Annotated in this window: 168 protein-coding genes, 2 tRNA genes and 1 pseudogene; 77 read left to right on the top strand and 94 right to left on the bottom strand. The window is 59.3% G+C overall.

The genetic code is table 11. The features are described 5' to 3' along the window. From GDA65_06960 to GDA65_07005, 10 genes are all read left to right on the top strand, one after another. Positions 1–718 (top strand): hypothetical protein (locus GDA65_06960; protein ID MBA5862431.1); only part of this gene is annotated, 718 nt, incomplete at its 5' end. A gap of 113 nt (positions 719–831) precedes the next feature. After that, positions 832–907 (top strand) — tRNA-Arg (locus GDA65_06965). A gap of 653 nt (positions 908–1,560) precedes the next feature. Next, positions 1,561–1,887, top strand: coding sequence for a YtxH domain-containing protein (locus GDA65_06970; GenBank protein ID MBA5862432.1), 327 nt, complete (start codon positions 1,561–1,563; stop codon positions 1,885–1,887). A gap of 61 nt (positions 1,888–1,948) precedes the next feature. Further along, a complete protein-coding gene (locus GDA65_06975; GenBank protein ID MBA5862433.1) occupies positions 1,949–2,254 on the top strand; it encodes a BON domain-containing protein in 306 nt (101 codons plus the stop codon). 468 nt (positions 2,255–2,722) lie between these two features. Next, positions 2,723–3,073, top strand: coding sequence for a hypothetical protein (locus GDA65_06980; GenBank protein ID MBA5862434.1), 351 nt, complete (start codon positions 2,723–2,725; stop codon positions 3,071–3,073). 19 nt (positions 3,074–3,092) lie between these two features. Next, complete coding sequence (locus GDA65_06985; GenBank protein MBA5862435.1) at positions 3,093–3,500, top strand: hypothetical protein; 408 nt, start codon at positions 3,093–3,095, stop codon at positions 3,498–3,500. Next, on the top strand, positions 3,464–4,189 hold the full coding sequence (locus GDA65_06990) for a hypothetical protein (GenBank protein MBA5862436.1): 726 nt from the start codon (positions 3,464–3,466) through the stop codon (positions 4,187–4,189). Before GDA65_06985 ends, GDA65_06990 begins: the two co-directional genes overlap by 37 nt. Positions 4,190–4,208: 19 nt before the next feature. Next, positions 4,209–5,147, top strand: a complete 939-nt coding sequence (locus GDA65_06995; protein MBA5862437.1) for a YihY family inner membrane protein — start codon at positions 4,209–4,211, stop codon at positions 5,145–5,147. Positions 5,148–5,169: 22 nt separating this feature from the next. Then, positions 5,170–6,357 carry an AI-2E family transporter gene (locus GDA65_07000; protein ID MBA5862438.1) on the top strand — a complete coding sequence of 396 codons (1,188 nt, stop codon included), beginning with the start codon at positions 5,170–5,172 and terminating at the stop codon, positions 6,355–6,357. 11 nt (positions 6,358–6,368) lie between these two features. Then, positions 6,369–8,120, top strand: coding sequence for a pyruvate oxidase (locus tag GDA65_07005; protein ID MBA5862439.1), 1,752 nt, complete (start codon positions 6,369–6,371; stop codon positions 8,118–8,120). Positions 8,121–8,388: 268 nt separating this feature from the next. On the opposite strand, the gene GDA65_07010 is transcribed toward GDA65_07005, so the two are convergent. From GDA65_07010 to treZ, 3 genes are all read right to left on the bottom strand, one after another. Next, entirely contained in the window at positions 8,389–8,652 is a 264-nt protein-coding gene (locus GDA65_07010) for a hypothetical protein (protein MBA5862440.1), read from the bottom strand. A 350-nt stretch (positions 8,653–9,002) separates the two neighbouring features. After that, positions 9,003–11,024, bottom strand: a complete 2,022-nt coding sequence (locus tag GDA65_07015) for a glycogen debranching protein (protein ID MBA5862441.1) — start codon at positions 11,022–11,024, stop codon at positions 9,003–9,005. 20 nt (positions 11,025–11,044) lie between these two features. Then, complete coding sequence (gene treZ / locus GDA65_07020) at positions 11,045–13,006, bottom strand: malto-oligosyltrehalose trehalohydrolase (protein ID MBA5862442.1); 1,962 nt, start codon at positions 13,004–13,006, stop codon at positions 11,045–11,047. Between the two features lie 619 nt (positions 13,007–13,625). On the opposite strand from treZ, the gene GDA65_07025 reads away from it, so the two are divergent. Further along, positions 13,626–15,179: an FAD-dependent oxidoreductase gene (locus GDA65_07025; GenBank protein ID MBA5862443.1), complete on the top strand. Its 1,554-nt coding sequence runs from the start codon at positions 13,626–13,628 to the stop codon at positions 15,177–15,179. A 346-nt stretch (positions 15,180–15,525) separates the two neighbouring features. Here GDA65_07025 and GDA65_07030 read toward each other — a convergent pair whose 3' ends face one another. Continuing rightward, positions 15,526–16,392: a hypothetical protein gene (locus GDA65_07030; GenBank protein ID MBA5862444.1), complete on the bottom strand. Its 867-nt coding sequence runs from the start codon at positions 16,390–16,392 to the stop codon at positions 15,526–15,528. Between the two features lie 236 nt (positions 16,393–16,628). Here GDA65_07030 and GDA65_07035 point away from each other — a divergent pair, with 236 nt between their 5' ends. From GDA65_07035 to GDA65_07045, 3 genes are all read left to right on the top strand, one after another. Continuing rightward, positions 16,629–17,066 carry a hypothetical protein gene (locus GDA65_07035; GenBank protein ID MBA5862445.1) on the top strand — a complete coding sequence of 146 codons (438 nt, stop codon included), beginning with the start codon at positions 16,629–16,631 and terminating at the stop codon, positions 17,064–17,066. A gap of 422 nt (positions 17,067–17,488) precedes the next feature. After that, complete coding sequence (locus GDA65_07040; GenBank protein MBA5862446.1) at positions 17,489–19,129, top strand: DUF748 domain-containing protein; 1,641 nt, start codon at positions 17,489–17,491, stop codon at positions 19,127–19,129. 153 nt (positions 19,130–19,282) lie between these two features. Beyond that, complete coding sequence (locus GDA65_07045) at positions 19,283–19,729, top strand: hypothetical protein (GenBank protein ID MBA5862447.1); 447 nt, start codon at positions 19,283–19,285, stop codon at positions 19,727–19,729. A 3-nt stretch (positions 19,730–19,732) separates the two neighbouring features. On the opposite strand, the gene GDA65_07050 is transcribed toward GDA65_07045, so the two are convergent. After that, positions 19,733–20,461 (bottom strand): endonuclease, encoded by a 729-nt coding sequence (locus GDA65_07050; GenBank protein MBA5862448.1) that lies wholly within the window; start codon positions 20,459–20,461, stop codon positions 19,733–19,735. Positions 20,462–20,473: 12 nt separating this feature from the next. Next, a complete protein-coding gene (locus GDA65_07055) occupies positions 20,474–22,726 on the bottom strand; it encodes a hypothetical protein (protein ID MBA5862449.1) in 2,253 nt (750 codons plus the stop codon). A 154-nt stretch (positions 22,727–22,880) separates the two neighbouring features. Here GDA65_07055 and GDA65_07060 point away from each other — a divergent pair, with 154 nt between their 5' ends. The 4 genes from GDA65_07060 (at position 22,881) to GDA65_07075 (ending at position 29,894) form a co-directional block, all read left to right on the top strand. After that, on the top strand, positions 22,881–23,297 hold the full coding sequence (locus tag GDA65_07060) for a four-helix bundle copper-binding protein (protein ID MBA5862450.1): 417 nt from the start codon (positions 22,881–22,883) through the stop codon (positions 23,295–23,297). A 25-nt stretch (positions 23,298–23,322) separates the two neighbouring features. Then, entirely contained in the window at positions 23,323–23,631 is a 309-nt protein-coding gene (locus tag GDA65_07065) for a hypothetical protein (protein MBA5862451.1), read from the top strand. 814 nt (positions 23,632–24,445) lie between these two features. Further along, entirely contained in the window at positions 24,446–26,512 is a 2,067-nt protein-coding gene (locus GDA65_07070; GenBank protein MBA5862452.1) for a PAS domain S-box protein, read from the top strand. Positions 26,513–26,717: 205 nt separating this feature from the next. Continuing rightward, entirely contained in the window at positions 26,718–29,894 is a 3,177-nt protein-coding gene (locus tag GDA65_07075; protein MBA5862453.1) for a PAS domain S-box protein, read from the top strand. Between the two features lie 13 nt (positions 29,895–29,907). Here the strand turns inward: GDA65_07075 and GDA65_07080 are convergent, their stop codons facing one another. The 7 genes from GDA65_07080 to GDA65_07110 all read right to left on the bottom strand — a co-directional run bounded on the left by GDA65_07080 (position 29,908) and on the right by GDA65_07110 (position 35,127). Then, positions 29,908–30,075 carry a DUF1328 domain-containing protein gene (locus tag GDA65_07080; GenBank protein ID MBA5862454.1) on the bottom strand — a complete coding sequence of 56 codons (168 nt, stop codon included), beginning with the start codon at positions 30,073–30,075 and terminating at the stop codon, positions 29,908–29,910. Between the two features lie 487 nt (positions 30,076–30,562). Then, positions 30,563–31,162 carry an outer membrane beta-barrel protein gene (locus GDA65_07085; protein MBA5862455.1) on the bottom strand — a complete coding sequence of 200 codons (600 nt, stop codon included), beginning with the start codon at positions 31,160–31,162 and terminating at the stop codon, positions 30,563–30,565. Positions 31,163–31,291: 129 nt separating this feature from the next. Further along, the gene (locus GDA65_07090) at positions 31,292–31,570 is read right to left on the bottom strand and encodes a peptidase M4 (GenBank protein MBA5862456.1); all 279 of its coding nucleotides are present in this window, start codon (positions 31,568–31,570) and stop codon (positions 31,292–31,294) included. Between the two features lie 53 nt (positions 31,571–31,623). Beyond that, the gene (locus GDA65_07095) at positions 31,624–31,869 is read right to left on the bottom strand and encodes a CsbD family protein (GenBank protein MBA5862457.1); all 246 of its coding nucleotides are present in this window, start codon (positions 31,867–31,869) and stop codon (positions 31,624–31,626) included. A gap of 907 nt (positions 31,870–32,776) precedes the next feature. Next, positions 32,777–33,316 carry a bacterioferritin gene (locus GDA65_07100; GenBank protein ID MBA5862458.1) on the bottom strand — a complete coding sequence of 180 codons (540 nt, stop codon included), beginning with the start codon at positions 33,314–33,316 and terminating at the stop codon, positions 32,777–32,779. Between the two features lie 530 nt (positions 33,317–33,846). Further along, positions 33,847–34,143 carry a hypothetical protein gene (locus GDA65_07105; protein ID MBA5862459.1) on the bottom strand — a complete coding sequence of 99 codons (297 nt, stop codon included), beginning with the start codon at positions 34,141–34,143 and terminating at the stop codon, positions 33,847–33,849. A gap of 348 nt (positions 34,144–34,491) precedes the next feature. Beyond that, positions 34,492–35,127 carry a superoxide dismutase gene (locus GDA65_07110; GenBank protein ID MBA5862460.1) on the bottom strand — a complete coding sequence of 212 codons (636 nt, stop codon included), beginning with the start codon at positions 35,125–35,127 and terminating at the stop codon, positions 34,492–34,494. A gap of 286 nt (positions 35,128–35,413) precedes the next feature. Here GDA65_07110 and GDA65_07115 point away from each other — a divergent pair, with 286 nt between their 5' ends. Next, positions 35,414–36,070 (top strand): response regulator, encoded by a 657-nt coding sequence (locus GDA65_07115; GenBank protein ID MBA5862461.1) that lies wholly within the window; start codon positions 35,414–35,416, stop codon positions 36,068–36,070. 4 nt (positions 36,071–36,074) lie between these two features. On the opposite strand, the gene GDA65_07120 is transcribed toward GDA65_07115, so the two are convergent. From GDA65_07120 to GDA65_07135, 4 genes are all read right to left on the bottom strand, one after another. Further along, on the bottom strand, positions 36,075–36,758 hold the full coding sequence (locus tag GDA65_07120) for a response regulator (GenBank protein MBA5862462.1): 684 nt from the start codon (positions 36,756–36,758) through the stop codon (positions 36,075–36,077). A gap of 88 nt (positions 36,759–36,846) precedes the next feature. Beyond that, on the bottom strand, positions 36,847–38,088 hold the full coding sequence (locus GDA65_07125; GenBank protein MBA5862463.1) for a hypothetical protein: 1,242 nt from the start codon (positions 38,086–38,088) through the stop codon (positions 36,847–36,849). Between the two features lie 578 nt (positions 38,089–38,666). After that, on the bottom strand, positions 38,667–39,362 hold the full coding sequence (locus tag GDA65_07130; protein ID MBA5862464.1) for a hypothetical protein: 696 nt from the start codon (positions 39,360–39,362) through the stop codon (positions 38,667–38,669). Positions 39,363–39,399: 37 nt separating this feature from the next. After that, the gene (locus GDA65_07135) at positions 39,400–41,196 is read right to left on the bottom strand and encodes a glycoside hydrolase family 15 protein (GenBank protein ID MBA5862465.1); all 1,797 of its coding nucleotides are present in this window, start codon (positions 41,194–41,196) and stop codon (positions 39,400–39,402) included. A 108-nt stretch (positions 41,197–41,304) separates the two neighbouring features. On the opposite strand from GDA65_07135, the gene GDA65_07140 reads away from it, so the two are divergent. Continuing rightward, positions 41,305–41,628: a hypothetical protein gene (locus tag GDA65_07140; GenBank protein MBA5862466.1), complete on the top strand. Its 324-nt coding sequence runs from the start codon at positions 41,305–41,307 to the stop codon at positions 41,626–41,628. 462 nt (positions 41,629–42,090) lie between these two features. On the opposite strand, the gene GDA65_07145 is transcribed toward GDA65_07140, so the two are convergent. Then, positions 42,091–42,276 (bottom strand): hypothetical protein, encoded by a 186-nt coding sequence (locus tag GDA65_07145; protein ID MBA5862467.1) that lies wholly within the window; start codon positions 42,274–42,276, stop codon positions 42,091–42,093. A gap of 492 nt (positions 42,277–42,768) precedes the next feature. On the opposite strand from GDA65_07145, the gene GDA65_07150 reads away from it, so the two are divergent. Then, positions 42,769–43,857, top strand: a complete 1,089-nt coding sequence (locus GDA65_07150) for a glycosyltransferase (GenBank protein ID MBA5862468.1) — start codon at positions 42,769–42,771, stop codon at positions 43,855–43,857. A gap of 378 nt (positions 43,858–44,235) precedes the next feature. On the opposite strand, the gene GDA65_07155 is transcribed toward GDA65_07150, so the two are convergent. The 3 genes from GDA65_07155 to glgC form a co-directional block, all read right to left on the bottom strand. Further along, positions 44,236–44,622: a PRC-barrel domain containing protein gene (locus GDA65_07155; GenBank protein MBA5862469.1), complete on the bottom strand. Its 387-nt coding sequence runs from the start codon at positions 44,620–44,622 to the stop codon at positions 44,236–44,238. A 368-nt stretch (positions 44,623–44,990) separates the two neighbouring features. Further along, entirely contained in the window at positions 44,991–47,888 is a 2,898-nt protein-coding gene (gene treY, locus GDA65_07160) for a malto-oligosyltrehalose synthase (protein MBA5862470.1), read from the bottom strand. 25 nt (positions 47,889–47,913) lie between these two features. Beyond that, a complete protein-coding gene (glgC, locus tag GDA65_07165) occupies positions 47,914–49,173 on the bottom strand; it encodes a glucose-1-phosphate adenylyltransferase (GenBank protein MBA5862471.1) in 1,260 nt (419 codons plus the stop codon). 483 nt (positions 49,174–49,656) lie between these two features. On the opposite strand from glgC, the gene GDA65_07170 reads away from it, so the two are divergent. Continuing rightward, entirely contained in the window at positions 49,657–49,878 is a 222-nt protein-coding gene (locus tag GDA65_07170; protein MBA5862472.1) for a hypothetical protein, read from the top strand. 407 nt (positions 49,879–50,285) lie between these two features. Here GDA65_07170 and GDA65_07175 read toward each other — a convergent pair whose 3' ends face one another. From GDA65_07175 to GDA65_07235, 13 genes are all read right to left on the bottom strand, one after another. Continuing rightward, positions 50,286–50,633, bottom strand: coding sequence for a DUF2294 family protein (locus tag GDA65_07175; GenBank protein MBA5862473.1), 348 nt, complete (start codon positions 50,631–50,633; stop codon positions 50,286–50,288). 125 nt (positions 50,634–50,758) lie between these two features. Continuing rightward, positions 50,759–50,959: a hypothetical protein gene (locus GDA65_07180; GenBank protein MBA5862474.1), complete on the bottom strand. Its 201-nt coding sequence runs from the start codon at positions 50,957–50,959 to the stop codon at positions 50,759–50,761. 267 nt (positions 50,960–51,226) lie between these two features. After that, positions 51,227–52,633 (bottom strand): response regulator, encoded by a 1,407-nt coding sequence (locus GDA65_07185; protein MBA5862475.1) that lies wholly within the window; start codon positions 52,631–52,633, stop codon positions 51,227–51,229. Positions 52,634–52,706: 73 nt separating this feature from the next. Continuing rightward, positions 52,707–54,731, bottom strand: coding sequence for a PAS domain S-box protein (locus GDA65_07190; protein MBA5862476.1), 2,025 nt, complete (start codon positions 54,729–54,731; stop codon positions 52,707–52,709). A 66-nt stretch (positions 54,732–54,797) separates the two neighbouring features. Continuing rightward, positions 54,798–55,121 carry a P-II family nitrogen regulator gene (locus GDA65_07195; protein ID MBA5862477.1) on the bottom strand — a complete coding sequence of 108 codons (324 nt, stop codon included), beginning with the start codon at positions 55,119–55,121 and terminating at the stop codon, positions 54,798–54,800. 17 nt (positions 55,122–55,138) lie between these two features. Continuing rightward, positions 55,139–58,507, bottom strand: coding sequence for a DUF2309 family protein (locus GDA65_07200; protein ID MBA5862478.1), 3,369 nt, complete (start codon positions 58,505–58,507; stop codon positions 55,139–55,141). A 34-nt stretch (positions 58,508–58,541) separates the two neighbouring features. After that, a complete protein-coding gene (locus GDA65_07205) occupies positions 58,542–60,209 on the bottom strand; it encodes an NADH-quinone oxidoreductase subunit L (GenBank protein ID MBA5862479.1) in 1,668 nt (555 codons plus the stop codon). Positions 60,210–60,820: 611 nt separating this feature from the next. Next, positions 60,821–61,087 (bottom strand): hypothetical protein, encoded by a 267-nt coding sequence (locus GDA65_07210; GenBank protein ID MBA5862480.1) that lies wholly within the window; start codon positions 61,085–61,087, stop codon positions 60,821–60,823. Positions 61,088–61,154: 67 nt separating this feature from the next. Next, positions 61,155–62,045 (bottom strand): hypothetical protein, encoded by an 891-nt coding sequence (locus GDA65_07215; protein MBA5862481.1) that lies wholly within the window; start codon positions 62,043–62,045, stop codon positions 61,155–61,157. A 316-nt stretch (positions 62,046–62,361) separates the two neighbouring features. Beyond that, complete coding sequence (locus GDA65_07220) at positions 62,362–62,550, bottom strand: helix-turn-helix domain-containing protein (protein MBA5862482.1); 189 nt, start codon at positions 62,548–62,550, stop codon at positions 62,362–62,364. A gap of 879 nt (positions 62,551–63,429) precedes the next feature. Beyond that, entirely contained in the window at positions 63,430–64,374 is a 945-nt protein-coding gene (locus GDA65_07225) for an amidohydrolase family protein (GenBank protein MBA5862483.1), read from the bottom strand. Between the two features lie 452 nt (positions 64,375–64,826). After that, positions 64,827–65,039: a hypothetical protein gene (locus GDA65_07230; protein MBA5862484.1), complete on the bottom strand. Its 213-nt coding sequence runs from the start codon at positions 65,037–65,039 to the stop codon at positions 64,827–64,829. Positions 65,040–65,282: 243 nt separating this feature from the next. After that, a complete protein-coding gene (locus GDA65_07235) occupies positions 65,283–65,741 on the bottom strand; it encodes a hypothetical protein (GenBank protein MBA5862485.1) in 459 nt (152 codons plus the stop codon). A gap of 28 nt (positions 65,742–65,769) precedes the next feature. Here GDA65_07235 and GDA65_07240 point away from each other — a divergent pair, with 28 nt between their 5' ends. The 5 genes from GDA65_07240 (at position 65,770) to GDA65_07260 (ending at position 72,500) form a co-directional block, all read left to right on the top strand. Next, positions 65,770–67,059: a hypothetical protein gene (locus tag GDA65_07240; protein ID MBA5862486.1), complete on the top strand. Its 1,290-nt coding sequence runs from the start codon at positions 65,770–65,772 to the stop codon at positions 67,057–67,059. Continuing rightward, on the top strand, positions 66,953–68,260 hold the full coding sequence (locus GDA65_07245) for an efflux RND transporter periplasmic adaptor subunit (protein MBA5862487.1): 1,308 nt from the start codon (positions 66,953–66,955) through the stop codon (positions 68,258–68,260). Before GDA65_07240 ends, GDA65_07245 begins: the two co-directional genes overlap by 107 nt. A gap of 7 nt (positions 68,261–68,267) precedes the next feature. After that, positions 68,268–71,390, top strand: coding sequence for a CusA/CzcA family heavy metal efflux RND transporter (locus GDA65_07250; GenBank protein MBA5862488.1), 3,123 nt, complete (start codon positions 68,268–68,270; stop codon positions 71,388–71,390). Positions 71,391–71,572: 182 nt separating this feature from the next. Continuing rightward, complete coding sequence (locus GDA65_07255; protein MBA5862489.1) at positions 71,573–71,938, top strand: response regulator; 366 nt, start codon at positions 71,573–71,575, stop codon at positions 71,936–71,938. A 19-nt stretch (positions 71,939–71,957) separates the two neighbouring features. Continuing rightward, positions 71,958–72,500, top strand: a complete 543-nt coding sequence (locus GDA65_07260) for a hypothetical protein (GenBank protein MBA5862490.1) — start codon at positions 71,958–71,960, stop codon at positions 72,498–72,500. A gap of 2 nt (positions 72,501–72,502) precedes the next feature. Here the strand turns inward: GDA65_07260 and GDA65_07265 are convergent, their stop codons facing one another. The 12 genes from GDA65_07265 to GDA65_07320 form a co-directional block, all read right to left on the bottom strand. Beyond that, the gene (locus tag GDA65_07265) at positions 72,503–72,919 is read right to left on the bottom strand and encodes a hypothetical protein (protein ID MBA5862491.1); all 417 of its coding nucleotides are present in this window, start codon (positions 72,917–72,919) and stop codon (positions 72,503–72,505) included. 71 nt (positions 72,920–72,990) lie between these two features. Continuing rightward, positions 72,991–73,848, bottom strand: a complete 858-nt coding sequence (locus GDA65_07270; protein MBA5862492.1) for a hypothetical protein — start codon at positions 73,846–73,848, stop codon at positions 72,991–72,993. 59 nt (positions 73,849–73,907) lie between these two features. After that, positions 73,908–75,653: a hypothetical protein gene (locus GDA65_07275; protein ID MBA5862493.1), complete on the bottom strand. Its 1,746-nt coding sequence runs from the start codon at positions 75,651–75,653 to the stop codon at positions 73,908–73,910. Positions 75,654–75,701: 48 nt separating this feature from the next. Continuing rightward, positions 75,702–76,397 (bottom strand): iron transporter, encoded by a 696-nt coding sequence (locus GDA65_07280; GenBank protein MBA5862494.1) that lies wholly within the window; start codon positions 76,395–76,397, stop codon positions 75,702–75,704. 291 nt (positions 76,398–76,688) lie between these two features. Beyond that, positions 76,689–77,546 (bottom strand): HDOD domain-containing protein, encoded by an 858-nt coding sequence (locus GDA65_07285; protein MBA5862495.1) that lies wholly within the window; start codon positions 77,544–77,546, stop codon positions 76,689–76,691. Positions 77,547–77,668: 122 nt separating this feature from the next. Further along, on the bottom strand, positions 77,669–79,534 hold the full coding sequence (locus GDA65_07290; protein MBA5862496.1) for a response regulator: 1,866 nt from the start codon (positions 79,532–79,534) through the stop codon (positions 77,669–77,671). A 124-nt stretch (positions 79,535–79,658) separates the two neighbouring features. Beyond that, complete coding sequence (locus GDA65_07295) at positions 79,659–81,590, bottom strand: PAS domain-containing protein (protein ID MBA5862497.1); 1,932 nt, start codon at positions 81,588–81,590, stop codon at positions 79,659–79,661. Next, the gene (locus tag GDA65_07300; protein MBA5862498.1) at positions 81,591–93,407 is read right to left on the bottom strand and encodes a tandem-95 repeat protein; all 11,817 of its coding nucleotides are present in this window, start codon (positions 93,405–93,407) and stop codon (positions 81,591–81,593) included. A gap of 116 nt (positions 93,408–93,523) precedes the next feature. Next, positions 93,524–95,659: an HlyD family efflux transporter periplasmic adaptor subunit gene (locus tag GDA65_07305; GenBank protein MBA5862499.1), complete on the bottom strand. Its 2,136-nt coding sequence runs from the start codon at positions 95,657–95,659 to the stop codon at positions 93,524–93,526. Between the two features lie 3 nt (positions 95,660–95,662). Further along, positions 95,663–97,039: an HlyD family efflux transporter periplasmic adaptor subunit gene (locus GDA65_07310; GenBank protein MBA5862500.1), complete on the bottom strand. Its 1,377-nt coding sequence runs from the start codon at positions 97,037–97,039 to the stop codon at positions 95,663–95,665. Between the two features lie 5 nt (positions 97,040–97,044). After that, complete coding sequence (locus GDA65_07315; GenBank protein MBA5862501.1) at positions 97,045–98,061, bottom strand: efflux RND transporter periplasmic adaptor subunit; 1,017 nt, start codon at positions 98,059–98,061, stop codon at positions 97,045–97,047. Then, on the bottom strand, positions 97,805–99,409 hold the full coding sequence (locus GDA65_07320) for a TolC family protein (GenBank protein MBA5862502.1): 1,605 nt from the start codon (positions 99,407–99,409) through the stop codon (positions 97,805–97,807). The genes GDA65_07315 and GDA65_07320 overlap by 257 nt, the downstream gene beginning before the upstream one ends. A gap of 284 nt (positions 99,410–99,693) precedes the next feature. On the opposite strand from GDA65_07320, the gene GDA65_07325 reads away from it, so the two are divergent. The 8 genes from GDA65_07325 (at position 99,694) to GDA65_07360 (ending at position 105,204) form a co-directional block, all read left to right on the top strand. Next, complete coding sequence (locus GDA65_07325; protein ID MBA5862503.1) at positions 99,694–100,116, top strand: hypothetical protein; 423 nt, start codon at positions 99,694–99,696, stop codon at positions 100,114–100,116. Between the two features lie 139 nt (positions 100,117–100,255). After that, positions 100,256–101,023 (top strand): tetratricopeptide repeat protein, encoded by a 768-nt coding sequence (locus tag GDA65_07330; protein MBA5862504.1) that lies wholly within the window; start codon positions 100,256–100,258, stop codon positions 101,021–101,023. Between the two features lie 66 nt (positions 101,024–101,089). Further along, positions 101,090–101,407 carry a tetratricopeptide repeat protein gene (locus GDA65_07335; GenBank protein ID MBA5862505.1) on the top strand — a complete coding sequence of 106 codons (318 nt, stop codon included), beginning with the start codon at positions 101,090–101,092 and terminating at the stop codon, positions 101,405–101,407. Positions 101,408–101,424: 17 nt separating this feature from the next. After that, entirely contained in the window at positions 101,425–101,625 is a 201-nt protein-coding gene (locus tag GDA65_07340; protein MBA5862506.1) for a hypothetical protein, read from the top strand. 158 nt (positions 101,626–101,783) lie between these two features. Next, the gene (locus GDA65_07345; protein ID MBA5862507.1) at positions 101,784–102,863 is read left to right on the top strand and encodes a hypothetical protein; all 1,080 of its coding nucleotides are present in this window, start codon (positions 101,784–101,786) and stop codon (positions 102,861–102,863) included. Positions 102,864–102,990: 127 nt separating this feature from the next. Further along, the gene (locus GDA65_07350) at positions 102,991–103,596 is read left to right on the top strand and encodes a sigma-70 family RNA polymerase sigma factor (protein ID MBA5862508.1); all 606 of its coding nucleotides are present in this window, start codon (positions 102,991–102,993) and stop codon (positions 103,594–103,596) included. After that, a complete protein-coding gene (locus GDA65_07355; protein ID MBA5862509.1) occupies positions 103,593–104,609 on the top strand; it encodes a hypothetical protein in 1,017 nt (338 codons plus the stop codon). Before GDA65_07350 ends, GDA65_07355 begins: the two co-directional genes overlap by 4 nt. Before the next feature lie 112 nt (positions 104,610–104,721). Continuing rightward, positions 104,722–105,204, top strand: a complete 483-nt coding sequence (locus GDA65_07360; GenBank protein ID MBA5862510.1) for a tRNA-specific adenosine deaminase — start codon at positions 104,722–104,724, stop codon at positions 105,202–105,204. Here the strand turns inward: GDA65_07360 and GDA65_07365 are convergent. The 3 genes from GDA65_07365 to GDA65_07375 are packed head-to-tail and all read right to left on the bottom strand — an operon-like array spanning position 105,201 to position 117,107. After that, on the bottom strand, positions 105,201–105,965 hold the full coding sequence (locus GDA65_07365; GenBank protein ID MBA5862511.1) for a 4'-phosphopantetheinyl transferase superfamily protein: 765 nt from the start codon (positions 105,963–105,965) through the stop codon (positions 105,201–105,203). The genes GDA65_07360 and GDA65_07365 overlap by 4 nt on opposite strands. Before the next feature lie 31 nt (positions 105,966–105,996). Beyond that, entirely contained in the window at positions 105,997–107,694 is a 1,698-nt protein-coding gene (locus GDA65_07370; protein MBA5862512.1) for a cyclic peptide export ABC transporter, read from the bottom strand. A 53-nt stretch (positions 107,695–107,747) separates the two neighbouring features. Further along, positions 107,748–117,107, bottom strand: coding sequence for an amino acid adenylation domain-containing protein (locus GDA65_07375; GenBank protein ID MBA5862513.1), 9,360 nt, complete (start codon positions 117,105–117,107; stop codon positions 107,748–107,750). Positions 117,108–117,389: 282 nt separating this feature from the next. Here GDA65_07375 and GDA65_07380 point away from each other — a divergent pair. Further along, positions 117,390–117,477, top strand: a tRNA-Ser gene (locus GDA65_07380). 314 nt (positions 117,478–117,791) lie between these two features. Further along, positions 117,792–117,881, top strand: a complete 90-nt coding sequence (locus tag GDA65_07385) for a hypothetical protein (GenBank protein ID MBA5862514.1) — start codon at positions 117,792–117,794, stop codon at positions 117,879–117,881. Between the two features lie 198 nt (positions 117,882–118,079). Here GDA65_07385 and GDA65_07390 read toward each other — a convergent pair whose 3' ends face one another. The 7 genes from GDA65_07390 to GDA65_07420 form a co-directional block, all read right to left on the bottom strand. Beyond that, a complete protein-coding gene (locus tag GDA65_07390; GenBank protein MBA5862515.1) occupies positions 118,080–118,868 on the bottom strand; it encodes an HNH endonuclease in 789 nt (262 codons plus the stop codon). A 14-nt stretch (positions 118,869–118,882) separates the two neighbouring features. Then, entirely contained in the window at positions 118,883–120,856 is a 1,974-nt protein-coding gene (locus GDA65_07395; protein MBA5862516.1) for a DUF2326 domain-containing protein, read from the bottom strand. Continuing rightward, on the bottom strand, positions 120,849–125,675 hold the full coding sequence (locus GDA65_07400; protein MBA5862517.1) for an N-6 DNA methylase: 4,827 nt from the start codon (positions 125,673–125,675) through the stop codon (positions 120,849–120,851). The genes GDA65_07395 and GDA65_07400 overlap by 8 nt, the downstream gene beginning before the upstream one ends. A 3-nt stretch (positions 125,676–125,678) precedes the next feature. Next, on the bottom strand, positions 125,679–128,444 hold the full coding sequence (locus GDA65_07405; GenBank protein MBA5862518.1) for a helicase: 2,766 nt from the start codon (positions 128,442–128,444) through the stop codon (positions 125,679–125,681). Next, positions 128,441–133,621, bottom strand: coding sequence for a DEAD/DEAH box helicase (locus tag GDA65_07410; GenBank protein MBA5862519.1), 5,181 nt, complete (start codon positions 133,619–133,621; stop codon positions 128,441–128,443). The genes GDA65_07405 and GDA65_07410 overlap by 4 nt, the downstream gene beginning before the upstream one ends. Before the next feature lie 177 nt (positions 133,622–133,798). Beyond that, positions 133,799–135,019 (bottom strand): DUF4143 domain-containing protein, encoded by a 1,221-nt coding sequence (locus tag GDA65_07415; GenBank protein MBA5862520.1) that lies wholly within the window; start codon positions 135,017–135,019, stop codon positions 133,799–133,801. 387 nt (positions 135,020–135,406) lie between these two features. Next, positions 135,407–136,912, bottom strand: coding sequence for a DUF2779 domain-containing protein (locus GDA65_07420; protein MBA5862521.1), 1,506 nt, complete (start codon positions 136,910–136,912; stop codon positions 135,407–135,409). A gap of 101 nt (positions 136,913–137,013) precedes the next feature. Here GDA65_07420 and GDA65_07425 point away from each other — a divergent pair, with 101 nt between their 5' ends. Further along, positions 137,014–138,339 carry an MATE family efflux transporter gene (locus GDA65_07425; GenBank protein ID MBA5862522.1) on the top strand — a complete coding sequence of 442 codons (1,326 nt, stop codon included), beginning with the start codon at positions 137,014–137,016 and terminating at the stop codon, positions 138,337–138,339. Between the two features lie 197 nt (positions 138,340–138,536). Then, on the top strand, positions 138,537–142,952 hold the full coding sequence (locus GDA65_07430) for a hypothetical protein (GenBank protein MBA5862523.1): 4,416 nt from the start codon (positions 138,537–138,539) through the stop codon (positions 142,950–142,952). Between the two features lie 231 nt (positions 142,953–143,183). Here GDA65_07430 and GDA65_07435 read toward each other — a convergent pair whose 3' ends face one another. Next, positions 143,184–144,533 (bottom strand): 2-dehydropantoate 2-reductase, encoded by a 1,350-nt coding sequence (locus GDA65_07435; protein MBA5862524.1) that lies wholly within the window; start codon positions 144,531–144,533, stop codon positions 143,184–143,186. An 86-nt stretch (positions 144,534–144,619) separates the two neighbouring features. Here GDA65_07435 and GDA65_07440 point away from each other — a divergent pair, with 86 nt between their 5' ends. After that, positions 144,620–145,351 (top strand): NAD-dependent protein deacylase, encoded by a 732-nt coding sequence (locus GDA65_07440; protein ID MBA5862525.1) that lies wholly within the window; start codon positions 144,620–144,622, stop codon positions 145,349–145,351. On the opposite strand, the gene GDA65_07445 is transcribed toward GDA65_07440, so the two are convergent. After that, on the bottom strand, positions 145,337–146,062 hold the full coding sequence (locus tag GDA65_07445; protein MBA5862526.1) for an HAD-IA family hydrolase: 726 nt from the start codon (positions 146,060–146,062) through the stop codon (positions 145,337–145,339). The two genes, GDA65_07440 and GDA65_07445, sit on opposite strands and share 15 nt — an antisense overlap. A gap of 213 nt (positions 146,063–146,275) precedes the next feature. On the opposite strand from GDA65_07445, the gene GDA65_07450 reads away from it, so the two are divergent. The 9 genes from GDA65_07450 to GDA65_07490 all read left to right on the top strand — a co-directional run bounded on the left by GDA65_07450 (position 146,276) and on the right by GDA65_07490 (position 157,721). Continuing rightward, on the top strand, positions 146,276–147,436 hold the full coding sequence (locus GDA65_07450; GenBank protein ID MBA5862527.1) for a response regulator: 1,161 nt from the start codon (positions 146,276–146,278) through the stop codon (positions 147,434–147,436). A 321-nt stretch (positions 147,437–147,757) separates the two neighbouring features. Then, positions 147,758–150,508: a valine--tRNA ligase gene (locus tag GDA65_07455; GenBank protein ID MBA5862528.1), complete on the top strand. Its 2,751-nt coding sequence runs from the start codon at positions 147,758–147,760 to the stop codon at positions 150,506–150,508. Further along, positions 150,495–151,376, top strand: coding sequence for a carboxylating nicotinate-nucleotide diphosphorylase (gene nadC / locus GDA65_07460; GenBank protein MBA5862529.1), 882 nt, complete (start codon positions 150,495–150,497; stop codon positions 151,374–151,376). The genes GDA65_07455 and nadC overlap by 14 nt, the downstream gene beginning before the upstream one ends. Then, a complete protein-coding gene (locus GDA65_07465) occupies positions 151,360–152,232 on the top strand; it encodes a biotin--[acetyl-CoA-carboxylase] ligase (GenBank protein ID MBA5862530.1) in 873 nt (290 codons plus the stop codon). The genes nadC and GDA65_07465 overlap by 17 nt, the downstream gene beginning before the upstream one ends. A 35-nt stretch (positions 152,233–152,267) precedes the next feature. Further along, entirely contained in the window at positions 152,268–153,038 is a 771-nt protein-coding gene (locus GDA65_07470; protein MBA5862531.1) for a type III pantothenate kinase, read from the top strand. A gap of 138 nt (positions 153,039–153,176) precedes the next feature. Further along, the gene (grpE, locus tag GDA65_07475) at positions 153,177–153,740 is read left to right on the top strand and encodes a nucleotide exchange factor GrpE (protein ID MBA5862532.1); all 564 of its coding nucleotides are present in this window, start codon (positions 153,177–153,179) and stop codon (positions 153,738–153,740) included. A gap of 88 nt (positions 153,741–153,828) precedes the next feature. Continuing rightward, positions 153,829–155,751, top strand: coding sequence for a molecular chaperone DnaK (gene dnaK, locus GDA65_07480; GenBank protein MBA5862533.1), 1,923 nt, complete (start codon positions 153,829–153,831; stop codon positions 155,749–155,751). An 81-nt stretch (positions 155,752–155,832) separates the two neighbouring features. Next, positions 155,833–156,945, top strand: coding sequence for a molecular chaperone DnaJ (gene dnaJ / locus GDA65_07485; GenBank protein ID MBA5862534.1), 1,113 nt, complete (start codon positions 155,833–155,835; stop codon positions 156,943–156,945). 35 nt (positions 156,946–156,980) lie between these two features. Further along, a complete protein-coding gene (locus tag GDA65_07490; GenBank protein ID MBA5862535.1) occupies positions 156,981–157,721 on the top strand; it encodes an RsmE family RNA methyltransferase in 741 nt (246 codons plus the stop codon). A gap of 23 nt (positions 157,722–157,744) precedes the next feature. On the opposite strand, the gene GDA65_07495 is transcribed toward GDA65_07490, so the two are convergent. The 3 genes from GDA65_07495 to GDA65_07505 form a co-directional block, all read right to left on the bottom strand. Next, positions 157,745–158,713 carry a hypothetical protein gene (locus GDA65_07495; protein ID MBA5862536.1) on the bottom strand — a complete coding sequence of 323 codons (969 nt, stop codon included), beginning with the start codon at positions 158,711–158,713 and terminating at the stop codon, positions 157,745–157,747. Between the two features lie 11 nt (positions 158,714–158,724). Further along, positions 158,725–160,398: a hypothetical protein gene (locus GDA65_07500; GenBank protein ID MBA5862537.1), complete on the bottom strand. Its 1,674-nt coding sequence runs from the start codon at positions 160,396–160,398 to the stop codon at positions 158,725–158,727. Between the two features lie 238 nt (positions 160,399–160,636). Next, positions 160,637–161,098 carry a RidA family protein gene (locus tag GDA65_07505; GenBank protein ID MBA5862538.1) on the bottom strand — a complete coding sequence of 154 codons (462 nt, stop codon included), beginning with the start codon at positions 161,096–161,098 and terminating at the stop codon, positions 160,637–160,639. 246 nt (positions 161,099–161,344) lie between these two features. On the opposite strand from GDA65_07505, the gene GDA65_07510 reads away from it, so the two are divergent. The 5 genes from GDA65_07510 (at position 161,345) to GDA65_07530 (ending at position 164,981) form a co-directional block, all read left to right on the top strand. Beyond that, positions 161,345–161,626, top strand: a complete 282-nt coding sequence (locus GDA65_07510; GenBank protein ID MBA5862539.1) for a hypothetical protein — start codon at positions 161,345–161,347, stop codon at positions 161,624–161,626. A gap of 2 nt (positions 161,627–161,628) precedes the next feature. Next, complete coding sequence (locus GDA65_07515; protein ID MBA5862540.1) at positions 161,629–161,829, top strand: hypothetical protein; 201 nt, start codon at positions 161,629–161,631, stop codon at positions 161,827–161,829. 262 nt (positions 161,830–162,091) lie between these two features. Beyond that, positions 162,092–162,451, top strand: a complete 360-nt coding sequence (locus GDA65_07520) for a hypothetical protein (GenBank protein ID MBA5862541.1) — start codon at positions 162,092–162,094, stop codon at positions 162,449–162,451. A gap of 912 nt (positions 162,452–163,363) precedes the next feature. After that, positions 163,364–163,921, top strand: a complete 558-nt coding sequence (locus GDA65_07525; GenBank protein MBA5862542.1) for an N-acetyltransferase — start codon at positions 163,364–163,366, stop codon at positions 163,919–163,921. Positions 163,922–164,018: 97 nt separating this feature from the next. After that, positions 164,019–164,981: an amidohydrolase family protein gene (locus GDA65_07530; protein ID MBA5862543.1), complete on the top strand. Its 963-nt coding sequence runs from the start codon at positions 164,019–164,021 to the stop codon at positions 164,979–164,981. On the opposite strand, the gene GDA65_07535 is transcribed toward GDA65_07530, so the two are convergent. From GDA65_07535 to recA, 11 genes are all read right to left on the bottom strand, one after another. Beyond that, on the bottom strand, positions 164,685–165,824 hold the full coding sequence (locus GDA65_07535) for a hypothetical protein (protein ID MBA5862544.1): 1,140 nt from the start codon (positions 165,822–165,824) through the stop codon (positions 164,685–164,687). The genes GDA65_07530 and GDA65_07535 overlap by 297 nt on opposite strands. Before the next feature lie 42 nt (positions 165,825–165,866). Beyond that, positions 165,867–166,373, bottom strand: coding sequence for a hypothetical protein (locus tag GDA65_07540; protein MBA5862545.1), 507 nt, complete (start codon positions 166,371–166,373; stop codon positions 165,867–165,869). 2 nt (positions 166,374–166,375) lie between these two features. Further along, on the bottom strand, positions 166,376–167,539 hold the full coding sequence (locus GDA65_07545) for a DUF2778 domain-containing protein (protein MBA5862546.1): 1,164 nt from the start codon (positions 167,537–167,539) through the stop codon (positions 166,376–166,378). A gap of 640 nt (positions 167,540–168,179) precedes the next feature. After that, the gene (locus tag GDA65_07550) at positions 168,180–170,738 is read right to left on the bottom strand and encodes a hypothetical protein (protein MBA5862547.1); all 2,559 of its coding nucleotides are present in this window, start codon (positions 170,736–170,738) and stop codon (positions 168,180–168,182) included. Positions 170,739–171,677: 939 nt separating this feature from the next. Continuing rightward, positions 171,678–172,832, bottom strand: a complete 1,155-nt coding sequence (locus tag GDA65_07555) for a phosphopentomutase (protein ID MBA5862548.1) — start codon at positions 172,830–172,832, stop codon at positions 171,678–171,680. A 92-nt stretch (positions 172,833–172,924) separates the two neighbouring features. Continuing rightward, positions 172,925–173,614 carry a deoxyribose-phosphate aldolase gene (deoC, locus tag GDA65_07560; GenBank protein MBA5862549.1) on the bottom strand — a complete coding sequence of 230 codons (690 nt, stop codon included), beginning with the start codon at positions 173,612–173,614 and terminating at the stop codon, positions 172,925–172,927. 85 nt (positions 173,615–173,699) lie between these two features. Continuing rightward, the gene (gene mltG, locus GDA65_07565; GenBank protein MBA5862550.1) at positions 173,700–174,752 is read right to left on the bottom strand and encodes an endolytic transglycosylase MltG; all 1,053 of its coding nucleotides are present in this window, start codon (positions 174,750–174,752) and stop codon (positions 173,700–173,702) included. Continuing rightward, entirely contained in the window at positions 174,637–175,248 is a 612-nt protein-coding gene (gene ruvX / locus GDA65_07570; protein ID MBA5862551.1) for a Holliday junction resolvase RuvX, read from the bottom strand. The genes mltG and ruvX overlap by 116 nt, the downstream gene beginning before the upstream one ends. 4 nt (positions 175,249–175,252) lie before the next feature. Next, positions 175,253–177,883 carry an alanine--tRNA ligase gene (gene alaS, locus GDA65_07575; protein ID MBA5862552.1) on the bottom strand — a complete coding sequence of 877 codons (2,631 nt, stop codon included), beginning with the start codon at positions 177,881–177,883 and terminating at the stop codon, positions 175,253–175,255. Further along, positions 177,880–178,398 (bottom strand): hypothetical protein, encoded by a 519-nt coding sequence (locus GDA65_07580; protein ID MBA5862553.1) that lies wholly within the window; start codon positions 178,396–178,398, stop codon positions 177,880–177,882. The genes alaS and GDA65_07580 overlap by 4 nt, the downstream gene beginning before the upstream one ends. Then, a complete protein-coding gene (gene recA, locus GDA65_07585) occupies positions 178,376–179,488 on the bottom strand; it encodes a recombinase RecA (protein ID MBA5862554.1) in 1,113 nt (370 codons plus the stop codon). The genes GDA65_07580 and recA overlap by 23 nt, the downstream gene beginning before the upstream one ends. Positions 179,489–180,040: 552 nt before the next feature. On the opposite strand from recA, the gene GDA65_07590 reads away from it, so the two are divergent. Continuing rightward, a complete protein-coding gene (locus GDA65_07590; GenBank protein ID MBA5862555.1) occupies positions 180,041–180,304 on the top strand; it encodes a hypothetical protein in 264 nt (87 codons plus the stop codon). 71 nt (positions 180,305–180,375) lie between these two features. Here GDA65_07590 and thpR read toward each other — a convergent pair whose 3' ends face one another. Genes thpR through GDA65_07605 form a run of 3 tightly spaced genes read right to left on the bottom strand, consistent with a single transcriptional unit; the run spans position 180,376 to position 182,855 of the window. Then, positions 180,376–180,990, bottom strand: a complete 615-nt coding sequence (gene thpR / locus GDA65_07595) for an RNA 2',3'-cyclic phosphodiesterase (protein MBA5862556.1) — start codon at positions 180,988–180,990, stop codon at positions 180,376–180,378. Then, positions 180,987–182,270 (bottom strand): competence/damage-inducible protein A, encoded by a 1,284-nt coding sequence (locus GDA65_07600; protein ID MBA5862557.1) that lies wholly within the window; start codon positions 182,268–182,270, stop codon positions 180,987–180,989. Before GDA65_07600 ends, thpR begins: the two co-directional genes overlap by 4 nt. A gap of 48 nt (positions 182,271–182,318) precedes the next feature. Next, on the bottom strand, positions 182,319–182,855 hold the full coding sequence (locus GDA65_07605) for a hypothetical protein (protein MBA5862558.1): 537 nt from the start codon (positions 182,853–182,855) through the stop codon (positions 182,319–182,321). Between the two features lie 223 nt (positions 182,856–183,078). Here GDA65_07605 and GDA65_07610 point away from each other — a divergent pair, with 223 nt between their 5' ends. The 5 genes from GDA65_07610 to GDA65_07630 all read left to right on the top strand — a co-directional run bounded on the left by GDA65_07610 (position 183,079) and on the right by GDA65_07630 (position 186,630). Continuing rightward, entirely contained in the window at positions 183,079–183,786 is a 708-nt protein-coding gene (locus GDA65_07610) for a chlorite dismutase (GenBank protein ID MBA5862559.1), read from the top strand. 108 nt (positions 183,787–183,894) lie between these two features. Beyond that, positions 183,895–184,557, top strand: a complete 663-nt coding sequence (locus GDA65_07615; GenBank protein MBA5862560.1) for a hypothetical protein — start codon at positions 183,895–183,897, stop codon at positions 184,555–184,557. Positions 184,558–184,660: 103 nt separating this feature from the next. Continuing rightward, on the top strand, positions 184,661–184,873 hold the full coding sequence (locus tag GDA65_07620; GenBank protein MBA5862561.1) for a hypothetical protein: 213 nt from the start codon (positions 184,661–184,663) through the stop codon (positions 184,871–184,873). 33 nt (positions 184,874–184,906) lie between these two features. Beyond that, a complete protein-coding gene (locus GDA65_07625; GenBank protein MBA5862562.1) occupies positions 184,907–186,076 on the top strand; it encodes a hypothetical protein in 1,170 nt (389 codons plus the stop codon). Positions 186,077–186,249: 173 nt separating this feature from the next. After that, the gene (locus tag GDA65_07630) at positions 186,250–186,630 is read left to right on the top strand and encodes a hypothetical protein (GenBank protein ID MBA5862563.1); all 381 of its coding nucleotides are present in this window, start codon (positions 186,250–186,252) and stop codon (positions 186,628–186,630) included. A 277-nt stretch (positions 186,631–186,907) separates the two neighbouring features. On the opposite strand, the gene GDA65_07635 is transcribed toward GDA65_07630, so the two are convergent. From GDA65_07635 to GDA65_07665, 7 genes are all read right to left on the bottom strand, one after another. Further along, the gene (locus GDA65_07635; GenBank protein ID MBA5862564.1) at positions 186,908–187,474 is read right to left on the bottom strand and encodes a DUF882 domain-containing protein; all 567 of its coding nucleotides are present in this window, start codon (positions 187,472–187,474) and stop codon (positions 186,908–186,910) included. Positions 187,475–187,776: 302 nt separating this feature from the next. Continuing rightward, on the bottom strand, positions 187,777–189,189 hold the full coding sequence (locus GDA65_07640; GenBank protein MBA5862565.1) for a response regulator: 1,413 nt from the start codon (positions 189,187–189,189) through the stop codon (positions 187,777–187,779). Between the two features lie 106 nt (positions 189,190–189,295). Continuing rightward, on the bottom strand, positions 189,296–189,685 hold the full coding sequence (locus GDA65_07645) for a hypothetical protein (GenBank protein MBA5862566.1): 390 nt from the start codon (positions 189,683–189,685) through the stop codon (positions 189,296–189,298). 389 nt (positions 189,686–190,074) lie between these two features. Beyond that, entirely contained in the window at positions 190,075–190,722 is a 648-nt protein-coding gene (locus GDA65_07650; GenBank protein MBA5862567.1) for a response regulator, read from the bottom strand. Positions 190,723–190,752: 30 nt separating this feature from the next. Continuing rightward, complete coding sequence (locus GDA65_07655; GenBank protein ID MBA5862568.1) at positions 190,753–193,893, bottom strand: PAS domain S-box protein; 3,141 nt, start codon at positions 193,891–193,893, stop codon at positions 190,753–190,755. 250 nt (positions 193,894–194,143) lie between these two features. Further along, a complete protein-coding gene (locus GDA65_07660) occupies positions 194,144–194,572 on the bottom strand; it encodes an NUDIX domain-containing protein (protein ID MBA5862569.1) in 429 nt (142 codons plus the stop codon). A gap of 50 nt (positions 194,573–194,622) precedes the next feature. Then, positions 194,623–195,480 carry an SDR family NAD(P)-dependent oxidoreductase gene (locus tag GDA65_07665; protein MBA5862570.1) on the bottom strand — a complete coding sequence of 286 codons (858 nt, stop codon included), beginning with the start codon at positions 195,478–195,480 and terminating at the stop codon, positions 194,623–194,625. A gap of 286 nt (positions 195,481–195,766) precedes the next feature. Between GDA65_07665 and GDA65_07670 the strand changes: the two genes are divergently transcribed. Beyond that, positions 195,767–196,450 carry a hypothetical protein gene (locus GDA65_07670; GenBank protein ID MBA5862571.1) on the top strand — a complete coding sequence of 228 codons (684 nt, stop codon included), beginning with the start codon at positions 195,767–195,769 and terminating at the stop codon, positions 196,448–196,450. Positions 196,451–196,538: 88 nt separating this feature from the next. On the opposite strand, the gene GDA65_07675 is transcribed toward GDA65_07670, so the two are convergent. The 12 genes and pseudogenes from GDA65_07675 to GDA65_07730 form a co-directional block, all read right to left on the bottom strand. Then, complete coding sequence (locus GDA65_07675) at positions 196,539–199,013, bottom strand: CHAT domain-containing protein (GenBank protein ID MBA5862572.1); 2,475 nt, start codon at positions 199,011–199,013, stop codon at positions 196,539–196,541. Positions 199,014–199,031: 18 nt separating this feature from the next. Then, positions 199,032–200,321 (bottom strand): filamentous hemagglutinin N-terminal domain-containing protein, encoded by a 1,290-nt coding sequence (locus tag GDA65_07680; GenBank protein ID MBA5862573.1) that lies wholly within the window; start codon positions 200,319–200,321, stop codon positions 199,032–199,034. 309 nt (positions 200,322–200,630) lie between these two features. Then, positions 200,631–202,304, bottom strand: a pseudogene (locus GDA65_07685) (BamA/TamA family outer membrane protein). 559 nt (positions 202,305–202,863) lie between these two features. Beyond that, positions 202,864–204,342 (bottom strand): tryptophanase, encoded by a 1,479-nt coding sequence (locus GDA65_07690; GenBank protein ID MBA5862574.1) that lies wholly within the window; start codon positions 204,340–204,342, stop codon positions 202,864–202,866. Next, entirely contained in the window at positions 204,266–205,249 is a 984-nt protein-coding gene (locus tag GDA65_07695; protein MBA5862575.1) for a hypothetical protein, read from the bottom strand. Before GDA65_07695 ends, GDA65_07690 begins: the two co-directional genes overlap by 77 nt. Positions 205,250–205,334: 85 nt before the next feature. Then, positions 205,335–207,467 (bottom strand): hypothetical protein, encoded by a 2,133-nt coding sequence (locus GDA65_07700; GenBank protein ID MBA5862576.1) that lies wholly within the window; start codon positions 207,465–207,467, stop codon positions 205,335–205,337. Continuing rightward, on the bottom strand, positions 207,280–208,500 hold the full coding sequence (locus GDA65_07705; GenBank protein MBA5862577.1) for a hypothetical protein: 1,221 nt from the start codon (positions 208,498–208,500) through the stop codon (positions 207,280–207,282). Before GDA65_07705 ends, GDA65_07700 begins: the two co-directional genes overlap by 188 nt. A 36-nt stretch (positions 208,501–208,536) precedes the next feature. Beyond that, positions 208,537–209,325, bottom strand: a complete 789-nt coding sequence (locus tag GDA65_07710; protein MBA5862578.1) for an enoyl-CoA hydratase — start codon at positions 209,323–209,325, stop codon at positions 208,537–208,539. A gap of 7 nt (positions 209,326–209,332) precedes the next feature. After that, on the bottom strand, positions 209,333–210,580 hold the full coding sequence (locus GDA65_07715) for a hypothetical protein (protein MBA5862579.1): 1,248 nt from the start codon (positions 210,578–210,580) through the stop codon (positions 209,333–209,335). Between the two features lie 87 nt (positions 210,581–210,667). Then, a complete protein-coding gene (locus tag GDA65_07720) occupies positions 210,668–211,858 on the bottom strand; it encodes an acetyl-CoA C-acyltransferase (protein ID MBA5862580.1) in 1,191 nt (396 codons plus the stop codon). 19 nt (positions 211,859–211,877) lie between these two features. Continuing rightward, entirely contained in the window at positions 211,878–213,593 is a 1,716-nt protein-coding gene (locus GDA65_07725; protein MBA5862581.1) for an AMP-binding protein, read from the bottom strand. Positions 213,594–213,626: 33 nt separating this feature from the next. Beyond that, complete coding sequence (locus tag GDA65_07730; protein MBA5862582.1) at positions 213,627–214,439, bottom strand: iron-containing redox enzyme family protein; 813 nt, start codon at positions 214,437–214,439, stop codon at positions 213,627–213,629. Positions 214,440–214,596: 157 nt separating this feature from the next. Here GDA65_07730 and GDA65_07735 point away from each other — a divergent pair, with 157 nt between their 5' ends. The 16 genes from GDA65_07735 to meaB all read left to right on the top strand — a co-directional run bounded on the left by GDA65_07735 (position 214,597) and on the right by meaB (position 230,683). Then, entirely contained in the window at positions 214,597–215,196 is a 600-nt protein-coding gene (locus GDA65_07735; protein MBA5862583.1) for a hypothetical protein, read from the top strand. Positions 215,197–215,233: 37 nt separating this feature from the next. Beyond that, the gene (locus GDA65_07740) at positions 215,234–216,349 is read left to right on the top strand and encodes a homogentisate 1,2-dioxygenase (protein MBA5862584.1); all 1,116 of its coding nucleotides are present in this window, start codon (positions 215,234–215,236) and stop codon (positions 216,347–216,349) included. Next, entirely contained in the window at positions 216,346–217,350 is a 1,005-nt protein-coding gene (locus tag GDA65_07745; GenBank protein MBA5862585.1) for a fumarylacetoacetate hydrolase family protein, read from the top strand. The genes GDA65_07740 and GDA65_07745 overlap by 4 nt, the downstream gene beginning before the upstream one ends. Continuing rightward, positions 217,347–218,108 (top strand): hypothetical protein, encoded by a 762-nt coding sequence (locus GDA65_07750; GenBank protein MBA5862586.1) that lies wholly within the window; start codon positions 217,347–217,349, stop codon positions 218,106–218,108. The genes GDA65_07745 and GDA65_07750 overlap by 4 nt, the downstream gene beginning before the upstream one ends. Before the next feature lie 36 nt (positions 218,109–218,144). Then, complete coding sequence (locus GDA65_07755) at positions 218,145–219,146, top strand: thiamine pyrophosphate-dependent dehydrogenase E1 component subunit alpha (protein MBA5862587.1); 1,002 nt, start codon at positions 218,145–218,147, stop codon at positions 219,144–219,146. After that, complete coding sequence (locus GDA65_07760) at positions 219,143–220,135, top strand: alpha-ketoacid dehydrogenase subunit beta (GenBank protein ID MBA5862588.1); 993 nt, start codon at positions 219,143–219,145, stop codon at positions 220,133–220,135. The genes GDA65_07755 and GDA65_07760 overlap by 4 nt, the downstream gene beginning before the upstream one ends. A gap of 112 nt (positions 220,136–220,247) precedes the next feature. After that, positions 220,248–221,396 carry a 2-oxo acid dehydrogenase subunit E2 gene (locus GDA65_07765; protein ID MBA5862589.1) on the top strand — a complete coding sequence of 383 codons (1,149 nt, stop codon included), beginning with the start codon at positions 220,248–220,250 and terminating at the stop codon, positions 221,394–221,396. Next, a complete protein-coding gene (locus GDA65_07770; protein MBA5862590.1) occupies positions 221,393–222,598 on the top strand; it encodes an acetyl-CoA C-acyltransferase in 1,206 nt (401 codons plus the stop codon). Before GDA65_07765 ends, GDA65_07770 begins: the two co-directional genes overlap by 4 nt. Positions 222,599–222,635: 37 nt before the next feature. Then, positions 222,636–223,520, top strand: a complete 885-nt coding sequence (locus GDA65_07775; GenBank protein MBA5862591.1) for a 3-hydroxybutyryl-CoA dehydrogenase — start codon at positions 222,636–222,638, stop codon at positions 223,518–223,520. Positions 223,521–223,551: 31 nt separating this feature from the next. Next, positions 223,552–225,147 carry a methylmalonyl-CoA mutase gene (locus GDA65_07780; protein ID MBA5862592.1) on the top strand — a complete coding sequence of 532 codons (1,596 nt, stop codon included), beginning with the start codon at positions 223,552–223,554 and terminating at the stop codon, positions 225,145–225,147. 58 nt (positions 225,148–225,205) lie between these two features. Beyond that, the gene (locus GDA65_07785; protein MBA5862593.1) at positions 225,206–226,054 is read left to right on the top strand and encodes an MBL fold metallo-hydrolase; all 849 of its coding nucleotides are present in this window, start codon (positions 225,206–225,208) and stop codon (positions 226,052–226,054) included. Next, a complete protein-coding gene (locus tag GDA65_07790; protein MBA5862594.1) occupies positions 226,045–226,452 on the top strand; it encodes a methylmalonyl-CoA mutase in 408 nt (135 codons plus the stop codon). Before GDA65_07785 ends, GDA65_07790 begins: the two co-directional genes overlap by 10 nt. A gap of 13 nt (positions 226,453–226,465) precedes the next feature. Continuing rightward, positions 226,466–228,070: a methylcrotonoyl-CoA carboxylase gene (locus GDA65_07795; protein ID MBA5862595.1), complete on the top strand. Its 1,605-nt coding sequence runs from the start codon at positions 226,466–226,468 to the stop codon at positions 228,068–228,070. 19 nt (positions 228,071–228,089) lie between these two features. Beyond that, positions 228,090–228,938, top strand: coding sequence for an enoyl-CoA hydratase/isomerase family protein (locus GDA65_07800; protein MBA5862596.1), 849 nt, complete (start codon positions 228,090–228,092; stop codon positions 228,936–228,938). Further along, the gene (locus GDA65_07805; protein MBA5862597.1) at positions 228,916–229,863 is read left to right on the top strand and encodes a hydroxymethylglutaryl-CoA lyase; all 948 of its coding nucleotides are present in this window, start codon (positions 228,916–228,918) and stop codon (positions 229,861–229,863) included. The genes GDA65_07800 and GDA65_07805 overlap by 23 nt, the downstream gene beginning before the upstream one ends. Before the next feature lies 1 nt (position 229,864). Then, the gene (gene meaB, locus GDA65_07810) at positions 229,865–230,683 is read left to right on the top strand and encodes a methylmalonyl Co-A mutase-associated GTPase MeaB (protein ID MBA5862598.1); all 819 of its coding nucleotides are present in this window, start codon (positions 229,865–229,867) and stop codon (positions 230,681–230,683) included. The last annotated feature ends 3 nt before the right edge of the window (positions 230,684–230,686 follow it).

Below are 230,686 nucleotides of genomic sequence, written 5' to 3' on the forward strand. Positions count from 1 at the left end.
TTCAACCACACCGCCACCACCGTCAACGACCCCTCCACCTCCACCGCCTTCGACGACGCCGCCCCCGCCGCCGCCGGCCAGCTCGTTAACGCCGATGCTCCAAGCCTTTCCATCATCGCTCTCACTCACGGCCGCGCAAGGAAACACCGTGTCCGGCATTTTCAATTTGCAAAAGTCCAGCACGCAACAGAGCAGCTATAGCATCAGCGCAAACCAGTCGTGGACGACGCTGAATCCGCCTTACGGCAGCACGCAGACCATCACGACGGAAATTGATCCCATCACGGTGACGGTCAACACGTCGACCATGAACGTGGGAAACTACACGGGAGTTGTCTATATCGTGGAGAGCGGCCCGAACGGATCGCAAACCATGCGTATCCCCGTCTCACTGTCCGTCCTCGCCAGTGGCAGCACGACGCCGCCCCCGCCCTCGCCGACGGCAAGCGCGACCTCGCCGCCACCACCTCCTTCTGCATCGGCAACCGGCACGGTCACGGTCATGTGGAATGCCAACACTGAGGCAGACCTGCAGGGCTACCGCGTGTATGTCGGCACGAGTTCCGGTGCCCGCACGCAGGCCTTCGACGTGGGCAACGTGACCTCGACGCGGCTGACTCTGCCCTTGGGTTCCACCTATTTCTTTGTCGTGACGGCCTATGACAAAAGCGGCAATGAAAGTTCTCCATCGGGAGAATTGAGTCGAAGCCTATTCTAGGAATATGTCTGTTCAACAGACTTGACCGCTCTTCCCTCAAGCCTGTATAACGGGCTGTACTTTTGAGCCCGCTCCGGAGGCACTGTCTTCGAGCGGGCTCAAAAGTGTGGGCAGCGCCCGTAGCTCAATGGATAGAGCATCTGACTACGGATCAGAAGGTTACAGGTTCAAGTCCTGTCGGGCGCACCATTTAGATAACACTCCTTCGGTTCTTCCCTGTTCAACGACAGCCCATCCTCCCTGCCTTTTCACAGTGCCGCCGGAAATACCTTGAAATCCTCGGATAGGAACCGACCTCATAGAGGCGGTTCTGCATCTCCGCCTGAATGGTTGCATAGGATCTTTGCCGACCCACGTGTCCAAGGGAGAGCCGAGCCGCTGTACATCGGAGGCAGACCGCGTCGGTATCGATCCACAGTCATACGGAAGTGGCCGAATCCGGTTGGCTGGCCGATACCTCAGGGAGAGAGGCCCTGTCGCCGATACGCCACTCCTCGACCCGAATCGCACAGGTGGCAAGAACGGAACGCATGCTGCGATCGTGGCAAGGCCGACATCCATGTCTCGTACCATCCTTCCCCTCCTATCACTGAGGACATCCTCCTGCGGTTAAAGGCAGGACGTCGTTCATCATGACCGCATGACATTTACCTGCTTCTCCGGCGCCGGTAGACAGGATACAGTCGTCCGCTGGTACTCAAACTAGGGCCATGCCTAGTTTGAGGATCGCCACATCCTGTTAGTCTGATTGCACGCGCACAGCAGGTAATCAGTAGTCACGGGAAACGCGCGTAGGTTTGGAGTTCGTCACCATTCACGGACACGGTCGAAGGAGGTCACACATGCATACAGATGATTCTTCCAACTGGTCGGCATTTTTGGCGGGCGCGCTGATCGGAGCAGGGGTAGCACTACTCCTGGCTCCCCAATCAGGCAACGAACTTCGCTCGACCCTTCGTAATTATGCTTCCAGGGCCAAGGACGAACTGGATGAGGCAACGGAACAGGGACGCGCAGCCTGGGACTCGGCCGTGGAGCGAGGCCAGGATTATGTCGAAGGTGGCAAACAAACCCTGCGAAAGGCCGGACGCGCCGCCCGCGAGTTTGTGGACGAAACCATGCAGACTGCGGAACGGGCGGCGGAAGAAGCGACATCACGGCGCGGGTAAGTCCTCTCTGCGCGGCAGTAGGAGTGCCGGCGCACATGGCTAGAAAAGGGGTTCCATCATCATGAAACATCTGACTCATTTCATGTTCGGCCTCACCATGATCATGCTGGTGGGCTGCCAATCCACGACCGGCAAAACCGCGGGGCAAACCATCGATGACGCCTCCATCACCACAGCGGTGCAAGCTAAACTGTCTTCGGACCGGCTCTCGAACTTCTCGCGGATCGATGTCGATACCGAGCGCGGGGTGGTGACCCTGAACGGGGTTGTCAAATCTGCAGAACAAAAAATGCGGGTCGTTGAACTGACACGCGGGGTAGCCGGCGTGCGCACCGTGAATAATAACTTACAAATTCAAGCCCCATAAAAAATCAAACCGATCACACATAGGCGGAGGCGATGGCAGGCAGCGATCCATCGCCCGCTTAGGTCTGGCCCACATTATTCATGACGGTTCGTCGTGCAATCGCCGAGTCACGTGGGGAACGGGCACGGAGCCGGGAGGAGCCACGGCTTGTCCATTCGGTCCTCACCCAACAGGTACGTTCCGGGGATATCCGCCTGCGAGATCACCTCGGGCGGTGAACCGCTCCGCGGCATGGGGTCTATTGCATGAATGCGGCCCGATACCAGTCTCCGGATGCACCGGCCGCCGGTTTCAAAACCTCGAGGCGTGCGTACGGGCTCGCCTACCTTATAGCCAACAGGTATGAGACGCAGGTAGCACCTCTGGGCAGACTAGGGCTCTGCCCAGTTCAAAGGTCACCTTCGCACCGTTAATCTGTGCAGTATGGTGATCGAAGGCGCACATCCCTATACTTGGTGAGGAGGATCAATGGATCAGGATATGAAGAGAATGGAAGGCCGAGCGAAAGACGGCGCATCGTTAATTAAGGACACCATCGAGCAAACCGCCGCCTCTGCAGAACACCTTGCCAAACGCACCGGTGAGGCAGTCGAATCGACCGTTGACCAGATACGCGAGCAGGTATCCGACGGCAGCACAGCCGACAAGGCAATGGACGCCGCCGTACGCAAAACCAAAGAAACATCTGCGTATTTCCGAGAACAGGGGATAGCAGGGGTCGTCGAGGATCTTGAGACGTTGATCCGACGCTATCCGCTCCAGGCACTCCTGGTCGGATTGGGATGTGGATACCTCTTATCCCGCGCCAGGACTGACTAACCGGACGAGGACGAGAGCAATGGAAAATCCCCATCCGATTTCGATCGCGTCATTGGTGACAGGTCTGGTTGAGGATATCCGACGCCTCTTTGCCCAGGAAATGCAGCTGGCCCGGCATGAAATGCAGCATGAGTTAGGGAAGGTCGTCAAAGGAGCGATGCACGCCGGTATCGCGGTGATGCTGGCATTGTTGGCTTCTTTCTTTCTGCTCATGACGTTCGTGCATCTCTTGCATTCGTACAGTGGCCTCCCCTTGTGGGCCTGTTATGGAATCGTCGGGCTACTTTCCGCCGCAGGGGGCGCCGCCTTTTTCGCTCGCCTGATGACCATCGGAACCACCCTTCGGCTCTGGCCGTTTCGCACCTTTTACTCCTTAAAGGAAGATGCCAAATGGATCAAAGAACAGCTGCTATCAACCAAGACCTAAAAGATATTGTGGACACGAGATCGGATATTGCCAGAAAGCTCGAACTGTTGGAACAACGCATCAAAGACACGGCGGAGGGAGCGACGATGAAAGTTTCGCGCTTACTCGATGAAGGATCCCAAAGCGTGACGCAGTTGGTCGATAAAACCACAGCGGCTTTGAATCCTGTTCAGAAGGTCGATGCCTACCCCTGGCTCATGCTTGGGGGCGCCATGTGCGCGGGATACGCGATCGGCCTCCTGGAGGCCCGTACGCGAGCACCAGGCCGCGGTGTCTATGCCTACTATCCGCCAGGCGCCCACGCATCCAGGATCATGCCGGAGCCTGAGGGCAAACAAAAGAAGACTGCCCGGCGCGCCGAAGGGATCTACGATTATTATCCCGATCCGCAGAGGGCCCGCAGGACGGAAAGACAGAGCCGCCCCGGTATATGGGAAACGATGAGCCGCGAACTCGGGGCCGATACGGACCAAGCCAAAGCAGCCTTGATGCAAGCAGGCTGTTCCCTCATGGTCGAATTTGCAAGCAAGTTGATCCCTGAAATCGCGCGGTCCTTCGGCGTGATCCTTCCCTCTCAGGGGAAGCCGGGAAAGAACGCCCGGGAGCCTTACGGGAAACCTCCACACTCAGAATCCACAGCAGGCAGGGGCGCCCGCCCTTCGGGCGGCGCGGCGTCACCCTTCAGTTGAGACGACCAGAGGAGCCAGAGTGTCGGCGTCGCTGACCAGCGCATCACCACGATGGAATCCCTGGAAACTCGGCGGATTGGGGTGGAAAGAATTCGGACACCGTCTATGGACCGACAGCCAGAAGGATGACATACTCGGCCGTGCGGCTCAATTGGCCTATTACTTCCTCCTGGCGCTCTTTCCTGCGTTACTCTTCCTCACCGCACTGCTAGGCCTTTTTCCGCTTGAACAGGTGTTGCCTGAATTGATGACCTACCTGCGGACGGTATTGCCGGCCGATGCCCTATCGTTATTGCAAAAATATTTGGATAGCGTGGTGACGGGAACCGGGAGCGACATCCTCTCGCTCGGTCTCCTCGGAGCCCTCTGGGCTTCTTCGAGCGGAGTCACAGCCGTCATGGAATCGCTCAACGTCGTGTACGGCGCCCGGGAAAGCCGTCCTTTTTGGAAAGTTCGTCTCGTCGCCACTCTCCTGACGATCGGTCTTGCCGCGTTCATCATCGCCTCCATTACGCTGATCCTCTATGGCGAGCGGATCGGTGCGTGGATTGCGGACATCGTAGGGTTGGGATGGCTGTTCCTGCTCACGTGGACCCTGTTGCAGTGGCCCGTGGCGATTGGGCTGATGTTGCTGGCGCTTGCGATCATTTACGCAGTCTGTCCCGACGTGGAACATGACTGGCGGTGGGTCACACCGGGATCCGTGGTGGCCGTCCTGCTCTGGACGGGGCTGTCAGTAGGCTTTAAAGTCTATGTCGATCATTTCGGCAACTACAACGCGGCCTACGGGTCTATTGCCGGAGTGATCGTTCTCATGTTGTGGCTCTATTTGACGGGAGTGGTGATCTTGCTCGGCGGCGAAATCAACGCGCAGATCGAGGGCGCGGCCTCAGCCTTGCGGTCAACCTCTGATCGATCGCTCCACAAGCCTCCGCGGGCCACCTCCCGCACGGAATGAGACAGAAGGAGACGTCAGGCGTATGAAGCCAGGATCTGTCGAAACCCCAAAGGGAGAGTCCACGCGGGTGCCTCGTCTCGACGGACCAGCCGTTCCGGCGGCCAATCGTCATTTGTGGGAGATTACCCCCATCCGCGATCTCATGTGGCTGGGGGGAATCCTGTTTCTACTCTGGTTCGGCTATTACCTGCGGGGAGTGTTTACCCCTGTACTCATCGCGCTGCTCATGGCGTACCTCGTGAATCCTCTGGTCAGGCGGTCTGAAACAGCCTGGCACATCCCCAGACCCGTGACGATTTCTGTCGTGCTGTTTCTGTCCGCGCTCATGCTGGGCGGCCTCGTGACATGGCTGGGTCCATTACTCGCCGAGCAGGTGCAATCCTTCGCTGAACGGGTGCCTGGTTATCTTCAAAGTATCGCCACACAATACCATGTGACGCTGGGTGATTTTTCGGAACCGCTTTCGAGGATCGCCACCAGTCTCCGTGATGATCCCCTCTCCATTCTGACACCAATCTTCTCCGGTACCGGGCAGGCGTTTGGCGTGCTTGGGGCCGTCATCGGGACGACGGCTGACGTCACCCTGGCGCTGGTCTTGATTCCGATCTATTTCTTTTTTTTCGCCTGGCAGTTTGATAGCGCCCTCGCGCAACTCAGACACTATATCCCGGCCGACTATCGGCCTCGAGCGCGCCACATCGTGCAGAGGATGGATCACGCGGTCAGCGGGTTTTTCCGGGGGCGTTTGACGATCGCCCTGACCTCTGCCGTGCTCTACTCGGCGGGGTGGGCCTTAACCGGCATCCGGTATTGGTTCATCCTCGGCCTGATCACCGGCGTTCTCACCATTATTCCTTATGCCTCATTGATCGGCTGGCCTTTGGCCATTCTCTTGAAATATCTCGACGGGTTTACTTCCGGCGCCGGCGCGTTCGATCTGATGACCGTGGTCGTCTGGCCCTCCGTCGCGTACCTCGTGGTGCAATTCATCGAAAGTTGGCTGCTGACGCCCTGGGTGCAAAGCCAATCCATGGAAATGAGTGCGGTGACGGTCTTGATTGTGGTGTTCATCGGCGGGGCGTTAGGCGGCTTTTATGGCCTCTTACTGGCCATTCCGATTGCCGCGTGTATCAAGATCCTGCTGCAGGAACTCGTGCTTCCGCAGCTGAAACGGCAAGCCTCCGCTCTGCCCCTCTCTCCTGAACAGTGAAAGGACGCAAGATGACGACCACCGTGGCAGATTTGTTAATCGATCGGCTGATCAGCTGGGGGGTGGACACGATTTTCAGTCTGCCTGGTGACGGCATCAACGGCATTTATGAAGCCTTGCGGATACGCCAGGAGAAAATCAAATTGATATTGGTCCGGCACGAAGAATCAGCCGCCTTGGCCGCCTGCGGGTATGCGAAATTTACGAGGCGACTGGGCGTGTGCCTCGCCACGTCCGGTCCGGGAGGCATCCATTTGCTGAACGGGTTGTACGATGCAAAATGTGACGGGCAGCCGGTGCTCGCCATCACGGGGCATACGTACCACGATTTAATCGGCACCCACTATCAGCAGGATGTCGACCTGGAACGGCTGTGCGCCGACGTCGCCGCCTATAGCCAGCGGGTCATGAGCCCGGCTCACGTCGGCAACGTCCTGGACGAAGCCATCAAAACGGCTATCTCAAGGCGGACGGTGGCCCATATCACGATTCCCAAAGATATCCAGGAGTGGAGCGTGGAAGAGTACAGATCCAAGGCGAATATTCCCGGCCATAGCGGCGATCTGTACAGCGACCCCCTGCCCCTGCCCTCCCAATCGCTGATTGAGAAGGCGGCAGCCGTCATCAACGCGGGATCGAAAATCGCCATCCTGGCCGGACGCGGCTGTCTGGGGGCAAGAGCAGAAGTCCTTCAACTGGCCGAGTTGCTCGGCGCGCCGATCATCAAGCCGCTCCTCGGCAAGGCGGTGGTGCCTGACGACCACCCGTTGACCACCGGCGGCATCGGCCTCCTCGGCACGGCCCCTTCGCAGGATGTCCTTGAAACATGCGACACGCTGATCATCGCCGGCACGAGCTTTCCCTACCTGGAATTTTATCCGAAACCAGGCCAGGCGCGAGCCGTTCAAATCGATTTGGATGCCGCTCGCATTGGGCTGCGCTACCCCGTCGAAGTCGGACTGGTCGGACATTGCTGGGATGTCCTTCGCGCGTTATTGCCCCTTCTGAAACAGAAACCGGATCGCGGGTTCCTCACCACCGCGCAAGCAAGCATGCAGCAATGGCATGAACTCATGGAAGCGCGCGGCACGAGGATGGATGCGCCGCTCAAGCCTCAGGTCGTCGTGCGCGCGGTCAACGAGTTCCTCGCCGACGACGCCATCATTTGTTGCGATACCGGCAGCGTCACCACCTGGGCGGCCCGGCATCTCACGATCAAAGGAAACATGGAATTTTCGGCATCCGGCACCCTCGCCTCCATGGGAAACGGCCTTCCGTATAGTCTAGGCGCCGGGATCGCCTATCCGGGGCGGCAGATTGTCTGTCTCGCGGGAGACGGGGGGTGCACGATGTTGATGGGAGAATTGGCCACGCTGGTGAGGTATGCCCTGCCGGTGAAAATCATCGTTCTGAAAAACAATCTCCTCGGCATGATCAAGTGGGAACAGCTGGCGTTCGAAGGGAATCCGCAATATGGCGTGGATCTTCAGCCGATCGATTTTGCCCTGTTCGCGAAAGCCTGCGGCGCGGAGGGATTCACGGTTGATGATCCGCGCCAGGTTCGGGACGTGCTTCGAGAAGCCTTCTCTGTCCCAGGCCCGGCCCTGGTCCAGGCCGTGATCGATCCGTTAGAACCACCGCTGCCGGGAAAGATTACCACGGCACAAGCCTGGCGATTTGCGACGGCATTAGCGAAGGGCCAAGATGACCGTTGGAGCATCCTCAAAACATTGATCGAGAGCAAAATCCGGGAGGTGGTGTAAAACGATCCCCTCTCTACTATTCCCCAAATGCGGACTGTCTATGGAACCGAGCGGTCGCCGGAGGCGGGCGATTACGGAAGGGGCGATGCGAGATTGTCGTGCAACATCCCGGGCTGAATTCACGCCACACTGACAATCTCCGGTTCAGCGTCATGGCCTGTCCTGTCTGACTGGGCAGCCGCACGGATATCCGGCAGGTCGCCTGAACTCCTCACTCAGATAGGCACCGCCCTCCGCGGGCAGGAAGGGGGTATACGACCTACGCTGATCAGGCCACCTGCGCAACCTCACGCTGCATCGTCACGAAATGCGCATCACGGTTCCGCAGAATGACTTCATCAATGATGTCGCCGCACTGTACGCAACGCATGGCCATGAACCAGTATCCTCCCAAGCTCTCCCCGACATCCATACAGCGTTCATCGACCAGGAATCCCCCGCAGCGGAGACACGCGCAAGTTTCGTGCAGAACGGGAGCAATGTTCTGTCTGGTTCTTCCGGCTAAGGAGAGGGCACTCACGGTGGCGTTCATACGATTCTCCTTTTCATAGTGATCTTGATTGCCTCCGGCGGATACTTCCACCGATTGTCACGATCACTGATACCAGTCCCGTACGATCCACTCTACTAGCACTCCCCCCAGGTCCCAGGGTAAAGCACCCTGGCGATTGTTCAGCGCCCGTCACTTGGCCAACAGGTCCTACTGTTTGTAAGCGTTGAGCAGGAGGTGTCTGACCGTTGCCATGGATCACGTGGCAGCCGATCGAATCTCACGGTGCCCGATGAGGGCGGTAGGGAGAGGCGATGGTTGATCTCGACAGTGTTCAGGTCATGCACATAGCGACAGCTTGACGTTCCGACGTGCGCCGGACCTGCAACTCGTCACACCCTCTCCCTCTCGGGTCGCGTCTGCCGATACGCCCGCAACACTTCGGCCACGCTCCAGGCTTGGGCAATACAGCCCCGGGGATGATAGGGAGGTTCTGCGTCAAAAATTTCGCTCACTGTCCCGATGCTGCCATCCAATAAGTGGGAACGGAACCCGTCCAACATACCCCGCGCCTTGGACCTGTCCTTGTAGACCTTGATCCAGGCGTCGATGAACGGCCCGATCAGCCAGGCCCACACGGTCCCCTGATGATAGGCCGCATCCCGCGCGCGGAGATCGCCGTGGTATCTCGGCTTGTAATCGGGATGGTCGCGGGACAAGGTTCGCAATCCCACCGGAGTCAGAAGCCGGTCTGTCGCCAGATCCACCACCCTTCGCCACCGGTCCTCCCTGAGCACCGGGTGAGGTAGGGAAATGGACAACAGCTGGTTCGGTCGAAATGCCTGATCATCCCCTCGCTCCCCGTCGATGACATCGTAAAGATATCCCCCGGCTTCAATCCAAAATCGCTCATGAAACGAGTGCCGCACCTGCTCCGCCAATTCGCTCCAGCGAGACGATGATCGACCGGTGAGTATGTCCCACTCCGCCATACAACGGAGGGCGTTGTACCAGAGCGCCTGGATCTCAACAGGCTTGCCTCGACGAGGCGTGACCACCCAACCATCGACCAGGGCGTCCATCCAGGTCAGTTGGTATCCTTCCGCCGAGGCGCGCAACAGTCCGTCGTCCTTGTCGACGCCGATTCCGAAGCGCGTGCCCTCGAGATGATGCTCGAGCACCGACGTCAGGATGGGCAGCAAGGCGAGCAGCGTCTCGCGGTCGTTCGTCACCTGGTAATACCGATTGACCGCGTGGACGTACCACAGCGTGGCGTCGGCCGTGTGGTACAACCCCGTCCGCTCCCCTTCCGGAAAGAGGTTCGGGATTAATCCATCTTGTACGTAATTGGCAAACGTTCTGAGAACCGATCGCGCTTCCCGGTAGCGGCCGGTACATAGGGTAAGTCCTTCCAAACTGATCATCGTGTCACGGCCCCAGTCCGTGAACCAGTGATACCCGGCGATGATGGTGCATGCCTCGTTACTGGATGCCCGCGCCGGCGCCTGTTCTTCCAATCGAGATCCGGGGACAATCACAAATTGATCAGCCGCTAGACTGAGCCATCCTTCAATGCCTTCATCTTGTTTGTCCGGCACGTGAGACAGGAAGGTATCGAGCCGCTCCCCCTCGGCAGCAAAAATGGCTTCCGGATCACATTCAAGCCGTTCCCACGATTCGGTGCTCGCCACGAAGGCCAGAGAACGATCCTGCGCGAGGTCCGCGGAGAAGTATCCAGGGCTGGCGAGACGTTCAACATGGTCCAACCCGCGATCCTGGTCCACACGATAGAAGATGCCGGCGCTTACTTCGTCATCCACTACGAATACCCCGCCGTGGGGCCGCAGGCACAGCTTTAAAGACGGAGCGCCTTCGCACAGATGCATTTCGTGCCGGCCGTTGACGACCGTGAGAGGAAAGGGAGGGTGCCAGGCATCGCGTAGTCCCGCATCCAACGTCCGGAATGTCACGAATGGACGAAGGCGTAGGCTGACCGGATCACCCTCCACGAGACGATACTCCACATAGACCGAATTGTGACCGTAGGACATGATCACACGCTTTTCCAAGCGGCGGCCTTTCAAACGAAAGCGCCAAACCGGTGTCTGCCGCTCCCGACTGAACCCCTCGAATACCTTGAGAAGATTGCTCTTCAGGCGACCGTCGGAAAATTCTACCCCGCTCAGCGATACCACCTCTCCTTCGACCAGGATGTCGTCGTCAACACGTGGAATCATGACCGTGCGTCCCCAGGGAGCCGGCAAATCCGGAACGAACAGGCCGTGGTAGGTTCTGGTCGCTGCGCAGAGCAGGCTCTGCGAGGCATAGCCGCCGAGACCATTCGTCACCAGCCATTCCCTGGCAAGAAAGGCGTTGGTATCCCGCAGCCGCTCCGGAGGGACCGTGAGCACCATGGCATCGGCCTGAGTTGGACTCATTGCCGTTGCTTTCCATGAGGACGCTCTATCGCCGTTGCCCTGCTCCCGGGATCTTCTACTATGGACGCATAGAACACGGCGGCACAGCCCGGGAGCTTCCAACCGGTATCGGACAACGGCTCGATCACCCCAGGGCCTCCGTAGAGGGGCGCATCACTTGACCAGCGAAACGACCAGGTACGGCCGATCGGCGGGGCCAGCAACGGCTCCGGAGCCGGACGAAAATCAAGGTCGGGGCCGAGATTCACGAGCAACAACCGGTCATCTCCGTTCTGACCGGCATACCGCAAGACAAACGCCGAGGCTCCGATGACGGCGCCGTCCACTAAATCGCGCCGTTGTTGCGCAATGACCTCATCCTCCCGCCGGAGACGCAAGAGGTCCCGATGCAAGGCCATGCTCCAGGCATGACGGTCACGTTCCGCCCAATCCAGTTTGGAGCGTTCGAACACGGACGGGTCGCACGGATCACCGAGAGCGGCCTGAGCCGCGCTCGAGGCGTGGCTCTGGAATTGAGCGAGAAATTGTTTCCGGCCTTGATGAATATCCTGTGCTAAGCGCCCCGGCGGAAAGTCAGTAAAAAACAAGAACGGCGTGGAGGCCGCAAATTCCTGCCCCATGAACAACAACGGAGTTTCAGGAGCCAGGAGGAGCAGGGCTGTCAAGGCGCGATAGACGGCAGGACCAACTTTGTGGTGCAAGCGGTCGCCCCACAATTGATTCGCGACTTGATCATGATTCTGAAGAAAAAACACGAACCCTTCGGCCGGTTCGTCCGAGACCACGGTGCCCCGTGGTTTGCCCTGCCACTGAGACCGCTGGCCTTGGAAGAGGAACGCACGCTTCACGGACGAAATGAATTCCTGAGGCGTTCCGCGATAGTCGCCGTAATAACCTTCACCGCGGCCGGTCGCAGCCATGCGCGCGCTATGGTGAAAATCTTCGCTCCAGACTCCGTCGAGTCCCCACCCCCCCTGCGCTACCGGCTGAATGGTGTGCACCCATTGCAATTCACATTCGGCGATCAGGATGATGGAGCGGGTTCCGGCCGTTCGTCTGGCCGCTTGAGACAACTCCGCGACAACATGAACCGGACTGGCATCGTGAAAGGCGTGCACCGCATCCAATCGCAATCCATCGACGTGGAATTCATCGATCCAATAACAGGCGTTCTGAATAAAGAACTCTCTCACGGGGCGGGAGCCGGGTCCGTCAAAATTGATCGCCTGCCCCCATTCATTCGGATAACGGTCGGTCAGGTACGCATCGCTGAAGGTTGGCAAATAGTTTCCGTCCGGACCAAGATGGTTGTAGACCACATCCAACATCACCCCGAGCCCGCGCCGGTGCGCCGCATCCACGAATCGTTTGAAGCCTCCCACATCGCCATACACATGCGCGGGAGCATATAGTCCGACGCCGTCGTATCCCCAGTTCCAACGACCGGGAAATTCCGCCACCGGCATCACTTCGATGACTGTAATTCCAAGCTCTTTCAGGTCATCAAATCGACTGATGGCGGCGTCGAAGGTGCCTTCCGGCGTAAAGGCACCGATGTGGAGTTCATAGATCACCTGCCCGTGCATCGTGACGCCGGGCCACCCTTCGTCGTGCCATTGATAGGCGCGCGGATCGACGATGAGTGAAGGACCATGGGGCCCCTCAGGCTGAAAACGCGAGCAGGGGTCCGGATAAGCCTGCCCGCCGTCAAGCCGATAACGGTACCGCATGCCTGCAGAGGCTTCTCGGACGATCCCGGTCCAATATCCATCGGCCAGTCTGGACAACTCATGAATCGTGTCGCCAGGCTCAAGGACGACATCGACACGGGCTGCACGAGGCGCCCAACAACGAAATCGCACTCCCTCTTCTGTGACGCGAGCTCCGAGTGTCAACTCCTGACTCCGGGCACCCTGAAGCTTCGTTTTTTCCGCTCCCGCTTTGCTGCGCACCCCCATCTCACCCCTCCCCTGCCTGTGACTCATGTGAATGCCTTTATGCACTCTTGCGCCGAGGCGACCATTCCGTTTGCTGTCACGCCTCACGCAACAGCGCAGAACCCTTCTCCCTATGCGTATCCGAAGCCGAATAAAAGGCAGCTCAATGGACGTCACGGCGATTTTTTCCGCCTGCACGAACCTGGCGATGTCGATGATTTGTGCCGCTTCCAGATTAGCGCGTTTGAGACGCGTTTGAAATCCTCGTCCGTCAACACGATGTACCGGCTTTTGTCGTATTCATATCCTGTGACGATCCGCTCCCGGGCGACTTCTCTGCCGCGCTCCTTGTTGTCGCGTTGAAATCAGATTTGCGGTGAACCCCGGACAGACGAGACGCACGGATGCGCACCATTGAGACAGATCACCGCTTCGCCGCACCCGCCACAGACGAACAGAGAGACTTCCCACTCTTGTCTATCCTGCAGCGCTCAAGAAGGTGGAATCATCCCCCGACTCTCGTCCGCCCACAACTAGGCCCCTCCCTAGCTCCCATGTCCGCCATGTCCCGTTAGGGTTGGCACACATCCATTCCCTACAGGCCTGCGCTGTGTCTGCGCGCAATCGTAAGGAGTTCACCATGAACGATGAACCAGGACGAACGGTTTCTCTCTGGATGTCGGAAGGCGTCCCGCATCTGCCACCCATGTCGAGCGGCGCTCATGCCGATGTGTGCGTGATCGGCGCTGGTATGGCCGGCGTCACGACGGCCTATTGTTTGATGAAGGAGGGGCGGTCCGTGATCCTGTTGGATGACCATCAACCGGGCAGCGGCATGACCGGACGAACGACCGCGCATCTCTCGAATGCGATCGATTCCGGATATGTGGAGATTGAACGTTTACATGGTCGATCCGGCGCGAGTCTGGCTGCGCACAGTCATACGGCAGCCATCGACTGGATTGAAAAGACCGGCAACGATGCCGGAATAGCCTGTGACTTCATGCGGGTTGACGGATATCTGTGCGCCGCTTCTCCCGACGATTCGCAGCGGATCAAAGACGAATGGATGGCCGCCCTGCGCGCAGGTCTGACCGAGGTCGAGCATATCACCAAACTTCCCGGCCCCTTGTCCCGAGACGGTCCCTGCCTGCGGTTTCCCCGCCAGGCTCAATTTCATCCTCTGAAATACCTCGCCGGCCTGGTCGAGGCCATCCGACAGGGAGGATGCCGCGCCTTCGGCGGCGCGCATGTGACACAAGTAGACAGCGGGAAACAGGCCCGGGTGGAAACGAGTCACGGATGCATCGTCACCGCGGATGCCGTCGTCGTCGCCACCAATACGCCCGTCAATAACATGGTGACCATTCACACCAAACAGGCGGCGTATCTCACCTATGTGATCGGAGCGACGATCCCGGCCGGGGCGGTTGAGGAAGCCTTGTGGTGGGACACGCACGATCCCTATCACTATGTCCGCACTCGGCGCCGTTCGTTACCGGGAGGCGGCGAGGAACTGTTCCTCCTCGTCGGCGGCGAAGACCACAAGGCCGGGCAAGCAGACGATGCTGAAATGCGCTACGGCCGGCTGGAGGCCTGGACCCGCAGGCATTTCCCTGCCATGGGGGCGGTAACCTATCGATGGTCGGGGCAAGTCATGGAATCGGTCGACGGCTTGGCATTTATCGGCAGAAATCCAGGCGACGCCGACAATATTTACATTGCGACAGGCGACTGCGGCATGGGAATGACCCATGGAACCATTGCCGGCCTGCTCCTCACGGATCTCATCATGGGTCGGGACTCTGCCTGGTCTTCTCTTTACGATCCATCCCGCCAGCCCATGGGGGCAATGGGGAAGTTCGTGCGGGAGTCGCTCAACGTGGCGGCTCAATATGCCGATTGGGTCACCAAGGGCGATGTTGAAAGCGAGGAAGATATTCCCAACGAGCAGGGCGCGGTGCTGAGAGAGGGCCTCAGCAAGATCGCCGCCTATCGCGACGCCAATGGATCCCTGCACACCTGTTCAGCGGTGTGTCCGCACCTGAACTGTATTGTGGCCTGGAACCATTCCGAACATACGTGGGATTGCCCTTGTCATGGCTCGCGCTTCGATTGTTTCGGCAAGGTTTTGAATGGACCTGCCATCAGCGATTTGACTCCCGTGAAGCGGAAGGAGGGCATGCCCCGATAGCCTGGTCTTACGCCCTGCGTCGAGTCGCTGCGGAAGGGCATCCGTCGGACAAATGCGCGTCGCCGTGAATCGGCGATAGCACCAACGCTCATGATAGGGCGGGCCAGCGGCGCATCTCATCATTCCGTTGCATAGTGAGACGTGCGGCACACACTTCCTCCGTCCCGGAATATCCGCCTATCGGACGGCGGGAGACATCGAACGTACATTCGGCGTCTTTCTCGTCCAATCATTCCAACCGCATCCTCTACAGGAAGGAGAACACCTGCCCATTTTATTGTGGCTGCTTGCCGTGCCGTTGAGTCTAATCCTGGTGCTGTGGCTGTTCGGAATGGTCCATTTCTGATCACGGGTCTCGCCTGAGTGCGTGCAACTCGTCAATGACCTTCTGGATCGAGAGTAAGGCATGGCGTCGCTGAAGCGGTGTCAGCATGCGATCGACTTCCAGAACCAGGCCGGTGAGGGCCGCGCGCATGTCTGCCATCATCTTCAAATACCCGGGCGAGGCCGTCGGGTCAGGATACACGAACATGTTTCGTAATGTTCCCGTAATCTCCTCATCCGACGCCGGAGTGCGAAGCAGGGCCACCAACTCCTCATGGCGCTGTTTTCGATAGCGCCACCAGACCGGCTGACTGTCCGGCAACGCCGCGATCATCGTACGAAGGCTGGCGGTTTGTTCGCGGGTGAGAGGCCCCAGCCATTCTTCAGCCATCGCCACTCCCCTGCGGGTCCGTTCGTCGAGACGAACGGCGGTTGCCCCTTGCGTCAGATGCTCCGCTTGAGCGTCCTCCTTTCGGAACACTCGTTCGAGGTAGTGGATTTGCTTCTCCTTCAGCAGCGCCGCCAACGGCCCCCCTTCCGGAATCGCCCGCTCGAAAAGATCCGCTCGAAATCGATCGTATGCGGCAAAGGTCCAGTCCAGGTCCTCAGACTTCAATCCACGGCTGATACGTCCATGGAGATCTGTCAAAAACTGCTCGTATTGCGGCAACGCCTCTTTCTGATGCCGCAAAAGCAGCGGGTGCAGCCGGTGTTTGACAATCCGCAACTGGCTCGACGTTAAGTCCAGATAGTGATCCAGTTGCCGGCTGATCAGCCAGTCCGCATGCCGATAGCCGAAGGATAGCGCGCAGCCGCTCGTGAGCAGGATCAGCGCTAGCGCCACCCCTATGAGCCAAACGAAATTCGATCTGTGGAACGCCTTCGCCATTCAGAATCCGTCCTGCTCGATGACCATCAGTTCCATGTTCATCAGTAACCAGCCATTCGGCATATGTATACTGGGGTTTTTCCGAGTACGGAGACCTCACGCGCCTCGGTACTGTTGGCATGACAGGCAGTGATCATCCACAGAGAAAGAGCCACGAGCGAAAGAACCGCGCCACATTTCGCTGGATGACAACACTCGAGTCAATCTCACATTCATTCTACCAAGGAGGACACCTCATGAAAGCATTGATGCACTCACTACTGGCTCTGGCGCTGATCTCGGCGGCGGCCTGTTCGAGTTCACCGACCGCGCCGAAGACCCGGTCAGAAGTGGAGGTAGGAACCAAGACGGGCATGGTCAAGAATATCGTCATCAAGGACACCATCACTCCCGATGCGTTGACCGTACGGGCAGGCGACGAGGTTCGGTGGATCAATCAGCGGCAGGATTCCGTGACCGTGACGATTGACGGGCCTCTGGAACACACGGTGTCCTGCCGGAATGGGTTCTCTAAGGCTTTGGGAATGAGCGTGGACAATTCCACGACTCTGGCAAGTAATGAAACCGCCGGCCTGTGTTTCAGCCGTGTCGGCACCGTAAAGTACTCGGTCAGGCCGTCAAGCGATGCGAAAACCACGATGGTAGACTCTCATGGCTCCATCACCGTTCAATAAAATCGGAATATGACGCGAGTGGTGTGCGATGTCCATCGACGCTGTAACGGAGATCGCACACCACGAAGTGACCAGTCTCTCCAAACCTCGCACTCCCTTTCTCGCTGATGCAATCTTGCGCCACTCTCTCCTTCGCGAGCCGACACATTCTTCTTCCGATCGTCAGCAGGCTCAAAGACGCCATGCTCTCGCGTCGGCAGTAAGATTGGCTTCCAGGGTTTCTGCCCACTAGTGGAATTGCCCCTGGCGTTGCGGAGAAGAGCCGTCGGCGAAAGAACCTGCCTCGACCAGGGGCATACCCAGTAGCCGAATCAATCGACCCATCTTAGAATTCACACGCAAGGCGGCTCAGGAGACCTCACAGGATATCAGGAGACTCTGTCGGTCTCTCCATTGCTCTCTCCCAGTCGAGGCACAGAATCGTGAGCGTCCGGACCGAACATCGACAAACGGCATATTCCCAGGAGAAGGTGTACGGCGGTTCATCCTCGAAGAAGCCGTCTCGCGGAGTATGGCGATGGGTCGTCGCCGCGTGTGCGGCCGTCATTCTTGTAGGTGGAATCGCTCTGCGCTTCATCGATGAACCGTTGCGTGCGTACGCCGAACGCGAACTGAACAGTCATATTGCCGGATACACGTTTCGTATCGGCACGCTTGTATTCCATCCCCTCAGCCTTTCCCTTGACCTGGAGCACGTCACTGTCCTGCAGGATGCGCATCCGGACCCGCCCTTGGCGGACGTCGCGGAATGGCATACCGGCATTCACTGGCACGCGCTACTATCCGGTCGTCTGGTCAGTGATCACACCATTGTCCGGCCTGTCATCCACTTCACCCGCCCGCAAGCGGCGCAAGAAATACAAGACGCTGCGGCGCGCCAGGAAACCTGGCAGGAATCCTTGTTCGCTGTGTATCCGTTGCACATTAACGAACTCAGCCTCAAAGACGGCGAGGTGACCTATCGGGAGACTGCCGCTTCGAAACCCGTGCGGCTGACCCATATTCAGATTAGCGCGGAGAATATCCGTAATGTGCGGTCAAAACCTCTGCAATACCCATCACGAGTGCAGTTCGAAGCCGTCGTCTTCGGTGGCGGCCGCATCCACGTCGACGGGCATGCGGATTTCTTTGCCGAACCGTCGATGGGCATCGATGCCGACATTGCGCTCCTGGACATTAACCTGGCCGACTTCCTGCCGCTCACCGCTCAGCGCCAAATCCACCTCACCCAGGGTTCATTAACGACGACAGGTCATGTGGAATTTTCCCCCGCGGCGCAAGAGGTGCGGCTCACCGCGCTGAATCTCCATGATGTGAAAGCGGACTTTGTTCACGCGCTTCGCACAGCACAAAAAGAACAACGCACCGCTCAGCTGGTGAGCCGAACGGCGGCCAAGGCCGCCAACCATCCCACGCTTCTGCTCCGCATTGATCAAGGACACATTGAACGGAGTGAATTCGGGTTCGTGAACCAGGCCACACATCCTTCCTATCGCATGTTCATCAGCGGAACCGCGTTGGAGCTCGAGAATTGGAGCAACCAACTTACCGAAGGCACCGCACGGGTGACACTCAATGGCCTGTTCATGGGGACTGGAGCTACGACGATCACCGGGGCGTTTCGGCCGGAACTCGAGTCGCCGGACTTTGACCTCTCTGTGAAAATTGTCAAGACGAAGGTCACGACGCTGAATCAATTGCTGCGCGCATATGGGGGAATCGATGCCGCAGGCGGCCTCTTTTCTCTCTTCAGCGAGGTCAGCGTCAAACACGGGAAGGTGAAGGGATACTTAAAGCCTCTATTTAAGGATGTCACGGCGTACGATCCGCAACAGGACCGGGATAAGGGACTCCTCAACCAGATTTATGAGAAGGCTATCAATGCCTTGGCGGGGATATTGAAAAATACTCCTCGGGATGAGATCGCAACGAAAACCGACCTGACAGGCACCGTGGGTAACCCACAAGCCAGCACCTGGGAGCTGCTGCTGACCCTCCTACAAAACGCGTTCTTCGACGCGGTTCTCCCCGGGCTTGAAGGTAAAGTACACCATGAAGATTAATGCGGGATTACCGCTTTGCTCTGCCGGCGACTCTCGGAAAATACCCTAGGGGAGCGCCTAGTGGCCCTCAAGGAGAATGTTTTCTATCATATCGATTTAGTCGACCGCCTGCAGTTCATTCCGAAAGACAGGGGGTGGGTTATGAAGCCGGAGATGAAGAGATTGATCCCCATCTGCTGCGTATGTGAAAACGTTCGAGGTGAAAACTTGTCTCCGGGTGCGGAGCCCGAATGGGGACCTCTAAAGTTGTATCTCGATACGCATCGCCTCGCGATTGGAGCCTATCGCCTCATCCACGCCTATTGCCCCGCTTGCGCTGTGCAGTTCGCCAAACTGGGAAGAACGGTCTGCCCGGCCGTCACTGAGGAATATCATGAGACCGACAACAGTGTGACACTGACCATTCTCGATGCCTTCGACCATATGCAGCAGTGCGACCTCGATATGCTCGTGGAAGCCTGCCCGACCCTCACCTGGAATCAGGTATTTTCAGAGGTCGACCGTCTCAGCCGTATGGGACACCTGCGCTTGAGCCATCTCGGACAGGGCCGCTACACCATCGAACGGCCGCAACCTGTTGCGGCAGGCGTCGGTTCGTAACCTTTACGCGGTTCCGGAGCGCGCATGGTTCACCGCCTGAAAACACACCTCCGCCTTCACCGGCAGGTGGTCGGAGGCGGCGAGGCTCTCGCCAGAATGATGGGCATGGATACTACGTAACGACTGAGGGGGCGACACCCAGATCCGGTCCAACGCCAAAATGGGACAGACGGTGGGAAACGTAGGCGGAGCAGCAGGCGAACCGAACACCCTCCGCAGGACCCGAAGCGACTTTCCCCACCCTTGCCATTCGTTCAGGTCGCCCATGAGAATCGTCAGTTCTTCCTCTGGCACCTGCAAGAACTCCAGCAACCGGGTCGCCTGCAACGGACGCTCTTTCGGCCACAGCCCTAAATGCGTCGTGACCACGTGGATGATCGCGCCCTGACACAGCATATCTGCGGCCAGGGCGCCCCGCGGCTCATGTGTCCCGACGGAAAGATCCCACCGCCTAACGTTTCTCACAGGGTACCGTGTCAGCAAGGCATTGCCGTATGTCCCGGCCTCGGATGTCCGAACCGGTCCCCCTACCGCAATCATGCCTAATCTGACGGCAAGCCAGGTCAAAATCTGATCGGGGTCCGGGCCCGGAAACTCCACTTCCTGCAGCGCCACTATGTCCGCGTCCATCTCCTGCAGCACCCGCAGAATACGGTTCGGATCATACCGTCCGTCCCTCCCGAATCCGCGATGAATGTTGTACGAGGCGACCCGCATACGCATCCACTGCATCCTTTCCGGCAATCAGGTCACGGAAATCGAGGATCGATCGGCGACCGGCGCCGCCGCGGGCCGTCCGGCCTGCATCCTTCCCGACAGGTACCACACGCCCGCCCAGGCCGCGGTCACAACCAGTCCCACCATCGCGAAGGCCTGCCAACTTGGTTCACGGACAGCATCCTCGAGACCGCCCACAAACGTCGCCATGATGGCAATCCCAGGCATCATCCCGAGCACTGTCCCCAACACAAAATTCCTCAGGGACACAGGCGAGGCTCCGGCAACCAGATTGATCACGGAGAAGGGCGCAATCGGAAGGACCCTCACCAGGAACACCGCCCAGAAACCTCGTTCGGCAATGCGCCGGCTCAGATGTTCGACGCGAGCGCCGGCCAGCCGCCGGATTCGGTAGGATCCCAACGTCCGGCCGACGGCAAACAGCGTCATCGCGCTCAGGAGTGATCCTGCCATCGCGGACATCGCGCCAAGCCATGGCCCAAACGCGAGGATCGTCAGCGCGAGGAGCGCCGTGACCGGCACCGCGAACAGGCCGCCCAGAACATACCCGCCCATGACGGTCAGCAGTCCCTGCGGGCTCCGTCCAAGCGCCTGCGCATGATGCACCAAGGCGTCAAGGTCCAGCAATTGAGCCAGTGCCGTCCACCGCCAGGCAGCCGCGAGCACGCCCATCCCTGCCAGAAGCGACAACCCCAATAACGCGCGACGCACAATCTGCATCCGTTCGCGTCTGAATCCCACGTCGGCCAGAAGGTGATCCGCAGCCATAGGGCGTTCCGGATCGATCAGCGCCTGCTCGGGGGGCATGGCCTCAGAAGAAGACGCCGTCTCAAAGCAGCCAGCGACCAGCGTACGCTCGCCCCCGCGTAAAGCATCAATGGCGCCGGCGAGAGAACCGGATTGCAGGATCTGCTGCCCGATCCTATCCGGCGCGACACCGAGATGTTCGGCAAGCAGGCCGTTGCGAAACGCCGCAATCACGGCCTGCACCGGCGCTTGGCCGCGGGCTTCGATCGCCACGTTGCATTCCGTGTCGAATCCCATGGAACGGTTCGAAACATTGGCGGAGCCAATGCAGACGAATTCATCATCAACAACGATGAGCTTGCTGTGCACAGCGACCGGAACGCCTCCCTCGTCTCCCGGGACGACCGGTGCATAGACGCGCAACCGGCCATAGTGATCGGCCAGTTCCACGTCGTGCAGGAGACGGGCGCGCAAACTGTCCATCGTCTGGCGCTCCAGCCAACCGTCGCAATGCTGACGGAGCACCAGGACGACGTCGGGACCGCCATGCTCGGACAACCGTTGTGCTAACGCGCGACCAATGGCCTGCGCGGTAAAGTATTGCGATTCGATATAAATGGACCGGCGTGCCCGTTTAATCGCACTCAGATAGGCCTGTTCAATCTCGCGTCTCTCGTTCAATTCCTCATATTGGGGCTGGGTACGCAGGAGGGCGACCGGGCACTCCAGCAAGTCGGGGCTCAGATTCGGCGGCCACAGCTCCTCGACGGAACACCTCGGCGGTGCAGAAAGGCGCCGTCTGGTCGCACGCAACCACCGGTCGCGCACGAGATCTCCCAGGGCGGCGGCGGCGTTGCCTGTGACCATCATCTGCACGTCATGAAATGGGGCATACCCCTCACCATCGGCATCGACTCGACGGGGATTCAGCGGGAGATGAGCCCTGGTGTCCCAGCGGGATTTGCTCAAATCCAGCCCGCCGACGAAAGCAACCGCATCGTCGATCACCACCAGCTTCTGATGATGAGACGCGCCGACCGGATGATAATCATCAGTCTGATACGAAAGGCGGCGATGGCTGCGCCACCCCGGTTCGGCAGTCGGCATCCATTGCCGCTCCAACGCGTAGATCAGGGCATAATCCCAATTGAGGACATAGACTCGGAGCCCGCGTCTGCGGCGTAGCAGCGCCACCAAAAACTCACCAAGTTTGGAGGGCAGACCCAAGGAGGGAGAGTCTTCTCGCACCAACTCGACCTGGGTATCGATGTCCCAGCCGAGGATCATGATGGAATGCTTCGCGCGCGACGCCGTATCGCGAAACGCCCTGAAGTACGCCTCGCCGTCCACCAGAAACGCCGTTCGCTCCGCTGACTCTATCCGCCAGCAGGTTTGCCCCGGCACCAGGATCGGCGAGGGGGATACTGGTTTCTCCGGCGAAGTGCCCCCTCCTCCCTCCACGGCCGCTTCTACACTGACATGTGTCATTGGCGTCTTCCCCGACTTCTCCATTGCTGGTGCTGCACAGCCTATCCAGTTTTTGCCGCGATACCCAGCTAGTCAGACCCCTAGTCCGCTCCTGTCATGCAACCTCTTCGAGAGGTTTCCCTAGTACAGGACCCATGCCGGGTACGATAGTGTAATCACAAGACAGTGGGAGGGGGCAATGTTAACGAGGATGGCCGCATCGGTTCACTCAGTGGACGGGCACCGGCTCGAGTGCATTCAGGCCTGTTTGGACTGCGCGCGCATTTGCAATACGTGTGGCGACGAGATAACCGGCTTGGAAATGCCGGAGGAGGAAGTGGAGCGGCACCTGAGGATTCGCTGCATCAGGCTCTGCCGCGATTGCGCGGACATCTGCATCCTTGCGGCACAATGGATGGGACGGACCTCGGCTTGTGACGTCCGCCTCTGTGCGTTCTGCATCGAGATGCGTGAACTCTGTGCCGGAGTCTGTGAACAGCGTGCGCCGCACCAGGCCATGTGCGGCGAGTGCGCCAAAGAATGCCGGCGCTGCGCCGAACTCTGCCACAAGATGGTGCTGGAATCCGTGCCGAGTTCGACCGGCGGAACGGCCTAACTGCTCCGACGGACGAGGAGGAGGGATGATGAAGATCACCACTATGATAGGAGCCGGGGTGCTGGCAGTCGTCTTCATGACAGGGTGGAGCCCATTTCATCAGGAGGTTCCGGCGCCCGCCCCGAATCCGGGACCCGGCCCGACGGTGCCTCCCAAACCCAGCGATCCTATACCTACGCCTCCGACGATGCCAAAACTGTTCTCATCCACCCGGGCGGCGAACGAGAGCGTCTCCCCTACCCTGACGACGGACTTGGCTACGCACCGGCAGGAAGCCGTGTCCGGACAACTGCTGCAACTCGAGCTGAAAAAGAAGGAACCTTTGGACGGGTAATGAAGACGGCCAGTGTGTTGAGCCGGCTGACCGGCAGCGAGATGGGTGGTTGTATCCGGGCGTTCGGCTGGAGCCGGTCGCCACAATCCTAGCAGGCTGCGGAAAAACTCGTTTTTTTGCACGCTACGCCTCGATCAGCTCACGTGGCGTGTTGGTATCAGGATAGTACGCAGGATGCGCAACAAGGCTATCCAGCAAGGCCGCAGCGAGTGAAGCGGCGAATCGTACTCGTGTCGTACGTTGAGCCGCTGAACGAGGCGAGAACGCCGCTGGTGGACTTTTTCCGCATCCTGCTAGATGATTCACACTAGTTCGTCGTGCAATCGCCGGGTCACGGTGCGAGACCGGCGCGCGGAGGCGGGAGGACCCGTGGCGTACCCGTGCAGGACGTTGAGGGGCCGAGGGGCGAGCCCGCCGGTTCTGTATTGCCCGCTGATTGGCGAAGAATGGGATGCCCGCGGCGGAAATCATGCCCTGCCGCGCAAATTTTACGGCGACCTGCCCGGTGCGGTTTTTCAAGAACCGGTCGAAAGTCCGCATGCACGGTCACAGTGCCATCGCGGTCGGACACTTCGATGACAGGTTGCTGAGCTTCCAGGCTTACACTCGATCCGGGATACGAATTCGACAGGGGCGGCCCCGCGGAATCGGGTTCCTGGATCAGGAGATCGATGAGTTGATCATGCACGCTCCATAAGAATATATGACATCTTCCGATCGCGTCTGCCTTATGCCATACGGCATGTTTGAGGACGGGTTACTAGGAACTTCCCTGGGTTTTGCATGAGGTGCGCTAGCACTTTGCCTAGTTGTGATGCAGATGGAGACAACGATAGAGTCGCCGTTAGAAGCAGACTTTTGTGTCTCCACGCCTGCAATCAGGAACCTATATATGCCCAACCATATGCCAGACCCTGGCGACATCACCCCGTCCATTCCCCAATCCGGGTTTCCGCTGGATTTCATGCTGGCGCACCTGGCAGCCATCGTGGAATGTTCCGACGATGCCATCATTTCCAAGGATCTCAACGGGACGATCACCAGTTGGAACAGAGGCGCCCAACACCTGTTCGGTTATGCGGCCCCTGAAATGATCGGGCAACCAGTGAAGCGCCTGATCCCGGAAGACCGATTGAACGAAGAGCCGCGCATTCTGGAACGACTTCGCATGGGGGAGCGCATCGATCATTATGAAACCGTGCGGCGACGCAAAGACGGGACCTTGATCGAGATCTCGCTTTCCGTATCGCCGATCAAGAATCAGGAAGGGCGGATCGTCGGGGCGTCGAAAATCGCGCGGGGGATATCTGATCTGAAACAGGGTGAACGGAACCTGGCCAATCTGCTGGAGACTCTGCCGGCCGCCGTCTATACCACCGATGCCGAAGGCCGGATTACCCGGTATAACCAGGCGGCCCTCGATCTCTGGGGCCGCCAGCCGCCCCTCGGGGTCTCCCGCTGGTCCGGCTCCTGGCGCCAATACTGGACCGACGGACGACTCATGCCGGCGTCGGAATGTCCCTTGGCGCAATCGCTCGCACTCAATCGCCCGATCCGCGGCCTGGAGACCATCATCGAACGGCCGGACGGCGCCCGCCTCCCGGTCGCCTCTCACACCGCGCTTCTTCGCAACGCGTCCGGCGCTGCGATCGGCGGAGTGGACATCCTGGTAGATCTGACCGAACAGAAACGGGCTGAACGGGAACTGCAGAATTCCGCCGCCGAACTCGAGCGGCGGATCGTCGAACGCACGGGAGAACTGCTCCTCTCGCAGGAACGCCTGCGGGCCTTGGCCTCCGACCTGACTCTGACTGAGCAACGGGAACGTCGGCATCTCGCGACTGAATTGCACGACTACCTGGCACAGCTTGTGGTGGCGAGCCGGATCCGGCTCGCGCAAGTCATTCCGACCATTCATGATGCCTCAGCCTCGGTTGCTCTGTCGAAAATCGATGAGATGCTCGATCAGGCGTTGACCTACACCCGTTCGTTGGTCGCCGAGCTGAGTCCCCATATTCTGTACCAATTCGGGCTGTCGCAGTCGCTGGTCTGGCTGGGTGAACAGATGAAGCACCATGGTCTTGACGTGGCTGTCAAAACGATGGCGCCGCCGTTCACCCTGCAGGACGATCAAGCCGTGTTGTTATTCCAGTCGGTTCGCGAACTCCTCTTTAATGTCATCAAACATGCCAAGGTCGACCGCGCCGCTGTGACCATTAATGTGGATGAAGATCGTCAAGAGTTGTGGATTTGCGTGGAAGATGAAGGAATCGGGTTTGATGTCATGGAACCTGGCATCACGAAGAACACCAGGGCTCACTTCGGCCTACTGAGCATCAGGGAACGCATGGAGCTGCTCGGAGGCGAGTGCGATGTGTCGTCCGTCCAGGGAAGCGGCACGGCGGCCATCCTCCGGCTTCCCCTGGCATCCGTCTCCGTCCAATCTGCATTCGCGCTCACCCCGGAAGCTCCGCATGCGCCGCCGCCTTCCCCCAAAGCCTCATCGCGCAACATTTCCATACTTCTCGTGGACGATCATGCCATGGTCCGGCAGGGTCTTCGCAGCATACTCAACGCGTACGACAATCTGACGGTGGTTGGGGAAGGAGCTGACGGCCAGGACGCCGTCATGATGGCTCGCTCGCTACATCCGGACGTCGTCATTATGGATGTGAATCTCCCCATCATCGACGGCATCGAGGCCACGCGCATTCTCACTCAAGAACATCAATCCATCACCGTGATCGGCATTTCCGTTCGCAATGACCCGCAAGTTCAATACGCCATGACCGGGGCGGGGGCGGTCGCCTTTCTGCCCAAAGAATCCGCGGCTGATCAGCTGTACGAAGTGATCGTTCGCCATTTTCCTGTCCAAGCCTAATGAAACGAAGACCGAACTAGGGGATCCCCCAGTAGCGTCTGGCTTCCGACTCGCCTATAATAGATCCTCTCAATGACATGGGCAGGTTTCGTCCATGAATGGCCACCAATCCCGCTCGCCTCTGTTCCCCCTTGAGTCACACTCGCGGAGAGGGTCAGTCGTTCCTGCTGCAAGGCGATAAGACCCGGAGGCTTGTCCTTTACGCATGACTTCGGTGCTGCTGACGCTGCAACGTCTGGTCCCCTCAGCCGCCGGATTGGCCATCGGGTTCCCGGTCTTTGCCTTCCTTTGCTGGGCTTACAACCCTGCCTTGTTCTCCAACCTATTGCCCTCCACTGGAACGGTGAAGCCGATGACCATGGCAGCGGTCTTGTTTTGCGGGATATCGCTGTGGCTACAGGCCGACGAGCAGGCCGTGACGCGGACGAAGCGGCGTCTCGCACAGGGCTTCGCGGGCCTTGCCTGCCTCCTGGCGGCTCTCACGATGGTGGAATACCTGCTGTCCACCGATCTGGGTATCGATCTCTGGTTTACCACCATTCCTGATTGGGCCGTGGATTCCCATCCCGGCCGGATGGCTCCCGCCACAGCCTTCGCGATCCTCATGTTGGGCCTGGCATTGTTCCGGATCGACTCGAACCACACCAACCACGAGAATGCCAGCCATTATCTGGCGCTCCTCGGTGGAACCGTTGGCGCGATTGCGCTCGTCGGCTATCTCTACCGCGTGCAAACCCTCTACAAGGTCGGGACATCTAACACCATTTCCATTTTCAGCGCCGCCCTCCTACTCACGCTTGGTCTCGGTATTCTCAGCGCCCGCCCGAACCGAGGGTTCATGTCCACCCTGACAAGCGAACATCTCGGAGCCGTGATGTTGCGGCGCCTCCTCCCCTTCGCCATTGCCCTGCCGATTCTCGCCGGATGGATTCGTATCGCCGCTCAGCGGTCAGGCCGCTACGACTTCAATTTCGGAGTGGCGTTGGCGGTGGCTGGGGTCATGTTGATCATGCTGGCCTTTCTGTGGTTTCTCGCCGGCAACCTCAACCGCACCGACCGCCAAAAAAAACATATTCTGCAAATACTTCAACAACGCGAAGCCCGACATCGTCTGGCGCTGAAAGCCGGCCGCATGGGCACCTTCCACCAGGACCTTGACCGCCAGACATTGGTCTTTTCGCCCGAACTGGAGAGCATTTTCGGATTGCCCGCGATGACGTTCGGCAGCACCTTCGCCGCATTCCAGGACCTGGTTCATCCCGAGGACCGGATCCGCGTGCAGCAGACGATCAACGGAGCCATCCAAGACCGCAGCGCATACGATGTGGAATGCCGCATCCTCCGCCAGGGCTCTCCCGGCGAGGCCTGGATCGCGATCACCGGACAGGTCCTTCCCGATTCCGCCGGCCATCCGCGGCAAATCACTGGCGTGATGTTTGATATCACGGAGCGCAAACAGTCCGACAGCGCCTTGAAAGAAAGCGAAGAGCGGTTCCGCCATCTTTTTGAACAGGCTTCAGACGGGATCGTCACGGCGGACATGAACGGGCAATACCTTGATGTAAACAGCCGCGCATGCCAGATGTTGGGGTATACGCGTGAGGAGCTGTTCGACTTACGGGTCACCGACCTCCTGGATCCGCATGACTCCCCACGCTTGAGAACGATCCAAAGAGAATTGATTCAGGGGCATCGGCATTCCGGAGAATGGAAATTACGCAGAAAAGACGGGGGAACCATTTCCGTCGAAATCAGCGCCAAATTGCAACCGGATCGGCGCTGGCATGCCATTGTGAGAGACATTACCGAACGCAAGCGGGCCGACGCGGGGTTGCGCGAAAGCGAAGCCTATTTTCGCATGTTGGCGGATGCCACTCCGGTGCTGGTCTGGAAGGCCGGAACGGATCGACTCTGTTCCTGGCTTAATCGATCCTGGTTGGAGTATACGGGACGCCGCCTTGATGATGAACTGGGGACCGGACGTACCGATAGTGTTCATCCTGACGACCGGGCCGATTTCATCCGGATCTACACCACGCACTTCTCCCGACAGGAGCCATTCGAACTGGAATATCGGCTGCGTCGGCAGGACGGAACCTACGGATGGATCCTGGACCGCGGCGTCCCGCTGCTCAGCGCCGCCGGAGTGTTCAGCGGGTACCTTGGTGCGGCGCTCGACATCACGGACCGGAAACTGGCCGAAGAACAACTGCAGAAGTGGACGGTGGAACTGGAACAGCGCGTGAACGAACGCACGCAAGCACTCGTACATTCCCAGGCGCGCCTCCGCGCCCTGGCGTCCGATCTCAGCGCCACGGAACAGCAGGAGCGTCGCCGGCTCGCCACGGAGCTGCACGATTACCTCGCGCAGTTGCTGGTCGTCGCCCGCATGAAACTCAGCCAGGCCAGACCGCAGGTGCGTGATCCAAAAACAGAACACCTGCTGGGCGAGGCGGATGAGATGCTGACCCAATCGCTCAACTATACGCGATTTCTTGTGGCCGAACTGAGTCCGCAGGTTCTGTATCAATTCGGCCTGCCTGCCGCACTCAAATGGCTCGCCGGGCAAATGAAATCGCACGGACTGTCCGTCGCGACCCATTGTGAGGTGGACCAGCTTCCGCTCGCTGAAGAAAGCGCCGTGATTTTGTACCAGAGTGTCCGGGAACTCTTGTTCAATGTGGCGAAACACGCAGGCACTGACCAAGCGATGATCACACTCGCTCTGGGTTCGGGCAATCAGGTGATCATTACCGTGTCCGATAAAGGATCCGGCTTTAATCCGGCCATTCTGCAGGACACCGACCGGCAGCATCCGGGACGATTCGGGCTCTTTAACGTTCAGGAACGCATCGAAGCGGTCGGCGGCTGCCTCAGCCTGACATCTGCAGTCGGATCAGGAACCGCCGTTACACTCAGCGCACCTCTCAATCCTCCTTCAGACTCGACTTCCGAATCGAGCATGGCCCTGCCCGAGCCTGTGCCCGATACGCCACATCCTCCTTCGCATCGATTGCGGATCCTTCTGGTCGACGACCATGCGATGGTGCGTCAGGGATTGCGGAGTGTCTTGGAGAGTTACACTGATCTCGAGGTCGTCGGAGAAGCGGGCGACGGGGATGCGGCGATTAGTATTGCCGCCGCGTTAAAACCGGATGTCGTGGTGATGGACATCAACATGCCGAAAATCGACGGCATCGAAGCCACCCGCCATATCCTCAGCGAGCATCCGGATGTCGTGGTGATCGGCCTCTCGGTTCAGAACGAGCGGCATATCGAGGACGCCATGCTCAAGGCCGGGGCCGCAGTCTTTGTCACCAAAGAATGCGCCGCCGGCCAGCTCTACGAAGCCATTGTCAGCACTGTGCGAACCAGGAAGTAACAGTCCTCGCCCTTCATACCGCCGGTGGCCGTCGGCCCATCACCATGCCAATCACCGCCAGGATCACAAATATCACAAAGAGCACATAGGCGATGTGCGTGGCAGTCCCCGCCACCCCTGTGACTCCGAGTACGCCTGCGATCAGCCCAATGACCAAAAATGTCACCGCCCAGCTCAACATGATGGCACCTCATCCTTCCTATAGGTAAAGACACTCGCTCATCTGTCAGAAGCCCCCTTCGAATGGTACGTGTGCTGCGTACCACATGCTCTATGCCCGCAGGAACAACTCCCGGTCGGCGCCGCCGCATTACGACAGGCATCGGAACAAAACTCGCGGCCTTTTTCGGCTTCACACGCACATGAAGGATGCGCGCAGGATTTTTTTCGTATTGCCTCCGACATCGCTTCATCCTTTCCGGCGGCAGGCGCCGCCTCTTCTGCATGAGCTAGAAGCAACGGTGACTACCCATGCCGATCCACTCCACACGATGGGTGAACTATTGACCGTCGGGACTGGGACCGGTGTAAAAATCCCTCAATACCTGCGGCTCTCTCTCGTCGATCCAGGCTTTTTCTACCTGTAGCGGGGCCAGAACCGACTGCCTCACCGATTAATTTGGTTCTCGCGTGATTCTGAACGTCCTCACAGCCTGGTCCATTTCAGCCTAGAAATGGAAGTTGATGCCAACCGTGACCATGTGGCCGTTATCCTGAAATTTTTTGTCGACGATGTTCTGGTCCCGGGACTCAATTTTTTCCAGCCAGATGTACCGGTAGGTGCTGTCAATGGAGACATGTTTGTTGAAGAAAAATTGGAGGCCGCCGCCCGCATGAGCACCAAACCGGTTTTGGGTGTCATCGAAACCGCCCGGCCCCTTGACGGTCGTGTAGTACCAACCACCGCCACCTAATAAAAACGGCGCCAGTCTGGTCGTCCCGAGCGGATAAATCAGAGCCGAAACCTGGACGGGGTATGTATGGACGCGGGTATCACCGATGTCGTTCCGGCGGTAGTCTACGGATCCCTCAAAGGCCAGGTAGCGCGAAGGATGCAGGCGTACTTGTCCCCCCCCGAACCATCGACTTGAACCATCTTTGGGATCGCTATAGGTAGCGCGACCACCGATCGATAACAGACCAATGTCTACCTGCTCGAAGAGCCCCTTATCTTCCGCCGCCGTAGCCTGGAACGGCGCAACCATTCCACCGACCATAAGCAAAGACGCACATAGGCATAACGCTCCCCATAGGACCCGTCGTTTCATTGTCCATCTCCTCCGTGAGTGTAGAACTGTGGCATCGTGCTCAATCGGCTAAGAGTCATTCACCATTTTTCCATCACATACATGACAGGGGCGTGCCGCCGCTTCCTCGGGCCGGGACGCCGCCACCCCTTAGCGATCGACCTTCGCCTGACCGCTCTGCGCATCGACATAGACCTTCTGGGTCTTATTGTTCGAGTCGATGATTTCGACTTCATAGACGGTACGTCCGTCTTCCTTGCCGATCTCGGCCTCAACGGCTCTCCCCGGCACCGCTTTCAGAGCATGCCTGACGGCATCTTCCAGGGTGACCGTCGCTGTGGCCGCCAACTCTTTATTTGTTTCGAAAAGTGCCCACGCCGGACTTGCGATAACTCCGGATAACAGGGCGATCGCGATTAGCTTCTTCATACCAAGTGCTCCTTCTGTGACATGGTGAGGATGTCTGCGTTCAAGGAGTATTTTCACCGCGGGGGCCGCGCCTCTCGTGGCTGAGTCCCCGGCTGCGCCTGTCCCTGCTTCGTATGCCAATCATCGGCCCAGCGCATCACTTCCTCTTTTTTGTTGCCATATCGCTCTTGAATGCGCCCGACAAATTTGTCGTAATCGCCCTCGATCTGAGTGAGATCATCATCCGTGAGTTTTCCCCACTGCTTCTTGACCTCTCCCTTGAACTGCACCCATTTCCCTTTAAATTGATCTGAATTCATTGCGATCCTCCCTGTTGATGTGTCCTCGCCGCAGAAGGTATAGCGCCTCCGCGACTCCGTTGCCGGGCGGCGTCTCTCAACACCCGCTGGAACGGCGATCGAAACGCAAGACCGTTCTTTCCACCCCGGTACAACACGACTGTGCTTCCGTCAGCGCTTTCCCTGACTATCACGACGACCTTGGCTTTGACTCCGGAGTGTTTCATCTGCGCCTTGCGATAGTTGTCCATAGCTCTTATATCCCCGAACAGACAAACGGAAGGCTGGACATACCCCTAGTTTTAAAAGGGACGATCCCTAGAACATTTTTATCTACGTAATAGTTCTCGCCTTGATCAGAGGGTATGATATTTGGCCGGAGTGACGACATGACCGCGGAGCGCACGAGAAGAGGGTCGCGGAAAGGAGTGATTGAAGCCTCTTTATGACTCTAGCCCGGCGTAGAAACGACCAGGGATGGCCTCGGATCGCGCTGAGGTCGTGTAGGGTGCCCCTGTCCTACGCGTCGAAATGTTCCGGCACATCCGGATGGCGCGCCGTGAAACCGTTACCAAGCACTTCCCATCTCATAGGATCAACCAACAGTTTGGCAGGAATGAACAGGTGAAAGGCCGCAGGCTCTTACAGCCTTTTTATGCGGGATTCATACTGGAGGCGGGGGCACCCCGCCGGCAGGCAGACATGCCGGGTTTGATTGGTCCGTTTCTCTAGCCGAATCCGCCGGGATTCCTGTGAAGCGTCCGGTCCATCAGAAGGCATCGTTCTACCAACGTGGCATTTTCAGAGGACCGGGCGGAATCCACCCCTTGCCCATCCCACATGGCTCCCGGCGGACAGGGACGGCCCGGCCATACCTTCATATCATCTTTCATCTCCAAGGATTGTGGATCGCCTCGTCATCGCGACATTACTTCAAGAGACTGACCAAATCCTCGGCATGTTCCTCTTCCTTCATCAGGATAGTTTCGAGCAGCCGCCTGGTGGTAGGATCATCGCTGCCGACGAAGGCGATCATGTCGCGATAACTCTCGATCGCAATCCGCTCCGCGATGAGATCTTCTTTGATCATCTCTTCGAGGTCATCGCCCTCCGCATATTCCGAGTGGCTGCGCGACGACAAGCCGTCTGGAGAAAGATTCGGTTCCCCGCCTAGCTGGACGATTCGCTCCGCGAGTTCATCCGCATGAGCCTGTTCCTCGACGGCATGAGCAAGGAATTCAGCTTTGACGCTTTCCGCATTCATGCCCTCCGCCATAAAATAATGCCGCCTGTACCGCAGCACACAAACAATTTCCGTCGCCAGCGCTTCATTCAACAATTTGATGACCGTCTCGCGATCCGCTTTGTAATCAAACGTCAAGGCTCCGTCTTCGATATGCTGGCGGGCACGTTTCCTAATGGTCTTCACATCCTTGATGATGGATGCTTTTGGCTTTCCTGTTTTCATATCGCCTCCTTTCACAACTCAACGCACGTGAGAGCACAATCCTGTGGCAGTTCAGCGCAAGAAGTCTACGCGTACGTGGGCCAGGCCGATTCGAGTCCCAATTCCGTCATCGGACTTCGGTCATTCCTCCTCCGCGTGACCATTCGCGCCTGCCTCCCGGATATCGTCACGCAGGCAGCGATCGAAAGAATCCATACCAAATTTCTACCGAGGTGCTCGGCGTACCACGAAAAATGGTGTCATCGCGACCTCCTCTCTCCGCGTCAAACTTTGCGCTCACAGTAAAAGAATAGGACAGAGAGACGTACTAGGCACATCCCTGGGGACCATGGGGGTTTCACCCGGACGAGGCGCCGTAAGGGTCTCTGAGGAGGACAGGACTGTAGATCGGCAAGACACCGGAATCCTGATTGATTCCGGATTCCCAATGCAGATGTGCCTGCGGCCGCATTGGCCCCGCTTCAGCAATAGCACGAAGACTCATCACTTTTCCCCCGCACGCTCGTCATCCGCCCGGCCTCTAGCGCTCGTTAGACCGTTTGCGGACGATCCTCATGCACCGTGATCAGTAGCCGTCCATAGTGAACGGGCTTGTCAGGGTCTCTTGTGTAATGGCTTTTATCCTCTCCGATCGAAATCAGGCTTAGCGGAAGCGTGAGATGTTGCCTGTAATGCGGGAAGGCCGTTTCAAGCAACATGGTCACGGTTTGACCATCGCACTCGATGACCTCCGCATTGAGATCATGTTCATCCTGAAAATCTACGGTCACCCGCTCTTCAGGATTGATCCATTGTCGAATGCTTGCCGCCTTTTCCAGAGATTCCATACGCTGCCTCCATGTCGTGGCTTGCCGACGATCGTCTCCTGCGATCGTCTTTCGCCATCGACAACGCTGTTCTCCCATGAACTCCGGGGCTCGCCCACTGGCACTTTCTCTAGGTCCCCCCCCGTGCCGCATTTCCATCCGGACATGCCATCCATAGGCCTTCCCAGGCGCCAGTTGCGGTACAGGAGGGTCAACCGGTTGTGGCGGAACGGGTGGAGGAAAAGGATCCGGCGGAAATGGACCCGGGCCGGGATCCTGATTAGGATTCGGCTCCTGGAGCGAAGTGGGATCGGGTCGATTCGCAGAGAAACGGCTCTGAAAAAAAGATGTTCATACAGCGCCTTTCCTTCAGCGTGAAATGGAAATGGATGACAAGCCCGCTTGAAGCCTCTCTTCGACCATGTTCCATCCGATGTTGCTGAAAAACGATTCGATATACTGTTTGCGCTCGCCGGGTTGATAGTCCAGAAGGTAGGCGTGTTCCCATACGTCCATGACGAGAATGGGCAAAAAACCCGCCACGTTTCCCTGTTCATGCAACGACACCCAATGGTTGGAGACAAGCCCCCTCGCGGGGTCCACATTACAGACCGCCCATCCCACCCCGCGCATCATTCCCACACTGCAGAAGTCCGCCTTCCAGCGCTCGTAGCCGCCGAACGTGCGCTCCACTGCTCTATTGAAGGCCGAGCCCTCCGGGGGCCGCTTTGCTCCTCCCCGACGAAGATTCCCAAAATAATATTCATGCAGCACCATTCCGTTGAATTCAAATCCCAGCCTGCGCGTCAGATCGGAATAGGCCGGCACTTGTTCGTGATCGAGGTCCCCGCGCGCCATGAGCTCGGACAATTGATCGCGCAGTTCGTTGGCCGCTTTGACATAACCCTCATAGAGACCGAAGTGGACTCGGAGCGTTTCATCTGAGATACCGGACAAACCGAACAGATCATAACTCCTGGCTCGATACGGTTGAGTCGCGGCCATAACCGGTCCCTTTCCTGAAAAAATTACGCCAATGATCTCAATCAACCTTACCCCCGCACGGGAAGCGTCCCAACTAGGTGTTACCCTGGAAAGGCTCACTCTTGGCAGGGGAGGTTCCTAGGCGTACTTCTTCTGTGATTTCTGTAAGACCGGTCTATGGGGAGACTTGCTTGACGGAAAGGACCGGTGCAAATATTGGCCGGGACTGGTATGGTAAGGCGCATGTGATGGCCGTCGCCCGTATCAGATCCATTGGACCGAGTCGTCCGCGAGGGGAAGGAGCACCGTGGCTAGAGCGCGCATTGTCATCGCCGATGACCATAGTTTAGTGTTGGAAGCCTATCGGCAATTGCTGGAGCCGGACTATGAGGTGGTCGGCACGGCCTCGAATGGGCAGGAACTCCTGGACATCGCCCCCGCCTTACATCCGGATATCGTCATGCTCGACATTTCCATGCCGACCATGAACGGCTTGGAAGTCACGAAGCTGCTGCGAGCCGCAGTTCCTCAGGCCAGGATTATATTTGTGACGATGATGAGCGAACCCTTTTATATTTCGCAGGCCTTTCAGATGGGCGCTTCGGCCTATGTCCTGAAACAGTCTGCCTCTACGGAATTGTTGTCTGCCCTGAAGGCCGCACTCAGGAATCAGCGGTACATTTCACCGCAACTGTCCCTCGAGGTGCAGGATGCCATCGAAACGCCCTGGGTCAAACCGGAAGGGTTTTCCTCCAAATTGACCCCTCGTCAGCAAGAGGTGCTGCAGCTGCTGACAAAAGGCATGTCCACGAGAGAAATTGCCACGACCATGCGCGTCTCCACGAAGGCCGTTGAATTCCACAAGGGCAATATCACGCGCCGCCTCGGCATCCGCACCACCGCGGAGCTGACGCGCTTTGCCCTCTCGCAAGGCCTTACGACACTGAACGACCAACACCCCTGACTGATCAGGACTGAGAGCCGGGTACCGTGGGCTGCTGCGGCATGGCAATGAGCCCGATTGCAATGGCGTGTTTGGTGAGTTCTGCGGTGCTGCGGATCCCGAGTTGCTTCATGATGCGAGTTTTGTGAAATTCGACGGTTTTGAGAGACACGTTGAGAGTCGAGGCAATTTCCTTCATCGATTGGCCTTCGGCGATCAGCTGAAGAACTTCCCGCTGCCGGCCGCTGAGCAGGTCGTTGGATGGCGGCGAACCGGCCGGAGCCGGCGGAACCGGATTGAGCGCTTGCGCCACCAGATTTTCCGCCACGCTGGGAGACACGTACAGCCGCCCTTTCAACACTTCCATAATCGCGAACACCAGTTCCTCCGACACGGATTGCTTCAAGACATACCCGGAGACGCCGGCGCGAAAGGCCTCCGTCACAAAATATTGCTCGCTATGCATCGTCAGCACGAGCAGTTTCACCTGCGGAACCGACTTCTTGATCTGCCGGCAGGCATCGAGTCCGTTCAGCAGAGGTAGCGCGATATCCACCAGGGCGATATCGGGCTTCTCCTTTTCAACGGCTCGAACGAGCGCGCGCCCGTCAGCGACCCTGCCGCACAATTGAAAACCGTGTTCCAGCAGCTTTTCTATACCCTCCGCAACGAGGGTGTGGTCATCGGCGATGAGTACTCGTGGTTTCATGAACACGCTCCGGGCTGGTGGAGAAGCCGCGTAGGGACGGCTGGAGAATCCTACCACTCTCTCCGCATGATTTCGAGTGGCCTGTCGGTCACAATTCTTTCGACCAGAAAAAAATGATGCCATGCCCGCCCTTGGTGGGCGGCGCCCCGCCCGGGTCCCGATAGATGCCAAAATTGTACGTGTAATTTAATTCCACCTGTGATTTCCATGGGGCGCCCGTCACCAATCCGCCGCCTACAGCCGGCATCGAGTCCGTGATATTTTTGACCGCATTGCTCGATGTAAAAACGGGACGCTCGACCAGCCCCCAGGTCGCCTCCACGTAGGGATACATAAAAAATACGGCCTCGTAGCGATATTGCAGATTGGCCACGGCATAACGGGTCGGAAATAATTCGTTGAAGGCCACGCCGTGGATCATCGGGAGAGAGATGGCCTCCCATTCATACCCGGTCGGCCGTCCCGGAAGCCGGAAGGCCGAAAATCGATCCAGGTCTTTCCCGATCCCCGCATGGACACTGCTCAACAAACGATGCTTGTCACTGTCGATGAACGGCAATCCCGTTGCCAGCAACGCATAGGCGCTGGCTTGAATGTACGTCCGCTCCTTTTTGAAGTCCGGGGTATTGAACGGGGCGCCTCCCCATTGATCCCACTTCGCTCGGTGGCCGTGCAGCAGATCACCGCCCATGGTGAACCCTTCATGCGGAAGCTCCATCAGATTTCGTTTGAGCGCATCGGCCCGTATTCGAAAATGAATGCGGCCTTCATACGTGTCCTTCGGCACGCCATATTCCGCGGACGTGTGGCCGGTGCCCTTGAACCAACGATACCCCGCTTCGTAGGTGACTGAAATGTTCACCGCGCTGTCCTGCCGAAATGGATGGACCGGAAGCCGGTAGCCCAGCCCGGCGCCGGCAAAGGCATAGCTCCACTCCAACTCGGTGCCTCGCTGACGTTGTCCTTGAACATACTCCGACCGGCCTAATGGAAGGATGAAGTTGTCCCACGTGAACAGGAGCGACCAGTTCGGGTAGTCGCGTAGCCCGATCGTGTAGTCCACGTCGTTCACGACCCCGGAAAAAGTACCGCGAAGACGCCGGTTGTCATCATCCCAATTGCGCCAGACATAGAGGGCGCCAAACGGAAGCATTTCCTGCTGGGCCGGTCCATTAGGAATAGCCTGAATCCCGAAGCTGATCGCCGTGACGCTCCGGCGGTCCCTGGGAGGCACATAGATTTCCTCTCCGAATAAGGTGGTTCGAAAAGGCTCGCCGGCAATCGGCGTGGGTTCTTCGGCCAGCGCAACGTCTTGTTTTCCGCCGAGCATGACGCTCCCCGTTACCCAGACACTTACTATGCAGACACTCAGACGACAGAACCATTCACACGCAGCACGACGCATCAGCTCTATTGCTCCTGACGGTGACGTTCGATTCCGTGACGGCCGGCGTCATTCTTATATGTCAGCCGCGGCACATCTGCGCCCTAGTGAACTCCCTAGGTTGCCTGATTCCTGAGCACTCCTGCTGCGATCGCCAATGCATTGCGCGAACGATCAATTCAGTCGGCGAGATCCGGGTTCCCTTGAACTGCTGGTCATGTACAGAGTGGAGGGACGGCCGCATCCATTCCGCCAGCACGAGAAGACACCCGTCACACCGCCAGATCGAGACCGAAACCACAGCGGTCCGTGACACCTTGAAACTTTGCTTGAGCCGATTCACACCGGCTCTGGCCCGGCTGCTCGGACGAACTCCGTCCGATTAGCGCTTCCAGTTAATCAAGAAAAATGTCCCAGCTTGCGTGTGTTTCAAAGGAAGTTTGTATACCGACAAGCCGAGTGGGCGAATCGACCAGTGCCCCCGCGAATCAAGCAGGCGCAGGCCGATACGCCTTAAAGATCTGTCAAGGCAGGGCTTGGAGCGAGGCGTCCAGCGGGGTGAGCGATTCTGAATTCCTGCCGATTGCCAGTGCCTCGACCGCCCGACCGAATCGATTAGTCGTTCCGTTTCCCCTGATCGTCAACCGATCCCCGATGTGGAGGGAGCGCCGGAGTTCCTGGCTGGCATCGGGAGGAAAGCGAACCTGCGTCTCATCCGACAGCAACAGGCCCTGAACATATTTTCTCACGGGGTGATAGAAGAACGCGCGAATGGTCCCCGCGGCGCTCATTTCAGTCATCGACAGTGTGTGCTGATCCGGCATGGGAAGGTCCAGGCGCAACGGTACGATGAACGTCGTTCCCGCAGTCTGATTGGTCATCACATCGGCTTGAACCAGCCGTTCTTCGGGGAAAAGCCGGCCATACACCCGCACAACATCTCCCGGCTTGAACGCGCTGACCAGGTGGTCTGCCGCGCGGGAGGTGACATACAGATGCGTGCCATCGGCGAGGAAGAGTCCCTCTACTTCTCCCCGTGGATCCAGGATAAAACGATCCACTGTACCCTCTGCGGCAAGCACTCCATAGCCCTGGTCATTGGGCGTCATGTCGGCAGAAGAAATCTGCTCGGCTGCCAGGGCGCACAAGGACGCAACCTGCCCATATTGCAACCAGCCAATCATCGCCCCGACCACCATGAGTCCTCTGCCGTTCAACATCTGCCTCCTTGCCATTGCCACCACATGCCCCGGCGGCTCAACTCCGCTGCCGGCGCTCGGCAGGGCTTTCCATGCGGGAGAATCCATAGGCCGAGTCGATCAGGGACACGTGAGAAAACGCTTGCGGAAAATTTCCGACCAGCCGTTGGTTCTTCAGATCATATTCTTCTGCCAGCAACCCGACATCGTTGCTCAACCCGATCAAACGTTCATACAACCGGCGGGCTTCATCCACGCGACCGGAAAGAAGCAGATTGTCTACCAGCCAGAATGAACAGGGCAGGAACATCCCCTCATCACCGGGGAGTCCGTCCAACTGGCCGGATGGCTGATACCGCATGACCAATCCATCCACCGTCAACTCCCGTTCAATGGCGTGCAGCGTCCCCTGCACGCGGGGATCGAATGCCGGCAGAAACCCTACGAGCGGAATCATCAACAAACTGCCGTCCAGCGAAGTCCCGCCATAATATTGGACGAACGTCCCTCGATTCGAATCGTACCCCTCACGGCACACCTGGTCGTGAATCGTCGCGCGAAGGGCGCGCCATTGCTCCAGCGGTCCTTCGAAATGACATCGCTCGATTGCCTTCACCGCCCGGTCGACCGCAACCCAGGCCATCACCTTGGAGTGGGTGAAATGCCGGCGCGGCCCTCGGACTTCCCAGATGCCCTCATCGGGGCGATCCCAGGCCGATTCGAGAAATTCCATGATGGCATGTTGCACGCGCCAGGAATCGTTACTGCCCGCCAGACCTGACTCCCTGGCCTGGTGCATGGTATCCATCATCTCGCCATAGACGTCCAACTGAAACTGCCGGGAGGCCGCATTGCCGATTCTCACAGGAGTGGATCGCTCATAGCCCGGCAACCAGTCCAACTCGAACTCTGTCAGCCGCCGTTCGCCGCCAATGCCGTACATGATTTGCAAGTCGGAAGGCTTGCCCGCCACCGCGCGCAGCAGCCATTCGCGCCAGGCCTTGGCCTCACTATGGTATCCAGCCGTCAGCAAGGCATAGAGCGTAAAGGTCGCATCTCGAATCCAGCAATACCGGTAATCCCAATTGCGCACTCCCCCGAGTAATTCCGGAAGCGAGGTGGTCGGCGCGGCGACAATACCGCCAGTCGGAGCATAGGTCAGGGCTTTCAGCGTAATCAGCGAGCGAATGACGTCATTGCGCCAGGCGCCCTGGTACGTGCAGCGTTGCGACCATTTATTCCACCAGAGCTCGGTCTCCGCTAACGCTCGTTCCGTAGTCATCGGCTTGGGAGGCGTATCATGTGACGCTCGCCACGTCAGCGTGAAAGGTATTTCCTGGCCCTCCGCGACGCTGAAATCGGCGACGGTCGAAAATCCCTCCCCCCTCATTTCGAGCTCAGTTTCCAGGTAGACCGCATCGGGCCCGGCCACCGCCTTCAAGAAAGGGCGCTGGTAACTGACCCATGGCACGATCGATCCGTAGTCGAACCGCAGGGTCAATTCCATCTTCATCCGCACCGTTCCCTTGACTCCCGTGACGATGCGCACCACATTGATGTTGCGATCACGCGGCGGCATAAAATCGATCACCCTCGCGGTCCCCGTTGGCGTGACGTAGTGCGTTTCCAGCACCAGGGTGTCTCCCCGGTACCGTCGACGAATCGTTGTGCTATTCTCCTGGGGCGTGATGAGCCATCGGCCATGTTCTGGCGTGCCCAGGAGCGCGGCGAAGCAGGCCGGCGAATCGAAGCGCGGCAGGCACAGCCAATCGAGAGATCCCTCGCGGGAAACCAGCGCCGCCGTGTGTGTATCTCCGATCAGCGCATAGTCTTCGATTTTGGTCCCGGCATGCATCGACACCTCGCGTTAAGTGCAGTGAGATTCGTGATTGATTCATTGTAGACTGTACAGATGAGCACGAGGCGAAACAACCCTTATCATCCAGGGATCCAAGGAGGAACCATGCGAAAAATCGTGGAGAAAAAATCCCAGCCCCGCAAGAAATCACCTTCCGTGAGGAAAGGCGTCCCCAAAAGGGAAATCGAGCCGGCAGCGCATGTCATCAAGAGAAAACCGAAGAAGCGCACCTCGAAATCAACCACGACAGCCAAGGCCGCCAGGGTGAAACAGAAGACCTCGAAGCCGGCTGCGAGCCGCTCTTCCAGTTCGAGTCGCAAGGCCAAGACGGTCGGCCGTGCGGTCGGCAAGGTCTTGGGCCGAGCGATCGGAACGGTGGAGCGGGCCCTCACCCGAGTGATGCCGAATTCGAATGCCTCGAAGAAGTAGGTGGCGATCCTATCGGCGAGAGGCTCCCTAGGGGGACGCCTAGTAGAGATCCTCAATGGAGGCTTATAGAATGGAATGACGCATGAGGCAACGAACGCCTCGCGATGCGCGGAGATGGACTCCATGGCATTTCAGATCTATCGCATATTGAGCTTTGTCTCGCTGGTAGCCGCGGCGTCACCTGCTCCCGTACACGCCGCGGATCCTGCTCACCAGTCGGCGGAACCGGCGCCACCTCAAACTCCCCAGTCGCAACAACCACCGTCAGCTCCGCCTCCCTTCCGAATCGATCCGGGAATCCAGAAAGCCCCGGATACGCCTCCCAACCCTAAATCCTTCGTACAGCCACCGGTCGTTGATCCCAAGATGGCGATCGATCCGGAACGACCAGGCGGGCCAGCTAATACGGCTACGCCGCCTTCGACGCCGGGTACATCACCGGTCCCCCCACGATGAAGTCGATCACGGAAGCATGTGCCGGCGCTGACGAGCGTATACCAGCTCATCGGTAATCCTCATGCCCCGTTCATTCCAGTAGATCAGGCGGATGGCCGCTGCGAGAATCTTGCAGCCGTAAGAAACCGGCTCTCCCTCCCGAAGGTCGATGCGGTAGGCCACGCGATCGATGGCTCGCGCTTCGTCCAGCATAATCCGACATTACGCCCTGCGCGAAGCAAGGTTCGCAGCGGCCAGGTTATGTCCGCCGGTGAAAGGGCCGCCGGTGCGACCACCTACAGCAAGGGTTGGAAGAGGTCATGGTCCACACGATAGAAGAGGATGACCTTCCCCTCCATTCCACCAAGCGTCCTGGCTGCCGCTAATCTCCGAACCCGCCGTCTACGATCACCATAGGATTTCGCCCATGCTCTTGCAATCCTGCCCTCCTTTAACCGCGGTCCGGAAGAACAGGTTAGGCGCCTCCCTGGCGCCTCATTTCCGGGCGCGATCAACAGGACTACTAGGGGGCCGCCTAGTTCAGAATTGCAAAGACACATCGTTATGATCCAGCACCCAGGAGCGGCACCACACAACCGTCATTTCGTATATCGAAACCGATCACGACCACACCACCTTCCCCTTGCATGATATCCAGCTAGAGACCACACACAGATCTACATGTGCCGGAAAAGGAGTTCAGGTATGAAGATCGCCCAGGTTGCACCGTTATGGGAGAGTGTTCCCCCCCTGCTCTATGGCGGAACAGAACGTATCGTGTCATTCATCACGGAAGAGTTGGTCCGCCAGGGCCATGAGGTGACCCTGTTTGCCAGCGGCGATTCCACGACGACAGCGCGCCTCATGCCCATGTGTGCCGAAGCGCTCCGGTCCACCAGGGTTCTCATGAATTATGAGGCCCCCCTCACGACCATGATGGAGAAAGTATTCGGATCGGCGGCGGAGTTTGATCTCATCCATTCGCATCTTGAATTTATTCCGTTCCCGCTGGCCAAGCGTTCCCGAACGCCGATGCTTACCACGCTGCATGCCCGTCTGGACCAGCCGGAGCTCGTTCCGGTATTCAGGAAATTTGCCGACCTGCCGCTGATATCCGTTTCGGATGCGCAGCGTGAACCGCTTCCCTGGGCCAACTGGCAGGCGACAATTCACCCTGGCTTGCCGAAATCTCTGTATACCCCGCGGCACAACCAGGGCGAGTATCTCGTATTCCTCGGCCGCGTCGCGCCTGAGAAGGGACTGGACCGGGCCATTGAGATCGCGAAACGGGTGGAGATGCCCTTGCGAATCGGCGCCAAAGTCGATTCGCAATATGCAGGCTATTACACATCGGTGATCGAGCCGTTATTGGATCATCCCCTGGTGGAGTTTCTGGGTGAAGTCACAGACATCGAAAAAGATGATTTGCTGGGACATGCCTATGCCCTGCTGGCTCCCTATGCCTGGCCGGAGCCGTTTGGCCTGGCGTTGATTGAATCCTTGGCGTGCGGCACTCCCATTATCGGGTCCCGTTGCGGCGGCATCCCTGAAATCGTTGAGCATGGGGTGACAGGTTTCCTCTGCGACACGCTCGACGAGATGACCCAAGCAATCAGGCACGTGTCGGTGCTGGAACGCACCCGATGCCGGCAGGCTTTCGAAGAGCGGTTCTCGTCGGAACGAATGGCGCAGGAATATCTGGCGGTCTATGGGCAGCTGCTGGGCATTCGTACTAGGACATCACTGACGTCTTCAGATCTGGCTTCCGGTCTGACTCCCTTGGGCCAGGCCTGAACATGGTTCACACGCGCGAAGGGCAGGTACTTTTTCGAGCGCCTGCCCTTCCGACCATTCCAGATTCTTTTCCTTATCGCGTCCTGCGCGGGTCTCCACCTTCGCATCCAGGAGCCTGACCGGAAAGTAATCCGCTGGCACCGCTCGGGCCGCTTCCACCCGCGGCCTCCCGAAGCTGGCCATCTCATCCATAAGTCCCTGGAGGTCGGAAGACTTGGCTTTGCCGTCGCTTATCGGCGGACTGTGCTGAATCTCCCCTTTCTTCACCGTCGATTAACAGCAAGTGGAGCGTACCGTCTTTGGTTATACATTAACTCCATCCGATAGGTTGTGGCCATTTGCAGTCGTTGGAGAGAATGACGGCATCTCAATCGCGACCTACCAATAGGGCTTATACCCATAATGGGTATGCAGCCGCTCGGCCCAGGCAGAATCCGCCATGTCAGGCCACCGGTCCTTGTCGAACCCTTCCGCCTGCTCCAACCGTTCCCGGGACACATTCAGGATGAAGAAATCTCCTCCCGCGGAAATCGTCAGCGCGCCCCACGGAAGGGCGAACAGTTTATCGCCCAAGCCGAGAAACCCTCCGAAGGACAGCACGGCATACGCAATCCGTCCCTGGCCTAGATCGATCATGAGCGAATCAATCTCTCCCAGATCCTCGCCTGCCGCGTTTTGAACCGCGGTGCCTTCGATCGTTGAAGCTGCGACTAATCGTCGACCAATATGTGTGGCCATCACTCTCCTCCTCTGCTGTATAGGCATCACTCTCCAGGTGTCTGTATGGGATTCTTTCTCCGCCCTCGTCCATCGAGATCAACCCTCTTCCTTTTAGTAATACCCCCCGAACCTTTCAGGAGCAGCTAGGAAGGCCCCTAGCCCACCTTATTCTTGACGGTCCGTCGTGAAATCGCCGAGTCACATGGCGAGACCGGCGCGCGGAGCCGGGAGGACTCGTGGCGTCCTCGTGCAGAACGGTGAGGGGCCGAGGGGCGACGCCGACGGCCAAAGGCCCGTCGCAGCAGTGAATCGGCGAGTGCAGCAGAAGTGCTCACGAATAAGGCGGGCTAGACATGATGCAGCAGGAGAACGTGTCAGAAAGCCCCACTATCCAAGTGGAGTTCGGCTCGCGATCAGGAGCAACGTTCCAGGAGGGCAACCGGGCAATCACGTAGGACCTGATTGATCGGCAGCACCTGCCGCCCGTTTTCGGTGACCGTTTCGAGACGTTGGCCGGTGAGGAGATTGAGATAGTCCGATCCCGCCTTCCAGGACGGAACCGTCAGGCGGGTGTCCTGCCATGGATCGTCAGGCTGCGTCGAAGCCCCGGACGTTTGGATCAGCTCCGTACTGAGACGTGGAAACACGGCGACGATGGCCTGTTCGTGATGCAATCGAGCAAAGGCACAGATATTCGACTTCCGGACGCCGTCGCAATCGAGCGGCACATAATCGCCTTCGAGATAGAGTGCCGCATGTTCCCGCCTGTGACGAAGGCCGGTTTGGAGCAGATACAACTTGATCCGGCCATCTTCCCAGGATTCCATCAACCGGCGAACCAGCGCCGTCCGGCCGACATCATCCTGGCGACCATGTTGCTGACATTCTTTCAACAGGCTGGCCCGAAGATCGAAATCAACCGGCCTCCGATTGTCGGGATCGACGAGACTCAAGTCCCATAATTCCGTGCCCTGGTAACAATCGGGAATTCCCGGCGCAGTCATCTTCACCAGCAACTGCGCTAAGGCGTTGTTCATGCCGCATCGGGCCACAAACGCGTGAAACCGGAGAAACTCCTCGAGGAACGGATTGGAGGAGGATCGGTCGAGGATGGCGCGAACAAATTTCCGCACCGCCGCTTCGTAGTCTTCCCGGGGATTGATCCATGCGGTATGCACCTTCGCCTCGCGCAGCGCTTTGACCATATACTGCTCAATACGCTGCGTGAACCCCTCAGACTGGCTCTGATCCATCGGAGTCGAGGGCCACACTCCCAGCAGCGTTTGGTACAACAGGTATTCCTCATTACGATCAGGAGCCACGATCTCATCGACTTCGGTCCGGAAACGCCTGTTGTGTTTCGCCCAGGAGGCCAGGACAGTCCTCCAACGCTCGGGGATCTCCGACAACACGTTGATTCTCGCACGCACATCCTCGCCACGCTTGGTGTCATGCGTCGACGTGGTCAGAAGCGAGTGGGGCCAGTGCGCGCACCGTTCTCGGAGAGCCTTATGAAATGCCTCCACGGACAGTCCATATTGAGCCGGTTCGCCACCGACTTCATTGAGGGAGACCAAGCGGTTATACATATAGAAGGCCGTGTCCTCAATCCCTTTTGCGGTCACAGGACTGGTGGTCTGTTGGAACTTGGTCACAAATCGCATCTGATCTGCTCGGGGCAATTTAATGCGATCGTCCAATCGCTTCAACAGAATGTCCCTGACGAAATCGAAGACCTGGCCGCTCAAGGTAGGATTGCGGCGTTTCGCCCGGTTCACGGCCATCATGATGTAGGTCCGGTCCCGCTCCAACACGTCTTTCTGGTCCGCCGTGATGTAGGAGCGATACACGGGAAAGCAGGCGATTAGTTCGGTGATGGCATGGGTCAGACTATTCAGCGTGAAATCCCGGTATTGCCGGTCTTTTTCAGAGAGGAGATTCAATTGGTGCCCAAGCACATGGAGTTCGCTGGACATCGATGCCCGCATGATCAACTTTTTCGTCAGATAGACCAGATCGTCGTACACGATCCGCTGACCGACGAAACGCTGATAGACGGCATCCATGGACCGTTCCTTCGCAGACTGCACGAAGAGCCCGTTGACCAGATTTAAAAAGTCGTAGCCGGTGGTGCCTGAGACCGGCCAGGTCGCGGGAAGCGATTCTCCTTTGCCGAGAATCTTTTCTACGACGACGAACAATGAGGCCGGTTCGCCGGATGGGGCCGGCTGGAGTTCCCTGGAAGCCCACTCCTGCAATTGCACCAGGTAATGTTCCGGGTCATACAACCCATCCACATGGTCGATGCGAAGGCCCGTCGCCACTCCGCTCTTCAGAAGGCGAAACACCACTTGATGAGATTCGTGGAAGACACGCGATTCTTCCGTGCGTATCGCGGCCAATTCATTGATATCGAAGAAGCGCCGGTAATTGATTTCTTCGGAAGCCACTCGCCAGGAAGCCAGACGATAGCTCTGCTCGTTGAGCAACGCGTCCAGGCGGTCGAAGCTGGCCGAATCTCCTTTCACACCGTTGTACGTCTCCACACTGGCCGACAGGTGGGCTCGAATCGTCTCACTGTCGTGGAGCAAGTCCGACAGCCGGCGCCTGATGATGCGTTCTTCCCGATACCGTTCAGCGATTCGATCGGGATCCCGCTCATTCCTCGGCGGAAGATTCTTCAATGCGGTCAGAATGCTGCGTAGTTCTTGAACATGGTCATCCTGCTCTCCATCACGCCCCGTCAGATCAGCCAGGCGGAACGACAATATTCCCGCCCACGACTGAGGCGCAACGGGAAACCGGTGTTCAAAATAGGTGACGAGGAACCCGCCGTCCGCATAGGCGAGCTGGATCTCCTGATTTTCCAACACCGCCCCATACTGTTCACCCAGGATGGGCAGCAACACTTTGTCTTCGAGTTCGCGCTTTAACGGCGACCAGTCGATGTCAAAGGCCGTTGCATATCGCGAGCCGGGACCGTGCTCAAGGACATCCCACCACCAGCGGTTCTCTCTGGATCCGATCCCCATGTGATTCGGAACCACATCCAACAACAGTCCCATGTCGTACTGCCGGAGAGCCGCCGTGAAGGCGGCAAAATCCTCTTCCGTCCCCAGTTCCGGATTGAGGCATTCAGGGTCCACCAGGTCATACCCGTGCATACTGCCAGGCACGGCTTTTAAAATAGAGGACACATAACAATCTGTGATTCCGAGCGCATGCAGGTAGGGCACGATGCGAGTGGCGTCACGAAACGTAAACGTATGGTTCAACTGAAGACGGTAGGTCGCAACGGGTATACGCGGCATAATGTTCACTGACAAGCGACGCGGTTCAATATGACGGCAGGCGACGCTTATGCTCCTCCGTTCCCGCCGAGGGTTTCGGAATCACCAACACTCCCGACTCGGCCCAATGTGATGGCGAATCGATCTCCTCGTCACGAGGCCCCAGATCGGCATGAGCCGGAATGGAGTTGTGACGGTCGACGACGACACGCTGCAGCCTTGCGCCCGCGCCGATGTGGGTATGGTCGAAGATAATGGAGTCTTCGATATAGGCGCCGGGGTCAATTCGCACATGGCGGCCAATGATCGACCGTCTGATGTCGCCTTCGATTGCGCGACTGCCTTCGCCGATCAGTGCATGATCCACATAACAATTCACCAGACTTGCCGGGGGTCCATAAGACGGTTCCGTTCTGATCGGCCATTCCCGGTTGCGCAGCTCACAGGATGGAGTATCCCCAAGTAAATCCATATTCGCCTGCCAATAGGCCTGGATGGTACCGACGTCACGCCAATATCCCGGCTCTTCGTAAGCGGCCACTCCGGGGATTTCATTATCGTGGAAATTGTAGGCCATTACCTGGTCTGTCTTGAGCCGGCGCGGGAGAATATCGCGGCCGAAGTCATGCGACCCTCCGCTTTTCGCGTCTTCTTCCAAGGCCTGGACCAGCACATCGGCATTGAACAAGTAATTTCCCATTGAGGAGAGCGCACACGTCGGATCGCCCGGCATAGGTTTAGGGATCGGCGGTTTTTCGTCGAATCCCACGACCCGACTGTTGTGATCGATCTCCACGATCCCGAATCCCTGCGCGGCGGCCACAGGAACTGGTAACGTCGCAACCGAGACATCAGCATCTCTCTCAAGGTGAAACTGTAGCATCTGCCGAATATCCATTCGGTAGATATGGTCCGCGCCGAACACCGCGACGATATCGGGAGCAAAATCACGGATGAGGTTGATGTTCTGAAACACCGCGTCAGCGGTGCCTTCATACCATCCCGCGCCGGAATTCATTTGAGGAGGGACGACGGTCACGAACTGCCGGTCCCCATCACCGATGCGCCAGGCCTTCCGGAGATGCTCGATCAACGACTGCGATCGATATTGTACCATTACATGCATGCCCAGAATGCCGGAGTTGTAGAAATTGCTCAGGACGAAATCAATGATGCGATAGGCTCCGCCGAACGGGACAGCCGGCTTACTGCGCGCTCCCGTCAGCGGCATAAGGCGCGTCCCCTTCCCGCCCGCCAGAATCATGGCTAGAACGCGGGGCTGTTTGATTCGTCCGTGCTTCGGCATGTTGCTCCCCAGTGAACAAGGCGCTCGAGCAGTGCGTCGAGCGAGGACTACCACCCTACAAAAGATGCCGTCGATGCCGTACTGGACAAACCCCTAGCACATTCTGAGCGGCAACTCTCGATAGGGCGCAGAGCAATATCAGCGCATCGGCGCTGAAGACGTTCGTTGACGAATGTGCGTCATCAATGATCCGGGTTGCCTCCTCGCGCGCGGTATTCGCGAGCTATTCTCCTGCACTCGCCCATTCACGGCTGCGACAGACCTTCGGCCAGCGGGCTCGCACCTCACCCCTCTATCGTCTTGCAGGAGTACGCCATAGGTCCTCCAGGGTCCTCCACTAGGCGGATCCCCGGATCATCCTTGCCCGCACTGTATGTTCTTGAACCAGGGAGTCTCCTAGTGCTCTCCCGCGAATTTGCTTCTTAGGATGTACTCGACACAAAAGAGAACTTCACAGACCTTCATCGGAAGGGGGCACACACTATGAATTGTGATCGATGCAGTAGTTTGATGTTTCCGGTTGCGCTTCAGGATTGGGGCGGCGGGCTAGTGAGTCAGGACATAGCGGCCTGGCGGTGCTTCGCCTGCGGAGAAATCGTGGATCAGATCATCGCGGAGAATCGCACTCGCGGAGGAGAGGATGTGGAAGACTGGCGACGAGGTGGCGCTCGTCGACGGGTCAATGCCATCGGCTTGCTACGGTAAACGTGTACAGCAATCCTATCTCTCATCCCGGGCGCCGCTGAGCACTCATCGGCGCCCCCATTGTGCCTGCCTCAAGCTCGTTCTATCCCCGGCCGTGCTGCCTCATGGACCGGCCGGAGGTCGGATCATACCCGTCAAACGGTTACCTCACCATTGACCGCATCACAGGAACCGGCGGAATCGTCATGGCATCACCTCCAGCTTGATTGGCGAGTTCCCGTCATCCGGTCTTGCGCCGGCGGCTCACCGAGCGGTGATTGTCTTATGGAGTGTATCGTCCGGCGGTGCTTTGCGCAGGGTGTGTGGGAGACCTGGTTGCGCGATGAGCGGACTCGGTATGAGTGGCGTAACCGGTCGCCAGCTGCGGCGACGGTGGGCATTGACGCGGCGCCCATGGGCGGAAGGGTTTACAATCGAATCGTGATGCTGCTTCGTCCGGAGACCGGGTCAAGGCTGGTGACCATTGTCCGAACCCTTCGCTCGACCACGCTCTCGATTCGCTCCATGAGCACATCCTGGCAAGAGATAAACATGGCCTCATGGAACTGCCTCAGCAGGGCCCGCCCCTCTTCGGACTGAGCCAATCGCGCTTCGGCGGGAACGGCGCCATTTCTCGTGATGGTCGCATTGATCACATCGTCGGCGAGTTGAACCTGAACGTGCGAGTAGTTCGACTTCATGAACTCCGTATGGAAGTTTAGAATCGCCAGCATGACGGCGTACTCAAGATCGGCGGTGCTCCTGGCCTGCCCCATACCCTATCCCCCAATTTCCTGCGCATGGCTTGAGGAGACGGCACGAGAACAAGCTGCCTGTCCTCGCTCGCAGCCGTCACACGCCGCCCCAGGGTTATCTCCCGGTCGAAGCCCGGACAGCACTATCATGACAGCGAGGTCACCACCGCAAGCCGGGCCCGATCCCCGCGAGGCTCCGCCCGTTCACGCCGGTTTTTTAGAATGACCGGATCAACAATGTCGCCGCACATCATGCAATGTAACGCCTGAAACCCTTGGCCCGCGGTTTCTAAGGCATGGTCATAGTCTTCTCGATACATGGGACTCTTGCATCGCAGGCAATTCATGACGCCTCCGTCCTGGCTATGTGTTGGTGCAGGAGCGCACACACTTTGTTCCTGACCCCAAAGGAGTGCAAAGACTGGTCCAGGAGTCGCCCAGGTGAAATCGTGGCACAGCCGGTGCCGGATTCATCTGAACATCTGGAGTTATCGAGGATTGAGCGAGTGGGAGCGGCTCGTGCAACAGGATGTTTGGCGCGACCGGTGAAAAAGATGTGTGCGCGCGCACCAACGCAGCATGGACCGTGCACCGGCACTCGAAAGCCGGACGGATTACGCGCGAGGTTTTCGGCGGCGATCCAACATCCAGCGCGTGACACCGAGCTGCTTTGCAGCTAACGTTTTGTTCCCGCCGGAACGGGCCAACACTTCTTCGATGATCCGGTCTTCCAGATCGGCCAGGGTCTGCGCACCAACCTGAAAACTGATGTGAACCTGTGCTTGATCAACAGGTGATGCACTGGGAGGAGGAGTCGCGGGAAATGCGCGGACCGATGTGGAGGCTGCCTGCTGAACGTCTCCGGGAAAGTTGGCAGCTTCCAGGGTCGCCCCTCCGCAGAACAAGACGGCGCGCTCTATCAAATTGCTCAGTTCCCGCACATTGCCGGGAAGCTGATACTCATACAGTAACGCCTGCGCGCTGGCTCCCAACGCCCGGACCGGTTTTGTGAGAGCCAACGCCGACCGGGTCAGGAATTGTTCCGCCAAAGGAATGATATCCTCCCGCCTCTCGCGGAGCGGCGGGACGACCAGGGTCACGACATTCAATCGGAAGTACAGGTCCTCCCGGAACTCTCCCTTGGCTACCGCCTCCTTCAAATTACGATTGGTCGCAGCCATCACCCGGACATCGATGGGGATGTTCGCGGCGCCGCCGACCCTGCGGATCGTGCGTTCTTCCAATACCCGGAGCAGCTTCGCCTGCAACGCCAGCGGCAAGTCCCCGATTTCGTCAAAAAAGATGGTTCCCCCATCGGCCAACTCGAGCAGACCGCATTTTCTGCCGGCCGCTCCGGTAAAAGCCCCCTTTTCATGCCCGAACAGCTCGCTCTCGAAAAGGTCCCGAGGGATCGAGGGGCAGTCCACCTCCACACAAGGCTTTCCGGCGCGGGGGCTGTTGTAATGGATGACCCTGCCCATGTACTGCTTGCCGGTTCCCGTTTCGCCTTGCAGCAACACCGTCACCCGGTCGTTTTTAATGAGTTCCTGCAGGTGGGCCAGAAAGGTTCTGGTGACGGGACTTCGGGCAATCACACGATCGAGCGCATACCGGGCAGCATCCTGTCCGCTGTGCAACTGCACCTGACGCTGCAGCGTCAGAAACTCCGTCGCCCGCCGGAGCGTGTGAAGAAGATCGTCCATATCAATGCTCTTGGCGACGAAATCAAACGCGCCCAGCCGCATCGCCTCCACCGCATCTTTCACCGTCCCCCTCGCGGTCAACACAATGACCGGAAGCCCCGGCACTATCTGTTTCACCCGGGCTAATACATCCAACCCGGAAAGATTCGGCATCACAAGATCAGCGACGAGCACATCGGGCTCAAAGGACCGCAGGAGTCCCAGGGCCTCCTCTCCGGAGCCGGCCGTTTGCACGACGTACCCCTGATCGCGCAGGCGCAAGGCAAACGCCTCACGAACCGACACCTCATCTTCCAGCAACAACAGTTGCCACGCCATATCAGGACATTCCGCCTTCCAGGCGACCGCCACACATCAGGTGTTTCGTATGCATACCTATCCCGATTCTCCGTTAGACTTCGCGGCGGATCGGCAACCAGACATCAACCACCGCCCCCTGACCCGGCGGGCTTTGAAGGACGAGCTGGCCATGGTGGCGCTCGACAATGTCCCTGGTGATGGTGAGGCCGAGCCCTACTCCTTTTGCCTTTCCCTTCGTAAAAAACGGTTCGTAAATCCGCTTCAAATCCTCCGCCGCAATGCCCTTCCCCCCATCGGCGAACCGCATCAACACACCGGGCACACGCCGGAGCTCCGGCGTCAGAGAGGCGTATACATTGCCGCCGCCGGGCATCGCATCGATGGCGTTCATCACAATATTGAGGCAGACCTGAAGGATATGAGCACGAGAAGCCTCGACGGCCGGAAGGTCAGGCGCAACGGAAGTCCTGATCAGAATCTGATGCTTCACAAGGTTCGGCCGGAGCAGCGTCAACGTATCGTCTAAGACCGAAGCCAGGTCGCAGGCGGCGATATCGAAGGGCCTGGGCCGCAACTGACCCAGGTGGGACTCTAGAAGCTCATCGATTCTCGACGCTTCCCGAGCAATCAACCGGCACCGGTCACGGGCCTCCTGAGGGAGGGACGTTTGCTCGGCCAAATGCGTCGCCAAGCTGCCCAGGCCAATGAGCGGATTCCGGACCTCATGCAAAATGCCCCCGGCGAGCTGGCCTACCAGCTTGACCTGTTCAGTGTGGCGGAGGGCTTCCAACATCTGCTCGCGCTCGCTGAGATCGGTCAGAATCGCCATGAAGTATTGCGTCGTGCCGTCGGAGGCCTTCACCGGGCTGACACTTTCCCAGACCAGGAACTCCGATCCGTCCTTCCGCCGGTTGACGAACCGCTCCACAAACGGCTGCCCGGCGCGAATCGATTGCCAGAGCCGTTCGTAGAATTCTGGCGAATGTTTGCCTGATTTCAAAATCACGGGACGCTGGCCGAGGGCCTCCTTGCGCGTCCATCCCGTCATACGCTCCAGGGCCGGATTCCAATCCACGATTCTACCAGCCGTGTCGGTCATCATCACCCCGTCTTGCGCGGACAGGAACAGACGATGATAAAAATCCATCTGCGTTTCTTCGTGCCGACGGCGCTCCAGCACCGCCCCGATGGTATTCGCCATCGTGCAGAGGAATTCCTGCTCCTTCTGCGTGAACCGGCGGACACGTTTCGAGTGGGCGGTCATCACGCCATAGACACGATCCTCGACCAGCATCGGCACACACATGCCGGCGACCGCGCCATGTTCCGTCAGCAGCTTCGAAGGGGAAAACCTCGTTTCCCGCTGGAGATCCTCGACCACCACCGGAACCCGTTCCCTGATCGCATAGCCGGCCTGCGAATGCGTGCCGCCTTCGATCGTCAATTTCCCGATGAGGTCCTGCCGCAGCCCGCTCCCCGCCATGATGTACAGCTGGCCGTCCGGTTCGCGAGGCACCAAAATTTTGCACAGCTCCACATCCAGAGCCGCCGCCGTTTCCTTCACCGCCTCGTTCATCAGCTCTTGGGCCGACATACCGCTGACGCCCAGCGTGCCGATCCGCGCCAGCACCGATTGGAACCGCGCCACCTGCGACGCGTCTTGCGCCAGCAGCACGCGTTCCGTCACGTCCTCCAACACCATCAGGACGCCGCGCTCTCCGCGGTAGGGCACCACGTTGAACCGGCAGTCGTAATACAGGGAGCGTCCGTCATGAGCCATCAGCCGGTATTCCTTGCTCTTCCGCGAGCCGAGATCCTGCTGGTTCCAGACAATGGCATCATCCAACAGGCGTTTCCGCAGAGAAGGCTCCCCGCCCTCCGCCTGTGGCGAGGCGTTCTCCACCAATTCCGCAAATTGAGAGTTCTCGAAGATGAGAAGGCCCTTGCAGACGAAGCACAACCCGCCGTCAATACAGTCGCTCAACCAGGCCAGGACCTCCGCGGCGGCGGGTTCGGACCGGATCGGCCGGGAGACTTTTGAACGGGTGCGGTGGGAGGAGGTCACATCAACGTCCTGCTCGTCCGGAGTCCTACGTGATCGATACGACACGTGCATGCGCGCGGTGCCAGTATATCGGGCAGGCCCGACCGCGTCGAGAGGACGACGGGAGCGCCACCGTTGCTAGGGGACCACGAAATGATCCCGGCGGGTAACCGCGACGTCGCTCACGAACATGGCGCCCGAGTGTTTGTGGAACACCGGCCCTAGGCCGGCCAGAATCGGTTCGATGCGCTCTTCCGGCACCACGGTGAAGACGATCACCTGGCTGCTGGTGTCGTCGAACAACAGATGGCCTTCATGGAATCCATGATGGCCCTTGCCCGACACATTGTTGATGATCGTGTACCCGGTCGCCCCCACCCGGTCCAACAGACCGGTGACGATTTTCAAATGTTCCCCTTCGACCACAATGCGAATCTCTTTCATCGGATGCAGTGTCAGCATACTCCGCCCCCTTCCTGCTATTGATTCTTCCTCTCTTGCTCCAATGACGTCGCCTCCCGCCTGGTCTCTTGCGTCGTGCCGACCACGTCACCGTTTTTCTGAAACCGGGAGGGATCTGCTTCTGCAGCGAGGTCAGCGGCTTCGGCGGAATGTTGCTCCGGCGCGCCAGAAACCGGCTGCCAGCCCTGCATGATGTCGTAGTGATAACACGTCGCTTCACCCGGTTCGCAGACAACCAGCGACACCCATTCATTCTCGAACAGCCGCTCAAGGCCGGGATGCTTCGCGATCACCGCCTCCACTCTTGCCCTGGGAGACTCAATCACGGCCAACAATCGCACGGGCTCGTGATAGGGAACCGGCCCGTCCAGCACGGTCTGCGATGGCAGACCCAACCGAAGGTCCCCGGTAGCCCCGCTCATGACCCCTACCCGCCCGACGATATTGTGGTAGACCTTGCTCCCGCTTCCGTAGACCTCATTGTCCACGGTGGAGAAGTAGTGTTCCATGTTGATCCACTGGGCCACGATGAGCGGCGCCGTCATAATCGCTTCCAGCAGTTTCCCGGACTCGTCCTGCCGGTAATCATACGAATGCAGAAAGGACCGGCCTTCCAGATTCAACGGCCGCGTCAGTTCCCGCCGGCCGATGATGAGGAGATTGTTTTTTGACAAGCCCCACTCCGGACGCACCTGCGCCCAATCCACACTCCGGCGGCTGGCCCTGGTCAGCGGATCCTTCCGTTTCGATGCGCTCGCGGGCCCCTCTAACGCCAGGCCGCGTTCATTCGCCGACTGCGCTCCCGCCTCCTGGAGGTCATCCAACAACCGGAGGAGATCTTTGCGGTGCGTCGCTGGAACATCTTCCAAATCCACAATCCTGACATCGTTCCGGGTCGTGTCATGCGCCGCGGCCACGAAATGCGAATCGCCGGGGATCTTGATGCCACGCCCTTCCAGCACCTTGCGCACCGCCTGATTGTTCGCCATCGCGGCGAAGGCCCTCGCATTCGGCAGACCGCTGTTCCCGCCGCAAGCCCCGCAATCGAGTGCGGACTCATAGGGATTGTTGTCCGATGTGCTCCCGTGAGAACACATTACAACCAGACGGGCAAACCCCGCGGTGAATCCCATCAGCCGAAGCGCCGCCTCGACGGCGTAGGCCTGCTCGGAGACCGAAAAGCCATGCAAGGTGATGCGCTGGAGGCGGGACGACATGCCGCGTGGTGTGAGGTTCAGGGTGCGCCGGAATCGTTCGTACAGCGCATCCGCTTCGGAAGGCGTCAGGCCGAGGCTTTTCGCGACCTCGCGGCTCTTCTGCTCGTCCTGGCCCTCCATCGCCCCCAGGCGGATAGTTTCGATCAAGGCTGGGGTGGTGTCGGAGCCGAGCGCCGGAAATTCCCGCCGCAGCGCCGCACGGATGGCCGCGCGCTGTTCGACGGCCACCATTTCTTCTGCCTCGTCCCTGGTCAGCTTATCGATAGTGAGGGTTGTCGCCAGGGGCGGCAGCCACAGGCCCTTCAACCAGGAACTCATGCGCTGGTACCACAGGGGAAAGAGCGTCTTGCCAAAAAACGGGACGCTGAAGAACCAACCCAGGGCTTCGACCATGACGTACGGAGTAATGACGTTCTCTTTCAGATCGTGCAGGAGAGTGTGGCCGGCGTGGCTGAGCCGCGCAAACAGCCGATGCCGGCTGGCCGCCGCCCCATGGTAGCTGCGCGGAATCTCGCGGATATGGTTTTTGGGCTTCAGCAGAACCGGCGCATGGGTGACCGGATGCTCCTCGCCAAACGCCTGGTACTTCACCGGAATGCCAAAAAATCCTGCCACGCCCAGCGTTTCATACCCCCCGAGCTGTTCAAGGTGCCGCCGCAAAATCTCCGATCGAACGTCGATACAAAAAACCATCTGCGCCAACGGTCTCGAGGCCCCAGCGGGAGCGGCCTGATCGTCCGTCTCCCGCAACTGTTTCGCCACTCCAGTGAGTTGTCCCACCACAACCCGGCGATGGCGCAATTCCAACGCTTCCAACCAGCGATGGCTGTGCTGCGCGGATGGAAATCCATCCAGCCAGGTCAACACCGTGAGCACGTCGGACGACGACGTCTGACTGATGGACTCTGAATCGGCGCCCATCGCACTCGAAAGGGCAAGCAGCCGTTTCGCATCGCGCCGCATGATTGCTGCGGCGCGCCCTTCGGCGGTCCGGTCATACACCTGCTTTCCGGTCTCGTTCCATTCTGCCGGCTGGCTCGTCCGGTGGAGGCGACTCCATGTCCGCATCTCTCCATCAACGGAGGGAGCCAATCGGCCTGCCACCAATTGACGCCTCAGCCAATGCGCATGGGGGGCCTGGTCGATGTAGCTGCGAATCGCCTCGTAGTGCCCCGCGATCTCCAACAACTCGCGGCACCGCAACGCCACCAGTTCCCGTTCGTAGAACAACCGCACCGCGAGATATTTCACCAGATCGATCGGATACCGCGCTTGCCAGGGCTGATGCTGTTCTTCGGCTCGCCACTTGATATAGCCCGTCCAGCCTGGAAGCGCGGCGAGGTGCAAGGCGAAATAGGACTCCCAGACAGACTTGGGAATTCCCAGATCGGCCAGGCACTGTAAGACCGCTTCTTCCGGCCGCTCGCCCAAGGCGTCGATCCTGGTTGCCGCATCCCGAATCCCCAGCAGCCGCAACCCGGCATCATACCGAGCCAACCGCTTCCAGCCGCGATAAAACGTGTGCTCCCGCCCCGGCATGACCCAGGAGGCTTCGCCTTCATCCAAAAACACCCCGCACCACTTGATCATTTGCTCGTTGATGTCCGCTTCGACTGATGTGCCCAGCGTGCGGTCGCACCAGGTCGATAGGGTTTCGTGGGACAAGAGCTCTACAGCTTCCCACGGAACCAGCGGTTCCGCCACACCGGTACGAGCCTGGGCGATAGACGAGGTGAGCCATGCCGTGAGCCGATCCAGCACCTCATCTGGCGCCGCATTGGCGCCAGGCTGTTCCACCGCAAGATCGTCCAGCCCATGCACCATGGAATGCTGGAGCAACTCCAGATGGGATAACTCCCGCCCCGCAAAGATAACCCGCCGGTCGCTGGCGAGCGGAGCCAACACTTGAGCCACATCCTCCCGGCCGATACGGCCTTGTGTAAAGAACCGGCGATAGAGGGCGCCGACGAGATACCCCTTTCCGCCCAGCAGTTGTTCCCCGCGCTTGACCGCTTGATCGAAGGGAAGATGTTCCAGGCCATGCAGCGGATTGTGATGAATAAACGTGCGCATGGGCCAGTAGGCGGCAATCGCCTCGCCTGCCAGTTCCACATGGGACCGCAGTTCCATCCGCTGCGCATCTGTGAAGGCTCGTTGTTCGAGTGCCATTCAATGACTCCGTTTCGCTGCCCGCGTGACCCGACTACCGTCGAAAGGCCGTTCGACCGATCATGCGCATGAGGTCTTCGACATACAGGCCGTTGAGAAACGTCACATAGGCTCGCGTACGCAGCGTCTCGATCCAGGCCGGCATGAGCAGCTTGACCCCTTTGGCTTTGCCATAGATCATGCCCCAGGCGCCGAGGATCAGGATGACCGCGCATCCCACCACGAGATCGAAAAACGAGCGATTCCATTCCGCAGCGCGCATAAACGCCTCTGCCGTCTCATGGCCAGGATAGAGGAAATGCGTGAACGCCTCGCCTGCCCACAGATAGGTGAGACCGATGACCGCGAGCGATCCGAGCATGGTCAGTGACACGGCCCATGAGGCGCCGGTATGGAGTCGATAGAGGGTGAACATCGCTTGCGACGTCGTGACCCAACCAAAGAAGAGAAAAATCACCGCTCCTTGTGCATCCTGCAACGGGATACTGACAACCCCGTGCAGCACAAGCAGGATCACCAGCGGCAACACCAGGGTCGCCACCAAGCCGGTTGTCCACGTCATCGGCGAGAAGGCGCCGGCCTTATCCACGCGCGCGGCAGGGGGGAGTTTATATTCCATCCGGGCCTTATGGATGACGGACCCGGAATTGAGAAACAAGGTGGCCTTGAATAGACCATGGGCGCAGAGGTGAAACACGGCCAGCGCAAAGGCGCCCAGCCCGCACTCCATGACCATATAGCCCATCTGACCCATCGTGGAGTAGACGAGGCGGCGCTTCACGCTGGTCTGCGTCAGCATTGCACTGGCGCCGATCAAGGCCGTCACGCCGCCGATGACAAACAACACATGCAGCGTCGCCGGGGCAAAACTGAACAGCGGCGCCAGTCGATTCACGAGAAAGCCGCCGGCATTCACAATCCCCGCATGCATCAAGGCTGACACCGGCGTCGGGGCTTCGATCGTGCCGACCAGCCAGACATGAAAGGGAAATTGCGCAGACTTGGTCATGACCGACAGAATCAACAGCAACGTCGCGACTAACGGCACGTCCAGTCCGGCCCGCAGCCAGTTCGCATCAACCGGCGGCGCAGAAGAGCCCTGCAGTCGCGCGAAGAGATCCGTGAGATCCAATGTGCCGTAGGCCCCGTAGAGCAGCACCAACGCCACGGCGAAGGCCGCATCGCCTAGCCCTTGCGTCCAGAAGGTTTTTTGTCCCGCCTCCCTGGCCGCGCGACTCGCCGGGTTGCACACAAGGAGCGACGAAAGCAGCCAGGTCACCAAATGCCAGCACAGGAACATCCAAAGGAGGTTGCCGCTGCTGACCAGACTCAGCAGCACGGAGGTGAGGGCGCCCAGGAACGCAAAATACCGGACATATCCCGCATCACCGACCATGTAGCGCCCGGAGTACACATGAATGATCAGGCTGACGGAACTGATGAGGACCATCATCACCGCCGCCAACCGATCGACCAGGATCGTATAGGCAAATGGTCCGGAAGATGCGCCCAGGATCGTCAGGCGGATCGGGTCGCCATAGAACACGATCGCAAACGTGGCTACCGATGTCAGCGCCGCGCACCAGAGGGCCCCGATCCCGATGCGCGAAATGCGTTCTCCAAGCTCACGCCACAATAAGGCGATGCAGAACGTGCCCAGCAGGGGCGCAAAGATCGTCAACAGGGGAACAATCGCTTCCATGACACGAAGATCTCCAACAGACGCATTGTTTGCGCGGGGTCATCAGCAAGAACAAGGCCCAGGGAGGAATACCCCCGAAAACCGGTGAAATGCAAGAAATCGCAGAATCAGCCGGCTACAGCTAGCTGAAAAACAAGCTGTCGCGCTGAAAGCACGGTGCATCGATGCACGGCCGTGCATATGCGCACGACAAGCATACTAAAATCAAGGAAGGGACGGAACCTGGCGGTAGATGAACAGGCCAGAACCCATCAGTGAGAAAGGTCGCGGACAGAGCACCCGTGCCTGGTGGGTTGTGTGGCTGAACTGAGAGTATCAGGAGGGCTGTATCACCACTCACGCCGTTGTGTTGGTTTCACGAACTCAACATCGCGTGACGGTGCAGGAGTCAGTAGGCGGAAAATAGGGGTCTTTTCTCGGTAGGTAGTTGAGGCAAGCACGGCCCCTGAGATGGAGCTTGTGCTGCCTTGAATGCAGAATCGCCCAAGCGGCTGACTACCTCATAATATACAGAAGAGGTGGATCTACAATCCTGAGCTGTATGATTCGCACACATATCTGACTGGACGCATCGCACTGCAATCCCATTGCCAGTTCGTCGCCGACGCAGGCTAACGTCGATAATCTCTTTCGTACCTATATAGTACGACTGCCCCAACAATCAGCACTGCTAGTGCCGCTACCCATCGAAATAGATCCAACCACTCATTGCCAACCACAAATGCGCAAAAAAAGAGAAGGGCGAAAATCCAGGTAGCGATCTCAAATTGCATTTTCCGAAAGAACAGCTTCTCTACATGTCCAATCAGAAAGAGCACTACCGCGATGAGCAACGCAACCACCGCGCCCGGTAAATAGGTTGAAAATATCTGGGTCATGGGTCTTTATCCTTGCTGCAAAAATGGGGTCAGGTCTTTCAACTAAACACTTATTATCCCTCCGCCCTTACGCACAACCTGTATGCACGTTCGCCTGGGCCAGGGTTGTCGGTTCTTGGGCGAGATACGCTTTGGCTTTCTCAAGTTGCGAGACCGCACGAGGAAAGGGCGCAATCCGAATAGCCTGCTCCCACTGCATGATCGCTTCCCGATAGCGGCCCTTGCACATCAGAAACGCGGCGTACTCGCCATAGGCGTAGGCGTTATTCGGATTGAGGCCGATCCCCTCCTTCAACAGCTTCTCCTGTAAGGCAGCATTTCCCTCGACTTTCGCCACATTTGTCCGATGTACCATGACGAGCATCGAATGGTGTGGGAGTGCCGCCGCATGTTGCGCGCGATCGAAGGCCTGATTGGCCTCAGCCGCCTGACCTTGCTTCTCATGCCAGATGCCTTCGAAATACCACGGATAAAAGCTGTCGGGGTCAAGTGCTTTCGCGCTTGCGATGTGACGTGCCGCCTCCTGAAACTCTTGTTTCACGAGTAGCACCCGCGCCAATTGTGCATGGGCTGCTCCAAGGTTGGGGTCCAACGCGACTGCCTGCTGGGCATAACCGAGCGCCTGCTGGACCGTATCCCCGGAAAACGTGCTGAGGTCATACCAGTCACCGATGGTATAGCCCCCGACCAGGGTCCCGAGGGACACTGCCACATAAATGAACGCTTCATTGCGGTTCTGGTCGGCGGCCTGGTTGATTTTGGTATAGGCCTCTTGGAATTGTGCACGATCAAACACATGAGCTTCCATTTGATAATAGGCCTCGCGCGCGAGATCCCGGGGAGTGGGGTTTCCCGCAGATGGCCGGTCGTGTTTCGTGACGGTATAAGCCCAGGCCCCGAGGATGACAAGACTGCACCCGAGCACCCAGGCTAACGGTTTCCTAAACATCGCCATCATCCCCACCCTCCTCACGCATCTTCATTGTCCACTATAGACCGCTCTTGGATCTTTCCATGAGCGTATTTCCGCAGCAAGTTTTGGATGAAAAGATGTCGTGGTGGGGTACCGATCGATGGAAGTGAACAGGGTGATCTGGTGAAGCAAATTCTTAGTGGCAGCAGGAGGCCCGGAAGTGGGTGAAGGTAGTCACATAATTCTTAGCGTCGATGACGGTCAGCGGCTTGCCGTTGTAGTTGTACTGACACGTAAAATTGGCACCACCTGCAAGCGATCCAAACGATTCTATAAGCTCTGATGGGGTCAGGTCTGTCATTCAGACACGCCCCTGTTCTGCGCGCTTGAGACGTCGACTCACCGTCACCTCATGGACGCCCAGGTGCTCCGCAATCTCCCGCAAGCGATACCCATACTGCCGATAGGCCACCGCGATCCGGCGCGCCTCGTCCCCTCGTCGCTGGAACAGCTCCTTCAGGGTTGGCCGGGCGGCTTGCGTCCGTTCAATGGGGGTTAGGTCTTGTAATCAAATTACATCATCATGGCTGTCCACCCCCAGCCTCACTCACATCTCTTCATTGAGTGAGAAGACCGCTACAGACCGCTCATGGATCTTTCCACAAGCGTATCTCCGCAGCGAGCGTTGGATGAAAAGATGCCGTGGTGGCGGCACCGATCGATAGAAGCGAAGAGGGTGATCCGTCTTAGTGGCAGCAGGAGGCCCGGGAGTGAAGGTGAACGTGGTCACCTGATTCTTGCGTCGGTAACGGTCAGCACTTTGCCATTCTGATCGCGGGCGATCTGCTTCACTTGTTTGAGGGTTCGATATCTTGATGGAGATTTGCCTGCCCTTTTCGCAAGCGGTGTGACTCATAGCAGGTTATTTCATCGACATGTCCGCTTTCATCTATGGAGATCTGAGGTGTGCTCGGCACGATTGTCGGAGCCGGATAGTTCAAGAGTTTACGGCGACCAGAAGGCTCACCGCTTTTAGCAAAATCCATCTTAGTAACATCTACCTCCCTAACATTTCATTGGCTTGCCCATCATTTCCCTCACGGCCTGTTCGCTGTCTCCTATCTGAACCTTCTCACACGCCGTAATCAGTTTTTCATATTCCACTGATTGACCATCACAGCTGGCGTTCAGAAAAAACTGTAATACAAGCACGCCGAGACATCTCCTTCCCGACCAACTATGCTCCATGGCCTCTGCCCTCACGGATATACGCACTGACTTAAAAGGAAACAAACGGGCAGGTCTCTCAATCAAACACTCCCTCACTTAAACCGATCAATGGGGGTCAGGTTGAGGCGGCCCCGGAATAACGGACACGTGAATGACGCACAAAGGAATATGCAGGCCGGTTCCCCGCCGTTCCGAATGATCATGTACCCAGTCCGAACAGTCTCTCGGCATTCCTCTCAAGGATTAATGCTGCATCGTTCCGATTGATACTGGGATCGGAAATATAATCGATCGCCCGAACGAAAATGTCGCCGCCCTCGTAAGGAAAGTCTGTGCCCAGCACCAGGCGATCAGCGCCGAATGTCTCGATCGCGGCGCGCAGGGCCGGAACGTGGCCGTGACCCACGGTGTCGTACCACATTCGTTTAGCGGCCAGACTTGGTTTCTCGGGTGTGTCTGGCGATTCCCAGCCATACTGATTGTCGGCACGCTGCATCAGCATCGGCATGGCCCCGCCAAGGTGGGAATTGATGATGCGGATGTTCGGATACCGGGAAGGTATCCCCTTGCTGATCAACTGCATGATCGAAATGGTGTCTTCCATCGGCGCTCCAACCTGCCACGTCAGGTGATGGTCGGCGATCAGAGGGGTGCAGCAACTATTCCCTGCCGGATGTATGTAAAGAATGGCGCCACGCCGGTCGAGTGCCTCAAAGATTGGCATGAAGGCATCATCGATAAGCGGTTTGTTCAAGATGGTCGTGTTGACACAGACCCCAACCATGCCAAGCTCGTCGAGCCCCCTGGCGATTTCGGCAATCGACGCCTCGACATCGGGCATCGGCGTTGCGACGAACGCCCGAAAGCGACCGGGATGAGCCATCACCAGGGCAGCGTATTGATCGTTCACGAACCGCGCAACGCGAACCGCCGCATCCCGGTCTGTACTGTACGGCATTTGCGGGCACGCCGAGAGAATCTGCATGTCGACTCCGGCACGATCCATCAATTTGAACCGGGCGGCAAGTTCGTCTCCGTCGCCCGCGCCCATGCCTCGCTGGGTATCGGTATCCGTCTTTCCGAGACCGGCAACCAGGTTGAGATACTCGTTGGTCCAGTAATGCGCGTGCACATCGATTTTCATGACATGTCTCCCTCTTGGATTATGCGTATATTATTAGGGCCAGTCTGTGGTGTCCCTAGAATAGCAGACAGGTGAATTGGTCACCACTCTCCTGTTGCTCGAACTCTTCTGGGCTTCGATCGCCTAGCGCTTGAGGTCACCGCTCACGGCGATACAATCGTTCGCGGTGCTCCGCGATGGCGACCTGGGCCTCGGCCTGATTCTGAAACTGCCGATGCGGCACCAACTTGTTTTTCCACGAACTGAAGCAGCGCTCCACTGGCGCATTGTCGTACAGTTGCCCTTCCGACTCATGCTCGGGACAACTCCCCGCCGGTCTAAGAACGGCTGGTAATGACTCGCTCGATACCGATTGCCTTGATCGCTAGGGTGCACCAACCCCGTGGCGGGACGGCGTCGCTGCCAAACCATCCACCGGGCTTCCACCACGACCGACAATGTTTGGCGGACACTCATCGCCCACCCGCCACGCGACGTGAATAGAGATCCAGGAGCGCGGCCACGGTCAGCCAGTCGGTCCGCGTGGGCACGAACGTCAGATCACCCTCCCACACCCGATTCTTGGCCAACACGGCAACCTGTTGGCTGAGACGATTCGGGATTATCGACGGGGCCTGGTGGCGCACCTGCACAGTCCGGACATAGCGCTGTCGGCGCAACGCCACAATACTGACGCCAATACCGTGCTTTCACCGAGCACGCTATCCCGATCGTGTCTATCGATCAAGCCGGGACAAGATCTCACGGGGGACCACACTTGCCTGCCCTACCGTCCCTTCCAGCCGCTTTCTTGATGTGTTTGGCTCCCTGTGATAGCGTCTACGTAGGAAGCTATGTCCGCACGCTCCATTCATAGTAGGCTCCTCCGACTCGACCACATGCTTCGCGCATGGGCAGTCCTGTGGCTCTTAGCCTTGCCGCTCTTCCATATCCATCCCGAGACAGATCCCCATCATGGCGAAGCCGGGCACGTCCACGCGGCCGCCGTCCACACGGTCTTTTCCGCTGACCTTGAGGGTGAATTCGGGGACCATCGCGATGCCCATCACCATGTACGGGACACAGAATCGGGGCCGTCCCTCTCGGCGGAAGCCCCGCATGCCTGGCACGCTGATCCCGAACTCAGCTTCTCGCTGTTGAACGATGCCACCGACCGCAAGCTCGTGAAGCCCCTGCTCACACATCTGTTGTTCGTCGCCCAACACTACCTGCCACTGCCTGAGCGCCGTGACCCGGCGATGGAACAGGGCGATTCGCCTGTGGCCTTTCCCCTTCTCGCTGCTGACGTTCCTGCGCGCGCGCCGCCCGCTCCACTCTTCGGCTAACTTCCGCCCCTTGTGACACCCATATCCTGTTCGTACTCGCACACCGCGCAGGCCGTTCCTCTTGGCCGGTATGGCCCGATCGCGAACAGAGGAGGTCCCGATGATTGCTCGTCCCGTCATGTTCATTGTCTGTATGAGTCTAGCCACCATCCCCTTCGCGGACCGCTACTTGGCCTGGGCTGAAGCGCCACGCCATGCCGCCTATTCCTTGACGGATATTCTGACACTGGCCGTCCAGCACAATCCCACCCTGGCCGGTGCCGAAGGGTACGTCAAACAAAGCCAGGGGCAACAGATTGCGGCCGGTGCGTACCCCAATCCTTCCATCACCGGCATTGCCGGGCGCGGTGCGATTCGAGACCCGAGTACCGGTACCCATGTGACCGAACGGACGTTTACCGTGGAACAACCGCTCGAATGGACGGGCAAGCGTCGGGCCCGTCAGGAGGCAGCGGATGCCGGGGTGGCCGGGGCGAATGCCGCTCTGGATGACGCGCGCCTGTCGTTACTCGCCGATGTCAAAATCGCCTTCTATCACCTTCTGTTCGGTCAGCGCGATGTCGAACTGGCTGCCCAGAATGTCACCAATGTCGAAGAGGTCTTGCGAACGGTGCAGGCGCGCGTGTCAGCCGGCGAAGCGACGTCCTTCGATAGTTTAAAAGCCGGGGTGGAGGTGCAGAAGGCCAAGAAGGAGGTGGCCCGGGCCAACAACGCGTTGCTAGTGGCCAAAGCCCGGCTGAATACCCTCACTGCCGGCTCGCTCGGCAAGGACTTTTCCATTCAAGGCGATTTTCACACACCGAAGCAGGGGCTCAATGCCGACGAGTTCGCGGCGCAGGCCTTGGAGCAACACCCGGCCGTTCGACGTTTGAGCAAACTGGCAGAACAGGCCGATCATACGCTGCGCTTTGAACGCGAGGCCCGTGTGCCCAATGTGAGCGTGATCGGCAGCTACCATCGCGAGGCGGGCGATGAATCTCTCACAGCCGGACTTGCCGTGCCCCTGCCGTTGTGGTACCGGCGGCAAGGCGAAATCCAATCCGCATTGGGCGCCAAACATCGCGCCGACGCGGAGCGGCTGCGGGCGCAGCAGGAATTGGAGCAGGCCATCACCCAGCATGCGCAGGAAGTGCGTACGGCGCAGGAGCAACTGCAGGTCTTCGAGGCTGGTTTGCTGAAACAGGCCGAGCAGACGCTGACGGTGGCGCGCACCAGTTTCCGCCATGGCGCAGCCAGTCTCCTGGACGTCCTCGATGCGCAACGGGTGTATCGGCAGACGCAGCTCGAATATGCCCAGGTGCGGGCCGACCTCTCCATTGCGCTGGCCCGGCTCGAACGCGCGTTGGGAACCTCATTGTGAACGCCGGCCATATTCAACGGATGATTGGAGCGCAGCGATGACTCGACGACCGACGACGATCGGCCTGCTGACCATACTAGTGGGCCTGCTTTCAGGTTGCGGCGACCAGGGAACGCAGCCATCGAAACCTGCTCCGGCCACTGAAGCACCGGCGGCGGCCGGCAGCACCAAAGCCATTCATCCGCCGCCGGCAGTGCAGGCCCGTCTTCGTACTGAACCGGCCGCGCTCCGCGCCGTGCCCGAACTGATCACCGCCCCCGGTGAAGTAGCGCTCGACCTCAAGCAGGTGGCGAAGATCACGTCTCGCATCGGCGGACAAGTTGAACGCATCCATGCGCAGCTGGGAGATCGAGTCAAGAAGGGCCAAGCGCTGGTGGCCATCGGCAGCCTGCAGCTCGATCAGTTGATCGAAGAATATCTCGTTGGGAAAGCGCAAGCCGATGTGGCCGAGAACAGCTTCCGCCGGACGGAAAAACTGCGCGCGGACGATATCGTCACGGAACGTAAACTGATCGAGGATAAAGGCCTCTATCTCGAAACACAGGCGCGTTACCAGCACATCCGCGAACGACTGTCCAACATGGGGATTTCGACGGACGATCTGAAACAAGGACCGCACGAGAAAAGCCACCTCTACACGCTCACCGCGCCGATCGCGGGCACCGTCGTCATTCAGAATGCCGTGCGCGGACAAGGAGTCGGTCCCGGTGATGAATTGTTTGAGATCGTCGATACCAGCCGCGTGTGGGTGTTTGCCAACCTGCCGATCGAGCAGGCTCGTAAATTCAAGGAAGGGGATTCCGGCACGATTACACCGAAGGGCGGTGACGCGATCGTGGCGCCGCTCACCTACCTCTCACCCGTTGCGGATGAGACGACCCGTACCATTCGCGTCCGGTTTGAGGTCGCCAACGCCAAGGGACAGTTGAAACCACGGGAATACGTCGAGGTGGCGCTCGGCTGGTCGGGGCCGCCGGTGGTCACCGTACCCCTTACCGCCATCACGACCATTGAGAAAACCCGCGGACTGTTCCTTGAAACCCCGGACGGCTATACCTTCGTGCCAATCGACGCAGGCCGTGAAGGAGGCGGCTGGATAGCAATCCATCGAGGCGTGAAGGAAGGCGATCGAATCGTCAGCGAGGGCGTGTTCGATCTGAAAAATGTGCTGCTGAAGGAACACATCGGATCGGGCGAATGAGGGACGCATGCATCATCTGCTGACATTTTCGCTCCGCTATCGGTTTTTTACCGTCGTGGCGATCGTAGTTGTCATTGCCTCCGGCCTCTGGTCGTTCGCACACCTTACGATCGATGCGGTCCCCGATCTGACACCGGTGCAAGTGCAAATTCTCACCCGCGCCCCAGCCCTAGGTCCGGTCGAGGTGGAACAATTCGTGACGTTTCCGATTGAAGCCTCGTTGAATGGCTTGCCGGCCCTGCGCGAGTTACGATCCATCTCGCGGTATGGTCTGTCCGCCGTCACGGCGATCTTCGACGATCACACCGACATCTATCGAGCCAGGCAATTTGTCGCTGAACGGTTGGCTCAGGCGATGGAACGCATTCCCGCGGAATATGGCCGCCCAGTGATGGGGCCGCTCACGACCGGGCTGGGCGAGGTGTATCAATTCACGGTCAAAGGCGAGGGCTATAGCCCGATGGCCCTGAGAACGCTTCTCCAATGGGACATCGGCATGAAGTTGCGCGCCGTGCCCGGCGTGGTCGAGGTCAACATCTGGGGGGGCGAGCCGCAGCAGTTCCACGTCATCGTCGATCCGTCGAAATTGTTATCGTTCAAATTGTCGATGAAACAGGTGTTCGACGCCTTGCAACGCAACAACGCCATCGCCGGCGGCGGTTATATCGAACATCAACGCGAACAGTTGTTGATCCGCGGCGAGGCGCTCGCCACCAGGGTCAGCGATCTGGCGCAAATCGTGGTGGCCCATGGGTCTGGCGGCGTGCCTATTTACATCGCCGATCTCGCCGAGGTGATGGAGGGATCGGCGCTCAGAATCGGAGCCGCGACGGCCATGGGTGACGGCGAAACCGTAATCGGCATGGTGCAGATGCTCGCCGGGGAAAACGCCCAGGAGGTGGTCACGCGCGTCAAGGCACGGGTGCAGGACATTCAGGCCACTCTCCCAGCCGGCGTCACCATCGAGCCCTACTACGATCGCACGATCTTCGTCTCGAAAGTCATGCAGACCGTCCGGAACAACCTGCTGGAAGGCGGACTACTCGTCATCGCCGTCCTGTTTCTCTTCCTCGGCGACCTGCGCGCAGGGCTCATCGTCGCTTCCGCCATTCCCCTCGCCATGCTGATCGCTTTTATCGGCATGATGCAGGCCGGACTCTCCGGCAATCTCATGAGCCTCGGCGCGATCGACTTCGGACTCCTGGTCGACGGGTCCGTCGTGATGATCGACAACATCCTCCGGCGATTGGCCGAGAAGCCGACACCGACCAAAGAGGCACGGTTGACCGAAGTCTTGGCCGCCGGTCAGGAAGTCCTGCGCCCTATGACGCTCGCGGTGACGATCATCATTCTGGTGTATGTCCCGATCCTGGCGCTCTCCGGTATCGAAGGCAAGATGTTCCGCCCGATGGCAGTGACGGTTATCATGGCCTTGACCGGGTCCCTTCTCCTCGCCCTGACGGCCACGCCATTGCTGTCCTTTTGGTTTTTACGGACAAGGCCGTCCGAAGAGACGACCGCCGTCATTCGCGGCCTGAAACGGGTCTATGCGCCCTGGCTGCAGCGGGCTGTGGCCCGCCCTGTCTGGCCGGTATCCCTAGCAATCGGTCTGTTTGCTGTCAGCCTGATGGCGGGAAGCAGGTTGGGAATCGAATTCGTCCCGCGCTTGGAGGAGGGTGACCTCGCGGTGCAGGTGTGGCGTTTGCCAAGCATCTCATTGAGCGAATCGGTCGCCACCGCGTTGGATATCGAACGGGTCCTGCGGCGTTTTCCCGAAGTCACGCGCGTCGTCACGCGCACCGGCAGCCCGGAAGTAGCCACGGATGTCATGGGCGTCGAAATGTCGGATGTCTTCGTCATCCTGACGCCCCAGAGCGACTGGGTCACGGCGCACAGCCGCAACGAACTGATCGACAAAATGAAACAGCGGATCGTCGAACAGGTGCCGGGGGTCGGCCTTGGATTCACGCAACCCATCGAAATGCGCTTCAATGAATTGATTGCGGGAGTGCGCTCAGACCTAGCGGTCAAAATTTTCGGCCCCGACCTCGACATCCTGAAGCAACAGGCTGAACGAGCGGCGCGAGCCCTGCAGAACGTGCCCGGCGCCGCCGACGTCAAGGTCGAGCAGGTTGCCGGACTCCCGTTGCTGCGCGTCATCGTCGACCGGGCGGAGATCGCCCGATACGGGTTAACCGCTGAAGAAGTGCTCACCCTGATCCAATCGACGAGGGTCGGCACGGTCGTGGGCACCGTCGTGCAAGGTTCCCGGCGGTTCGAATTGGTCGTGCGGCTGGCGGAACGTGTCTCCCGCGATCCTGGCTCCTTGGGCAGCCTCTTGATCCCGACTATGCACGGAGAACTCGTGCCGCTCTCGCGTGTGACCAACATCCTTGTCGATTCGGGTCCCGCACAGGTCAGTCGCGAACACGTGCAGCGGCGGATCGTGGTCGAGACCAATATACGCGGACGTGATCTCGGCGGATTCGTAGCCGACGCGCAGCGCGCCGTGGCCCAGGCGGTCACGCTACCTCCAGGGTATGAGCTCATCTGGGGCGGGCAATACGAACATCTTCAAGAAGCAGGGAAACGGCTGGCCATGGTCGTGCCGGTCACGCTCATGCTGATCCTGGGAATGTTATCCGTGATTTTCGGCACGCTGCGGCCGGCCCTGCTCATTTTTCTCAATGTGCCGCTCGCCCTGTCAGGCGGAATTCTGGCATTGTGGCTGAGGGGGTTGCCCCTGAGCATTTCGGCCATTATCGGGTTTATCGCCCTGTTCGGCATTGCCGTCCTCAACGCCGTCGTCTTGGTCAGCCATATCCGGCAACTGGAGGCGGAGGGATGTTCCACGGAGGAGGCGGTCCTCCAAGGTGCCATGGATCGCCTGAGGCCAGTCTTGATGACGGCCCTGGTCGCGAGTCTGGGCTTTCTTCCCATGGCTTTAGCGACCAGTATGGGAGCGGAGGTCCAACGGCCGCTGGCTACGGTGGTCATCGGGGGACTGTTGACGTCGACGGCCCTGACCCTGCTGGTTATTCCGGCGCTGTATTCACGCCTGGTTCCGCAGGTTGGCGGCCGACCGCTTCCGGCGGCGGCCCGGGCAGACGATGCCCATGTCAGGGTATAACTCCTTGTGGCATCACGGCAAATCAGCCTTGTGCCAACCGCAACGCGACGCCGGTTCCGACTCTTTCCTGGACAGACCTTCGTCCCGGCGGTAAGCTTCTTCTACGAGTCGAGGTGTCTGGACGCGAGCCAGCGCAGCCGCTCAACCAATTCACAACCGGCCCATCTTCCCGAGGAGTAGTTATGGCGACCATCATGGTGATCGACGACGAACCTTCCATCCGCGGCCTGCTGCGCGAGGTCCTGGAACGATCAGGACATAAGGTTGTCGAAGCGAAGGATGGACGCGAAGCGTTGGACCTCTATCAGAAGCATAAAGCCGATCTGCTCATCATGGACCTGCTGATGCCTGAGGTGGATGGATTGGAAGCCACGCTGCAGTTGACCCGCGAATACATGGACACCAAGATTATCGCGATGACCGGCGCCCAGGGGGATCGGAATTTTCTGGATATCGCCCGGCTCTTCGGCGCTCACCGGACCTTTGAAAAGCCCTTCGATCTGAAAGAAATGCTGAACGCCGTGGAGGCGGAACTGGCGCAAAAATAACCGTTCTCCCCGCCGCTTCATCCTCCGGAATTTCTCAGCGGGAAAAAATACTGGAAACCCTGTCGCCGATTCTGCCAGAATCGGCCGTGCAGCAGCCCCTCACAGTCAGGCTCTCGTGCTGGTAACCTTGTCCCGCATCACACGTCTCTGGTATGCCTGGGGCATCTTCATCCTGCTCGTCGGTATCCTTCCCCTGCATAACTTCGTCGGCCATGCGCATTGGCAATATATTCGGTGGGTGCCGACGCCGGACCAACTGAGCTCCCCTGCGATCCTGCTGGATCTCGGCATCGATGCCATCGCCAACATCCTGCTGTTCCTGCCCTTCGGCCTGCTCTACGCCCTACGCGGACTGCACAACACACCTATCTCTCCCCGCCACCTGATGCTGATGGCCTTCGCCCTGTCCTTCAGTATCGAGTTCTACCAGGTCTATTGTCACAACCGCAGCACGTCGCTCCTCGACCTGGTGGACAATGTTCTGGGTGCGTACATCGGGATGAAAGCGGGAGAAGCCCACGTCAGAAGAAGTATGGCAGGAGTGGTGGAACCGGCCGCGTAAGATTATTGCCAACCCGTCGGATCATATCCCCGGTCACGCAGACACCGATCCACATAGTTTGTAAATGCCGCGCTGGGCGGGGATCTTTTAAACAGCCCGCGCAGAAATCCCGCTGTTGCGCCACTGGCTGCGCCGACCATCGCGCCGCGTCCCGGATGTCCAAGAATCGCCCCGCCCACCGCGCCGGCAGCAGAACCGACAGCCCCGCCGGCTACTGTGCCGGTCGCCACCTGAGCCGTCCTCCCGTCGCTGGAAGAAGCCCCGGCCTCCTTGGCCATGGCCATGCAATCCTGAATATCGGCCTGCGCCGCATCGGCGCCGACCTGTTGATAGTGTTCGTTGGGATACAGGATCGGCTTATGCGCGGCGCAGCCGGCAAGCAAGAGACTCAGGGCACAGAGACAACGGATTTGCCTCATGATACAGACCTCCGGTGCATGGCATGTGCTGAACGAACCGCAGCCCGGTCCGTCGGCTGCCGCGGTCACGTCTACATCCGGCCGCCCAGGTCTTTGCGCTGCAGGGTTCGCATCATCACGGAATCGTTGTAGGCGACCTCACTAAGCGCATCCAGGATGTGCAGGCCTTTGGTTGCCACCAGCTCCTTGGCCTTGGCGTAGTTCTTCGCGCTGAAGCGGGCCACGGCCGGCTGGCCGTTCACAATCTGGCAGGCCAGGACTTCACCGCCCGCCACATCCATCGTGCCTCCTTCTTCGACGAGTTTCTTCGCCTGCGGCACCGTAATTTGGTGCAGTTGGGCGAACTCCTCCAATCCGCCGGTTTCCACCAGGCGCCCATCGGGCATGATACACAGCCGTTTGAAATGGGGAGACCAGTCTTTCCGGAAGTCAATGAACTTGATGTCTCCGCCCTTGGCCACGGCGCGGTCGAGCGTGCGGTAATCGAGGCCAAGATTTTTCTGCGCGAGTTTGGTCTTGAGCTCCTCGGGAAGCGTGCGATAGAACACTTCCGCCGCCGCCACCACCAAGGAGACGCCGCGCGCCCTGGCCCATTGCTCCGCTTCCGCGAATTGCATGAGATCGAGCACCCAGGTCTGCTTGGGTGAGACGCCGGTGGCATCCACCCGGCAGGCAAAAAGCCCGCGCGTGAGCAGGCCTCCTATCTGCGGATAGACGTAGACGCCCCCGTCCGTCAGCAGCTGAATCATCCGGTCCAGCGGCACATCATAACTTTCTGACAGGATTTTCGCATGCGCCGGCACATCTTCCGGCAAGGTCATGGCACAGGCCGTCACATTTCCCGGCGCATCGAATTCCGAGTAATCCTCGATCACGTTGTACAGAATCGGCGGCTTCGGCTTTTCAATCTTCTTCTTGATCTTGAACATAATGCGCTCGTCCCTCGTCTCTCGTCGTTCGTCTCTCGTGCAGACACAGTCCTATGCAGTCACCCACGCTGGAGGTGGTAATAGGCAGGCAAGGTCAACAGCCGATCGTCGTCTACCGGCCCGCCGATCGTAAAGTGATAGAGCGATTGCAGCGTCAGGTCTTTGATCCCGACGACCTCATGCACCGGATCATCGAAAAAACAGCCGATGCCTGTCCCTCGCACCCCGGCGGCTTCAGCCTCCAGATACAATACCTGCCCGACCAGGCCTGCCTCCCAGAACAGGCGTGGATACCACCAAGACCCGCCCTGCCGCAAGCGCCCTTCGAACTCGGCCAGCATGCCGAGTGAAAATGCGCTGTCGCCGGCAATGCCCTGATGGCAACTGACCTGGGCGGCCAAACGCTGCGCATTCCCTTGCAGCAGCCAGTACAAGGGAAGATCGTCTGGTGATCCAGGCACAGGGGTCCACTCCAATTCAGCATGCATCGCCCGCTGCAAAAGCGGCAGTTTCTTCGTATCACGAGCCAGCACGTAGAGGCCAGGCGTCAGGTCTTCCACCCGGTGCACGAACAACAGCAGATGGATCGCGGGGTCCCAAGGCAAGACATCCCACGGTATGGGCCGCTGCAATTGCGGTCGCTCCACGCGAGGCATCACCCGGTGCAGGATTTGGAAGAACGTGGCGGCTGAAATAGAGGTGCGGCCATCGAACGACACGGCGCTGCGGCGTTGCCTGATAATGGTCGCGGCGTCGCTCGTGGCTTGTGAAACGTGATGCGCTTCGGAACGGATCTGAGGCGCCATGGTAAGAGGAATGGCCTGGATCTCTTCACTGGTCTTCCATGACGCGTCAGCCGCCTCGTCGATCGCTTCCCAATGCACGCCGTGTTCGCGGCTCAATGGATTGGCTCGGCCATGCCATGGTCCCGCCGCCAGATGTTTCAGCACCGCCTGGTCCAAACACAACGGCAGGTCGTGAGCATCGCGCTTCACACTTTCATGGGGCCAGATTACCGCCAGGCAATCGGGATGCTCTGGCTCGGCCTCGCCAAAATCCGCCTGGCGATGCGTGCCCAAAACCAGCGCGACCTGGTTTTGATCCGCCCCATCCAGCAACACCATCGTCCAACCAAGCGTCGCGGCGGCCAGACGCGCGGAACCAAGGGCGTGGCCGACATCGTGGTTGCAATAACGAAAGGCCCGCTCTCCATACTTCCAGGCCTCCCGCCAATGGACGGAGCTGAGACCAAAGAGAAATGCACCGGGCGGAAACGGCGCGAGCAACTGTGTGATTTGTGCGGGAGGAAAGTCTGCGCGCAACTCCAGGCCATGTTCTTTCGCCGCGTAGTGATAAAGGCCCGGGGCCGGCTCCAGGCCCTCGACCGGCGGGACCAGCACATACCCTTCCGTCGGATGGAGATTGCCCGACGAAGGATTGTTGCGTAACGCCCATTCCGACTCCCCTGCTCGCTTCCAGGCCGAGAGTCCGAGCGCCAGTTCGAAAAATCTGGAGATGGTCCGGATCGTCAATGGCTGCGAGGCCACTGCGCCGGGCTGATACATGGCGTCATAGGCCGGCGACCGGGGTTCGTCGTCCGGATTCAGCAAGGGCAACCGGATCAGCGGCGCCCCTTCGAACCGCCGGAACGGATTGGGCTGATTCGCCCAATCCAGAAAACCCAGCGATCGCGCGTATCGATTAAAATGGTGTTTCGTTCGAATATGATAGGCGATCACGCGGTCGATCGGATCAGTCGAAGTCGGCTCGGCAGGCAGGCCGGAAGACGGTTGGTCGAACGTCATGCGGGCAGTCTAACGAGGCGGGTGAAGGAAAGTAAACGCGCCTCTTTCTCAGCCCAGCAGCCGGGCGATCCCGAACGCCGCGGCTGCAGCAAGCCCGCCGACCAGCACCGTTTGGATCCCGCCGCGCCAGGGCGGCACTCCGGTCAATCCGCTTTTCACGTAACCGAAGGCGAACAACGCCACGGGAGTCACTGCCACCGAGCACCACAGCGCCGTCACGATATCGTGAAACACCATGTAAGGCAGCAAGGGAATCAGTCCCCCGATCACATAGGAGAGCGCGATCGTCCAGGCGCTCAACCGGGCGCGCGACGGATCCGGCTCTTCCAATCCCAGCTCAAACCGCATCATGAAGTCGACCCACCGGCCGGGATTCGCTTGAAGGGACTCGATCAGCGGAGCGATGTGTTCATCGCGCAATCCGTAGCCGCGAAAAATCTCGGCCACCTCTTCGGCCTCCTTTTCTGGAATATGCTCGGTCTCCCGCAATTCCCGCGTACGCTCCGCAACATAATGCTCAAGGTCGGTCTTGGCCGCAAGGTAGCCGCCTAGCCCCATCGCAATCGAGCCGGCGGCAATTTCCGCCAACCCCGCCGTAACGACCAGAGCGGAAGAGGCCACCGCACCGGACAACCCGGCAGCCAGGGCAAAAGGAACGGTCAACCCGTCGGCCATGCCGATGACGATATCGCGCACCGTCGCCGTGGCCGTGAAATGCGTTTCACTATGCGGAGTCGCCGGCATAGGGATGCTCCTTCCGAACGCGAGCAGGCCGATCACCAACCTGCATTGGGTCCTGCGCCACTGGTTAGGGTGTTGGTGTACGCGTCTTGACGGCGCTGGTCAAGCGACGGGTTCGCGAACGTATCCGGCTCCTAGGTGGAGACAGATGTGGCCCCATGGCTGTGCGGGCGAGCACTGGCGCGATGTCTTGATCGAAACGAGGCAGGAGAAATTGAGTGGCGTGGAATATCGCCGGCAACGTGTCCCGAAGGGACGGCGTCGCCGGCGGATCGTCCGGCGGTGAGGGTGAAGTCAGGCCGCCATCGCGACAGGGCTGAACAGTTTCACCGTGTCCTGTAATTGGTCCATCGCCTCCTGCAGCAACATCGGCCGGGCGTCGGCATTAAATCGTGTCGCCTGCAAGGCCGTCGCGTGAAAGGGCAGATCTTTGGGAGCACGTGCGGGAGACAACTCAGCGTGATCAGCCACCACACCCGCAAGGTGCACCATCGAGGCGTGGAGCGAGAAATCGCCGGCCTCCTCCGGGCACAATTGATGGCGGATCGCCTGCTCGATTTGAACGGGCATACCCCAGGAATGAATGAGTTCTGCGCCGACTTCCGTGAAATCGCAGCCGAAATTCGACTGCTCGACTTCTGCCAACGGTTCCCCCAGATTGCCGGCTTCAATCAAAGCCGACTGCGCGCGCTCGGGAATCGTCTGGTAGAGCACCAGGTGCCCGATGTCGCGGAGGAGACCTTCGATGAAAAACCGCTCGCTGTCTTCGATGCCGCAGGCCTTCGCGATCTTGCCCGCCATCAACGCGCAGAGCACGCTTTTCCGCCAATACGCGGGCACATCCATGATCTGTACGGTCATGCCGCTGAAACTTCGACCGACCGTCGTCGCCGTGACGAGATCGCGAACGGCTTGCATGCCGAGCAGATTCACCGCGCGCGTCACCGTATCGACCTGCTTGGGAAATCCATAGAGGGGGCTGTTGACGATCTTGAGCATGCGGGCGGAGATTCCCGGATCCATTTTCAGCACCCGCGCCAGATCATCCATGGTGGAGTCAGGGTTATCGACGACATCGCGGACGCGAAAATATATCTCCGGCAGGGTAAAGACGTTTGAGCAGGACTGAACAAGTTCTTGCGCCGATGCCATGTTGGACGATCCTCCTTGCGACGCGATGTGCGTCCGACCGTTGCAAAGCCCTCGGTTACCTGTATCGGTTCCAGCCCATTGTTTCTAAAGCCTGGGCTTGGGTCTGAGGATGGATCGGGCTCTCATGCCGCCTGGTTCCTGATTTTCCCTGACCAGGCCAGGAGCATGGTGGACAGGTCCTCCATGCGCACTGGTTTTGAGAGGTAATCATCCATTCCGGCCGCAAGACACGTTTCTCGGTCCCCCTGGGTGGCATGGGCCGTCAGTGCGATGATCGTGGGGCCTCGTCCATTGGTCCAGGCAACGCCCCGGCGGCGTATCTCAGCAGTGGTGGCATACCCGTCCAGCTCCGGCATCTGACAATCCATCAACACGATGTCATAGGCCATGGCCGCCAGCATGTCGAGGGCTTCCCGTCCGTTCTCCGCCACGTCCGCTCGATATCCACAAAACTCCAACATCCCAAGAATGACCTCTCGATTGACCGGATCATCTTCGGCCAACAGAATATTCAGCGGGGAAGCGGCGCCCACTTCCCGGGATGCGGGCAGACTCGTGATCACAACGCCCTTCCCGGCAGAGGCGTCAGCCTCACGCTGCTTCCCGCCATCGGCAAACCGGATGGAAAACCCAAATGTGGAGCCTTTCCCGAGTTCGCTCTGAACCCACACGCGCCCCCCCATCATTTTGGCGAGTTCGCTGACGATGGCCAAACCTAACCCAGTGCCGCCGAAACGCCGCGTCATGGAGGCATCCGCTTGATCGAACGGGTCAAAAATGCGCGTTTGCGCATCCTGAGCGATCCCGATCCCGGTATCGATCACCTCGAACAGCACATCTGTCCCGTTGGACTGCGGCCTGGCGGGCCAAACGCGAATGATCACCTCTCCCCGTTCGGTAAACTTAATGGCATTGCCGACCAAGTTAATGAGCATCTGTCGCAGTCGACCGGCATCACCATACACGATGGTTGGAAGATCATCCTGCATCACACACCGCAAGCCGATGTGCTTGCGGGTCGCGGATTCCTTGAGCAGTGTGACAATATTCTGCACCACAACCTGCAGGTTAAAATCGTCCGGGAGTAACTCGAACTTGCCGGCTTCAATACGTGAAAAATCAAGAATGTCGTTGATGACCGACAGCAGCGAGCGGCCGGACTGCATGATGGTGTCCGCAAAGTGGTGCTGCTGATTCGTCAGCGCGGTCGTGAGCAACAATTCCGTCATGCCGAGAATCCCGTTCATCGGCGTACGAATTTCATGACTCATACGCGCCAGAAACTGAGATTTTGCACGATTCGCACTGTCCGCGGCTTCTTTCGCACACTTCAGCTCTTCGACAAGCCGCTCGAGCTGCGCGTTCCGCTCCGACAACTCGGCCGTCCGCACGGCCACGTCACGCTCCAACCGGGCGTTCGCCTCCTGCAGCGCCCTGGTGCGATCGTCAACCAATGCGGAGAGGTCATCCACCTGGAGGCGGACGCGCCGCGCAAGTTCCCACTTCCGGGTGAGTGACGTCGCCAACTGCTCGACTTCTACCGGATCGAACGGCTTGCGGAGAATCAGCAGTCGATCGGTCTTGCCCAGTCGATCGGCGATGTCTTCCCACGGATGATCTGCAAAGGCCGTGCAGATCACGACCTGGATTTCCGGATCGGCGGACCAAATATGCTCGATCGTCTCCAGGCCGTCCCAACCCGGCGGCATGCGCATATCAACGACCGCCAGCGCATAGGGGTTCCCCTCGCTCCGTGCACGGAGGATCTGGTCGTACCCTTGCCGGCCCTGTTGCGCGAAATCGACTTCAAAGCGTTCAGGCTGCCCGCCGGCGGCGGTGGCGCCGAACAGAGACGAACGTAGCAGATGGAGATCCGCATTCATGGCAGGAGGAGTGAGGATCTTTCGGAAATCGTCGTGGATCGCAGGGTTATCGTCGATCACGATGATCCGCCGATTCGGGCGAATGTCTTCCATGCTGCTTGTCACCGAGCACCTCCGTTCGCCGCCGGGCGACGTCGTATCTGCCTGCAAACCGCACACACATCCGTGACATGCCGGGTCCCTCCGGGTCCGAACCGGACACAACGAGAATGAGACCGCACCGCTTGCGTCATGCCGCCACCGCCAATGCCTGAATAGGGAGATCCAACGTGAACGTGGCTCCAAGACCTTCTCCGGAGCTGGACGCGTTCAACGATCCGCCCAACTTCTTCGCGGCCAGCGCCGCACTATGGAGACCGATTCCGTGGCCTTCCTTGCGCGTCGTAAACCCCTGCGTAAACAGGCGGGGGAGGTTTGCGGGAGCAATGCCGACGCCGGAATCGATGACTTCGAAGCGAACATACCCGGGACGATCGGCGGCCGCCCCCAGCCGCAGCAGCAACCGGTGCGGGTGCAGACCAGGCGCCGCCTCGATCATCGCGTTCTTGGCGTTGGTCACGAGATTGACCAGGATCTGCAAGACTTGATGTTGATCCGTTAGCCCTGGAGGCAGCTGTGCATATTCTTGCACGATCGCAATGCCGGCCATTTCCAACGCCACTCGATTGATCTCAAGCGCCTGATCGAACACCTCCGAGAACAGCACCGGCTCCAGGACGACCTCGCCAGGACGCGCAAGATCCACTTGACGCGTCACAACCTGACGGATATGGTCGATGTGTTTGCCCAAGGCGCTCAACTCTTTCTCCACCACCGCCGAATTCTGGACGACCGCCTCCGCCACCATCGACAGATACGTCGGAATCTGCTGTCCCTTGGGATCCTGGGTGAGAAAGGCAGCCATGTCGTGGCGATGCTCCCGTAATAGTGCCGCAAGCAGGGCGACATCATGAACGGGCGATTGCCGGAGCGTCTTCCCGACGACCTCGACGGAGACATTGATGCTGTTCAAGACATTCCCAACATTGTGGAGCACCGTCGACGCCACATCGGCCATTCCGACCCGGCGGGACGTTTCCATGAGCTTCTTGCTCAAGAGTTCGCGCTCCACCTGAATTTTCTGTCGTTCCTGTATTTCGTGTTGCAAGGTCGTATTCGTCACTTCCAATTCGTCGTTTTGTCGCATCACCTGCATTCTCGACGATTCCAATTCCCCGATCGCCTGTCGGAGTTGATCGTTGGCCTGTTCCAGTTCAGTGACATCGCTAAAGGACGTCATGCATCCTCGCAACTCGCCCTGTTCGCCGAGAATCGCCGCGGCATGGACCACAAATCGCTTGACGTCCCCGTTCGGGAGGACGCAGCTCATCTTATCTTCGGCTCCCGCGGCCTTCGACTTGAGGACCTGCACCCACGGCAGCGTGGACTCATCTCTGTTTTCCCATGGCAAGCCCGAGAGTAACCGACCGACAAGCCGTTCGGTCTCACACCCGACACGCCTTGAAAAGGACGTATTTGAGAGTACGATGGTTCCGTCCAAATCAAGCATGACGACTCCCTCGGCCAACGTGTCCAACGCGGCCTTCACCCTTGGAGGAACGACCTTTGACGGGTCCAGATGCCGTAAGACCCGCTTGATGAGGAACCAGTAGGCGGGAAACGCCGCAATCGCGACGAAGAGCACGAATCGTATCCATGTCTCGGACAACCCTTCCCACGGCCCCAACCGCCAGGTGTTCGGCGCCACCCGGAACGAGAGGTGCAATACTCCCCAGGGAGACGAACCTTGATAGATCGGCACATGGATGCGAGTCGGGGTCGACGCTTCATGCTCGGCGCCAGTCCAATCAACATGCTTCGCCCCCGCGTGAGCCATCACGGTGCCGTCCATGGTAATCAACGCGGCAGCTTCGACATCGGGGCTTCGCTCCACCAGCGCGTCTAAGGCCAATGCGATCGTCTTCACATCACCCCGTTGAGCTAAGAGTGAATATTGCACAGCCAGGGTTTCACTGAGCGTCTTTCGTTGCCGAAGCTGCTGCTGCTGCTCGTTGGGAATCAATCCCAAAATCGAGTCACCCGCCAGCATAATGCTAATGGTCAAACTGACGAGGCCGATGCTCAGGAGGCTGAGTGGTGAAAGACGTCGCATCACAGTCACTTAGGATCCCGCCGAACGGCGAACCTTGTCGTCCTCTTGGTCTAAGAGTTCCTGCAGCCCCCGGTACTTGCTTTCTTCTTCTCGTGCCACATCTTCCTGCACACGCTTACGCGCGCTCCGTTCTTGACGATGTGAAGCAAGAACCGGCAAGGGATCCAATGTTCGCCAGGCCGGGATTGTTGCAAACAGACTCACGAGCACAGCCGTACTCCGCAACGCCCAGGCGACAAACCCCACGGAGAGCGCCGCGCCGGCCGCAGCGGCGATTCTGGTCATGTGTGTTTGCTGAGCAACGTCAGCCGCTACGGCATCTTCCAGTTCCCCAATCACCGCATCCAACTTGGCAAACAGAAGTTCGCTCAGCACGGCTGGCGAGAGTCGCTCTTCCTGCGCATCCACATGAGTGGCATCTATGGATAACGTAAACGGCGGCGGTGCTGGCTGATCGTCTGCTCTCCCCTCGCGTTCTCCCCGGTGAGTCGGGACTGCAGCCTGGCGCAGCTCCTCCGATCTGAACGTCGTTTCCCGGGATGTCTCTTGCGCCATCCGGACGACACCCCCCCTGGCCGTCGACTGAGCACTAGGCGCAACCGGCTCGACCACGGGCCCTGTCGCAACCGGGGTGAACGGTGCGGAGACCGGTATCGGTGCGGGAGCAATCAGGGGGGTGGTTGGCACGAGAGAGGGTGGCAGTGGTATAGGCGCTCTGCTTTCGGCAACGTCCGTCACGGTTACGTGAAGTGTCTGCGTCGCACTCGCCCCCTGCGCGTCCGTGACTCGGACCTGGACAACATAGACGTTATCTTTATTCGAATCGGTCGGCAGGCTGAAGTCGGGGGGGACGGTAAAACTGAGGGCGCCGGTTGCGGCATCGATCGTAAACAGTGCCTGATCAATTCCGCCGCTCACGCTGTAGGAGAGCGATTGGGCAGGCAGATCAACGTCGTTGCCGCTCACAATCGTGACCGCGCTGACGTGTTCTGCCACGCTGATCGCGGCGGTGGCCCCGCCGCCGGCGCTGATGATCGTCGGCGCATCATTGACCGGCGTAATGGTCAGGGTCACGGTTGCGGCCCCCAACAAGCCTCCCGATCCATCGCTCACGGTAAAGGTAAAACTGTCGCCGGTGCTTTCTGATCCGTCGTGCACATAGACCAGACGATTCGATGCAATATCGGCTTGAGTGAACGATGTCGCGGACATACCCGGCGCCGACGTCAATTCAAGGCGGCCGTATGCGGGACCGGTACCGATCGAGTAGGTCAATTGCGCAGCGGCATGATCCGCGTCTGAAACGGCCAGCTCGCTGCTGTCAATCGTGTCCGTCCCTCCCTCCAGAGCTGTGCTGCCGGAATTCACCACGAGCACCGGCGCGTCGTTGACGGCCGTGACATTGATGGTGAGGGTATTAGGCATGGGATCGTAGGCATTGCTGCTGTCTCGTACAGAAAAGGTGAAGCTGGCATAGCCGGTCCCATTGGCGTTGGCTGCCGGTGTAAAGCACAAATTGCCCGCGCCGATATCGGCCACCGTAATGAGTTGCCCGGCCGTGACAGGCACGCCGGATACGGTCAGGGTCCCTGCAGCCGGCACGGTCTCGATGCGCACTGCACTGAGGCTGTCGCCCGCATCCACATCGCTGAATCCAAAATTGCCGGTGGTGAACGTATGGGAGGTGTCTTCAGCGAGCGTAATCGTGGCATCCGCTCCCGTCGGCGCTTCATTCACGTTGGTCAGGTTGATTGTGAACGTCTCGTCGTACGTCAGCCCCCCGCTGTCCGTCACCCGCACCGTCACATTGTGGCTGGTGGCGGCTTCGTAGTTCAGCAGCGACCCGTCAGCCACGGTGATCTGGCCTGTGCTGCCGTTGATGGCAAACCGTCCCCCGGCGCTGTCCGTCAGGCTGTAGGCCGTTGTGTCGCCGCTATCCGGGTCCGTCCCGCTCACCGTCCCCACCACGGTGCCGTTTGCGGCATTCTCGGCGACCTGGTTCGCCGAGAGACTCAGATCCGTTGGCGCATCGTTCACCGGCGTCACGGTAATGGTCGCCATTCCAGGTGTCGCGTCATAGGCCCCCCAGTCGTCCTTCGCAGAAAATTGAAACGTCGTGTTTCCATTCCAATCAGCGGTTGGCTTGAAATAGAGCGTAAGGGCATTCCCGGTTGCGACATAATCTGTCCCCGTCGCAACGGCGAGTGTGCAGGCGGCATCCTGATAGAGAGAACCGTTGGCCGGTAACGATTCCAAGCGGAATTGGTTGACTGTCCCATCGACATCACTCCCGGTAAGGGTGACAGCGATCGCGGTAGCGTCTTCGGGGCCGCTGGCGGTCACATTGTCGGTCACGGGTGCATCGGCCCAAGCAACGACCTGCACTTGGCGCGTCGCTGCCGCACTACTGGCTGTCCCGTCCGTCACGGAGAAAGAAACTGTTCGGACGGAGATCGTAGGATTGTCGCTTGTATTCTGATAGGTAATGGATCGGAGCGCCGTCTGGTACTCCGCAACCGTGGCGGCCCCGCTCAAGGTCAGGGTGCCTGTGGCACTGTCCCATGATCCGGTGATGCCAAGTTGGTTCGTAAATGCCAGCACATCCTGAGTACTGTTGTAGGCCACAGTAACCTGCACGGTGGCTCCAGTCAGAGTAGCGCTATCAACATCCGACAGGGTGACGCCCGCATCGATAATCACGGGGGAAGCGTTCTCATTGTATTGCACGGAACCACCGCTCATCGTCACGGTGGGCGCTTCGTTCACGTTGGTCAGGTTGATTGTGAACGTCTCGTCGTACGTCAGCCCGCCGCTGTCCGTCACCCGCACCGTCACGTTGTGGCTGGTGGCGGCTTCGTAGTTCAGCAGCGACCCGTCAGCCACGGTGATCTGGCCTGTGCTGCCGTTGATGGCAAACCGTCCCCCGGCGCTGTCCGTCAGGCTGTAGGCCGTTGTGTCGCCGCTATCCGGGTCCGTCCCGCTCACCGTCCCTACCACCGTCCCGTTCGCGGCATTCTCGGCAACCTGGTTCGCCGAGAGACTCAGATCCGTCGGCGCGTCATTGACCGGGGTGACCGCGATCTTAAAGATGGTTTCCGACAGAGCCCCGCCTGCGCCATCCTCCACCACGAAGGCCACGCTGTCGGACGTGGTCTCGCTTCCGTCGTGCAGATACTCCACGATCCCGATATCGATATCCTCCTGGGTAAAAGAGTCCTTCAACCCCAGCGGCGTGCCTTTCAGCAGAAACGTCCCGTTGGCTGGAAGCGACGTGAGCGTATAGCGTAGTTCGCTAGGCAGGTTGTCGGCATCCGTCACCTGAAGATTCTTGGTCGTCAGGACAAACGACCCGCCTTCATCAACCGTTCCCCCTTCGTTGACATTCAGGATAGGGGCGTCATTGACGGGAACCACCGTGATGCTGAAGGTTGATTCCTTTATTGCTCCGCCTGCCCCATCATCGACGATGAAGGTCAGGCTGTCGGAGGTCGTTTCATTACCGTCATGAATATATTCAATGATACCGTTGTCGATATCAGCCTGGGTGAATGAATCTTTTATCCCAAGAGGAACACCCTTCATCAGCAAAGCGCCGTTTCCAGGCACCGATGTGAGGATAAACCGTATTTCGCCCGATGAGTTATCGACATCCGTCACCTGAAGGTTCTTACCGGTCAGCACGATCGAGCTGCCTTCATCAACCGTTGCACCTTGGTTGACGCTGAGAACTGGCGCATCGTTGACCGGCGTCACGCTCACGTCGATGGTGTCGGTTGCACTGGAGAACGCCGTCGTCCCCCCGTTGCTCGCCGCACTCACCTTGCTGCCCGCCGTCCCGCTCGTCTGGTCCCACGCCCGCACGGTCAACACCGCGCTGCTCGTCCCGTTGTAATCGGCGCTCGGGGAAAAATAGAGCCGCGTACTCGCATTGTCCGCTAAGAGCAGCGCCGACGTATTACTCACCGTCCCCACCGCCTTCCACGTCGTGCCCCCATTCGTCGTGTAGTGCCAGGTCCCGTTCGTCTCGGTGCTCCCGGTGATCGCAATGCCCTTGACCGCCGCGCTGTCCACATCGGTAATCCCACCCGTGAACGCACTGATGGCCGAGCCAACGGCCCCACTTGGCGCGCCTGCATCTTCCGCCACGGTAATGGACAAGGCGGTGTCCGACAGCACCGGTGCATCATTCACCGCCGTCACGGTCACGGTCACCGTCGCGGTCTCCGGCACGCCCCCGCTCGTGATGGTGTAGGTAAAGCTGTCGGTCCCGGTGAAGTTCGCGGTCGGCGTGTAGGTCACGGTCCCGTTCGCCAGGTACGTCACGCTCCCGTTCGCCCCTTGCGTCACGTTCGTCAGCACCGGCGTGCCTTCAAAGCTGTCCGCCGTCGCCCCGTTCGTCCCCGTCAGCACGTTCGCGCTGATCGCCGTATCCTCCGCCGTCGTCAGACTGTCGGCGGTGATGTCCGCCACCGGCGTCACGCTCAGCGTGATCACTTGCGTGCTGCTGGTGCCCGCATCGTCGGTGATGGTCACGGTGAAGCTGTCGCTGCCGTGAAAGTCGGCCGTGGGCGTGTAGCTCCACAGGCCTGTCGCCGGATTGATGCTCGCCGTCCCGTTCGTCGCATTGGCGCTCACCGTATACACGCTGCCGTCGCTCAGCCCGTCGGCATCGGTCGCCGTCAGGGTCCCGGTCAGGGTCGTGTCTTCATTGCCCGTCCCGCTCGTGCCCCCCGTCACCACGGTCGGATCGTTGACCGCCGTGATGGTGACCGTCGTGCTCCCCGTGATACTCAGCGCTCCACCGCTCCCCTGACTGCCGCCGTTGCCGTCGTTGAAGGTCCAATTGATCTGAGCTGAGCTCGGCGGCGCATCGCTGCTGTTGCTGTACGCAACCTGTTGCATCGCCGCATTCACCAACGCATTGGTCGCGCCGCTGTTGAACGTAAACACGAGCGTGCCACCGCTGTTGGTGTAGGTCCCGATCGTGGTGCCCCCCACCACCACGTTCCCGCTCGCCGCCGAGATGGAGGAAAGGGTGCCCGTCGCACTGTACACATCTTGGCTATTGGCCCCGCCATTGCGGGAGAGCGTCAGGGTCGCCCCATTGAAACTATTTGCCGCACTCAGCTCGGCATCGAAGATCCGCACATCGGCGTCCAGCACCACCGGCGAGCCACCTTCGGTGAAGGTCGGTGCGCCGTCAAGGGTGTTGGTCAACGTGGCGCCAAATTGAGGGTCGAGGGACCCATCCGTGTTGTACCGGAGCAGGGCGATGTCATAATCGGTGCCATTCCAGGTTTTTCCGGAGACGACGATCTTGCCGTCTGATTGAATCGCAACGGCCAACCCCTCATCTCCCCCTGACCCGATCGCGGTGGTGACCACCCCGTCACCACCGCCGAAGCTGGTGTCCAATGTCCCATTGCTGTTGTACCGCACCACCGCGACATCATGATTGCTGCCATTATCGGTGCATCCAACCACGACAATCTTGCCGTCACTTTGAAGGGCAAGATCATACCCGCTGTCGGCACCGGATCCGAGACTCGTGACAACTGTTCCCGTTCCGCCAAGACTCGTATCGAGTGACCCATCGGTGTTATAGCGGATAAGCACGATCTCGTTGCCTGAATACCCAGCGGCTACCAGCTTTCCGTCCGCCTGAACTGCCAGACCGAAAAGCGATTCAAAGCCGGACCCATCGGCACTGGTGGTGACCTTCCCCCCGGTCCCGAAACCTGTATCCAGAGACCCATCACTGTTGTACCGGGCAATCGTCAAGTCATAATTGCCGCCGCCTCCCGCAACGACGATCTTGCCGTCCGGCTGAACGACCAAGCTGTTCAGCACATCGCTCGCGCTCCCGCCAAAGGTGGTGGTCACGATGCCATTACTGCCGAAGCTGGTATCCAGTGATCCATCGGCAAGGTACCGAGCGACCATAAAATCGAGTCCGGCTCCGGTGGTATAGCCTCCTACGAGGATCTTGCCGTCCGCCTGCACCACCACTGTAGTTGCAGCATCATTGGAGCTCAGGTCGGTGGTCACGACGCCATCGCCCCCGCCAAAACTCGTATCCGGTGAGCCGTCGGCGTTCAAACGCACCAACAGAAAGTCGTTCTGAGAAGCAGGATAGGAATAGCCTACAAGAAGGATCTTCCCGTCCGCTTGCAACGTCAGACCATCTCCGCTCTGCTGAACAGCAGCAGGTAGGCGATAAATTCCGCCGCCGGCAAAACTGGTATCAAGAGAGCCATCGCTGTTATAGCGTGTCACGGTCATCGCCGAGGGGCTCCCGGAAGTCCCAACCACCAGAATCTTTCCATCCGGCTGCACCACCACATCCTCGCCGGCTTCGTTGAAAATCACATCCGTCGTGACGATCCCACCACCAACCGTAAACGTGGGACCTTCGTTGACATTCGTGAGATTAATCGTGAAGCTCTCGTTGTAGGTGAGGCCCCCGCTATCCGTTACCCGCACCGTCACGGTGTGACTCGTCGCACTCTCGTAATTCAGCAGACTGCTGTCGGCGACCGTGATCACACCGGTCGCACTATTGATGGCAAACCGTCCTCCCGCACTATCGGTAAAACTATAGGTCTTGGTGTCGCCGCTATCCGGGTCAGTCCCGCTCACCGTCCCCACCACCGTCCCATTCGCCGCGTTCTCCGCCACCGTATTTGCCGAGAGACTCAGATCCGTTGGCGCGTCGTTGACCGGCGTCACGCTCACGTCGATGGTGTCGGTCGCACTGGAGAATGCCGTCGTCCCCCCGTTGCTCGCCGCGCTCACCTTGCTCCCCGCCGTCCCGCTCGTCTGGTCCCACGCCCGCACTGTCAACGCCGCGCTGCTCGTCCCGTTGTAATCAGCGCTCGGGGAAAAATAGAGCCGCGTACTCGCATTGTCCGCTAAGAGCAGCGCCGACGTATTGCTCACCGTTCCCACCGCCGTCCACGTCGTGCCCCCGTTTGTCGTGTAGTACCAGGTCCCGTTCGTCTCGGTGCTCCCGGTGATCGCGATGCCCTTGACCGCCCCGCTATCCACGTCCGTGATGCCCCCCGTGAACGCACTCACCAAACTGCCAACGGCCCCACTTGGCGCGCCTGCGTCTTCCGCCACGGTAATGGACAAGGCGGTATCCGCCAGCACCGGCGCATCGTTCACCGCCGTCACGGTAATCGCCACCGTATCGGTGTCGGTGAAAGACACATCAGTAGCAAGCGAGGCGATTTCTCCAGCAGTCAGCACTCGATTATAAACGCCCACGCTGTCGAGACTGCCCGTCGCGTACCACTTTCCGCCCCCCGAATCCTGATTGCGGCCTATAGCCATCGAATCAAGGCTGGTCACACTGGAAAAGAAGTGTTGGGTTGTTGAATTTCCCGTATCGTAGGTCAATTGACCAGCCGTCGCGAGCTGCCCATCGACGTACAGGCTATTCCCGGACGCCCCGACCGTCACGGCCACGTGATGCCAGTTGCCGTCGTTGATCCTGATATCGCTCTTATACACGGCTAATTGCATGACGCCATTCTCCATCACCTCGTAGGTCAGGTAGCCGGAGGCGCCTAGAAACAGCGAGGCGTAACTGCCGGTATCAGCCGTGTCGGAGATCGAGAAGATCGTTTCAAACGTGCCGGTGGCTTTGATCCATCCTGAAATGGTTCCTTCCGTGAAACCTGCATAATCCGCCGTATAGGCAGACAGATCCGCATAATCATTCACGCCATCGAGTGACAGGACTTGGCCGCGTGTGCCATCAGTCGTAATCACCGCACCATTGAACAGCGTCGCGTTTTGTGCAGGACCTGGGCTGGTATCGTTGGCATCGCCGCTGAATTCATACCACCCTTGCAGGTTGGCATCGGTCTTCAGGCTGAGCAACGTGGAGTCCAGTGTGCTGAGTGTCAACACCGTCCCGCCGCTATACTGAGAATTCGGAGTATAGGTCAGCCCATTAAGCGCGGTATTGAGGTTCGTCACCGTACCTCGAATAGTCATTGAGCTATCGCTTGTGCCGTCGCCCCTTACAAATGTCAGGCCGGACGTACTCGCCAGTGTGAGGGTACCGTTCGTCACGGATAGGGTGATCTCAACCGTGCTTCCGCTACCGTCAGGATCGCGGATGCTGATCTGATTGCTGTTACCGGCAGAGAAGACGAGGTTGGTGTCTTCGGTGGTTGTCTGAGCACCCGGAACCGTGTTGCTGGGCGCGTCGTTGACCGGCGTCACGCTCACGTCGATGGTGTCGGTCGCACTGGAGAATGCCGTCGCCCCCCCGTTGCTCGCCGCGCTCACCTTGCTCCCCGCCGTCCCGCTCGTCTGGTCCCACGCCCGCACGGTCAACGCCGCGCTGCTCGTCCCGTTGTAATCGGCGCTCGGGGAAAAATAGAGCCGCGTACTCGCATTGTCCGCTAAGAGCAGCGCCGACGTATTACTCACCGTTCCCACCGCCGTCCACGTCGTGCCCCCGTTTGTCGTGTAGTACCAGGTCCCGTTCGTCTCGGTGCTCCCGGTGATCGCCAGCCCCTTCACCGCCCCGCTATCCACGTCCGTGATGCCCCCCGTGAACGCACTCACCAAACTGCCAACGGCCCCACTTGGCGCGCCTGCATCTTCCGCCACGGTAATGGACAAGGCGGTATCCGCCAGCACCGGCGCATCGTTGGCGTCGAGCACAGTGATAGTCAGTACCTCGTCATAGGTGGAGCCGCCGCTGTCGGTCACGCGCACGGTGATCGCGTGCGAGGTATTGGTCTCGTAGTCGAGAAGTGCGGCGTTCGCAACGGTAATCTCGCCCGTCGTTGAATGAATCGCAAAACGTCCGCCAGCGTTATTGGTCAACGAATACGTCGCCGTGTCGCTGTTGTCGATATCGAACACGCCCACCACATCGGCCACACGGGTGCCATTGACAGCGGATTCCGAGACGGTGGCGTTGCCGGTGGAGAGCACGCGCGAGACCACAGCATAGCCATTGCCGTCAACGTTCTCGCTCTCCCAGGCGACCCGCACTTGTCCGGAGCGCGTCTCGATAGCTTCAGGGAATGCCTGTGTGCCCGCGGTCGTCGTGTTGACCAACACCTCACTGCCGATGCGAGTGCCGCTGGCGTCGAAACGTTGCGCATAGATGCCGCTACCGCTACCATCCCCTGTATCGGACTGCCACATGACGACAAAGCCATCATCCGAACGCGTCACGGTTGGCTCGCTCTGCGTTCCGGCGGTGGATGTGTTCACGGTGAAGGCAGGGACGAGTTCCGTGCCCGCACTGTTGAATATGTGTGCTCTGATGTCGGTGCCCGTACCGTAGACGACCACGAGGTTCCCGTCTCTAAGCCCGGATACGTCAGTGCGGTGACCACCACCGAGCAGAATGTCAGCAGATCGGCCACTCCCGTCGCTGTTCATGATACGCAGATGGCTTTCGAAAGCCGTCCCGGTGTAGGCCCGCCACGCGACGGCAAAGCCCCCATCATTGAGCAACGTGACTTCGGACTGCGCACCAAATAGCGCGCTGCTGTTCTGTAGCGAGCCGACGGTGAACTGCGAGCCTTGCAACACGCCGTTGCGGTCATAGATGCCACCGCGAACCTCGTACGTGCTGCCAGCGGTTTCGTTGCTCCAGACGACCGCGAACCGGTTTGCGTTCAGCGTCTGCACCGCGGGCTGATAGCCCTCGTTGTTGCCATCGGTGCCGGGGCTGACCGTGAACTCGGCGGTGGCGGCAGTGCCGTCGGGGTTGAAGACGCGTGCCTCGGTCCAGGCGCGCACCCCACTCGTCTGGTCCTGCCAGGCGACAACGAAACCGCCGTCCGAGAAGGTCGAAATCGAGGGGCCTGTTTCGTTGTCGGCAACTTCTGTCGTGACGAGGAATTCGGCGCCGACTTTGGCGCCTGCCTCGTTGAAGCGCTGACCATAGATGCCTGTGCCACTCCCATCCTGGCCATTCGAAACCCAGACCGCCACATACCCCCCGGCAGGTAGTGCCGCAATAGCAGGCTGATTCTGATCGCTCGTGACATAGGTGTTAACCACCGACTCGGCCGTCGATTCCGAGTCGAAGACGATGTCCGATGGCGCGTTGTTGGATGCTCCGACGCTGATTGTCACCGTATCGGCATGCGTCGTGGTCCCATCAGAAACCACAACGACAAATTGAAGCGTGGTGGCAGAACTTGGAGCCGTAAAGGTTGGGGAGGCTGCGGTAGAACTACTCAGCGTGACCTTTGTTCCTTCAATCTGCGTCCATTGGTACGTCAGCGGGTTGCCATCCCGGTCGGAACTTGCGGCAGCGGTGAGTGTCACGGTTGAATTCATGGCGACCGCTTGGTCCGGCCCTGCATCTGCCAGGGGGCCATGGTTACCCACCGTCGCAGCAGTGATGACGGATTCGACATTTGAGTGATTAATTGTAAAGACGTCCCCGCCACCACGATCGACGGTGATAACGCCGCCGCTGTTGGTGATGGTGGCAGTCGAAAACTCGCTCAGATCGATGATATCGGTCCCACTACTACCATCAACGGTATAGACATCACCAGACAGCGCTCCCGTAAACCGGAACACATCCACGCCGGTCCCGCCCACCATCTGATCGTTTCCCCCGCCGCCGATGATTAGATTCTTTCCTACAGCACTCCCTCCATCCAGATAGTCGTTGCCAGCCCCCCCGAGAATCACATCATCGTCGCTGTTGCCAGAGAGCGTGTCGTTCCCGGTGCCGCCGACCAGAATATCGTTACCGCTTCCTCCCTGGAGCGTATCGTCGCCTCCAGCCCCATACATGATGTCGGCGCCTCCGCCGGCTGCAGTCGGTGTATTGTTAGCCGAGTCTCCCACATACCAGTCGTTCCCCGCCGGCCCCGCAATGACGGCTCCCGTACTGGCATTCATCCAGGTTTCTGCCAGCAAGCCTTTCCAGTTCACTTGGACCTCGTCGGTTACAGCAAGGGTCGCTTCGATAGACCCTGTTTGTGTCTCGAGCACCCAATCACCGCCAAATTCCGCCGAGCCGGTCGAATCAGTGCTCGAGGCAACATCGGCGCCAGTCAACTGGCTGAGCTGGGTGACCGCCTCCTGTCCGATAGGCCCTTCTGAAAAATTGCACCCGTACACCAAAATGTCGGCCGACTCCGAGAGACTCTGCTTAATCGAGGCCAGTTCATCGGCATATTCCTCGACCATCGAGGCCTGAGTGAGGGTTCCGGTCCCGAGATTCAGTCGGCCTTGATCGCCGTGACTGATGAGATGGATTGCGTCAATACTGGTACGGCCGGCTAACGATTCTGCAATCTGCTCCATCCCATCGCGTGTGGCGTCGAGCACAATGACTTCAATGTGTGGTCCCATTCCGGCAACAATGTCTTTATAGTCCGGCACGGTCGGGTCGACGAAGGCAATTTCAGTGGGAGAGTCTGTCGGCAAAAACGTCGTAAGCGCCTGGACGAGATCCCCGCTTTCAGCGGGTCCCGTGTCCGAGCCGCCTTCCTCCGCATGCGCCTCCGCAGAAAGCGCTGCCTCGGCTTGCTTCTGCGCGACCTGTTCCGCGGCAACGTCGGCCGCCGTGGCCGCTGCAGCCGCATCAAACATCAACCGCTGCTCGAGAGACAAACACGACGACTGCAGCGAGCCGGTCTGAAGCGGAGGCTTCGACGACTTGGAGGTATTGGCCTCGTTGCCCTGTTTTTTAAACATGAAGCCGAACCACCCCATCCTGCCCCCTTCTTGGCAGCCCGATTCCCCTCTGTCTTTGTCGGATGAGCACTGTAGGAGCTGAAGTCTGACGGGGAGATCCGAGCAGAGCTTAGGCGAGACTGGCATGCAGGAAATCAAACGGCGTACAACGCACACGAACACGCACAACAGGTTCAACAGGACCGGCTCAGTCGGTGGCCCGCAATAGTCCGATCGTCAACCGTGATCCGGCCCGCTCGCCCTCAGAATCCACTCTCTCGAATCGAGACGGCCGCAACCCGATCCCATATCCGGCCGGCGAGGCTGCGGTTCTGCCCCATGAGCACCGCGTGCCCGGTGACGGCTTGATGCAGGGGTTCCTCGTCATCCAGCACGTCAAACTCGACCCGGTACACGGACTGTTCGGCTTGAAGACGCCCCCGCGCATCTTTCCTGACCGGGACCTCCCCTCCGTAGATCGAGGCGAAATAGGGAACCGACAGATCTTGTTCATCGAGATCCCTGATTTCGAGCAGCCGTGCATGTCTCGTGGCTCGTGTCAGGTCGTCGGGAATGAACCGCGCGTCTTGTCCGGGAGCCAGGAACCGGACATCCTCCACGGATACCAGGGCGAGAAGATGCGTCCGATGGGGATCGACGACATAGGCAACCGGCAGGTCCGTGTTGATCCATCGTCCGGGATAGAGCGACTCCGCGCGATCCGCCACAACCCCCGCGATCGGCGCATGCAGCCGCAGGTTCTGTTGCCGCTCGGCCACCCCATCCAGCTCCGCTTGTTTCACACTCAACGCCTCCCGGATCACCAACGCCTGCGCTCGATCCTCGGTGTTGCCGGCCTGGCGCTGCGTGCGAAGATTCAACCCCTCCAGCTGAATCCTCGCCACCTTTGACGCCTTGTCCAATTCCGGGGTTTCCATCACCAGCAACGTTTCCCCCTGCCGGACGGATTGCCCCGCCATGGCGCTCACCGAGACAATCCGGCCAGGAGCCGGTGGATAAACCGTGGCATAGGACGCCGCTTGCAGCACCGCAGGAATCGAGACGCGGCCGCCCCAGGGAATGAACAGCAGCAGCAGGCCGGCCGCCAGGATGCCCATCGTCACCGCAAACCGGCGGGTCGAGGCATAGAGGGTCCGACGCCCCCACCAGGCCGCCAACTCGCGCCCGATCGGAAAACAGACGAAGAACAGAATCTCAACGAGAAACAACACAATGCCGAGAAGTTTGAAGAAGTAGTGATACACCGTAATCGCGATGCCGGTGAAGAGCACAATCCGGTAACACCACACGGCCCAGGCATAGGCCACCATACGGCTCCGCCTCGATGCGCCGACCACTTCCGGCGGTGGGGCTCCCGGGGCAAACAACAATTCCCGCAATCGCCACTGACCGAGGGCAAACGCGCGATCCTGAAGATTCGGCACCCCGAGTCCGTCGGCCAGCAGGTAATAGCCGTCGAATCGCATCAGCGGATTGAGATTGACCGACAGACTCATGATCCAGCTGGTCGTGGCCACGACGAACGCCATGCTGCGGACGGCGCCGTCCGGCAGGAATCCCCACAGAAACGTCGCCACCGCGGCCAAGCCGAGTTCCGCCAACACGCCGGCCGCCGCCACGGCCAACCGCTTGCGCTTGTCGTTCAACCGGTACGCGTCGCTCACATCGGAGTACAGCACGGGCATCATCACCATGAACGCCACACCGATCGTCGGGACCCGGCACCCGAATCGCGTCGCGGTATAAGCATGGCCAAGTTCATGAACGCCTTTGACCGCGCACAGCACGGCGGCATACATAACCGCGCCGTGCCAATTGAAGAAGTGCAAGAAGGTCGACAGGAACATATCCCACTGGCGACTGACGAGGAACAGGCCGGCACAGGTCAAGGCTCCGAAGACCCAGGCAGCAGCGACGGTATACAACGGCGCAACAAGGGGAAGGGTCATGCGAAGAAACGCGTCGGGGCGGAAGAGCGGAATCTTGATAAAGAGGTAATGGTGCAGCAACCACTGCCACCAGACCTGGCGGCGCGCGGCCTGCTGCGCGACATAATCCTTCGTCTGGCCGCTCGCTGACTGATCGGTGAGATTGTTGGCATAGAGAAATCGGACAAAGTCCTCGACATCCTCGACGCGGAGACGCGAGGTGGTGTCGCGCGCGACAACCTTCACCAACGACTCGATCGTACCGGCGCTCCACCGCTCCAGCAGTTGATACACCTGCCATTCGATCTGAAAGTATTTATTGCGCACCGGATCGACAATCGTCCACGTGGGCACGCCCTCCGGTGACGGCGCCCCGCGAAGAAACTGGAGATTCTTGCGGAGTGGAGGAAGGGGGCGCTCCGTCTGCTGGGCGGGATTGACGCCATCCATAGGTTACAGTCCCAGCAATTGGCGGAGCGCGGTAAACGGACGGCGGAACAACAGGAACGCCAGCGGCCCTTGCTCACCGTACACTTTCGCCGATCCCTGCCAACCGATACGGATTCGGGGGTCAACGGCGGGAAGATCCGCCATGACCCGATAGGCCAGGACATCCCCCGGCAAGACTTCGGCGTGATAACTGGTGCGACTCACCGCGCCCGGAAACGATTCCAGCGGCAGCGCATCGAAGAATGCGATCACCTCCCCGCCTTCATGCAGCAACAGCGCGTCACTCACGGGGAGATCGATGCGCAGCTCGATATGGCCGGGGTCGGCGATTTCCATGATGCGCTCCCCGACCGACACCGGTTTCCCGATCCAGTCAGATTTGTCCGTGTACAGGACCAATCCCGCTTGAGGCGCCCGCACCTCGATCTGCCCCAACATCTCCTGCGCATACTCGAGTTCGGTCTCCTTGAGCGACACCTCCGCCGCCTTCAACGGCACCTCCGCCTTGCGCTGGGGATCGCCGAACCCCGACTGGATGGCCTGGGCATGCTCAGCCCTCGCCACCGCCAGTTGTTGTTCCGTAACCCGGAATTGATTGCGGATATTGGTATCGTCGTACCGGAGCAGCAGGCGATCCTGCTGCACCATCGTATTCGGCGCGACCACCATCTCGGCGATCACCCCGTCCATGGGCGCGCTCACGATGACCGGATCCTGCGCCACCACTTTGACCGGGGCCACCGTCGACATGCGGACCGGAAGACAGAGCAGGCCGACTGCGGCAACCGCTATCAACACGAAGGACGGTCGGGTGAGCCACGCGGTCCACGGAATGTGTCTTTTCGACAGCGCCTTCCACGCATAGGCGAAACTTCCTGACAGGCGGTGTACAATTATGACATCGTTCTCCTGCCAGGGACTCTCCCGCTCAAGCCACAACCCGCCCAACACCGTGTCATCCGGGTGCTTCAATGGACACCAGAGCACGTAACCGTGTACGAATTCCTGCCAGCCGGCACGCAAGGATTCCGGTATGGTTTCCTGATCGACGATGATGGGCAGGTCACTCGGCTGCCCATGGCGCACGGCCTGTACGACCTCTTCCAACCAGACCATCATCGGGGCATCCCGATCGATGACCGCCACACTCGACGCCGCCGTGGCGTGATAGCGGGCCCCGCCAAAATCAGTGGCGCTCAGCAGCACCGCCTGTTCATAGGGAACCAGCCTGCGGGTTTCATTGACGGCGACAAACTGCAGTTCCTGCAACGTCGTCGCCGCCCGCACCTGGCCTTCCAAGTGCGTCAACGTCGCCAGATGAATCAGGGTCGAAATTTCTCGGGACGTTGGTTCCTGAGTGGTGGTCGCCTGCACGCTCATCTCTCCTAGGGCTGCCCTGCGGCAAACTGCGCGGACCCGCTCATCCCGGCAAGAATGTCAGCCGGCAATCGATTGAATACTCCGACGATTTTGATGGTCTGACTGGCCGGATCGACATTGGCGCCGATCTCTTTGACCATCGCCGGGTAACCATGCTGGGTTTCGTCGACCACAAACGTGAACGGAGCCTTTCGTCGCAGCCATGCCAACGCGGACGAGGGCACCACAAGCTCGATTTCCAAACTCGTATCATCCAACACGCTCACTAGCTTGTCGTTCGGAAACACATTTTCGTATTCATTGATCATCACCCCGACGACACGTCCGGAAAAGGGGGCGGTAATATGGCACCCCTTCACGTTCACTTCAGCCACCTTGATGGCCGCCGCCGCCTTTCGCTCTTCCGCCTCAGACACCTCAAGGTCCAGCGTGCTGACGGCATTGAGCGTCATGAGAGAACGATTGTTCTGTGCGGTTTTTTCCTTGGCTTCGTACTCCGCCTTCACCGCCGCGAGTTCGGCCTTGTATTTCTCGCAGTCAAGCTGGACAAGAACCTTTCCCTTTTCAAAACGCTGACCTTCCTTAAAGGGCACCTGGCTGATGCGGCCCTGGACCTGCGCGTACAACACCGCCTGGGCCGCCGCCTTCACAATCCCGCGAATCGCCCCTTTGTCTACCCTCACGACCTGCAACGGGCGCTCGCCTTTTGCCTCACTCGCGAGGGCCGAACCGCCCCCCCATCCCAACGCGAGCAGAGCCATGCCGCTAAGGAACCACGGTGGTCGCATCGTTTTGCCTTTCCCGGGACGCTTCTGGAAAACCGGCTGGCATCGGCTCCCAGAGCTGCCGCAATGAGTCCGCCAAACCGGACAGCGTCTGCTCCGGACCGGACGGTGGCACCGCCTCTTCCCCGACGGCGGACCGAAGGGTGGCATATGCCGTCTCGACTCCCGCTTGCGCCACGTCCAGCCTGACTTCCGCGAGAATCTGATTGACCTTTTCACGCAACAACACCAAATCATTCGTGCTGTTCGTGATCCACAAACTATGGGTGTGCTCGACGATGGCCCGCTGTGTTTCCTGATAGGTTCGAGCATTCCCCAATTCGTCTTTCGCCAATATGAATTGAGCAGCCCCCACATGCACTTCGGTCAAAACGGTCATCGTCAGCGCCAGGCTCTGGGCGTCAAGCACCGCCCGCTGCGCCTCGATCGCCTTGTACTTCGCCGGCACGCGAAAGACTCCCATGAGGTTCCAACTGACCTGGGCGGCATAATTCAACCAGTTTTGATAGAGGAAAAATGAATTCGAGTTATAGTACCCGCCGAACTGCAATTTCATGCTGGGGAACAACTCCAGCAACGTGGCCTTGGCTTCTTTGGCGTTGATCCGTTTTTGATAATCAATCGCCCGCAGCTCCGGTCGGAACGTCAGCGCTTGTTGCTCCAGGCTCTCTGCATCCAGGTTGTCGAGCAGCGGGCTGGCATGACGGGATGGCTGCCGGACCTCGAATTGGACCCCCGGAGGAAGCCCCATCAACGACGCGAGCTGGATCTTGGCCGTGCTGAGTTCGCGGATGAGTTTTTGCACCTCCCGCTGAATATTCAGCATGTCCCTCCGGTAGTTCAACGGAGTGAGGGGCGCCTGAAGTTTACGATCCACAATGGCTTGGCTTTGGCTCAACGCCTTCTCGACCATGCTGTCGAGCTGCCGGACCTGCGGCAACAGCCGCTCGGCGCTGACGGCCCGCCAGAACGCATTCCGCACATCCTGCAACAGCCGAACGGCAATCCGGCGCCGTTCCTCCTCCGCGATCAGCATATTGTCGCCGGCCTGTTTGGCGCGGATGTAGGACAGTCCGAAATCCAGCACATCCCAACTGAGAGACAGATTTCCGCTAAACACGTTCTTGTCCATCGAGGTAAAGGGTTCGAGGATCGGCCGGCCGTCCAGCAACGATTGCGCGCCTCCGCCGGCAAAGTTATTCCGACCGTCAAAGCCCGCATTGACCGCCACCTGCGGCAGCAGCTGGTAATGCGCAACATTAAGTTGCTGGTGCGCCAACGCAGCCTGCATGGCTTTGACCTTGGCGTCGAGGTTGTAGCGAAGGGCCCTGGCCGTCGCCTCATAGAAATCGATCGGCTTCTCGATCGGCTCTTGCTCCTGCAGGATCGCGCGGAGATCCTGGCTGACGCGCCCTTGAATTTCTTCCTTCGTCACAGGGCTTGGCGTGACCATGCAACCGGTCACCAGCAAGGCCGCCACAACGCACCCAACTTGATACACCATCATCCCGCTGCTTCCCAGAAGATCGGACACACTCCACGCCTGGGCCTCCGGCTGACGGCCCATTCCTACATGCTGTACCATCGGTCTCAATGGAGAGAAACTTAAGCGAATGAACAGCGATGACCAGGCACGGCAGGGGCGAAATCAATGAGGATCAGAACGACTTGCGGTGTGACCGTCTCAGGGGAAATGAAGGCGGCTGCAAGGCTCATGACAGCGCATTGCCGGGTTTCCACTTAAGACTGTACCCTATTCCGGGGTTCCGGCTGGTGCCTCAGGCGTCGAACAGCATTGACCTCCTTTCCGCGCACCCAGTATTCTGCAACGAGAGGCGACCATCGACACTCCACACCGGTGAGGACTGCATGCGATTTGATGCCGCGCTGGCCGCGCAAGAGACGTTGCGGGAAGCCGAGGCTGAACTCGGCGCCGACTGGGACGAGGCCATTGAATTGGAAGAGACGTTTTCCTCCAATGCCGGCGCCACGGCGAGGGACGCCTATGAGCAACTGCTTGCGCTGGCCACCCGCCATCCCGGCGCGCACCAGTTCCAGGCGTTCTGCATTTACATCACCTGGCAACAGGTGACCGAGGAAACGATCGCCCGTCATTTTCAAACGGGCATGACCCTCGCAGAGGCGTACCTGGCCTCGCCGGATGGCAAAGATCCCCGGCACCTGAGCCATGTCACGGAACTGCTCGGATCGTTTCGTGCCGGTTTAGGCTTGGACGAAGAAGACGACATCGTCGTGGAATTCCGGAAAGACACGCCCAAGGGTGGAGACTGACGTGAGGCGTGAGACGTCAACCGTGAAACGCACAACGTTCACCGTCCCGGATCGAACGTAAACGGGCATGATCACCCCTGTCCATATGTCTTTCTACGTCAGACGTTTCACCTTTCACGTCTAACGTTTCACGCACTCCATGGCTGAAAACGATAAACATCGCGCACGCATCTTTCTTCATCGAGGCGATCTTGTCCAGGCGCGGGCCGCCTGGGAAGCCGCGGTCAAGGATGACCGCCTTGCGGGAACGCCACGTGAACTCTCGAACAGTCTCGGCAATCTGGGCAACACCCTGGCCCTGGCCGGCGCCTTCGAGGAAGCCGACCGGTGCTACAAGGAAGTGCTCGCCATCCAACGCAACGAGCGCGACCCGCATGCCATTGCCCATACACTCGTGAATCTAGGCAATTTGCACATCGGGGCCGACAAGCCGCAGAAAGCCCGTCCCTACTACCTCGAAGCGCTGGATCTCCTGAAACCGCTCAATGACCATCGCGCGCTGGGCATTCTCTACCACAACCTTGCGTTGGAAGAAGCCCGGCAGCAACAGTGGGATGAATCGGTGCGGCTGTTCACCCAGGCACTGGACTCCCATCGCGTGGTGGGCAATGAAGAGGGTCTGGCCGGAACCTATAGCCAGATGGGAAAAATGTTTCTGGAGAGCGGGCGGTCTGTTGAGGCGGAACGGTGTTTCAACAATGCCACCGAACACTTTATCAAGCTCGGTAATCCGTCCGGAGAGGCTGCGGTGCTCCGGGAACTCGCCGACCTGTATGAAGGCCGGCAGGACACCATTGCCGCGATCCGTTGCGTGGAACGGCTCCATCACCTGGCGCTCGGTACCGGGCGTGCTCCCTCGGCTGCAGACCGGGATCGCCTCGCACGGCTTCGCGCCGCCCATAGCTGATCGAACAGGGGTAGTGGTAAGATTCTCTCCTTATCGCTCGATCAACAACGCTTGACAAGGAGTTCCATGGATATCAGCGCATTTCGTCAGATGGTGGAGAAAAACCCCAAAGGATTTCTGGGCCGATACGGGCTGGGCAATAAGATCCTGCAGGAAGGCGGCAGCATCGAGGAGGCGGCCGAGCACCTCACCGTCGCGACGCAGTTGGATCCCACCCATGTCGCGTCTCACCTTGCCCTTGGACGTGCCCTCGTATCACTGGGAAAGAAGGACGAAGCCAAGCCGGTCTTGAAAGCCGGTATCGACGCGGCGGTTTCTGGCCGATCCAACGGCGGAGTGGACTTAGTGCCGGAACTCCAACAATTGCTACGAACGCTCGGCTGACGCCGGCTGGAGGACCTATGACGCTCGACACAGCCAGACAGAGGATTGAATCCGCCATCAGCCAATATGGTCAGCATGCGGCCATGGCCATTGAACTGGTCATCAACGAAGTCCGCTCCGACATGGGCCGCGAGGCCGTGAACGAACTGATCGATGAATTCGACTTGGAACTCATGTACAACATCGCCCCGATGGAATCCGACTACTCGAACAGCTGAAGCAAGATGGAGTTGACCTGCACAGCCCTTGTAGGGTGCACAAAAAAGCCATCCAACGAGGCCGCAGACGAGGAAGACCCGGAGACGTACGTTCAGAGGTACGTTGAGGAGGATTCCGAGTCGAGAACGACGTTGGGAGTCTTTTTCAGCTGCCTGCTATGCCGCTGATCTGGTGCTCCATCTCCGGTCATGGCTACGGCCATGCGGCGCAAGTCGTGCCGGTGCTCAATGCGCTTGGACGGCTGGTACCGAACCTCAAGGCGCTCCTCCGAACGACGGTTCCCGCTGGCTTTTTCCAGCCTCGCCTTTCCATTCCCTGGGAGTTGAGCTCCGCCCGACAAGATATCGGCTGTATCCAACAGGGGCCGCTGACCATCGATGTCGCAGGCACCTGGGCCGCTCACCGATCCTTGCATACCGAGTGGGACAAGACGATCGACGCGGAAGCAGCCCTCATCCGACAGACCAACCCCACCCTTGTGCTTTCTGATATCTCGCACCTGGGCATCGCCGCCGGCGCCGCCGCCGGAATTCCGACCATCGGGCTCTGCTCCCTCTCCTGGGACCTGGTCCTGGAACCGTTCGTCGATCCTGCTGAACCGGACCATGCCGCCATCATGCGGCAGATCCGCGAGGCCTATGCAAAAGCCGATTGTTTCCTGCGCGTGGCTCCCGGCCTCGCAGTCACCGCCTTTCGAAACCAGCGCGACGTGGGTCCTATCGCGGACCCAACCGAGCGGCAGACCGCCACACTCCATCAGGCCGTCGGGGCGGAGGCATCCGAGAAGGTCATGCTGGTGGGGTTCGGTGGGATTCCTCTGCAAACCCCTCCGTTCGACCAGATGGAGGCGATGCACGGCTTCCGGTTTCTATTTGACGGCCCTGTCCCCGAAGGGCTTCGCCGGGTCTCGTCACTCTCGGCGGTCGGCCTTCCCTTCAAGCAAATCCTGGCGTCGGTGGATCTGGTTCTGACCAAGCCCGGGTACGGCACCACCGTGGAATCCGTCGCGCTCGGCATTCCCGTCGTCTATGTGCGCCGCTACAATTTCGCGGACGAACAATCCCTCGTGGACTACCTGCACCGGCATGGCCGGGGCGCTGAACTCTCTCTCGAGGCCTTCCATCAGGGCCAATGGGAGCCGGCGATCCGGTGTGCCCTGGCCCAATCCCCTGCCACGCCCCCGCCGCCGCTCTCCGGCGCTCACGATGCCGCGGACATCCTGCGTACGTACTTCTAAACAGAGCGCGGCGCTCCTGCTACGCGCGGCGCGCAAACTTACATCCGATTAGTCGTTTTTCTCAGACAGTGTTATAGTGGGCCCAATTCTGATCCAGAGGAATACCGCCCGCGCCCAGGCCGACTGCATGGAATCCGCCTCCCGACAAGCCGCATCCGCAATCGACCCCAAACTGCTGGCCCGCGTGGCGAAGGGTGACCAGCAGGCATTCGGCCAGCTCTACGATCAATCTTCCACCCTGCTGTTCACCCTGGCCTATCGTATCCTCACCGATCGCGATGAGGCGGCGGAACTGCTCCAGGATGTCTATCTTGAAGTCTGGCGGAAAATCGCCAAATACGATGTGGGACGAGGGAGCCCCATCGCCTGGCTGGTGACATTGACCCGCAGCCGCGCGATCGACCGGTTACGCTCACGCACCTCGCGAGGTCAACACATCGTCGCCGACTCGTTCGAGCACCCGCTGGTCTCGGTCACGCCCGACGTCAGTCCAAATCCGTATGAAGCCAGGGAAGATACTGAAATGCGGCAATTGATGGCGAAAGCTATCCTTGATCTGCCGCTCCCACAACAACAGGCGATCGAAATGGCTTTTTACCAGGGACTGACCCATACGGAGATCGCCGCGAAATTGAATCAACCGTTGGGAACCGTGAAGACCAGAATCAAACTGGCCATGTCGAAACTCCGCGCCTCGTTGCACGAGACGCTCCCGCAAGGTCACCAGCTATGACACACGAGGAACTGGAAGAAGCAGTTCCCTTGTATGCGATCGGCGCCCTCGAACGCTCCGAGCGGCAGGCTATCGAAGCGCATCTTCTGTCCGGCTGCGCCGCCTGTCATGCCGCCTTGAAGGATTATCAAACCGTGGCCTCGCTGCTTCCCTTCGGCCTCACCCCGTCCACGCCTCCCAATACGTTGAAAGCGGCAATCCTGATGGCGCCGGCCTGGACCACAAGCCAGGTAGAAACCAAACAACCGGGCCCACGATCCAGTCTGGAACCGGGCGAATGGATGAACCATCTGTTCCCTCCCATCACGCCCGCCCGTTCGTTGCCCTTCCGTCTCGCCATGGGATTCGCTGCCGCCGTGCTGATCTTTGGAGGCGGATATCTCGCCTGGATGAACTATGCGCAGACGGCTCAACGCTCAGGCGAAATTCAACAACTGCAAGCCGCGGTACAACAGGAGGCCTCCCGCGTGGCCGGCCTGCAATCGGAGTTGCGCCAACGCGAACAGACTGTGAATTCACTGAAATCTGATTTGGACCAACGCACGACCGAGGTGGCCGAGCTGCGCGATCAAGTGCTTCAACGGGAGGCCGAGCTGGATGATGCGCATCAACAACTCACTCTGCATGACAGTTCATTGCTGCGGCTTGCCCAGCAAAGCGAAACATTTGTCGCGCTGTTTAAAAATCCAACATCGAAAGTCGTCTTACTATCCGGCTCCGACATGGCGAAATCAGCCGGCGCATTTCTCCTGATCGATCCTGCGAGCAAGAAGGCATGGCTCTACGCCTTCAACTTACCGGCCCTACCGACCGGCAAGGTGTATCAACTCTGGGCCATCGATGACAAACCGGTCAGCGCCGGCGTGTTTGGATTGGATGCAGGGCAGAAGGCTCGCATGTTGATTAAGAATATGGGTGAGTTTCCACGGATGAAGAAATTCGCCGTGACCGTGGAACCGGACGGTGGACGCCCCGAACCGACCGGGGCCATCTATTTGATCGGCCAGACCTAGCCATCAGTTCCCCCGACGAATGCCCCCTGCGGTGCTCACCCCAAACATGCTAGCATGTCCGTCGTCACAGGACGATGTGTGTCTTCGGACACTGATCACAACACCCTGCCCCATGCACCACGACCTCGATAGACAGTTCATGCAGCAGGCCCTGACCCTCGCCCGAGAGGCGCCGCTGATCGGCGAAGTACCGATCGCTGCCCTGCTCGTCCGTGACGGCATGGTCATCGCCAGAGCCCACAATCTGCGGGAAACCGATCAGGACCCCACCGCGCATGCGGAACTGCTTGCGATCCGGGAAGCAGCCAAACAGATGAACAGCTGGCGCCTCACCGAGAGTACGCTCTACGTCACTCTGGAACCCTGCACGATGTGCATCGGCGCCATTATCCTGGCCCGTATCCCGCGCCTCGTCTTTGGAGCGCTCGATCCGAAAGCCGGCGCCTGTGGTTCCATCATGGATATTCCGCCGGAGCCAGGACTGAACCATCGCGTAGACGTCGTCGGAGGTGTGTGCGCGGAAGAGAGCCAGGCCCTGCTGCAGGATTTCTTTCGAGAGTTGAGAAAGGGAGCGGCCCAGAGGAAGTCGAGTTAGTCGAGAGCATAGGCCGCCGACTCGTGGCACTGCAGTTTCCAGTCACTGCCTTCAACGGCAACCGCTCCAGCCAGGTGATTTGGCAGCGACAGCAACTGAATCTGCCAGGTCCGGTCAAAGGTTCCCGAATCTGTCAGCCGCACCCGGGCATCCGGCGCCTGCGCATCGAACACGATCTCGAATCGGTCCAGGCCGAGTGACAGCCCGACACCGCGCCCTTTGAGATAGGCCTCCTTGGCCGTCCAAAAGCGATAAAACAGGCGTTGCTGCGCGTCCCCGTGAAGGCTCGCTATCGTCTGCGATTCCGCCGGAGCGAAGAACCGCGCTGCCAGTTTGAGACACTCACGCTCCGCCTTGCGCACCTCCACATCAACGCCGACTTCCCGGCCTCGGGCCACCGCCACCAGCGCATACTCTCCGGAATGAGAGAGGCTGAACCGGATACCGCCGGAAGCGACTGAGGGCCCGGTGACGGCTGGTTTCCCATGCGGGCCCGTGGCGAATTGAATCTGGCCGGCTTCCATATGCGTATAACGGGAGAGCAACAGGCGCAGCAATCCGTGCGAGAGAATGAACCGTTGACGATCCCGCTCAAAGGCAAATCGTGCCGCCCGGGTCCGCTCGTCATCAGAGAGCTGTGCGGCAAAGGACACCTGACAATCGGCATAGCGAGAGAGTTCGCAGAACCAGACATGCACAGCCCGCGGATCAAGAAGGGGAAACGAAGGAGATGCGAACGAGGGATCGGGCACACGCGACATTATTCGCCTCTCATGACGGACGCCGCCCGTCTTACGCCGATGACCGGGCAACCGGTTTCAAGAGAGGTGTAGGGCGGTGCGTGGCACTGAAGGCGACGCCGGTTGACGCTTCGACGATCATACCGTCGTCCAGTTTTAACACGCGGTCGCCCACATGGAAATACCGGTCATCGTGCGTCACCACAATGACCCCTTTCCCCCGCGCCCGCAGATCCGGCAGCAACTCCCCGTAGAAGACTTCCTTATATTGGGGATCCTGATCGGCAGCCCATTCATCGAAGACATAAAACGGCCGGTCTTCCAGCATCGCCGTCACGAGGGCCAGACGCTTCCGTTGCCCCTGCGACAAATTCACCGTGGAATATTCGCCCTGTTCGATACTGACCTTGTGATTGATACGAAGCGTCTTCAACCACCCGTCCGCCTGACTGGCCACCAGCGAGGGATCCAGTCCCAACAGCTTTTTGAAAAGATAGAAATCGGAAAAGACCGCTGCAAAATGCTGGCGGTACCAGTCCTGCGTCGCGGCCGTGATCGCCTCGCCGTTCAACGTCACCTGTCCCTGTTGCGGCAGATAGAGCCCCGTGAGCACTTTCACAAAGGTCGACTTGCCGCTGCCGTTCCCTCCGATGATGAAGACGAGTTCACCCGAGCGAATCGACAGATCCAACGGTCCCAGGCTAAATGAGCGTTCATCCTCACCCTTCGGGTCGTAGGCAAACACCGCCCGGGAGAATTCCACGCACTGGCTCCCCTGCGCCACCGGCCGCTCCGCTCCGCCTTCCCGACCTCCCTCATCGAGTGCCAGCCCCAGCGATTCAATCTTTTCCAACGCCACCTGCCCGCGGCTCAGCGTCGGAACCATGCCCAGCAAGCCCCACATCGGACCGATCATGTAGAGCATGGCAAAGGCATACCCGGTCAGCGATTCACCCGACAGAGAAAGAAACCGCGGAAAGAGCAGAAGAATGACGCCGATCAACCCATAAAACAGCACCTGGGTCCAGGAGTCCGTCACGAGATACTGTCTGGTCGTAGTCAGGTTATGACGTCGCAAGGCTTCGGCCGCGTGCCGGATATCCTCTTCGACAAAGGTTTCGCGACGGCCTCTGTGCAGCATCAACTCCTTCATGCCCTCCGTCAGACTGCGGAAATGTTCGAAGAGGACGCCCTTCGAGTCGCGCACCGCCAGCGACGACTGCAACACCCGGTTGTAGAGTTGGCGATACCCCAGCAATCCCACTACGGCGAGGACGATCACCCCCAGGAACGCCTGCCAGGACAACCAGGCCAGGTAGAGCGAGCAGCCGGCCAGAATCGCGACATTGATGGCCAATCCCGGCAACCCGTTCACCGCCCAGGCCAGAGCATTCGTGTCATCCGTCAGGGTTGCGAGAATCTCATGCGGCCCGCGACGCTCCAACGTGCGATAGGGCGCGCGCACCACTTTCCAGCAGAGATCCATGCCCAATTTTAAGATCGTCTTTTGGGCGAAGGAGACCAGCAGCAGTTGGGAGAGATAATTTGATCCGACTTTCAGCACGGCCAGACCGACGAAGGCAACTGCAAACAATTCTGAGGTGGTTCCGGCACCGTTGATGAGCTTGTTGATGACTGCCAACAAGCCAACGCTAGAAAGGCCGGCTAGCAGCCCGGTCAGGACCATGAGAACCATCATCGTCCGGGCATCACGCAGGAGAAACAGGAGAAACCGATACATTTTGATCATGGTGCCGTCGCTTCCGTTTTGCGGAGCCTAAGAGGCCGTAATTGCAGGAGAGCCTACGCGACCTTCGTCGTCGGCCCGTCACCCCGTCCATCGGGCCGTTTCCGGAGCATAGTTTCCGCCTCCTGCCAAAACGCCTTGAGGTGATGGGCAAGTTCTTGCACATGCGGCGCGACGAACAAGCGTCCGGAGTCCTCCGCCGGAAGATAGACCGTCCGGCTCATTCCCAGCGCCCGCTCGCCAAAGACCAACCGCGTATCGTCTCCGGAGTTGGTCAGCGGGTGTTTGGATGCGATCACGTTCAAGACCTGCCCGTGGAATGGTTTCAACTCGTACCGCGCCACAGCATGGAAGGTGGCGTACGTGACTTGATCCTTGTATAAGAACTCGTCCTGATGTTCCGCAGCTTCGGAATGGTGCATGAGACTCCACATGCGTTGCAACTTTCCCTTCCAGAACGCCGCCCATTCGCGGGCAGGTAACCGCCGCATGAGTCGAAGGTAGGTCGTGACTTTCATCCATACAAACAACAGCGGCCAGAGCAAATACGGCGGACGACTCCAGTGATTCAGGTAGGATCGTGGATGCCATGATTCCATGATGGTCAGAAGGACCTCTTCCCCCTGCGCCGTGAGCTGTTGCGCGATTTCATAGGCGGCCAGCCCGCCCGTGCAGGTGCCCCCGATGAAATAGGGGCCGCGCGGCTGCACGGACCGGATCTCTTCGATGTAGTGCGCCGCCATCTCCTCCACCCGCATGAACGGCTTTTCTTTTCCGTCGAGTCCTCGCGCCTGCAATCCGTAGAAGGGTTGGTCGTCACCTAACAATTTGGCAAGGCGTGCGAACACCAGCACATTGCCCCCGACGCCGGGCACGGCAAACAGCGGCGGCCGCTTTCCCTCCGGTTGAATCGCCACGAGAGAACGCCACCGCACCGTGCATCCTTCATCGGCCAGGACATCCGCCAATTGCTCGATCGTCGGCGCCTGGAACAACACCGCCATCGGCAGGCGCGTACCGAAGGTCCGCTCGATCGCGCTGAACATTCGCAGCGCCAACAGAGAATACCCGCCCAATGCGAAAAAATTGTCGCGCACGCCGATCGGCGTCATGCCTAGCACCTGCTCCCATATTGCCACCAGCTGCAACTCGATCCGATTTCGAGGCTCGATTGCCTGGAGGCCGTCATGCGCCGGCTCGGCCGAGGGCGCCGGAAGCGACGCGCGATCCACCTTCCCGTTCGGTGTTAACGGGAACTCGTTGAGAGGGACGATAGCAGCCGGCACCATATAATCCGGAAGCACCTCCCGCAGGGCCCGGCGAAGACCGGCTGGATCACAGGCGCTCCCGTCCCGCGGGGACACATAGGCCACCAGGCGCTTGTCTCCGGGAACATCTTCCCGCACGATGACGACCGCCTGTTTCACGGTCGGATCATTCCCCAGCACCGTCTCGATTTCACCGAGCTCGATCCGGAACCCGCGTAATTTGACCTGGTAGTCAATCCGGCCGACATAGTCCAACCGCCCGTCAGGCAGCCATTTTACCTGGTCGCCGGTGCGATAGAGTCGTTCGCCAGGCCGGAACGGGTTGGAGACAAACCGCTCTGCCGTCAGTTGAGGCTGTCCTCTGTAGCCTCTGGCCAGCCCCATCCCGCCGATATACAACTCCCCCGGTATCCCGACCGGCGCCGGCTCACGATTGGAATCCAACACATAGACTTGCGTGTTCGCAATCGGACGCCCGAGAGAAATTATCCTCTCGGCGCTGCGTACCCGTTCCAACGTCGACCAAATCGTGGTTTCGGTCGGCCCATACACATTCCACACAGATCCGGCTCTGGTCAGCAGCTCCTGCGCCAATTCGCACGGCAGTGCTTCTCCTCCACACAAGACTTTGACACCGCGCCCTCCCTTCCACCCGGACTGCAGAATCATCCGCCAGGTCGCGGGAGTCGCCTGCAGCATCGTCACCGCGCCATGATCGAGCTCCCGTTGCAACCAGGCTCCGTCCATCGCCTGCTGACGATTCGCCAGCACAATTTTCGCGCCAAGCAACAGCGGAAGGTACAATTCCAGCCCGGCGATATCGAAGGAGAGCGGCGTGAGCGCCACCAGGACATCGCGATGCGTGATCCCCGGCTCCTGCTCCATGGAGCGCAAAAGATTCACCAGCGCGCGATGCTCGATCTCCACCCCCTTCGGCTGCCCGGTTGAACCGGAGGTGAACAACACATAGACCAGATGCTCCGGCTTGGACAGCGGCGAGGGATTCGCCTCAGATTGACACGCCAGGGCCTGCCCCTCCCGATCCAGACACACGACACGGAGTTGATGCTGCGGCAGCCCGCTGACGAGGTTGGAATTGGTGATCAGGACCGCCGCATGACTGGCCTCGATCATGGCCGCCAGTCTTCGTATCGGCAACCCCGGAACCAGGGGCAGATAGGCGCCGCCTGCTTTCATGACCGCCAACAGGCTGATCAGCAGGTCCGGCGAGCGCTCCAAAAAGACCGGCGCCACGACATCGGGACCCACGCCGCAGTCACGCAGATGATGGGCCAACTGATTAGCACGACGATTCAGTTCCGCATAGGTCCACTCGCGCCCTTCACACAACAAGGCGACGGCATCCGGCGTGCGACTGACCTGCGCCTCGAATAACTGATAAAAGCACACTCCTTGATCGACCGGCCGGTCGGTGGCATTCCACTCGCGCAACATTCGATGTTGCTCCTGCCCGGTGAGAATCGACACGCGTCCGAGTTGCGCCTCCGGGTGTTCCGCAACCGTTTCCATCAGTTGCCGGTACTGCGCAATCCAGCGTTCGGCGGTGGTGCGATCGAACAGGTCCGTATTGAATTCCAGATAGGCTTTTCGCGACGCGTGCGGATCGATGGACAGCCCGAGGTCAAGTTGGGCCGCGCCACGGCTCACTTCATAGGGAGTCCAGGAGAGATGGTGAAACTCCGTGCGGGCAAAGGGCGTATTGGCAAAGTTGAACAACACTTGCACCAGTGGCAAGCCGCCATGGCTGCGGTCCGGCCGCAATTCCTCCACGAGCTTTTCGAACGGAATGTCCTGATGCGCATAGGCGTCAAGCGACAGGTCGCGTACCTTCAGCAGCAATTCCCGAAATGTGAGCTCGCCCGTGACGTCCGTTCGCAACACCAGGGTATTGACAAAGGTGCCGATCAGCTCCTCGCTCTCCAGGCGGTTACGGTTGGCGATCGGTGTGCCGATGACCAGGTCCCGCTGTTGCGTGAGACGATGGAGGAGGCCGAAGAATCCGGCCAGAAACACCATGTAGAGCGTCACTCCTTCGCGCACGCTCAGCTGCTTGAGACGATTGACCAGCGACCAGGACAGATCGACCGAGACATGGTCGCCCTTGAAGGAATGTACCGGCAGACGCGGCCGGTCGGCCGGCAAGCTCAGGACGGGCAGATCGGTGAGTTTCGATTTCCAATGCGCGAGTTGTGCTTCCAGCACTGAACCGGTGAGCCATTCCCGCTGCCACTGCGCGAAGTCCGCATACTGAATGGCCAGATCAGGCTGAACGGCAAACGGCCTACCCGCACAGAATGCATTGTAGGACGCTACAAGTTCTCGCGCGATGATCCCGTAGGACCATTGATCGGAAATGATGTGATGGGTGTTCAGGATCACGACCTGATCTTCATCGCCGAGCTGAATCAACAAGACACGCAAGAGCGGCCCCTGCTCGAGATTAAACGGTCGTCGCGCCTCTGCCGTCGCGAGTTCAAGGGCTCGCGGCTCACGAAGTTCAGCCGGCAATCCGCGCAGGTCTTCCTCCACCCAGACCGGGTCCAAGACGTCGTGGATGATCTGGCGCGGCTGAGCATCCACCTGGGCAAAGGTGGTCCTGAGCGCTTCATGCCGCCGGACCAGCTCACCAATCGCCCATCGCAACGCCGGTTTGTTGAGCGGGCCATGCAGGCGGACGCTGGCGGGAATATTGTAGGCGGCGGCCTCCGGTGAGAGTCGATAGAGGAACCACATCCGTTCCTGCGCGAATGACAGGGGGAGCGGGATTCCTCTCCGGGTTCGAGTAATCGCAGCGTCGCTCCGCCCCTGCTGTGGCTGCTCTCCAGCCTGTGTGTGGGTGATGACCTCAGCCAACGTGGCAATGGTCGGACGTTCAAAGACCTGCCGAAGCGGGAGCGTGATGCGGAATAGAGATTGGATCCTCGACACAAGCTGTGTGGCGAGAAGAGAATGCCCGCCCAGCTCAAAGAAATGGTCATGCACGCCGACGTCCTTGAGCTGGAGGATTTCCCCCCAGATATCGGCCAAAACCTGTTCGGTGGGAGTCCGGGGCGCGAGAAACTCGGAGGTCAACTCGACCTTGCTGGCGCGACTGTCCGCGGCGACTTGCAGCGCCTTTCGATCCACCTTGCCGTTGGTGGTCAGGGGAAGCGTTTCCATCTCGATAAAGGTCGAGGGAATCATGTGCGCGGGCAAGTGGGTGCGAAGCTGTTCGCGCAATTGCACCAATCCCAGCCGGTTATTCGGACGTGGAACCATGAACGCCACAATCCGCTTATCTCCGGGCTGGTCTTCACGTACTTCGACCACCGCCCGTTCCAGATCCGGATGCCGGTTCAGCACGGCCTCGATTTCTTCCAACTCGATACGATACCCGCGGATCTTGACCTGACGATCGGCACGGCCGCGATAGTCCAACTGCCCGTCAGCTCGCCACCGGACTAGATCACCGGTTCGATAGAGTCTGGCGCTCGGGAGGGTGGAAAAGGGATCGGGAATGAATTTGGCCTCAGTCAGATCGGGCCGCCCCCGATATCCTCGCGCAACTCCCAGGCCGCCGATGTAGAGCTCTCCAGGCACCCCTACGGGAACCGGCTGTTGATGGCGATCCAACACATAGACGGACGTATGCGGAATGGGGCGCCCGATCGGAAGTTCGCCGACCTCTTCATCGTGGGCACCCAGACCGGTCAGATCCGACCAGGTGACGGCGACGGTCGTTTCTGTCGGCCCGTAGGTATTGATCACACGAACGTTCGCCCCCATGAGCTTCGCCCATTGCTGCACGATCTGCGGAAGGACCCGCTCGCCCCCGATGATCACAGTCCTGATGGAGGGAGGAAACGCGAGCTGCTCCAGATCCATCCGGGTGACCAGCTCATGCCAGTAGGCCGTGGGTAGATCCAGGATCGTCAGGTTCAAGTCACGACACCGATCCAGAAAACCGGATACCGAATCCACCATTGTCGCGGTGCGCAGGACCAACGTTGCGCCTGCGGCCAGACAGGGAAAGATTTCTTCTGCGGCGGTATCGAAACTCAACGACGCGAATTGCAGCACCCGATCCCGGCTTGTCAGGTCGACGATCTTCGTAATGGCTCGCACATAGTTGGCGATCGATCGATGCTCGATCATCACCCCCTTCGGGTGACCGGTGGATCCTGACGTGTAGATGACATAGGCCAGATTGTCCAAGGCATCAGTTCCCTCGATGGGACTGTCGGGGAATTTCGCAATCTGGTCCCATTCCGAATCGAGGCAGATGGTATGCGGATTTGTGGCGGGCAGGCGGACCAGCTGATTCTGCTGCGTCACTAAGACCCGTACCTCACTGTCCCGCAACATGTATTCCAAGCGTACGGTCGGGTAATCGGCATCCAAAGGCAGGTAGGCGCCGCCCGATTTGAGAATGCCCAGCATGCCAACAATCAAATTTGGCGATCGCTCCACGCACAGCCCGACCACCACACCCGGTCCAACGCCGCGACGACGGAGGTAATGGGCGACTTGATTCGCGCGCGCATCCAATTCTCGATACGTCAGCGACTGTCCGTCCTGTTCGACCGCCACGACTCCGGGAGTCTTCCTGACCTGCGCCTCGATCACGCGGTGGAGACACACCTCGGGTTCCCCCGCGCCAGAGGACTGCCCCCATGCCAGCACGGTCTGCCGTGTTTCCGCCTCGGACATGAGCGGCAGGCTGCCGATCCTGTCGCTTGGATGGCCGACCAGCCCCTCCAGCACCCGCACGAAATGCGCCTGCAGGCGAGCAATCCGATCCGCGCCGAACAGGGCGTCCTTATACTCGACATACCCGCTGAATCCCGCTTCCGATTCTGCCAGTTCAATACAGAGATCGAATTGACCGCTTTGTTGGGGAATCACATAGGCTTCCCACGCAGGCAATCCACCCTCCGATGACAATGTCGCCGGCGCGCTCATCCGCCTGTCGAGTGCTGCCAACAACTTGAACTGCTGTAAGACAAACAGCACCTGTGCCAAGGGAGCGCGCGGTCCCTGCCGAGCTGATCGGAGATCCGCCACCAGCCGCGCATAGGGATAATCCTGATGCGCGAGCGCATCCAAGAGGGTCTGCTTCGTCTGCGTCAACAGCTCACGGCCCGTAGACTCCGGCTGCAGGCTCTCCCGCAACACCAGCATGTTTACAAAGTCACCGACCGTGTGTGCGAAACGAGCCCGGCTGCGGCCGAATACCGGCGTAACAATGATCGTATCTTCTTGAGCTGTGTAACGATTCAGCAGGACTTGGAGTGCGGTCAGACAGACGGCGTACACGGTCGTGCCCTCGGTCCTGGCAAATTCCTTGAGGCGGCGAGCCAGGTCGCCCTCAATATGGAATGCGTGCCAGGCATAGTGTCCTGGCTCAACTGTTGTCTCAGGCCGGTCGTAAAGCATGTCATAATTCGGTACGTCACCGGCCAACTTCGCCGTCCAGTATTGCGCCAATCGATGGCCCTCTTGCCCTTCCAGCTGGGTTCGATGCCACTCGACAAATTCATCATACGGCGCCGGGAGCTCGTGAGAACCGCTCGCCTGCTCTGGCGGGCCTGTCTCGGCGGAGGCATAGCGTTGTTTCAGGTCATCGACCAGCTGAATCATTGACCAGCCATCCACGACGATATGGTGGGCGATCAACAACAACCAGGTCTGCTGCCCGCCATGATACAGAAAGGCTCGCCACAGGGGACCCTGCGTGAGGTTGAATGGAATCGCCGCAGTTTCCAGAGACTCCCGCCGCACCCGTGGCCAATCCCAGGCGGTGCTATCGACCTTGGTCCAACTCAACGGTAGCCGGTCATGGACCCGTTGAACCGGTCCCTCCTGCCGCGTCTCGAACGTCGTGCGAAGCATGGCATGCTTGTCACCAAGACTCTCCAGCGCCTGTCGTAACCGGTCCTCCTTCACGTCGGACGGCAGAGGCAACAGCACGGACACATTTGCCGCGGCGCTCTGCGGATCCAACTGACTCAAAAACCAGAGAGCAGCCTGATTTTCCGACAGTGGAAAGACATTGCCGGCAACACCATCCGCGCGAACCGTTCTGGGTGTTTCTATCGCTTCGCCTACCAACCCACCTTCGATCGTCGTTGTCAGATCACCTGGCGTTGCGCCGCCCAGAATCGCCTGGAGCGAAAGCGGCAGCCGAAACGCTTCTTCGAGGCGATGTAGCACCTCCGCTGCCATCAGTGAATCGAGTCCCAAGAGAGCTATCGGCCGATCAACCGCGATTGATTCCGGAGTGCGACCAAGCCGATCCGCCAGCAGCTTCTGCACCATCTCCTGAATTGTCCGTCGGCGCGCCTCCCCTGAAAGCCCGTGCAATGCGTCCAGGTGAATGACCGTCGAAGGGTGTTCGAGGGGAAGCGGCGCCACACTTTTGCCGATGACTGACAATCGGCCAGCGAGATATTGTTCGCGGCAGGCGCGCCGCTGCACCTTGCCGCTGGACGTCTTCGGAAGGCTCCCCGCCCTGATGAAGATGATGGACGGCACATGGAGATCATGCTGCTCGGACAGGGCGGCTCGTATGGCCGCCGCCAGGTCCTCAGTGGCAAGTGGCGTCGCCTGGCGTTCCACTTCCTGAACCAGCACCACCATTTCTTCGCCGGCTTCCTCAACCGTAAACGCCGCCGCGCCACCGACCCGAAGCGCCGCATGGCATGATTCAGCGGTTCGCTCGATGTCCTGGGGATAGTGATTGCGGCCTCGAACAATCAGCAGGTCTTTTAACCGGCCCGTCACGAAGACTTCGCCATCCTTCACAAACCCGAGGTCGCCGGTTCGTAAGAACGGCCCCTCGCCGGTATCTTCGAGTCTGACCCGAAACGTTCGCGCGGTTTCGTCGGGATTGTTCCAATAGCCTTGTGTCGTACTCGCGCCGGACAGCCAGATTTCTCCAACCTGTTGCAACGCGCAGCGGGAACGCGTTTCGGGGTGCGCAATCACCACCCGGGTATCGCCGACAGGTATGCCGCATCCCACCACCCGCCGAACCGGCCTTCCGTCGCCGCGAGCCTCAATGACCGCCCCCTGTTCCAAGGCTGCGGCATCAAGAGTCGCCACGGTAGGAACCACTCCCTCCCGCTTTAACGAAATAAGGAGCGTATATTCCGCCATTCCATATGCGGGAAAGAACGCCTCGCGCTGGAAACCGGATGGCGCGAACGCCTCCGCAAACCGATCGATGGTGTCGGCTGCGATGGGCTCTGCCCCGCAGCTCGCTACCTGCCAACCGGAAAGGTCCAGATGGGCCCGTTCTTCCGGCGTGGTCGATTCCACGCAACGGCGATAGGCGAAATTAGGCGCGCCACTATGCGTGACCTCATACCGTTGAATCGCCTCAAGCCATCGCAACGGACGTTTGAGAAAGGTGAGCGGCGACATGAGATACGACGGACGGCCAATCCACGCTGGCTGAATGATACCTTTCACCAATCCATAGTCATGGAAATGCGGCATCCAGGAGAGAGTCACCGATCGGGCATCGTAATAACCGGCAGCAGTAATGCACCGGCTCTGGGCCGTCATATTTTCATGGCTGACCATCACCCCTTTCGGTGCGGAAGTCGAGCCGGACGTATATTGCAGATAAGCGAGATGGGAGGGCCGCGGATGCATCTCATTCCAACAGGTGATATCCGCCGAGCGCGCGCGATCGTTCGTGATCCATTGATCCAATGGCATCGCGCATTCCTGCGACCGGAGTGTGTCCAGAATCTGGGAGGTGGTTACGGCGCCGGCGATACCGGCATCTTGGGCAAGGCATTGGACACGCGCCATGCCGGCCTTCACGCGGAATGCGTCCGGAGGCGGAACCGGCACGGCAATGAGGCCCGCGTAGAGCGCTCCCCAAAAGGCCTGCACGAATTCAAGACCAGGTGGATACACCAGAAGGAGTCGTTCCCCCGGCGCAAATTTGGCTTGAAGGTAGCCGGCAATAGACCGAGCACGGGCCACCAGGTCTCGATATGTCAGGGCCTGGTCGGCGCTCAGTCCATCACGCAGATAGACGTACGCGATTTGCTCAGGCTGGCGCTCAGCCCGCCAACGCAGCACATCAAGAATGGTGTCGCCGGCTGGAATGGTAACCGGTGGATGTCTGACCACAGAATGCTCAACCTCAGTCGGATCAGGAGGCGTAGGCGAGCCCCCCTGCCCTAGACTTATTCGGATGACCTCTCGAAAATCATAAGTCTGACGAGAGTTTCCGTCCGGCTATCCTGTACCAGGTGAGTCTACGGCTTCATGGTGTCATCACAAATTGGAATCATATTTCCCTTCAATCCATGGTTCTCCCTAATGGTGAAAGAAATTCCCCTCAACCTCGTGATTTCATTTGAATCTCACAGGCGTCCACGGTAAGCTGCACGTCTTTGTCTGACCTTGCGCGGAGAGGTGCGAGAGCGGCCGAATCGGACGGTCTCGAAAACCGTTGTCCTGAAAGGGACCGTGGGTTCGAATCCCACCCTCTCCGCCACCGAAAAGTGCCGTGTGGGATTGGGAAAACGTGCCTGTCGGATTGCCATCGCGAGCTGATGCGGTGGGATTCGAACGAGGGGGATCGCGGGGGAGACACTCCCCTGCGTGGGGAGACACGAGGGGGCAGGCCCCCTCAGTGGGAGCGCGCAGGCGCGACTTCGAATGCCCACCCTCTCCGCCATACAGAAGTGCCACACCCGAAGCCATTCCAATCACTCTAGGCGACGAGATAGCCACCGCCTTATACTCCCCTTCCTCTCCAAACATTAAATCCGCTCAATACCCACCGAGGTCATACGTGCACCTCATGACATGCGCTCTTGGCAGGTCGAGCGCCGCAAGCTCACGCGGCGTCTGATCGAACTCAGCGGGCTCGTCGTGAAGACCGGGGTCGTTGGATAGGCGTGGCATGGCCTACGGTGCGCTGCTCTTGATATCCATATGCTCAGGATCGATTAAAGCGAGCATGCACGAAGGCGCAGACCGACCAAGGAAAGCGGGAGTTCGAGGCAGATCACGCGACAGATACAGGCATTATCGAGCGGCTATTGTGCAGCAATCATCAGTGCATGGCATCGGCTCTCAATTTACCGTTTCTCGTCATTCGTCACCAAAGTTCATAATGTCGAGATGCTGAGATAGCGTTCGTGTTCGTTCTCTATGGCGAGCGAGCCGGCGACGATGTTCGTCTCTTAGAGGAATAGGCGAGCACCACCGGAGCTCTGCGCATGCATGCTTGCTAAGCCTGGGCGAGAACTCGGGCCTGCCATCGTCGTTGAAGGTCACGAGCGCGCGGTCGAATGCGGCGTCCCAAAGGGCGGAAAGGAGAAGACCATTGTGCACGTCAAGCCGTTCGGCATCGCTGTCACATTCGCTCCAGGGTACGATGTGCGAAGCGCGCAGCAGGGCCGGGTCGGAAATGCCGGTCAGGGGGCAACGCCCCTGCCAGTAATCCATCAGGCGGTTGCGGAAGATATCCTGCCCGATCCTCTGGACGACCAGCCGTTCAGCCTCCGTCGTCCGGGGCAAGCTTGCAACTTTCACCTCGAACTCCCGCAGCGGCGCATCGGGCAAACTGATGCCCAACTTGTAGACGCGGTGCAGCACCGCATAAAGTTCGCCGAGCGTGTCGAAGAGAAAGCGGGCGGGGCCTGGGCCAGGAACAACTGCAGCGGGTAAGTTCAGTTCCTGAATGACACTGCGATGGTCGAGCGCAAGGAACCATGGCCCATGCGGTCCACCTGCAGCGAGATGAATTGTCCCATGCGCAGTGGTCGAGCCGAAGGCCGCCCAGCCAGCCTCCTCCCCCAGAATGCGGCGGAAGCCGTTCTGAGATGCGGCCTTCTGGCATTCCTCACGGACCACAAAGGATTGGGGCGATTCAATCATCCTGTTTTGCAGGATCAAACATCCATTCGAAACAGACGTTCTTCTGCCGGCGTCGAACTCATTCGAAGTTTCACATGACTATCGCCCTGAAGCTCAGGCGGCGGAGCAGTAGTGGTCGTAATAATGTATTGGAAGCACGGCACTCTCGTCTTTTCCTCCCATTGATGCACGAGCTTGAAAAGACCGGCATAGAGCTGCCCATCCAAGTCCGCCTCACGCGGGCTGTCGTGAACGAGGAACGGTGGCAGGTCGGCCTTCTCCTCGATGGCTAGATGGAGTGCAGCAAGATCGAAGGCGACGATCTTGAGCGAGTCCAGGGCCGCCGTGGACACCTCGCCCCGTCCCGAAAATTCAGCATCGACCTTCAAGCCGTTGCCGTCCAGCTTGATGCTGCCTTGCACTCCATCGGGAAGCCAAGTGGCCATGATTCCCTGATATCTTTCCTCCAAAGTCCTGATAGCCGACCGAGCCCGCGACTGCCCCAGCTTCAGTTCTGCGCGCACTGCTTCCAGCGCAGCGGTTTCTGGAGGCGTGGGCTTCCCCTTTTTCTCGCTTTCACGGAGCGATCGCACGTCATCGAGCGTGCGCCTCACCAGATAGATGCGGTCCTGCACCTCCTTCGCAGCCGCTAGTGCAGCACGGCTGGTCGCATCGGCGGCCTTGGCCTCCGCCTCAAGCACCTGTTGTCGGGGAATGAGTTGCTGGATCAAGGCAGCGACACGTTTGACTTCCTGTTCCGCGGCGTTCGCTTCTGAGTCCAGTTCAGCAGCTTTCTTTTGCTTCTCCGCGATTGCGGCCCTAATCGCCGGGAGATCGCATCGTTCGAGTGAAATCCCACAGCCCTTGGCCAAAACCTCATCCACCGGAACCCGGCAAATTTGACAGACCCTGACTCGACCTTGAGTAATATCGATCTCACCTATTTTCGCTTCCGAGCGGAAGCGTTCAGCTTCTCCTCGTTTGAAATGTGCCTCGTTCCCAAATTGCTGTTGCCTGGTCACCAACGCACCGCGCTCCTCATTGAGCGCCTTCAGACGCGCAAAGATCGAGCCGACATCCGGCGGCTTGGGTAGAGCGGTTCGCATGGCGGCGGCAAAAGCGGCTTCTGCCAGTGAAACCAGTCCCTTCTGGTCTATCGTGTCGTCAAACCCGACCTCGTCGCCGACGTTCAATGCGCGCCTCACCGCTTGCAGGCCTTCAGCATATCGATGTTGCTGATAGGCGTGGCGGCGACGCTCCTCCTCGACTGCGGCCACGAGTTCTTGCTCGCGGGCGGCGGCAGCGCGCTCTTCCGCGTCGAGAGCGCGCAAGGCAAGGCGCACCATGGTCAGTTTGACTGTTTCACCCAACACCTGCGCGCGGGAACGGGTCTGGGTCTGTGATGAACGCCACGCGAGAATATCGGCCAAGCGACACTCCTGATCGCGCGTCAGCCAGGCCCGGAGCACATCCCAAACCTGGTCACAGCTGACCTCCGGCGGCGTCGCTCCCGCAATTGCCGAGAAGAAGCTGGTGATGATGACGGGGTCGATGGATGTTTGATCGCCTTCACGGCGCCCCCGCGCGATCGCGCCTTCGACGGAATCCGCCTGAACGACGAACTCCCCGCCTGGTAGTCCCAACGGACGAATGGAAACCCAACACGCGCCGTCGATCAGAATCTCGGCCGCAACCAGGCCGTTCGGAAGCCGTGTCATGAGGCGCAACCACTGGGCGTCGGTTGCATAGCCGGGCTCGCCCAGACAGGCCCGGAGCAGGCGGCAGAAGGTGGTCTTGCCGCTGCCGTGGGCAAGGGCGCGGCTACCGCTGCTCGACATATCCGGCGTCCAAATGATGTTGAGGCCGGGCTTCAGTGGGACATTGCGGATGAGCCTCTGTGGGTTCTCGAATATGGCCAGCCGGCGGATCCAGAGTCGAGGCTCGGCACGGCCTTCCGGCGCCTTTGGCGGACCGATCACCGAAGGAAACAGGTCAGCCTGATCAGCCACTGACAAACCTCGCCCAGATCACATTGTCTTCCGGTACGACGGCAGCGATGAGGCTGTCAACGTCCATGCTCCGTACGGAGCGGATCGCGAAGGCGGTGCGCTGAGCGTCGGCGGAAGCGGCTTCCAGCCCCGCCGGACTGAAATGCTGCCCCCTTGCCCACGTCCCGTCGTTGCGCTCGTCCAACTGACCCGAGGTGAGCAGCGTCTCGAACATGGACCGCCACGCCACGTTGATGGCGGGGCGCAGTCGAACCGCGCCCTGTGCAGGCTGCGCCTCGGGACCGACAAGCCTGACCCATTGTTCCCGGTCGCCAGCGGCGAGCAGAGGCGTCAGCAGCGCGGGCTCGGCGAGACCGGCGATGACGAAGCGCACGCGCGAGCCATCGCTCGCGGGGTCCATTTGCCAAAACGCATACTGCGCTGCGTAGCGGAGACGGTCCCAGTGTTGAACCCTTGCCGGCCAGGCCCACGCGCCATTCGGCAGGCCTTCGAGAGGCGGCAATTCGACGGAGACAGGTATCGCGTCGGCCCCCTGATTCCCCTCCATCCGCTTCCACGCCTCCAGCACCAGGCGCTCGGTCCGGTATTCGCCGTGGAGGCGGATTTCCTTTTCCTTCAACACACGGAAGGTTTCTGACGGGTAGTCAGAGCCTTTAACCTTGGCAGGATCGAGGACATACCGCAGCTCTTCTTCATTGAGGCCGTATTTCCTAGCAAAGAAGGCGTCGAGCTCGGCGCGCAATTTGGCGCGACGATCCTCGTTCCAGGCGAATGGATTGCCGGAATACCCGAGATCCTCCGCCCAGGGCTTCATCGCGTGGCTAGTGTAAGTCAGCTCCAGAACGCGCGGGCTGATGAAATCGAGGTCATTGGAAGAGAACGCTGAAGAAGCTAGAGTAGGAAACTGTTTCAGATAGAAATAGGTAAGGGAAGTTCCCCCAATTTTTTGGCGGGCCGCATAATCAAAAGATAAGGAAGTTATGCTTGCCAGAAATGCAGCGGCGAGTTGGGGTGAGTGGCATAAATAGAATAGCGGGGCCTTGTGATTCGTACCTACCCGCGGGAATACGCTGGCAATCACCGTCCGCTCGTCTGTTGAACGGCAGATATCGCGCCACCCCATGAGCCAGCGGGGTTGTTTGGCGACGATCAGTAGCTCGGCAAGGGCGAGCGCGTCCTTCGGTCCCTCGGCGATGAGGGTGAGATCGGTTTCCGCCAGTGGCGTCTCGCGTTGCATCTCCGCGCCAGCAACGAGCGTCTTAGGATCGAGCAGGAAGCGTTCGGGCGATGCCTTCAGCGCTCCACGCCAATCCTGTGCGCGACCGAGAAGGCGGACGATGTTGGCCTCTCGCGCCGGGCCTCCTTCGAGGGCAGGAACGGCTCCGGCCAGCCAGGTGACAAGCGCCTTGAGCACGGCGGCGCGCGCGCCTTCTTCCGGGTCTGCATCCGCCTTGCGGCGTCCCTTTCCGCCTTCACCCCGAGCCTGCCTAACCGCGCTTTTTAATGCCGATGGCACGCGGGCGGCGCGTAGGATGACTTCTTCCTCGGGCACCCAGTAACGCGGCGACGGCTCGAAATCCGGGCTCTGCTTTTCGGCAAGGGTGCAGTCGCGGGCGCCTTCCTCATCGTCGCTCGCGTCGACCCCATAGGTCGACCAGCGATGATCGAATTGGTGGATCATCTTGGCTTCATAGAGCGGCACGCGGCGCTCAACACCCGCCGCCGTCTCCCGCACCCAATCCACGCCATCACGCCCCCAGCCATCGGCCTCCATCCGAGCGGGCATGTGGAAGAAACCGGAATCACCAGACATATCGAACATGCGCTGGAATGTGATGCCCCACGGATTGATGTCGCCGCCTTCCTCCTGCGGCCGTTCCTGGATCAATACGGGCGCGCAGGCATAGAGCTTCGCCGTTACCTCTGCATCGGCACGGGAACGAAAGACAGGAGCAGTCTTGGTGTTCGGGTTAATTGCCGCGATCTCTGCAGGGGTTAGGCGAAACCGCCGCTCCGAATTCGCAAGATCGGTTGTACGCAACAGCGAGAACGCGAACTCGGCACCCTGATTCGAGTGCCCGATTGTCAGCAGACAGAATGAGCTCCGATCATCGGTCGCCAGAAAAATCTTTCTCACCTCAAAAAAGCTATAAAGTGAGGCAAGGCGCGAGGAAGCCACCAACCAAGCGAAAAAGTACTGCGTTGTAGAATCGGTGGCGATGCCCGTTGGAACAATCACGCCTGCGCGCCCGGTTGGCTTGGCGAGGCGCGAGAAAAGCTCCGCGAAAAGCGCATAGGTATTGACGTCACCTCGACCTGTGAGCGGATAGCGGCTCGATGAACGGGCAAACTCGCTCGCTGCTTCCGCCGTGCGCTTGGCGAAGATAAAATCCTTCCACAGCCGGCCATCCCCGCTCTCGGGATCGGCCTTCTCCAGGTCGTCGATCAGCTTCTGACGTTCCGCCTTGTTCCGCGCGGCGGCGATCGCCGGCGAACGCGCGGCGAAGAACTCCTGTTCCTGAAGCTTGATCCGCTCCCACGGCGGATTGCCGATCACCACATCGAAACCGCCATCGTGCTCCATCATCTCGGGGAATTCGATGAACCAGTGGAAGGCGCTCACCTTCTCGGAGGTCAGCCGGGCGCCCTGGCGCAGGTGCTCGGCAGGTGCCTGACCGCCTGCCGCCTGCCACACATGTTCGGTCAACGGCATGGCGTCTGTGCCAGTGGCGCCTGCCGCTTTCGGCGTGAAGAACGCCGCCATATAGAAATTGGCCGAGATATAGAGGTCGCTGGCCGACTTTAGATTTTTCCAATCGTCCGACGAACGTATCGCCTCGAAGCCTCGCGCCTTCGCCTCGACGCTCGCCAGATCATCCTGCGTCATCTCCTTCAGCTGGTGATCCCGCTCGGCAAGGATTTCGGGCGGCGACCAGTCCTTGAACAGTTGCGGCAGCCTCTTCTCCCGATCACGCTGTTCCTTGTTGAGGCGAGCATAGCGGCGGGAGAGTTCCTTGTCGTCGCCAGTCAGCGGCTTGTAGGCCTCGTCTGGCAATCCCTCGCGCAGCATCTTTCGGTCGAACACACCGATCAGACTATCGCCGCAGCGAATCTGCGCATCGAAGAAGGCGAGCGGCCGGCCCGGCTCCAGCGCTTCGATCCAGAGCGCCACCTTGGTCAGCTCGACCGCCATGGGGTTGCGGTCCACACCGTAGAGGCAACGGCAGGCGACCTCACGCAACGCATGGCAGAAGTCGGCGGCCGAAGGGATTCCACCGGCGCGGCGGCGGGCGACGCGCGTGGCAATGCGCCGCGCCGCCGCAAGTAGAAAATGCCCCGATCCACAGGCAGGATCGATGACGGTGAGCTTTAATAGCCCTTCGACAGGATCAGCGGCCTGTGCTTCCCGCTCGTCGAGCACCGGATCGAGCGTGGTGTCGAGCAGGAGTTGAACCAGACTGTCCGGCGTATAGTAAGAGCCGGTGGTTTTGCGCTGGTTACCCTTCTGCTCGGCGGCCTCCGAGGCGAAGGTGAGCGTCTTGCCGTCGTCACCGAGTTGCGGCTGGAGTTCGAGCAGCGATTCGTAGACCGAACCAAGCTCCTCTGTTTCCATCGCGCGCCAGTTCACCGACACCATGCCGGTTTTGTCGGAGAGCCAGGACAGGCGGTAGAGTGCCTCCATGAAGGCGCGGTTGCGCAGACGTGCGATTTCGAGATGCGGCAGCTTGCCGGCGCTGAAAAGCCCGCCAAGCGCGGGCAGGCCGAGCGCTTCCTGCCCGCAGGCAAGAGCGCCGAAGACGACCTTGATACTCTCATAGCGGTCGTGGTGCTTGTCCCAGGTGGCTGCACGGGCCGCTTGCGCCCGAAGTGAAGCGAGGCTGTACCCATCGGCGTAGAGCTTTCGGGCATCCGGCTTTGCCGTCTCGGGATGAAGCAGGTTCCGGTCCTCGGCCACCATCAGGAAGATGAGGCGATAGATGAGGCGCAGAAGCTCGTTGAACCATTCGGTCAGGTCGATCTCTCCGGATCTCAACCGGGCAGCAAGGTCGGGATTGGCTTCGAGGAAACCGGAGCCGAGCACTTTCAGCGCGGTTTCAACCTGAGCCGCCAGCCGATCGCGGGCGGCCACGCCTTCGCGAGAGCCGGCCTCACGCCAGCGTTCCAGCACGCAATCGGTGACAAGTGTGCCGACAACGCCGAACCGTGTCCGGTGGATCAGCAACCAGAGAACGGCGAAAGAGGAGGCATCCTCGTTCGTGAAGATCTGGGCAAGGTCGCCTTCGATATAGGCCGGCCGGGTCAGCGAGGCGTTGTCGCGCATGAGACGGATGATGGCCCCGTTCGTGACCAGACCCCAGAGCGCGCTCTCGCTGTCGTTGAGATAATCCTGAAGCGCAAAGGCCGGGGATCGCGAACGGTCGGTCGAAAGCGTCGGACTGCGCCTATCGAGCTTTTCCTCGGAAGGCGGGACGACGACCACAGGGACGCGGCCACCGGCGAGGAAAGAGATCACGCCATCGGCGGAAACGAGATCGTTGAAGCCGAAGGTTTCCGCCAAGAAGTCTCGCACGAAGCGCCGTGTCACCTCGACCGAGGGATTTTGAAGTTTCGCGAAGGCGTCGAAATGGGACTGGCCGACGCGGAAGGCGGTGGAAATCTCTTCGCGGATCGTCAGCCCCTTGCGGATCCGGTAGTCCACTTCCGTCTGTTCGAAGGCTTGTCGTCGGTCGATGCTGGAAACCATGGCCGGCGCGATGAGGTTGCCCTCCAGCAAGAGCGAGGGCCAAGCCGACATGTCGGTGACGAGCTTCCGCGCCATGGCTCAGGCCTCTCCCGGCATCAGAACGAACAGGCCGATCACATCCGGCGGTAGAACGGCCTCCACGGTCACGCGCGAGGCTGACCCTGACGCTGCGCGGAGGCGGGCATGGTCCTGCATGAGCTCTTGTGCGCGCGATTGGGCGAAGTCGGCGATCGGTCCTTCGAGCAGACCCGGCAGGGCCTCCTTCGCCTTGGCGATGAACCTGTTGCGTGCGACAGGCGCGAGATCGGACGTGGCGGGTGTATTGAGCCATTCTCGGGCAGTTTCGCCAGCCGCCACGATCCGGCCGCCTTGGATCGCGACAAGCGCCGCCTCCTCAGCCAGCAGCAACCGTTCCTTGCGAGCATGGACTGTCAGCTTGAAGCGTATACGAAGCAGAAGCACACGAGTGATCTGCTGCACGGTTGTGGTCGGCCAGGCGCCGACCCGACCGATGCCGAGACTTGACAACGCCTCCGGATCAAGCGACGCCTCGACCAGCGCTTCAGCAAGCGTGGCCGTCAGGGGATGTGTCCTAGTGAGCAATGCGGTGCCCGACAGCGCCGGTTCAGCCGTCACCAGACGAACCGATCCGCTGAGATCGTGTTCCGCCAAACGCTCCCGCAGACCGGCATCAAGGGCATCGACATGTGCCAGAAGCACAGCTTTCCGGGTTTCGAGCGGCACACCGAAACAGGCCATCGCGCGTTCGACGAATAGCTTCGCATCCGCCGGGGAGCCGAGGAGCGTGCGGACCTTCTCCCATTCCGGGGCGACTTCCTGCGGCTTCACCGTGTTCTGGGCGAAACGCGCACGGGATCGCTTCTCGTTTTCGGATGCGTCGCGCCATCGCGCCTCCATGACCTTGGCACCGTCGTCGAGGCGAAGATCGAGCGTGAGCTGTGGGGATACGCCACGGCGCAGCATCATGGACGCCATCAGCGCATCCGTCACCGGCCCCCGCTCCTCGGGGAGCGGTACGGTCACGCCTGTCGCTTTTCGGATTTCCTCGGCCTTGCGGAGGATGACCTCGAGCACTGCCCCGTCGATGGCGCTGTCCGGCGAGAACATCATAATCGATCGGACGAGTTCCGCGGGTTGACCGAAGCGATCCACCCGCCCCTCACGCTGCTGGTGCCGGGTCGGATTCCAAGACAGGTCGTAATGGACGACTGTATCGAAGAGCTGCTGAAGATTGATACCTTCGGACAGGCAGTCGGTAGCGACAAGGATACGCTGAACCGGCTTTTCGTCGTCCACGGTCGCCATGTCGGCAACGCGATCGCGACGCTCATCCGGCGTAAGCACGCCCGTCACGGCTTCGATCGCCAGTTTCGGGAAGGCCCTGCACAGACCATCATGGACATGCTCGGCCGTCGCCAGATAGCGACAGAAGACAACGGGATTTGCGCCCGTCTTGATGAGGGGCGTCAGCACATCGACGAGGGCAGTCAACTTCGGATCAGGCTTGCCGACCAATTCTTCGGCGCGCTTCACCAAGGCGAGCAGCTCCGGTTCGGCGTCAAAAGCCGTGCCCGGTTCAAGATCGACCGCGTCCTCGTCGTCCCCGTCATCATCATAAATTTGAGGCTCGAGGCGATCGTTCTCGTTCGACATGCGGTTCCTCAGCGCGCTCAGGGCTGCGGCCGGCGAAGAGCCGACGCAGCGCATCAGTGCCAAAGTGCCCCAGAAGGCCAGACGCCGCTCGCGCTGCCCGGATCCTGCCCGAGACACGATGCCGAAACAGTAATCGAGTACGGCGTCCTGGAACCCGCGATAGCCCTCAGAGAAACGATAGTCAAACTCCATCGTCTCATGCTTCGGGAAAGCCCGGTTTTCGTCCCAATCCCCCGAGACGAGATCGATCCGGCGACGTTGCACGAAGTGCCGGGCCAGCCGCTCGCGATACCGCGTGTATTCAAAGTCCATCGCAGCAAATGATGGGTCGATTAGAGAGAGAAGACGCGCGAATGCCTTTTCGTCCCCGGAATGGGGCGTCGCGGTCACAAGGATCATCCGCCGCTCGGGATTTCGGGCCAGTTCCGACAGAAGCTCGAAACGCTGCTGCCGTCCCTGATGCGTGCCCACACAGGTATGCGCTTCATCGACGATGACGACATCCGGGCAGGTGCGCGCAAAGCCTTCGCGGCGTTTCTCTGCTTTGATGTAGTCGAGGCTGACGACTGTGAAGGGATAGGCGTCGAACAGGGTCTGCGCAAGCGGCAGACTGCGTTCCAGGCGGCTCGCGGTGCCTGACGTGACTGGGACGGCATCGATCCCGAAGCGTACCTTCAGCTCTCCGACCCATTGCCCGACGAGGTGCGGCGGGCAGAGCACCGAGAAGGCATCCACCTCACCCCGGTCCATCAGTTCGCGCAGAATGAGGCCGGCCTCGATCGTCTTGCCGATGCCGACGTCATCCGCAATGAGAAGGCGCGGCACCGGCAGACGAAGCGCCATCAGCAGCGGCACGAGCTGGTAGATCCGCGGTTCGAAGGTGATCTGTGCGGCGGACCGGAAAGGGCCCGCACCGCGGCGCAGGGTCAAGCGCATCGCATCCGCGAGTAATGCCGCTTTCGCCTGAACAGTGGTCGTGGCGTCGGCAGGCAGATCAAAACGGGCTGGCTGGACCGGTAGGATCTCGAGCTTCGGGTCGAGGATGACCATATCACTCTCGCTGCCAGAGAGTGGGCGAAGCGCCAGAATGCCGTCCTGCGGCGCCGGCAGCGCAACCCATTCGCGCCCGCGAGCACGAACCAGATCTCCGGGGGCGAAGTTCACTGTCATCGGGACGTCCCCCCGAATAGCGAGATCATGGCGTCAGGCACGCCTGCGGCTGCGGTTCCCGGCAACTCAAACAGCGTCCAACCTTTGGCTTCAGCTACCTGGCGCGTTGCCTCAGCCAAAGGAGAGACACAAGCCGCGACAAAATGACTACGCCAGGCGAAGTTCATCTCCTGATTGGAAAAACAGACAGTGGCGCCATCCGGAGGCGGCATCCCCGCCTGCTTGAAGGCGTTTTCCCATCCCCCGCCCTCGGCCGTCCGACCCGGCGCTGTAGCAAGCACCACCTGCCCGCGCGCCAGATCGACCAGCATCTGTTTAGCTTGATTGCTTGTCCGGTCGATTAGCTCGTGATCGGGCTGGTTAAAGTATGAGAGCAAGCATCGATAGCATCCGCGAATACAGGCCTCTCCTTCCCGGCTGACGAGCAGCTTCGCCTCGCCCGCTGCGATCGCACCATCGACCTTCTCGAAATGCATCAGGGTCAACGCTTCGCGGGCGACCTTGCCGAGCGCTTGTGAATCCTCGATCAGGCGGCTCAACACCCCCGCGCCGCCCTCTGTGGCTTCATACGCCAGGATGGCACGACGGTTATCGCGAGCAGGCAACGGTTCGCCAAGGACCTCGCCTTCCTCTAATTGGAAAATGACCTCGATGCCTCTCAGGAGTGCATGCTGAACCGTTGCAATTGTCCCAGGCTCATAGGCCGTAGGCTCAGTGAAACGGAAGAGCAGCGCGTTCTTGTGGTCGCGAACGATGGGGACGATCCGAACCGGCTTCACAACGTCCGGAGGCACATCGACATCGGGATCTTCGTCTTCAGACTTTCTCCAGTAGCCACTGCGGGGATCGATATGGAAACCGAACACGGTCTGATTTGCGCGCCGCTTCAGCCCCTTGTTAATGCGACTGATCTCGGCGCTATTGGCATATTGCAGATTGAAAATAGAAACATCATCGCAACGGAAGTCGGCCTCGCTGGTCTGCACCCGGCCGTCTCGTTTCGGCCAGGAAAAGACGGTCTGGATATCAAAGCCCTGCCGGACGCGCTCTTCGTCATTGGCCGTGATCCGTTCAGCTGGCGCGGCCTCTACGTTGTCGATCCGGAGCGTCCGCTGCACAGGCACCTCGCCTGCCATTGGACTGTTGCATGCATGGCAGCGCTCGACCTCGCTGTCATGACATGCGCCGCAGTTCGAGCAGATGTAGATATCTCGAGTAGCGAGTTCTGTCCCGTCTCCAGTCCGGACTTCCGGCGGCAGCTTCGCCTTCATGACCCGGTAGGCACGGCCTTCGTGGTAGATCAGACTGCGCGGGCCGAATTCAGAAATAGCCAGGAAGCGTGCACGCTGGAGGAATGAGCCGGTTTTTCCCTCGCCGGGGATGAAGGCATAGAGCGGCAACCGGGGGAAATTGTAGCCCGGCAGGAAACCTTCCGTAGCGAGATACCGGTAAGAGTAGAAATCCGAACCGTTGGTGGCCCTCCCCTGTTCGAGAATGGCGATCTGGTCGCTCGCTTGCATCTGCGCTGCCTTAATCCGCCGACGGTCCGCGCCCGAGAGGCCAGTGATTTCCGAGCGGGCGTTGGCTTCCAGCAGCTGCGTTCGAGCCGAGTTGTACAGTTCCCGCCAACGATCGAAGGCATGATTGAACTCCAAAGGCGCGTGCTGGGCCACTTGGGCGACGAACTCATCCGGCTCATTCATCCAGGCCGGCTTTCGGCCGTCCACGGAATCGAGAATCTGATCGAGAATCCGCTTCATCGGAGCATGCGCTACCTTCGCCAGTTCAGGCCGGTCGATGACGTCGTAGATTTCCGTCTTCAGCGGGTACCCCGTCTGCGTCAGGTCGAGGATTTCCGGGATGTCGGGGCGAAGGGCCAGCTTCGTTTCCGCGAGCCACACGGCCTGCAGATGCGATCGAACAAGCTCCTCATTGGTAATGTCGAGCGCCGGCGGCCGAACAACACCCGCTACCATCTCGTTACGCCGCTCGAAAAAATACTGGTCGTGTGGCGATTGCGCCGCGCAATAGGTCACGATGACGGCAGCCTGCCCGGAACGCCCGGCACGGCCAGCGCGCTGAGCGTAGTTCGCCGGCGTCGGCGGCACGTTTCGCAGATAGACGGCATTAAGTGCCGAGATGTCGACGCCAAGCTCCATGGTCGGCGAACAGAACAGTGCAGGTAGAAACTGCGCTGACTCTCCTGCTGCCTTGAGATCGGCGGCACTCTTGGTGAGATTCTCCCGGTCTTCCTTCTCAAACCGGAAGCGCCACTCACGCCATTCGCGCTGTCGCTGGGACACCTGGGCCGTGTGCTCACGGCCTTCGAGGCCCCAAAAACTACTCTGGCCAGCTTTCAGATCGGTAGCAATCTCATTGTAGAGATCGTGAAAGTAACGGTTTCCTTGCGCTGTGCCTGTCCGGATGGCTTTGCCGGGCACGATACGAACGGCTGACGGCGACAAACGCCACCCTTGCAGATCCGCCTCGATGTCGACGCGCGACACAAGTCCCTCACGGGCTAAGAGTTCCATCAAGCCCGTCATAACTGACAGGTAATCTCCTCTGCCCAGCTTGGTCCCGATGACGCTTGTGCGATTGATGAGGCGCGCGATACGGGAATTGTGCCCTGCGCGAACGATCGTCTGTTCTTCCCGCAGTCCCACCCGGTCCTTACCAGGCGCTTGCAGAAACAGGGTCGTGCGGCTTCTGGGCGTCTCCTTTGCGTCAATCGCCCAAGGAGCGCACAGAAGATTTCGAGACTTCTGAGCGACGGTATCGAGAACGGTCAGATCGAGTGCTTCGGTTCCGACAGCCAGACCGTCGAGCATGGCGCCGAGGACCAGATTCAGCATGGCCTTTCGCCTGGGCACGTCGAGCGTCCCAAAATCCGGTAAGAGGGCGGCGAGGCGATCCGTATCCTCGGCGATATCGTCGAGGCCGATGAACGCGACGTCAATGAGCTTAAGAACCGAGAGACTCGGATTGGTGTAACGCCACCCTCGGCGCAGGTCGGTCCAGAACCGATGGGCGAGCACCTTCGCAAAGGACCTTTGCGCATCTTCACGAACGACGGCGCCCGCCTCGGGATCCAACATCCAATGGATGCGCGCATCCCTGTTAGTCGCAGTGAATCCGAGCGCTTTCACGACCCGCAGACCGAATTCGTCCTCGGCTATGCCATCGTCACCCGCGTCCAACACCGCCCGCAGAATTGCGCCGCGCAGGAGGCTGACGAACAGAAAGTCGTTGAAGTGGCCGGCCTGAAGGGCCGCGTCCTGCCGGTTGTCCGTGAAGCCAAGGAGCTTCCGCTTTTCTTTGGGAACGCCACTATTCCGTCCGTTCATCCATTCCAGGGCGGTCGAGACGAGAAGCGTCGTGGCCGAGCTTCGGCCTTCGCCCGAAAGGCCTGCAAGTTTGGTACGCTCCCGCATACTGGAATGCGGCTGATCGAGGCAGCATGGGCAGAAGCCGAACTTGCCGGAAATGAACCAGAAGCTCTGCCCCGATAAATCATACCGTCCATCCGGGGCTACCGTAACCATCTGAGGGACCCGGCATTTCCTATTCGCCCGAATCCGCTCGATACCATTGCGCTCCTCGCGCCAATCCTCGGGAAACGTCTCGATCTCACCCGTGAAGTCATAATGGGAATCGCCATCTCCTGTGGGGATCAGATAGCCTGCGGCGTCCCCTTCCTGATCATCAAGTGGTACATCGTCGATGTTCCTTGGCAGAAACAGAACCCCGTCTGCGTCCTCAGTCTTGGTGACGACGTGGACCTCATATCCGCATTCCCGGCAGAATCTGGTCGGATAGAGGCGATGGCCCGGCGCGCTGGGATCTTCGAGCTGACCTTCAAACAAGACATTCCTGGGCTTCTCAGTCAGCGTGGTGAAAACTTCGCCTGCGCCGGAGATGAACTGGTGGAGTTTAAAGGCCAGGAATGCACCGGTCCCCGAGCCGCCTCGCTCCATTTCCGCCATGCTGATGCGCGTCAGGAATGTCTCAAGGCTGCTTCGGCAAACCTCGATTTCTACGCCGCTATCCTTTGACAGCAACGCAACGGCCTCTTCAAATGGCTGTGGCTTCTTGCGCTTGAGCTCCTGCGCATCATCCAAACCGATCGCCAATTCTGTCCAGACCGCCAGGGGGTGCTTCCTGAGAACCTCATCGGTCAATACATCCGGGAGCGTAGCCGTCAACACAGGCGCAAGCTCCGGCCGCACGTCATCGAGCTTTAACCGATCGTCCGTTGCCCGTTCAAGCGATTCGTCGATGACCGCATCCGGCCCGATGGAGACCCCGAAAAGACGTGACGCAACGTCCGCTACAGCCTGTGCGCGGTTGGCGTCGGATCCTTCGCTCGCCATGGTGGCTGAAGTCCCAATACAAATCGGCGCCTTGTCTGGCGTGCAGCGGTTGCGAAGACGGCGGACGAGGATGGCGACATCGGCGCCCTGGCGGCCACGATAAGTATGCAGCTCGTCAAGAATGATGAAGTCCAAACCGTTCGCGTTCTCCATGACCTTGGTGTCGAGGTTGTCCTGCCGCGTCAGGAGCAATTCGGCCATCATGAAGTTGGTGAGGAGGATATCCGGCGGGTTATCCGCGATCCTCTGCCGCTCCTCCTCCCTTTCCTGGCCAGTGTAGCGTCGCACCACCGGCTTGATCTCCGTTGGCAGACCAGATTGAGAGATGAATTTCTCGATCTCGTTGATCTGACTGTTCGCCAGCGCGTTCATTGGATAGACAATAATGGCCCTGGTTCTATGCGCCTTGCCCGCTTTCCGCGCACGTACGATTGCGTCGACCACAGGCACGAAAAAGCAGAGCGACTTACCCGAGCCGGTTCCGGTGGTGACCACATAACTCTCGCCCGCCCGCGCCTTGGCGATAGACTGCGCCTGGTGGCGATAAAAACGCAGAGGTGCCGGTCCAAATCGGAATATTCTGCCTGTCGCTTCGTCAAGATCGCCGGAGGCAACCAGTTCGTCAACGGTCGGCCCCCGAAGAAACCGGGGATTGATAGACAGCAGCGCATCCGGCCAGAAACGTCCCTCGTCATACTGACGGTCAATCTCGGACTTCAGGTCTTCAGATCGAATAGTGCTGAAGGAACGTGAGAAGCGGGCGTAGGAATCGATGAGGCGATGATCAAATTCGAATGCCTTCATTGCCAGGATCTCCCTCCAACATTTCTTACAATGCAGCAATCCTTGTCCGGAATGGCCTCACCAATCGTTGCCATGAGGGCTCAAGAAGGCCAGGACGAGTCAAGCGTCGCTCTATATCAAACACCGTTGCCAGTTAGGCCGTTAGTTCCAATTCCCCTTTGTGCTTATTCATGATGCTCATCCCCACAAACATGACAAGGGTGCCGCCACCAGGCGGTCGCCGAACGGCACAACATCCGTGCTGTCATAGAGCACCGCACCGAACGCAAAGCGGTCCCCGCAGACTTCGGCTAGTGCCCGAAGGCCTCCGAAGTCACCAGCCTTGACTGTGGCGCTCGCCTTCACCTCGATGCCTGCGATCATCCCGTCATCCCGCTCCAGCACAATGTCTACCTCGCGCATGTCTCGATCTCGGAAGTGAAGAGGCGTGAGTCGGAGATCCGAGGCCGTCATCAGCTTCAGCACTTCTGAGAATACGAAGCTTTCCAGCAGGGTACCGAACGTCCCGCGATCCGCCTTCACCCGATCGAAAGTGAGTCCACGTGCGGTCGCCAGCAGACCAGAATCGAGAAAGTGTAGCTTGGGTGTCTTGATGATGCGCTTCAGGGCGTTGGTGAACCAGGGTTGCACTGTCGTGATCAGGAACACCTGTTCAAGTAGCCCGACATAGCGCTGCCCGGTCTTATGGCTGACATTGATGCTCCCGCCGAACTGCGAGTAGTTGATCAACTGGCCGGAATGCTCGGCCAGCAGGCGCACGAACTTCGGAAGCTCGGTCAGTTTCTCTACATCGGCGATATCACGCAGATCGCGAGTCAGGATCGAAGTGAGGTAGGCCCGTGCCCAGTCCTGCCGCCGCCGCTCGCTATTGCGACTGATCGGCTCTGGGAAGCCACCGAGCAGGACAAGCTGGAGGAGATCATCGCCGATGATCGCGTCCTTCCGGCTCTGTAGCTTCCCCTCGAAGAGGCGTTCCAGAAAGGTCGGTGTCCGCCCTTCGATTTCGGCCCTGGCCAGCGGCAGTATTCGGATGGTCTCCATCCGGCCGGCCAAGCTGTCGGCGATCCGAGGCAGGGTGAGAACATTCGCCGAGCCCGTGAGCAGAAACCGCCCCGAACGATAGTCCTCATCGACCGCCTTCTTGATCGCCAGCAGCAGGTCGGGTGCGCGTTGGATCTCGTCGATAATGGCCCGGTCCAGGCCTCGGATGAAGCTGGTCGGATCGGAGTGGGCGGCCTCGAGAACAGTCTGATCGTCAAGCGTGATATAGGTTCGGCCGGCTTCCCCCATCTTTCGGACGAGCGTAGTCTTTCCGGCGCGGCGCGGTCCCACGATCAGGACGACCGGGGTGTCTAAAAGGGCTTCCTCAGCCCGCTTCTCCACAAACCGCTCGAACATGGCACCTCCGAATCCCAACCGGTTGGAATTATTGGTTTCGGCTAATTGGAAGTCAATAGTCCGCTGATTGGAGGTACGTGGCTTCGACCTGGAAACCAGAAGAGGAAAACTTCCCTACCAGTCAAGCACTGCCTCCATCGAACCTTTCAACCAGGAGTTCAGTAACCCATCCAAGGTCATGGGTGTCCCCCTTCCTCTAGTGGTCTATTCGCCTCCGTCCGGCCAGGGTAGTCTCTGGTCCACACAGGAGGGCGACATGTTCGAACAAACTGACTCCGCGCTGGTGATGACGTTGTTGGCCTTGGGTGGGATCGCGCTGATGGCGGACGAAAAACTCGGATCAAGCTGTCTGCAGATGGTGAAATGGATTCGCACGCGGGGCAGGCACTAACCGGCGCGTCGCTTCAATTCCCTCCGTAACTCGACCATCGCCAGGGTGTCACGTTCACAGTATCGCAGCAGCGCCTCCTGAATCTGAGCCTTCTCAATCCAGTCCGTGACGGCAAAAACCATGCGGCTGTATTCACAAGCCGCGACACCCCCATCCCGGATCACCAAGTCGTCATAACTCAGAGAGGGCACCACGGCCGGCAAGACGGTTTTGATCGAGTAGCTGCCCTCGAAGGCCGGATGATAATAGTGATCCCGGATGATCACGTGAAGATCCCACAACCTGGCCACCACCCGTTTCAGGTCCTTGCGTAACGACGGGAAATCCTCCGCCAGCCGCTCGATCACGGAGCGTTCGTAACTCGAATAGACACAAATGCTGCCCTCCTGCCCCAAGGACTCCAACAACGTCATGGCCAGCTCTTCGCGAGGATCCCGTTCGTCCCGGCACAGGAACTCGGCATGCACCAGTGTGCCGTTATGCTGCTCAATGTGATTGGACCATTGAGTGGGAATGACCTGGTAGGGTCTCGTATCTAGGAATTTCGGCACCGCCGGCATGAAGGTTTCAAAATCCAGATGGTGGACGGGATAGACGACCGTCTCCAGCGCCGACCGCAGGCCCGCCCCGATCCATTCCCGGTTCTCTTTGACGCGCCGTTGCACCGGCGTGAGCGAGACATGATCGGGAATCTCGTCGATCGTCTCCACTCCTAACTCACGGAGATGGACGACCGTCTTGCTGCTCCCCGGCAAATGATAGATCCATCGAGCCGGTTTGTTTTCGGTGCAATGGTTCCAGAAGGGACATTCGTACGGGCTTTGACAATGTTCATCCGGAGTAATACCCGGAGCCGACATGGCTTCCAGCATCGTCTGCATGGCCGCGAGTCTCGCGCTGACCTCGGGCAATCGTGGCCGCACGGTCTCGGTTAATGAACGGATACCGAACAGCTGATCGAGATCGAGATGCCGCCCGTCGAAGACGTACTGCGTATTCACATGCATGAGACAGATATCCACCAGCACATGTCCGAGTCCTTCCAGGACGTAGCTTTGGATGGTCAGATCGTCTACATGAGTCGCCTTCACCTTGGTGGAGGACTTCACCTCCACGAGACGCCAGGTCGGTTGCCCCAGGTCATTCACCCCGACTCGTTCCAGGACGTCCACACGAACCAGCACCTGGTTGAACTGAAAAGCGCCTTCGAAGATTGCTGCTACGGTCGGATCCTGGAGCAACTCCGCCGTCTGCGCCAGCGCTTCCTGGGATTGACGATACCCGGCCGTGACGAGACGGCCGCCGGGAAAACGCTGGCGGGCCAGTTCGCCGAGATCCGTGCCCATATCCAGAATCGCCTGTGTGGCGGCATCCGGCTTGGTTGCCAACCCCGGAGCGTGGACCTCCAGGTACAGACGCTTGTGACATTGCAGGCCCGACAAATATCGCGATTTGGACAGCCGATACGCGGAGCGCGCGGCAGGCTCGGGTGAGATCAACATAGGCTTCTGCAGGCTACCGAAGCGCGATGTGCATTGTCCAGTCCCGCCCGGCGAGCGTGATGCTCCACGAAGCAGACCTGGTTCTGTTAGGATGACGCCGCATGGCAAACGGCATCGCACAAATCAGACGCTCGGTTCTCACGCTCGCACTTCCCGTCACCGTCAGCAGCCTGTTGCAACGGGCTGAAGGCATCGTCGCCGTCTTTCTGGTTGGAGGATTGGGGGCCGTCCCGATCGCCGCCGTCGGCCTCGGCCAATTGCTGGCCTTTATCGCCACCACCCTGGTTTCCGGTCTCTCGGTGGGATCCAATGTGGTCATGGCTCAATTGTGGGGCGCCCGCCGCTACGACGATGCCGGTCAGGCCGCGCGTCATTTCCTCGGACTGTCCATCCTGATCTCGCTCGGTCTCTTGAGCTTCGGCTTGCTGGTCAATCGGCTGGCGATGGAATTGCTCGGGGCGCAAGCGGATGTGATCCACCTCGCGCTTCCTTACTCGAACCTGATCTTTCTGCTCATTCCGTTTACGATCATGCTGCAGGTGCTCTCCTCGATCCTGCAGGGCACGGGCGATACCAAGACGCCCATGTATGCGATGATCGTCGTGAACCTACTCCATATCGCCATCGCCGTCCCCCTCATCTATGGTCGATGGGGCGCGCCGGAACTGGGCGTCAACGGCGCGGCCATCGCGGTCGGTATCGCGGAAGCGACCGGATGTGCCTATCTGTTCTTCCGGTGCCGCGCGATGCTCCACCCGTTCCACCGGCTACGGTTCGATTTAATTCGCACCATCTGGCGCGTGGGGGCGCCGGTCTCGGGTGAACGCATCGTCCAACAAGCGGGCATCCTCCTCTACACGAAGATCGTACTGATCTACGGGACGGTTTCCTACGCGGCCCACCAGGTTGGATTGTCGATCGAGTCCCTTTCGTTTCTTCCAGGCTATGGCTTTGCGATCGCCGCGGCGACCATGGTGGGACAGAGCATCGGGGCGGGAAAATACACACGGGCGAAACTGGAGAATTGGGAAGCGAATCGGTTGGCAGCCTACATGATGTCGGCAATGGGAGTGATCTTCTTCTTTTTTCCCTATGCCCTGCTGCGCGCCTTTACCAGCGATGAGGCCGTGATCGAGCTGGGCACGCTGTTCTTAAAAATCGTGGCGCTGCTCCAGATTCCGCTCGCGCTCACCATGGTGGTGGCCGGCTCGCTGCGCGGAGCGGGCGACACCCGGTTCATCATGATCGCCACAATGATCGGCATGTGGGGCGTGCGTATTCCCATCGCCCTGGTGGTGGGCTATTGGTTGAATCTGGGCCTGTTGTACGTGTGGCTGGCGATGATCGCCGATTGGACGTTGCGCATGGCGTTGATGCTCTGGCGGTATCGTTCGGAACGGTGGAGGCAGCTTCAAGTCATTTACTGATCCAACCAGGTATAGGAAACCACAATTCAGCACCAGAAATATCTGGTGAGCATCCGCAACAATAGGCTCCACGCCACATCAGCAGAAAACGGCTTTCAACTTCTTCGAGCAAGCAACCCGGTGTACCCTTCGAGAGCATAGTTAGGGACTCAAGACGCTTTACTAGCTGCCCGCAACTAGAGAGCCAATAGTCCTTGATGGGCAACACCGGGGGTCGAACGATATGTGCGACCAGGCCGAAGATAGCCACCAACCTAACGGCGCTAGCACAACGTACCAGCGGTTCTTCTTTATGGAGGCATTCGATGCTTCAGGACCTAAGCACGGACACCCGAATTCAGTGCCAGCATCGCCACCTAGCCTTTCCTTGGGCAAAATACTTCACGGCTATTTCTTTTCTCATGTTTCTGCTCACGAGGAGCGTTATAACGCCCCTCGTCACGGATGCCGCCAGCCCTGATTCAGCTTCAGACTCCACTGCCTCAACACGATCAGAACTCCATGTCGTAGCCGTTTCTGATGGCCTCATGCCAAACGGAACAAAAAGGCCGTGGGGAGAGTCAAGTCGATTGCCTGCTGAAGTCCATGTGAACGTAACAGTTCTGGATGTTCCTGTTGATCTTTTTTTGGTGGCTTCTGCCTGGCCAGTCAACCCCACCTCTAAGCCAATCACATGGAAAATTCATGCAAGCCCTGGCGTCACTATTGCACGAGTAGTCATTAGTGGCGATGGGCTTCAATTCGTTGAAGGAGATATCCGCCGGGAGCAATGGACAGTAATCCCCAGCTCAAAAGAGCTAGAGTTACCACACACGCCAAAAAACCATAACATTTTCACCAAGAAAACGACCGACTTGTTTGGGACGGTTCCTGTCACGTACCAATTCTTTGAATATGGTGGGAACATCCTTGTTGATGGAATCACAACTCAGTGCGAGTACAGGTTTGGGCAAGACATAAATAGAGAGCTGGAGCAGAGGGAGTCTCCGCGAGCCCTTCCTGCTCTCGACACCTTATCGAGAAGCCCACAGGTCAAAGATCGGGAACAGGCTGCCATAGGATACCGGCTGCACTGCCAATCTGCCATACCACTCCTTTCACGATTAATTGAGGACCCGGCGCCCAGCGTACGCAAGCTAACCATTGAGACTCTTGCTTCGCTGAAAATTGGGACCGAGCGATTTGCTCCCGTACTGAAAGTGCTTGAAGATCCAGACAAGAGCGTTCGTATGACCGCGATGGATGCAGAACTATCAATGAGGGATCTGCGCGCATTACCAGCTCTCGTAAAGACTTTAAAACATGCTGACCGACGCTTTCGTCTTTCTGCATCACAAGCAGTAGTCGCACTTGCTCCCCAGATCTATTACCATAAATTTGGTATTACGCTTCGAGATGAAGACTTAGACTTTCGAAAAGATACTTTCAAAGCGTTCGTTCCAGACTTCATCGACGCGCTGGAAGATCAGAATCCAGAAATCAAGGTTAATATGGCACGGGCTCTGAGCACACTAGGTTCAGTTAGTGAAGCCGCAGCTCCTTCACTCGTGCGCTTGGTAACCCATGACGATATGGCAGTGAAGAACGCGGCAGCGTTAGCGTTACAAGGTATAGGCCTGACCTCGGTCGAGTCGGTTTTGGCTCTTGTTGACGCGAGAGAATCAGCAACGGATGAGCTCCGCAATGTAATCGACAAAGCCATTGAGGCGACAAACACCTCTGTAATGCCGCAGTTAGAGCGGCGACTACGAGCCGCTTCCTCAGACAGTGACCGCCTCCGTCTCGTCATAGGGGTTCGCTTAGTGGGACAATCGTACTCCCCACTCATTCCATCCTTACTGGAACTTTGCACTAGTGATTCTATGCGGATTGCCTCCGAAGCGGAATTAGCGCTTAGTATCGTGGGGCCTCCAGGAACAGATGAAATACAAACACTCCTACAGGCTCTCACTCACCCCAATAGCCGGATCAAAACACAAAGTCTGAAAGTATTGGCTCCATTGGGAGCACATGTGCCGGAGATCCCCCCTGCGGCGGCATCCCTAGTACAGGATAAAGATCCTGCTGTGCGCACAGAGGCACGCACCGCTCTAAAAAAGATGAAGGACAAGGGAGTAGATCATTTGGTGATTCGTTTGCTCCAGGCATCGGAACAAGACCAACCAGAATTTCTCAATGCCCTGGAGTCCATGGACAAGAACCGCATAAGAGATCGTGCCCAGGAAGTCGCACCCGTGCTGGGTGTTCTGCTTGGACATCGAGACCAACAAGTACGGGCGCAAGCGGCTTCGCTGTTACAAGAGATTGGCATATATGCCATGGAGCCGCTGATTATTCGCATATCCCAGTCGACTGGGAAGGAAGAAACTCAATTACGCGAAGCATTGCAATCTCTCGGCACGCCTCCCGTTGGCATCCTGAGGGATGTCATAACCAAAACAGATAATCCGGTGGTGGCCCGTCACGAGGCACTGACAATCCTGGAGTCGCTACGAGACAACGGCGAGAAATCCGCTGCGGATTCTTCCGTCGCATTGGTGATGTTGCTCAAGGATCAGGATGCCGGACTACGCTCTCGAGCAGCTCAGATATTGGGAAGCTTTGGCCCCTCTGCGTCCCATAGCATTCCGAGTCTAATTGAAAGCTTGAGAGATCCACAGGAAACGGTCCGACAAAGTGCCCTGGGAGCATTAAAGCGGATAGGAAATGAAGCCCTTCCCTTGTTGATCGAAGCAGTGGAGCACGGAGACGCTGCGATCCAACTTTCGGCAATTCGAGCAATTGTAGAAATCAATTGGGAACGCGTGCATGGGCCGGAGAAGCGGCAATTCCAAAAGGTATTGCACGCCATCTTGGAAGACCGTGATCCCGAAATACGTTTTTATGCCGCTGTCGCCATGGCCCGCCTGCACGTGCCAGACCCTCAGGCCATCAGCATCCTGGCGAATGCGTTGTCTGCAAACGCCCCCATGATGCGACTGCAGTCTGTTCGGGCATTAGGAAAGATTACGCCGGCAGCGGTACCTGCAAAAGATCGTCTGGTTACGTTAGCTCAAACGGATGAGTCGAAGGATGTGAGAATAGAGGCCGTTGCCGTACTGGACCGAATGGCGCTGTTTACTGAACCTCCATTAGCAGCAACCATGGAGGCCCCAGACGGCTGTCGCTCTATGACACGATCCAACTTAGCGCTCTCTCTTCGAGACGCCCATGCCAAAGCGCTGGCGCTGTACATGCAAACAGGCCATGCCGAGGATGCCATGCGCATGTTAGTTAGCGCATGCGTCCATCAAGCCGGTTTCTTCCAGCAGGATGATCGCTCAAAAGGGCTTTCCAAGGTTGAGTATGCCACCATACTGAACGACTTCGCCTTTTTTGAACTCGAATACTACAAGAACCTACCCCTCGAAAAGCAGCCCCTCAGCCGAGCCGTGCTAGGCGATGCGATTGCTCAGCTGACCGCAATACTTGACCTGCTTCCACGCCGGGCTGTTGCACATTTAAATCTCAACGAAGCCCTGTTACTCCATACCCAATTTCTAGAGATCGACAGGTTGATCCAACATTACAAACACTACAAGCAGTTTTCGAAGCGATCTTTCGATGCTACAGGTGAATGGCTACTGTCACTTTCTCCGAATACCGATGTCTGCCATTTTGCGGTGGCTCTCCGAAACAAGGGTCATCTAATGAATGCCTCTGCCATCACTGACAGGGGATTTATTGACATAGACAATGATGGCCTACTCGACCGAGTCACAGCCAACCGTAAAACACCGACCGAGGTAGCTTCGCTCACTATTTTATACGGCGACCCGGATAAACAGGATGAACCAAGTGAATCGCTTGAGGGAGATTACCTCCCTCAGCCAGATGTGTATGGATCAAGCAACCTTCTGGTTCTTGGTTTCAAGCAGAAGTACTACGTTCTTCATTACACCGACACCTCTCATGGTGTCGTGCTGACTCACCTCGGAGAACACGACGATCAAGGAGAGAAAGTGATCTGCGAATTCGCCAATACCGCCACCGTGTCTCTGCCTAAAGAGATCGACAAAAACATGGCACAGCTCGGCAAAGACCTCTTACGCAACACGATCGCATTTAGCGCGGCGCAACAAAGCTACCAGGTCTTGAGTAACGTGCCGGCAAAGCTCGAGCAGAACCTTCCTACAGAAAGAACGTTCAGAGGCACCGGCACCCTTTTATGGGCTGGGCAGATCGACATTGACAACGATGGAAAACCGGAGGCGATGGCTTCAGTGCGTTTTTACGATTCGCATGGCATACCATTCGACCTTTTCGTGAAATGGGATCCGCTTTCGGTAAGCGTTTCAGACGATTGGGTAAATCGTTTCTTAATGGAACAAGCCAGGGCGGGGTTCACCTTGCGGCTGTTTACCTGGAAAGGGACGACCTATCTCGAGAAAAGAGCGGACATGAACACAGTCTTTGCCCATGAGATTCTCCGACTTAGCGCGAATAAGGCCGACACCGTCCTGGCATTCGACATTCAACTTCAAAGCCAATTTTCTAGATACGGCAAACATCCGAAGCGAACGGCAGGGAATCATCCTGCCCCTGTCAAGGTCATCGCAAATATCCCGCGATAGTGGTTAACATCTGGAGAAGTAGATACTGCAAAATGATTAATGCAAACGATCATACCAGCCGCCTGGATGAATGCATCCTCCGCATACGCGGCGATCACCCATGCCCGAGCGCCACCATGACTTCAACATCCGGCCCCCAGACCGATCGAGCCGTTCAAACAACTGCCTGGAAGCCATGAGTCAGATTACTAGCGCCGACTACACTGATACGAACCAGTTGGCTCGCTTAGATCAAGGCGTCGGTGGACAGATTACTTGCCTGGTGTCACGCCCCGGCCCTTTGGTGATCTCCATCCGCGCAACACCTTTCACATTCGCACAAAGATCGCCCAAGCCAGGCGTCACCAGACGATAGGGCCCGCCCTTGGCGTCCGGGAGCGGTTGCCCATCGAGCTCATACAAGAGGAGCCCGAAGTCACGGGCTTGTTGCAGCGTGAGGGTCGCGGCATACTTGCCGTCGACGGAATGAAAGGTCACATGGTCGGCATCCACCGCAAGCGCCGGGATGTCTAAGATACCCTTCACCCGAATCGCGCGGCCCCTCATGGACGGCATGACCTCACTGATATCGTCCACGCGTTGCTCCTGTGGCAATTGCCCAAGTGCTGTTCTGGTCAATGAAACCGGCTGGACGACGGCACCGTCGATACGCACAACGCCCGGCCCCGATAACTCTTTCTCGGTAATCGTCTTCACCATCGCCGTCAGCGCTTCGTTGACCGGCGTCGGAATGCCCAATTCCCGCCCCACCCGTACAATGTAGCCGTTCAGATAGTCGATCTCCGTCGGGCGCTTGGCCTTCCAATCGTCATACATCGACGTGTGGATGTCGCGAAGCTCTTGCGTCCACTTCACCACCTTCTCGGCCATGTCGAGCGCCAACGGCACCTTCACCGCCGCTGAGACCGCCGCCACTTCGCCGACAATCTGCCGGATCACGCCGGCCATTTCAGGATGATCAAGCGCCTTCGCCACCTTGTCGTCGATGACCACCGTGAGAGGGTTGAAAACACAATTCCAGCACATCTTTTCCCATTTGCTTTTCCGGATATCGTCACTGAGTTGGCAGGAAATTCCCGCCTGCTTGAAGACCTCGGCAATCTGGGATAGACGTTCGCTCTTGTGCCCCATCAGTTCCCCGATCGCGACCCCGCCGCGCTTGTAGTGTTCAATGACGCCGGGTTCGACGATCTTCGAATAGATAAAGGCCACCCCGCCGACCACGCAATCCCGGTGAAGGCGAGCAATAATTCTATCCTCGGTATCGATGCCGTTTTGCAGCGTGAGGATGACCGTGTGATCTGTCAGCACCGGTTCCAACTGCGCCATGACCTCGTCGAGATCGTAGGCCTTTACGGCCAGGATGATGAGATCGGGTGTCGCAAGCTCTCGGGGATTGGAGGCGGCCGGCGGGTGGACGGTGAAATTTCCCTTGGCGCTCTTGATTATCAGCCCATTCCGCTTCACGGCCTCGAGAGTCCGGGGCCGAAGGAGAAATGAGACATTGGGATTGTGCTTGGCAAGATGCGCCCCAAAGAACCCCCCGACGGAACCAGCCCCGACCACCATGATCTGCTTCATGAGATGCCTCACTCATTGCGTTCAAAAGATGCGTACTATAGCATGCAGCCGCGCGCCTGAAACAGTAGCCAACCGCGAGCGACGTCATGGGAACCGGATCCACACTTGCCTTGGTGAGAGACAAGCTTTCGGCTGCGCGGTCTGTCACCGTGCTGACCGGCGCAGGAATCTCCGCCGACAGCGGCGTGCCGACCTTTCGCGGCGCCGACGGGCTTTGGCGGCACTATCGCGCGGAGGATCTCGCCACACCGGAGGCCTTTGCGCGTGACCCGCGACTGGTCTGGGAATGGTACAACTGGCGCCGGGAACTCATCGCCACCAAGCGCCCCAATGCCGCGCACGAGGCAGTTGCCTCGATGGAGCAGCGGTTCGATCACTTCTGGCTCATCACGCAAAATGTGGACGGGTTACATCGCGACGCCGGCTCGCGGCATCTCTCAGAGATTCACGGCAATATCTGGAAGGTCCGCTGCACCGCCTGTCACCGCATCGTCGAAAACCGGGATGTCCCGCTCGCCATTCTGCCCCTCTGCCGATCCTGTGGCGGGCTGCTTCGCCCGCACATTGTCTGGTTCGGGGAATCACTTGAGGAAGAGGATCTGGAGAGAAGTGCCGCCGCGCTGCAAACCAGTGACGTGTGTCTGATTGTCGGTACATCGGGGCTGGTTTATCCGGCGGCGGGATTTGGCGCCATGGCTAAGCAGGCCGGCGCGTTTATCGTGGAGATCAATCTCGATTCGACGCCGCATTCGAGTCTGGCCGACGCCACCCTGCAGGGACGCGCGCGCGACCTCGTGCCCTTGTTACTGGAGACGTGACAACAGCGGCAGCAGTTCGTTGAGGGTGGCAATCGTCGTTTCGCTCGATGCACTTGGCGGCGTGCCTCTTGCCAGTAGCACACCCGTCAGCCCGACAGCGACCGCACCCTTCACATCATCACGCTCGCTATCGCCCACATGCAGCGCGTCTTCCGGATCCACCGCATGTTTGTCCAACGCCTGCTCGAAAATGCGGGCGGAGGGTTTGGCGGCATGGGCCAGGCTGGAAATCGTGATTGTATCAAAGAGGTCAGCAATCCCGAGTCCCCGCAGCACGGAAAACAGCCGCGAATCGAAATTGGAAATGATCCCCAACTCGTATCCCTGATCTTTGAGCTGCTTCAGCACATCCAGCGTTTCCGGAAACAGCCGCCAGGACTCCGCCTGCGCAAACCGTGCAAACACTTCCTCGAAAAACTCATCGAACCCCTCGAACATGCCGACGCGGTAAAACACATTGTGAACGATATCGAACCACCACAAGCGTTCCGATTGCTTGATCGCGGGAGGCTCCGTGGCGGCGAACACCGGCGGCGGCGCATCGCGAAATGAGCGGGCGAACGCGGCTTTGATCGCGGCTAAAGAGTCAGGCGTTCTGCGGAAGCCATGGCGTTCCGCATGCTGAAGATAAATCTCCGCCACGGACCCTTGAACGTGAAAGAGGGTATCGGCGGCGTCGAAAAAGACAACCTGAATGCGGCTCTGGCTCATCGTGCGAACTCACTCCTCATGTGCAGACTCTCCTGACCGGCCACACAGCGACCGGGTGGCCGGATTGTATCAGGATGCACAAAACCTCCGCCAGCGCTGTTCGCACGACGCCTCACACCTGCATCGTCACAACCAGTGAGATTCGGCGTTTTCTTTGACAGTTCCCAGACCCTTTGTTAGCTTCGCCTCAGTGGGTAGAGCGAGGTGTTTCTGATGGGGTCCACCATTTTTGTCATCGACAGCAGTCCCGCCGTGCATCGCATGGTGGAGCAACTTTCCATCCCGGATGGCCATACGATCATAGGATTTCACGATGGGCCTTCGGCGCTTGAAGCCGCCCGGTCGCAAAGTCCTGCGTTGATCATCGCCGACTATCATCTGGAAAAGATCACCTTCTCGGGCTTCTGCAAGGAAATCGGGCGCCAGGACAATCTGGCCGAGACGCTGATCGTCTCCATAGTGGATGCCGCCGACCGCCTGGACGAAAGCAAATTGCGCTCGCTCGGTGTCCGCGCATTCCTGAAAAAGCCGTTTCAACGTGAACAGCTTCTCGAGACGATCAACACCATCCTGACCGGCACAGTGGGACGTCCCATCGCAAAACCGGCGAAAGCGCGCACGTGGCCTCCGGTCTCGACGGGAACCGACGACGAGGATGAGCAGGAGTCGCCGCTACAGACAGCCGCCGAGGAAGCCCCTCGCCATGAGAGGGAGAAGGAACAGGCCACCATGTCCCCATCATCGACCCAGCCGGTATCGGCCTCCACTTCGTCTTCGTCCAGGTCCAAGGGCGAAGAGCTGCTGAAAGACCTGGTTGATCACCTGTTACACTCGACTACGGTTCAGGCCGACAAAACCATCGCCAATCTCCTCCCTGCAACCATTGCCAAAGAAGTCGCCGGACAGCTCGGAACCGCATTGAGCAAAGCCGTGCGGGCGGAAGTGAGCAAACAGGTCTCCGATGCGCTCGAACCGGAACGCTTGCAGACCAGCTTGCGCACCATGATTCAAGAGGAGCTGAAACGTCAGTCTCAGGCACAACTGGCGGGTGTGGAAGCGACGGTCCGGGAGGCGGTCACTGAGCTGGCGCCCGCACTCGTGGAGCAAGCGGCAAACAAACGACTCGGCGAGCTCACGGACAACGGCATCCAACAACACCTGCCGCATGCCCTGCAGGCTCACCTGGACATGATCACCCAGTTGGTCAAAAAAGAAGTCGAGCACGTGGCCGCGAACTGTGCGCGACAGGCGGCCGAGGAGATTGTGCGGGAAATGGCGAAAGACCCGATCCTGCAGGCGGTGCAACGGATCGTTCCTGACGTGGCGGAAACGCAGATCCGGGCAGAGATCACACGATTGAGCTCACCCGACTAACGCCTCGAGGCGTTACCCTCGCTTCACCTTTTTTGCCGCTGCACGGCGGGTCTTGGCCAGTGCCTTTACGCGCGCGACATTCTTCCGGTGCTTCTTCCGAACTTTCCGATCCTTCTCACGTCCCCTCGGCATAGTCTCTCCTTCAACGGTAAACCGGCGCACTGGCCGGCGAGTTCACTCGACATCGACTGAACCGCCGGATGTATATCACAGGGCTTCACTCCGCTACAACCTTTTGCGCCGTCACGGATGTCCGATCGTTACCTTGAGAGCCCCAGCAACACATGGTAAGATGCGCCCGCGCCGCAGCGTGCGCGCCTTATGTCCACCCCGCAACTCGACAAAACCTACAGTCCGCACGACGTCGAAACCCGCTGGTACCAGCGCTGGATCGACGCCGGCTTGTTTCACGCCGATCCTGCTCACAGCGGGCAACCCTATTCCATGGTGATCCCTCCGCCAAACGTCACGGGCTCTCTGCACGTCGGGCACGCTCTGAATAACACCTTGCAAGACATCCTGATCCGCTGGCGCCGCATGCAAGGCCGTAACGTGCTCTGGATGCCCGGGACAGACCATGCCGGCATTGCGACACAGAATGTCGTCGAGCGGCAATTGCAGGCTGAAGGCACGTCGCGGGAGGCACTTGGTCGGGAAGAATTTCTCAAGCGCGTCTGGAACTGGAAGGAAAAATCCGGCGGGACCATCATCGGCCAGCTCAAGAAGCTCGGGGCGTCCTGCGATTGGCAGCGGGAACGGTTCACGATGGACCCCGGTCTGTCCGAAGCGGTCCGCGAGGTCTTCGTTCGCTTACACCAGGACGGCTTGTTGTATCGCGGTGAACGGCTAATCAATTGGTGCCCGCGCTGCCTGACCGCCCTCTCAGACATCGAAGTCGAACACGAAGAGATCACCGGGAAGCTCTATACGATTCGGTATCCGCTGGCGGACGATCCTTCGCAGTTTCTCCTTGTCGCCACGACCCGTCCCGAGACCCTGTTCGGCGACACGGCGGTGGCCGTGCACCCGGAAGACGAGCGTTTCCGTCATCTGATTGGAAAGCAGGTGCGACTGCCGTTGACGAGTCGGGCGATCCCGATCGTAGGTGATTCGATCCTGGTTGATCGCGAGTTCGGCACCGGCGCCGTCAAGATCACGCCCGCCCACGACTTTAACGACTTCGAGGCGGGTCTGCGGCACGAACTGAAACGGATCAAGATCCTCGATCTCCATGCCCACCTTCGATTGGCTGGCTCCTTGACCGATCCCGCCGTCGCGGAGGCGGTTGAGGATCTTCCCGTGGCGAAGGCGCGTCCGAAGATCGAACAGTTTCTCACCGAGCAGGGGTTCCTGGAAAAATCCGAACCCCACAAGATGGCGCTCGGCAAATGTTATCGCTGCAAGACGGTGGTTGAACCGTTCTTGTCCGATCAATGGTTCGTGAAGATCAAGCCGCTGGCCGAGCCGGCGATACAGGTCGTTGAAGATGGCCGCGTGCGAATCATCCCCGAGGCCTGGAAGAACAACTATCTCGGCTGGATGCGGGACATTAAGGACTGGTGCGTCTCGCGGCAGATTTGGTGGGGACACCAGATCCCCGCCTGGTACTGCGAAACCTGCTATGGGACGCCGTTCTTGCGCCGCAGTTCTGACGGTGCGCCGCTCATCCCTTCGAATGCCGTCGCAATCGTGGCGAAGACACAGCCGGACGCCTGTCCGCAGGGTCACCGCGGCGCTCTCGTCCAGGACCCCGATGTGCTGGATACCTGGTTTTCGTCTGCCCTCTGGCCCTTCTCCACCCTGGGATGGCCCAAACAGACGCCGGAGTTGAAGACGTTTTATCCGACCTCGACACTCGTGACCGGCCTCGACATTCTCTTCTTCTGGGTTGCACGCATGCTCATGATGGGGTTGAAGTTCATGGGCGACGTGCCGTTCCGCGATGTCTACATCCACGCGCTGGTTCGCGATGCGGAAGGCCAGAAGATGAGCAAGTCGAAAGGCAACGTGATCGACCCGCTGCATGTGATGGACCAATACGGCACAGACGCATTGCGCTTCACCCTGGCGGCTATGGCGTCCCCCGGGCGCGACGTGAAGCTGGCCGAAGAACGGATCGAGGGCTATCGCAACTTTACGAACAAAATCTGGAACGCCGCCCGGTTTCTCCTCATGCACCTGGGCGGCGAACGCCGCGACGTCCCGCCCGCGCAACGATCGTTCCCTGACCGCTGGATTCTCAGTCGCCTGAATGTCGCCATCAACACGATCACCCACGAATTGGAGCAGTATCGGTTCGACCGCGCATCCAGTGCGATTTATCAATTCATCTGGCACGAGTACTGCGACAAGTACATCGAGATGGTGAAGCCCGCGCTGAAGGATCCCCATTCGGAACAGGCGAAGACTACGCGGCAGACCTTGGCCGAAACGTTCGAGACCATGATGCGGTTGCTGCATCCCTTCATGCCGTTCATTACAGAGGAAATCTGGCAGACGCTCCCGCATGACGGCATCAGCATCGTCCGCAGGCCCTTTCCAGCCACCAGAGAAGAGTGGGCGTCACAGGAAATCGAGCAGGAGTTCACCCTGCTGGAAGAATGTCGAGCGCTGATGAATCAGGAGCGGGCGATCCTTGGATATCCCGCAGGCAAACGGCTCCATTTCAAGGTACACGGGAAAACCGACTTCGCTCATTCCGCCTTTGAAAAACACCAAGCGCTTATAGAATATATGGAAAATGTGGAGCACCTCTCGATCAGCGGCGGCGCCGACATTGCCGCGCCACACCTCCTCACGCTGACAAGCGGCTCAACCGAGGTGGGCACGAGCATGGAGGGAGCCGACCTTCACAAAGCGAAGGACAACGTGAGCAAACAAATCGCAGCGCTGCAAAAAGAAGTCTCGCGCACTCAGCAAAAATTGAGCAACCCCGACTTTGTCGCGAAAGCGCCGCCCGAGGTCCTGACCGACCACCATGACCGGCTCGCACGTGAATCGCGCATGATCGAGCTGCTCCAACAGGCGCTGGGCCAGATCACCCTTGAACAGGCACCCCATCAAGCCTCTTAGTCTCCACGCCATTCGGAGCGCCGTGCAACTGGCGCTGGTCGAAGACCTCGCCTCTGGCGACGTCACCACCGGCGCGTTGTTCCCAACCGCGCTTCAAGCGACGGCGACTATCGTCGCCCATCAGGCAATGACGGTTGCCGGCGTGGCCGTCGCCCGCGAAGTGTTTCTGGCGGTCGATCCATCCCTACGCATCACCACAAGCATGAAGGACGGACGCGCCGTGAAACCGAACACTACGGTACTCGCGGTTCGAGGCGATGTCCGTTCGCTGCTGATGGCCGAACGCGTCGCCGTCAATTTTCTCCAGCAGCTCTCCGGCATCGCCACGCTCACCGCACAGTTTTGCGCTGCGGTTCGCGGGTATCCAACTAGGATACTGGATACACGCAAGACCACTCCGGGGCTACGAGCCCTCGAAAAATGGGCGGTGCAGTTGGGAGGCGGCAAGAATCACCGGTTCTCGCTGGGCGACGGCGTGCTGATCAAGGACAATCACCTCGCCATCCTGCGTTCGACAGGCATCGACGTGGCAGAAGCCTGCCGCCTGGCGCGTGCCAATGCCCCTCATGGCTTGCGCATCGAAGTGGAAGCGAAGACCTTGCAGGAAGTGAAAGACGCCATAGCGGGCAAGGCCGACATCATTCTGCTCGACAACATGTCCCACGCCATGGTGCGACAAGCCGTAGCCCTCATCAAGGAACGCGCCCTGGTGGAAGTCTCGGGCGGTATGACCCTGCAGACGGTCGCCGCCATGGCCCGGGCCGGCGCGGATTTCATTTCGGTCGGCGCCCTGACCCATTCGGCTCCCGCAGCCAACCTCAGCATGGATCTCTCCGTACAGCGAGGACGCCGTGGGCGCTCCCGTTAACGATCCGCCCGGCACCGACCGACTGGACATGGACCGCCTGCAGGCCACCCTGCAAACCCGCGCCTTCGGCAGAGTCCTGCACTACACACCGTCCACCGCCTCTACCAACGCTGACGCGCTCGCCTATCTGCAACAATCGGCAGCACCGCCCGATCCACACGGAATGGTCATCCTGACCGACTATCAGACGGCTGGTCGAGGACGACGCGGACGAACATGGCACTCACCGCCGCAGGGCAATCTGTATTTCTCGGTCATCGTGGTGCCTCGAACAGGTTCCACACGCATGACTCCTTGGCTGACATGGGTTCCCCTGTTGTCTGCCCTCGCGGGGGCCGATGGCCTCTCTGATCAGACAGGACTTCCAGTCTCCGTCAAATGGCCGAATGATCTGTTACTCCACGACAAAAAGATCGGAGGCATTCTCTGTGAGCAGACCATAACCCCAATTAGGACGGTACCCATCGTCATCGGCATCGGCCTCAACATCAATGCGGCACTCGACAAGTTCCCGGACGAGCTTCGATCAGGTGCCACAACCCTCGCGGCAGAAGCTGGACGACAGTTTGATCGTGTGGCACTTCTGGCCAACCTCCTGCTTCGGCTCGAGCAACGAATGGATCGCCTTTTCCTCGACGGCCCGCGCAGCATGGCCGAAGAATTCACGCAGCGCTGCTCGACACTCGGCAGAACCGTCCGGGTCACACTCGAAGAAAAGGGGGTGGTAGAGGGGATCGCTGAGTCTATTGGTCCTGATGGATGTCTCCGCCTGCGGATGAGATCGAACAACTCCCCGACCCTCTCCCCGACATTGTTGGAGGTCAGAAGCGCCGAGGTCGTCCATCTGCGGGGGTGAAATCCGGGGTCTGCATGAGTTAGAGTGACAGCACGATGCTGTTGGCAATCGACATCGGGAACACGAACGTGGTCTGCGGCCTCTTCAAAGGGTCAGCCTTGCAGGGGCATTGGCGCCTGGCCACCGAATCCCGACGAACCGACAACGAATACGGCATCCTGCTGCTGAATTTGCTCCAGAATGCGGGCTTTACTCCCGATCAGATCACCGGCTGCATCCTGTCCAGCGTCGTACCAGCGCTAACCGCGACCTTCGACTCACTGGTACAGACCTATTTTCACAAGACCCCGGTGATCGTCGGTCCGGAAACCGACTCCGGATTGACCCTGCGCTACGCCAATCCCAAGGAAATCGGCAGCGACCGCATCGTCAATGCTGCCGCCGCCCATGCGCGCTACCACGCCGACCTGATTATTGTGGACTTCGGCACCGCCACCACCTTCTGTGCGGTCACAAAATCGGCGGAGTATCTCGGCGGCGTCATTGCCCCGGGGCTGGGGATCTCCGCGGATGCGCTGTTTTCCCGTACCGCAAAGCTTCCCAAGGTTGAAATCATCCGGCCCAAAACCGTTATCGGTAAGGATACGATCGGAGGCATTCAGAGCGGCCTCCTGTTCGGCTATGTGGGGCTGGTCGATGGCATTGTCCGGCGCATGGAACGGGAACTCGGCCGCTCCTCCATTGTCGTGGCGACCGGCGGCCTGGCGACCGTGATTGCACAGGAGACCGAAACGATTCAGGAAGTCCTTCCTTTCCTGACCCTCGAAGGCTTGGAACTGCTGTACCACCGAAATCGCCTCGCATAGGCCGGCTTTTCGCCGAGCGCTGATACATCATCCCTGCTAAAAACGCTGAGGGACCTGAAAAAAACGACGATTTCTTTTTATTCCCCGTTGACTTCGATTCTCCGGTGGCTATCTCCCTGACCAGCAAAGGTGTAACCAATGTCTGAAGACGAGAAGAATATTCACAGTATCGACAACTTAGACAACGTAAATGGTTCCGACGAGCCGTCTTCGGCCACGATTGAGGGTGAGAGCGAATTACAGCAGGCGCTGGAGGCTAAGACCGACGAATGCAAGGCCGCCAACGAAAAGTATCTGCGACTCGCAGCCGAGTTCGACAATTATAAGCGTCTCGCTCAGCGCGACCAGCGGGAACAAATCAAATTCGGCAACGAACAGATTCTCAAAGAACTCCTCCCCGTCGTTGACAATCTAGAGCGGGCAATCAAATCAGCCAAAGGGGCTGGTTCCCTCGATGCGCTCACGGAAGGCGTCGAGCTGACGCTCAAGCAGCTTGTCGGTGCCCTGACCAAGTTCGGCGTCAAAGCCGTTGAGAGCGTCGGACAGACCTTTGATCCGTCCACTCAGCAGGCGGTCGCACAGGTCCCGTCAGACACGGTCCCTGAAAATCATGTTGTGGAAGAGTATCAAAAAGGGTATCTCCTCCAGGACCGTATCCTCCGGGCCGCCATGGTGACGGTATCGACCGGGGCGGCGAACTAAGACCGTCCCTACGCACGCAGCACAGGTTTCGCGAGAACAGCTGACACAATCGTTCACGTATTGATATTTTTTGCGAAGGAGCCAACCCATGGGCAAAGTTATCGGAATCGACCTCGGCACGACGAACTCCTGCGTCGCCATCATGAGCGGTGGAGACCCGGTTGTCATCGCCAATGCGGAAGGAAGTCGCACCACTCCATCGGTGGTGGGTATCACGGACAAGAATGAGCGCCTGGTGGGACAGATCGCCAAGCGGCAAGCCATTACGAATCCCGAAAATACCATCTTCTCCGTGAAGCGGTTGATGGGGCGCAAATTCAAGAGCAAAGAAGTCCAGGAAGCCATGAAGCGGCTCCCCTACAAGGTGGTGGAGGCGGACAACGGCGACGCGCACGTTGAGTTGCGTGGCAAACGCTATAGCCCGCCGGAAGTCTCCGCCATGATTCTTCAGAAAATGCGGCAGACGGCAGAAGACTACCTGGGCGAAAAGGTCACGGAAGCCGTGGTCACGGTTCCGGCCTATTTCGATGACAGCCAGCGGCAGGCGACCAAGGACGCAGGGCAGATCGCTGGCTTGAATGTCCTCCGCATCATCAATGAACCGACCGCAGCCTCGCTCGCTTACGGCCTCGACAAGAAAAAAGATGAACGCATCGCCGTATACGACCTGGGCGGCGGCACCTTCGACGTGTCCGTCCTTGAAATCGGCGACGGTGTATTTGAAGTGAAATCCACGAACGGCGACACCTATCTCGGTGGCGACGACTTCGATGAACGCGTCATGGACTGGCTCGTTGAGGAGTTCAAGAAAGATCAGGGTATCGATCTTCGCAAGGACCGTATGGCGCTCCAACGCTTGAAGGAAGCGGCCGAGCGGGCAAAGATTGAACTGTCATCCTCTCAGGAAAGCGAAATCAACCTGCCGTTCATCACGGCGGACGCCAGCGGTCCGAAGCACATGGTCACCAAGCTGACCCGTGCGAAATTGGAGCAGCTGGTTGGCGATCTCATTCAGAAAACGATCGAACCCTGCCGCAAGGCGCTGGCCGACGCCGGAGTGAGCGCCAAGGATATTCAGGAAGTCGTCCTGGTCGGCGGCATGACCCGTATGCCGAAAGTCATTCAGGTCGTGAAGGACTTTTTCGGGAAAGAGCCCCATCGCGGCGTGAACCCGGATGAAGTCGTGGCCATCGGAGCCGGTGTTCAGGGCGGTGTGCTGAAGGGCGAGGTCAAGGACGTGCTGCTGCTGGACGTGACACCGTTGTCGCTCGGCATTGAAACCCTCGGCGGCGTCTTTACCAAACTGATCGAGCGCAACACCACGATTCCGACGAAGAAGAGCCAGGTGTTCTCGACGGCGGCTGACAATCAAACCGCCGTGACCATCCGGGTCTTCCAGGGCGAACGTGAAATGGCCAACGACAACAAGCTGCTGGGGCAGTTTGACCTGGTTGGTATTCCTCCTGCCCCGCGCGGCATGCCGCAGGTGGAGGTCTCCTTCGATATCGATGCCAACGGCATCGTCCACGTTGCCGCCAAAGATCTGGCGACGCAGAAGGAACAATCCATCAAGATTACGGCGTCCAGCGGACTCAGCAAGGAGGAAGTGGACAAGCTGGTCAAGGACGCGCAGTCTCATACTGAAGACGACAAGAAGCGCCGTCGAGCCGCCGAAGCCCGTAATCAGGCGGACTCCCTGCTGTACAGCACCGAAAAGAACCTGACCGAGCATGGCGATAAGATCGGTGAAGACGACAAGACCAAGATCACCGAAGCCATTGCGGGACTCCGCAAGGCCATGGAAGGGGATGATCCCGCCGCCATCGAATCGGCGACCCAAACGCTGACCACGGCTTCTCATAAGCTGGCTGAGGAAATGTACAAAAAGGCCTCAGCTGCCGCTGGTCCCGCCGACGCCGGGGCTTCAGCCGGAGACGGTGGCGCGCAGGCCAAGACCGATGAAAAGGTCGTGGACGCCGAATTCGAAGAAGTCGACAAGGAAAAGAAGTAAGCTTCTCACTGTATGCAGGGCCGGGCTTCACGGATGGTGAGGCCCGGTCTTGTTGCACCTTAGAACGGGTAACCCTCTTCCGTGGCTAAACGCGATTATTACGAAACGCTTGGCATCGAACGGACCGCGACCGACGACGAAGTCAAAAAGGCCTTCAGAAAACTCGCTCGCCAACATCACCCCGATCTCCATTCGTCTCCCGAACAGAAAAAATCGGCTGAAGAAAAGTTCAAAGAGCTGAACGAAGCCTACGAAGTCATCAGTGACCAGGAGAAACGGCGTCGGTACGATACCTTCGGTCATGCGGGAGGCCCGCAGGGCGCCGAGGGATTTGATTTCGGCGGACAGGGCGGATTCGGCGATATCTTCAACGACATTTTTGAAGATTTTTTCGGCCAGCCTCGCGGCCGTGCGCGCGCGGAGCGCGGGAATGACCTGCAGTACAATCTCGAAGTGACGTTTGAAGAGTCGGTGTTCGGAAAGGAAGCCAAACTCAAAATTCCTCGTTGGGAAACCTGCGCGGACTGCAAAGGAACCGGCGCGAAATCCGCGACCGCCATCAAGATGTGTCCTGCCTGCAAAGGACAAGGACAACTGCGCTTCCAACAAGGTTTTTTCAGTGTCAGCCGCCCCTGCGGTCAGTGCGAAGGCGTCGGACAAATCATCACCGAACCCTGCCAAATCTGCGGCGGGCGCCAGCGCATCCGCAAGGAGCGCATGCTGTCGGTCAACATTCCTGGCGGGATCGAAACCGGCATGCGCCTGCGTCTCGCCAATGAAGGCGAGCATGGCGTGCAAGGAGGCCCGCAGGGCGATCTGTATGTCGCCGTGACGGTCAAACCCCATCCCCACTTCCGCCGCGAAGGACAGGATATTGCCTGTGATCTTCCGATCAATCTGGTGACGGCGATCCTGGGCGGCCGCGTCGAAGTGCCCACGCTCAAGGGCAACACCTATATGAAAATTCCCGCAGGCACACAACCCGAGAAAGTCTTGCGGCTCAAGGGACTCGGGTTTCCGAACCTCAAGGGCGGCCATACCGGAGACCAATTGTTTAATGTGAAAGTGGAGATCCCCACCAAACTCAGCTCGAGGCAGAAAGAACTGCTCGAAGAATTCGCGAAGGAAAGCGGCTACACGAAAGACAGCGAGGGTGAAGGCTTCCTAGACAAGATGAAGACATTTTTCGAATAGACCGAGCATCTGCCCCTCCTGATCCGCCGACCGCCATGCCGGCATTTTTTATCTCCTCAGCCGATATCCACGGAACTACACTCACCCTCACCGGTGAACTCTGCCATCATCTGCGTGCCAGCTTACGCGTGAAGCCCGGTGAGGTCCTGCGATTGACCGATGAGCACCGTCAGCGGTATCAGGTGCGCGTGAGCGCCGTGGCTCCGCAGGCGTTAACAGCAGAGATTCTCGACTCTCGTCCAGGACCGGTCGATGCCTGGCCAAGCCTGTTCCTCGCGCAGGCTCTGCTCAAAGGCGATCATATGGATTGGGTCGTGCAGAAGGCGAGCGAATTGGGCGTGCGCACGATTCTGCCGCTCATCTCACATCACAGCATCGTACGCCCGCAACCCGGAAGAGTCGCCGCCCAAGTGGCTCGCTGGCAGCGCATCGCCACTGAAGCCGCACAACAATCGGAACAATGGCAGCCTCCGCTGGTTTTGGAACCAATGGAGTCGCGCCGATTTTTCTCCGGCCCTGCGACGGCCTGTGCACTCTTGTTGGCCGAGCGTCAGCAAACAACGGGATTGGCACAGGTTCCCCTGCCGACGCTTCCAACCGAAACTGTGACGTTACTGATCGGACCTGAAGGGGGCTGGGCGGAGGAAGAACTCGCTCAGGCCATGGAGGAACAACGCTGTCAGACCGTGAGTCTGGGTCAGCACATCCTGCGAGCGGACACCGCGGCCGTGACGGCATTAAGTATCGTACAGAGTCGACTGGGACGACTGGGTTAGAGGAGCAGAGGCGCGGCGAGCAGTTACTTCTTCCCTGCGCTGATTGAAATAATAGTCCCTCCCTCACCGGCTGCCCATCCGGCCGTCGCGCGAGGGAAAGTGAGAGCCATGAGAGACCGTTTCACAGGACTGGTTTCTTCCACCCAATTATACCCCGCATCACTAGTTCGCAGAATCTGACCACGCTCCCCGACAATCCACCCCTGCTGCGCATCCGTGAACCGGACACGGATGAGGTCCGTGAGTTTGTGACACGTCCTTCCGCAAGGCAAGGTGCGATCAACCCAGTGGGTTCCCCCGTCGGTCGTTTGAAATAACGCACCGGCGTTGCCGACGGCCCAGCCGTTGATGTCATCGGCGAAGGCGACATCAAAAAATGTGGCCGAACTTTGACTCACTTGCGTGACCCAATTTTTTCCGCCATCCGCCGTGGTCAAAATCGTACCCAATGCTCCCACGACGGCGCCGCGCTGTTCGCTGGTCATCGCAATGGCATACAGTGCCGCGCTGGTGCCGCTCGCTTGATCGGTCCAGTTCTCTCCGCCGTCAGCGGTCTGCAAAATGGTGCCGTTTCCACCGACCATCCAGCCCTGTTCCGGGGACGAAAAGGCAATCCCATAGAGAGGCGCCTGAGTGGACACCACGACGACGCTCCAGGTTTCACCGCCGTCTTTGCTCGTCCTCACCGTGCCGTTCGCCCCCACAACCCAGCCGCGCTGCGCATCACGAAAATACACGGCGGTCAGGAGAGCACTCGTGCCACTGGAAACTTTTTTCCACTTGTGGCCGCCGTCGGTGGTTTTCAGGATCGTCCCGCCTGAGCCGACAGCCCAACCGAGTTGCTGGTCGTGAAAAAACACCCCCAACAGCGTCGCCTCGGATCCACTCTTCTGCATCGCCACGGTGGCGGGGACCTGAGGAGAAGCGGCGTTCACGGTGCCGACACACAACAGGATCAGGAGCGAACAGAACAGGAGAGACAACGTACGCAAGGTAACAGGCCTCAATGAAAATGAGAGTTGTTAGGGTTGGGATTTCGCCAAAAACTGGCATCAGGGAGTCCCGACGGTTGAATCGTAAAGGTACCGGCCTCCAACGTCAGCCATTTTTTTGGCGTACAACAGGATCCATCCGGCAGCAAATCCCAAGACCCGCGCCGCACCACCAGCGGCCCCGAAGTCAGGTCCGGATTGAATTCGCCGAGTTTTCCAACTCCATACGAATGACGATGCGGAATGCGGACCTTGATTTCTGTGTCCGTCCAGGATTGGACAATCGCTCCGACCCCGTTGAATAGGACTTCGGTACGCGACACATTTTCGCCTAACTCCGGAGCCACTCGGGCATACACGCTGTCCGTAATGACCTTGCTCGGCTCTGCGGTCTTCAAAAACTTGCCGAACCCGCTCCCCTTGATGGTCACCAGTTCATCGAGCCCCCCCGTGTTCGGGCTATACGAATCAATCTTTGGCGTGACAAGCGTAAAATTGCCGACTTGTGTCTCCAGCACCTGTTTATCAGCACAGCAGGTGCCGTCCGACTTCGGCCTGTTGGCGGCGCGTTTCACCACCACCTGGCCACTCTTTGCGCTGAAGGGCACCCACACATCAATGCGGTCATGACCCCATCGATAGACGATCGCCTGCACGCCGCCGATCTCGACGGTGTTTTCGCTCAACGAAAAGTCGATATAGTTAAAGGGCGTAGACCCGGCCTCCGAATAAAACCCGAAATTCTCTCCCGTAATTTTCAACAACGTGCCAATAGGCGCTTCAGTCGGAGTCAGCGCCGTGGCCTTCGGTGTCTGCACGGTGTACGTCCCGACGTCCCGTTCCTGCCCATTGCGTTTCATCACAACCGGGCCGGTTTGGGCATCGAGCGGCACATGCACGACGACGGTTGTATCCGTCCACTGCGACACCGTCGCCAGATGGCCGCCAAAGAGCACGCCATCCTCAGGATTTCTGGTCGTCCCGAACCCCTTGCCGAAGATCACCACTTTTGTTCCGACCGGTCCACTGGTGGGATCGACCCGCACCAACGCCAGCATCTTCAGCGGCATCGAATTGCTCACCACCTGTTTGACCGGAGCGCAGCACGACCCGTCCGGCAATGGATCAGAAGACGCCATGCGAATCACCACATCTCCCGACTGCACATTGCCCGGCAGTTCCACTTCAATCTTCTCATTACGCCACTTGCGGACGCGCACTGTCACATCGCCCACAGCCACACTATTGACGCCAAAAATCGTGTTCGGATCGCGAGGGCCGGCGGTGTTGCCGAAATGTTCTCCGATAATCTCCAGAATCGAGCCTGGCTCGGCTTCAGCCGGCGAGACTGATTGAATGACGGGTTGCAGCCGTGTGAAAGAGCCGGCCTTCACGTGCTTTTTTCCGATGATGACATCGACCGGTCCATTGGCAGCCTGTGACGGTACACGCACCTCGATCAGATCCGAATCCCACCGCTGAATCAGCGCAGGCACGCCCTGAAACGTCACCTGATTGAATCGGGTCGATTTGAACGGACCGAACCCTTTGCCCGTGATCGACACCGTGGCGCCAGGCACCGCGGCATTGGGATGCAGAGCCGGTGGTTCAGCCTTGGCGGCCATGGAATCGACGGAATTCGCCAAGAAGGCCAAGCTGACAATGGCACAAATTATATAGTTCATGGGAGTCACTCCCTACCGATGCCCTCTGAATAAGCCTGTCGAGCAGGCGGGCGAGGATGAATGATGGTACGCCAGATAAAACGCCCCGCACGTGGCACAAAAACCCCACGCCACTGAGGCAACGAAGCCGGATGGGGGGTGTGGCATCAAACCAAGGGACTTCCGGACTATAACAAGCGGATTTTTTTGAAGTCAAGGCAAGCGACGGCTGTAGGAAGGCAACAGATCAACAGGTGAATCAGGCTCGCACGTGCACCAATAATTCCAGTTCGATAGCGGCATGCAGCGGTAATTCGGCCGCGCCCAGTGCCACTCGCGCATGGCGCCCCGCCTCTCCGAAAATCTGCACCAGCAGATCTGACGCGCCATTGATCACGGCAGGCTGCTGCACAAATCCCTCGGCCGACGCGACATGCCCCACGACTCGCACAATACGCTGCACACGATCCAACGACCCGAGTTCCTGCTTCACGACCGCCAAGGCATTGAGGAGCGCCAGCCTTGCCGCTTCGGCGCCTCGTTCCACCGTCACGTCTTGCCCTAGCTTGCCCGTAATCGCCACCTGCCCGTCGCGAAACGGCAAGATGCCGCTTAGATACAGCAGATCACCAACCAGCACCGACGGAACGTAACTCGCGACCGGCTTCGGCGGAGCCGGGAGGGTGAGACCGAGACTGTTGAGTTTCTCGTCAATCGACACGGTTAGAGCCTTTCTTGTTCACACACTCCACCGACAGTCACGCAGGCGAGAGTCGGCCGTCTTAATTTCCAAGCCTATATCAAATCTCGGACAATGAGCTGTACGTATACGCCATCCAGAGGCCACTGGGCAAGATGAGCCGATCCGGCATGCATCAAAAGAACGAGCGAAGACATGGGGCACATCGACAGCAAATCTGATCCTATGCTATATATTGCCTATATATCCAAGCTGAGGGAGGCTACCATGCCGTCCACGATGGTCCAAGTCCCCATCCTTATGAGCCCCGGCCAAAAACGCCGGCTGGCGCAAAAGGCGAAAGCCGCCAATCTCACCATGGCAGAACTGCTTCGCGAAGGAGGCGAGCGGTACGTTCCAGCCGATAATCCGGCGCTCTTGGATCACATGGCCAAGCAAGTCATCCGGGAGACGAAAAAAACCATTCGCGCCATCGACAAAACCCTCGCCCTTGTGGCGGAGTCGGAAGCGCGCATGCTCGCCCTCTCCAAGACCCGCAAGAAGGGGTGACGATGGGACTCACCGAGCGCGTGTGGGATGCCTTCGCCAACACCATCAAGCTGAACGACAAGGTGGAGCAACTCAACACCACAGTCGCCAAGCAGCAGTCGCATATTGAAGACCTGACCGCCCGTGTGATTCGACTCGAAGCCGCGCTGGAATTTGCCCTCCATGCGCAACGCTCCCGGCGTCTGCCTAAACCACCCCGTTAGTCCTCAGCCGGATCACACCGGCCCACTGCGAGATTAGTCCCGTGTCATCCGCGCACACGCCGCCGCCGCACGTCGTAAAAAACCCCGCCCCTGAGTCACGCGCACCAGCTCCCCCCTCAGATGCGTGAGTTCCTCGCTGCTGAACTTCAAGGAAGACGAATATTGACTCATTCGTTCATCGAAGAGTACCTTGAGCGAACTTCATCGAACAAGCAGGAAAAGATGGGACATGTTCTACACGAACGGAGAAAGGAGTGCGTGGATGAAACACCTGGTATGTGCGTTGGCAATTCTAGCTGCGAGTCTTTTGGTAGACGTGAATACTTCTCATGCTGCGAGTCTTTCCGGGAAGTGGATTACGAGTAACGGAGCGGAAGTAGAATGTTCTGAGACCGAATGTAAGATTACAAAAGGAAAAGAGGTCAAAGGGCGAGGCAACACGACTGGTGAAACGATTATCAAGGATTTTGACGGAAAGGAAGGGAAGGGAACGGCCAAGTTGCAGATGATCGCGAAGCGCAAGTGGGTCGACGCGACGGTTGAGGTTGGCGAGGACACGCTGACGCTAAAGATGGGGAAGGGCAAAAAGGGCAAGGAAATAGCTTGGAAGCGCGCCAAATAACCAGTCATGCTCTGAGCGTATCTGATCTGTCCCTCTAGCAGGATGCGGAAAAAGTCCACCAGCGGCGTTCTCGCATCATTCAGCGGCTCAACGTACGACAAGAGTACGATTCGCCGCTTCACTCGCTGCGGCCTTGCTGGATGGCCTTGTTGCGCATCCTGCCTACTATCCTGATACCAACACGCCACGTGAGCTGATCGCGGCGTAGCGTGCAAAAAATGAGTTTTTCCGCAGCCTGCTAGATGTTTCCACAGCGTGGAGAAGCTTCAGAGCTGTTTACGCTGAAACCGATGGGGACTCGTTGCCCTAGCCCATCTTATTCATGAGCACTTCTGCGGCACTCGCCTTATTCACGACGAACCGTCACGAATAAGGCGGGCTGGGGCGGGAATGCCTGAATGGCCTTCTACGCGTTACTGACGTTCATGCCATTTCTTTCGACGATTCGACGTTACCAGCGCATGTGGTCGTTTAAGGCCGGGTGACGTTGCGACCGAAGCAGGGACCGTCAGCCCACAAAACGCCAAGCCTTGCAGGGACAGTGCGACGATCGTTGATTCTGGGGCCAATGCGCAGACCGCTTTTTAGACCGGAGGCCAACAGAACCTCATGTCCATGGGAGATTTCGATGCCCAGGCTGGACATCGAAATCTCCAGCTAAGAATGGAATTGCCCCTGCGTCTGCCGGCAGCGTTCGCCTCCAGGAGGAAGCCTGGGTGGATGAGCGGACGAGCCGCGCGGTGCGAGGCGGTGTTTCCGGCAGGGAACGAATCGTAAGTCGGCGCTCGCTGAACCTGTTCAGCCGACCAGGCTTGCCTCGTTTCCCGCCATTGTGTTTTTGCGCCAATCGCCTCCGTGGCGGAGGAAAGGGAAGCGCCTGCGCAGTCCAGCGTGACGCTAGAAAAAATGAGCATGACATTCAGACGAGCTGTGTTGGAGGACGTCCCTGCCATACTCACGGTTCAGGCGGCGAATTTCGGTGGCAATCTGAACGATGCAGAGCGGCAGGACGGGTTTTTGTCGGTCGAGTTTACCCGCGAGCAACTCGAGGAGATGGCGGACAATGTGGGAATCGTCGTGGCGAGTGATGGCGCCCGTCTGGCCGGCTACCTGTGCGCCTCTTCATGCGAATTCAACCGGCCATTCCCTCTGCTCGCTGCTATGATGCAACAGCTTGACGGGATCGACTATGGTGGCCGGCCTCTCGCCTCCTCTCGCCTGTTTATCTATGGGCCTGTCTGCATCGATCGCCCGTATCGCGGCTGCGGACTCCTGCGCGGACTCTACACAACGTTGAAGAGCGAAGTGGCCAGGCGGTACAACGTCGGCGTGGCCTTCGTCGCCTATGATAATCCGCATTCGCTCCGTGCCCACGTGGTTGGGCTCGGCATGGATCTGGTGGGAGAGTTTATCTTCTCCGGGAAGCGGCACCACATTCTGGCGTTTGCCGTGCCGGAGGAACTGACGTAAAGGTCCGACAGCCAAGGCCTATGGAGTCGGCTCTCGAAGCAAGCCGCATCTGAAGCAATGACAGGCCGTTCAGGCCGAATGGAGGAAGGAGCCGGATATGCGGATCGACATGCATGCCCACTATTTTCCTGTGCGGTATCTCGATTTGCTGGATCGCCTGGGCGGATCCCAGGTCGGCACGGCGATCGCTCGGAATTTCCTGGCAGGCAAGGAGCCGGCCGATCTCGAGGCACGTTTCGGGATGATGGATGACGCCGGTGTCGATCTGCAGGTCCTGTCGGTTTCCCCGCAGTCGCCGTACTTCCGGGATGAGCAGAGTGCCCTGGAAGCGGCACGGGTTGCGAACGACCTGTACGCCGATTTGGTTCGGCAGCACCCGAGGCGCTTCTTGGCGTTCGGATGCCTTCCACTGCCCCATATCAATGCTTCGCTCACCGAAGTCACGCGGGCGTGTGATGAACTTGGCATGGTGGGAATCACGGTGTCTACCTGGGTGCTCGACACAACCATAGCTGACCCGGCATTTGAACCGCTGTTTGCCGAATTGGATCGACGCCAAGCGCTCCTCTTCATCCATGCCGCGGGACTTGCCTGCGGCTCTCCTATCCTTGCCGCGCATAACCTTACCTGGCCCATCGCGGCGCCATTCGAAGATACGATGTGCCTGCTGCAACTCATGAAAGCAGGCGTCATCACGCGATATCCACGCATACGCATCATTGCCTCGCATATGGGTGGCACGCTGCCGTTTCTCATGCGACGCTTAGACCACTCTGCTTCCTGGTTTATGCCGAAGGGACTTGAAGCGCCCAGTGTCTTGGCCCGCCGTCTCTGGTATGACACAGCCAACGCTCATCCGCCGGCATTGCGTTGCGCGTGCGACACTTTCGGCGCCGACCGGATCGTCCTCGGCACCGATTATCCGTATTGGCTCCACGAGGAATTTCGCGCCGTCGCGACCCACGTTGAACATGCTGGATTGCCCCCCGATGATGTTGCGGCAATCTTCGGAGGGACCGCTCAAGCGCTGCTGGGCTCGCACATCGCGAGCACCCGCTGAGTTGTACTGCCTTGTCAAGCAGCGGCGCTCGAATGCGTGCATGGCATAATTGGTGATGATGGTGCCGGCGGCCGTGACGTCGATCGGCGCGATCGGCTGGTGCGACCCGGTTGAATCGATCGGCTGGCCCACCGCTGGCGTCGGTACCCCGCTCGCCAGCGTAAAGCCCACCGAGACCTGGCCGTTCACACTGATGCCATCATCTACCACTGGGCCTCGAAGCCCATCCGGCGTGGAGGCCAGTACGGCTGTGTGACCGCTGCCCACCCCCGGTGTGACCGGCGTGCGGCTCAGCGGCTCATCAATCCCAGGTCCATGTGTGTATCTCGCCTGCAACACGTTGCTTCCATCGTACTCGAGCAAGATGTCTTCGCCGTCATAGATATACCGCTTCGTCTGGCCGTTAGCGACCTTTTCGATTCTGTGCCCTAAACCATCGTAGCGATAGCTGCTGGTCGTAATGGCCGCGGGATTCCCCGCTGCGAACTCCTGCACCTGGATCAGGCGATTCTCAGCATCATACGTGTACTGCGTGTAGTTACCGGTGGCCAGCAGTGTTTTCTTGGTAAGATTCCCGTTGTCGTCGTATTGGTAGCTAAAGTTACTGTCCGCGCTCAGCTGATTGCCTGGGTTCACCACACTTCCACCGGTGGTTCGGTTCCCGACTGCGTCGTATGCAAACGCCTGCGGGTCCAGCAGCAAAGGATGGCTCGCTGAGGTGAGCCGGTCCAACTGGTCATACCCGAAGGTCTGCGGCCCTCGACGGTCCGTGAGACTCGTCCGGTTGCCCACAGGGTTGTAGACGTAGTCCGCTTTGTTGATCTGCGTTGCAGTCGCTGTCAATAGATGGGGAATTCGGGTGGCCTGTGACTCCGGATCACATATTTACTCATGCCATCCCCCAAGTGCCTCAATATACGTCCTGCGATGCGGCAATTTCCCGGAAAGCAAGTAAGCTGATAGCTCATGAAGGCAACTAGTTGAGCTCCTACTGTAGGCCGTCGCAATCACGCGTCCGCGGTCTGGATTGATCAAGGCGATTGCCTCAAGCGCATCGCATTGAATGTAGTCTACCTCTGATTGGTCTTTGAGTAGGCTTTCTAGCGTGGCGATCGCGGAGGCATCGCCGATGTTTCCAAGGGCCCCAATGGCATACCGACGAAGGGGCATATTCTTGTCATTAATGTCTTTGAGAATGAGCGGCACCACTTTGGCCCCGCCCACGATTAGAGGATCCATCAGTTGGTCTTCAGCCCCTTGTGCAGCATAGAATTTCAGAAGAGATTCCTCAGGAGACAAAGACCATCTCCAGAAGACATACGTTGCAAACCCAACCATTAAGAGGATTGCTATCATCACTAGGCCTCGAAAGAAAATCGCCTGCCTGAACATAGCTAGAATACCGTTAAGGGGATGCTGTGATTTGGGTCGCGCAATAGGTCGAACAGTAGCGTGTCAGTGGCACGATTACCAAAGATTCCCCCTCCAACATCAATACATCCCGCTGAACCTGGCCGACTTCCACCGTGCAAGAAAAAGCCACCACGAAGCAATGTGTTTGTTCCTTTATCGGGCATGATTGGCACACGCCAATCACCCCAATCGTGAAAGAACCATGGCTTATAATTGAACTGCCTAAAGATATCACCCAAGGTATCTGGGTTGGAGAGATCGCTTGTATTAATCGTGTAGTCGCCAGGAGGAATGGGGCCTTCGTTCCTCTTCTTTGAACATCGCGGTTGATTCATGCAACCGCCAGCTCCCGAAGTGGCTGCCAAATCATATGGTCTTCGTCCCTCTTGCTCTGGATCAACATGTAATCTCTTATTCTTGATGTCATACCAAAGTCTCGTAAGACCTGATGGATCAATATAATCAACGGGAGCATTTTGAGTGTAGCGATACAAATTCAAATCACCACCCACAATGCCAATCGGATCCTTCTGTAAAAACCGCCCCGTCCCGGCGTCGTAGTACCGCGCACGATAGTAGAGAAGCCCGCTTTCTGAATCGAACTCTCGGTCCGTATACGTATACGGCTGCTCCACCGTGCCGGGCGATTCGAGGATGGTGCCGTAGGCATCGTAGGCATAAGCTTTGGCCACGCTGCCGTTGCTATCAGTGAGCTCCGTCACCGTGCCGAGACCATCCTGATGATAGTAGAAGGTGCTCCCGGCTTTGGTCACCGCAATCGGCTCATCGATGCCGGGACCGTGGGTGTATCTTGCCTGGAGGACGTTACTGCCGTCGTATTCGAGCAGAATGTCTTCGCCATCGTAGATGTAGCGTTTTGTCTGGCCGTTGGCGACCTTCTCAATCCGACGGCCCAAGCCATCGTAGCGATAGCTGCTGGTTGTAATAGCGGTCGGATTCCCTGCGGCAAACTCCTGCACCTGGGTCAGGCGATTTTCCGCATCATAGGTGTACTGGGTATAGTTCCCAGTGGCGAGCAAGGTCTTCTTGATGAGGTTCCCGTTGTCGTCGTACTGGTAGGCGAAGTTGGCATTCGCCGTGAGCTGCCAGGATGGTGAAACAGGTCGCCAGCTTTGTTCTCGCATCGCTCGGACCCTCAACGTACCGAACTGAGTACGCCTCGGGCACTCGCTCGTTGCGGCCGCCCTGGACAACCTGTTTGACCATCCTGAGAGAATATGCTGGAGCAGAGCTGTCACTTGATTGATGGAGGGGTCGAGGAATGAAAGGTAGTCGATTTCTGTTTTCTTTTTGCTGCAATGGTAAATTGTCTGCCACTTCCTTCTTGACACTGAAACGTCAATGCTTTTGATCTGCAGGCCCACTCCACAGTAACTCCAAACCTTCTTACCTCTTCGGTAAAAGTGGGAAACATTGAGTTTAGATCGATTGAACCGTGGATCACTTGACCTGGGTCGAGAGTATACGGAACATCCATGTAGTCCGCCATTGGTCCAAACTTTGCCAATGGCGTGTGTGCTTTGTCCAACCGATATACCTTGTTCACAAAAATCATTTCGTTGGGAGGGATCCACGGAAGATCTAAGTTCTGTATCGTCACTGTTCGATCAGATGAATTTTTCAATTGAATTTCTATCGCATACCGTCCGCTTCCTCTCTTCGAAAGGGAGGCTGATAGGTCCAAGGAACTAGGCTCTTGCGCATAGATGCGCACCGCCGAGACTAGCGCATAGAAAATGCTGAACAGAATTAACAATACAAGTTTCATAATTTCTTGAAGGCCTTTTTGATAACATCGATTCGGAAGTTCAAGAGTCCCTCACACGGACAATTGCCTCGTCTTCCAGCAAGCTCCTTTTCCAAACATTCTTGTTCTATCAGGTACGCGCTAATTTCCGACTGCCTTCTGATGTCTTCGTCGAATAAGATCTGACCACCATTCTTCTGGTTCCGTTTGCCTTTTGTTCCGCTACACACTAGGGGGCTCCGCCTCAGGGCATCCTGCAAATGGAAACCTTCGTGAGCGAAGATGCACTCCGTGATTCCACATTCTTGGGAATTGTCGTCTTTGAAGTAGTCACTTATCCAGACTTCAGGATTTCCATCCTGGCAGATTATTGAACCCGCGGGGCCGCCAATCACCGATTCAGGCTTGCGATTAGAAGGATTTACTGCCTGAGGTGGTGAGTTAGGAGCTAGGCCAGATGAGTCTGTACCATTGGGCGGGTTATTGCGCACGTATCGGTACAAGTTGATTCCTCCGTATAGCCCAATCGGATCTTTTTGAAGGAACCGGCCATTGCTTGGATCATAGTAACGAGCGCGGTAGTAGTACAGTCCACTCTCTTGATCGAACTCTCGGCCGGTATGCCCGTAAGATTGGTCGAGGCTGCCAGTTGCCTCAAGAATATTTCCATAACTGTCATAGGCGTAAGCTTTTGCCACTGTCCCTGCTGAGTCAGTCAATTCTGTAACGGTGCCTAGGCCATCTGCATGATAGAAGAATGTATTTCCTCCTTTTGTGACAGCGATAGGCTCATCGACTGTTGGCCCATGCGTATACCTCGCCTGCAATATGTTGCTGCCGTCGTATTCGAGCAGGATATCTTCCCCATCATAGATGTACCGCTTCGTTTGGCCGTTGGCGACTTTCTCGATCCGCCGACCCAAGCCATCATACCTATACGTTGAAGTGAACGCGGGTGTGGGAGTGCCCGCGACGAAGTCTTCCACCTTGATAAGTCTGCTTTCCGCATCGTAGCTGTATTGTGTGTAATTGCCCGTGGCGAGCAGGGTCTTTCTCGTCAGGTTCCCATTGTCGTCGTATTGATAGCTAAAGTTACTGTCCGCGCTCAACTGATTGCCTGGGTTCACCACACTTCCACCGGTGGTTCGGTTCCCGACTGCGTCGTATGCAAACGCCTGCGGATCCAGCTGCAAAGGATGACTCGCAGATGTCAGGCGATCTAGCTGGTCGTAGCCGAACGTTTGTGTTCCACGTCGATCCGCGAGACTCGTCCGGTTGCCGACCCCGTTATAGACATAGTCTGCCTTGTTGATTTGGTTGCTGGTCGCGGTGAGCTGATGCAGAACGTTCGTCACCTGACTCGCCGGATCATAGCTATAGGTCGTCTGGACCCCGTTCGGCAGCGTCAGACTCGTCCGCCGAGAGAGTATATCGTAGCCATAGCTCACCACGGGCTGCTCTTGCGTCCGGGGCGCTTGGAGCTCGGCGACCGTCCAGGCCCGATCCGCCATCGTGATCTCATCGAGCTGACCGGTGAACGGATTGGTGCCGCAGCCGCCGGTGCCGATGCGCAGGCCACCTGCCGGCAGGCTGGTCAACACCGGAGGGCCGTCAATAAAGTTCCAAAAGCCTTCCATCTGGCCGTCGCGGTAGAGCCGGAGTTCGGTGCCATTGCGGACCAGGCCGAGGCGATGCCACTGTCCATCGTTGACCCGCTGGGTCGTCGCCACACCGGCGCTCACCAACGTCGTCCCCGCTCCCGCGTCCGGTCCGGCCACGGCAAAGCTGGCCGTGCCGTTCGGTTGCAACTGCAACTCCCAGGAGGCCGCGTTGGCCGGAGACGTGACGGTACAGGTCAGCCGATCGCTCATGATGGTCTCGCGGCGCGTCGAGGTGGTCTTGATCCACAGATCCACCGTGGCCTGAAATCCGAATCGACCCACCGTGCTGGTGAAGCCGATCGCGTCGTCGACCCCGTCGAACTGAAACGCCTGTCCGGCCATGCCGGCGGCGAAACTCACGCCGTTCTGCAAGGTCCCGGGGTTGCCGCCTTGGGCATCGGCGGCCGTGCCATCACCTTTCCACCAGGCCACCAAGTTCGCCGTCGGCGGCGGCAGGGTCACGCCATCGCCCAATCCGGTCAGGCGATTCAGCCCGTCATAGTGATAGCTGGTTGTCTTGATCCCGTCGGCCATGGTGAGGCGACTGCCGGTCGCATCATAGGCATAGCCGAGGGAGACCGTCGGTTGATTAGGAGAACCGGCGGTCGTGACGTTGAGCAGCCGATTCGCCAGGTCGTAGGTCATGGCCAAGACGCTATCCGGATCGGTGACGTTGGTTAAGTTGCCGACAAGATCATAGTTGTATTGAGTGATCTGACTGCCCGGCAGGGTCTTGCTGAGCAATTGGTTGACGGCGTCGTAGGCGAAGCTGATGGTCTCGTTCTTGGGTGTGATTCTCGTGAGCAGGTTGTCGTTGCCGTCGTAGGTGTAGCGCTCGATCTTGCCGAGGGGATCGGTGGTGCTGAGCAACCGCTTCCAGCTGTCATAGTCAAGAGTGGTCACCTGGTTGAGCAATCAGTCAGAGTGATTAAGACATGTCCGTTGTCGAGTCGCTGGGGTAGCAACTGATCTCGATCTCGGCATGGTAGGTTGCTGCGAAGGCAACGCATGTTACTGGAATATTCACAGTGCACGAAGCATCACTGAAGAACACGGAGATGTCCAGATATACTTTGGTGTCCTCAGGCAAAATACCAGTGTGGTCGAACACACGAGGAGGAAGTAGCGCGGCTATGCTTTGGCAGTGTTCTTCCAAGGAAGCAGATGGAGACGCAGACGAGTCAAGTCGCCAAATTGATCGATCGAAAGGCTCTTTACCCCCCAGGCGATACAGTCCGCTTTCCTGCGAACCGGGCGAGTGCGCATACCCCAATCTCGCTGAGAGATCTGCCAAGCTCAGCAACGCAGTGGTAATGAGCAAGGACACTCGAGTTTCCTTCATAGAAACTATTTAACCCTCCTCGAAAATTACGGGATTATAAAACGCGGTGCCAGAATAATCAGACGTCCAGGAATTCTAGGGATTCTTGGGTTCCGATGATCAATGCCGAAAACATTGTCTGGAAGTTGGTCATCAGGCGCTGGTACCACGACTACAAGCGGAACTGGATCACTTAGATGGCAATAGCCGTACGGCTCGTTCTCTGAGTTTCTATCGGGTTCCGTCTTGTGTCCTTCAGGATCCGGCCTTTCATGACGTTTCCATTCCTCCTACAAATCGCGCGCAGCATCTTGATTCAGGTCTGGTTCGCCAGGCCGCTTGTGTTCCCTGGGATACCACTTCCAGAAATTACTGGGCAGACCATAGATTTTGTCTTTCTTGGTTAAGCCAGTCGTATCAGCCCAATTAATGGTAGTCCCGCGTGCCATCCGCTACTGGCGTGGGCAGGAGAGTCTGACGCTCAAAAAGGTGTCACGGCAATCGGGCAGGCTAGCCAACTGAGCCAGAGTGCGCTAGCGGGATTGCAGGGCATCCAAGAAGCTGTCACCCCATGGAAGCCTTGTGGCTCCCAACGCTTCGCCGATCGTCTGAGCGAGATCGGCAGCGGTCGTCCTCGTGCCGAGGTTGACGCCGCGCGCGAGACGCGGGCCGGTCACGAGACAAGGCACATACTCACGTGAATGCCCGGGGGTTGGTCGGGCACAGTCGAACCCGTGATCACCCGTGATGATGAGCACATCGCCAACTTTGAGACACTCTTGTAAGTCGCGCAACCGCCGATCGACGTGTTGCAGCGTCGAGACGGTCTCCTGCAGATCGGGGCTCATGATGGGAAGACTGGCGTAGATTAACCCGCGGGGCGCCTTGCTGAACATGCCGATGACTTCGTCCATCACGGCCTGGGCTTGAAACAGAGGCACAGACCTGGTGACGCCGCGCCCGCTAAAGAGATCGCCGACTTTTCCGACCCCGAACACCAATTGGCTGGCTTGGCTCAAATGGTCCAACAGCGTCAGCCCCGGAGGTTCTACGGCAAAATCCCGGCGGCGTTCGGTGACGGCAAATTGCCCAGGCTGCCCCGTAAATGGATAGGCGACCACGCGAACGATCGGCATGGTTGCCTTGAGCCGCCGTCTCGCTTCACGTGCGAGACGATACAACTCCTCCGGCGGAACGACCTGCTCGTGGGCCGCCAACATCACAGTCCCCGCCGTATCGATCCAGGCGATGGGCATACCGGATTTTTGATGCTCCGCGCCGAACTCCGCAATCGGCTCCAGGCGAACGGTTCGACAGTTCCCGAGCGTTTTTTGTCCCAATGCGACTTCCAGGCCGGACGCCAATTCTTTCGTAAAGGCCTCATAGGGACGCGCGCCCTCTTCGATCACATACCCGGCCAATTCCCAATGTCCGGCCAGCGAGTGTTTGCCCCTGGTCGTAAACCCTAGCTTGCCGTAGCAGCCTTCCGGCTGTGTCATGGGCCGGATGCCTTGAAACTGTCCGAGAAGACCGAGGCCGAGTTGTTCGAGATTCGGAAGGGTCAGCCCTTTTGAAATGGCCGCCAGCCGCTGGAGCGTGTTGCAGCCGGCATCGCCGTACGATTCGGCGTCAGGCAGGGAGCCGATGCCGAACCCATCCAGCACCAACAGTACGATTCGAGTCATCATCGGGGCACTATATCAAATCCGTTGAAACGAGCAAGCCAATCTCACCGTCCCGGCACAGCGAAGCACGATCTGTGATGGGTGCCAGACACCGCTCATCGAGCGGCGGCCCGCTCCGCCCGCCATTCGCCTAGAATTTTCAGACTTGCGCTGGTGCCAATGCGGTCTGCTCCTGCTTCCAGCAACGCCCGCGTTGCCTTCCAGTCGCGTATGCCGCCCGAGGCCTTCACCTTCGCCCGCCCCGCTACGGCCTCTTTCATCAGCCGCACATCTTCTACGGTCGCGCCGGCCTGATTGAATCCCGTCGAGGTCTTCACATAGTCCATGCCCGCTTCCACGGCCAATCGGCAGGCCGTGATTTTTTCTTCGCGAGTGAGCAAACAGGTTTCCAGAATGACCTTATGGTTGACACCTGGTGTCGCCCGCACCACGGCCGCCATATCCTGCCGCACGACATCATAGTCGCCCGATTTCAGGCGGCTGATGTTGATGACCATGTCCAGCACCCTCGCGCCATGCGCCACCGCCTCGATCGCCTCCGTCACCTTCGCATGGGTCGAGTGACCACCGAGAGGGAAGCCAATCGGAATCCCGACCTGCACCGGCGTCCCGGCTACGGCCGCCACCGCGTCATCAACGTAACAGGGTGGCACAAAAATCACGACAAACCCCTGCTCCTTCGCCTCCGCACAGAGCCGCAACACGTCGGCCCTGCTCGCCTCCGGGCGCAAGACCGTGTGATCCAACACAGCCGGCAGATTCTCATTCCACGACACAAGTCCCATATCCCTGTTCCTTTCAGCTGGTAAGTCTCGATGGTGCGAATGGTGTGGTGAGGCGATGCGTCGTGCAGATGCAGGCCCCGGCGGGTCACGAGCCGTGAATGACGAGGTTCCCCCCGGCGCTCTTGCGGAACGGCTGCTTCTGATACTTTTCGACGGCTTGATTGTGTTCAGCCAGTGTGGAGGAGAACTGATGCGTTCCATCGTTGCGGGACACAAAATAGAGATACGATGCCTGAGCAGGGAAGAGCGCCGCACGAAGCGCGTGGGCTCCGGGGCTCGCAATCGGTCCCGGCGGAAGTCCCTGTACGCGATAGGTATTGTAGGGGCTCATGACGGACAAATCGCGTTTGTGAATGTTGCCGTCAAACGCCGGGAGCCCGTAGATGACCGTCGGATCGCTTTGCAACGGAATTCTCTTGCGCAACCGGTTATGGAACACGGCCGCGATCAGTTCACGCTCTTCCTTGGAGCCGGTCTCTTTTTCGATGACGGAGGCCAGCGTCAACACCTGATGCAGGGATAACTTCATGCGCCCCGCTTGTTCCTGCAAGTCGGCGCTCCACGCGCGATGGAGTCCGTCGACCATGGCCTTGATGACGTCGCGTACTTTGGCCTGGCGAGGAAAGGAGTAGGTCTCCGGAAACAGATACCCTTCCAGCGAGTCCGCGTCAATCCCAAGTGTCGCGATGAAGGCACGATCGCGAACCAGTTTCGAAAACTCTTTGGCATCGGTCACCTGCTGCACCGCCAACACGTCGGTAATTTGCGCAAGATTGTACCCTTCGGGGATCGTGACCGGATGCAACACGACTCGACCGGCCAGCAGCTTCGACAGGATTGCCTGCGAGGACATGCTCCCATCCAACTCGTATTCACCGGGGCGAATTTTCCGATCAATGTCCCGGGTCTTGCCAAGCAGACGGAATGCCAGCCGACTGCGAATCAGTTGCTCGCTCGATAAAATACCCGCGACTTGCTGAAAGGTACTGCCGTCGGGAATGACGACGATTTGGGAGGGGGGTTTAGGACGTCCGCCGGCGACGGGACTTTGAGCCCAGCGCAGCGCGAGGTACCCCGAAATCGCCAGGAGTATCACCGACGCCAGCACCAGACCCGCAATCAATCTCTTCTGCATCATCCTCTCGTGGTTCGTCAAAAGACCAGGGATCGCCGTCCTGGGAGTGGCTCAGGGTCTGCTCCTGGCCGGACGTCGGCTTCTCCAGACTCGCAAGGTAACTCTGAAGCAGAATCGCCGCGGCAATCCGATCGACGATGCCTTTCCGTTTCCGGCGCCCGACGTCGGCGGCGATCAACAAATCCTCCGCCGCACAGGTCGTCATCCGTTCATCCCAGGTCACCACGGGAACCGACAAGGCCGGTTCGAGCAGGTGAATAAATTCCTCGACCACCTTGGCTGCCGGACCACTTTCCCCGTTCAACCGAAGCGGCAAGCCGACGAGCACTTGACCAACCTCGTGCTCGCGCACTAACTCCTGGATATGTCGGATGTCGGCCTCGGGATTGCGCCGGTAAAACGTTTCCAGCGGCTGGGCCGTCCACCCGAGCTCATCGCTCAAGGCAAACCCGATCCGTTTGGAACCGTGATCGATCGCGAGAATCCGTTGGCCTTTCATCAGTCTACCCTTCCAAGGCCTTTTGGACCAACCCAAAAATTTTTTCCAGCGCCGGATCCAGCCTGTCGGGATTTTTTCCGCCGGCCTGCGCCATCTCGGGACGACCGCCACCTGTGCCGCCGACTTCGATCGCCATCTCCTTGATCAATTCGCCTGCCTTCAATCGGCCCGTCAAGTCCTTCGTCACGACCACGAGTAACGAGACCTTGCCGTCGTTGGCGGCGCCGAGGGCCACGACGCCGCTCCGGAGCTTGTCGCGCAGTTGATCAGCGAGTGCCCGCATGCCGTTCACGTCAAGGCCATCCGTGCGTTGCGCATGAACGTGGACGCCCTTGACCTCACGAGCCTGTGCCTGTGTCGATGACGTGCTCGCCATCTTGAGCTTCACATCCGCCAGTTCCCGCTCCTTGTCTTTCAACTGCTCGCTCAACTTTCGGGTGCGCGCCACGACTTCAGCCGGTGCGACCTTCAGAAGATCCGAGAGCTCACGCACATCCGCCTCCAGCCGCTTCAGGGAATCCAACGCTCCACTGCCGGTCAAACACTCGATCCGGCGGACCCCCGCGGCCACTCCGGACTCACCCACAATCCGGAACAACCCGATTTCGCCCGTGCGCCGGCAATGGGTGCCCCCGCACAATTCTTTGCTGAAGGTGTCGATCTGCACCACCCGCACCCGGTCGCCATACTTGTCGCCGAAAAACGCCAACGCCCCGCCGGCCACCGCATCCTGCACCCCCATCACATCCGTTTGCACCGGTTGATCCTGGCGGACCTGCTCATTGACGATCGATTCGATCTCGTCGATGTCACGAGACGTCATGGGCCGGAAGTGGGCAAAGTCGAACCGCAGGCGATTCGGCGCCACCAGCGAGCCGTACTGTTTGACATGCGGCCCGAGCAGATCGCGCAGCGCGGCATGCACCAAATGCGTGGCCGTATGGTTGCGCGCCGCAGCCTGCCTGGTACGCGCATTGACCGAGAGCTGCAGCCGTTCGCCTTCACGAATCGAACCCGCCGTCACCAGGCCCTTGTGCACGATCAACGTCGGCACCGGCCTGGTGGTCTCACGAATCTCCACCCGACCGTCGGTGCCGGTCAAGACACCGTGGTCTCCGGCCTGTCCGCCGCCTTCCGCATAAAAGGGCGTGACGTCGAGCACGATCTCGATTTCGTCGCCTTCGCGGGCCTCCTTGATGAGGCGATCACCCTGAAGGAGCGCCTGCACCACGCCTTCGGAATCCAGCCGGTCATAGCCGACAAATGACGTGGTTCCGACACGCGCCGCCACGTCGCTCAGGGCTGGCCTCGCCGTTTCATGCTCGAAGCCTCCCGTCTTTCTGGCGCGCGTCCGCTGCTCTTCGATAGCGGCGTCAAAGCCGGTTTCGTCGAGGGTAATCCCCTGCTCACGGCTGGCTTCCGCAATGAGGTCCATCGGAAACCCGTAGGTGTCGTACAGTTTGAAAATCTCGGTCCCTTGCAGCACCTGCTGCCCCGCCGTTTTCACTTTCGACAGCATGTCGTTCAGGATCGGCAACCCCTGATCGAGGGTGGCGATAAACCGCTCTTCTTCGCCGCGCGTTGCTTCGGCCACCGTACCGGCCGCCGGCCGCAACTCGTGATAGGCCTCGCCCATGTGATCCACGACCGTCGCCGTCAGCTCATACAGGAATGGTTGGGTGATGCCCAGCAGGCGTCCGTGGCGGGCTGCGCGCCGAAGAATTCGGCGGAGCACGTACCCCCGCCCTTCATTCGACGGCAACACGCCGTCAGCCATCAGGAAGGTAATGGCCCTGAGGTGATCGGCAATGACGCGCATGGAACGATCCGCCTGCTCCATCGCTCCATATTCAGCAGCGGCGCGCCGGCCAATCGCCGCCAGCAGCGGCGCAAACAAATCGCTGTCGTAATTGCTGAGTTTCCCCTGCGCCACCGCGGTGAGACGTTCCAACCCCATGCCGGTATCGATGCTCGGCTTCGGCAGCGGATTGAGCGTTCCCGCGCTGTCACGATTGAACTGCATGAACACGAGGTTCCAGATCTCAATGACCCGGTCCCCTTCACCGTTCGGCGTGTCATCGCCAGGCACCGCAGGTCCCTGATCAAAGTGCAATTCCGAGCAAGGGCCGCAGGGGCCTGTATCGGCCATCTGCCAGAAGTTGTCCTTCTCGCCACAACGCACGATGCGGTTTGGGGAGACGCCGATCTTTCGCCACAGCCGATCGGCTTCGTCGTCTTCGCGAAAGATCGTGATCCACATCCGGTCTTTCGAGAGCCCGACCACCGAGGTCAGAAACTCCCAGCCGAAGCGGATGGCGTCTTCCTTGAAGTAATCACCGAAGGAGAAGTTGCCGAGCATTTCAAAGAACGTATGATGACGCCTGGTATAACCGACATTTTCGAGGTCATTGTGCTTGCCGCCCGCACGCAGACACTTCTGCACGGTCACGGCCCGCTGATAGGCGCGCGTTTCTTCACCCAGGAACACCCGTTTGAATTGATTCATGCCGGCGTTGGTAAACAGCAGCGTCGGATCCGCCTGCGGAATCAAGGACGCGCTCGGAACCGCCCGATGGCCCTGCTGTTCAAAATACCGGATGAAGGCTCGCCGCAGATCGTGTACAGGTTGGCTCATAACTCGTCTAACCCCGTCTCCAAGTCGACTTGCGTGACTTGCTGAATGGTGTCGTCATCAAACCCGCGTTGTCGCAAAAATCTCACCCATTGTGGTGGACGCGTTCCCGTGGTGCGCCCCTCCAGCGCCCGGCACGCCAATTCCTGCTCGGAAATTGACCGGTAGGCACTCCTCAAGGCCCGCTCCACCACCGGGTCTTCGAAGCCTCGACTGAGCATTTCCAGCTTCAGCCGCTCACGTCCCATCGGGCGTTTCGCCAGCCTGGCTTCCGCCCAACGCGTGGCATAGGCTTGATCGTCGAGATACCCCCGCCGCTCTAACTCACGCACGACGCCCTGTCCCTGCGCCAGGCTCGCCCCTTTCCCCTGAACATGCCGCGCGACCTGAGATGCCGTCCGCTCGGCGCGGGCAAGGTACCGGATTGCCATGATCAGGAAATCCGGCGGCGACTCCGCACGCCCCCGGCCCCCGCGTCCAACCGGCATATCGCTCCTATGTCGTCGCTCTCGCAGCATGGCCGCGCTTCTCGTCCTGCCGACTCTCGGCCTTGCGCTCGGGTTTCTCCTCTTTGGCTTCTTTGGCGTCGGCCTTCTTGTCGGCCCCCCGCAAGGGCAGCCCGGCGAGTTCGCGCACCTTGCCTTCAATCTCCTTGGCAATAGCCGGATTGGTCTTCAGAAAATCGCGGACGGCTTCACGCCCCTGGCCTAAGCGTTCTCCCTTATAGGAGTACCAGGCGCCGGCCTTCTCCACCACGCGCTTCTCCACACCCATATCGACGATCTCGCCCGACTTCGAAATGCCCTCGGCAAACATGATGTCGAATTCCGCCTGCCTGAACGGCGGAGCCATCTTGTTCTTGACCACCTTGACCCGCACGCGGCTTCCGGTCACATCTTGCCCATCCTTGATCGACTCGATCCGGCGAATATCGAGGCGCACGGACGAATAGAACTTCAACGCGTTGCCGCCCGTCGTGGTTTCCGGGTTCCCGAACATCACGCCGATTTTCATGCGGATCTGGTTGATAAAGATCAGCGTCGTCTGGGACTTGGCGATCGCCGCCGTCAGTTTGCGCAACGCCTGCGACATCAACCGCGCCTGCAAGCCCATATGGGCATCACCCATCTCGCCTTCAATCTCAGCCCGCGGCACCAACGCCGCCACGGAATCGACGACGATCACGTCAATGGCGCCGCTACGCACGAGGGTTTCCGCAATTTCGAGCGCCTGCTCGCCGGTGTCCGGCTGCGACACGAGCAAGTCGTCGGTGTGCACGCCCAACTTCTTGGCATAGGTCAAATCCAACGCATGTTCGGCATCAATGAAGGCAGCGACTCCACCCGCTTTCTGCGCTTCCGCGATCGCATGCAACGTGAGGGTGGTTTTACCGGACGATTCCGGACCAAAAATTTCGATGACCCGTCCGCGCGGGAATCCCCCGACGCCGAGGGCAATATCCAATCCCAGGGATCCGCTTGAAATCGCCGGAACGTCGGCCGGCCGATCATCGGTCCCCAACTTCATCACCGCGCCCTTGCCGTACTGTTTTTCAATCTGAGCCAGGGCCAGGTCCAACGCGCGCTTTTTCTCATCCTTTTCAGTCATTCAAAACTCCTTCTCGCGACATGACTCGTGAAGTGTGCTGGTCTCGTATGCCGTGGGAGACAACGCACCAGCCGGCCATGAGTTGACCACGCGCCAACCGGACCAGACTCAGACCAGGAAAGCAGACAGAACAGCGGATTATACCGGACTTAAAAGGAAGAAGCCTAGCCCGCAAGGGTCCACCACTCAATCTGGAGAAAAACGGTTCCGGCCCTGCGCCTCTGTGAATCGCGTGAGGCCGTGCGGGAAAATACCATCGCGCGACAGGCCTGCCTCCTATCCTGTCATGCGTCAAAAATCTCGCAGCGTTCTGTCATAACCGCCACTGTATCGAAGTACGGGGACGGCAGTCGCCTCATCGCCACCTATCCGCAGCTGGCGCGTAAGTACATGAAAACACTTTGGAGACTGAAGAGAACGGGCACAAAACTGGACCGTTAAAGTCACCGTGCGTCTATGCCGACATTCTTCATGAGGGGCAATGTGCCTGGCACCAACATTGCTCCCATTCCGCAGTGTTCGCTCATCACTCACCTGATGCAGGAGGGCCCCATGCCACAACAGCGAATGGATGATCGATCCGAACACTCTGTCGCGCAATCGCAACACTACGTCACGCGCGCGCCGCGCGATCTGACCTACGATGAAAAGAAAGCTGCCGAAGCAGCCTTCCGTGGCGAGCCGTTTAATCCCAACTGGTCCGTCGCCGCCGCCGCCGTCTACGAAGGGATCGTGTCCGCCATGTCCCGCATGCAGGTCGCTGCACTAACCGAATTGGAGGCCGCTCCTGTCGCTGAAGAATGTCTCACCCGCTGAGAGAGCTGGCCGCAGCCGTCGATTGACGTGCCGAGAGCATTCATGCACAGCCGCAGCTGCCGGACTTGAGTTTAGGAGCGTGAACTCAATGGGCACTCCCACAGCTTCGTGTAGATGGAGCCGGCCGGCCGCAATTCGCTTCTCATCATGACCAGCGTCTTGATCGGCAGAACACCGAACGCCACCGGTTGATCCAACAGCCCGCTTTGAGCCAGTCCCTGTCCGACCTGCCGCTCCCCCTCCTTAATTCGTGCCAGCGTCAGATGCGGGCTAAACGGCCGAACCTCCGCCGCCAACCCGGCCGTCCGGCACACGTCCTCCACCCCCTGATACAAGGCCTGCAGCCGGTCGCTCTCGCTTCCCTGTTCCCAACTTTCCAGCGGCCCAGCCCAGAGAATCCTCGGCTGCAGCGGTCGAGGAAACGTCCCCAGTCGCGAAAAGGGAACCTGGAGCATTCGATGATTGGCGACCACCTGCGCAAGCGTCGCATGGAGCGACTCGAGCAAATCCTCCGGCGTGTCACCGAGAAACTTCACGGTCAGATGCATGGAGGCCGGTTGCACCCAGCTGATGCGCGCCTGCCGGTCGACCGTCCGTTCCAGCCGTCGTTTGAGATCCTGCTGAACCGCCGACAAGGCCGCGCGAAGATCGGGCGGCAATTCGACGGCCAGAAACGCCCTGATCATCCGCCACCTTTCTTGATCAACCAACGGCGCAACAGATCCAACGCGGCCTGCGAGGAGCGCTGCTTGATGACGCTCCGGTCGCCGCCATGAAAGCGGAATTGTTTCGTCTGGGCATCGTCCGGTCCGCCGTCGAGCCCCACATAAACCAATCCCACCGGCTTCGCCGCAGTGGCTCCCCCTGGTCCGGCAATGCCGGTCACGCTCAATCCGACCGAGACACCGCTGCGCTCACGAATGCCCCGCGCCATGGCTGCCGCCACTTCGGCACTGACCGCGCCGTGCCGATCGAGGAGATCCTCAGACACTCCCAACAACTCGACCTTCGCGCGGTTGCTGTAACAGACGATACCCCGATCCACGTAGGATGAGGACCCAGGTACCTGGGTTAACCGATGGCCGATCAATCCGCCGGTGCAGGATTCGGCCAAGGCCAGGGTCATGCGCCGGGCGGTCAGTAACCGGCCAACCACTGATTCCATCGTATCCGCTTCTTGACCGTACACCATGTCGCCGAGCCTGCTGTTGGCTTCATCAAACAGCCGCTCAAGCGCAACAGCACCCTCTGCCCCTGCCGGACCTGTCAGTGAGACCATCACTTCCGTTTGAGAAGCATAGATCCCGAGTTGGACTGGACTGCCTGGGGGCAGCAGCCCCTCAAGCTTCTGATCCACAATCGACTCCGGCACGCCTGATGTGTGGAGTACCCGACGAATCACGGGCGTGGCCGGTATCTCCTTGTGCCTGCCCAGCCAGGTCTGCAGACGCGGCAGGAGCCCATCATGGATCATCGGTTCCATCTCACGCGGCACTCCGGGCAAGGCCGCAAAGAACGCATCTTTCCAGATCAAGACGAACCCCGGCGCCGTCCCGACCGGATTGGTCAGAAATTCCCCGCCTGCAGGAATCATCGCCTGTCGCAACTGCGCCTTCGTCGGGGTCCTGCCCCACTGAGCCAATCGAGCCGTCATCTCGTCCAGCGCGGCTTTTCGCCGGACCAACCGGTGGCCGAAGGCCTCCGCCACCGCCTCGCGGGTCAGGTCATCGATCGTCGGGCCCAACCCGCCCGTGATGATCACCACGCGGGCGCGTCGGACCGCCGTCTTGAGTACCCTCACGATATCGGACAACTCATCACCGACGATCGTCTTGTATCGAAGCTCCACCCCGCATGTCGCCAGGCGATCGGCGATAAACAGGGAATTCGTGTCCATCCGGCCGCCGAGCAGGAGCTCGGAGCCGATGGCGATCGTTTCAGCCGTCCAGGCTTTCGACTTGTTCATGCAAGGTTAACCTTGTTGCTCGGAAACGGTGTTGACGGGAGGATCACATTATTCGATATGGGCGAAATCCAGTTCGAAGCTGACTTGCCCGCCGCCGGAGGGAAACACGGTCAGGGTCGTCTTCGTGTGCGGATCAAGATCTGCGTAGGGGAATTGGGCAATGACTTTCGCGCGATACGCGGGCTGTTGAGGCCAGAGGGTCGTCCGATCGCCTCGCGCGTCAAACCGGACCGAGGATGGTTTGACGGTCCGCCCGGCCTGCTCCAGCACGACGTAACTGTCGGCGGCAAAGTCCACGCGCTCACCGAACAACACGACGTTCACCAGGAGATTGCCGTTCGCCAGCACCTGAGCGATGTCCTGCTCGGAGGGAGCCAGGGCCCGCAGCGACAGGTGATTGGCCATCACGAGCAGACTTCCCAACTTGGTCATGATGAACCCGCGGGGAGCCAGATCTTCTTTCGCGCCGAACCACGTATGCAGTTGATCCGGAGAAACACCCTGCGCGGCGGCGGCCTTCCCCCGTTCAACCGTGACCTGGATTTGTTCGGGAGTCGGCTGCACTTCGATGGCGAATGACGCCACAGGAACGCTCATACTTGCGACGGCGAAGAGGAATTGCAGGAGTCTGGAACCGGCAGACCATCGTCGAAGGCTACGCATGATAGGGAGCCAGTACCAGATCGATGTGGACGTGTCAATTCGTAGTTCGCACACCTCGCAATCGGTTGACAGCCTAGGAGACGAAATGCTAAAGAGCTAACTCTTATTCTTTTACATTATCAAGAAGTTGCCTGGAGGGTTCCTCATGTCCAGCCCCGAACAAGCGCCCCGCCGTCAGTATGTGAATTTCACCTTCTATAAATTTGATCCGGCCTGGCGTCGGCTTCCTGAAGATGAGCGCACGCGCGGGAAACAGGAGTTTCTCCGTGCCGTAGAGGAATACCAGGGCAAAGTGCTCGTCATTGCATACACGACCGTCGGTATTCGCGGCGACTGCGACCTGATGCTCTGGCGCATCAGCTATGAACTCGAACTGTTCCAGGAAATGAGCACCAAGATCCTGGCGTCCGGATTGGGCAAGTATCTGCTCAACCCCTATTCGTACCTCGCGATCACCAAACGCTCCATTTACGTGGACAATCACACTCACGAAAATCAGGAAAGCAAACGTTTGACGGTGGTCCCTGGTAAGGCGAAGTACATCTTCGTGTATCCGTTCGTGAAGACTCGCGAATGGTTCTTACTCACCAAGGCCGCGCGACAGGGCATGATGGACGAGCATATTGAAGTCGGCCATCGCTTCCCTTCAGTCAAACTCAATACGACCTATTCGTTTGGCCTCGACGACCAGGAATGGGTCGTGGCCTTTGAAAGCGACAAGCCGGAAGATTTCCTGGATCTCGTCATGGCGCTGCGGGAAACCGAGGGTAGCCGGTACACGTTGCGAGATACCCCGATCTTCACCTGCATCCGGAAGAGCCTGAAAGAAGCATTAGATACACTGGGCGGCTAAGCTCGACTAACACGCTCGGACAGTTTGCACGGCCTTCGATCAGATGATCGAAGGCCGTGTGCGTTCTGCCCCCGGCGAGCCACCAGACACCGCACCCTCCTCACATCCATGTCAGTTGATGCTCCGACTTACCCGGCTTCCGATCACCGGGCGGCCTTGTACTCGGCCCTTCTGCCGGGGTTGGGCCAGCTACTTCGCGGGCGGCACAACGCCGCCATGCTCTATGGCCTCGTGACCATTTTCCTGATCGCGCTGAGTTTCGCTCTTGGACGTCTCTCCGGTCGGGCCGCGGAAGTCTTTTTCTTCATGCTGCTGGCGCTTCCCTGGTGGGCGCTGCAGAGTTACGACGCCGCCCTTGGACCGGCAGCTTCGGGTTCCGATCTTGCCAGAACCGGCCGCCAGGCATGGGCGGAAGGGCATGATATCCGGTTTCTCGGCCTGCTATTTCTCGTCAGCGCCGCCAACGATGCGATCATCATCGCCAAGAACCCCGACTATCTGCTGCCATTTTTCTGCACGAAATTGGACGGAGCCGCCGGTTTCGTGACCAAAGCCCTTTCACCGTTTCTCCATACCTGGGTCGGCTACGGCTTCGTGCGCGTCAAAAAATGGTCCCTTTTGGTGTATCTGGTGTATGCCGCATACGGGACCACCAACGCGCTCGTCAACTTGACCTGTTTCGGACCCGGTCGAATCCGGAACACCCTGCTGATCGCCCTCATGGTCTTCACCAGCTACATCCTCTGGCGGCGACGACTATTTCAGCGTTGACCCGTCCCCGTCGGAAGCGGAAGGTCGCATTTTGACACTCGGCTCGAGCCTGTGTTACCTGTAATAGTAATATCGTTCCACATCCTCAGACGGAGCAGCTCCTATGGCCGAAAACAATGCGGTCTATGCGATTCGCCACCCTGACGGTTCAGTGACCCTGTATATCGACGAAGAATACGCCATCGATCGCGGCGTCGATCCAGCCAAACTGGTGCGGGTCGAAATCCCTCGCGAATTGTTTGTCAGCGGCAGCATTCAACACATTCGAGAATACGTCGCGGTCTACCTTGAAAACAGCCATCAGGGCACGGCCTGAGCGAACCTTTTACCTCGCACGAGAGGCCACACCATGTCCGCGTTGCTCACCCCGGAACTCATTGCCTCCACCATCGAACAAGCCCCGATCCAGGGCAGGATCATGCTCAAGCTGCTGCTCTTGCAGCACTTCGACATCACGCCCGAGGAGATCAGTCATATCGCAGCCGATCGACCGGACCCCCGCTGCGTGGCCGGTTCCAAACCGATCCACCAAATGGTCAAACAGGATGCGTTGCGGGATGTGACCAATCGACGGGATGAGTATCGCCGGCGAGTCCGGCTACGGCGGGAGCGTTTGTGGCTGCAAATGGAAGCCATGAAAGGAATGATTGCCCTGGCTGAAGGAATGGCCCGGGCGGCAACCGACCTCCTCCGCACCCGTTACAAGCTGACTGCTGAAGCCGTGGAGGCGATCAAACAAGGCGCGCGCGCCGCAGTCCCCAAGCCGGCGATTCGGCAATTGAATCGGCGATGGGACGAAAATGATATTTCCGCCGAGGCCTATCAGGAAGCCAGGCTTGGCCTGGAGATCCAGGCGCAACTCCGCTTGATTGAAAAGTACAGGAAGCGCCTCGAAGTCTCGGAACGGGAATGGAAATCGATCAATGCCGCTCCTTTGCAGGATCACGAAATCGGCCATATTTGGGGTATCCCTGCCGGGAGCCTGGCCGGCCGAAAGGTGAAACATCTCCATCAATATCTTCACGCCATTCAAACGACCCTGCAAACATCGTCCGCCCAGGCGGTCCCGACCACGGGAGCGCTCGATCTCTGGAAAGAAACACTCGCGGTCCTTGGCGAACGGCCGGTTGAACGATCCATTGCTCTCTATGACGGGCTTGAGCGAACCGAAGAAGCGTTGGTGGAGAAACTCCGGACATTCGCTTGGGGTACCCTCGGGGAAGACCTGGAGGCAAAGTTCTGGTTGTCACTCGTCCATGGCGCCAGTTCTAATGCCGTTCACTCGGAAAACACTCGGTCCGTCTTCGGTTTGCAGCGGCTGCTGGCCGTTCTGTCAGAAATTGACTCCAGCCCGGACGCCCTCGAGGAGGAACTTCTGGCCCGCACGGCGCCGACCCCCAAGGATGCCCCTGAACTCACCAACGAGGCAGCCCAACCAGCGGCAGAAGAAATGGGACAGATGCAACAACATGTTCTGACCAGTTTCATCGGAGAGTTACACAACGATCTTCAGCGATGACGTGCTGTCGGCAGCTGCCGATCGATCTGAACCATCGACCGGCTTCCCGGGCCTGGTCGGATTTCTTTCGTAACCGACTTCTCAGCACGGAGTGAATTTTGTATAATCCAACTATCATGCAGCACAATCATGACAGGGTTTCTCCCCGATCGATGGTGAGAGGCTTCGTTCCGATGCTGTGCACGCTCATATTCTTCCTCTCCACCATGCCGGTCGCTTCGCTCTCTGCGGCAGGCCTCGTGGAAGTCACGGAGCTTCTGGCCCATCCCGATCACTACAATCATCAAGTCGTTACTGTCAGTGGACGTGTGAGCAGCTTCCAGCTTGCCACCAATCGTGATGGGCAGCCGGCGTTCGGCTTTCTTTTGCAGGATACCGCGGGAACGGTGAAAGTGGTGGGTCTGGGAAAGGCGGATGTTCGAGAAGGTGACTACGTCGTGGTCGAAGGAATCTTCAGCCGGCTACGTCAGGCCGGTCGCGCCATTGTCTATAACGAAATCAAGGCCACCTCGGTGCAATCCATGGCCAAAATGAATCCCGACCTCGTGGGATAACCGCTCGTCAGGGCCGATCGTTCCGCCCCACCCGTCACTCCGCAGATTGCCTCTTCTCACTGTCAGTCCGTAGGGCGCGCTTGTTCGCAACTGCGGATCCTGCTCACGAACAAGGCTTGCCCTTCACTCGATTGCCTGCCCGCATGACCTGATCCATGACGAACATCTCACATGGAATGGTAACACCGCTCGAATCCCTATTGAGGAAGGCGGCACGGTCAGCCATTCATAGCATCTGTACTGGAAGGTGGACAGAGGCGAGTCGAAACGTGAAGCATTACCAATGCCGGAAAGGCCCTGAATCAAGATGCACAAACTTCCCGCGCGGATAATATCCGACGCCGCCGCAACCAAGTCGCAAGGCAACTTCCCGAACAGTCCGTAACGGTACTCCGGGAATCTGCACATCAACCGCCTGCCCTGAAACATGATAACTGTGGCGAGCTGCGCGAGTGCCCATTCTGATGAGCTGTTCGTTATATTCCGGAGAACGGTATCCGGATACGATATGGATGTCCCGCCGCCCCCCGATCCGCTGCTGAACGAGATTCACGAATTCGATGAGATGCACATCCATCGTCGTCGTTTCATTCGTATGGTGGCAGCGCAGAAAATGATTGAGCTCGTCAAGCGCCGCCTCATCGTATGCGCCGCTCTCAGTCCGATACGTGACCGATACGCGTTCTTCGGTCTGCAGATTGTATAAACTGATGCGTCCGGCTGCAAACCGCGACGCTCGCGCCTCTGGGGGCAAAGCGAGGCGGGCGACCAATAGCGCAGCGCCCACTGTCACCGTACGCAAAAAATCCCGCCGACTTGACAAGGACAGGACCTCGGATGGCATCAGGTTACTCCCAGCGAATAATGTGAACGTATCTCGGGCCCGTCCCGGACAGCGTCGTCGTGGTTCGCGCCGAAGACCGGAGGTGGCCTCGTATCCCTTCAGGCCGACTGCACGATGGGACAAACCCGGTGCAAATGGGCTGACGATGCCTTGGAAGGACCAGACCGGCAGACTGTTCTTCTTAACAAATAGTCGAGAAGCGGTCAATCAATTTACATACATGAGCGGTCTGCGCCGACTGCGCGATCGTTTTCTCCGCTCTCCTCGCCCGATCTCCTTCCTACGCAGTTCCCGCAGGGTGATCAATGCTCGGTCATCGACGCGCGCGGCGAGAGTCCTGGAAACCGGCGCGCCTCAAGGGATCGTTCCATCCCATATTGGCGCAGCCGCCGGTAGAGCGTGGAGCGACTAATGCCCAACTCCTGGGCGGCTCGGCTTAAATTCCCCTGCGAGAGCGTGAACGCTTTCATGATCAAATCCGTTTCAATCCGCTGCTGATTGACCTTCAGAGAAATTGAGCCGTCATCCTGCGGGGCCGCCTGGCAGGGTATATCCAAATCTGCTGCGGTGATATGTGTGCCTTCCGCCATGACCACGGCGCGACCGATCCGGTTGGATAACTCCCGCACATTACCCGGCCAGGAATAGGCTTGCATCGCCTCCAGCGCCTCACGGGTAAACCCGTATAGATGTTTATTGTAGTGCGCGGCCGCCTGGCGCAAAAGCGCCATGGCGATCAGCGACACGTCCTCGCCCCGTTCTCGCAAGGGAGGCAGATTGATGTGTACAACGCCCAGTCGATAGTACAGGTCCTCCCGAAACGTCCCCTTCTCGATGGCTTCCTTGAGATTCACATTTGTGGCGGCAATGATCCGGACATTCATTTCAATCGCCTGATGCCCACCAACCCGCTCAAACGTGTGATCCTGAAGAACGCGCAGCAGCTTGACCTGCAGCGCGTTGGGGAGTTCTCCGACCTCATCAAGGAACAAGGTCCCACCCTGAGCAGACTCGACCTTGCCATTTTTCTGTCCGACGGCGCCGGTAAACGCTCCACGTTCATACCCGAAGAGCTCCGATTCCAAAAGGCTTTCCGGAATAGCCCCGCAGTTGATCGGAATGAACGGGCCCTGTCTCCGCAACCCTCGCGCATGAATGGCACGCGCGGTCACTTCCTTGCCCGTACCGCTTTCGCCGGTGATCAGGATCGGCGCATCGCTGGTCGACACCTTACGAATCGCGTCAAAGATCCGGTGTATACTGGCGCTCATGCCGAGCATGCCGCTGAATTCTTCCGGCCCGCCAACCACTGTCGTTCCCCTGGCCTCCTGCTCCAGATCGGCGATTCGTGCGACCCGCTCTATCCCCTGTTGCAACTGGATGGCATCCAGCGACTTGAGTAAGACGTCGCAGGCGCCGCACTGCACGGCACGAACCGCCACACTCCGTTCCGGTCGCCCCGTGTACGCGATCACTTTTCCGGGGTATCCGGTCTGACGCAACGTTTGCAGGATATTCAATCCATCTTCAGCAGACGGGCGGGATGGTGCATCGATATCCACGAGCATGACCGGATGGGCCTGTTCATGAATAGGCAACAGCGTTTCTGTCGTCCACGTTGCCGTCGACACCTCGAATGCCTCCCCGATCAATTTCTGCGCTGCGGAAACGGTCGACTCATCAGGTCCGACAATCAATAGACTATGCTTCGTCATGATTCGGCTCCTTTCGGCAGGTAAGACCACAGGCGCCGGTCAGGCAGACCATCGTCTCACGCGCTGCAAGATAAGGGTGCGGGCTCTCGTCCGGCTTAACGGCTTGTTACGACAGCGGCGACGGGGGGTCCAGCGAGTCGCACATAAACACATCGGCGCCGAAGGGCTTCGCCAGCGCTGGGAATGCCCCATTCGCCTGCTGAACGGTCCGATCCAGCATGGCAATGATCGGCACTTGCGGGCAGGTTCGTTTCAGATGGGGAACCGCCATATGCAGGGGCGTGGAGAATGATGACAGTCCGACCACAATTACATCCGGACGCAGTTCCTTGAGATGATGCTCTAATTGTGGGACAGCAGACGTCATGGTGGCTTGGTAGCCATGCAGAGCGAACCAGTCGGCATATCGATACCCGCTGGCGACGTCCTCGTAAATCACCGCCACTGTCGGCCGCTTTCCTGAGCGCGCACCCTTGTTGCCCGTTGATCGCACCATAAGCTCCCCCCACAGATGGATCGAATCAGGTTGCGGTGTGAACGTTTGCGAGTTGAACCAACCGCTGCTTCATTTGCGGTCCCCACCACGTGAGATCCTGCAACATTGCAGCTTCCCTCGGGCTTAGGCTGAGCAGGATATCCGACCAGCCTTGACGAAACGATCCCGTTCCGCGATCCACAGTTGAGCGCTCGGCCGCCGGGTGGCCTTGCGCCGCGTCAAAAAGGGCCACCAATGTCGTCGTATTGGAGATCCAGGCCCTTGTCATCTCGGAGAGCATAGGCCCGGAGGGTCAGTGAGGCTATCGGTTGGGACGCGATTCTTGTGTCACAATCAGACAGTGCGAAGACGTCATGGTTAGTTCGACAACTCTCCTCTTCTGAAGGCCATCACACGACGAGGCCATGTTGCAAGGCATACCGGGTCAGCTCGGCGTTATTTTTCAAATTCATCTTGTCTAGAATTCTCGCACGATACGTACTGATCGTCGTGACACTGAGATGAATACTCTCAGCGATATCACTGACGGTTTTCCCGGAAGCAATGAGGCACAACACTTCATATTCCCGATCCGACAATCGCTCATGCGGCAGCTTATCGACCCCGGTTCTCACCGTTAACGCCAGCGCTTCACCCACGGAGGCGCTGACATATTGCCCGCCCGCCATGACTTTTTTCGCGGCATGGACTAACTCCTCCGGCGCACTGGCCTTCGTGAGATACCCCGCCGCGCCGGCTTTGAACATCCGTATGGCATACTGATCTTCAGGATGCATGCTCAAGATCAAGACCGGCAGAGTGGGCGCCAGTTGCTTCAGTTCCTTCAGTACCTCCGGGCCACTCCGTCCGGGCATGCTGATGTCCATCACCACCAGATCATAAGCCTGTTCGCGAACCCGGTCGAGCATCTCCTGGGCGTTTCCACACTCGGCCATGCTGGCGCCTTCGAACCCCTCTTCAAGGATGTCCTTCACCCCACGCCGAAAGGAGGGATGGTCATCGACCACTAGAATTCGCACGGTGGCTGTATCTCGCATCGTTTCCTCCATCAAGCCCTATCCCTTTCCTTAACGAGGCAATTGCAACGTAATGGTCGTCCCGTGATCTTCCAGCGTGTCAATCTGCACATCTCCTCCGAGAAGCCCGGCGCGCTCCCGCATTCCCAGCAAACCGAACGATCGAGCGTCAGCAAGCCGATCCTGGGGAATTCCTCGTCCATTGTCGCGGACCTGCAGCAACAATCCCACACCCTGGTCTTCCAACTGCACATGGACTTCCGTGGCCTGGGCATGGCGGGTGACATTTGTCAGCGCCTCCTGACAAATGCGAAACACGGCAGTGGCCTGTTCCGGGTCTACCCGCAAATCCTCATGACTGACCGCACAGTGACACGGAATCCCGGTACGGCGCTGAAAATCACGGCATTGCCATTCGATCGCCGCGACCAGGCCCAGATCATCCAACACACCCGGGCGTAATTCCGCGACGATCCGCTGCACGGACGTGATGGTGCTGTCGACCTGCTCCTTCATGCCGCGAATCTTGTCATCCACCTTGGCGCGGTCGCGCGGAATCAGCCGCTCCCCCAACAGACCACCCAATCGAGACAGATCGATTTTCAGGCAGGTCAAGCCGACTCCCAGTTCGTCGTGCAACTCTCGCGCAATGCGCCCGCGCTCTTCTTCACGAATCCCCTCCATCCGTCCTGAAAGTTTGCGCAGCCGGCGCAAGGAATCCTGCAACTGCGCCTCGGCGCGCTTTCGATCCGTCGTATCTTTGAACACGACGACGGCGCCGGCAATGTCACCCCGTTCCGAAATGGGCGTACTCACATATTCCACGGGAAAACTCGTCCCATCCTTGCGCCAGAATGCGCTGTCCACCTGCTCCCGGATTTCACCGTCCCGAATCGTGTCCGCAATCGGGCAACGCAGTTCTCCGAACGGTTGTTCGCACAGATCAGGAGGGAAGACCAGGGGATGCATCGATCGGCCGATCATCGCCTCCGCCTCCCACCCGAACATGTTGGCCGCCGCCGGATTCACGAACGTCAAACGTCCCCCGCGATCGACGCCGTAGATGCCTTCTCCTGCAGAGTTCAGAATCACTTGATTGTGATAATGCAGGCGATCCAGTTGTTCCTCCGCCGACCGCCGCTCGCTGATGTCCCGCATAATGATGGTGAAAAAGAGGTCCGATCTCCCCTTCCAGGACGTCACGCTCAACTCCAAGGGAAACTCGTCCCCTTGTTTCCGGCGACCGATGAGTTCCAGAGTTTTACTCGTGAATTGCACACGTTCGAGCACGCGGACCCGTTGAACGTTGCGTTCCAGCTCCTCGTGATACTGTTCCGGAATAATCATCGTCACAGGCTGTCCGATAATGTCTTCGGCCGAATACCCGAAGGTCGCCTCCGCGCCCTTGTTCCAAAAAGCCACCTTCATCAGGGCGTTGACGAGCACAATGGCGTCCTTGGTCGATTGCACGATCGACCGCAACCGCTCCTCGCTGATCCGAAGCGCATCTTCGATCCGTCGGCGCTCGGTCACATCGCGGATGATCCCCAATACGCCGACCACGCGCCCTTGGCGCATTTGCGGGGTGCCGACAAATTCTCCGGTCACATACCCGCCTTGTTTCGTGCTGATTTGCATCGAACAGGTCAGCGGGGTGCCGCGCTCAAGGATCGCCTGCAGGACATCCTGACAAAAGCCTGCATCGTCAGGATGCAGCAGAGCCGCAAGCGGTTCTCCGATCCATTGCGAACGGGACCAGTTCGTCACCGTTTCAAAGGCCTGGTTGAGGGAGGTCATGGTCGTGTCGGCCGAGAGCGTGAAGATGATATCCCGCGCCCCTTCCACCAGACTCCGGAATCGATATTCCGATTCAAACAGCGCATCCTGCGCCCGTTTGAGCCAGGTGATATCATGAAACACCATCACGGTTCCGCTTAGCAGTCCCGCCTCGTCCCTGATCGGTCTGGCATTAATACTGACCCAGCGCCCCGGAACATCGTGCGAAGCCCGCATGTAGACTTCCAGCCAATCGACCTTTTCCCCTCTCAACGCGCGCGCCAGCGGCCACTCTTCGCGCTGGAATCGCGTCGCCGTGTCGCCATGAAAAAACTCGTACCGATCAACCCAGTCGATCGGCGGGATGTGTCCAGGAGAAAAACCCACAATACTTTCGATGGCAGGATTGGCCATCACCAGCCGTCCCATCGCATCGGTCACGACGACTCCGTCTCCCATGCTTCGCAACACGGAGTTGACGATTCTGGTCTGCTCAGTTAAGGCCTGCTCGGACCGTTCCAGCGCTTCAGCCCGATCCCTAAGCGCCCGTTCCGCCTGCGCAATCCCCGCCGATTGTGTCCTGACGGCATCCTCATAGACGCGGAGCAACTGTTCCGCCACGGCTAAGCGGGATTGATGCCGAAGACTTGTCGCCGGCTCAGACAGTGATCCAGCGTGATGAATCACAGCATTGTCCGGGGAAGAGGCCTCATCAAATGCCAGGAGGGAAGTTTTCAAGCTGAGGGCGAGTGATTTGCACAGCGCCGCGGTCTCACGCGGAACCGGCGTCCTGGAAAACAATATCACGGCGAACAAATCGCGCGACGGCAGGATCCCGCCGAAACACAACACTGACTTGACCCCGTACTTCCCGACAAACCCGTCCTGCACCGGCACATAGGGACTGCCCTTCGCATCGGGCACATAAAATACGTTGTAGGTCTTCTCTTCCAAATCGACCAGCCATTCACCATCCGGTCTCACAGCGAACTCCGTGGACACGCCAAACTGATGCAGGAGTTGTGAAAACATCGGGAACTGTTTCACGAAATCGGCGCTGACCATCGGAATAACTCGGTACCGGTGAGAACGATCGACCCGATTCCAATCCGGCTCCGCGCCGGTTGAGGCGACGAGTGTGAAACACCTCAAGTCGGGAAACGGAGCGATCCCTCCGAGCTGCTCCCGGACTAACTGCTGACGTTCGGAATCCAAGCGGCTGTAGGAAATGGTTTTGAAACAACGGACCAGGACACAATCCTGTTGTCCTGTTTCCGGATCGCCGAGCGCGCTGAAGAGATAGTGTACGGCCTTCGACGCCGCCTCCTGCAAAGAACTCGACTGCTCGCCCAATTGACGCAAGACAGCCGAACACTCGGTCATCTCCAACAGGGAAAAGCGAGCCAGACTATACACAGGCGGGCCCTCGGGTGAACGATGGGGGATGACTGATCAACGCGCCACTGATTGACGTGTCGGGAGATGCCGGGTCGTGAGGGAGGGCGCGTACCGGAGAACTCTGGCCTTTCAACGCGAGGCGCAGAACCACTCTGAAGGCGAGTCTAGTAAAGAGCGCCAGGCTTGTCAAGGCGCGTAGATCGCAGAAAGACGTGACGCGTCATCGAATGGAACAGACGATCCATCACAACGTGACACAGAGCAGGCGCTATGGCTCTCGCGAAGGAGGATCCAGTCCGAGGGCCTGCGACAACAACGCCGCGTCGGAGGCATACGTCAGTCTCCGTAAGGCTTCCATCCGCTCGACCCATTGCACCTCTTCTACTTCTCCGTCAGGGATACCGGTCAGTTCGAGCGGTTCCATTTTGAACCACACAACCGTTTTGCGGTATCGACGGCCCTCTCGTTGGAACCAATATTCGGTCGTGGAGAGATCGGCCTCAATACGGCAACACCAGCCCGTCTCTTCAAGCACTTCCCGCAATGCGGCCTGCGCCGGAGTTTCACCGGCATCGAGCCGCCCCTTCGGAAATGACCAGACCGGACGACCTTTGATGTCGGACACTCGAACCAGCAGGACATCCTGTTCCCGCAAGACCACGCCGCCTGCCGATCGGACCAACCCTCCTTCAGCCATGCCGCGCCCCTCTCTGCTGACGCCCTTTCGACCCGCCGGAATGCGCCGGCTTACCCACGGCGCGACAGTCCCAAAAACCACGCAAGGAGACGATCCTGAGCGCCATCAGGCAGCAGCCACTTCAGAGCCGCTCTGAATCGCGCATCTTTGCCGACCAGGTACCGCGCACGCGGGCATGGCACGGTCAACGCGCGCGCGACCACCCGGGCAACGGTATCCGCAGGAATGGCACGGGCGGCCGCCCCGGCCATCACGTCCTGCAGACGCGCTAAGGGTTGCGCATACAGGGCCAGCGATTCCGGCGCAACCCCGCCAAGTGTACGCGTGGCCGACAGCGTGGCCCGCTGCCAAATCTGTGATTGGATGGCGCCGGGTTCGACCAACGACACTGTGATTCCCCAGGGCGCCAGTTCCAATCGCAAGGCATCACTCATCGCTTCAAGCGCAAATTTTGATCCACAATAGGCGCCGAGAAACGGTGTGGCCGCCAACCCGGCAATCGAACTGATATTCACGATGCGTCCTCGTGCCCGACGCAGCAACGGGAGCACTGCCTGCGTCACGGCCAGCGCCCCGATGACATTCACCTCAAACTGTGTCCGCACTTCCGCAAGAGGCAGCAGTTCCAACGGGCCCGCAATGGAGATCCCGGCATTGTTCACGAGGCCGGCCAATCCGGCTTCAGGCAAGGCCTCAGTCAATGTTCGATTCGCCGCCGCGATCGAGGCGGGATCGGTCACATCGAGCATCAGCACACGAAGACGATCGGATGTCGAACGCGCCAAGGCTTCGCCATCCTCCTTGCGCCGGACGCCGGCCCACACCGTAAATCCTAACCCATCAAGATGCCGCGCGCAGGCCGCTCCGATGCCGGACGATGCCCCGGTGATGACGATGGCTCCTTGCACTGACCTGCTCCCGCTGTTGACAGATTGTTCGCCAGGCGAGCCCGCGCGCCGGCGGTTTCAGTCACGCCCGAGAATATCATGCGCACGGGGTAAGAGGCATCAGAGAGTCCGACAGAAGAACCCTCTCAGGATTTTCAGTAGGGAATGCGCCGCGCGAAGAAAAGAGTTCAGTATTTTCGGTTGCTTGTTCGACACGCGCTGATGACATGCGACGACCCCGGAGCGAGCGTTCACCCTGCTGGTCAGCCGGATTTGACAATCAGGCATCCTCATCTAGACTTGATTCATGCGCACACACACCATCTATTCCAGAAGCGGCACAGCGTTGAACATCGTGATGCTCCTTGCCGTCTCGCTGTTCTCCTGGTTTGCCCTCCTCCCCTCCCCCGCACATGCCAGTCGAACTCTCGTCGTGCCGATCTCTGTCGCGACGTATACCGAAGACCAGGTGGGCTTCCCGACGTTCGTGATGAAATGGGACGAGGGTGCTCAGCCGGACCCGTTGGCGTTGCGATGGGGGCGCAGTCAGGTTCCTGTTCGAGGAACCGGCATGACATCAATCCAGCAGGCCTTTCAATTCGCCGTCAATCGTCTGCAATCCTCCGTTCGCCCGACCGGCACCGTGTCCCTCTATGCGACCTTTACGGGTCCCCTCAGCGCGGGAGGTGCAACGGCGGAAGCGGCTTTGGCAATCGGATTCCTCGCTCTGCTGAAGGGTGACCACCTGAAGCGGGACATTACGATCACCGGCACGTTGGAAGGCGATGGTCGAATCGGGCAGGTGGATCAGGTGGCGGAAAAAACGATTGCCGCCGCGAGAGCAGGCTACCACGTGCTGCTAGTGCCGCGCGGGCAATTTTATGCGCCTCGAATAAATCGCGTCAGTTTGACTCAGGAGGCGAACGTCCTGGTCCGCGAAGTGGACACGATCGAAGAAGCCTATGAACTCATGACGGGAAAGAAACTCTAGTCCTGCCCCTGTCCATCCGCTGCACGCCGTTCAGGCAAGCATTCCGTGCCACCCACGACATCCGCGCAGAACTCTTCCAGACCGGCTCCTACATCCAATTGTTGATGAGGAGAAATGCCGCCCAGAAACTCGGGTGCGCGTGACCGCGTTGAGAGAGAATTTTTTGCTGAGCCCGCTGCAAGGCCACGGCCTTTGAAATCGCGGGGTCCTGCAGTTGCCGGTAGAATTCCGAGACGAGTTCCGTGGTCGTTTCATCGTCCGAGGTCCACAAACTCGCCAGCGCCGTCCGTGCCCCTGTCTTGACGGCCACCCCCGTCAACCCGAGCGCCGCGCGATCATCTTCAGCGGCAATTTCGCACGAGCTGAGCGTCAGCAAATCCAGCGGCTGCTGCCGATATTGCTGAAGTCCCACCAGCTGCGACAGTCTGTCCATCGTGATTTTGCCGTCATGCGCCAACACAAACGAATCTCTCGCCTCGGCGCCCATGACGGTGCGGGAGGCCACATGGACGATTCCCAATCCCTGGTCCTTGATCTCTTCCTCCAACGCCGGCGAAGAGAACTGTTTGTTCATCAGCAGCTTCCCGCCGTACATCGTTCTGATCGCCTGCACTTCGGTCTCCGCATATCGCGGAGCAGGCTGGCCCTCGACCGACTCAGTCAAACCGACCGACAGGAGACTCCCTTTGCGGCGTTGAGCGGGACTCATATCGGTTAGCGCCAGGCTCGGCGTGACAGCCACGGCGAGTGAGTCCACGAGAAAGTGTCGGCCATCGTGCAAGGCCCCCATCGGAATGGTCCTGAGCGATCCCTCGGCCACCATCACGAGAGTGTGCACACCGGCCCCTTGCAAATCCTGCTGAATGGGCCCCACCAGCCACCCGTGCAGGGTCTGCGCCGAAGACAGGTAATTCTGTGATTGCGAATCCTGAATCAGCCGCCTGAACGAACGAATTTCCTGCGTCAGCTTCTCTCCCGTCACAGGAACCCTGACTTGTTTGAGTCCGGTGGAAGTTTCCAAGAGCAGTTCGAGCCGGTCGGGGAACGCAATCGGATAGATCACCGCGGTGCCGGGCGCCAGTGCGCCTGCGCCTCGATGACTCGCCACCGTGGCGACACAATCGTCCTGAAAATAATCCTGCAGCTCGGCCGCCCGCGAGACCTCGATGACGTCTTTCACCTGCACGAGCAACTGTTCATTCTGGTCCGGCGTCTTCGCGACTGCCGCCCGCCGCAACAACACATCCTCATACTCCACAAACAACGGCGCCACGGACTCGTAGTACGAATGATGCCGCCCCTGATACCCGACGGAATATTCATAACGGATCGGCTTCAGCAGCGTCATGGCGCGCTGATAGGCGGCCAGGGCCTCCTCGTCCTTGCCCTCCGCGCGCAACAACCTCGCCGTTTGCCATTGCCAGCGGTAGAGCGATTCCGGCGCATTCACTTTTTGGGCGGCAAAGGCGGCCTTCCGTGTATACTCCAACGCCTCAGGATTCCGATGTTCCTGTTCCCGCAACCCGCCCAGATAACCCCACGCATATGATTGACCGCGCGCATCGCCAACGCGTCCGGCAGCTTCACCGGCCGCCGTAAAGGCATCCGCCGATTGTCGCAACAAGCCGGCTGCAGACCCGGCGGAAGCCACGGCCTCCGTTGCGCGGCCCTTCGCCGCATCCGACTTCTTTGCCGTGCCGGATTTCCCCGTCCTGGCGGCAAACAACTCCTGATATCCAAGGCCGATATTCAACAACCCCGCGGTTTTTGCTTGTCCGTCTCCCAGCGATCGGACATCCGACCAGGCTTGATCCAAATGGCGATGCGCTTCCCCCAGTTGCTGATTCTGGAGCAACGCCATCGCGCCATTGATTTGCGCCGTGGTTGCCAACGCCTGTTGCTGGGTCTCGGTGGCCAGCGTCCGGCTTTCCGCATACACGTCGATCGCTTCGGCAAACTGCCGGCGAGCCGTCAGGGCATTACCCAGATCGTTCAAAATCCCGGCCACCAGAACAGGCTTTTGTTCCTCCCGCGCCAGCGTCAAGGCTTTGGTCAAATGTTCGGTTGCGGGTTCATCTTTTCCGAGCACATGGAAGGTATTGCCGAGCTGAGCGAGAATCGTCGCCGTGAGACCGCGCTCACCGGCCTGCTCCGACAATTTGAGCGCGGCTTGCAAGGTCCCCTGCGCGCGACGGATCTGCCCCTCCTGCTGAAGCGCATGCGCGACGTTGATCAAGGCCTGACTTTGGAATTTTGCCTGCCCGTTTTCTTCGTACCCGCGCGCGGCATTCATCCAGTGCGCGGCCGCCCGGGCAAAGGCACCCTGCTGAAACTGCGTGGCGCCCTGCCGCATTTCTTGGGCAGGCGTAATCGACGACGCGCCAGAGCCGCCCAACAATTCCAGCGTCAGCCCGTTTGCAGGCCAGGCGAACCCGCCCAACACAAGCACGCCGAGGCTCAGCATCGTCAACGGCGAAGACAGCGTGCGCGGACCGGCCGGATCAGGAACCCCATGGCTCCGCTTCATGCCGCGGCGAGTGATCATGTTACGCTTCGTTGGCATGACATCCTCCTTGGGGAACTAGCACCCCTGCCATGATTCCATAAGTTGTGCGGTCGTCTGCCCCTGAATCTGCGTGGCGGCTGGTGCGGGAGCCCCGGGCTCGGCGTCGCCGCCGATTTCCTCCAGCACAACGGGCGCCGCCAGGGATCGTCCGGGCTCCGACGGCGTCACATCACGCGAGGCCTGCACCAGGCTGCTGAATTCGCCGTCTTTCCGTGCCGCACAACGGCTGGTCAATAATGGCGCCGGCGGGGCCGGAGCCTCCTGGGGAAGCACCATGGCTGCGCGATTCAAGAATGCCACCGGTTCGATAGGATTCGCCGGATTGAGGGTGGCCGCATTCGCGGCGGGAAGGGGCGGAAGCCCCCCAAGATTCACTCCCACGACTTGGATTTGCGTCACCCGTTGCGTAAACGAATTGGTCGTCGTGTTAACCTGCGCGCCCGTCGGCACGGTGACATTCGGACTCACATCAATGGAAGCAGGAATCACTCCGCCGCCGCCCGCGACAATCAGCGTTCCAGGCAACGCTTGGACTTGCCCGTTAGCCGATGCCCCGGAAAAAGGATTTCCAACAAACGGATTGGTGCTCATTTCCCCGCCCGAGCTCGTACTGCCGAGAATGACTCGCTGTGCGCTGATCCTCGATCCGTTGATCTGAATGCCTCCCCCCATCAACCCCAGCACAGCCCCGGTCTGCAGTACCGTTGAAGGAGACGAGAGCACGATCGAACCGTAGGGCCCCTGACCTAAAAATCCAAATGCCACCGGTGAACCGACGGTTAAGTTGTCGAAGGCCAGGAAGCCGGGGGTCGCGGTAAAGATGCCGCCATCGCTCAAACGCAATTGCTGAGCGGTGCTGAAATAGGCAGATCCGGATACATTCAAATGGGCGGAAGGGCCGAACACGATTCCAGCAGGATTCAGGAAGAACAGGTTTGCGTTGAGCGCCTGGACCGTGCCGTTAATGTTGGACGGCGATCCGCCGATCACCCGACTGATGACGTTGGACACGCCGCCGGGATTCACGAATGCCGCGACATCTCCTGTGCCGACGGAGAACTGATTGAAGCTATGAAAAAGGTTGGGTCCACCTCCCGGTCTGGTCCCGCCAGTAATGTTCGTGGTATTGCCCGAGGTGTTCAGAGACGTTCCAAGACCGCCCGGGCCGGAAGGGGTTGCGACAATGTTCGTGGCCTGCCCGTAGGCGATTGACCCGGTAGAGCCCATGAGCATCAGGAAGGCGAGAAACCCACGAACCAACAGCGGCGATCCTGCGGGGCGACATATCATGGTCAATCTCCTCATGTGATAAGAGAGGCCCCCTCTCTTACCTTAAACGGTGCGCAACTTCAACACGCCCTCAGCCGTCCCACCCACGGGTGGAGGGGGAACAGATCGGGCCGATTGGCCCTGGACATTCACCCCTGGTGCGATCGACCCGTTCGTCTGCTGCATGATGCGCCAGCAGGCGGTTTGAAGATCCTCGCCAAGACCACAGCCATGTACACTCGATGACACCCTGCGCGCCCTCAGCCGGAGCGCGCGCAGCCGCCGAAGGCTGCCCGGCTTTCCATGGCCGCCTTATTCATGACGATCCGTCGCGACTAACGCGGGCTAGAACGCCTCTACCACCAGTTGCAGATGGATGCCGTGATCCTGCAGGTTATTGCGGTCGGTATCGTATCGCTTTAGCTGTTTTCCATAATAAAGTTCGAAGTGACTCCCGCGCCAAAAATTCCAGATGACACCGGCGCCAAGACTCGCCAATGTTTTCGGAGGAGTACCGGGTGTTTGGGCGGTCGTCTGCCAGCCATGCCCCAAATCGAAAAAGGGCGCGAGAAAGACGGAGTCCACACCGGCTTTCGTCGTATACACCGGAACCCGCGCTTCGATCGATACCATGGCGGCATTGTCACGGATCAGCGTGAACTCCCGATAACCACGCACGCTATACCGGCCACCGACCGCAATCTGTTCGAGCGGGAACAGGTGATCGTTGGACAATTGCACGACTCCCCGGCTAACCAATTGTGTCCGCCATAAGGGAAGCTGGCGGATCCACTGGGCTTCGCCCAACCAGGAGAAGAACCGCGCATCCGGCAGGTTCGGATCACCATTGGCGGTCGCCCCTATTGCGCCGACACCAACGGAGAACCGTGATAACAGGGAGATCACCTGTTCAGCAGAACGCTGGGCATATTCCTGACCGAAACGCAGTGAGGTCACGCGGAACTTTCCGTTCGGCGCCCCGGTGATCAACTCAAAGGGGTTCCCGCCTAACGTACTCTCATTCCTGGCATGTTCGCCCGTGAGAGAAAACGCCAGTTCCCGGTCGGCCTTCCGGATGACGGGATGCCTGACCGAAAGCCCGAATATCTGAGCCTTATTCTTGATATCCAAGGAATCGAACGGCGACTCCTCGACCCCGAAATCAAAGCGGCGATATTGCAGCGCGACCGTCGTATCGCGAGGCCCCACCGGAATTTCGTATTTAAAATTGAGCATCGGGTTGACCCCGGCCGAACGCCCATATTGCAAACTCAGCGTATCGCCGAAGCCCAGCAGGTTCTGGTGGGCGAGCGTGACGAATCCTTGTTCCGCACCGACGACGGGAGATTGATAGTTATTGAATTCCAACCAAGCCTTTAACGGATTGGCTTCTTTCACTTTCACATTCAGCGTGTTTTCTCCGATGGTCGCGCCCGGCAACAGTTCGGCATTGATCCGTTCGACCCTGGGATTGGCTTGTATCACGCGCAACCGGTCTTGGAGCGCTTCAACATGCAGCGGAGGGCCGGCCGCCAAATTCACCCGGCTCTGAAAATACGAGGGCCGGAACCACTTGGTCTCCTCGACGTTGACCTGCGTAATCTTTCCCTCGATGATCTGCATGGTCAGCGTGCCGTCCGCGACATCCTGCTCCGGAACCACCGCGCCGGACGTCACATAGCCGTGGTTGACGTAGTAGTACGTGAGCGCGAGGCGCAACGCTTCCAAATCTTCCGCCGTCAACGCTCGATTCGTATAGGGAGCGGTGATTTCCGACAGCTGTTGCGAGGTAAAGGCCGTATTGCCGACCAAACGGATATCCTTGACCATGATCTTGGGTCCCTTCGCCGCCTGATCGAGCGCGCCGGGGGGAGTTGGTGTCGGAAGTTCAAGCGCAGGAGGCTGTGCCGGCGGCGGCACGACAGGCAACTGAGGTGGTTTCGGAGGTAACGGGCCGAGCTGCTGTGAATAAGCCGGCACGACCAGCGCGCCAGCCACTACTAAAGCCGCCACACCCGCAAGGGTCCCGCGCCATCGATGCAGAACATTCCCGCGCGTCGAACGACGGGATGAGCTGCCAGACACCGCCGGACCGCCGTCAGCCGCCACGGACATTTCCGGTTCCTGCCCCACCGACTTCTTCACACAAGCCATCAAGGCCTCCCCTCTTTCTTGATGACGGGGCACGGAGATTCGTGAACCAGTGCCCGTAAAATCATCTGCTCGCGATCATTGTTCCGCAATGACACCGCTGCTGCCCTACGCATCACGCACTCTCGGGAAACAACACGAAGTCGCACGGCAGTCGTCTATCAGCCGAGACGATACGTAGCTGTTTGGAAAGTCCGTCCTGGAAGGGTCTGCTTATAACATGTCTCGAAACAAAATACTCCTGGGGCCACGAAGTTTTTTGGTCAGGAATGAAGATGGATCAGGTTGGCACAGAGGGGGAGTCAGGAGCGAGGACAGGTCCGGTGGAGCAGGCCATATGGGCGGCAGTTGCGCGTGGAACGATCTTTTCCATCAAGCCCTGTCCCGCGGACACGATCTACGTATCGCCGAATGGGTCCCAGCCGCCTCATGACAAGGGCGCAGCCGCGAATCCCGCGCCGGGCCAGAAAATCCCGGCAGGCACTTCTTCCTCGAATCGGGCGGTAAAATGCCGCAACCGGGGAGCTTCATAGGTCATGACTAACCCTCCGATGGAGTCCCGGCGGTGGTGTAAATCGATCAGCGCGTCTGCCACAAAGGATAGATGCTGGTTCGTATAGACCCGGCGGGGAATCGCCAATCGCACAAGCTCAAGTTCCGGACAGATCGCCTGCCCAGTCGCCGGATCCCGCTTTCCGAACATCACGGTTCCGATCTCGACCGTGCGAATGCCATAGTCCCGGTACAGCGCCACGGCAAGGGCTTGCGCCGGGAATTGGGATTGTCGCAGATGCGGGAGAAATTCTTTCGCATTCACATAGACCGCATGGCCTCCGGTCGGCTTCACAATCGGCACGCCGCCCTCTTCCAGCAAAGCCCCCAGCGCCTGCACCTGTCCGATGCGATAGCGGAGATACTCCTCATTGAGTACTTCCTCCAGCCCTCTGGCCATCGCTTCCAGATCACGGCCCGCCAGTCCGCCATAGGTGGGAAATCCCTCCACGAGAATCAGCATGTCGGTGACCGCCTGCGCCCATCGCTCATCATTGAGGGCCAGGAATCCGCCGATATTGACCAGGCCATCCTTTTTGGCTGACATAAGACAGCCGTCGCCTAGGCGGAACAGTTCTCTGGCTATGTCACGAATTGGTCTGTCCGCATACCCCGGTTCGCGCTCCCGGATAAAAAAACAATTCTCTGCAAACCGGCAGGCATCGAAGAACAACGGGATGCCGTAACGATTCAGCACCTGCCTCGTCGCGCGGATATTTTCCATGGAGACCGGCTGGCCTCCCGCGCTGTTGTTGGTGATCGTGATCATGGCAAAGGGGATCCGTGAAGGCCCGACCAACTCGATGGTCTCTTCGAGTCGAGCGATATCCATATTGCCCTTGAAGGGCAATTCGCAATGCGGATCGTACGCCTCTCTGATCACCAGATCCTTCGCCTCCGCCTCCTGGTGCTCGACATTGGCCCTGGTCGTATCAAAATGAATGTTGTTCGGCACGCACATACCCGGTTTGACGACCGTGGAAAACAGCACATGTTCTGCCGCCCGCCCTTGATGCGTCGGGATCACGTAGCGGTAGCCGAAGAGGGAGCGTACGACCGCTTCGAAGTGATGGTAATTTTTACTGCCCGCATAGGACTCGTCGCCGAGCATCATCCCGGCCCATTGGGAATCGCTCATGGCCGACGTGCCGCTATCCGTCAGCAGATCGATGGCCACGCTCTCGGCGGGGACATGGAAGAGGTTGTACCCCGCTTTGCGGAGCAATCGATCGCGCTCTTCGCGGGTGGTCCGCTTGATGGGTTCGACGACTTTGATCCTAAACGGCTCGGACGGGAAGTTCACGGATCGACCTCCTGAAGTAGGCCAACTGCTCGTGAAACGGACCGGATCCATGGTAGTCGAATACGTATCGGGTCATGTCGAACAGCGGCGCCGGGTCGAGTTCCCGGATCATCTCCGGCTTCCAGGAAATCTGCAGACGATTGATCATCGTAATGGGCGTCGGCGTGCCGACCATCCCGAGCGGCACGCTCCCGTACGTTTGGGAAAAAATCAAAATTTCTCGATCGAACATGGCCGTATTCATATCGTCGGCCGCGCCGTATTTCCTGAAGTCCTCTTCCAATCGCTGAAAGGCGGGCGAATGAACCAGCGCCTCCCGGAAGGCATAAAACACCTTCACGCCCGCGCGCCGCTGGTCATCCATCACCTGAATGGCATCGGCCACGGTCGCGTCGTCCTGCATTTGTTCCTGCGTCAGAATCAGCAGCCGCCGGATCCGGACGTGTCGCCGCGCCGCGGCCTGATTCGCCAGCAGATAATTGGGATACAGCGCTTCCCCTTTTTTCCAGATATTCCAGCGTTCCATCATGGCATCGACGGACTGTTCCGCCGTCTCCATGAGCCGCACCGCCTCTGCGTTCGCCGCCGCCCCTTCGTACGTCAGGGTTTGCGCCTCCAATTGTTTCAATTCCCGGCCGATGGCTTCCACCTTCTTCGGCAGATAGCGCGGGCGCTTCGGCACATGCAGCATGACATCCACCGCCGTGAGAGCCAGGGTCCAGTATTCCTTGGCCTGTTTCGGAGCCTTGTCTTTTTGCGCGATCAGCAGCAGCTCTACCGGATTTTTATCCAGCAGCTTGGCCATCCTAATGCACAGTTCCGGTTTGGGAATCTTCAGGCCGCGCCGCATCAGGTTGGCTTCCGGCTGCGCAATGCCCAGTTTTTCGGCCAGCGCATAATCACTGCTCAAGTCATACCGATGCTTGACCGCGTCAAAGTACCTGGCAATTTCCATCATCCCGCTCCCGGCAACTGGTGATCTTTACCGAACCCGGCGATCCACAGACACACACCGTTTTCACCGTGCCCGGCCGACGCCGTGTTTATCCTCTCGCAAAAACACCCGCCATCCGTGTCTCAATGGCCGCCGGGCCCTGTTCAAGGGCTCGACAAGGAATGATACCCGCTTCCAGCCAGTCGGCTTGTCCGGACAGAATGGCTTTCGCCAGGGGATACAGCCTGGCATCATCGTCCCACGACGACCTGCGCAACGAGAGTAACGGCTCCGGATTGAATGCGGCGCTGGTTCTCGAACAGAAGTAGCTGACGAGCTGATCCATATGCGGTTGGCCGCGCTGCTCCTGCTGCGACTTGTACCACAGCAAGGTTTCGACGGCAAAGAGATGCATGGCCGCGCTCACCAGACGCGTCATCAACCGTTGCTTCCGAGCCAGTCCGTGTCGGTCTCTCGCGGCAACCCATAACGTCGTGCGCGCCAGCTCGCGACTCTTTCGCGCCACGAAACGCTCCCACAATCGATCGAACGAGCCGGCTTCAGAGTCCTGCTCGTATACCGTCAGACCGCCGAATGACCTGGCCGCCGTGTTGAGAAAGAAGGGCGCCGCCCGCATCATGTCGGCTAGGTGGCCGTTCAGAAAGGCTTGACCATGCGTAAAATACTCCGCGAGACCTTCCCTCCCGATCCAGAGAGTGAGGATCCCGTTGCTGCCTTCCCAAATCACGTTGATGAGCGCGTCACGTATCATCCGTTCAATCGGCGCCGGCAGATCGCCATGGAGACGAAGGGACTCCGGCGTCTCAAATGCGCGCCCGCCATAGATGCGGAACAGATCGAGCAACGATTCCAGGAGCCATTCCGTCGCGAGGATTTTGGCAGCCGCGGACTCCAACCGCACATCCTGCTTCGTATCGGCCCAGATGCCGGTGATTTTCACGATGGCTTCCAACGCCAGCACCCGCGAGGCCATCAAGACGATCTTCCCCCCGATGTCCGTGTGTTCGCCGATAGGACGATCGTATTGCACGCGCTGCTGCGCGCGCAGGCGAGCCAACCAGAGACACTGTTTCAGGTTCCCGAGGCAGGCGGCCGGCAGCGTGAGTCTCCCCACCGTCAGGCTTTCCAGGGCGCGCCGCAGGCCATCGCCTTCTGCTCCGAGCCGGTCCGCGACCGGCACCCACACCTCCTGCAGATGCACCTGGCCGTTATAGATGCCCCGCACGCCCATAAACCTGAGCCGGGTGCAGGTGCAGCCCCGCGCCTGTGTATCGACCACAAAGGCCCCGAACCGCCGCTCCTCCTTGGGGCGATGGATGTCATGAGGCGCCTCGACAATTTGCGCAATCACGACAAGTAACGACGCCAGAAAGGCCCGGTTCCCGCGCGGGGCGTTGGTCGTATACAACTTCTCGCCGGTCAGCCGGTAGCCAACCAGAACACCGTCTTCACGAACCGGAACCGCATAGGTTTTGAGCTCCCAGATATCGCACCCGGCATCCTTTTCCGTCAGCGCGAATCCGGAAATGTCTCCCTTGGCCAGACGGGGCAGCCATCGCTGTTGTTGTTCCGGATTCCCGACCAGCTTCACCGGTTCGGCCACCCCGATCGAATTGTGCGCCGACAGCAGGACCGTGGTGGCCGCATCATGACTGCCGAGCAAGGTCGCCGCCTCGTGATATTCCGATTGAGACAACCCAAGCCCGCCGAACCTGTGCGGGATCTTGATGCCGAATGCCCCGATCTCTTTCAACGCGGTGAACACCTCATCGCCGATCACTCCCTCCCGGTCGATCGTTTCGGGGTCCACTTTCTCAATCAGGAGATGACGGAGGGTGTCGAGAAATTCGCCGGCCGCCGCGCTCCTGGAAGGCAGCGAAGCCTGCGTATACAGATGCCGTCGAACGTGTCCCTCGAACAGGCCCGAGAGAAACCCGGAATAGACCCGCTTGTCACGAGCGGCTTCGGCCGCCGCGAGCGATCCTTTGAACATGCTGTCGTTTTTCGCCATACATGCCTTCTGCCGCTCCGGATCAGTTGGCCTTGCGCCAGACGGCGCCGACGCCTCCGATACGCGCAGGCATGGCTGCGTTTGGCGCAACCCGCGGGGCGGACATCGACGCGACATGATCGAGCCGGGCAAGGCACTGCCCGGCGCGTGTTTCGAAGCGGGCCCGCGAAATGGCCATGCCGTGGCAGGCAAACTGCTCACATAAACCATCGAATTGATGTCGGACCAGGGTCATGACCGAGACATACCCGGCGCGCAGGAGATGGACGCGGTCGCGGTAACTCAGAAAACTTCGTTCGAACAACAGCGCATCTTCCTCCACCGGTGAAATGACCAGGACTTCCTTGGCGGGATAGTCGCGCTGGAACCACTCCAAGGCTTGGGAGAAGCGGGCATCAAAGTTGATCCGCGACGCCTGTTCGCCGATGGACAGAAACCCCCGATCCCGCAGCCGCCCGGCGGTACTGCCGGCGCCGGGCAAGTCTTCCGGCAGCCGGCGCTGAGGATGACGCGCCATGGGATTGATCATGATCATGAAATCCACGCCTTTTTGAACGGCGACTTCGAAGAACGCCATGCGGCCGATTCCCGCATCGATATAGTCACGCCCCTGGATACGGACCGGGCAGAAGTAAATGGGAACCGCCGAAGAGGCCGTCACGGCGCGGGAAATCGGCACCTCCCGCCATCCTTCATCCCCGAACATGACACTCTCGCCCGTTTCCAGATCGATGGCCGGGATATACAGCTCCTTCGACAGCCCCGCAAAAGAATTGCTCAGGCCTTTGGCCTTGTACAGGCCGGCGAGATAGTGGGCGAACGGCTCCAGCGTATAGATCCCGCCCGGCAGCGCATCCTGGGCCTTGTCGAGCAGGTCGATAAGCGTCATCTCACGGTAATGCCGCACATAATATTTCAGGAGCGGCACCAATTGGCGCGTCACGCGCCAGAACGTCTTGAGCCCTTCTCCAATGGCAGGGGAAAACACATTGCGATGATCGAAATAATAGGGCCTCGTACCGGAGAGATTCGTGTCAAGAATTTCCCGCGGCCTCACGCCATTGGCGATCAATGACACAGCCGCCGCTCCCGCGCTCACACCGACGTAGAGATCGAGGTCGTTCATGGTCACGCCGTCCTCGAACAGGTCATCCAATGCAGTCAGGGCGCCGACCTCAAAGAGGTAGCCCGTAAAGCCTCCCCCGCCCAAGGCCAAGGCCCGCTTGCCACATGTTGGCGCCATGACGCCCTTTCATCTGCGGAGTTGCCTGCACAGACCTTAACGGTCCGTGAATTGCGGCTGCCGTTTCTCCAAAAACGCCGCCAGGCCTTCCCGCTTATCCTCCGTCCCGCACAGACCGCCGAACAGACGCGCTTCCAACGCCAAACCTTCCGGCAGGCTCATCTCTGCGCCGCTGCGGATGGCCCGCAACGACGCCCGCAAGGCCGGCAGGCTTTTGGAGGCTATCTTTCGGGCCAGGCCTTGCGCCTGATGCAACAGATCCTCCGGCAGGATGACCTGAGACACCAACCCGAGCGACTTCGCCTCCTGCGCGGAGATCGGATCTCCGGTCAAGATCAATTCCAGCGCCTTGGATTGACCGACAATCCGGGGAAGCCGCTGCGTCCCGCCGAATCCCGGCATGATGCCCAAATTGATTTCCGGCTGGCCCAACCGGCTGCCCTCCGCAACGAGCCTGATATGACAACACAGGGCCAGCTCCAATCCGCCCCCCAGGCAGATGCCATTAATCGCGGCAATAACGGGTTTTTCCAGAGACTCGATCCGGTTCAGGATGGCCTGACCTTTCAGCGCGACGGATGCGCCTTCCTGTGAGGAGGAAATCGCGGCCAGCAGGCGGATGTCTGCCCCGGCGATGAAAAACCGGCCCGTGCCGGTCAGCACCACCGCTTTGATGGCGTCATCCTCGGCCACAACCTCAACCACCTGGCTGAGCTCGGCGAGCAGTTCCGGCGTGAGTGTATTGGCCGGAGGATGGTGAATCGTCACGGTTGCCACTGCGCCATCACGGTGACACGCGAGCATCGAACCGGCTGTGGTAGTCATGTCAACCTCACCTCATTCGAGCAAGGGTTGGTTCGTAGGAAAAGAATCCCCTTCCTGCCGCCTGTCCCGTAAACCCGGCATCCACCATGCGACGCAACATGGGCGCAGGCCAGAACCGGATGCCTTCGCTTTCCTTCAGCGCTTCCAATTCCTGCAACACGTGATCGATGCCGAGCTGATCAGCCAGATGCAGCGGACCGATCGTCTCGCCTGGAAATCCCGTTCCCGCCGCCATCGCCAGATCGATATCGCGCGAGGAGGCAATGCCTTCCTGCAGCGCAATGACCGCCTCATTGACCATGGCCAAGAGAGGACGCATTCGGGTCCATTTCATCGCATGCCGCCCGGAGGCCTGCCACACTCGCGCTCGCAAGCGTTCCAGATTGTGATCCGCCTCGCCTTGCCCGCCGCCGCCGTAGTCGTAAAACCCCTGCCCCGCCTTGAGGCCGGTCCGTCCCGCCTTGACGAAGGCCTCCAGCAGCGGCGCCGGCGCCATCCTGGGCCCGTAGGAACGGTGAAGAATGCGCGCGACGTCGAGCGCGATATCCAGTCCGACCGTATCAAGCAAGGCACATGGGCCGACAGGCATGCCGAAGGACACCAGGTCCTGGTCGATCTCTTTGATGGAGACATCGCCGCCCTGAAGGCACCAGACAGCTTCATTCAAATAGGGAGAGAGCAGTCGATTGACGAGAAACCCCGCGCACTCCTTCACGATCACCGGCTGTTTCCTGAGGCTTTCTGCAAACCCGACGACGTCATCGACGGTTTGCGGATCGGTGCCCAGGCCGGCAATGACCTCCACCAGCGGCATCGCATAGGCCGGGTTGAAAAAATGCAGCCCGATGACCTTGCCCGGTCTCCTGGCGGCTGATCCGAGGGCCGAGATGGAAAGGGCGGACGTGTTGCTGGCGAGAATGGCGCTGCGTGAACAGATCCGATCAAGCTCCTGGAACACCGACTGTTTGAGCCGCAACTCTTCTGAAACCGCTTCGATGACGAGATCGGCATCGTCGAGCCCCTCCAGGTTCGGCGATGCCGTCACCAGCAGCATTTTTTCTTCCACTTGTTCGGGCGTCATCTTGCCCTTCGCGGCACGGGCCTCATAGATCGCCCGTACGGATTCGACACCCCGCCTGGCCAGAGATTCGTCTCTATCCGCCAACACCACCGGCAGACCGGCAAAACTCACCACCTCCGCAATTTGTGCCCCCATGGTGCCGGCGCCAACCACTCCGACCTTGTAGATATACATCGCGTCACCCCGTCCTCCGGATGCCCTCCTCCATCGCCTGTCCTGCGCCGCATTCGTCACTCATCACTCACCACTCAACCCTTCCCCTCACACCTGCTCCAGAACCATCGCGGCTCCCTGCCCGCCGCCGACACACATGGCCACTGCGCCCAGCGCCGCGCCGCGCCGCTGCATTTCGTATAGGAGCGTGATCACCAGCCGCGCTCCGGTCATGCCGACCGGGTGCCCCAGCGCAATGGCGCCGCCGTTCACGTTGACAAGATCCCGTTTGAGTCCCAATACACGCTCCACCGCGAGGCACTGCGCGGCGAACGCTTCGTTCACTTCGAACAGGTTCACATCCGCCAGGTTGAGGCCGGCACGCTTGAGGGCCAGCGGCAGCGCTTCCGCGGGCCCGATGCCCATGCGGGTGGGCTCCACGCCAATAAAGGCGTAACTCCTGATGCGGCCGAGCGGGCGGCGCCCCAAATCGCGGGCGCGCGCGGCAGACATCACCATCGCGGCGGCCGCGCCGTCATTGAGCGGACAACTGTTCCCCGCGGTCACGGTCCCGCCTTCCTTGAACAGAGGCGGGTACAGCGCGAGCTGCTGTTCGGTCAAACCGACATTCGGACCTTCATCCTGAACCACCGCGACCGGCGGGACCTCGCGTCCCGCCACCGATTTCGGCACCATCACCGGGAAGACCTCATCCTTGAGCCGTCCTTCCCGCATGGCTTTAAAGGCCCGGCGATGACTCTCGACGGCAAAGTGATCCTGCTCCTCATGACTGATGCCGAATTCCTCCGCCAGATTCTCCGCCGTCAGCCCCATCAACTGACCGCAAAACGCATCCGTCAATCCTTCCCAGATGCTGTCGATGAATTCCGCGTGGCGAAGTCGTTTCCCCCATCGCATGTCCCGCGAGACGAACGGTGCGCGGCTCATGCTTTCGACTCCCCCGACCACCTGCACATCCGCATCTTCGCTTTGAATGTTTTGATACGCGTTCACGAACGGCTGGAGGCCGGAGGAACAATTCCGCTGCACCGAATAGGCTGGCGTGCGCACCGGCAGTCCGGCCATGAGGGCGATCACACGCGCGACGTTGTACGCGTCGCTGGTATGTCCCACTGAACCCATGATTACTTCGTCGATGAGCCGGGGATCCAACTCGGCGCGCGCGATGACTTCACGCACCGCCAGCTCGCCCATCCTGTGCGGCGTGAGATCTTTCAACGCGCCGCCGAAGTTGCCGATGGGTGTTCGAGCGCCGGCGGCAATGACGACCTCTCTCACGGAAGACTCCTTTCCGCTTTCACATCGCCTTGCGCGGCGCCTCTGTGCTCGCGACAGGAACAGCCCCCTCATCGCGCAAGGCCCTTCGCAGCACTTTGCCAATGATGGTCCGGGGCAACCCGCTGCGGAATTCAATGCCCACCGGCACCTTGAACCGCGCAAGAGACATACGGCAGTGCTCGATCAGCTCCCGTTCAGTCACGGAAGATCCCTCGACCGGCACGACAAACGCCTTCACCGCTTCACCGTAATGACGGTCGGGGATGCCCACGACTACCGCTTCGCGCACCGCCGGATGCTGGAACAGGATTTCTTCAACCTCCCGGGGGTAGACGGTCTCGCCCCACGGCTTGATCACGTCTTTCTTGCGATCCAGGAAAAAGAAAAATCCCTGTTCGTCCCGCCTGACGATGTCTCCGGTGTGAAGCCAGCCGCCTCGCAAGACGGCTTGCGTGTCCGCCTCTTTCTTCCAGTATCCCTGCATCACCTGGGGCCCGCGGACGATCAGTTCGCCGGCCTCTCCTGTCGGAAGCTCTTTGAGTCCGGTCTCCACATCCACGATCCTCGCGTCCGTATCCGGAAACGGTAATCCCATCGATCCTGCGGGATGCGGTCCTTCAATCGGATTGCAATGAGTCGTGGGGCCAGCTTCGGTCAGGCCGTAGCCTTCGGAAATTTTTACTCCGCTCAGACGTTCAAATGCGGCTTGCACCTCGCTCGGAAGCGGGCTTGCACCGCAGAGACAGACCCGTATCGAATGCAGGTCATACCGGCCGACCTGCGGAACGTCGGTCATCATCGAGAACATCATCGGCACGCCGGACATGATGGTCACGCGATGCTGCTCGATCGCCTTCACCGCCTCGTCGGCATGAAAACGCGGGAGCAGAATGATGAGCGAACCGGTCGCTACCGCCAGATTCTGGCACGTGTTCAACCCGTAGCAGTGGAACAAGGGTACGGCGCCGAGAAACACTTCTTTGCCCTCGCGAAAATTGGAGCACCAGAAGCGGCCTTGCAGGGTATTGACCACCACATTGCGATGCGTGAGCATCACGCCTTTGGGCGTGCCGGTGGTCCCGCCGGTATACTGGATCTGCGCCAGCGCGCCAGGTTCCAGGGTCGGAAGAGGCTCCGTATCAGCCGCTCCTTCTCCCGTTTCCCGTTCGATCAAGTCACAAAAGTCATGCACCGGCGGCTGCTTCTCGATCACAATCCAGCGTTTCGTCCAGCGGGCCTTGATCGGGTAGAGCCATCGTTTCAGGGGCGGGAGAAAATCCTTCAGGCTTGTGATGACGATCCGGTGCGGCAAGTGGGTGCGTTCACGTATGGCGTGGATGCGCGGGTAGAAGAGATCCAAGGCAACGATGGTCTCGCTGCCGGCATCGCTCAGTTGGCTCTCAATTTCACGCTCGACGTACAGGGGGTTCGTGGGCGTCACGACGCCTCCCGCCTTTAATACGCCATAGTAGGCAATGACCGCCTGCGGGATATTCGGCAACATGAGCGCAACCCGATCGCCGGTCTGGACGCCCAACCGCCGCAGAGCCAGCGCGAAACGGGTGCTCAGATCGTTCAGCTCTTTGAAAGACATGCACGTGCCGTAGAAAAACAGGGCGGGTGATTCGGGAAACCGGGAAGCGGAGCGCCGCAGCAGGTCCGGAATCGTCCATTCCGGATAGTCGGAGGTAGCGCAAACACCGGGATCATATCGACTGATCCAAGGCCGCGGCATCTGATCCTCCCACCCCTGGGCCGATCAGGGAGGTTACCCGCGCAGCTCACTCCCCAGCCCGTGCATCGGTTGGAGCCGTGTCTGTGCGGCACCGGCCGGCTTCCGTTCGAGTCCCATCCAAAACCCTTCGAGATAGTCGAGAACTGCGTTCACGCCGAGACGAAAATCGTCTTTCTCTGTGTCCGACATGGGCGCATGGGAGACACCACTCGCGCCATCGATGGCGCCGACCGCCTGCTCCATCGCCCGTTCGTGCTCAGACTCAAGTTGGCGATGAAATACAAAATACGTCATGTCCATCGCGGCATACCGCGTGGCCTGCAAGTGCATCAGCCCGGGAATCAGACGATCCCACATGGTGATGGCCATGTGTTCCAGGCCAAAGGACGCTCCCAACGCCATCGCATGGTTGCCGCTGCCGTAGAGACTTTCCATCCCTTCGATATAGGCTCTGGTGGAGGGCCGCATCGGCGTGGTCATCGCGCCGTGAATGTCGATCCCCAGCGATCGGAGAAAGTTCCGATACAACAACTCATGCCGGTTCTTGACGGTACCGTCGCCGAGTTCGGAATAGAGCACTTTCGTCAATTCATCTGCCACGGCTTCATCTTCGGTGTTGACCAATTGGGCGGCGAGGATGCGCGGGAAGAACCGCGAGAAATTATAAAATTCGACGGCGAACTCACGAAATTCTTTGTCGGTCACATCGCCGGCGAAAAAACGGTCGAGGTAGGAATTATTGATCGCGCCATGTCGAAGCACGTCCGAGCGCACTTGTTCGTAAAACGACATCGTGCACCTCCGCCGCCGTCCCGGGACGCCTGTCGGTCCTCTGCTCCTGCGCATATGTGTCGGCGACACACATCATCATGACCAAATAATACAAAATCTATATTGAATGATGCAACTATTATGTTGTAGAGTGTGGTCATGCGTGACCGAACGATGCACTGCGGCGCGCACAATCGGCTGAGGTTCCCTATCACGCCTGGGAGGAACCGCCATGAAAGAAGCCATCGGGGTTGATCACGTCACGTTATGCGTGAAGAATCTGGCGGCCACCAAATATCTGTTCACCCATGTTCTGGGATTCGAGGTCATCTGGTCCGCCCAGGACGTGGGAAGCGACAAGTCCAGCATGGACACCGTCGTCGTCCAACGGGGCGAGGCCAAAATCGCCTTGATGCAGGGCAGAAATAAGGAACGCAAGTCTCAGATCTGTGAATTCGTCGAGACCTATGGCGAAGGCGTGCAGCATGTGGCCCTTGAGGTCGACGATATCGAAGCGGTGTGCCGCGAATGGGAAACCCGCGGGGTCCGGTTCAGCGGAGACATCAAGGATGGGCGGGACGGTTTCGGCCCACTCCGGCAGCGGTTCACGTACCCGCTGTTCCCCGGCTGCGGATTGTTTCTCGAACTGACGCAGCGGCAGCATGGCCATGAAGAATCGAAGACGTTCGTCCGCGCCACGGTGGAATCTCTGTATCGCGACATCGAACGGGATCAGATCAAAGGGGTGACCCGGACGATCATCGACTATGAGACGCTGCCGCTTCCCTTCGAGGAAGAAGCGGCAGCGGCGTCCCTTCGCCATGCATCGTAAGACATCGAGCCGCACCTGACCTGTCAGGAGGTTCCCGATGTATCTGGTCAAAAAAGGCGCCGCTCCCGATCAGGCCCATGTGGGAATTCCCGAGGGCCTGCATGAAGAGGAGCACGGTCGCCGCGGATTCAGCGGCCCCTCCTCGCACCTCTATCATCGACACCCGCCGACCGGTTGGAGCCGCATCGAAGGCCCGCTCCGGCCACGCGCGTTCACCTGCACTGAGCTGCCGGCTCCTGATCAACGCGCTGCCGACCGGCGGCCGGTCACGATTTTGCAAAGCACGGATGCCCGCGTGTCTCTTTCACGACGCGCGGCCACGATGACGCATTTCGTGCGCAACGCCGACGGGGACGAAATCGTGTTTGTCCATAGCGGGCGCGGGACGTGGGAGACCGATTATGGCTTGCTGCGGTATGAGCCGGGCGATTATCTGGTCATTCCGAAAGGCACCACCTATCGCATCCATGTGGATCACCAGGAAGAGCCAGGCCTGTTTCTGATCATTGAGACACCGGATCCTGTGGAGGTGCCCGACCGAGGGCCTCTCGGCCGGCATGCCTTGTTCGACCCGGGGGTCATCGTGGCGCCGGAACCGGCCCCGCCCCCGGATGATGCGAACAGCCGGCGGGAATGGGAAGTTCGAATCACACGGGAGCATGAGGATACGCGCGTCTATTATCCCTTCTACCCCATGGATACCGCCGGCTGGAAGGGCGACCTGTGGGTGGCCAAGTTGAACGTGCGCGATTTTCGTCCCGTGACCAGTCCTCGCTACCATCTCCCGCCCAGCGTGCATGCCACGTTTCAAGCCGGAGGCCTCCTCATCTCAACCTTTGCGCCGAGACCGCTGGAGACCGATCCGGACGCCTTACGCGTCCCCTTCTATCACCGCAATATGGACTACGACGAAGTCCTGTTCTACCACCGGGGAGAGTTCTTCAGCCGGGCCGGCATTCAGGCCGGCATGTTGACGCTGCACCCTCAGGGCATTCACCACGGGCCACAACCGCAGGCGATCGCCGCCAGCAAAGGAAAGGACCAGACCAATGAAGTCGCCGTGATGATCGAATCGCGCCACGCATTTCAGGTCATGCCGGAATTGGAAACCGTTGAACTGAAGGATTACGCGATGAGTTGGAGCCGGCCATGAAACTTGTCAGTTTCCAGGTCCGTACACCGGTCGGGACTTTCACCAGAATCGGCGCGCTCCAGGCTGGATCGATCATCGATCTCAACATGGCCTATGCCCGGCTACTCGCCGGCCAGGGGGAGCCGCGCCCGCGCCGTCTCGCCGATGCTCACGTCCCCGCCACGATGTTGGAGTTTTTAGAAGGCGGCCCTTCCGCAATGGCTGCAGCGAGGCGCGCGCTCGCCTTCGTGACAGAAGGCAATGCATCACTGACGGGCCCGGCGGATGAAACGATCGTCTATGATGCGACCGACGTTCACCTGACGGCGCCGCTTCCAAATCCGGCTTCGCTCCGGGATTTTATCGCCTTTGAGGCGCACATTGCCGCCACGTCGAAACGGCGGGGCCAACCGATTCCTCCTGAATGGTACAAGGCGCCGGTGTACTACAAGGGAAATCATCGGACCATTGTCGGGCCGGATCATGCGCTTCCATGGCCATTAAACACCCAGAAGCTGGATTACGAATTAGAGCTGGCCTGCGTCATCGGGCGCGGTGGTATTGATGTGGCGGAACGCGACGCAACGGAGTACATCGCCGGTTATACGATCATGAATGACTTCAGCGCGAGAGATATCCAGTTTCAGGAAATGGCCTGCCGGCTCGGTCCGGCGAAGGGAAAAGATTTCGCCACCGCCATCGGGCCCTGCATCGTCACACCCGATGAGATCCCGGACCTCGCCTCGCTGCACATGATTGCGCGCATCAACGGGGAAGTCTGGTCGCAGGGACGCTTCGGGTCGATCCATTGGTCGTTCCCTCAAATGATCGAGCATGTGTCGCGGGGAGAAGCCATTTATCCCGGCGACCTGCTGGGCTCGGGGACGGTCGGCGGCGGCTGCGGCCTGGAACTCGACCGATACTTACAGCCGGGAGACCGCATCGAATTGGAAATCCAACCGATCGGCATTCTCAGAACCATGATCGCCGGCCCCAACAAGACCGCGCGCGAGGAGGCATGATGCCAGCGGCCACAAAATCTTCGGCAGCCGCCGCCACAGAGCTGGTGGAACGGCAACGGGCAATCTATACAGGGTCGGAGCTCGACATGAGGTTGAAACACCTCATTCGCGACACTCCGCGCGCCACCCTTTCGTCATGGGATATTCAGCGTCTGCTGCGCGCTTCGCGCGCGGTCTATTTCGACAGCCATGTGGAGGTGGTGTCGGGCCACCATACGGAGGTCTACCTGCGATTCGAGTCCATCGCGCGATGCCCGGACCTCGTGACGATTATCGCGTTGAACATGGCGGAGTGGATCCTCCAGACGTTTCAGCAGGACCCGCCGGCCGGCATCATCACCACCTCGTCCGGCGCGCGCCTGCTTGCGGAACGAACCTGCGAGATCCTGGCGCCGCACCTTTCCTTGCGCGCCCTGTTGACTCCCTTCAATCACGACACAGGCAAAATCGGCACCGAGATCGTCAACGGGACGGTTGATCCAGGAGAGCGGTTTCTCGCGTTGAACGACATCACCACACGCGGCATGTGTGTCAACAAACTGGGAACGGTCATCACTGATCGCGGGGGGCGCCTTGCGGGCATGATGGTGTTTGCCAGACGAGACAGCGGCCAGTTTCCGCTCATGGATGAGCTGACGGCCACCTATCCGTTTTACTTCGGGGTGGATCTGGACATGCCGCAGTGGGAACCGGCCGATTGCCGTGCCTGCCGGGAGGGAAAACCGTTGGTGTCCTGGAGGGACCTGCCCGCGCTTTGACGCGATATCGCGAACCGTTCGATAGAGGAGGCAGCTATGAACCAGGCCGTTGTCGCGCAGGACATCAAACGCAGCGACCTCCTTGAGATGTATTCCTACCTCCGATTGACCAGAAGCTTGGAGGACCGGATTACGGCCCTGTACCGGCAAGGCCGGATTGTCGGCGGCGTCTATACCAGCCACGGCATGGAAGCGATCGCCGTCGGGTACGCCTCGGCATTACATCCGGACGACGTGATCGCCCCGTTTCATCGCGATATGGGCGCCTTCCTGATTCGCGGCTTTTCTCCCGGTGAAATTATCGCCCAATATCTCGGCAAACAGGCGGGACCCACGAAAGGCAAAGACGGCAATGTCCACATGGGAGATCTCACACGCGGAGTGATCGGCTTCGTCAGCCACCTGGCCGATAACATGCCGGTCGCGGCCGGCGCGGCGCTAGCCTTCAAAATCAGAGGGGAGTCCCGCGTGGCCTTCGCCGGGACCGGCGACGGCGGTACGAGTCGCGGCGACTTTCACGAAGCCATGAACTTCGCGGCGGTGAGGAAACTGCCGGTCGTGTTTTTCTGCACCAACAATCAATATGCCTACTCCACGCCGGTTCGTTATCAAATGGCGATTACCGATGTGGTCGAACGGGCCAAAGCCTACGGCATGCCGGGCGAGATCGTCGATGGCAACGATGTGGCCGCCGTGTACCTGGCTTCCCGGCGAGCCGTTGCAAAGGCCCGGTCCGGCGAGGGGCCGACCTTTCTCGAATTCAAAACCATGCGCATGCACGGCCATTCCGAACATGACGCGGCGGCATACGTCCCGCGTGACTTGCTGGAGGAATGGAAAACCAAAGATCCGATCCTCCGCGCCGAACAGCTGCTCACGCAGCTGGGTTACGGAGATGAGTCCTACTTTCACGAGGTGGGGGAACGCGCCAAGAAAGACGTCGAGGCAGGAACCGAGTTCGCCGAACAGAGTCCGCTGCCGGAGGGTCGGGAAACGCTGGTCGGCGTGTTCGCCACCGAAGACGAGGTGCAACCATGACCACCGCTTCCACCGCCCAAGAGGTCACCTATGTGGACGCGATTTCGCAGGCGTTGAACGAAGAAATGGGTCGTGACGAGCGGGTATTTCTCATGGGTGAAGATATCGGCACGTACGGCGGCGCGTTCAAGGTCACGCAAGGCTTCCTGGAGAAATACGGCGAATGGCGCGTATTGGATACGCCCCTCTCCGAATCCGGCTTCGTGGGCGCCGCCATCGGCGCGGCCATGATGGGATTGCGCCCGGTGGTCGAAATGCAGTTCGCCGACTTCATCTCCTGCGCCTTCGATCAGATCACCGAAGTTGCCGCCAAAAATCACTACCGCTGGGGAGCGGCCGTTCCTCTCGTGATCCGGGCGCCGTTCGGCGGCGGCGTGCACGGAGGTCCGTTTCATTCCGAATGTCCGGAAGGGTGGTTCTTCCATTCGCCCGGTCTCAAGATCGTTGCGCCGTCGACGCCCTATGACGCGAAAGGCCTGTTGAAAGCCGCCATTCGGGACCCCAACCCGGTGCTCTACTTCGAACATAAATTTCTGTATCGGCGGATCAAGGCGATCCTGCCGGAGGAAGAGTACATCGTGCCTCTCGGGAAAGCGGACGTGAAACGGCCCGGCCGCGACATCTCCCTCATCACCTATGGAGCGATGGTCCATCTGGCCCTGGAGGCGGCGGAGCTGCTGCACCAGGAAGGGATCGACCTGGAGGTGGTGGATCTCCGGACCCTCATCCCGCTCGACAAGGAGACCCTGTACGAATCCGTCTGCAAAACCAGCAAGGCAATCATCCTCCACGAGGACAACAAGACCGGCGGCATTGGAGCCGAAATCTCAGCACTGCTGACGGAAGACTGTTTCGACTGTCTGGACGGGCCGATTCTTCGCATCGCCCCGCCCGACACGCCGGTGCCGTTCAGTACGCCGTTGGAGGAATTCTTTCTACCCAAAGTCAGCGACATCGTCGCGGGAGCCAGGAAACTGGCGGCCTATTGAAGTGCACATGAAGAAGCTGTCAGCGGTCAGCCTTCAGCCGTCAGCAGAAGAACGTCTGAAGCGGAGAGCTGACTGCTGAGAGCCTGAGGTGACCGTGGCAACCGACATCGTCATGCCGCAGCTGGGGGAAAGCATCGCTGAAGGGACCCTGGTGAAGTGGCTGATCCAGCCCGGCGGCGCAGTCGAAAAAGACCAGCCTCTCCTGGAGGTGGAAACCGAAAAGGTGGCACTCGACGTGCCATCTCCGGCTGCGGGATTCCTTGCGGAAGTGATGGTGCAAGAAGGCGCCACCGTACCGGTGGGCACGTTGCTCGCCAGGCTTGAGACCCAACCGGCGGAAGGAATCGTCAGTCGGGTCGGAGGCGTGGGTGTGCGCGCGAAACAGATCCGGTCACAGGGCGAGCCGCACTATTCGCCAGCCGTCAGGCAACTTGCGAGGGAACATCAGGTGGACCTCGCCCTCGTTACAGGCACAGGCGAGGGCGGCCGGGTGACGAAGCACGACCTGTTGGGTTATGTCGCCGCGCGGCGAAAGCCCGGTTCCGAACCGCCGCGCACAGATCAGGCGCCATCCGGCGGCCCTGAGCATCACGAGATTCAGGACGAAATTATTCCGATGACCCAAATGCGGAAGACCATTGCCGACCGCATGGTCCTCAGCCGCCGCACCTCCGCCCATGTCACGACCTTTTTTGAAGCCGACTTCAGCGGCATCGACACATTTCGCGCCGGGCGTCCATTGACCTACCTGCCTTTTGTCATCAGCGCCGTCACTCGCGCCATGCAGGACCTGCCGTTGTTGAATTCCTCCTGGCGGGATCACGGTATCGCAATCAAGAACAACATCCACATCGGCATTGCGGTCGCACTCGAAGAGGGCCTCCTGGTGCCGGTGATTCGGCATGCCGGCCGGAAGGGACTCACACAATTGGCGCGCGAGGTCGCGGACCTGGCGGAACGGGCCAGGAACAAACGGCTGACGCCCGATGAAGTGCTCGACGGCACGTTTACCATCACGAATCACGGCGGGTTCGGCAGCCTTTTCAGCACCCCGATTATCCATCAGCCGCAGGCGGCTATTCTCGGAATGGGATCGGTCCAAAAACGCCCGGTCGTGATCAACGACGCCATCGCCATCCGTCCCATGTGTTACCTGAGTCTCTCGTTCGACCATCGGATCATCGACGGCGCGACGGCCGATCGATTCATGGCCAAGATGAAACACCATCTCCAACAGAGCGACTGGGAGAAACTGTTGTGAACGCCAGGCACCAACCCGTCATCGTCAGCGCGGTGCGAACCCCGATGGGGAGCTTCAACGGCCGATTCAGTTCGATTCCGTCAACCCAATTGGGAAGCATCGCCATCGCCGGCGCGCTGAAACGCATTCACATGCCGGGGGAACAGATCGACGAGGTGCTGATGGGATGCGTGCTCAGCGCCGGGCTCGGCCAGGCTCCCGCCAGGCAGGCCGCAATCGGAGCCGGGCTCCCGCACAAAACCGGAGCCGTCACGGTCAACAAAGTCTGCGGCTCCAGCCTGCAGACCGTCATTATGGCGGCCAGGGCCATCGCCCTGGGTGACGCGCAGATCATCGTCGCAGGCGGGATGGAAAATATGACCCGGGCGCCTTTTCTGCTGGAAAAAGCTAGACAAGGCTACCGACTCGGGCACGGAGAACTGACGGACAGTTTGATCAAGGACGGACTCTGGGATGTATACAACCAGTTCCACATGGGCAACGCCGGAGAACTCTGCGCCGCCACCTATCATTTTTCCCGGCAGGAGGTCGATGACTTTGCCTTGGAAAGTTACAGCCGCGCGCGTGAGGCCATCACCGGCGGTTCATTCACCAGGGAGATTGTCCCCGTCGAGGTGCCACAGAAAAAAGGCGCGCCGCTCATCGTCACGGACGATGAGGAACCGGACCGGGTCGATCTCTCAAGGCTGCGGCAATTGAAGCCCGTCTTCAAGGACGACGGAGTCCTGACGGTCGGGAACTCCCCTTCCTGCAATGACGGCGCGGCGGCATTGGTCGTCATGGCGGAAGAGGAGGCCCACCGGCTCGGATTGACTCCCATGGCTCGCATAGCGGGGTATGCCGGCGCCGCGCTCGCGCCGGAATGGTTCACCATTGCGCCCGTGGAAGCTATCCAGCGGCTCTTGAAGCAGACGGGGCTTGCGGTCAGCGACATCGACCTATTTGAAATCAATGAAGCTTTCTCAGCCGTGTCCTTGGCCATCAACCGCGAGCTCGGATTGGACGCCAAGAACGTCAACGTCAACGGCGGCGCGGTCGCCCTGGGGCATCCCATTGGAGCCACCGGGGCGAGGATCCTCACCACCTTGGTGTATGCCATGGAGGCGCGTGATGCCCGCCGCGGACTGGCAAGCCTCTGTATCGGCGGCGGAGAAGCACTCGCGCTCCTTGTGGAGCGGCCGAAAAAAATGCAGCATCAGTGAGGACGCGGGAGCGGAAACAGCAGGCGTGGAATCACCCATGACGATTGACGACATCAAAACCATCGGGGTCATCGGCGCGGGGCAGATGGGGCGCGGGATCACTCAGGTGCTGGCGACCGCCGGGTGGAATGTGCTGCTGGTCGATGTAACGGAAGAGGCGCTGGAGGAAGCGACCAGAAAAATCTGGCAGGGCATCACGAAAGCCGTGGAAAAAGGAGCGTTGCGGGGCGATCAGGCCGGATCGGCCATGGCAATCATCCATCCGATACGGCACATGCAACGGCTGCGGGAGGCGCAGGTGGTAATCGAAGCGATACCGGAGGATCCCGTCATGAAACGGGCGCTCTTTGCGCAACTGGGGCAGATCTGCGAACCCTCTACCCTGTTGGCCAGCAATACCTCCTCGATTTCTATTGCCGGCCTGGGCACGGTGTCCGGCCGCCCCGACCGTGTCGTCGGCATCCATTTCATGAACCCTGTGCCGGTGATGCGACTCGTCGAGGTCGTCCGCGCCATCGGCACCTCCGAGCAGACGATGCACCTCGCGCGTGAACTCGTTCGACGCGCAGGAAAAACCGCCGTCGTCTGCAAGGATTTTCCCGGCTTCATCGTCAACCGGGTCCTCATTCCCATGATCAACGAAGCCATTTTCGCGCTGGAGGACGGAGTGGCCACGGCGGAAGCCATCGACCTGGCGATGGTGGAAGGCACCAACCACCCTGTGGGTCCGCTGGCGCTGGCAGACCGCATCGGCCTGGATACCGTCCTCGCCATCTGCGAGGTGCTGCATCAAGACCTGGGGGATCCGAAGTTCCGCCCCTGCCCCCTCTTGCGAAAATACGTGGAAGCCGGGTGGCTCGGGAGGAAAAGCGGGCATGGATTCTATCAGTACGGAGATCAGCCGGCGATGCACCTGACCTGACGTTTCTGTTCCGTGATTGGAGGAACGCGTCATGAATGAGCGGAAATCCCGATTCACCTCACTCTCCGGTCTGGATATCGAACGGTGTTACGGTCCCGATCATCTCAAGGGCTGGAACGCCGAACGGGACCTCGGCCAACCGGGTGCCTTTCCCTACACCCGCGGCTGCTACCCAGGCATGTACCGCAGCCGGCTCTGGACCATGCGGCAATTCGCCGGGTTCGGCTCCGCGGACGACACGAACAGACGCTTTCAGTATTTGTTGGACCACGGTCAAACCGGACTCAGCGTCGCCTTCGACCTGCCGACCCTCATGGGTCTCGACGCTGATGACCCCCTGGCGCGCGGCGAAGTGGGCTATTGCGGGGTGGCCGTTTCATCCCTCGCCGACATGGAGCGGTTGTTCGACGGCATCCCCCTCGATCAGGTCACGACCTCCATGACGATCAATGGACCAGCCGCCGTGCTCTTCGCCATGTATCTGGCCGTGGCCGAAAAACGCGGGATCCCGTTCGACCGGCTGGGCGGCACGATTCAGAACGATATTCTGAAGGAGTACATCGCCCAGAAGGAATGGTTGTTTCCGCCGGAACCGCACCTGGCGTTGATTGTCGACACGGTCGCCTATTGCGCAGCTCACGTCCCGAAATGGCATCCGATCAGCATCAGCGGGTATCACATCCGGGAGGCAGGCTCGACGGCGGTTCAGGAACTGGCCTTCACGCTCTACAACGGGCTGACCTACGTCGAGGCAGCCGTGAAGTCCGGACTCGACGTGGATGCGTTTGCGCCGCAGCTATCTTTTTTCTTTAACGTCCACAATGATTTTTTTGAAGAGATTGCGAAATTCCGCGCCGCCCGGCGACTCTGGGCCCGGGAAATGGAACGGCGGTACCATCCGAGAAACCCCCGGTCGCTCCAGCTCCGCTGCCACGCCCAAACCGCCGGTTGCTCCCTCACCGCGCAACAGCCGTTGAACAACGTGGTGCGCACCACGCTGCAGGCCCTCGCCGCCGTGCTCGGCGGCACCCAATCCCTCCATACCAATTCGATGGACGAAACCCTGGCCCTGCCAACGGAAGAAGCCGTGAAGCTGGCGCTGCGGACGCAGCAGATCATCGCGGCGGAAAGCGAAACCGTCAATGCGGTCGACCCGTTGGGCGGGTCCTATTTTGTCGAGTCGCTGACGAACCGCCTGGAAGAAGGCGCGCTGGAACTTTTCCGGAAACTGGACGGGCTGGGCGGCATGGTGTGCGCGATCGAGCGCGGCTTTCCACAGCGGGAGATCCTGGATGCATCACAACGGTACCAGCGCGATATCGAGCGGCAGGAACGGAGCATCGTCGGAGTGACCGAGCATAAAGAGGAGGAGCATCGATCCATTCCCATTCTGAAGATCGGACCGGAGGTGGAACAGGAACAGGTGGCGCGCCTCTGCGATCTCAGAAAATCCCGCGATCCCTTCAAGATGGCCGGCTCGCTGGAAGAGCTGCAGGAAATGGCAACCTGTCATCAGAATCTCATGCCGGCATTGATTGACGCCGTGAAAGCAAAAGCGACACTCGGCGAGATTTGCGCCGCGCTGAAGGAAGTTTATGGGACCTATCGAGAACCGGTGGTATTGTGAGGCCGCGCCGCGGCTGATTGGAACGTGAGAAGCGGGATCTGAAGAAGATCTGTGGGATATGAAACTCGGAGCGTTTGACATCTATCCGGTGACCGATGGCCGGTTCAGGCTCGACGGCGGGGCCATGTTCGGTGTCGTGCCCAAAACCCTCTGGCAAACATGCTGCCCGGCGGATGAGCTGAATCGCATTCCGCTCAGCCTGACCTGCCTGCTCATCCGGGCCCACGGCAAGTACGTCTTGGTGGACACGGGTCTCGGCGATAAGGAGGATGCAAAGTTTGACTCGATGTTTGCCGTTGAACGGACGCCGACGCTGCAGCAATCCCTCAATCAGCGGGGCCTCAGTCGCGACGACATTCATCTGGTGGTCAATACGCACCTGCACTTCGACCATGCCGGAGGCAATACAACGAGCGACGGGACCAGCGGAGTGATCCCGGCGTTTCCCAAGGCGACCTACTATGTGCAGCAGGGCGAATATGCCGATGCGACCCAGGCCAACGAACGAACCAGGGCCAGTTATCGCCGCGACAATTTCATGCCGGTGGCAGAAGCGAATCAGTGGGCATTTCTCCAGGGTGATACGGAACTGCTGCCTGGCGTGACGGCCGTCGTCACGACCGGGCATACGCGGTGCCATCAGAGCGTTCAAGTGGAATCTGAAGGCCGGGTCGCGTTTTTCCTGGGCGACCTCATTCCCACGGTGTCCCATCTGCCTCTCCCCTACATCATGGGGTACGACCTCAATCCCATCCAGACACTCGACAGCAAACGACGGGTGTTGGAGCGCGCCTGCGAAGAACATTGGTTGTTGATCTTCGAACACGACCCGCTGGTTCAAGCGGGATACGTCAACAAAAACGTGGATGGAAAATATGTCCTCCAGGAGGTGAACCTATGGCCGTAGCGGCAACACCCCTGCGTATCTTGATCGGCAAGGTGGGATTGGACGGGCACGACCGGGGTGTGAAGCTGGTCGCCCGCGCGCTCCGTGATGCGGGGATCGAGATCATTTACACCGGACTGCACCAGAGCCCCGAACAGATCGTGGCCACCGCCATCCAGGAAGACGTGCAGGCCATCGGCCTCAGCATCCATTCCGGCGCCCATAATTCGTTATTCCCCCGGATTCTGGGACTTCTTCGGGAACAGGGCGCGGGAGACATCGTGCTCTTCGGCGGAGGCATCATTCCCGACGAGGATGTGCCGCGCTTAAAGGCGGCAGGTGTGCAGATGTTATTCCGGCCCGCCACACCGATGAACGACATCGTGGAATTTGTGAACGGGCTTCGAGCCGAATGGTGAGAGGATTCCGGCCATGCGTGTCCTGAACAGCTCGGTACGGCGAGAATCGGAAGATTTCCGGCGGGGTCAGGCTCATTACGAAGGCCTAATAGCCGACCTGCGGAAACACCTGGCGCTGGTGCGGGCAGGCGGCTCGACGGACGCCCTTGCGCTCCACAAGCAACGCGGCAAACTGACCGCTCGCGAACGGATTTCCGCGCTGCTCGACCCCGGCTCGCCCTGGCTGGAACTGAGCCCGCTCGCCGCCTTCGGCCTCTATGACAATCAGGTTCCGTCGGCCGGACTGATTACCGGCATCGGCTCGGTGTCCGGGCGTTCCTGTGTCATCGCAGCCAACGATGCCACAGTCAAAGGCGGCACCTACTTCCCCATGACCATCACCAAACACCTTCGCGCGCAGGCCGTCGCGCTGGAGAACCGGCTGCCCGCGATCTACCTCGTGGATTCCGGAGGCGTGTTTCTCCCGATGCAAGCCGATGTCTTCGCCGACAAGGACCATTTCGGACGGATCTTCTTCAATCAGGCGCGCATGTCGGCGGCGGGCATTCCTCAAATCGCGGTCGTCATGGGCATGTGCACAGCCGGCGGCGCCTATGTGCCGGCGATGTGTGATGAGAATGTCATCGTCAAAGGAACCGGCACGATCTATCTGGCCGGACCGCCTCTGGTCAAAGCCGCCACCGGCGAGGAAGTGACCGCCGAGGAACTGGGCGGCGCTGATCTGCACACGCGCCTGTCCGGCGTCAGCGACCATCTGGCGGAAGACGACCACGATGCCCTGGAAACCTGCCGTTCGATCATGGCCACCCTGGGACGGCGGCCACCGAGGCTTCGCCGGGAGCCAATCGACGAACCTCTCTATCCCGCAGAGGATCTGTACGGACTCATTCCGGCCAACCCCCGCCAAAAATGGGAAGTCCGAGAGGTCATCGCACGGCTCGTGGACGGGAGCCGCTTCCATGAATTCAAGGCGCGTTACGGCTCCACGCTGGTCTGCGGCTTCGCACAGTGGATGGGGCACCTGGTGGGGATCGTCGCCAACAATGGCGTGCTCCTCTCGGAATCGGCGCTGAAAGGCGCGCATTTCGTCCAGCTCTGTTCCCGGCGCCGCGTGCCCCTCGTCTTTTTGCAAAACATCACCGGCTTCATGGTCGGAAAAGACTATGAGAGCCGCGGCATCATCAAGGACGGCGCCAAGATGGTTCAGGCAGTCTCGACCGCGGAAGTCCCCAAGTTCACGGTCCTGATCGGCGCTTCCCACGGAGCAGGCAACTATGCTATGTGCGGGCGGGCATACAGCCCCAGATTCCTGTTCACCTGGCCCAACGCCCGCATTTCGGTGATGGGCGCGCAACAGGCTGCGCAGGTGCTGGTCACGGTGAAGGAACAACAACGGACGCGGGAGAAGGCCGCCCTGGCGGATGACGAACGCCGCAAAATCACCGATGCCACCGTGCGGCAATACGAGCAGGAAGGCAGTCCGTATTTCAGCAGCGCCCGCCTGTGGGATGACGGCATTCTTGATCCTGTCGACACGCGCCGCGTCCTGGGCTTGTGCCTGGATCTCGCAGCATCCACGCCCGTGAAGGAAAGCCGGGCGCCCGTGTTTCGTATGTGAGCAGCTATAGGAGGTCAGCATGCAGCGATTCACCACCCTCGCGCTTGATTCGAATGGCGATATTGCGCGGGTGACGCTCAATCGACCCGACCGTCGCAATGCCTTCGACGGCCGGATGATGACGGAGCTCAGAGAAGCGTTCGAAGACCTGGCGCAGGATCCCTCGCTCAGAGGAATCGTACTCGCCGCTGCCGGGCCGGTTTTTTGCGCCGGAGCCGATCTTCAATGGATGCAATCCGACGGGCCGGTCCAAGACACGCTGGCGATGCGCGACGCCCATCAACTGCTGCGCATGTTTCGCACCATCGATGAGTCCCCTTGTCCCGTGATCGCCCGGGTGCAGGGATCGGCGTTCGGAGGGGGACTCGGCCTCATGGCGGTCTGCGACATCGTGGTGGCGGCGGAGGATGCGATGTTTGCTTTGAGTGAACCCAGACTCGGCTTGATTCCCGCCGTGATCACGCCATTTCTGTTACACAAAGCGGGCGAATCGTTCCTCCGGCGGTACGGGTTGAGCGGCGAGACATTTTGCGCATCGACTGCCCAGCGATACAACCTGGCGCATGATGTCGTCCCTCAACGCAATCTGGATGATCGCATCACCGAATTGACCGACGCAATCATGCGGCTGGCTCCCTCTGCGACCAGGGAAAGCAAATTGATGTTTCACCGGATGCGGTCCTTGCCGGAGAAGGAGCGGTTCGCACTGGGCCCGGAATACCATGCCCGCGCTCGCTGCGCGCCGGAGGCCGCCGAGGGACTTCGGGCCTTTCTCGAAAAACGGCTCCCCTCGTGGGCCAAGCCGCGCGAGCGGAAGCCACAGCAGGAGGCGACCACGTCGGACGATGTTGTCTCTCGTCACAGATGACTCCCGCCGCTTGCCTGTCCGGATCACTGAGGTGTCGCCTCGTGACGGGCTGCAACATGAAGCGGTGTTCGTGCCGACGGCGCGCAAGATCGATCTGATCAACGCCCTGTCGCAAACCGGCGTGGCGGAAATTGAAGCCGGTTCCTTTGTCTCGCCCGCCGCCATTCCGCAACTGGCGGACTCCGACGAAGTCTTCCGCGCCATCGAACGAACCCCCGGCGTGACCTATTCCGCCCTGGTGCCGAACGAACGGGGCCTTGAACGGGCTCGGGCGGCGGCGGTGCGGAAGATCGCCGTGTTCACAGCCGCCTCGAACAGTTTCACGCGCCATAACATCAAGGCGACCGTGCACGAATCCCTGGTCCGCTTCAAGCCGGTGATCCAGGGAGCTAAACGAGACGGCATGCTGGTGCGGGGCTATCTCTCCACGGCCCTGTGGTGCCCGTACGAGGGTCGCATGGCGCCGCTGCTGGTGCTGGATGTCATGATGCGGCTGCTCGATCTCGGCGTGGATGAAGTCTCTCTGGGAGACACGCTCGGCAAGGCCTCGCCCGCCGATCTCCGCGCCTTGCTCGATACCGTCATGCCGCGTATCGAACCGCTCCGCCTGTCGCTCCACGTGCATGACACCTACGGCATGGCCATCGCCAATGTGCTCACGGCCTGGGAGGACTATGGGATCACCGCGTTCGATTGCTCGGCAGGCGGCCTGGGCGGCTGTCCCTCTGCGCCCGGCGCATCCGGCAACGTTGCGACGGAAGACGTGGTGTTCGCTCTGAAGGCATCCGGCGCTTCGGTCCCGGTAGACGAAGGGCTCGTGGTCGGCTGCGCACACCGGTTGAGCGCATGGATCGGACACCCCCTGCGCTCGCGGCTTTCACACATATTGCCGCCCGGCATTCAGCAACCGGCCCTAAAGGTGTGACATGAACCCGGTCACTGCAGGTCGATCATTCTTCACGCACAATGCCGCCGAGCTCGCGAAACAGGTAGGAGCCGGTCATATCAGAGCCGTGGCGCGCGTCATCAGCTTGCTCGAAAACCGGGACCCCGCCGGAACGGCGGTGCTGACACAGTTGGCGCCTTCGCCGAATCGCGCCTTCGTCATCGGCGTCACCGGGTATCCCGGCACGGGAAAGAGCGCCTTGATCGATCAGCTGATCATCGCCTACCGCCGCCTGGGACAGAAGGTTGGTGTGCTGGCGGTGGATATTAGCAGCCCGGTGACGGGCGGCGCCGTGCTCGGCGATCGCATCAGAATGCAGCGGCACGCGGATGATCCACAGGTCTATATCCGCAGTATGGCGACACGCGGCCACCAAGGCGGGCTCGCGGAAGCGACGGGGCAGGCATCCCGGGTCCTGGACGCCGCTGGTTATGGCGTGATTCTGATCGAGACAGTCGGCGTCGGGCAGAACGAACTCGAGGTCATGCATGCCGTCCATACGGTGGTGGCGGTCGTCGCGCCGGGACTCGGCGACGACGTCCAGGCGATGAAGGCGGGACTGTTGGAGATCGCGGACATCGTCGTGGTGAACAAGGGTGATCGGGAAGGGGCGGATGCGGCCCTGCGCGATTTGCGTGAATGGTGCAAGACGGTGATTCGCACCGTTGCGGTGACGGGGGACGGTATCGCGGAACTGATTGCGGTCATCGCCGAGCACGAACGGTGGCGGGATCTGGACAGCCCGGAACTCCATAAGCGGAGAGGACTTTTCATCAATCGCGGGTCGAGCGCAGGATAACTG

This window comes from Nitrospira sp. CR1.1 (assembly GCA_014055465.1).
Lineage (GTDB): Bacteria > Nitrospirota > Nitrospiria > Nitrospirales > Nitrospiraceae > Nitrospira_A.

Bases quoted from the DNA above. Each gene is read 5' to 3' on its own strand.
- GDA65_06970 (MBA5862432.1), top strand. From the start codon at position 1,561: ATGCATACAGATGATTCTTCCAACTGGTCGGCATTTTTGGCGGGCGCG.
- GDA65_06975 (MBA5862433.1), top strand. From the start codon at position 1,949: ATGAAACATCTGACTCATTTCATGTTCGGCCTCACCATGATCATGCTG.
- GDA65_06980 (MBA5862434.1), top strand. From the start codon at position 2,723: ATGGATCAGGATATGAAGAGAATGGAAGGCCGAGCGAAAGACGGCGCA.
- GDA65_06985 (MBA5862435.1), top strand. From the start codon at position 3,093: ATGGAAAATCCCCATCCGATTTCGATCGCGTCATTGGTGACAGGTCTG.
- GDA65_06990 (MBA5862436.1), top strand. From the start codon at position 3,464: ATGGATCAAAGAACAGCTGCTATCAACCAAGACCTAAAAGATATTGTG.
- GDA65_07000 (MBA5862438.1), top strand. From the start codon at position 5,170: ATGAAGCCAGGATCTGTCGAAACCCCAAAGGGAGAGTCCACGCGGGTG.
- GDA65_07005 (MBA5862439.1), top strand. From the start codon at position 6,369: ATGACGACCACCGTGGCAGATTTGTTAATCGATCGGCTGATCAGCTGG.
- GDA65_07010 (MBA5862440.1), bottom strand. From the start codon at position 8,652: ATGAACGCCACCGTGAGTGCCCTCTCCTTAGCCGGAAGAACCAGACAG.
- GDA65_07015 (MBA5862441.1), bottom strand. From the start codon at position 11,024: ATGGTGCTCACGGTCCCTCCGGAGCGGCTGCGGGATACCAACGCCTTT.
- treZ (MBA5862442.1), bottom strand. From the start codon at position 13,006: ATGGGGGTGCGCAGCAAAGCGGGAGCGGAAAAAACGAAGCTTCAGGGT.
- GDA65_07025 (MBA5862443.1), top strand. From the start codon at position 13,626: ATGAACGATGAACCAGGACGAACGGTTTCTCTCTGGATGTCGGAAGGC.
- GDA65_07030 (MBA5862444.1), bottom strand. From the start codon at position 16,392: ATGGCGAAGGCGTTCCACAGATCGAATTTCGTTTGGCTCATAGGGGTG.
- GDA65_07035 (MBA5862445.1), top strand. From the start codon at position 16,629: ATGAAAGCATTGATGCACTCACTACTGGCTCTGGCGCTGATCTCGGCG.
- GDA65_07045 (MBA5862447.1), top strand. From the start codon at position 19,283: ATGAAGAGATTGATCCCCATCTGCTGCGTATGTGAAAACGTTCGAGGT.
- GDA65_07050 (MBA5862448.1), bottom strand. From the start codon at position 20,461: ATGCAGTGGATGCGTATGCGGGTCGCCTCGTACAACATTCATCGCGGA.
- GDA65_07055 (MBA5862449.1), bottom strand. From the start codon at position 22,726: ATGGAGAAGTCGGGGAAGACGCCAATGACACATGTCAGTGTAGAAGCG.
- GDA65_07060 (MBA5862450.1), top strand. From the start codon at position 22,881: ATGTTAACGAGGATGGCCGCATCGGTTCACTCAGTGGACGGGCACCGG.
- GDA65_07065 (MBA5862451.1), top strand. From the start codon at position 23,323: ATGATGAAGATCACCACTATGATAGGAGCCGGGGTGCTGGCAGTCGTC.
- GDA65_07070 (MBA5862452.1), top strand. From the start codon at position 24,446: ATGCAGATGGAGACAACGATAGAGTCGCCGTTAGAAGCAGACTTTTGT.
- GDA65_07075 (MBA5862453.1), top strand. From the start codon at position 26,718: ATGACTTCGGTGCTGCTGACGCTGCAACGTCTGGTCCCCTCAGCCGCC.
- GDA65_07080 (MBA5862454.1), bottom strand. From the start codon at position 30,075: ATGTTGAGCTGGGCGGTGACATTTTTGGTCATTGGGCTGATCGCAGGC.
- GDA65_07085 (MBA5862455.1), bottom strand. From the start codon at position 31,162: ATGAAACGACGGGTCCTATGGGGAGCGTTATGCCTATGTGCGTCTTTG.
- GDA65_07090 (MBA5862456.1), bottom strand. From the start codon at position 31,570: ATGAAGAAGCTAATCGCGATCGCCCTGTTATCCGGAGTTATCGCAAGT.
- GDA65_07095 (MBA5862457.1), bottom strand. From the start codon at position 31,869: ATGAATTCAGATCAATTTAAAGGGAAATGGGTGCAGTTCAAGGGAGAG.
- GDA65_07100 (MBA5862458.1), bottom strand. From the start codon at position 33,316: ATGAAAACAGGAAAGCCAAAAGCATCCATCATCAAGGATGTGAAGACC.
- GDA65_07105 (MBA5862459.1), bottom strand. From the start codon at position 34,143: ATGGAATCTCTGGAAAAGGCGGCAAGCATTCGACAATGGATCAATCCT.
- GDA65_07110 (MBA5862460.1), bottom strand. From the start codon at position 35,127: ATGGCCGCGACTCAACCGTATCGAGCCAGGAGTTATGATCTGTTCGGT.
- GDA65_07120 (MBA5862462.1), bottom strand. From the start codon at position 36,758: ATGAAACCACGAGTACTCATCGCCGATGACCACACCCTCGTTGCGGAG.
- GDA65_07125 (MBA5862463.1), bottom strand. From the start codon at position 38,088: ATGCTCGGCGGAAAACAAGACGTTGCGCTGGCCGAAGAACCCACGCCG.
- GDA65_07130 (MBA5862464.1), bottom strand. From the start codon at position 39,362: ATGTTGAACGGCAGAGGACTCATGGTGGTCGGGGCGATGATTGGCTGG.
- GDA65_07135 (MBA5862465.1), bottom strand. From the start codon at position 41,196: ATGCATGCCGGGACCAAAATCGAAGACTATGCGCTGATCGGAGATACA.
- GDA65_07140 (MBA5862466.1), top strand. From the start codon at position 41,305: ATGCGAAAAATCGTGGAGAAAAAATCCCAGCCCCGCAAGAAATCACCT.
- GDA65_07145 (MBA5862467.1), bottom strand. From the start codon at position 42,276: ATGCTGGACGAAGCGCGAGCCATCGATCGCGTGGCCTACCGCATCGAC.
- GDA65_07150 (MBA5862468.1), top strand. From the start codon at position 42,769: ATGAAGATCGCCCAGGTTGCACCGTTATGGGAGAGTGTTCCCCCCCTG.
- GDA65_07155 (MBA5862469.1), bottom strand. From the start codon at position 44,622: ATGCCTATACAGCAGAGGAGGAGAGTGATGGCCACACATATTGGTCGA.
- treY (MBA5862470.1), bottom strand. From the start codon at position 47,888: ATGCCGCGTATACCCGTTGCGACCTACCGTCTTCAGTTGAACCATACG.
- glgC (MBA5862471.1), bottom strand. From the start codon at position 49,173: ATGCCGAAGCACGGACGAATCAAACAGCCCCGCGTTCTAGCCATGATT.
- GDA65_07170 (MBA5862472.1), top strand. From the start codon at position 49,657: ATGAATTGTGATCGATGCAGTAGTTTGATGTTTCCGGTTGCGCTTCAG.
- GDA65_07175 (MBA5862473.1), bottom strand. From the start codon at position 50,633: ATGGGGCAGGCCAGGAGCACCGCCGATCTTGAGTACGCCGTCATGCTG.
- GDA65_07180 (MBA5862474.1), bottom strand. From the start codon at position 50,959: ATGAATTGCCTGCGATGCAAGAGTCCCATGTATCGAGAAGACTATGAC.
- GDA65_07185 (MBA5862475.1), bottom strand. From the start codon at position 52,633: ATGGCGTGGCAACTGTTGTTGCTGGAAGATGAGGTGTCGGTTCGTGAG.
- GDA65_07190 (MBA5862476.1), bottom strand. From the start codon at position 54,731: ATGCACGTGTCGTATCGATCACGTAGGACTCCGGACGAGCAGGACGTT.
- GDA65_07195 (MBA5862477.1), bottom strand. From the start codon at position 55,121: ATGCTGACACTGCATCCGATGAAAGAGATTCGCATTGTGGTCGAAGGG.
- GDA65_07200 (MBA5862478.1), bottom strand. From the start codon at position 58,507: ATGGCACTCGAACAACGAGCCTTCACAGATGCGCAGCGGATGGAACTG.
- GDA65_07205 (MBA5862479.1), bottom strand. From the start codon at position 60,209: ATGGAAGCGATTGTTCCCCTGTTGACGATCTTTGCGCCCCTGCTGGGC.
- GDA65_07210 (MBA5862480.1), bottom strand. From the start codon at position 61,087: ATGACCCAGATATTTTCAACCTATTTACCGGGCGCGGTGGTTGCGTTG.
- GDA65_07215 (MBA5862481.1), bottom strand. From the start codon at position 62,045: ATGATGGCGATGTTTAGGAAACCGTTAGCCTGGGTGCTCGGGTGCAGT.
- GDA65_07225 (MBA5862483.1), bottom strand. From the start codon at position 64,374: ATGAAAATCGATGTGCACGCGCATTACTGGACCAACGAGTATCTCAAC.
- GDA65_07240 (MBA5862486.1), top strand. From the start codon at position 65,770: ATGGCCCGATCGCGAACAGAGGAGGTCCCGATGATTGCTCGTCCCGTC.
- GDA65_07245 (MBA5862487.1), top strand. From the start codon at position 66,953: ATGCGCAACGGGTGTATCGGCAGACGCAGCTCGAATATGCCCAGGTGC.
- GDA65_07250 (MBA5862488.1), top strand. From the start codon at position 68,268: ATGCATCATCTGCTGACATTTTCGCTCCGCTATCGGTTTTTTACCGTC.
- GDA65_07255 (MBA5862489.1), top strand. From the start codon at position 71,573: ATGGCGACCATCATGGTGATCGACGACGAACCTTCCATCCGCGGCCTG.
- GDA65_07265 (MBA5862491.1), bottom strand. From the start codon at position 72,919: ATGAGGCAAATCCGTTGTCTCTGTGCCCTGAGTCTCTTGCTTGCCGGC.
- GDA65_07270 (MBA5862492.1), bottom strand. From the start codon at position 73,848: ATGTTCAAGATCAAGAAGAAGATTGAAAAGCCGAAGCCGCCGATTCTG.
- GDA65_07275 (MBA5862493.1), bottom strand. From the start codon at position 75,653: ATGACGTTCGACCAACCGTCTTCCGGCCTGCCTGCCGAGCCGACTTCG.
- GDA65_07280 (MBA5862494.1), bottom strand. From the start codon at position 76,397: ATGCCGGCGACTCCGCATAGTGAAACGCATTTCACGGCCACGGCGACG.
- GDA65_07285 (MBA5862495.1), bottom strand. From the start codon at position 77,546: ATGGCATCGGCGCAAGAACTTGTTCAGTCCTGCTCAAACGTCTTTACC.
- GDA65_07300 (MBA5862498.1), bottom strand. From the start codon at position 93,407: ATGCCAGTCTCGCCTAAGCTCTGCTCGGATCTCCCCGTCAGACTTCAG.
- GDA65_07305 (MBA5862499.1), bottom strand. From the start codon at position 95,659: ATGGATGGCGTCAATCCCGCCCAGCAGACGGAGCGCCCCCTTCCTCCA.
- GDA65_07310 (MBA5862500.1), bottom strand. From the start codon at position 97,039: ATGAGCGTGCAGGCGACCACCACTCAGGAACCAACGTCCCGAGAAATT.
- GDA65_07315 (MBA5862501.1), bottom strand. From the start codon at position 98,061: ATGATTTGGTGTTGTTGCGTGAAAAGGTCAATCAGATTCTCGCGGAAG.
- GDA65_07320 (MBA5862502.1), bottom strand. From the start codon at position 99,409: ATGGTACAGCATGTAGGAATGGGCCGTCAGCCGGAGGCCCAGGCGTGG.
- GDA65_07325 (MBA5862503.1), top strand. From the start codon at position 99,694: ATGCGATTTGATGCCGCGCTGGCCGCGCAAGAGACGTTGCGGGAAGCC.
- GDA65_07330 (MBA5862504.1), top strand. From the start codon at position 100,256: ATGGCTGAAAACGATAAACATCGCGCACGCATCTTTCTTCATCGAGGC.
- GDA65_07335 (MBA5862505.1), top strand. From the start codon at position 101,090: ATGGATATCAGCGCATTTCGTCAGATGGTGGAGAAAAACCCCAAAGGA.
- GDA65_07340 (MBA5862506.1), top strand. From the start codon at position 101,425: ATGACGCTCGACACAGCCAGACAGAGGATTGAATCCGCCATCAGCCAA.
- GDA65_07345 (MBA5862507.1), top strand. From the start codon at position 101,784: ATGCCGCTGATCTGGTGCTCCATCTCCGGTCATGGCTACGGCCATGCG.
- GDA65_07350 (MBA5862508.1), top strand. From the start codon at position 102,991: ATGGAATCCGCCTCCCGACAAGCCGCATCCGCAATCGACCCCAAACTG.
- GDA65_07355 (MBA5862509.1), top strand. From the start codon at position 103,593: ATGACACACGAGGAACTGGAAGAAGCAGTTCCCTTGTATGCGATCGGC.
- GDA65_07360 (MBA5862510.1), top strand. From the start codon at position 104,722: ATGCACCACGACCTCGATAGACAGTTCATGCAGCAGGCCCTGACCCTC.
- GDA65_07365 (MBA5862511.1), bottom strand. From the start codon at position 105,965: ATGTCGCGTGTGCCCGATCCCTCGTTCGCATCTCCTTCGTTTCCCCTT.
- GDA65_07370 (MBA5862512.1), bottom strand. From the start codon at position 107,694: ATGATCAAAATGTATCGGTTTCTCCTGTTTCTCCTGCGTGATGCCCGG.
- GDA65_07385 (MBA5862514.1), top strand. From the start codon at position 117,792: ATGCGCTCTTGGCAGGTCGAGCGCCGCAAGCTCACGCGGCGTCTGATC.
- GDA65_07390 (MBA5862515.1), bottom strand. From the start codon at position 118,868: ATGATTGAATCGCCCCAATCCTTTGTGGTCCGTGAGGAATGCCAGAAG.
- GDA65_07400 (MBA5862517.1), bottom strand. From the start codon at position 125,675: ATGGCGCGGAAGCTCGTCACCGACATGTCGGCTTGGCCCTCGCTCTTG.
- GDA65_07405 (MBA5862518.1), bottom strand. From the start codon at position 128,444: ATGACAGTGAACTTCGCCCCCGGAGATCTGGTTCGTGCTCGCGGGCGC.
- GDA65_07410 (MBA5862519.1), bottom strand. From the start codon at position 133,621: ATGAAGGCATTCGAATTTGATCATCGCCTCATCGATTCCTACGCCCGC.
- GDA65_07415 (MBA5862520.1), bottom strand. From the start codon at position 135,019: ATGTTCGAGCGGTTTGTGGAGAAGCGGGCTGAGGAAGCCCTTTTAGAC.
- GDA65_07420 (MBA5862521.1), bottom strand. From the start codon at position 136,912: ATGTTGATCTCACCCGAGCCTGCCGCGCGCTCCGCGTATCGGCTGTCC.
- GDA65_07425 (MBA5862522.1), top strand. From the start codon at position 137,014: ATGGCAAACGGCATCGCACAAATCAGACGCTCGGTTCTCACGCTCGCA.
- GDA65_07430 (MBA5862523.1), top strand. From the start codon at position 138,537: ATGGGCAACACCGGGGGTCGAACGATATGTGCGACCAGGCCGAAGATA.
- GDA65_07435 (MBA5862524.1), bottom strand. From the start codon at position 144,533: ATGAAGCAGATCATGGTGGTCGGGGCTGGTTCCGTCGGGGGGTTCTTT.
- GDA65_07440 (MBA5862525.1), top strand. From the start codon at position 144,620: ATGGGAACCGGATCCACACTTGCCTTGGTGAGAGACAAGCTTTCGGCT.
- GDA65_07445 (MBA5862526.1), bottom strand. From the start codon at position 146,062: ATGAGCCAGAGCCGCATTCAGGTTGTCTTTTTCGACGCCGCCGATACC.
- GDA65_07450 (MBA5862527.1), top strand. From the start codon at position 146,276: ATGGGGTCCACCATTTTTGTCATCGACAGCAGTCCCGCCGTGCATCGC.
- GDA65_07455 (MBA5862528.1), top strand. From the start codon at position 147,758: ATGTCCACCCCGCAACTCGACAAAACCTACAGTCCGCACGACGTCGAA.
- GDA65_07470 (MBA5862531.1), top strand. From the start codon at position 152,268: ATGCTGTTGGCAATCGACATCGGGAACACGAACGTGGTCTGCGGCCTC.
- grpE (MBA5862532.1), top strand. From the start codon at position 153,177: ATGTCTGAAGACGAGAAGAATATTCACAGTATCGACAACTTAGACAAC.
- dnaK (MBA5862533.1), top strand. From the start codon at position 153,829: ATGGGCAAAGTTATCGGAATCGACCTCGGCACGACGAACTCCTGCGTC.
- GDA65_07490 (MBA5862535.1), top strand. From the start codon at position 156,981: ATGCCGGCATTTTTTATCTCCTCAGCCGATATCCACGGAACTACACTC.
- GDA65_07500 (MBA5862537.1), bottom strand. From the start codon at position 160,398: ATGAACTATATAATTTGTGCCATTGTCAGCTTGGCCTTCTTGGCGAAT.
- GDA65_07510 (MBA5862539.1), top strand. From the start codon at position 161,345: ATGCCGTCCACGATGGTCCAAGTCCCCATCCTTATGAGCCCCGGCCAA.
- GDA65_07515 (MBA5862540.1), top strand. From the start codon at position 161,629: ATGGGACTCACCGAGCGCGTGTGGGATGCCTTCGCCAACACCATCAAG.
- GDA65_07520 (MBA5862541.1), top strand. From the start codon at position 162,092: ATGAAACACCTGGTATGTGCGTTGGCAATTCTAGCTGCGAGTCTTTTG.
- GDA65_07525 (MBA5862542.1), top strand. From the start codon at position 163,364: ATGACATTCAGACGAGCTGTGTTGGAGGACGTCCCTGCCATACTCACG.
- GDA65_07530 (MBA5862543.1), top strand. From the start codon at position 164,019: ATGCGGATCGACATGCATGCCCACTATTTTCCTGTGCGGTATCTCGAT.
- GDA65_07540 (MBA5862545.1), bottom strand. From the start codon at position 166,373: ATGTTCAGGCAGGCGATTTTCTTTCGAGGCCTAGTGATGATAGCAATC.
- GDA65_07545 (MBA5862546.1), bottom strand. From the start codon at position 167,539: ATGCGAGAACAAAGCTGGCGACCTGTTTCACCATCCTGGCAGCTCACG.
- GDA65_07555 (MBA5862548.1), bottom strand. From the start codon at position 172,832: ATGATGACTCGAATCGTACTGTTGGTGCTGGATGGGTTCGGCATCGGC.
- deoC (MBA5862549.1), bottom strand. From the start codon at position 173,614: ATGGGACTTGTGTCGTGGAATGAGAATCTGCCGGCTGTGTTGGATCAC.
- mltG (MBA5862550.1), bottom strand. From the start codon at position 174,752: ATGATGCAGAAGAGATTGATTGCGGGTCTGGTGCTGGCGTCGGTGATA.
- ruvX (MBA5862551.1), bottom strand. From the start codon at position 175,248: ATGAAAGGCCAACGGATTCTCGCGATCGATCACGGTTCCAAACGGATC.
- alaS (MBA5862552.1), bottom strand. From the start codon at position 177,883: ATGAGCCAACCTGTACACGATCTGCGGCGAGCCTTCATCCGGTATTTT.
- GDA65_07580 (MBA5862553.1), bottom strand. From the start codon at position 178,398: ATGCTGCGAGAGCGACGACATAGGAGCGATATGCCGGTTGGACGCGGG.
- recA (MBA5862554.1), bottom strand. From the start codon at position 179,488: ATGACTGAAAAGGATGAGAAAAAGCGCGCGTTGGACCTGGCCCTGGCT.
- GDA65_07590 (MBA5862555.1), top strand. From the start codon at position 180,041: ATGCCACAACAGCGAATGGATGATCGATCCGAACACTCTGTCGCGCAA.
- thpR (MBA5862556.1), bottom strand. From the start codon at position 180,990: ATGATCAGGGCGTTTCTGGCCGTCGAATTGCCGCCCGATCTTCGCGCG.
- GDA65_07600 (MBA5862557.1), bottom strand. From the start codon at position 182,270: ATGAACAAGTCGAAAGCCTGGACGGCTGAAACGATCGCCATCGGCTCC.
- GDA65_07610 (MBA5862559.1), top strand. From the start codon at position 183,079: ATGTCCAGCCCCGAACAAGCGCCCCGCCGTCAGTATGTGAATTTCACC.
- GDA65_07615 (MBA5862560.1), top strand. From the start codon at position 183,895: ATGTCAGTTGATGCTCCGACTTACCCGGCTTCCGATCACCGGGCGGCC.
- GDA65_07620 (MBA5862561.1), top strand. From the start codon at position 184,661: ATGGCCGAAAACAATGCGGTCTATGCGATTCGCCACCCTGACGGTTCA.
- GDA65_07625 (MBA5862562.1), top strand. From the start codon at position 184,907: ATGTCCGCGTTGCTCACCCCGGAACTCATTGCCTCCACCATCGAACAA.
- GDA65_07630 (MBA5862563.1), top strand. From the start codon at position 186,250: ATGCTGTGCACGCTCATATTCTTCCTCTCCACCATGCCGGTCGCTTCG.
- GDA65_07635 (MBA5862564.1), bottom strand. From the start codon at position 187,474: ATGCCATCCGAGGTCCTGTCCTTGTCAAGTCGGCGGGATTTTTTGCGT.
- GDA65_07640 (MBA5862565.1), bottom strand. From the start codon at position 189,189: ATGACGAAGCATAGTCTATTGATTGTCGGACCTGATGAGTCGACCGTT.
- GDA65_07645 (MBA5862566.1), bottom strand. From the start codon at position 189,685: ATGGTGCGATCAACGGGCAACAAGGGTGCGCGCTCAGGAAAGCGGCCG.
- GDA65_07650 (MBA5862567.1), bottom strand. From the start codon at position 190,722: ATGCGAGATACAGCCACCGTGCGAATTCTAGTGGTCGATGACCATCCC.
- GDA65_07660 (MBA5862569.1), bottom strand. From the start codon at position 194,572: ATGGCTGAAGGAGGGTTGGTCCGATCGGCAGGCGGCGTGGTCTTGCGG.
- GDA65_07670 (MBA5862571.1), top strand. From the start codon at position 195,767: ATGCGCACACACACCATCTATTCCAGAAGCGGCACAGCGTTGAACATC.
- GDA65_07675 (MBA5862572.1), bottom strand. From the start codon at position 199,013: ATGCCAACGAAGCGTAACATGATCACTCGCCGCGGCATGAAGCGGAGC.
- GDA65_07680 (MBA5862573.1), bottom strand. From the start codon at position 200,321: ATGAGGAGATTGACCATGATATGTCGCCCCGCAGGATCGCCGCTGTTG.
- GDA65_07690 (MBA5862574.1), bottom strand. From the start codon at position 204,342: ATGGATCCGGTCCGTTTCACGAGCAGTTGGCCTACTTCAGGAGGTCGA.
- GDA65_07695 (MBA5862575.1), bottom strand. From the start codon at position 205,249: ATGATGGAAATTGCCAGGTACTTTGACGCGGTCAAGCATCGGTATGAC.
- GDA65_07700 (MBA5862576.1), bottom strand. From the start codon at position 207,467: ATGGTTTATGTGAGCAGTTTGCCTGCCACGGCATGGCCATTTCGCGGG.
- GDA65_07705 (MBA5862577.1), bottom strand. From the start codon at position 208,500: ATGGCGCCAACATGTGGCAAGCGGGCCTTGGCCTTGGGCGGGGGAGGC.
- GDA65_07710 (MBA5862578.1), bottom strand. From the start codon at position 209,325: ATGACTACCACAGCCGGTTCGATGCTCGCGTGTCACCGTGATGGCGCA.
- GDA65_07715 (MBA5862579.1), bottom strand. From the start codon at position 210,580: ATGTATATCTACAAGGTCGGAGTGGTTGGCGCCGGCACCATGGGGGCA.
- GDA65_07725 (MBA5862581.1), bottom strand. From the start codon at position 213,593: ATGCCGCGGCCTTGGATCAGTCGATATGATCCCGGTGTTTGCGCTACC.
- GDA65_07730 (MBA5862582.1), bottom strand. From the start codon at position 214,439: ATGCGCAGGAGCAGAGGACCGACAGGCGTCCCGGGACGGCGGCGGAGG.
- GDA65_07735 (MBA5862583.1), top strand. From the start codon at position 214,597: ATGAAAGAAGCCATCGGGGTTGATCACGTCACGTTATGCGTGAAGAAT.
- GDA65_07740 (MBA5862584.1), top strand. From the start codon at position 215,234: ATGTATCTGGTCAAAAAAGGCGCCGCTCCCGATCAGGCCCATGTGGGA.
- GDA65_07745 (MBA5862585.1), top strand. From the start codon at position 216,346: ATGAAACTTGTCAGTTTCCAGGTCCGTACACCGGTCGGGACTTTCACC.
- GDA65_07750 (MBA5862586.1), top strand. From the start codon at position 217,347: ATGATGCCAGCGGCCACAAAATCTTCGGCAGCCGCCGCCACAGAGCTG.
- GDA65_07755 (MBA5862587.1), top strand. From the start codon at position 218,145: ATGAACCAGGCCGTTGTCGCGCAGGACATCAAACGCAGCGACCTCCTT.
- GDA65_07760 (MBA5862588.1), top strand. From the start codon at position 219,143: ATGACCACCGCTTCCACCGCCCAAGAGGTCACCTATGTGGACGCGATT.
- GDA65_07765 (MBA5862589.1), top strand. From the start codon at position 220,248: ATGCCGCAGCTGGGGGAAAGCATCGCTGAAGGGACCCTGGTGAAGTGG.
- GDA65_07775 (MBA5862591.1), top strand. From the start codon at position 222,636: ATGACGATTGACGACATCAAAACCATCGGGGTCATCGGCGCGGGGCAG.
- GDA65_07780 (MBA5862592.1), top strand. From the start codon at position 223,552: ATGAATGAGCGGAAATCCCGATTCACCTCACTCTCCGGTCTGGATATC.
- GDA65_07785 (MBA5862593.1), top strand. From the start codon at position 225,206: ATGAAACTCGGAGCGTTTGACATCTATCCGGTGACCGATGGCCGGTTC.
- GDA65_07790 (MBA5862594.1), top strand. From the start codon at position 226,045: ATGGCCGTAGCGGCAACACCCCTGCGTATCTTGATCGGCAAGGTGGGA.
- GDA65_07795 (MBA5862595.1), top strand. From the start codon at position 226,466: ATGCGTGTCCTGAACAGCTCGGTACGGCGAGAATCGGAAGATTTCCGG.
- GDA65_07800 (MBA5862596.1), top strand. From the start codon at position 228,090: ATGCAGCGATTCACCACCCTCGCGCTTGATTCGAATGGCGATATTGCG.
- GDA65_07805 (MBA5862597.1), top strand. From the start codon at position 228,916: ATGTTGTCTCTCGTCACAGATGACTCCCGCCGCTTGCCTGTCCGGATC.
- meaB (MBA5862598.1), top strand. From the start codon at position 229,865: ATGAACCCGGTCACTGCAGGTCGATCATTCTTCACGCACAATGCCGCC.